Origin of the sequence: Duodenibacillus massiliensis (assembly GCF_928721995.1) — a bacterium.
Lineage (GTDB): Bacteria > Pseudomonadota > Gammaproteobacteria > Burkholderiales > Burkholderiaceae_F > Duodenibacillus > Duodenibacillus massiliensis.
The window spans coordinates 57,672-288,357 of sequence record NZ_OV788642.1 but is presented as its reverse complement, the minus strand read 5'-3'; the positions used below and the strand labels follow the sequence as shown (position 1 = coordinate 288,357).

The following is a 230,686-nucleotide window of genomic DNA, read 5'->3' as shown; positions in this document are numbered from 1 at the left end:
GTCGTGAAAGAGCACCGTGCCAAGGGCGGCTTTACAAAGCGCATCGGCATCAACGAAGCGCAGAAAATTGCCACACGTCTCTGGCAGGGCATTGAGCGCCGGCTGCTTCATCAGGGAGGTCAGCCGCGGTTTAAGAGTGCTAAACGGGGCTTGCACAGCGTTGAGGGAAAATCAAACAAAACAGGGTTGCGTTGGAAGGCCAAGACGTGGACGCTCGAGGTTCTGGATCTGGTGATAAAGGCTGAAGCCCCGGATGCCGCAGAAAGAAGCTCTTCTTTCAGCAACAGATCCGTCCGGTTTTAAGCGTGTCAAATACTGCCGTCTTGTCCGGCGGATGATCCGCGGCCGTATGCGCTACTTTGTTTAGCTCATTGTCGAAGGCGTACCGCCCGTCAAGCACGTTTATGCTCCCAAGGGTCTCAAGGTGGCTGTTGACCCGGGCCCGAGGACCATGACTTTTTACAGACCCGAGTGGCAGCAGAAGATTTTGGTGAGCGCGGGCACTGTCTCTCAGGAAAAGGAGATTGCGCGTCTTTTACGTGCCATGGACCGCTCCCGCAGAGACACGAATCGGGAGTGCTGCAGCGCGGACGGCACCGTTAAAGCCGCCGGAAAAAGGATTGTCTGGAAGGAATCCAAGACCTTTAAGGCAACAAAGGCAAAACTTGCGGATCTGTACCGCCGCCAGGCGCAAACCCGCCGTTGCCTGCACGGCGAAGTGATTAACCAGGTGTTCGGCAGGGCCGGCACCGTCATTGTGGAGAAGAACTCATACAAAGCATTTCAGAGAGCCGGATACGGCAAGAGTTTGGGCAAAAGCGGTATTGCAGGATTGATAACCCGGATGACAAGTAAGGCTGAAAGCGCCGGCTGTTGTGTGGTGAAAGTCAGTCCCCGCAAAACTGCGCCCGAGTCAGCACGATCCCGAAACGGGAACGTACCGTAAGAAGGCTCTTTGGGAGAGAAGTCATCAGTTGGGAGACACGGACTGGTACATGGACCGCGATGTCGCGGCCGCCATGAACCTGTATTTCGCGGATCCCGCCACTGACAGCTACGATCTGAAGGCTGAGCAATCAGCGCTTGCGAGGCTCAAACAAGTCTCAGGGAACGCCGGATCGATAGTGCAGTACAAACCAGCGAATCGGCAAGACGAAGCAGTCGTTCGCCGGAACCGACGGATCGAGCTGATGAAGCCCGTACCCGTAGAGCGGTTGCGTTTTAAATGTTCCTGTGGTGCAGGGGACGCCCGGGCAGACAAGGCCTCAAAAACCTTGGCTGTTACGGGAAAGCCTGCACCGTGTCAGGAAACCCCGCGCTTTCAAGCGCGGGTTGTTTAGGGACAAAGCTTTCTGGGACGCCGCCGTCAGGAGCGTCTTAAAGCCCGCCCAACGCGCAGCCGACTTTTTTGCGGACGCCTTCGGGCAGGACTTGAGTATCAAAGATCAATGATTTCATGAGCACTTTGACGCGCGTCGAATGTTCCTCAGGTTTTTTGAGAATTACTGAAAGAAGCCCTTTTTGCTTCCTAAGATCGAAGAAACGAGAGACGGTCATAGGAGGCAGCGCAATGCTTGCGACGCGTTATTTTGTGGAACAGCTCACGGGCCGCACACCCGTGGAAACTCTGAGGATTCAGGCGGCAAGAACGGAAAGAATCCGGCTTCCGACCCGGTTTTCGGGCTTGGCGGGCCTGGGCGTCCCGGAGGCCGTCTTAGCGCCCCTGACGGCCCTTGTAGCCGATGAACCCGACGGCATCCGTGAGAGCCTTTTGGTCGGCGTCTTTCTTCTTTGTGCGTTTGAGGGGTATCCCTTCCGGGCGCGTGAAGGGCTGCAGAAATGGTTTATCCGCCGCGGCGGCGTGAGCCCCGAGGATGCGATTGCCGTGCGTGAAGCCGTTCAAGTGCTGAAGGCCGAGGAGTACTTTGTCGTGCAGGGCGCGGGCAAACACGGTTCCGTGACGTTACGTGATGGTGTTGTGCGTCAGAGCCGGCCTGCCAATGACGCGTTTTTGCGCAGTGTTTAAGTTGTGATGCAAAACAAAATGATAATTTCAGGAGATACTTTTTCGGCCATTGTCAGCGGGCCCGTTTAATGAAGCAGTAAAACCCGGCAACCAGTACCGCGCCGCCCACGATATTGCCGAGCGTCACGGGAATGAGGTTGTCAATGAGAAAGGTATTGACGGTGGCGGTGAGTTCCGGCACCTGACCGGCAGCAGCCAGTGCCGCATAGCGAGGATCGGCCGCGGTCATCAGTGCCGCCGGAATGAAAAACATATTGGCGACACAGTGTTCCATCCCGAGAGCCACGAAAGCCATGGTCGGAATCCAGAGCGCGACGATTTTGCCCGCCGTGTCCTTGGCACTGTAGGCGGCAAAGACCGCCAGACACACAAGCCAGTTACAGCCTACGGCCCGCCAGAAGGCTTCATCAAAGGGAAGGGCTGTTTTGGCGTTGGCAAGTTTCACAAGCGACGCAGCCCAGGGCATGGTGTTTCCGGCCGTCTCGAAAATAAGGCCGCTTGCAACGGCCATTGCCCACGCCACAAAAAGGGCACCCGCAAAGTTACCGATCCAGGAAAGTACGCCTGAGCGCGTGGCCTCAAGGATACTGACGGTTTTCCTCTCCCAGGCAGCCGTGAGGCTTAAGCAGTTGCCGGTAAAAAGATCCGCCCCGCAGATGACGGTGAGCATCAGTCCCAGGGGAAAGACCATGGCAAAGACGAGTTTTCCCATCGAGCCCCAGATCTCCCACGGCAGCATCGCGCCGCAGCGCACGGCAAGAAAGCCGCCCAGGGCAATGTAGGCACCCGCAAGAAAACTCATGGCCAGTGTGGCGGGAAGTGTTTGAGAAGCACGGGTTGCGCCGCCTGCGGCCGCAGTGTCAATGAGTTCGCCGGACATCGTCTTTCCTCACGGAGTCGGGGTGATCTTTTAAGTTTAGGGGGCACGAACGCGTTTCGCCTCTGCCTTTGGAGTTAGACTCAGGCCAAATCCGCTAACTCTTTCGGAGAATCCATGGGAAAACCGTTTTTTGTTATTGGGAGTGTCCGCGTCGGGCGTTCTCAGTCGATCGGCACCTATGACGGCGCTGAGCGCCGCACAGCGATTGCTAAAGAGGCTGTCACCGGGCCGGTTGAGCTGACGCCCACCGGGTTTACGGGTGACGAGCAGTTTCACACGCACGTGCACGGCGGGCCCGATAAGGCGGTGCACCAGTATCCGGCTGAAAGCTACGGCTTCTGGCGCGAGCGGCATCCTGAGGCACTGGAGCGCTTTGTTCCGGGCGCCTTCGGCGAAAACCTTTCAACGACGGGCGTTGTAGAAGGCGACGTCTGCATCGGTGATGTGGTCCGTGTCGGGAGCGTCGTTTTGGAACTGACGCAGCCGCGAGAGCCCTGCGGGACACTCTCAAAGTGGTTCGGAATCGCGGATTTTGCCGAGGAAGTGCAGCAAACCCGCCGCTGCGGCTGGTACTGGCGGGTATTGGAAACAGGGACGGTGGATGCCGGCGAGGAAGCGGAACTTCTCGAGCGCCCGAATCCTGCGTGGAGTGTGGATCGGGTGCTGCGGCTTTGGTGGGAGGATCCCATGAACAGAGAGCTTCTCACGGAACTTCTGGCTCTTAAAGGGCTTTCGGCGCGCTGGCAGGAAAAGACGCGGGAGCGTCTTGAAACCGGGATGTGTGAAGACTGGACGCGGCGTCTGACTTATTGAACCACGGCCGCTGCACAAAAAAATCGGGAGCCCGAAAGCTCCCGATTTTGGTTTAAGACTTGGTTTTTAGGCCTTTGCAGGCGTCATGCTCTTTTGAATAAAGCCGATCACAAAGCCCACCACGGCAAAGGGAATCCACCCGAGGCCGATCGTGTGCAGCGGCACATAGGTCTGCAGGAACGTTTCAATGCCGCCCAAGGGGACCTTCGCGGTTTCAAGACCGTTAATGGCGGCCATGATGAAGGTGAGACCCACGGTCCAGGCGTAAACGCACTGACGGCCGCCGAAGAACTTGTGCAAAAACACCAGCGCAATGAGCGCCACGCACAGCGGGTAGATGAACATCAGCACAGGAATCGTGGAAACGATGATCGTCTTCAGGCCGAAGAGGCCGATCAAGTAACTCACCACCGTAAAGAGCGCGCACCAGGTGACGTAGGAGAAGCGGCCCGTCAACGCACGGAAGTAAATCGAGCAGCAGGTGATCAGGCCGATTGCGGTTGTGAGGCACGCTAAAAGCACGATGGCCGCAAGCACCATGGCACCGGTGTCGCCCATAAGAACCTGAGCGCTCTTGGTGAGAACCGGGGCACCCGTGTCCTGCATGCCGATCACACCCACGCTGTCCGCGCCGATGCGGGCGATGAAGATGTAGATGACGGCAAGGAACGCACCCGCCAAAAGCCCGGACTTATAGACTTCACGCGCCACGTGCCCGGAATTTTCAAACCCGGCCTCTTTCACGGCCGTCACAACAAGCGTTGCAAACACGAGTGAGGCGATGGCGTCCAGGGTGTTGTAGCCGTCGAGTACCCCCTGAACCGCAGCGATCACGGGAGTGGCGTAATTGGCGCTTGCAGCCTGCGGGGCTCCCAGGGGCGTAATGATCGACTTCACGATGAGGATCAAAAGCGCAAGGACCAGGAGGGGCGTTAAGAACTTACCGACGCGGTCCACGATTTTGGAGGGCGAAGCCGAAAGCCAGAAAGCAATGGCAAAAAAGACCGCAAGGAAAATCGGGAGCGCAATGTCGGCAAATTCCGCAGCGAGGAACGGCCGCACGGCGATTTCAAAGGAGACGGTGCCGGTACGGGGAACGGCAAAGCACGGGCCGATCGCCATGTAGCAGACGATGGTGTAGAAAATACCGAACATCGGGTGCACGCGGTTGGCGACCTGATGCAGGTCGTGGCAGCCGGAGTAGCCGATGGCCATGACGCCCAAAAGCGGCAGGCCTACACCCGTGATACAAAAGCCGAGCAAAGCCCAGCCGAGGTTTTCACCCGCGACCTGGCCCATTGCGGCCGGAAAAATAAGGTTGCCTGCTCCGAAAAAGAGGGCAAAGAGCATCAGACCGATGGTTATAAATCGGTTTTTATTACTATGTTCCATGGGAAATCACCCGAAATTTTTGTTCTTTTGCAGCATTTCCTGGAGGTGCGCAGGCACATCCGCCGGGCACAGGTGAGCCCGACGTCAGGAAAATCGACGTTTCCGTCAGGGGTATGAAACGTCCGGCGCAGCCGTCCGGTGTCCGGATCACGGAGAAAAGGACGGCTCACAATGAAAACCCGATTGGCTTGTAACAACAGGTTTCCGTGAGATCAGGAACCGAGTATAGCCCAGGCGAGCCCTGAAGTCCCCTGAAATTTTTAGGCAAAACACCGTAGAAACGGAATTTGCGGGTGAAATTCAGGCCTGCGGCCCGGTTTTAATGTTACCGGTCTCGCTTTTTCTCATACGCGCGCGGCTGACGTTTCCCAGGTCGTTCGCGGCACGGGCGATGAAAACAAGACTGTAGGTGTAGCCCAAAATCAGAACCGGACATACGTTAAAGTATAAAGAAACTAAACAAATCAGAAAATACTTTAAAAGGACGTTGAGTGACTGAAAGAAGCGGGTTTTGTATTTGCAAGTAGAAGGTCAGGAATCATTTCAGAAAATACTTGTTTTTTATCAGGCAAACGATCTTTCCATCAGTTCGAGCTCCGCGTTGGTTGCCCCAAGACTTCGGGCAGTATGAGACCAGCTGCTTAATATCTTCTGAAACGTAAGGCGAAGTTCTTTAGCATCGCCGGTCGGAACGCCGAAATACCGGGCAACGGAAACCGCTGTCTCGAGGTCGGCCACGGGGTCGCTTCCCCGGATCGGCGTCTGCAGAAGCCGGACACTCATAAAGGCCGGTTTGACAAGCGGCGCTGAGATCGGAGCAAGCCGCCAACCATACGGAGCGCGGATAAAAAAGAAGTCGGTGAGCTTGTCGCGGCCGTTTCCCGTGAGGGTGTTAAAAAGGAGCCTCGCAAAGAGCTCCCGGAGATCCGTTTTGGTATCAGCACCGTCCCGGTTGAGGATATCGGCGATATCAAGATAGGTTGGCAGCACGAGTTTTCCGGTCCTGATATTGACGCGCGGGGTCACCAGCGTTGCCGCGGAGAGGGCCATAAGGGGCGTGCCGTTGTGAGACCGGTCAAAGCGCTCCTCGAGGTAGGCTCCATTTAAAGGCCCCGGAAGATATTGAAAGGCAAGGGTTTTGAGCCCGCACTGGCGGGCAAGCTCCATCGTCACCGCGTGCCAGCGGGCGGTGTTAAAGCCTTCTGACGTGTCAGCGGGCCGCATAACCCAGCCGCCATCGGTTTTACCGGCTGCTTTGATCAAAGCTTTGGGTGAATTTCCCCCGATATCAGTGCATAAGTCAAGTGCAAGCTGTAGATCCGGCGTCTTGAAGCGCCGCGTATCGTGCTTCAGATCATCCAATAAAGTGAGAATTTTCTGCAGCGTTTTTTTCTCAAAGGGGTCGCCCGTGAAATTCCTTTGAATTGAACCGGTTAGGGGAAGCCGAAGGCCGGAGAAACGGTCATTTTCGTGGCCACTGAAGGCCCAGAGATGGTCTTCAGTGAGTGCTGACGCAGATTGAGGCAGTTTGAGGCCGTTTAAATGCGCTGCTGCTGTCAGGTCCCTGATCCAGCTCCCCGGGTGCAAATCCCGAATGAAGAGGAAAGGGGGATTGTCGCCTCCGGCGGGACCCGGCGTGAGATTCACCGAAAAGGTTTTGTCAGTGAGCGGCAGATCAGACCCAAGGGAAAAACCGGATTTCAGCCAGGCCGCATCGTAACGGAAGGCCGCCGTCGTAATCCGTTCGCTGTCGGCGCTCCAGAGAAGCGAACCGATACGGCGTGGTGTCTCTCCGGCAAGCCAAATTTCCCGGGCGGAGGTTTCGGACGTCATGACGGTCAGACTCCTTTTGTCGAACGGCGGATCCTTTTTGGCAAAAGTTCCTGTTCCAACGTCACCGACAGGGGATCGCTCTTGGCAATCTCAGAAAATGGTGTTCCCAAGTCTAAGGCGAGGAGGACGGAAGCCACTGCTCCGATGGCAACGCCGCAATTGCCGTTTTCTATTTTCACCAAAGTCGACAAACTGATGCCGCAGCGCTCGGCGAGCTCGGTCTGGGGGAGGCGGCGCTTGAGCCGGGCGACTTTTATATTGTTACCGAGCACTGACAAAGATTCTTCAACTGCAACAGATGGTCTCATACGATTTAAATAAGAATGTTCAAAAGCTATAACAACCACTATTATGATAATTATCTCGCAAACCAGACGAATAATCAACTTCCCTCAAATGCCGCGGTTAAGTTGCCAGTCCGCTGATTGCAATTTCGATCTAACATGCTCTATAAGACAAATTAACCTGCACAACAATTCAAATAAAACCATTAATAAGTTTTCTGTAGTCCCGCTGCCGTTCTTTAATCCCCTGTTTACCCCGGACAAGCCCGGTTTTTTGCTAAAACTTCGCCGCCCTGCTACAGCTGCTCTGGCTCGGACGCCGCTCATGCCTGTACGAACCAGAATTGATAGTCAGTCTCTAAATTGGACGACTCGGTATCGAGGTATCTGTCGCCACGGCACCAGTTACCGCGGCAGGACTGTGCGAAATGGCGCTATTGTGCCCAGCTGTGACAGCAGACCTTTGTTTCTGCGTGATTTTTCCCGTTGCTGACGATCGGGTAACGGGATTCAGAACGCAAATAAAACGCCTTAAACCGGCGCTTTGTTCGTATTGGCCGGGCTTACCGGTTTTATTTGTCTTTTGAGCTGAAAGCAATATGATTTTGCAGAGGATTTGTATATAAGTAATGTCTGTTTAAGAGAAACAGAAAATACTATATCCCTGCCGGTCCTACAGTAGTTTCTTACAGTGCTTTGATTATTAATCTTTTTTCTGAAGTCCGCTGTCGGTAGCTGCAATGCCGATGAGAATCAGCGCGCATCCGAGACACGCCGTGAGCGTGATTCCCTCGGACAAAACAAGGTAGGCCGTCACCATGGTCGTGACCGGTGACAGGTACAGGAGATTATTGGCCCGCATGGGACCGATGATTTTCACGACGACCGTCCAGAGGTTAAAGCACAGCGTCTGGGCTACGAGCCCCAGAAACAGAAAGTGCGGCAGTACGGTTGATGAGAGAATCAGGGAAAAGTCAGTGTTTAATGCCTGCACCGTAAAGTACGGTGTGATGGTGAGCATTGTGTAGAAAAGGACCTTGCGGGTGATAAAGCCCACCTCGTAGGTTTGGCTCATGCGTTTCAGAAGCAGTGAGTAAACGGCCCACGCGCACGCGGCCAAGAGGGCCAGCATGTCGCCTAAGGGGTTGACTTCAAAATGAACGGCTCCGTTAAAGACAACGATGGCGACGCCTACGATGGCCGCTAGCGTTCCGAGCCAAAACCGCAGTGCCGGGCGGCTGCTTCGCACAATCGTCATCCCGAAGAGCACCGTGATGATGGGTGTCGTACAGACTAAAAGCGAGACGTTCGCGGCAAGGGTGTAGCTAAGGGCGGTGTTTTCAAGGAGAAAGTAGACTGAGCCTCCGAAAAGGCCCATCAGCACCAGATGGAGCTCATCTTTAACGTTTTTCGCGAAAAATGGCCGGGGAAAAATCAGCACAAGGCCCGCCCAGGCGAGTGCCGAGCGGTAAAAGAGAATGTCTGAGGGCGTAAGTCCCGCCTGGATGAGGACCTTGGTGTTTACAAAAGTGATGCCCCAGACGATGACGACGAAAAGGCCGATCACGTAGGCGGCCGGTGTACTGATGTGAAAACGGAACATTTCGATGCCGATGTGAGCTTGAGGCCCGCAACCCCCGTGATACAGAGCGCCAGAAAAAAGATCTGCACGCCCGTGAGCGTTTCCTTAAAAAGAAGCCAGCCGCCGAGCGTGATTCCTACGGTCCCGAGGCATGTCCAGATCCCGTAGGCCAGACTGGCCGGCAGGTCGCGCATCACAAGGATCAGAAGCCACATACTTAAAAGGCTCAGACCCACGGTGACGCCGCAGAACCATTTACCAAGTTCCATGACGGCGGCGGCTTTAAGGCTCAGTCCCCAGGTCTCTTCGACGAGAACGGCCACTGAGAGATAAATCCAGGCGGCGGTCATGCGTTTGATCCTTTTCGGGCGGAATAAAAATGCCCGGTTTTTGTCCGGGCATTATAGGTTTTCCGAGGCTTAGGAACGGCGTTTTTTCGCCCAGTCGCGGACTTCTTCGGTAATGCGCATGGCGCAGAAGTTCGGGCCGCACATCGAGCAGAAGTGCGCGGTCTTCATGCTTTCCTTGGGCAGCGTCAGATCGTGAAAGCTTCTGGCTTTCTCCGGATCAAACCCGATATTGAACTGATCGTACCAGCGGAATTCAAAGCGCGCCTTACTCATGGCGTTGTCCCGGATCTGCGCGCCGGCGATGCCCTTGGCGAGGTCTGCGGCGTGCGCGGCGATTTTGTAGGTGATGATGCCGTCCTTGACGTCGTTTTTGTCCGGCAGCCCCAGATGTTCCTTCGGTGTGACGTAGCAGAGCATGGCGGTTCCTGCGGCTCCGATCACGGAAGCCCCGACGGCGCTTGTGATGTGGTCGTACCCGGGCGCGATGTCGGTGACAAGCGGTCCCAATGTATAAAAAGGCGCGGCGTTACAGAGTTGCTCTTCGGCTTCGGCGTTTTCTTCCACGCGCTGCAGCGGAATATGGCCCGGGCCTTCGATAATGACCTGAACGTTACGTTCCTGCGCTCTCCGGCAGAGTTCGCCCAAGGCCGCAAGTTCAGCCATCTGGGCGCTGTCGCAGGCATCGTGAATGCAGCCCGGTCTTAAGCCGTCCCCGAGACTCACGGTCACATCGTAAGCGGCCAGAATGTCGCAGATCTCGTCAAAGTGCGTCCAGAGGAAGTTCTCCTCGTTGTGGGCCATGCACCAGACGGCCATAATTGCCCCCCCGCGGGAGACAATGCCGGTCAGGCGCCCCGCCGTGAGCTCAATAAAGGGAAGGCGAAGCCCCGCGTGAATCGTAAAGTAGTCAACGCCTTGTTCAGCCTGTTCAATAAGGGTGTCGCGGTAAAGTTCCCAGGTGAGGGCCTCGGCTTTGCCGTTGACCTTCTCAAGGGCCTGATACATGGGAACCGTTCCGATCGGCACCGGGCTGTTCCTGACAATCCATTCACGGGTTTCGTGGATGTTTTTGCCGGTGGAAAGATCCATCACGGTGTCCGCGCCCCAGCGCGTCGCCCAAAGCATCTTTTCAACTTCCTGACTGATGTCGGACGTGAGCGCTGAGTTTCCGATATTGGCGTTGATCTTGGTGAGGAAGGACCGGCCAATCACCATCGGTTCGCATTCGGGGTGATTGATATTGCAGGGAATCACTGCGCGGCCCGCGGCAATTTCGCGCCGCACGAATTCAGGCGTTACTTCTTTGGGGACTTCAAAACAAGTGTGACCGGCCTGGTGCTGCTGCAGCAAAAAGGCGCGGCTTCGCGGTGAGACATCCCGCAGGCTTTCTTCATAGGCCCTGCGGTTGTTGTTTTCGCGGATCGCAGCAAATTCCATCTCTTCGGTGATGATGCCGGCGCGGGCGTAGGCAAGCTGCGTAACCGCCTTTTTCCCCGCCGCGCGGCGGATGGAAGAGGTGCGGTTAAATCGGATGGCGTCGAGTTCAGCTTTCTGAGCCCGCTCGTTCCCGTAAGCGCTTGTCATGCCGGAAAGTTCTTCCGTATCACCGCGCCCGAGAATCCAGGGTGTGCGCAGGCCGGTGAGGCCCTTCGTGATGTCCACGGTTTTGGCGGGGTCACCGAAGTCACCCGAGGTATCGTAGACAAAGATCGGGGGATTGACTTCGGTTTTACCTTCCGGGAGCTTGGATTCAGCAAGGTCAATGGCGCGCATCGGAACGCGGATACCGTGGCTGCCTTCAACGTAGATGCGGCGTGAGCCCGGCAATATCCCGGTGGAACTTGCGCGCGCGGCATTGCTCGGGCGTTGCGCAGCCGTTTCGGACTTTATTTCGGTAATTGATATTGCGGCCTTTTTGGTTGTTTCAGCCATCGCGGGCTCCAAACAGAAAAGGCGGAAAGAGGGATTGGGGACGAGGGGAGACGGCGTCTTCCGGACGTGTCCGCGTTTCCTTCCGCCGATATAAATCGGGTCAAGTTCGAAGGGTTTGTCTCAATCGGCTTCAGCCGATACCCCCAACGCATGACGGGCATTGTAGCCTGATCGGTGAGGTATGCATTTGAAGCTTTATCAGAAATAACAGTTCAGCAAATACTAATCCCTAGATGACCGAGATCCATACGATAAAATCGCGCCAAGGCTTGAAGTCTCTGAGAAGGATCCTTTCATTCCATGCCGATCACTTTGCCCGGAAACAAACGCATCAACCAGCTTGCGGCCGTCATTGCCGTTGGTTTTGCCGTGGCCGCCGTCTGGCAGGAGTTCGGCAGCCGCGGGGAACCCGGCGAAAACGAATTTGCCGACGCCGCCATGCAGCAGATTAAGGATCAGGGGGTTTTCACAAAGGAAGTCTGCGGACTGTATGCAAAGGCCGCCGTCAAAGGCAGCCGTGAGGGTGCGTTGCTGCTGACGCAGTGCGTCAATCAAAGCTATACCGGTACGGCTTCAGACCGCCGCATTCTGTTGGCTGCGCTTTATCAGATGGCCGGAGACGCCGAGGTGAACGGTATCCGCGCGTCCAAGCAGCTCGAAAATCTGCGCCTCACGGAAACCGAGAAGGCGGCGCTTGCGCATTTTGATATCAAGGCCGTGCTGGACGGTACGGTTTTCGTTTCTCCCATGAATATGGGGCGGCTTGAGCGCTGATCAGACAAAAACAGCTGAAAAACCCGCTTTAAAGTCAAAATGCAACATAACTACCATTATGTTGAATTAAATTTTGGGCTGAAAATCAGAATTTCGATGACGGCAGGATTTGCCGGATGAAAAATCTTCGGACCGACGTTAGCCGGTCCGGAGTTCCTCTCTTAACAGATGAGTTCAAACTACCCGTTGAATGACTTCCGGATGAGTGCTTGGCTCAGAAGTTCATCTTGAGTCCGACGACTTGTATTTGAAAATTATAAATTCAACAGCAGAAAGCATCTGTTTAATTATGACGAGACGCATTTCTTGTTATCTCGAAAAACTGCGCACAGGTGCAAAAATTTTAAATAGACCTTCGCTGCTCTGTTAAAAACCTCCTCACGAACCGGTCCCTTTTGTCGGATAGCCAAATGCGCATTGAACGAACACGAAGCCTCAACCGCCTGATTTCCAACCGCGGTAACGGTCAGATCAAAATCATCACCGGTATCCGGCGCTGCGGCAAATCCTACCTGCTTGGTTTCCTTTTCCGGGACTATCTGCTGCAGACCGGTGTGCCGGCCGATCAGATCATCACGCTCGAACTCGATAACGACCTCAACGCACGCTAAAGACTTTCTGCTTGACACTGTCAACAAACTTTAGGCGCCTCTGACGACGCGGTTGATCGCCACCGCTGCCATCTGCATCCCGATCGTTGCCGTCACCACAACGCCTGAACCGTAGCCGGAACACGCAAGTCCCTGAGAGGCCATGTCGCAGGCCTCTTTCCCCAAGGGGCGTTTGACTTCTTCATCCGAATAGACGGCCGTTACCTTAAAGGGTTTCGGACTCCCCTTACTGTCCGCCTTCGGAAAACCGTACTCTTTTCTCAGGCGGTAACGGACGCCCGAGAGCAAGGGATCGCCCTTGATTTGCCCGAGGTCTCCGATCTTAATGAGAGAGGGATTGACGCGGCCGCCCGCAGCGCCGCTTGCCACAACGAAGTTGCCGGCACGCTTACAGTGCGCGATCAAAGCGGCTTTTGCCCGTACCTGGTCAATGCAGTCAAGAACGACAGCCCCGGATCCCACAAGTTCCGCGACATTTTCCTCATTGACAAAGTCTTCTATGAGTGTCAGGCGGCAGTTGGGGTTAATGAGCGCCGCGCGGTCTCTTAAAACATCAATCTTGGCTTTGCCGAAATTGCCGTCCATTGCCTGAATCTGGCGGTTCACGTTACTCTCGGCGACGTTATCGAGGTCAATGAGCGTGATGTCGGCTGCGGCCGTCCGGATCAGGGCTTCCGCTGCCCAGCTGCCGACGCCGCCCACGCCTACAACCACAAAGTGTGCTTTGGCGATCGCCTCCGCCCCTTCGTGTCCGTAAAGGCGCGCCACGCCGCCGAAACGTCTTTCATAGTCCATTGCAACCTGCATCGCCGTCCGCTCGCTGTTTTATCGGGGAAATCAGATCCCCTGCTCTTATCAGCCCGATTTTAGAGCCTCAGGCGGCGGTAAAGAAGTTTTTGAGGTTCTTCATGCCGGGCTCAAGCCCCCTGCGGATAAGCCAGAGGCTCTGAACGCCGCTTGCAGCCGACATTGCGGCCACGACCGCCACTGCCTGCCAGGGCGGCATCAACTGCAGCCACACGCCCAAAGACATGAGCGCCGTGCCGAAACCGGCCAGACCTTTAATAAAGCCCCCGGCGGCAGCGCCCACCACGAGCCAGACAATAAGTTCAACGGACATACTTTCCCGAGGAAGTGTTGTTTTTCTTCTGACAGTGCGAATTTCCCGCCCTAAACCCGCCGTCTTTCAACGGAGAAAGCACCTAAACCAAGGGATAACCCGTAGAAATAGTCCCTCCTGTGACAACACAGTGCTTTACGGCAGACCTCCTAGGAGGTTGACGAACAGATAATGCGGATTGTCAAAAGACGGGCGAATGCCGCAAGGCCTCGCGCCTGACAATTCCAAACAAAGCCCCCGGCAACAGGGACTTGGTATTACGGAGAAGTAAGAAAATGACAGATATGAGCCGTCGTTCTTTGATTCAGGGTTCTTTGGCGCTCGGCGCCGCCGGCTTTATCGGTGCGGCTGAGGCAAGCACCCAGGCCAAGGTTCCCTCAAAGTGGGATGCCACCTATGACGTTGTCGTTGTGGGTTCGGGCTTTGCAGGTTTGGCTGCCGCGATTGAAGCCAAGAAAGCCGGAGCTTCCTGCGTGGTTCTGGAAAAGATGCCCACCGCCGGCGGCAACTCCATTATTAACGGCGGTATTCTGACTGCTACCGGTTGCCCCCAGCAGCTCAAGCACGGCATTAAGGATTCTCCGGAACTCCTTGCCAAGGACATGCTCGTTGCCGGCCTTTACATGAATAACCCCGAAAAGGTGAAGTTGGTTGCCGACTCTGCCCTGTCCAACTACGAATGGACCGTGAAGGAACTGGGCGTTGAATACAACCCCGATGCAATCGGTCAGGAAGGCGGCCACAGCGTTCCGCGTTATGTCTTCACGAAGAACGGTTCGGGCTCCGGCATCGTTTCCAAGGAACTCGAAAAGGTTGCAAAGCTTGGCGTCAAGGTCGAAACCCGCACCTACGTTGAACACATCATCCGTGATAAAAAGGGTGCTGTTCTTGGCCTGCAGATCCGCAAGGGCTACCGCTTCCCGAAGGCCGGTTCCGGCCGCGTGCAGTTTATCCGCGCAAAGAAGGGTGTTGTGCTCTGCTACGGCGGCTTCTCCCGTGACGTTGCCTACCGCACGATGCAGGATCCGAAACTTGCCGCAAACCTCGACTCCACGAACCAGCCCGGCGCTACGGCTGAACTCTGGCGTGAAACGAGCCGCATTGGCTGCGCTCAGGTCCAGAACGACTGGATTCAGTGCACGCCGTGGAACAACCCCAAGGAAAAGGGCATGGGTATCGGCTGGACCTTCTCTCAGTCCGGTGCCGCTGAATACGGCTTGTGGGTTTCCACCTCCGGCAAGCGCTTCGTGAATGAACTTGCCAACCGCAAGGTCCGTGCCGACGCCATTATGGTTGAGCACACCAACGGCTTTAAGGCGGTCGCCATCTGCACGGCTGCCAACCTCAAGGCCTTTAAGGAAGCCCGTCCCGGCATGCTTGAAAAGCTCCTGGAAGGCGGAATGTTGAAGCAATACAAGTCCCTGAAGGACATCGCCGCCGACTGGAAGATTCCGGCCGATCAGCTCGCCAAGACCGTTGATGAATTCAACAAGGCTGTGAAGGCGAAGAACGATCCCCTCTTTGGCCGTTACATCAACAACGAACAGGTGCCGCTCGAAGGCGACACGTGGTACGCCTGCGAAATGAGCCCGAAGGTTCACCACTGCATGGGCGGGCTTGTGACCGATATGCAGTGCCGCGTTTTGGACGTTGTCGACAACAAGCCTGTGAAGGGCCTCTACGCTGCCGGCGAATCCACCTCCGGCGTGCACGGCGCCGTGCGTCTGGGCTCCTGCGCTATTCTTGACTGCCTCGTGAACGGCCGTATAGCCGGTCAGAGCGCTGCCAAGGCCCTCTGATTCAGACTCAGTCGGTAAGACTGCCGGCAGGAAAATCCTCATCCTGCCGGCGTTGGAAGGAAGCGGTTTGTGTCTTTGCGGATTCAGGCCGCTTTTTTCGTACCCGCAAAAAAATCAGGCCGCCGCGGCGTTGCGCCCGGCAATGCGCCCGACGGTTAAGGCGTCAATAAGGCCGCAGGAGGAAAGGCGCGCCTCCCCGTTTAAGCCTCCTGTGATTTCGCCCGCGGCAAAAAGCCCGGGCACCGGCGCGTCATCGGTGACGCTTAAGACCCGGGCTTGCGAATCAATTGCAACACCCCCACCGCAAAGCTGGACTTTGGCGGCAAACCGGCAGGCGTACCAGGGCCCCTCGCCGATCAGTTCATTGGTGGGGCTTAAAACCCGGTCGAGGTAGTCGTCGGGATCGTTGGCGGCAAGCGTTTCATTGATGCGGCTGATTTCGTCCTGAAGCGGTATCAGAGGAACGCCAAGGTCTGAGGCGAGTTCGGAGAGCGTCGCGTATTTCAGTACAAAGCCGCGCTGCACAAGCGCCTCCACGTCACTCTTTTTAAACAGGGCCGACCTCGGATGCGCCGCTGCGCGGGCGTCGGCAACCGCAAGGCAATGCTCCCCGGCACTGATCACACCGAGGACGGCATTAGTGCGCGTGGTGTTGTCGGCTGTTTCATTCACAAAGCGCCGTCCGGTTTCCTGCACGACCCAGAGGCCCTGCGTTGCCGCGCAATACTGATTGAACTTCCAGGCGCTCCCCCACCCCTTTTCGTCAGCGCAGGCTTCCGGCATGCAGTGGATGTACTGCATGTGTATCACCCAGGCGCCGATATCTGAGAGAGCCCTGATCACTTCGCTCGTGCTTCCGGGCTGGGTTGTCGTGCTGATGCCGGGGCCGAGCCGCCAACTCTGCATCTGCCGCATCGCGATGTCCGCGCCAAAGCCTCCGGCGGCCGCTACGACCGCTTTCCGTGCCTTAATGGTAACGGGGTGAAGGCCTGCGGCGTCGGTCACATGTGCCGTAACGCCCGTGACGCGTCCTGTGTCATCGGTGAGAAAGCCGGTGACGCGGGTATTAAGACGGACCGAGACGCCCAAGGCCGACACGCGCTCTGCGAGGGGGTTCATAAGGGCCTCACCCTGATTGGCAAGCGCCACGCAGCGCCTGACCGAGTGGCCGTAGTCGTATTCCACGCCCCGGCTCCAGTGAACGCCGAGCTCATCGATTGTCCACTGCCAGGTGGCAAGGGCGTTTTCCGTGAGCAGCGCAATTCTGTGCGGGTGACTGATTTTTGTGACCTTTATAAGGTCGTTGAACATGAGTTCGGGGTTGTCTCCGATGCCGGCTTCGCTTTGCTGCGGGGTGCCGGGGACGGCCGCAAGGCCCTGACTGATGACGGAGTTGCCGCCGATACTGCCCATTTTTTCCAGCACGATGACTTCGGCCCCCGCCTTACGGGCTTCCAGGGCGGCCGCAAGCCCTGCGGCACCGGACCCCACCACAACGACGTCAAAGGTTTCTTCTTCGGGGAGAGTTCCGCGGACGGCCCCGGTGAGGACCGCGCGGCGCGAAAGCGTTTCACTCATGCGGCAGTGTCTCCTAAAAGCGCACGGATGCGGTTAACGGCCTCTGTGAGTTCCACCACGCCCTTAACGCCTAATTTGCGGTTGATTTCAGAGCGGTGCACCTGCACGGTTTTCACTGAGATGCCCCCAAGGCGGATTCCCACCTCACGGTTTAAAAGCCCTTTGGCGAGAAGCTTGGCGACGTCTTTTTCCTTGGGCGTCAACGTGTTCCAGCGGGCAACGGCCTCGCCCGGATCGGGTTTGTTCGCTTGGGTCTGCGCAACGGCCTTATACACGGCTTCCATCAGGCGCGACGGATCTGCGGTTTTCTGCACAAAGGCGACGGCACCTCTCTGCATCGTGTCCACCGCCATATCAATGTCGCCGTGGGCGGACAAAAAGACAATGGGAAGGCGGATGCCGCGCCGGATCATCTCTTCCTGAAGTTCAATCCCGGTCATCCCGTCCATTTTGACGTCCAGGATGAGGCACCCGGGGCGCGAGGGCGCATCGTCGGTTAAAAAGGCCTGCGCGCTCGGGTACGTTTTAACCGCAAAGCCTTCTGCGGTGAGCATGAATTCCAGAGAGCCCCTCATATGGGCATCGTCGTCCACCACGCGGATGAGGATATTTTCATTTTCGCCCGGCATCATGGGTCGACTCCGTCGGGTTTGTGCTGCGGTGTGTCGCAAGCGGGGGCCGCGGGCAGCAGCACGTGTGCCGTGAGGCCCTTTTCCGGGGTATTAAGCGTGAAACTTAACTGCCCCACGCAGTTTTCACAGAGCCGGTGCACGAGGGTTAACCCCATGCCGAGACTGCCGGCTTTACTTGAGGCCATCACGCTGCGGCCGAGTTTGGTGAGTGTTTCAGCGTCGACGCCCGGGCCGTTATCACGGATCCGGACTTCAATGCGGCCGCCTGTGACGGTGCTTGAGACCTCAACCTTGGCTTTGGCTTCGCCCTGCACGGCCTGAGAGGCGTTCGTAAGGAGATTCACGATGATGAGCTCAAAGTCAATGGGGTCGATGTAGACCGCGGCGTCTTCGAGGTGCCCCAAAAGAATCTGAACGCCCGCGGCTTTGCCGGAAAGGCAGAAGCGCTGAGTGATTCTGAGAATTTCGCTTTTCACTGAAATGTTGCGCCGCTCATTTTTACCCTTACTGTAGGAGCGGACGCGGTCAATGATTTCGCCCGCACGCGCGGCCTCGGCGCCGATCGCATCCACGGCTTTGCAGAGCTCCTCGTCAGGGTTGTCGCTGTCTTCGAGCCGCCTCAAAACGCCGCGCGAGAGGTTCTGAATGCCCGCCAAAGGCTGCTTGATCTCGTGCGCGACAAGGCTGGAGATCTGCCCGACGGCTCCGGCTCTCTGAAGGGCATCGAGCTGCTCATGGGTTTCAAAGGCCTCGCGCTCGGCCCTTTTTTGCTCGGCGTTGGCGTTTTCGAGTTCCCGGGTACGGTGCCGCACGAGTTTTTCGAGAATAATGCCGTGCGCCAGAAGGCCCGTGAGCGCAATGAGAATCAGAACCGCCAAAGGCCAGTATTTTTTGGTGAGCTCAGTGAAACTGACTTCACCCAGGTTTTTGTAGGGCCCGAGCTTTAAGTCCTTGAGAAGCGCGTCAACCGCGCCGTAGTCCGTGACAATGCTCCAGTACTGGCCCCAGGCGTTGGCGGGTTTTATTGAAGTTTTCCGCCTCAAGCCAGGTTACCTCAAACCGGTACTGCGGCATTTTCCACGCGAGAAACCGGATGGTTTCATCGGTAAAGGACGCGTCGTACCAGGGCGGCGAATAGGATAAAAGTGCGACTTTCAGAACCGGGCGGGCGGTGACGGAAGCGTCACTGGCAGGGGCATCCGCACGCATTCCGGCAGGCAGCGGGTCGTACTGAGCGGCCGCGGGGCCGGCCAGGAATAAGCAGATGAGAGCCGCAACGGCAAAAGGCGCCCCGCGCATAGACACTTCCGGAGTGGGTTGACACAATTCAAATATTATATTTTCAGGCCGGATGAAAATGCGCCGCACAAATTATGAATTTACGTTCACTAAAAAAGCCTGCCCGCTTCGAAACGGACAGGCCGGGCTGACAGCGGGCTGCGGGATTACCCGAGCTTGACGCGTTGCCAGATGTTGCGGATGGAGAGCTCCTGCGGCCCCTTCTTACGGTCCGTGTAGTGCGTGTGCAGGAGGTCTTCGGCGGTGTGCGACAGGGGCTTGACCAAAAACTCCTTGTAAAGCCGGATCACATCGGGGTTGTTGTGGCTCTGGCGGATCTGGCGCGTCTTATCCACCGCATAAATCCCGGCGATGCGTTTTTCCGCGAGATTCATGTAGTTATTCTTGACGCGCATGTTGCCGCCCCCGCCGATGCAGCCGCCGGGGCACGCCATAACTTCAATGAAGTCAAAGGCGCATTTGCCCGCGGCGATGTCGGCGCACACTTTTTCGGCGTTCGCTAGCCCGTGGACCACGGCAATTTTGACTTTGCCGAGTTTCTCGAGGTCGACTTCCGCACTCTTAATCCAGGCCATGCCGCGCGCGGGTTCGTAGTCAACGGGGCCCAATTCCCGGCCGGTCGCCTTAAAGTAAACGGTTCTCAATGCCGCTTCCATCACGCCGCCGGTCGCGCCGAAAATGACGCCCGCGCCGGTGTTTTCACTCATAAAGGGCGAATCAAAGGTGCTTTCCTCGAGTTTGGCGAGGTTGATGCCCTGGCGCTGCAGAAGACGCGTGAATTCACGCACCGTCAAAACGAGGTCCGTGTCCTGCTCATAGCCCTTCATGAGCTGCGGACGCTTGATTTCATCCTTTTTGGCCGTACAGGGCATGATGGAGATGAAACGCAGCTTCTTGGGGTCAATGCCGTGCTCCTTGGCAAACCAGGTTTTCGCCAACGACCCGAAAATGCCCTGAGGCGAGCGTGTTGTCGAGAGATTGGGGATCATCTCCGGATGAATCTTTTCCACGAAGTTCACCCAGCCCGGGCAGCAGCTTGTCATCATGGGCAAAGTGCCTTTCTTCGTGAGGCGCTCCAGCAGTTCGCTCCCCTCTTCCATGATGGTGACGTCGGCCCCCCAGTTGATGTCGCAGACGTAGTCCGCGCCCATCCTCTTTAAGGCCGTGATGATTTTGCCCTCAAGATTGACGCCGGACTCGACACCGAAGTTTTCCCCGAGCGTGACGCGCACCGCCGGGGCAAACGCCACGATCGTCTTGATTTCGGGATCGGCAAGCCAGTCAATCGCCTGCTCGGTTTCGTCTTTTTCGCCCAGGGCGCCCGTCGGGCACACGAGCGCACACTGTCCGCACTGCACGCACGTGGGGCTGTCGGCCCAGCGCTCGGCGCCGGTGATCCCTACGCCGCACATCGTGCCGATGTCGTTAATCGTTAATGCCGAGACCTTGTCGCCCTGAATCGTACGGCAGACTTCCACGCAGCGCGCGCAGCGGATGCATTTGTCCGCGTCGCGGATGAGACCGTTGGCGCTCCAGTCGGCGGGGCGCTTGGCGGTAAAGCGCCCGTTGCAGCCGTTATGTTGCAGACCCACGTAAAGCGCGAGGTCCTGGAGCTCACAGTTACCGTGACGCGCGCAGCTCGCGCAGTCCTGGTTGTGGTCGGCAAAAACCCAGGCCATCTGCATGCGCTGCATTTCACGGACTTTCGGCGTACGGGTTTCGATGCGCATGCCGTCCTTTAAGGGCGTTGTGCAGCTCGTGACGATCTGCTTTTTGCCGTCGACCTCGGTTTCCACAAGGCAGAGACGGCAGGTGCCCGGGGTATGTTCCAGGGGCAGATAGGCGCAGAGCGTCGGAATGAAAATCCCGAGGCGCTTGGCGGCCTTCAGAATCGTTTCGCCTTCGGTGAAGGTAAATTCACGCCCGTTGATGAATGCTGTCATTTTTTAAACCCCCGTGCGTGTGATGTCGGCGCCCCGGACCATGTCGTTACCCGGAATCGGGCGCGGTGTGACAACGGCAAAAAGCCGGTAGCAGCGCATGCAGCGCAGCGACTCGTTGCGCGCCTCGGCCGGGCTCATCGTGAGATCGACCTCGCGGAAATTCTTTTCGCGTTCGGCAATCGGAATGTGCGGACACGGGTTACGGGGGAGTTTGGGCTGCGGCAGGCGCGGTGCACCGTCTTCAAGCAGGCGGCAGTCGCGGATGATGCGGCCCATGCGGGCGCGCGGCACAAAGCCCACGGAGCCGCGGGAGAGGTATTCATCGATACTGTCGGCAGCGCGCTGACCGTGAGCCAGGCCGTCAATAAGCGTTGTGGGCCCCGTTGCACAGTCTCCGCCCGCAAAAACGCCGGGGCGGGAGGTTGCGAGGGCTTCGGTGACCGCGATGTTGCCGCGGCGGTCCAGGAGCACGCCGTCGGCGTCGGTCAAAACATCTTTTTCCATCTTTTGGCCGATCGCGGCAATAAGTGTTGAGCAGGGAATCACAAATTCACTGCCTTCGACGGGGCTCACGCCCCGTCTGCCGCGGGCGTCTTTTTCAGTGAGTTCCATGCGGGTCACCTTAACGCCGGTGACTTTGCCGTCTTCGCTCACGATCGCGACGGGGTTGGTGAGGAAGTGAAATTCAACCCCTTCGGCTTGAGCGGCCTCAATTTCTTCCATGTCGGCGCTTGCCTCTTTGATTGTGCGGCGGTATACGACGTGGACCTTGCCGGTCGCGGTTCGCCGGGCCGTGCGGCAGCAGTCCATGGCGACGTTCCCGCAGCCCACGATCACGACGTCCCCCTCAAAGACCGGGGGTGCGTTTTTGGCAACACCCTTTTCGCACTGCAGCAGAAAATCAATGCCGTTGCGGTAGCCTTCAAGCGTCCTGTCTTCGTCCGCAAGCCCCAGGTAGGCGCCCTGCGCGCAGCCGATTCCGAGAAAGACCGCGGCGTAGCCCGCGTCAAAAAGGCCGTTAACGGTGATGTCCCGGCCGAGCCGTTCGCCGTAATGGAAAACGCCGCCGAGCTTTTTCACGGCGTCCGTTTCGCTCTGCAGCACCCCCTTGGGGAGGCGGTAGGGCGGAATCCCGCGGAGCGCCATGCCGCCCGCCTGCTCGTCTTTGTCAAAGACGTCAACGGGGTAGCCCTTCATCAGAAGATGGTAGGCGCAGTTAAGCCCCGCGGGCCCGGCACCCACGACCGCCACTTTGGCTTTGGTGGCGTCAAGCTGCGGCTTGGCGCCCTCAAACATTTCAGCGACCGACGCGCCGGCGTTATCCGACACAAAGCGCTTGATGTCGCGGATGGCAACCGCGGTATCGACGTAGTTGCGCCGGCAGGCCCCCTCACAGGGACGCACGCACACGCGCCCGCAGGTCGCTACAAGCGGATAGTGATGCAAAAGGACGCCTGCCGCAAGATCGGTGTTGCCGTCACGGACATAGTCGATGTAGCGCGGAATGTTGACGTGCGCGGGGCAGGCTTCAATACATTTGGCGGTGACCGTCGTGTACATGTCGCCCATCAGTTCACAGGGGTTGTCAAGGAGCCGCCCCTTAAAGTGCCTTAAGGCTCCGATGATCGCCACGGGTGTTGTGAGGCCGATCCCGCAGAGGCTTGTCTGATACATCTGCTCGGCCGAATCCAAAATATGGGCCCAGTCCACGCGGTCGCCGCGGCCGTTGACGGTATCTTCAAGCGCGAGTTCAATGAGAATCGACCCCGTGCGGCAGGGCGTGCAGCGCCCGCAGGAATTCTGACGCGCCGTACGGTAGTACTTCAGAAGTATTCCGGCCAACGGCACCTTGTCGTCAAAAACAAGAAAGCCCGCGCTTCCGACTAAGGCGTCAATGGGATTGCCCGGATTAAAGTTCGTGAGCGCTGAGAGCGGCAGGTCGGCCGGAGCCGCGTCGCCGCCGTGGGTATTGTCATACCGGACGCCGTTCCAGACGCCGTAAAGTAATTTTCTGGGGATCATGTGGTTTCGGGCCTCAGGAAGCGCTTTCAGGGCGCTTGCGATGCCTCTCCTCTGATAAGGATTGTCCGCAGGACGTATTACAACGGTCTTTTATAGCTTTAAAACTATATGTCAGAGAAAAGTTATTGGATGCGCGTAATTATCTACGCCGCCCGGCCTAGGTCTGACGCATGTTTGAGCGGCATTGTAGACGAGGCGGGGCTTTGAGACGGAGTCAGAGCAGTCTGAAAGTTCTGATCATAGAAAAACCGAAGGCAGGCTTTAGTTTTTGGCTGGTTCGGCAATCCCGGAAAGGGCGTTGCGCATTGGCTATTTTTCCGCACGAAAGCCGGACTTTCCGGCCGGCCCGTGTTGCGCCCGTGCGTGAGGTCTGCGTCTAAAATCCCGCTTATCCGATGCCCGCTTTTATTTTGAACCATGACCACATCCGCCCCTGCCTGTTACGTTCTCACGATGCCCCGGATTGCGGAGCTGCCGCCTGAAAACCTCACGCGCGGGTGGCTCACGGAGCCGGCTCTGGCGCGCGCCGCGTCCTTTGCAAGCGTCAAGCGCCGTGCTGACTACCTTTGGGTGCGGCTGATGATGAGAGTCCTTCTGATGCGCTTTTTCGGCCGCGAGGCGGTTCTTAAAGAGCGTCCGCCCTTTTCTCCCCTGATCGTTGCCCGGGATAGCGGCGTCAGAATGCCCCTTTACGCCACGATCTCGCACACAAAGACTTTGGTCGGCGTGGCGGTGGCCGACACCCCCGCGGCGATTGACCTTGAAGTGATTGATGCAGACAGACCCGTGGCAACGCTTTACAAACGGCTTTACGGCGAGCGGCGTTTTGAAAAGGTACGGGATAACCCGGTACGCGCTTTTTATGAAGCCTGGGGCATGAACGAGTGCGCGGTGAAGCTTCCCGGGGTTTTTGTCACCGACGAAGAGGAACTCGCCGTCAAAACGCATGACGGACAAAAGGCAGCGGTGTTTTCTGAGGAACTCACGGAAAAGACGCTTCTCACCGTTGTGACCGCCGAGAAAACCGATCTCCGGCTTCTCACCACGACGGCAGAGGAAGTGGCTGCGTCATTGACGGCCGAAACTGCCTTTCTCTGATGTCGGGGCTTGTCTTTCCCCCATATAAGAAACTGCGCGGGGAATTGCTCCCCCGCGCAGCCACCATGTCAGGCCGGTTGTTTGGTTTCAAGCCGGTCTTTGTTTTTATTGTATTTCCGTATTTCTGAGGTACGAAAAGCCAGCGCTTGTGCCTTGAGACGAAGTCCTTACGCATAAACGCCTACACCTCATTATCCGACATTTATGGAAATTTTTCGATCTTTCGGGCTATGGTTCGCCCCAAGGATCCCCCCAAGTGTCGCCGTTGAGACAACGCTAAGCACAAAATCCGCTGTACGACCAACACTGACGCAAACAAACATCAGCTCAAACGCACCCTGAAGCCCCGGCATCTGACGATGCTCGCGCTCGGAGGCTCGATCGGTACCGGGCTTTTTGTGGCCTCCGGCGCCGCGATCAGTCAGGCGGGACCGGGCGGGGCGCTTGCGGCCTACCTCGTGATCGGCGTGATGGTGTACTTTCTGATGACGGCGTTGGGCTCACTTGCCGCTTTTTCTCCTGTGAGCGGCACCTTTGCCGCCTATGGCGAACGGTTCGTGGATCCGGGCTTCGGGTACGCCCAAACGAAGCACGCATTCGGTTCTGAAGTCATGCACCTTTTAAGTCATTGGGTGATATAAATACCATGTTTGTAACATAACGGACTTTTGGCACAAATGATCGTTGGGTATATCAGAGTCAGCACTCTCGACCAGAACGCCGACCGACAGCACGTCGCTCTTAATGCGGCCCATGTAGAGAAAATCTACGAGGATCATATATCCGGGGCGAACACCGATCGCGCACAATTTCAGGCCATGATGCAGTTCCTGCGCGAGGGTGACGAACTTGTCGTTCTGAGCCTTGACCGGCTTGCTCGCAATCTGCGGGATCTGCTGGACACCGTGGAGACACTTGGCAAGCGAGGCGTTAGCGTCCGGTTCCTGAAAGAGAACCTTCTGTTCGATGCGAGATCGAATGCAGATCCCACTTCAAAGCTCATGCTTTCTATGGTCGGTGCATTTGCAGAGTTTGAGCGCTCCATGATCCGGTCGCGTCAGGCCGAGGGCATCGCACTTGCCAAGGCCCGTGGTGCGTACAAGGGGCGTCCCCGCTCCGTGACTGACGAGCAGATCTCCAAGCTCAAGGCCGCTCTCGCGCAAGAGGTGCCGCTGACCAAGGCAACGCGCAAAGTAGGCATCAGCAGAACAACAGCGTACCGATACCTTGCAGTTGCCAAGCAGTTGGGAGCTAAGCATGAGTGAGCAACCTGAAAGCACTGAACGGGTAGAAAACTTTCAGCGGGAGCAGATTAAGCTGGTCGATTTCAATAGTTATCCGCTTGCCGATGTGTTACCTGACTTACTCAAAGATAGGACGCTCGGAAAGAACATTGTGTTTGCAACAGATGGATACGAAGACCTGATTACTGGGGGCACGGCTCGTTCAGAAATCACTGCGGAAATCCTGAGAGCAAATTCAGGACTTATTCAGCCGCGAGTTTGTAAGAGCCAGGAACAGCAAGCAGCCAGGACAAGAGAAAAGGCAGAGGTTTTCACGCCTTCATGGCTGTGCAACCACATGAACAACCATTGCGACAAGGAGTGGTTCGGTCGAGACGGCGTGTTCAACATAGAAACCGACCAAGGCTGGACAACCAATGAAGAAGCGGTGGTCTTCGATCCCCCCAAAGGTTGGAAAGAATACGTCCAATCCACGCGTCTTGAAATCACCTGCGGGGAAGCTCCCTATCTTGTGTCTCGGTACGATGCGGCGACTGGGGTTCTTATTCCCGTCGGAGATAGAATCGGGATACTCGACCGTAAATTGCGCGTGGTGAATGAAAACACCAAGCGGCAGGATGATTGGTTGAGATGGACGCTGAAAGCGTTTCAGAGCGTTTATGGCTATGAGTTTCAGGGGGACAGTCTGCTTCTTGCCAGAGTCAATCTCCTGCTGACCTTTACTGAGTATCTGAAAGTACGCTGGACAAGAGATGCGACCATAGATGAACTGAACAAAATTGCCGTTGTTATTTCATGGAACTTGTGGCAAATGGATGGATTGAAGTGCTGTCCGCCATTCTATGAACCGACCAATGAAAACGAACAGTTCAACTTGTTTGAGGCATCTTGTAATAAAGAAAAAGTTGCCGACTCAATGATCTTTGATTGGGCATCTAAAACCCCAGTTCTCTATAAAAATCTTAAGAAGACGGAAAAATGAAGTTTGATTTTGTTATTGGCAATCCTCCCTACCAAGTCTCAGGAACTACGAATAATAAAGCTGAAGCTATCTACCAACACTTCTACGATTCTGCAATGCAAATAGCAGAAAAAAGCTTACTAATATCACCTGCAAGATTTCTTTTTAATGCGGGCCTCACTCCAAAAGCATGGAATGAAAAAATGCTATCAAGTGAGCATGTCAAAGTTGCAGCTTATTACAATGATTCGGCCACAGTATTCCCAAATACTAACATCAACGGAGGTGTTGTGGTCGTCTACCAAGACAAAAACAGTAAATATCCCCCAATTAGTGATTTTATACCTGATAATAATCTCCGAAAAATTGCCGAACGGTTCAGAAAAGATGAATCAAAAAACATGTCTTCCATCATGTTTGGCGGACGTTCGGATCTTAAATTTAATGATCGATTTTTAGAAGAATTTCCTAACACGAGGGAATACATATTAAAAACCCTTCAGGAAAAACACCCGGAGATCCAAGAACTTGGCCCAAATGAAGAGTATGAGATCAAATCATCCTCTTTTGACAGAACGCCCTATGCCTTTGTCGATAACGTATCGAATCCGAACGGCTACTACAAAATACTAGGTATTCTAAATTGGTACGGGCACGTACGTAGGGGCGTCAGCCCCCTACGTCAGTTGAATCAAGGTACCCATTCAGGGATCGTTTCGTAGAGATCAGGAAATCCGAGCCGACTTGCAATTTCATGCTGCTTGCCGGTAACTTCCAGCCAGCGCTTCTCGCCGGAACCGGTGTAAAGCATGCGGATAGAGCTGAGTCTGTTCTTCAATTCATTCACAGTCATTTCCTTGGACAGCGGCTGGATGTCTTTCACAGGTCCCTTTTTCTGCTCAAGTTTTGTCGGCTGACGCATTAATCTGCGCAGTTCACACAGAATCGACATGGCCACAAATCCAACCAGGAAACGGCCTTCCAGCGTATTGTCCTTGTGGGCTCTCGCAACATCGATCTCAATATCCGTCTTGCCGCCCTTAAAGGTCTTCTCAATCACGTCACGTGTCTGGTAGATGTCCAGGGCTTCAGCCGCCGTGCACTTCATTGTGGAGACATTGCAAAAGAAACCGAAATACCGCGTAGCGTCATCAATTGCGGCGCTGTCGGTCTCCAGCCGACACTTTCCGGGCTCTCTCTTTGGCGCTTTGAAATACTTCAGCAGAGGGCTGTGCAGCAGCGGGCAGACGGTATCTTTTTTATGTTCCTCTTGCCGCCAGTTGGCCCAATCACTTTCGAAAGCCTCCAGCACGCGGTAAAAGGCAGCGTTTTCAGTATGTGACTTGGCATCGCTACGATAAACATGGACCCACACTTTGTGCTTTTGTCCGTCAGGAAAAGTCTGCTCGTTCTCGACAGTTGCTCCCCAGCAATCCTGGCCGGGAATACGTGATGAGTGTTGCCACATCCGCGGCATGACTTCTTCGATCGACTCGTTGATCCACTTGACATCGGTCTTTGCAGCCACGATGACATTGCTCTTGGCAGCGATAAAGCGGCCGAGGTTTTCAAGGGAGAAGTATCCTCTGTCAAGCACAGCAGCAAACACGCGCTTTTTGTCAGTGATTTCATCGAAGCGAAACAACATGTCCTGCACTGTTGTAACGTCGGTAATCTGACCTGGTAAGAGACGAAACAGGACCGGCATTCCAGATTTGTGGCCGACCAAAAGAATCATGCCTACCTGCTTTTGGTACCCGCCTTCCTTACCAAGACCGAACTGAGCATACGAGATATTTGCTGCCTCTGTTGCAATTTCAGTCGCATCAAAGGCAAGCACTTCATCTTCCGGCAGCCGTGCAATGCGCGCATTGAAGAAGGTCTTTCTCCACTCCGGCTGCGTGGCCAGAGCTTCAAAAAAGTCACTCATCTCCCTGGAGCACGGAATGTTAGTGCTCGGCAGGAGTTTGCCGGGTGCCCATGTCTTATACAGGTAAGCCGCATTAGCAGAGGTGTTGAGCCAATGATAGGCAACCGACAGAGTCATATCGGCCAACGCTTTTCCAAAGGTCTCCCGCAGATCATGTATCAGACCGATTTTGGCCGCGATCGCGTGATAAACAGGAAGTTCTGCGGCCAACGACGAGGACAAGCTGTCGCACGTCTTTTCATCGGCCTTTGTCTTGGTCTTCTTGGTGTCTTTTGTTACCAGGCGCGGGACTCCGTTTCTCTTGAAGTACTTTCGGTAATCGGCCGTTGCATAGTAGACATCATCGACGATGTACCCAAGGTAAACACGCTTTTCCTTGCCGCGGTCAGCTTGAGGATCCCAATAGTAATTCCGTTCTACGACGCGCAACACATCATTGACCCTGTCGTAGATGATCTTTGCCTTCTTATTGTCATGCGGGAAATTCTTAACTGCCGCCGGATTCGGGATGACTTTTTTCGCTGCAGGCATCATGGTCTCATACGTATTTATTGTTGGCATCTAATTATACAAAATAAATACGCATGAGTCAAATAAAAATGCATTGTTTTTCAATGCATTTTTAACAAAATTTGTCTGTTATCCGTACGCGTCTGTACCAATTTAGAAGGTATACAATCAGGGAAAAGGGTGTGGAAATGGATTAAGAAGGATTATTTAACCCCTCGCTACCCTGAAAGAAATAATATTAATCATTTCAAGGTTTTTATTGCTAAGGCAGATGGAGCTGCAGGTACTATTGGCAAGCCGATACCTGCTAGGATTATTGGAAAACCAATAGTTGCAGGTCCTGGCACATCTTCAATTCCTTCCTTTATCAGCATTGGCATTTTTGATACCGAACAGGAGGCCAAAAATGCAGAGAAATATATCAAAACAAAGCTTGCGAGAACCTTGTTCGGTATTCTAAAGGTCACTCAAGATGTGACCCCGGCCAAATGGGCCTATGTCCCTCTACAAGACTTTACATCAAAGTCCGACATCAACTGGGATCTTTCCCTAAGCGAAATTGATAAACAATTGTATGAAAAATACAAATTAACAGAAGAAGAAATCAATTTTATTGAAACTCATGTGACGGAGATGGTGTAATGGCTAAGATTTCTCTGAAGACATCCTCTCGCATTATTCCGATGGTCTATGCCTACTCTACGCCTCAGATTGAGGATCACAACGGGTGGACAAAGATTGGTTACACGGAAAAGCAGGACGTAGATACGCGCATTGCACAGCAGACACACACGTCCGACACTAAAGTGAAACTTGAGTGGAAGGGCAACGCAACCTACGACGATGGATCCGGCCGAAGGTTTACCGACAAGGAGTTCCATGCCTACTTGCGCAAGGATGGCGTTGAGAACAAAAAGGGAACGGAGTGGTTCCACATCGACGGCCCGAACGGATTTTCCAAGTTTACGGCTTTCCGCATGGACGGCGGTGTGCATACCCAATACGACGTTATTCCGTACACGCTGCGCAAGGAGCAGGCTGAGGCAGTTGCTCTCACCAAGAAATATGTTGAGGCCAACGCGGAGGACGGCCAATTCCTGTGGAACGCCAAGCCCCGCTTCGGCAAGACGCTTTCCGTCTACGACCTCTGCAAGCAACTCAATTTCAAGAAGGTCTTGATCGTTACGAATCGCCCTGCAATCGCTAACTCGTGGTACGAGGACTACGAGAAGTTTATGGGCGATGCCTCCGGGTTCAAATTCGTCAGCGAAAGCCCTGTCCTTCGCGACAAGCGCCTTGTGCTGACCAGGGAGCAGTATGTCGGATGTGGCAACTTCGGACTGATTGAGTTTCTGAGCCTTCAGGATTTGAAGGGATCGCTCTATTTCGGCGGCAAGTTCGACAAGCTCAAGGAACTCACCGAAATCACTTGGGACATGCTCGTGATTGACGAGGCCCACGAGGGCGTCGATACGCTCAAGACCGATACCGCATTCGATCACATCAAGCGAAATTTCACCCTGCACCTGTCGGGAACTCCGTTCAAGGCTCTCGCGAACGACAAGTTTGCCGACAACGAGATTTACAACTGGACGTATGCCGACGAGCAGAAGGCCAAGCGTGAGTGGGCCGGTGCCCCGGACGAAAACAATCCGTATGAGAAACTGCCCTGTCTGAACCTCTTCACCTACCAGATGTCCGAAATCGTCCGTGACGAAGCCGAGCGCGGTGTCGAGATCAACGGCGAGACGGAGGAATATGCGTTCGACCTGAACGAGTTCTTCGAGACGAAGAATGGACGCTTTATCCACGACGAGAGTGTGACGAAGTTCCTTGATGCACTGACCACGCAGGAGAAGTTCCCCTTCTCCACCGATAAACTCCGAGCGGAACTCAAGCATACGTTCTGGATTCTCAACCGCGTCGATAGCGCCAAGGCGCTTGCAAAGAAACTCCAGGAGCACCCCGTTTTCTCGCAGTATGAAATCGTGCTTGCTGCCGGAGACGGGAAGCTCGACGATGCCGAGGAAACACAGCTTTCAATCACCAAGGTTAAGAAGGCGATTGCTGAGCACGACTTCACCATCACGCTGTCCGTCGGTCAGTTGACTACGGGCATCACCATCCCTGAGTGGTCTGCCGTTCTGATGCTCAGCAACATGAAGAGTCCGGCTCTGTACATGCAGGCTGCGTTCCGTTCGCAGAATCCATGGACGTATTCCGAAAACGGGGAATACTTCATGAAGGAGAACGCCTACGTGTTCGACTTCGACCCTGCCAGAACGCTGACCATCTTTGATGAGTTCGCTAACGATCTTTCAAGCGGAACGTCCGGCGGCAAGGGCAATACGGACGAGCGCAAGCAGCATGTCCGCGAACTGCTGAACTTCTTCCCCGTCATTGGTGAGGACGAGAACGGCGAGATGATTCCGCTTGACGCGGAAAAGGTGCTGTCCATCCCGCGCAAAATTCGCTCTCTTGAGGTGGTGCGCCGTGGCTTCATGTCGAACTACCTTTTCCAGAACATCAGTGGGATTTTTGGCGCTCCGCAGGCTGTCATCGACATCATTTCCAAGTTCCAGCCGGTTCAGGAACCCAAGGCAAGACCAATCAACATCACGCCGACAACAAAGGATGATCTCAACCTCAATCAAAACGGCGATGTGGAGATTCCGCAGGAGCAGGTTGTAGGAACCGCTGCCGAAGTGTTCGGACCGAAGATCTATGGCGAGAAGGCTCAGGAAGAAATCAAGCAGCAGGTGGCAGAGCTGATCGACAGTGCAAGTTCAGAATCCACCAGCGCGGTGCAGACCGCTTTCGACACCTTCAAGAGCCAGTTCAAGGAGAACACCGTCAAGGATATCGTCAACCTCGCAAAGGAGAAGTTCAAGAATGATGTCAAGCCGTCCGACGCAAAGAAGATCGAAAACACTCTGAAAAACCAGTTTGACCGCGTTGCCAGCAAGGTTCAGGAAAACCACAAGATCGAGGAAAACAAGGCGGCGCAGGAGCGCAAGGACGCGCTCAAGGAGCGTTTCAAGACGGGGAAAACTGAGAAGCAGATCGAAGCTGAATACGCTACCAAGAAGGAAGAGCTCAAGAAGGATCTTGCGAAGAACCTGCAGGGCGCAGTTCAGGATTTCATTGAGCAGGCTACGCAAGAGGTTGTGAGGCGTGTTCAGACGAATGTGAAAGAGCGCGAAAAGCGCAGCATCGAGGACTCGATCCGCGACCATCTGCGTGGATTCTCCCGCACCATCCCCTCGTTCCTGATGGCCTACGGAGACGGCCAGATACCCGTTACGCTCGCATCTTTTGACAAGATCGTGCCCAATCCCGTGTTCACGGAGGTGACGAGCATCAGCCTCGACCAGTTCCGCTTCCTGCGGGACGGCGGTCAGTACGAGGACGAGGAAACTGGCGAGAAAAAGCAGTTCGCAGGCAACCTGTTCGATTCCGTCGTGTTCGATGATTCCGTTAAGGAGTTCCTGAGCCTTAAAAAGAAGCTTGCGGACTACTTCGACGAGAAGAACATCGAGGACATTTTCGACTACATCCCGCCTCAGAAGACGAACCTGATCTTCACGCCAAAGCGCACCGTGAAGGAAATGGTTGACATGCTTGAGAAAGAGAATCCGGGGTGCTTCGATGATCCTTCCAAGACCTTCATCGACCTGTACATGAAATCCGGTCTGTACATCACTGAGATTGTGAAGAGGCTCTACCAGAGCAAGCGTCTTCAGGAACTCTATCCGGATCCCAAGGCGCGCCTGCGGCACATTTTCGAGAAGCAGGTTTACGGACTTGCCCCGACCGAAATCATCTACAGGATTGCGCTTGCGTACATCCTGGGATTCAACGAAACCAACGACATCACCAAGCACAACTTCCGGCGGGTTGATGCGGTTCCTTACGCAAAGGAAGGGACGCTTTCTGAGTTGATGGATAAGCTTTTCGGTAAGACAGAATCTTGACGATTGTGCGTGAGGTGCGTAATGAGCAAGAAGCGAACGGTTCAACTCCTTCTGATCGACGGCATGGCCACGGGGCGGATTCAGGCCAAGCTCGACAACTGGACGGGAGTGGCCTACAAGATCCCGAAGATCCTGCTCCCAGAGAGCGGGGATCGGAAGGATCTGAAGTTCCGCCTGGCGGCGGTACAGATCCGCAAGTTTTGCCTTTGTTGCCTTATAGGTCTTGGATTCCTTCCAGACAATCTTTTTTCCGGCGGCTTTAACGGTGCCGTCTGCGTTGTAGCGCTCCCGATTCGTGTCTCTGCGGGAGCGGTCCATGGCACGTAAAAGACGCGCAATCTCCTTTTCCTGAGATACAGTGCCCGCGCTCACCAAAATCTTTTGCTGCCACTCGGGGCTGTAAAAAGTCATGGTCCTCGGGCTCGGGTCAACAGCCACCTTGAGATCCTTGGGAGCATAAACGTGCTTGACAGGCGGTACGCCTTCGACAATGAGCTGAACAAAGTAGCGCATACGGCCGCGGATCATCCGTCGGACAAGACGGCAGTATTTGACACGCTTAAAGCCGGACGGATCTGTTGCTGAAAGAAGAGCTTCTTTCTGCCAGGCATCCGGGGCTTCAGCCTTTATCACCAGATCCAGAACCTCGAGCGTCCACGTCTTAGCCTTCCAACGCAACCCTGTTTTGTTTGATTTTCCCTCAACGCTGTGCAAGCCCCGTTTAGCACTCTTAAACCGCGGCTGACCGTCTGATGAGGCAGCCCTTGGCACGGTGCTCTTTCACGACATCATGCAGGGCATGCTCGGAAAGGCGGGCGGACTTCTGAATTTCCTTAAACCGTTTGTTACGGTCTTTGCCCTTGGGCATCGCGGCCGTCAGCTTCCATGCTTCAGTGCTTTTCATGGCGCGCACGCGTTTCTTTGCCGTTCCAAGAACAGCATTGAAGAGCTGGCGTGCATCGGAGAAGTGGGGCTCCAGTGCACTTTCCTGATCCTCTCCGGTTTTCAGGCCCAGCTCGATGACAAAGGACGGTGTGCGCGATTTCATAGCAGCTGAATATACCTTAAGCGAAAACTATGTGCATGGTTTGGCTGCGTTTGGGCCAAGATTAAAAAATTTCGAAAGCCCGCATTCCTCCCGGGGCTCAAGCCCCGGGCTTCCTGCGGGAAATTCTGTGATCTGCCTGACCGTCACGCTCGGACAAAACTACGAGGCGTTTTTAAAGGACCCCGTTGACTGGCAGGGGATTCTTGCGACCTACATCGGAATCTTTATCTTTGCGGGTGTCTGGATCGGCTACCGGTTGGTGCTCGGCGGCCGCTTTGTGCCCTACGCTGAAATGCGCTTTCCTGAAGCCGAAAAGTTCGAAAAAGAAGCGGGCAAACGCTGAAGACTTGACGCATTACCTTGGAAGCGGTTCCCGAGCCGGTAATACCTTGATCCGGCCGTGGGCGCCATGCCCCCTTCCCTGTCAGTATGTCAGCATCATAAAAATACATGACAGGGAGTTTTACTTCATGACGATACTCACTATTGCCCGCCGTAAACTGCTTACCACGGCCTTTGCAGCGGCCGCTGCATTGACGTTCGGGACGACAGAGGCTGCCGCGGCCGAGGCACCCGCCCGGATTGCGGCGCTGCCCGCGATTGACGCGGCGCTGTTGTATGCGGCCGAAGCTGACGGCCTCTATGCCAAAGAAGGACTCAACGTTGAGATCGTGCCCTTTAAGAGTGCTCTCGAACTCACCGCCGCCATGCGCGCCGGAAAAATTGCGGGGCACTACACGAACCTGATGACCACGATCACCCAGCGTGTGAACGGCATCGACGCCAAGGTAATCGCCACCACCTGGCACACCTGCGCAAACAACCGGGCCTTCGGCCTTGCGGTGTCTCCGAAGGCTGCGGACCGCATCACAAGTCTTGAGGTTCTGAAGGCTCAAAAAGGTGTGACGACCGCGAAAAGCTCCGGCACGATCACCGACCGGATGCTCGACGTCATGATCGCTGATGCCAAGGTGGGCCCGGAGGTCTTTAAGGACGTCGAAGTCGCGCAGATTCCGATCCGGCTTCAGATGCTTAACGTCGGACGCCTTGAGACGGCGCTTTTTTACGAGCCGCTTTTAACGCTCATCGAACAAAAAGGCGGCCGCGTGGTCTGGGATGACCGAAAACTTGTGAAACCCCTTTCGATGATTTCGGTGCGCGCACCCTATCAGACGCCTCATTTTGTCGGGGCTTTCCGCCGGGCGTTGTCTGAAGCCGCCAAGAGGCTTGACGCTGATCCCGAAAAGTACCGCTCGCTTCTCGTGAAAAAGGGGCTCATTCCGAAGGGGCTCGAAAAACCCTACCGGTTTCCGAAGTTCGGGGGCTTTGAGACGGCGGACGGTCTGCCGCCGCTGCCCTCAGACGCTGACGTAAAAGAAGCGGCCGACTGGCTTCTTAAAAAGGGGCTCATTAAATCGGCGCCCGATGTAAAGGCCGTCGTTTGCAGGTAAAGTGCGGGCTATGACACAGGAAAAACAGAGAACGGCCGCGGGCCTGGCGGTGAAAAACCTCACGGTTGCCTACGGCAGCCGCACGGTATTGGATAACGTCGCCTTTACGCTTCCGGCGGGAGCGTCTTTAGCTATTGTCGGAGAGTCGGGCTGCGGAAAAACGACGCTGCTCACAACAGTCGCCGGGCTTTTAAAGCCCGCGGCGGGGACGCTCACCTGGACGGATGTGGCCGGGGCCCCGGTTTCCCAGGTGCGCTCAAGCTTTGTATGGCAAAACCTCGGACTCTTCCCGTGGAAGACGGTGGAAGGAAACCTGCGTCTTCCCTTTGAGCTTAAAAACTCCCCGGTCTCAGCAACAGAAGGTGCTTTGCGGGCCTCGGCGATGATTGAGGAATTGGGTCTCACGGGCCTTGAAAAGCGCTGGCCCTCAGAACTCTCGGGCGGCCAGCGGCAGCGTCTGGCGCTCGGGCGCGCCCTCATTGCCGAACCTGATGTGCTTTTCATGGATGAGCCCTTCTCGGCGCTTGACGCTTTAAGGCGCGAACGGCTGCAGGACTTTTTGGCCGGCATGCGCGTTACGCGGCCCGTCACGATGATCTTTGTGACGCACGATATCGCCGAAGCCGTGTTTCTGGCTTCCCACGTTCTGCTTCTTGCGGCCAACCCTCCGCGGGTGCTTGAACTCTGTGAAAATCCCGCCTTTAACCGGCAAACACAGTGCGCCGACCGCGAAAGCAACACCTTTTTTGATGCGGTGCGGCATGTCCACGCTACGTTAAGAAACGCAGGAGGCAATTCAAAATGAAGTCACTCATTCTGCGTTATGTGACGGGCAGCGTCGTTTTGCTTGCTCTTTGGGAAGCCGGAAGCCGGGCGCTGGGTCCGGAAATTCTTCCCGATCCCCTGGCCTCGCTCGTGCTTTTTGCGGTGTCTCTGGGCGATCCCGGTTTTCTGGGGCACATCGGCGTGAGCCTTGTGCGGTTGATCGGCGCCCTCGCGGTTGCCGTCGTCACGGGCTTTAGTCTGGGGCTTTGGTTCGGGCACAGCAAAAAGGCTGACTGGCTGGGAGCCCCCTTAACCTTTATTACGCTGCCTCTGCCCAAAATCGTTCTGTTGCCCGTCTTTTTTACGGTGCTGGGGTTAGGAGACGCCTCGCGCGTTCTTTTGATTGCTCTGGCCACGGGCTATCAGATTCTCGTGATTGTGAGAGAAAGCGCTCTGGCGCTTGACCCCTCGTACGAAATGTCGTTAAGAAGCATGGGCGCGACGGCAGGCGAGCGTTTCCGGCACGCCTACCTCCCGGCGGCGCTCCCCGCCCTCATCACCTCGCTTAAAGTGAGTCTCGGAACAGCGCTTGCGGTGCTTTTTCTGGCGGAGAGCTTTGCGACCGACTCGGGCCTGGGCTGGCTCATCATGGACGCCTGGGGCTTAGCCGACATGGGGCGGATGTTTACCGGAATTCTCGGTATGTGCGTGCTGGGGCTCCTTTTCTACGGCGCAATCGGAATTGCGCAAAAGCTCCTTTGCCCCTGGATGCGGTAACAGCCGAGCGAAATAGAAAAACGCCTGAGCGTTCCGAAGCGGGATTCTCAGGCGTTTCTATATGGCCGGTCAGAGGGAGGCCTTCAAAATGGCGATGACAGCGGCTTTATCAAGCGGCGTAAAGGCCGTCTCGAGCGGGAACCAGTGTTTAAGCACGTGCTCTGCCATCGCTTCAAAGTGCTCATCAGTAACGCCCATTTCGGAGAGCCTTGAAGGAAGTCCGAGCGACGTAAAGAATTCGGCCGTGCGGTCAATGGCCTTGCGGGCCGTTTCCATGATATCGGCCTTTGCGTCAAGTCCCCACACTCTGACGCCGTACTGCGCAAAGCGCGGCGCCGTCTTTTCGTTTAAGGTGTGCCGCATCCAGCGGGGAGTGATGACCGCAAGCCCCGCGCCGTGGGTGATGTCGGTATAGGCCGAAATCTCGTGTTCAATCCCGTGGCAGGGCCAGGCCGAGGCCGAGCGCCCGATTGAAAGAATCCCGCAGCAGCCAAAGGAACTCGCCATCATCAGCTGTGCCCGGGCTTCGTAGTCCTCGGGGTTTTTCAGTGCCGCGGGCGCGTACTTGATGACGGTTCTTAACATTGCTTCGCACATGCCGTCGGTGAGTTCGTTGCCTTCGGCGACGAAGTACTGCTCAAAGGTGTGCGACATGATGTCGGCAGCGCCGGCTGCGGTGTGCCGCGCAGGGACCGTAAAGGTGTACGTCGGATCCATGACGGAAGCCACCGGGAAAAGGTTCGGAGCCGCGAGAAAGAGCTTTTCGTCCGTGTCGGGATTGGAAATAACGCCCGAGTTATCGTATTCGCTGCCGGTGGCGGCAAGCGTCAGAACTGCGAAAAACGGAAGCGTCCGACCGATTTTCGCGGAGTCGTACATCAGATTCCAGGCGTCGCCCTCGTAGAAAGTGCCGGCCGCGATGCACTTGGTGGCGTCAATGACGCTTCCGCCGCCCACGGCCACGATGAAGTCGATATTTTCCTTGCGGCAGAGCTCAATTGCCTTTTTTATCGTTCCGATCTTGGGATTGGGTTCAATGCCGCCGAACGTGAAGACCGTGCGGTCTGCAAGCTGAGCCTTGACGGCATCCAGCAGTCCGCTTTTAATGACGCTGCCGCCCCCATAGGTGATGAGCACGCGCTCACCGCGCCCTGTGGTAAGTTTTCCGAGCTCGGCAACGCGCCCCTTGCCGAAAACAATGTGGGTAGGCAGATAAAGGTCAAAGTCCTGCATGTCTTACTCCTGAAACCAAGTTCCCGAAACGGGATGTGCGGGCATTGTAGGATTTCAAAAGGCCGCGGCGCCCTCTGCTTCTTTCGAAAATCTGCCTGATTCTCTTCAGGTGTCATGCGGTACTGATTTCATAGAATTTCCGCGAGGAAACCTGCGGCTTGAGCCGCAGGAGGAATCGCGGCTGTTTTTATTTTAAAAAATTGGTACCATACGCACTATGCTAAACATCGTTCACAGCAGAAACTGCGTCCATCAGACAGCTTACCATATGGTATGGTGCCCCCAGTACAGGAAATCCGTTCTCAGGGGTGGTGTTGCGCAGTCTCTGCGTGAGTTGCTTGAAAGCATATGCGCTGAAAGAAAGTATGAGATACTTTCTTTGGAGATTCAGCCGGATCACCTTCACCTGTTTGTCAGTTTTCCGCCGTCCGTCAGCATTGCCGACGCGGTGAGAGTATTGAAGGGTGCCAGTGCAAGGATGCTGCTGATGCGGCATCCGGAACTCAAAAATGAACTTTGGGCAGGCCATCTTTGGTCGCCTTCTTACTACGTCGGAACAGCTGGCAGTGTCAGTGCAGAAACGATCAAAAGCTACATCGAAAGGACTGAACACATCCGCGGACGGCGTTAGACGCGTTGAAGGGAGCGGCAAGTGTGTCCGCACAGCCTGCGTTCGGCTGGAACTTCTCGATCCGGCAGCACACGAAAAGCTCGCAGCGACGCAGAGACTCTATGCGCAGGTGTGTAACTTTGTAGTTCCGACAGTAGCGGCGGACCGCACGAAGAGGCTCTGGCAGCGTTTCACACTGCATCACGCAGTTTATGACAAGATCAAGGCAAAATTTCCGGATCTCGGCAGCCAGTATGCCTGTAACGTCATCCGCTCGGTGTCGGCAGCCTACAAGACGGAGCTTGCCAATCATCCGGCACAGCTCAAAAGTGAGGACAAGAAGCTCAAGACGCTGGTGTTCAGGCACCCCTCGGTTCACGTCGACAAGAACACGCTGACATTTTTCCCTGACGGCACTGTTTCAATTTCAACCATCAGCGGTCGGATTCGGGCACGTCTGTGCCCCGGCCCTTTTCAAAAAGAGTTGCTGGCTTCGGGAAAGCGTAAGGAGTGCAACCTTGTTCTGCATCCCCGGAGAGGCCGGAAAGAAGCATTTTGGGAGCTTCACATCGCAGTGGAGTCCCAAGGTTGTTCGGGCGAAGAGAATTTAAAGAATCTGAAAGCCGACGAGATCATGGGTATTGATGTCGGCGAGAACAATATTGCGGCCGTCAGCACGGGTCGTATTTGGAAAGCAGGAGTATTAAAGGATAAAAGAGACCGATATATGAGTCAGAGAAAGCGTCTTCAGCGCAACGGCTCTCAGAGTGCCAGACAGCACCTGAAAAAAGCCTCAGGCCGAGAAAGACGCCATGTGACGCATGTCAATAACGTTGTAAGCAAAGAGATTGTGCAGGAAGCCGCAAAGCGGGGTATCAAGTTAATCGCCCTGGAAGACCTGACGCATATCCGGGATCACATCAAGGCCGGGAAACGCATCAGAAGCCGACTGCACCGCTGGTCTTTCCGTGAGTTGCAGGAGATGATTGTTTACAAAGCGGCAGCCGCTGGAATCCGGTGTGTTTTCCTGGATCCGCGCTATACAAGCCAGACATGCTCACAGTGCGGGGCACCGGGCAAACGCCATAAGCACGGGTTCCGATGCAGCCAATGTGGTCACCTTGCGCACAGCGACTTGAATGCGAGCCGCAACCTGCAGGGTCTGTGCCGACAGCTGTCAGCACAGGGGCTGATGTAAACCAGCCTTATGTTGGGCCGTGTGATGCGGTTACAATAAAGCCCCCGTCTTCAGACGGGGTGTTGTTTACCTTAAGGCGTTCATCCGTTTACCTTAATTTTTAAAAAAAACGGACTAATCCGCGCACGGTACTTTATGCGTTAACCCCTGATTTTTTGGGCTTTCAGCTGCTCTTTCGGTCTCTAGAATCCGATTCGATTTTTTTCTGACTGTTGGTCGATCCCAATACAAAATGAAAACAATGATGAAATCCGTCGCCGTTGCCGGACTGATTGCAATGGCCTCTTCCACCTACGCTGCCGGCTTTATGCTGACTGAGCAGTCGGCATCGTCCCTGGGCCGCGCCTACGCGGGCGCCGGCGTTGACGGCAGCGATATTTCCGGTGTTTTCTACAACCCCGCCACGATGACCCTGCATCCGGGCACGCAGATTCAGGCAGGCTTTGTCGCGATCGGCCTTGACCTTGACTACAAGGGTAACGACGGCACGACCGAAAACGGGCGCGCCAACACCCAGCCCATTCCCTTCGGCTACATCAGCCATCAGGCGACAGACAACGTCTGGGTGGGCCTTGCCATGACCGTTCCCTTCGGCATGGGCACGGAATACGACGACAACTGGTCTCTTGCCAAACGCGGTATTTCCGCTCAGGTTCTCACCTTTGACTTCAACCCCAACGTTGCCTGGAAGCTTTCCGAGAAGGTGAGCCTCGGCGCCGGTATGTCCATTCAGTACGCGTCTGCTGATCTGAAGATGAGGGATCTGGCCGGTCAACAAGACAATATGCCTCTGACCGTAGACGGTGAAGTTGATGCCGACAGCTGGGCCTGGGGCTTTAACGTCGGCATGATGTGGACGCCGGTGGATAATCTGCGTTTTGGCTTGTCTTACCGCTCTAAGGTGAATCATCATGCCGATGGCGATTTCACAGTCAACAACTTACGCCGGGGAAATACGGCAATTACCGGTGATTATCTGAACGGAGCATTGACCCAGAACCCCAAAACACTGGGAGCGCTTTGGGGAAAACATGATGCCGCGGTCTCTCTTTCCACCCCGGCTTGGCTGATGGCCACCGCCGCTTGGGATGTGAACGACCTTCTGAGCCTCTATGCCACTTTCCGCTGGACGGATTGGTCGTCCTTCAAGGATCTTGACATTAACTACTCTGTCGGCCCGGTGACAATGACAAAGAATGTGCATAACGCCTGGAAGGACACCTACCTCGTCTCCTTGGGCGCCGACATGCGCTTCTACGACTGGTGGACGATGCGTGCCGGTATCGGTTACGAAACCTCGGCCGTGGATGAGGCACGGTACCGCACGGCCATCATTCCGGATGCTGACCGTCTGTGGCTCGCCCTGGGTTCGTCCTTTAAGGTTGCCAAAGACTTCCAGTTGGACGTTTCTGCCGCGTGGCTGCACGGTATCGGCGAACGTGACCTTTACGCAGATGATAAGGGCGGCGTGAAGGCCGGCCGTTTTGATACGCTCGACGCCTATCTCCTCGGCGTGCAGATGGTCTACAAGTTCTGATTTGTCTGATGTGACGCACACGGGCCTCGTTCCCACCGGGACGGGCCCTATAAAAAACGCCTGAACGGTTTGTCCGCTCAGGCGTTTTTGCTTGGCGGCCCGCCTTAAAAAGCGGGCCTTATTTACAGAGACTCAGAACATCAGTCCTTCTTTGAGCGGTTCGCGAAGAAATTGACTTTCTGGATGTCTTCCGTGCGCACCGTAAAGAGCTGGTTCATCAGATCTTCGGTGAGGTTTTCAGCGTCCGTCATGGCCTTAATGCTGAAGGCGTCCAGTGCCTTCTGAGCGGCCTTGGGATTCGTTTTCACGGTCTTCACGTAGTCCTTTTCGAACGCGGCCTGGCGCTTGGCAAGGTCGGCTTCAAAGGCGCCATAAGCCTTCTTGACGATCGGTGCGAGCTTCGGATAGTCCGTCATCACAAGGGTCTGGAGCTTACGGAACTTCCAGTAAAGGCTCTTGCTGTCAGCCTTGTCCGTGCCCATACCCCAGTGCTTCGGGTAAGCGGACATGCCCGAATACACCGGCACATAAACGGAAAGGTCCGCCATGCCCATCGCGAGGTAGGTGACCTGACCGATTGCCTTCGGCAGCCACGGTCTTACCTGCATGACGTGCGATTCATACGTACGGAAAACGCTGATCGGACGGTAGGGTTCCTTGTCGCCCTTGAGCCCATTGGTGTACGGGTCGTGGCTTGCAAGGGGCCCTGAAGCGTAGTGGTTGCGCATGATCGCGGTGAGGTCAGAGACCGTGATCTTCTGATCGGGCTTAACCCACACCGGGAACGTGCGGCCGGCTGCGACGTTTTGCTTGAGGCTCGGCGTCAGAATGCGCTGCACTTCCCAGACGCGCGGGTCGTTGTAGTCGCGGTCGCGGTAGTCGTCGCGCGTATAGGCCTTGGAGAAATTAAATTCGCCGTCTTTCTTCGGATCGTAAAAGCCGTTTTTAGTGGCCCACTGCACCAAGGTCTTCGAGGCCATAAAGTCCGGGCTCTTTGGGTCGTACTGCTGCAGGCGCCCCTGGTTGCCGGAGGCAAAGTACTTGTCCTTCGGGGTGCGCTGCGCGAGCCACTGATGTCCCGTGCCGGTTTCAAAGTACCAGGATTCGTTGTTGTCGATTAAAACAACGCCGAAGCCTTCGCCGGCCCCGATCGTTTCAACGATTTTCCCGAGAATCTCAACGCCTTCACGGGCGGTCTTTGCGCGCGGCAGGATCACTTCCGGGATGTCGTCTTCGGTGATGCCGGTTTCTTCGTTATAGGGATCGAGCTTCAGGGCATCATCACGGGCAAAAATGGATTCGGTACCGGAAAAGCCGACGCCTGCTTCATTAAAGCCTGTGGCGCCGTGAATCTGCGTCTTCCAGTTGGGAACCGTCGTGTAGCGCAGGCCGTTTTCCGCGACCGGATACTCGAACTTGTTCGCGCCGTTGTGGTCCGCGGAGCGGTACATGCCTTTGGCGTTTGTAGTGGCCGGGTGAATCAGAAGGTGCTGGGCTTTCAGTGCCGAGCTGTCGGCGCTGCGGGCAATGAGAAGCGACCCGTCGGCGCTCGCCTGAGAGCCGACAACGACAGTGGTGCACGCCAGGGCGCTGCCCCAGGCAAGAGCGGCTGCCAGGGCAACGGTTGCGAACTTCATGGGTTTCATTTGACTTTTCCTCGTGTGGCAAGTGTCGGAAAGCGGTCGGCAGCAGGGAGTACGCCTGCACTACCGTCTCGGGGAAGTGAGTCGGTGACCGCTAAATGCTCGCGGAATGAACGCGGTGGGGATGTGCGTTCACGCCGACTGCTACATTACTCCACCTAGGCAAAAACAACTAGTCTTTCAACATGTTCAGGCAAAAATTTCGAATCAGACCTGTGCGTCCCGAACTTCGCAGGCTGCAACCGGCGAAACCCTGCGAAAACAATCCTTCAGGACGTAAAACACCCTCTGACAGAAATGTCAGTCATAGCCTTTTCTCCCGTCAGGGATATCCCGAATGGGACTGATTCATAAGAAAATTTATTGCGGCGTGATAGGTGCCGCACGATTGAAGAGAAGCCTCCGAACGTTTAAGATGGCCCCCTCAAATTCAGTCAAACAACAGCATGCTGTAGTCAAGATGAAGAATAACCACAAGCTGTTGTTTTCCAGTTATTCGTTATCGGTAAGGGAAATCCATGTCGGTCACCATCGATTTAAGCCGTGATGAGCGCTTTGATGAGCTCGGTCTGATCCGCCTGCGTGAAAGCTACATGCGTCCGGAGGAAAAAAGTCCTCAGGAGCGCCTGGCCTTCGTTGCGGAAACCTTTGCCAGCAATCCCGAGCACGCCCAGCGCATCTACGACTACGCAAGCCGCCAGTGGCTGAGTTTCTCGACGCCTATTCTGTCGTTCGGCCGCAGCAAGAAGGGCCTGCCCGTTTCCTGCTACTTAAGCTACATGGCCGACAGCGCCGAGGGGCTTGTGGACACGCTCTCCGAGGTCAACTGGCTTTCGATGCTCGGGGGCGGCGTCGGCATTCACGTCGACATCCGCAGCGCCGACGATAAGAGCGTGGGCGTGATGCCGCATCTGCGCGTCTACGATGCCGCGTGCCTTGCGTACCGCCAGGGTTCCACCCGCCGCGGCTCCTACGCCGCATTTCTCAACATTGATCACCCCGATGTGATTCAGTTTATTGAGATGCGTAAGCCCACGGGCGACCCCAACCTCAAGGCGCTCAACCTTCACCATGGCGTGAACATCACCGACGCCTTCATGGAAAAGATTGAAGCGAGCATGCGTGATCCGGATGCGGACGACTCCTGGGAACTGAAAGACCCCGCAAGCGGCAAGGTCATTCAGACCGTGAGCGCGCGTGAATTGTGGCAGCGTATTCTTGAAATGCGCATGCACACCGGTGAGCCCTACCTCGTCTTTATCGATACGGCGAACAAGGCGCTGCCCTCATGGCTTAAGGATAAGGGCCTCAGGATTCACGGCTCCAACCTCTGCACGGAAATTTTCCTGCCGACGAACCCCAAGCGCACGGCCGTGTGCTGCTTGTCGTCCGTCAACCTCGAGTACTACGACGAGTGGAAGAACGTCCCGGGCTTTTTCGACGATGTGATGGAGCTTCTCGATAACGTCCTGCAGTACTTCATCGACCATGCGCCCTCCACCATTGAGCGCGCCCGTTATTCGGCCCTGCGTGAACGAAGCGTGGGCCTGGGAGCCATGGGGTTTCATGCCTACCTGCAGAAAAACAACATTGCCTTTGAAAGCGTGATTGCGAAAGTCGTGAACCGTGAAATGTTTGCCCGCATCCAGGAAAACGTGATGGCTGCGGACAAAAAGCTCTGCGAAAAGCGCGGGCCCAATCCCGATGCCGCCGACTCCGGTGTTGCACGCCGCTTTTCTCTCACGATGGCCGTGGCCCCGAACGCCTCGAGTTCCCTCATCATGGGCGGCACGAGCCCCTCGATTGAACCGTACCGCGCCAACGTCTACCGTCAGGACACGATTTCGGGCGCCTACATTGTGAAGAACCGGTTCCTCAAGGCTGAACTCGCCCGCCGGGGCCTGGACACCGATGATGTCTGGGCGGATCTCACGGCGCACGACGGCAGTATTCAGCACCGCACCGATATTCCGGACAACATCAAGGCCGTTTATAAGACCGCCCAGGAAATCGATCAGCGCTGGATTATTGAATTGGCCGCCGACCGCCAGAAGTTCATCGATCAGGGCCAGAGTGTGAACCTCTTCTTCCCCGCTGACGTCGCGATTCCGTACCTGCACGCCTGCCACTTCATGGCATGGAAAAAGGGCCTCAAGTCCCTTTACTACTGCCGCAGCGATAAGCTCAGAAAAGCCGACCGCGTGGGACAGGTGGCCGTGCGTAAGCGCATCGAAGACGAAATCGACATGAAGAGCGTCGCCGATGACACGACCTGCCTTGCCTGTGAAGGGTAACCGAAGAAAGGATTGAACGAAAATGCTCACCACATCCCGCAATTACTACAAGCCCTTCTCCTACCCCTGGGCCTACGACGCTTTTGTGCAGAGCGAACAGATGCACTGGCTCTGGACGGAAGTGCCGATGATTGAGGACGTCAAGGACTATACCCTCAAGCTCACCGACAGTGAGCGCGACTTTCTCACCAAGATCCTGCGCTTTTTCACGCAGGGCGACATTGACGTTTCAGGGGCCTACGTGAAAACGTATCTGCCGCAGTTTCCGCAGCCCGAAATCCGCATGATGCTCTCAAGCTTTGCGGGCCGCGAAGCCGTGCATATCGCCGCCTACTCGCACCTCATTGAAACGCTCGGGATGCCCGAGACCGTTTACAACGAATTCCTGCAGTACGAAGCGATGGCTGCCAAGCACCACTTCTTTGAAGAGTGCTTAAACGACGAAAACGAGCTTGCGGCGCAGATTGCCGCTTTCTCGGCCTTCACCGAAGGCATGCAGCTCTTTTCGAGCTTTGTGATGCTCTTGAACTTCACCCGCAACGGCGCGATGAAGGGCATGGGCCAGATCATCAGCTGGTCGATTGCCGACGAGACGCTGCACACCGACTCGATGACGAAACTTTTCCGTGAGTACATCAAGGAAAATCCGAAGCTCTGGAATGATCGGCTCAAAAAGCGGATCTATTCCATTGCGGAAACGATGGTGGACCTCGAAGACCAGTTCATTGCTCTGGCGTTCGGCGTAAGCGAAATGAAGCGCTTGACCAAGAAGGACGTCGAGGACTATATCCGCTACATCGCAGACCGCCGTCTCATGGGCCTCGGGATGAAGCCCATCTTTAAGAGTGAAAAGAATCCCCTGCCCTGGGTTGACGCAATGCTCGGGGTCACGCACACGAACTTCTTTGAAAACCGTGTCGTGGACTATGCGCAGGGTGCTTTAACCGGTACTTGGGGTGACGTCTGGGGCTCTGCCAAGTAAGGTAAGAGCCGGCTTTGCCGGTTCTCCCCGCGTCAAGCGGCCCGCCTTCTTTTGAGAAAGTGCGGGCCGTTCATTTTCTGTGCCCGGGCCGGCGGCCGAATCGGATAGGAGGCGGGGCTAGGCCCCGCCGTCCTTCCACACCACCGCCCGTACCGATCTGGTAGGCACTGCTCACGCAGTGTTTTACGGCGGTTTTCATAGTTTTACCTTCCCATACCGTTAACTCGGTATAGATAGCCGTTTCACGGGAGAAGGGCGGTATTTACCCGTCAGAATCGCACTCCTAAGCTCGCCCGGATGCGCAAAGATGTACGCTCGAATTTCTTCAGTCGTCATCCCGTCGACACCGGGAGCACCTCTGTTGCTCTCGACGCGTTTGAGCGCCGTGAGCAGGTTTTCAGTGCTCAGTATCGCTTCAAGTGTGATCCCCGTGAAAGCAGGCGGGGTATGTGCGGTGTTTTCCATGTCCATCACGGTCGTTGCGCCCTCCTGAGTTCCTCTTCCCATTCCGTGGGTACCAAAACTCAGACAGGTTTCTTATGTTTTCTGCGCCATGCGACTTTGTGTCTACGGCACCGTACTCCTATAAATTTGGTCCTTCGTCAGGTACTGCCCTGCTTACTATGACCGTTGCTGACTACTCACGGCAAGCTTTACTCCGACAATGCTGTTGCATTGAAGTCCGTGAGTCCTCCTCGGGTAAGAACGCGTCCTTTCCCACCATGTACCTGCTGCATTTACACCTCGGATTCCGTGTAGCTTCGGGCTTCATCTTGTTTAGCAGACTTACCCATCTTCAAATGCCTTATGCAGTTTCTGTACGTCAGGTCAGTGGTTTGCCTCCAGCTTCCTTCAGATCCCGCCTCGCGGCGGACACCCTTGCTCTTGGCTATGTGCTTGGTGCTACCCCCTGCACTCGGGACTTTCACCCGTTAGAACGCGCTCATGCCGAGCGCACTAAAAAGGCGGCAAGGTCCAGTAAAACCCTGCCGCCCGATCCGCTTACGAGTCAGTCAAGACTTTATACGGATCAGAGCCCTTTGGCCGCATTGGCGCCCGCCGTACGGCCGAAGGTCATGACGTCGGCGATGGCGTTGCCGCCCAAGCGGTTGGAGCCGTGGATGCCGCCGGTGACTTCACCCGCGGCGTAAAGCCCCTTGATCACCTTGCCCTCGGTGTCAATCACCTGGGCCTCCGTGTTGATGTGGAGTCCCCCCATCGTGTGGTGCACGGTCGGAACCTTCTTACAGGCGTACCATGGGCCTTCGGTCATCGCACGGTCGGCCTTGTTGTTGGCGACAAAACCGTACTTATCCTTGGCGCCCTTGGTGACCACGGCGTTGTAGCCGGCGACAGCGGCCTTGAGGTTCTTGGCGTTCATGCCGGTCTTGGCGGCAAGTTCGTCAAGGGTATTTGCCTCCACCACGGCGCCCTGCGCGACCATGTTTTCAATCGTGGCGCCGTTGGCGTCGACAAATGTGCGGCTCGGATAACGCAGATGGTTCACAAGGACCCAGTAGGTGGAGTCCTTCTGCGCGAAAATGGCCTTGGCAAGCGTATCGCGCGCTGCACCTTCGTTCACGAAGCGGTTGCCGTCAAGGTTGACGAACAGGCGGTTTCTGCCCGAGGTACGGATGTTTTCCATCAAACCGGTACCCGGCGTGCCGCAGGGGTGAATCTGAATGTCGGACATGCCGATGACGTCAGCGCCGACAGCCTTCCCCATGACAATGCCGTCCCCCTGCGCGGCCTTGGCGAGGTTTGTGCAGCCGATGGAGCTGTCAAGCTTCACTTCTTTCCAGACGCCCGTGTTGACTTCCTGCCTGAGCTTAATGTTGGCGCCGAACCCGCCGGTCGCAAGAATCACGGCGTTTTTAGCGTTCACGGTCACAGGCCGGCCCTTATTGTCGGCAATCACCGCCGTGACGCGGCCGTCTTTGTATACGAGCTTTTTGGCAGCCGTGTCGGTCAGAACCGTAATCGAGTCCTTGTGTTCGGCAAGGTACTTCTCAAACACACGGATGTAGGAGTTTCCGGACGGCGTTGTCGGATAGTGGCTTCTCTGCCAGAGAGCCCCCGTGGCAGTGCCGACTTCTTTTTTGAACTGAACGCCGAGCTTTTCCATCCAGTGAACCGACCCAAGGGCATTATCCGTCAGATAATGCACAAGCTTGGGATCGCCCACGTTGTGGCCGCCCTTCATCGTCTGGTCATAGAACTTCTGCACGGAGTCATCAATCCCCTGAGGCCCCTGGCGCTGGGGATCCGGCGCATTTAAGGCGCCTTCAGAAACGTTGGTGGAGCCGCCCAAAAAGCCCATCTTTTCCAAAATCACGACCTTGGCGCCGTTTTGGTTCGCGGAAATCGCTGCGGCAAGCCCTGCGCCGCCACCGCCGATCACCACCACGTCACCCTGAAGCGTCACAGGGGCCGTTGCGTGTTTTTCGACGTTTTTCTGCCAGGCCTTGAGGTCGCCGCCCGCTTTTTCAATGCAGGCGCCTACGGCGGCTTTAAGCGACATCGAGGAAAGCGAAGCGCCGGTAATTGCATCAACACCCAGGGACTGATTCTTCAGAATCTTGTCTGTCATGAGCTTTAAGGCGACTTTGCCCACGCCGATCGTTTCGAGGTTTTTACTGGTGTCAATCGCGGTGATGCGGTTGTCTTTAATCGTGACCTTGACGGTCATCGGGGCGTTGTGGCCCGGGACGACTTCGGTGTAGGTGCCGTCCTTCATGCCGCTCTGATTGGTGGAAGCACAGGCGCACAGCAACATGGCTGCCGCAAGCGCTGTGAGCTGACCCTTACGAATCATCATTCGTCTCTCTCCTTCCGCAAGTTGTTTGGAAGCGGCAGAGGATACTGATACAACGGGAAAAATCCTCTGTCTTCGAGACTGAATGTAGGGGGTTAAAAGCGAATGTTGTTAGGGTGTTTTACTTAGTTTTGATGTGTTATGTCAACACGGAAGGAATTTTGTCTCAACACAGCAAAAAGCAAACGTGCAGAAAACGCGGGACGCGAAAAAAGCGGCTTAAACCCAGGGGGGGGGGTAAGCCGCTGTTGGTCTCCGGCAGACAAACGGCTGTTACTTCTTTTTCTTCCCTTCGGGGACTTTGCCTGTGATCGCGGCTTCGCCGAGCTCAAGCCAGGTCTTACGGGCGTAACGGAGTACCAGGTAGAGAACAACCGCCGTCACGACGCCGTAGAACAGCGCAATCCAGATGTCGCCCTTCCAGAGGCCGATTGCCATGCCGACACCGGCAAGAAGCGAAATTCCCTCACTCCAGCCGAAGGACGTGGCTTTTTTTACCTGTGCTACGTCAACGCCTGCGAGCTCCTCGGCGCTGATGATGCGCTGCGGAAGGTCGGGTTCGGGCGTGATTTCGCCGTGCTCGGCGGGAACGGCAATGCCTCTGTCGCGGCAGACGCGCTGCAGGGCCTCAAATTCACTGGTGGTCATTGACGACTTAAAGCGCTCAAGAATCTCGCCTTCGGGGGCCTGGGCGAGTTCTGAGGCCATGGCACGGACTTTTTTGCGGTTGACTTCAGGCATAACAAAACCTTTGGTTAATAATCTAGACGCGGGCCAAAAGGACGGTGACGAAAGCACTCATCCCCTCTTCCCGGCCTTCAAACCCGAGTTTTTCGTTGGTCTTGGGTTTGACGGAAATGCGGCTGACATCCACAGACATAATGCGGGCAATGCTTTCGCGGATGGCTGTGAGATGTGGGTTGATCTTGGGCTTTTGGGCAATGAGAACCGCGTCGAGGTTCACGAGTTCCCAGCCTGCGGCGCGCACACGCACGAAAGCGTCTTTGAGTAAAACGCCGCTGTCGGCACCCTTGTAGGCGGGATCGGTGTCCGGGAACAAAATCCCGATGTTGCCCAGGTTGGCGGCGCCCAACACGGCGTCCGTGACGGCATGCAGCAGCACATCCGCGTCACTGTGACCGTCAAGGCCCTTCGTGTGGGGAATCGTGACGCCGCCAAGAATCAAAGGACGCCCTTCGACCAGACGGTGGGAGTCATAACCGATGCCGGTACGGATTTCGGGGAGCATCGGCTTCTGAGAGTTTTCAAACATCATGCGGGCCAAAGTTAAATCAGCGGGTCTTGTTATTTTAAAGACCGAGGGCTGCGCTGCAACAACGCTTACGCGGCCGCCCGCGGCCCGAACGGCGCTTGACTCATCCGTGACGTCGGGGTGTTTCTCAAGTGCATTTAAAAGCGCCAGCCCGGCAAAGGCCTGCGGTGTTGCAATGCGCCAGAGATGCTCGCGGGAAATGTCCTCAGTGATGACGTCGTCAGCATCGGTGCGCTTAACGGTATCAGACACAGGGACCGCCAGCACAGCGCCGGCTGAAGGTCCGTGTTTAAGGATATCGGTTTTGGCTTTATCAATGAGCTCTGTGACGTCGTCGGGATCCACGAGGGGCCTTGCGGCATCGTGCACCAGGACGAGCGCATCTTTGAGTGTCTCCGTTCCGATTGCTTTGAGCGTATTTAAAACCGTTTCACTGCGCGTGGCGCCGCCCGTGCGGAAGAGTTCGGCTTTGCCCAGGCCAAGATCCGCGGCATAGCCGTCGGAGGGGCTTACGCCCACCACGATGCGGTTAATCTGACTGACGGCAGAAAGCGAAGCAATGCACGCCTGAAGCACCGTTGGCGTTGAGTCACCGGCGATCGACAGGTACTGCTTGGGATGATCAGCTTTCATCCGGCTGCCCACACCCGCGGCAGGAATGACGGCAATGACGGATTTAAATTCCATGGATGAAAGCCTCACGTTTATGGGATACAGAAAACCCCTCCTCGGCCGAAACCAAGAAGGGGTTTAGGGCTAAAGACTACGCAAGTCTAATCAAAGGATTAGAACTTGTGGAGAAGACCGAACATAACCTGGGTGGTCTTGAAGTCCTTATCACTGGTCGTGTTGTCAGTGATGTAGCCGTCTTCCATGCTGGTCTGCATGTAACCGGCACCAGCGTAAAGGTTCGTACGCTTGGAGAACGGATAGGTGTAGCCGACCTGGATGATGTAGGCGTCAGCAGAAATCTTGGCATCTTGCGTGTTGTAGTTCACATCGCCCTTACCGTAACCGGCACTGACGAGGAACTGACCGGCACCGATCGGGGCCGTGGCACCAACGTTCACACCGAAACCATCAAAGGAATAGCGCCATTCATTTCCTCCGACGAGCTTAGCGTAGTTAGCCTTCATGCCGGCATAGTTAGGAGCCGCCTTGAAATACTGACCAGCGAGGAACACTTTGGCAACGCTGAAATCATAAGAACCGCCGAGATTGATGGTGTAGGAATCATCGTACTGGCTGTCATCGTACACGGTCGTGCCGGCAACACTCTTCTTGTTCAGGTATTCAACCAAACCGAGCACCTGGAGGGCACCGAAGTCAGCCTGAGCGCCGAGAGAGAAGAGACGATCATCGCCAGATTCGTTTTCAGTAGTATTACCCATGGTGTACTGAGCGTAAACCGTGACCGGACCAACCTTCGGGGAAACATAGGCTAAGGCGTTGTTGTAGCGGCTATCGTAGTTGGCCGTAACGGCAAAGTGACCGGCCATCTTGCCCCAGCCCGAACCAAAGGGGCTCACGCTGCCCGCGTAGAAACCGACAGAGCCGGCATCAGAACCGATACGACCCATACGACCGGCGTAGATGCTGCCGAAGGGGCCGGACACACGAAGCGTCGCTTCACGTCCAAAGATGCCACCGGCGCCCAGAGCACCGGTGTCGGCGTCGAAGCCGCTTTCCAGTACGAACCCAACCTGGTAGCCGTTACCAAGGTCCTCAGAACCTTTCAGGCCCCAGCGGTTGCCGCTGGAAAGACCGGAATCGAGCGAAAGGGTATCCTTGGCATCAGACAACCCGGTTTCATCGTAATGAACATAAGAAAGGCCCGTATCAATACGGCCGTACACATCCACGTTCGCTGCAAAAGCGGAACCTGCAACACAGGCGCCGAGCACAGCAACAGCAATCAACTTCTTCTGCACTTGGAATTCTCTCCTTTAATTAGCGGATTCAGCCGCCCAAGCCTTTTGATGCCTGAGTCGGCTCACCGTTAGTGCGACTGTATCGGATTTTTTCCGGCAAGCGCAAATAATCTGTTTGTCTTATTTGAGGTATTAACCGTGTTTTTACTGTTAAATCAGACGGTAAAACACTTTTCCAGCCGATAAAATCTTTTGGGTATTGATATTACTCTATTGATTTAATTAAAGAATTAGTCAGTGCCCTTCTCTGACGGAATGTGGTTGACGGCTCATTTCCAAAAATAAAGATCTGGTTTTCATTTGTTGTTTTTAAGCAACAAAAAGCCCGGATCTCTCAGGATTTCCGGGCCTCATAAATACAGGGTTTCAGCTTAATTCAAAGGCGGGCCTTTCTCCTTTTTTGGCCTTGCGCTTTTCCTTGGCTGAAGCAACGCCCAGGATCGAGGCAATCGGCTCAAAGGTTTTGCGGTGCTCAGGACACACGCCCAGGCGCTTAATCGCGTCGATGTGTTCTTTAACGCCGTAGCCCTTATGTTTGGCAAAGCCGTAACCGGGATAGCGGAGATCGAGCTCATCCATGCGGTGGTCACGCGTTGTCTTGGCAAGAATGCTTGCGGCGGAAATCGCAGCCACCTTGTCGTCGCCCTTTACGATGGCGTTTGCCGGGTACGGAACTTCCGGGAGGCGGTTGCCGTCCACAAGCACCAGTTTGGGTTCAATTCTTAAGCCCAGCACTGCACGGCGCATCGCGAGCATGGTGGCTTTAAGGATATTCATTTCCTCGATTTCTTCGACCGAGGCATCCGCCACACACCAGCAGAGGGCCTTGGCTTTGATTTCTTCAGCCAGTTCATCGCGGCGCTTGGCTGTGAGCTTTTTGCTGTCTCTGAGGCCTTCGATCGGTTCATCGGGATTCAAAATCACGGCTGCGGCGTAGACAGCCCCGGCTAAGGGGCCTCTGCCCGCCTCATCCACCCCCGCGATGAGGTCGCCCGAGTCAACGAGCATCATGTCGTTAAAGAGGTCGTCCATGCGGGACGCCACAGCCTTTTTTGCCATCCTCAGACTCCCAGCAGCGGTTTATCCGGCACCCATTCAAGCTTGATGCGCTCCCGGATGAGTTCGGGGTCGGCGATGTACCGTACGTCCCCTCCGAGCCCCGCGGCAAAAATGAGGCGGCCTCCGAGCCAAAGAAGGGGTAAGGACCCCCTTTCAAAACTCGGGATTTTTAAAGCCTGATAAAGGTGCTTGAGATTGCGGCTCGGCCGCAAAGCCCAGAGCTTGAGTTTTTCGCCGCCACGTCTGGACCGCACAAACAAAGGCCCCTCTTTTAATTTTTGAGCATCAAAGCCGGCTTCGCCTTCTTCGCACGGTATAAACCGCAGTACCCCGCCCCAGAGTCCCAGGCTTATCTCGGATTCGCCCTTCCAGACAAGATCCATGTCGCGGGAGACATCGCGGTTTACAGGATCGCAGTCACGCAAAACGAGGTCCGCGCCCCAGCGGCGGATTTCGCGGCCGTCACAGCGGATCGTAAGGCGGCTGTCGTTGTGCGTTTCCCTCACCTGCCGCAGTGCCTCAAAAAGCCGGACTTTGGACGGGGGGCGCACGCCTTCAGCGGCAAGCCAGCTTCTCAGACACAGAGCCTGGCGCGCGACCGGCAGCATCAGAAGCTTGGCAATGACGAGCGAATGGCCGTCAGCGGCACGGCACAGCGCCACATCATCGCTTCCGACGCTTTTCATGACGTCCGCGGCCTGCGCCACAAGCGTGACGCTTCGCGCGGCAGCCGCGCGCCAGCCGGGTCTTACGGCATCCAGTTCCGGAAAGACCTTGTTGCGGATGAGGTTACGTAAAAAACGGTTGTCGGCGTTACTGTCGTCCTCGACAAACGTGAGCCGCGCCTTTTTGACGTAGCTCTCGATTTCTGAGCGCGCCACATCAAGCCAGGGCCGCGACAACACGAGGCGCTCGGTTAAAGCCGCGCTTTCCATCGTGCGCACGGGACTCATAGCGGAAAGCCCTTCGGGACCGGCGCCTCTCATCCACTGAATGAAGAAGGTTTCGATGCGGTCGTCGAGGTGATGCCCCGTCATGATCACATCGGAATTCGTTTCGTGCGCAATGCGCTTCAAGGTCTGATAACGGGCCTCACGCGCGGCGGCTTCGATGCCGGCGGGCGACTGGCGGTTCACATAAACCTTTTCGATCCGCAGAGGCAGACGCCACTTTTCGCACATGGCTTTGGCGTGCTCGGCCCAGGCGTCGGCGTTCACGGAGAGCCCGTGGTGCACGTGCACCACCGTGATTTCAGCGATCTGCGTCTGATGCGGCTTATGGTAGAGCTTCGCCAAAATATCCACGAGGGCCGTTGAGTCACGGCCGCCCGAAAACGCCGCCACAATCCGTACCGGATTCACGGGTCTCAGACAAAACACTTCCGCGGGGCTTGCCGCACGGCGCTCGGCCACGGCGTCAACCGCGGCCTTCACGAGCTCCGTTAAGTGTTGTGCCGGGGTCGGTCCGCGCTTTGCTGCCGCCTTCTTATTCTCAGCCTTGGGCATCGGTCTTTACGGCTTTGTTAGCGGTACGGGGTTTGGCGGGCGACTTCTTTGCCGCTGCCTTTTTAACGGGCTCGGCTGCGGCACCGGCGTCGCCCTCATCCGCCTTTTTGGAGCGGGGCTTGCGGGCTGCGGGCTTTTTGGCGGCCGGCTCGGCTTCGGTTTTATCTTCGGCCTTGGCTTCCACGGCGTCCACGGCTGTGAGCGCCGCGGCTTTCAGGGTTTCCGCCGTTTTCTTTGCTTCGGCTTCAGGGGTTTGAACCGTTTCAAAGCGCCCGTAACTCATGATGCGCGCAAGACGCCGCTCACGCAGTTCATCCGATGAAAGGCTCATGACTTTGCGCAGTTCATCAATCAGGGTCTTTTTAAGTGCCGCTGCCATGAGCTTCGGATCACGGTGCGCGCCGCCCAGGGGTTCAGGGATCACTTTATCCACAAGCCCGAGCGTTAAGAGTTTGTCTGAGGTAAGCGCCAGGGCTTCCGCGGCCTGCGGCGCCTTGTCCGCGGACTTCCAGAGAATGGAGGCGCAGCCTTCGGGGCTGATCACGGAATAAGTCGCATACTGCAGCATCAAAACGACGTCGGCGACGGCAATTGCAAGCGCTCCGCCCGAGCCCCCTTCCCCGATAATCGTGGCAATCACGGGAACGGTGAACTTACTCATCTCAAGAATGTTGCGGCCGATGGCTTCGGATTGGTTGCGTTCTTCGGCGCCGATTCCCGGATAGGCCCCGGGAGTGTCCACAAACGTAAAGACGGGAAGTCCGAACTTTTCAGCTAGTTTCATGAGCCTCAGGGCCTTGCGGTAGCCTTCCGGGCGGCTCATGCCGAAGTTGCGCTTCGTGCGCTCACGGGTGTCGCGCCCCTTCTGGTGCCCGATCACCATCACGGGGTGTTCGCCCAAACGGGCCAGGCCCCCGATGATCGACTGATCATCGGCAAAGGTACGGTCACCGTGGAGTTCATGAAAGTCTTCAAAAACGGCATCCACGTAGTCAAGCGTGTACGGGCGGTTGGGATGGCGGGCGACCAAAGCCGTCTGCCAGGGCGTGAGCTCCCGGTAGATTTCCGCGGTCTTTTGCGTCATTTCGCGCTCAAGCCGCGCAATTTCGCTTTGGTGCTCCGTGCCGTTTTCCAGAGCGTCGTTTTCGAGTTTTTCGATCTGTGCGTCGATTTCACCCAACGCTTTTTCAAATTCAAGGAAAACTTTCTTCGACATAAGGTTTATCCGTTCGTTTTTGGCGGAAAGCGGGGCTTTCCGGGTCAATGTAATCAGTACTGTACGGGCGTTTGAGTGCGGCTCCGCCACAAAAGCCACGTGGCGGCCGTCCTGTAGGGTTTCCAAGCTTCTGAGAGCTCCCGGGCCTTTTCAACCGACCCGTAAAGGGCTTCGGCCGCTTTTTTAACGCCGAAATCGTCCACGGGGAAAACGTCCGGGCGGTTAAGCCCGAAAATCATCACCATGTGCGCGGTCCACGGGCCCACGCCCGGAAGGTCATCGAGCCTTGCAAGAATCTCGGCGTCGGTTAAGGGGTTAAGCGCTTCGGGCGTCAGTTGCCCGGTCATGAAGCCCCCTGCCAGAGCCCTTAAAGCCTTCACTTTGGTTTTGGTGAGCCCCAACGCCGCGAGCGCCGTTTCGTCCGCGGCAACAAGAGCGCGCGCAAGTTCTGCGCCTGCCGTATTGCCCGCAAACGCAAGCACCCGGCTCTGCGCGGCTTTAGCGGCGCTGTTATGCACCTGCTGACCGCAGACGGCACGCACCATCGAGCGCATCAGGTCATCGGTTTCCTGCAACGCCTCTTCGCGGCAGGATTCAATCACGCTCTGCAGCACGGGGTCGCGCGCGACGACTCTTAACGCATCAGCCCACCAGGCAACGATCATAGAAATTCCGCGAGGAAACCCGCGTCTTCAGACGCGGGAGGAATCGCGGCCCTCCTTTCTCAGTTCAGTTAAAAACATCTTTCGCTTCTCAAGAAGCGAAAGTTTCTTGTAGGAAATACCGGCAGAAATCTTTGTACCGTTCAGACGGCGCACATCGAATGCACCCGAGGAGCGTCTGCCAAAAATAAAGCCGACTTCCCCTTTGCACAGTACCTTGTCAAAGAGCCTGAAGCCGTGCACTAGGTACGGAGCCTGATGGCGCTTGCGCACACCGCCTTTGAGAATCGTCAGCTTGTGGATCTGGCGATTGTGGCGGCGCGTCTGTTTCTGAAACAGGTATTCGCCCCGACGTTTTGCGTCGAGGACGTCAGCAATGCAGAAAGCGTCCGCGCAATGCGTCTTTGGCAAGCCCGCGACGATGCGCTTGTGTTTGGTCAGATACCCGTAGGTATTCGTGACAGGCAATTCGGGATGGCGCTCGCGCAGGCGGTTGAGCACCGTCCAACGCATGATGCCCATGAAAGTCTCTGCCCTGAAAGAAGCGCCGCGCCGGGGACTGAACTGCTTCAACTTGCCTGCGTGATACGCCTTGTGGCACGCCTCGCACAGCGTAATGAGGTTGCCCGGCGCGTCGCCTCCCGTTTTCCGACTCTCAATGTGATGCACGTTGAGAATCAGATCTTTCGATCTGCCTTTGCAGGCTTGGCAAACGTGACCGTCGCGGAACAGCACATATTCGCGCACGTTCCAAAAGCCAAGCTGCTTGCCCTGCTGATAGTCCGTGCCTTCGACTTCGGGATTCTTGATCTTCTGAATGTCGAAGGATGCGGTTTCAATCACGATTTTGGTGATCGGAAGCACTCGGCAAACCGCTTCAATGCGCGATATGTGCGCCTGAATGCGGTTCTCCACGGACGGCGCAAGCCAGCCCTTGTGCTTTGATCGAACGCGATTATCAAAACGCGGCGCACGGTAGCGGGTCTTGCGGTTGCGTCGGGCGCGGCGAAGTGCCAAGCGATTCGAGAGCAAGCCCGTCACGTCCTGCCGCAGTTCGACCTCGGAAGCCAACAACTCTTCCTTGGCGGTCGTTGCGCTCAGGCCGACGTGCTTGTAGCCCGCATCCACACCCAAGGTGATCGGCTGCTTGGTTTCGCCCGTCGGCACCGTCAGTTGAATCACAAAGGGCGTTCGGCGTACAGGCACGGCCTTCCCGGCCCGAAGGAGCTTACGCGCCTTGGGCGGGGAGCACGGCATGAGCGGTTGCCCGCGCATATTCAACACAAAAACTTTCAAAGTGTTCTCCATTGACGGATACCTCACGGGCTCCGTCTGCTCGACCTTGCGGTCGGTGGTGATCCTTCGCCAATGTTGGAAGGGGTTTGTTGTCTGAAGCACCGCTCCTACCTCTCAGAGCTTTTAACCGCAGACCGCAGAGCGCGGGACTAGGATCGACATCCCGCGGTGCCTGTTTGCGTCCCGTCTTGCGACGGAACGGATTCCCAACCAACGGAGTCCGTCCGAAAACGGACTGAGGCTAGTCAACCAAGACTTGTTGCCAAGCCTCTGACTTCAGTCAGGGGTAGTTGACCGTTTACGCCTTTTTCCAGGTCGTGCCCTGCGGGCCGTCTTCAAGGACGATGCCGGCCTCAAGAAGCTCTTTTCGGATGCGGTCGGCTTCGGCCCAGTTCTTAGCCTTTTTTGCGGCGGCTCTGGCAGCAATCTGCGCTCCAACGTGCGCGGCATCAACGTCAGAGGCCGCGCCCTTAATGAATGTCTGCGGATCGCGCTGCAGGATGTTGAGAATTTTGGCCAGGGCCTTGAGTTCCCCCGCCAGTTTCGCATCATGCGTGCGGTTGACGGCATTTGCGAGCTCAAAAAGGCTGCTCACGGCTTCCGGCGTATTGAAGTCATCGTCCATCGCCGCCTTAAAGCGCACGGCGGCCTCTGTGTTCCAGTCAACGTCAACATCGGCGGCCGGCGTGTCGGCTAAAGCCGTATAAAGGCGCATCAGGCCCTTGTGGGCGTCCAGAATCAGGTCCGGGTTAAAGGTAATCGAGCTTCTGTACTGGCTTCTCAAAAGGAAAAAGCGCAGCACTTCCGCGCCGTTACCGTCGCCAAACCGGGCATTGGTTTCCTTGAGCGCATCGCGGATCGTCCAGAAGTTGCCGAGCGACTTACTCATCTTCTCTTCTTTGCCGTCGGCGCTTTTCACGCGCAGGGGCCCGCTGTGGAGCCAATAGCGCGCAAACGTCTTGCCGTTTGCGCCCTCGCTCTGGGCAATTTCGTTTTCGTGGTGCGGGAAGATAAGGTCCGGACCGCCCCCGTGAATATCAAAGGTTTCCCCGAGATAGCGGCAGCTCATCGCCGAGCACTCAATGTGCCAGCCGGGCCGGCCCGGGCCCCAGGGCGAATCCCACTGGGGTTCACCGGGCTTGGCGTGCTTCCAGAGCACGAAGTCGAGCGGATCGCGCTTACCCTGCGCGACGTCCACACGGGCGCCTGCCTGCAGTTCGTCAAGCGTGCGGCCCGAGAGCTTGCCGTACCCCGCGAACTTACGCACGGCAAAGTCGACGTCGCCGTCAGCGGCCTTATAGGCAAGCCCCTTTTCCTCGAGCTTTTTCACGAGACTTAACATCTGCGGAATAAATTCCGTGGCGCGGGGCTCATAAGTGGGCGCAAGGCACCCGAGGTTTTCCATATCCTCCTGCATCGCGCGCGTGTAGGTGTCGGTGAGTTCCTTGGTGGAAATCCCTTTTTCCGCGGCGCGGCGGATGATCTTGTCATCGACGTCGGTGACGTTACGGACAAAAGTGACGGCGTAGCCCGAGGCCTCAAGCCAGCGGCGGATCACGTCAAAGGCCACAAACGTGCGAGCGTGGCCGATATGGCAGTAGTCGTAAACGGTGACGCCGCAGACGTACATGCCGACTTTGCCGGCCACAAGCGGTGTAAAGGGAACGACCTGACGCGCAAGCGTTGAATAAATGGAAAGAGCCATAACGAGATCTTTGAAAAATTCTGAAGCATTTCGCGCGGTGCGGCCTTAAGCGTCATGCGCTCAGGCTTTATTAAAATTCCGCGCAGGCAATTTCGGAGTATAAGCCCGCGGGGCGGCTTTTTACCGCGCCTCAGCCCTTTACCCGAAGCCGGATTCTGAATTTTCCCGGAAGTGACCGTGAAGAAAAACCGTTTTTTACGCACCGTAAAGATGACTCTTTGGGCGGCGGCAGCCCTGCTTGCCGTGCAGACAGCCGCTGCCGGGCGCTTCGATTCCCCGGATCTTGCCGAGGTGCCGTTTAAGGCGCTCTCCGTTGATCAGTACAGTGATGCGGTGGACGCCCGTGCCGCCAAAGGCGACTACGAAGGGGCTTTGGACATTATCGCGAAGGCCCTTGCCAAAAATCCCAAGTCCGTGCAGCTTCGTTTTCAGCGCTGCGTCGTGCTGGAAAAGTCCGGGGACACAGAGGCCGCCCGCCGGGAATTAAACCGATTTACGGCGATGTACCCGGAAATCCCCGAGCCCTACAACAATCTGGCCGCCATTGAAAGCAGTGCCGGAAACCTCGATAAGGCCGAGGAGCTTTTAAAAACGGCGCTGCGGTTAAGGCCCGCCTTCCGTAACGCAAGGATTAACCTCGCAAACCTCTATCTTGTGCGGGCGCTCACCAATTACAAGGAAGCCCAGGAACAAAAGGCTGAACCGGCCCTGGCCGAACGCATTTCAACACTTTCCAGACTCATTAAACAATAGCAACCATGAACCGTTTCTCCTCCCGTATCCGTCTTACTCTGGCTGCGGCCGGTCTTGCCGCAACGCTTGCGCCCGCCGCCGTTTTTGCAGCCGCCGATGCCGTCAACGTCGAAATCAGCACCACCGAAGGCGTGATTGCCCTGAGACTTGACCCGGTAAAAAGCCCCGAGACCGTTAAAAACTTCCTCGCTTACGCCGAAAAAGGGTTTTACGACAACACGATCTTTCACCGTGTGATTGACGGCTTCATGATTCAGGGCGGCGGCTTCACGGCCGATATGCGGCAAAAGGCGACGGACACACCGATCGTGAACGAAGCCCGCAACGGCGTGAGTAACCGCAGAGGCACGATTGCCATGGCCCGCACCTCGGAGCCCCATTCCGCCACAAGCCAGTTTTTCATCAATGTGGAGGACAACACCTTCCTCGACGCCCGTGAAGCGCAGGACGGCTGGGGTTACGCCGTTTTCGGCCGCGTAACCCGCGGCATGGATGTTGTCGATAAAATCGCGCAGGCTAAAACGGGGCGCAAGGCCGGCATGAGTGATGTGCCGGTGAAGACCGTTACAATCCGCTCCGTCAAAATCGTCAAGTAATTGAGGAAAAGTCAACATGATCCGCTTTACCACCAATCTCGGTTCCTTTGATCTGGAGCTCGACGCCAAGGCTGCTCCGAAAACCGTCGCAAACTTTGAGCGCTATGTGAAGGAAGGCTTTTACAACGGCACACTCTTTCACCGCGTGATCGACGGCTTCATGATTCAGGGCGGCGGCTTTGAAGCCGGCATGCAGCACAAAGAAGGGCACGCGCCGATTGAAAACGAAGCGATGAACGGGCTCAAAAACGACAAGTACACGATCGCGATGGCCCGCACGAGCGACCCCCACTCCGCGACGAGCCAGTTCTTCATCAACGTTTCCGACAACGACTTTCTCAACCACACGGTTCCGTCCGGTCAGGGCTGGGGCTACGCCGTTTTCGGTCGTGTGGTGAAGGGTTTTGACGTCATTGACCGCATCGCCAAGGTGAAGACCGGCTCAAGCCGCGGTTTCCAGGACGTTCCCAAGGAAGACGTCGTCATTGAAAAGGCCGAAATCATCTGACTTTGATTGGTTGTTTTTGCGCGGCGCCTGCCACGTAAAAACTTCAAGGTAGTAACTTTTGGATGACTGCTGCGACTCTGCCGGCTTTGGCGGGCACCCGGACGGTGCCCGAACTCACAAAGCCCGTTTTTATCGCCGATCTGCATCTTTCGCCCGCAAAGCCCAAAACGGTGCGGGCTTTCCTGCAGTTTATGCGGGAAACCGCACCGCACTACCGGGAGCTTTTCGTTTTAGGCGACCTTTTTGAATTCTGGCTCGGAGACGATGCCGCGTGGATTGCGTATCCCGTCACCCGCGCCTTTCAGAAGTACGCCGCCTCGGGCGGCAGGCTTTACTTCATGCAGGGTAACCGCGATGTGCTTTTGGGGGAGGATTACGCAAGGCTTTGCGGCGGGGAGCTTTTAAAACCGCAGACTGTGGTGCAGCAGACCGGGGGCCCGAGAATTCTCCTTTCTCACGGTGACGAGTGGTGCCTTCTGGACACCGACTATCAGGCGTTCCGCAAAATGGTGCGGGACCCCGCCTGGCAGGCCGAGGCCCTCAATATGCCGGTTCTTAAGCGCGTGCTCTGGGCCTTAAAGGCACGCAAGCGCTCAAAGACCGAGAAAAAGGCAAAATCGTTGGCTGTCATGGACGTTGTGACCGATGCCGTCGCAGTCTCCGCGCGAAGCACCGACTGCTGCTGCGTTATTCACGGGCACACCCACAGACCCTCCGTGCACCTTGAGGAACCGGTTCCCCGCTGGGTGATTCCGGATTGGTCCCTTGACGGCGAAAAGGCGCACCGCTTCGGCTGGATTGCGCTTGATAAAGCCGGTATTCCGGTTTTAACAGTAAAGTCCGATCACTGACAACTGCCGGGAACTGCAGTTTTCTGATGGGATCAGCCATGATAAACGGCAGGTCCCGTTTTCCTTTGGGCTCCCGCAATTTTTCGCAACAGGGTGTATGCGGCCGGCTAAAGCACTCTCTGCGCCGAGTAAAATTGATCGGTTGACTATAAGGAGCACTGCTTTGCCGCGTTTCCCTGAAGAAGCCCGCGTCATTCCGGATTTTCTGGACCGCACCGTACGGATCTGGCCCGACCGTGAGGCCTACCGGTGGTATGACTTTGCCACCAACGAATGGATCTCGATTACCTGGCGTGAGTTTTCCAAGCGCGTGCTGCGCTGGCGCAAGGCCTTTGCAAAGATGGGCCTTACGAAGGGCGACCGTGTGGCAATGCTGCTGCCTAATTCCCTCGATGCGGTTACCTTTGATCAGGCGGCGCTCGCCAACGGCCTGGTGACCGTGCCGCTTCACGCCAGCGACACCGCGGGTTCCTCTCGTTACATTCTTGCTGACAGCGGTTCGCGCTTTCTCGTGACGGTGTCGCTCGCCCGCTGGCATTCGCTCGTTGAAAACGACGAAGACCTCCCCAACCTCACCCGCGTTGTTTTCACAAACGATACCGATGAAGGCACAAGCTGCGGGCACATTGTTTACGGCGGGCTTGAAGCGTGGCTGGCAACCGGTAACGACGTCGCCGAGCTTCCCGAGGGGCCCAAGGCCTCCGACCTCTCAAGCCTTGTGTACACCTCGGGCACCACCGGCCGCCCCAAGGGCGTGATGATGTCGCACAGCAATATTGTGAATAACGTGCGTCAGATGTGGAACGTCACGCAGATCACCGAAGACGACGTGATTCTTTCCTATCTGCCCCTTTCGCACACCTTTGAGCGGACGGCCGGCGCCTACACGGGTGTGGCCTTCGGCGCGTGCCTTGCGTTTTCCCGGGGTGTGTCGCAATTGCGCGACGATCTCGCAGACGTCCGTCCCACGGTGATGAGTTCGGTGCCCCGCATTTACGAGCGCTTCTACAACCACCTGATGGCAATGCGTGCGAAGATGCCCGCCAAAAAGGGGTACTTCTTTGACTGGGCCCGGGAAGTGGGCTGGCGGCGATTCTGCCGCGAAAACGATCTGCCGCAGGAAAAAAGCGCGCGGCGCTTCGTCGACAGCTTCATGTGGCCGTATCTGGAACGTAAGATTGCGATGAGCGTCAGAGACGTCTTCGGCGGCCGCATGCGCGTGATGCTCTCGGGCGGCGCTTCGCTTAACAGTTCCGTCGCGCGGTTTTTCTGCGGGATGGGGCTGCCCCTGATGCAGGTTTACGGACTCACCGAAACCTCCCCCATGATTTCGATGTGCGCCAAGGGGTCAAATCACCCCGCCACCGTCGGTTTTCCGCTTTCCGACACCCAAGTGAGGACCGGCGAAAACGACGAGCTGCAGGTGAAGGGCCCCCAGGTCATGCAGGGTTACTTTAACCGGGAGGTCGACACCCGTGCGGCCTTTACCGAAGACGGGTGGTTCAAAACGGGCGATCAGGCCGATTTAAGTGACGGCGGACGCATCCGCATCAAGGGCCGCATCAAAGAGATTCTCGTGACCAGTACCGGCGAAAAGATCAGCCCGGTGGACCTGGAATTTGCCATTCAGGAGGATCCCCTTTTTGAACAGGTGATGGCCGTCGGTGAAAACCGGCCCTACGTCTCGGTGCTTACGGTTTTAAATAAGGCCCGCTGGCAGGCGCTGTGCGCCGAGATGCAGCTCGATCCCATGGATCCGGCGACCATGGGCCGCAGAGACGTGCGCACCGCCGTTTTAAAGCGGATTAAGACCGTGACGCGTGATTTCCCGCGCTACGGGCAGCCCAGAAACGTGGCGATCCTGCCGGAAGCCTGGACAATTGACAACGGGCTTCTCACGCCCACCCTGAAACTCAGGCGCAAGCCCATTGCCGAGCGCTTTGCCTCCGAAATCGATGCCCTCTACTCCGGGCACCAGGCTGCGGCCAGATAAATCGTCAACTACCCCTGACTGAAGTCAGAGGCTTGGCAACAAGTCTTGGTTGACTAGCCTCAGTCCGTTTTCGGACGGACTCCGTTGGTTGGGAATCCGTTCCGTCGCAAGACGGGACGCAAACAGGCACCGCGGGATGTCGATCCTAGTCCCGCGCTCTGCGGTCTGCGGTTAAAAGCTCTGAGAGGTAGGAGCGGTGCTTCAGACAACAAACCCCTTCCAACATTGGCGAAGGATCACCACCGACCGCAAGGTCGAGCAGACGGAGCCCGTGAGGTATCCGTCAATGGAGAACACTTTGAAAGTTTTTGTGTTGAATATGCGCGGGCAACCGCTCATGCCGTGCTCCCCGCCCAAGGCGCGTAAGCTCCTTCGGGCCGGGAAGGCCGTGCCTGTGCGCCGAACGCCCTTTGTGATTCAACTGACGGTGCCGACAGGCGAAACCAAGCAGCCGATCACCTTGGGTGTGGATGCGGGCTACAAGCACGTCGGCCTGAGCGCAACGACCGCCAAGGAAGAGTTGTTGGCTTCCGAGGTCGAACTGCGGCAGGACGTGACGGGCTTGCTCTCGGATCGCTTGGCACTTCGCCGCGCCCGACGCAACCGCAAGACCCGCTACCGTGCGCCGCGTTTTGACAATCGCGTTCGATCAAAGCACAAGGGTTGGCTTGCGCCGTCCGTGGAGAACCGCATTCAGGCGCACATATTGCGCATTGAAGCGGTTTGCCGAGTGCTTCCGATCACCAAAATCGTGATTGAAACCGCATCCTTCGACATTCAGAAGATCAAAAACCCGGAGATTGAAGGCGAAGGCTATCAGCAGGGCGAGCAGCTTGGCTTTTGGAACGTGCGCGAATATGTGCTGTTCCGCGACGGTCACGTTTGCCAAGCCTGCAAAGGCAGATCGAAAGATCTGATTCTCAACGTGCATCACATTGAGAGTCGGAAAACGGGAGGCGACGCGCCGGGCAACCTCATCACGCTCTGTGAGGCGTGCCACAAGGCGTATCACGCAGGCAAGTTGAAGCAGTTCAGTCCCCGGCGCGGCGCTTCTTTCAGGGCAGAGACTTTCATGGGCATCATGCGTTGGACGGTGCTCAACCGCCTGCGCGAGCGCCATCCCGAATTGCCTGTCACGAATACCTACGGGTATCTGACCAAACACAAGCGCATCGTCGCGGGCTTGCCAAAGACGCATTGCGCGGACGCTTTCTGCATTGCCGGCGTCCTCGACGCAAAACGTCGGGGCGAATACCTGTTTCAGAAACAGACGCGCCGCCACAATCGCCAGATCCACAAGCTGACGATTCTCAAAGGCGGTGTGCGCAAGCGCCATCAGGCTCCGTACCTAGTGCACGGCTTCAGGCTCTTTGACAAGGTGCTGTGCAAAGGGGAAGTCGGCTTTATTTTTGGCAGACGCTCCTCGGGTGCATTCGATGTGCGCCGTCTGAACGGTACAAAGATTTCTGCCGGTATTTCCTACAAGAAACTTTCGCTTCTTGAGAAGCGAAAAATGTTTTTAACTGAACTGAGAAAGGAGGGCCGCGATTCCTCCCGCGTCTGAAGACGCGGGTTTCCTCGCGGAATTTCTATGACAGTTGAATTTTTTGATTCGCACGGGCACATCAATGCCCCGCAGTTTGATGCTGACCGTGACCAGGTGGTCGAACGCATGAAAGCCGCGCATTTGGCGGGCGGGATGGTGATTGCCTGCGAAGAAAGCGAGATTGACGGGGTGGTTGAGCTCGTGCGTCGCTATCCCGGGTACCTTTACGGCGCCTGGGCGCTGCACCCGGAGTTTGAGGTAACCCCCGAGCGTCCCGAAGTGAGCCTTGAGCGCATCCTTCATATCTGCTCTCAGCCCGAAATGAAGGCTGTGGGTGAAACAGGGCTTGATTACCACTGGTGTAAGGGCGATCTTACCTGGCAGAAAAACCGTTTCCGGCGGCACATTGAAGCGGCAAAAATCCTCGGAAAACCCGTGATCGTGCACGCGCGTGAGGCCGAAGACGACGCCCTCAAGATTCTGATTGAGGAAAAAGCCGGGGACGTCGGATTTGTCCTTCACTGCTTTGCCGGATCAACCGAATGCGCCTTAAAGGCGGCCGATAACGGCGGGATGGTTTCCGTCACAGGAGTGCTCACCTTTAAAAACGCGGCGGCACTGCAGGAAACCGTACGGAAAATGCCCCTTACCAACCTCATGATTGAGACGGACTGTCCGTACATGGCCCCGGTTCCCTACCGCGGCAAACGCAACGAACCGGCCTACGTCGTTGAAGTGGCCCGCAAGATGGCTGAACTCAAGGGGTTGACGCTTGAAGAGGTTGCGGCCGCCACAACCGCCAACGCCCGCCGGTTTTTCAAACTTTAAGATTTTTTTAAATTGCCATGAAAAAGACACTTTTGGTCATTGCGGCTGTCGCGTTTCTTGCGGGTTGCTCCTCCGCTCCCAAGGTGAATGAATTCGGCATTGTGGAAAATGCCGCGGTCACTGTCAAAAAGGCGGGCCCCGAAGAAACCTGGGCAGAGTTTGCAGGAGCCGTAGAACGAAATCGCGCGGATGTTGTCAAAGAGCTCCTCGCGCAGGGCGTAAGCCCCAATACGCTTGTGGAGGACGGTGATCCGGCCCTCGTGCGCGCGATCCGCATGGATAATCAGCCGGTGATTAAGCTGCTCCTTGCAGCGCCCGGCATTGACGTCAATACCCAAAGCCGTCTCGGAGAAGACGCGCTGATGCTTGCGGCCTTTAAGGGCGACAAAGAGCTCTTCAACACGCTTTTAGCGCGCGGCGCAAAGGTCAATAAACCTTCAGGCTGGACGGCACTGCACTACGCCGCCGCAGCCGGGCGCCTGGAATTCGTGCAGATGCTGATTGCTCAGGGCGCGGACATCAACGTTCAGACCCGTGCGGGGGTGACGCCGCTTTATATGGCAGCGCGCATGCCTTCGCGCAAAGTTGTGATGGAGCTTCTCAAAAACGGGGCGTTCCGGGACCTCTGCACTGACCGCGGGGAGTCGCCTGCGGACGCCGCACGCCGCATGGGGGATGAGGACCTCGCGAAGTACCTTGCGGTTGAAAAGTGCGTGAGGCCCGCCGCGAGACCCTTTCAGACGGAACTGCCGACCATCAGCAACCAGCCCAGGGTCAACTACCCCTGACTGAAGTCAGAGGCTTGGCAACAAGTCTTGGTTGACTAGCCTCAGTCCGTTTTCGGACGGACTCCGTTGGTTGGGAATCCGTTCCGTCGCAAGACGGGACGCAAACAGGCACCGCGGGATGTCGATCCTAGTCCCGCGCTCTGCGGTCTGCGGTTAAAAGCTCTGAGAGGTAGGAGCGGTGCTTCAGACAACAAACCCCTTCCAACATTGGCGAAGGATCACCACCGACCGCAAGGTCGAGCAGACGGAGCCCGTGAGGTATCCGTCAATGGAGAACACTTTGAAAGTTTTTGTGTTGAATATGCGCGGACAACCGCTCATGCCGTGCTCCCCGCCCAAGGCGCGTAAGCTCCTTCGGGCCGGGAAGGCCGTGCCTGTGCGCCGAACGCCCTTTGTGATTCAACTGACGGTGTCGACGGGCGAAACCAAGCAGCCAACTGGACGGTACAAAGATTTCTGCCGGTATTTCCTACAAGAAACTTTCGCTTCTTGAGAAGCGAAAGATGTTTTTAACTGAACTGAGAAAGGAGGGCCGCGATTCCTCCCGCGTCTGAAGACGCGGGTTTCCTCGCGGCATTTCTATGATTCCAGCTGACGCCGCCCGCCGCTTTCCCCTGGAGCTTCTTGCGCCCGCGCGCGACACGGATGTGGCCCGTGCCGCGATTGATCATGGTGCCGACGCCGTTTATATCGGCGGTCCCGGCTTCGGGGCCCGCGCTTCGGCGGGAAATTCCCTCGCTTCCATTGAGTCGTTTGCGGCCTGGGCTAAAAATTACCACGCGAGAATCTACCTGACGCTTAATACCGTCCTTTTTCAAAACGAAATTGAAGAAGCCCGGCAGCTTGCCTGGGACGCTTACCGTGCGGGCGTGGATGCGCTCATTATTCAGGATCTGGGGCTCTTGGAACTGGATCTGCCCCCCGTAGAACTGCACGCTTCCACCCAGTGCGATATCCGGACGCCCGAAAAAGCCCGGTTTCTCGACAGCCTCGGGTTTAACCAGATGGTCTTGGCGCGCGAGCTCACCTTGGCTGAAGTCGCCCGGTGCCGTGAGGCCGTTGACCGCGCCCGCATCGAGTTTTTCGTGCACGGCGCGCTCTGCGTTTCCTATTCCGGGCGCTGCTACCTTTCCTGCGCCGAGTGCGGGAGGTCCGCCAACCGCGGCGAATGCGCGCAACCATGCCGCCTTCCCTACACCGTCTACGATGGCACGGGCCGGCTTCTCGCGAGAAACAAACATGTCCTGAGCCTGATGGATAACGATCAGAGCGCCAACCTTGAAAAGCTCATTGAGGCGGGTGTCACAAGCTTTAAGATCGAGGGGCGGCTCAAAGACGCGGCTTACGTTAAAAACATCACGGCCTACTACCGCGAAAAGCTCGACAAACTCATTGCCGCGCACACGAATGACGCCTGGCGGGCCGCTTCGCTCGGGCACTGCACCTTTACCTTTACGCCCGATCCGGCACGCACCTTTCACCGCGGAGAGACTGATTATTTTGTCAACGGCCGCAGGCGCGTGATCGCGGAACTCGATACTCCGAAAAGCACCGGAGAGCGCATCGGCCGCGTGGTAAGACTCAATCACAACCCCGATACGGTTGACATCAAAACCGAAGCTGAGATCGCTAACGGCGACGGCCTCGTTTACCTTGACGACCATGAGGAACTCCGGGGCCTTGCGGTCAACCGCGCTGAAGATCTTCAAAACGGGACTGTGCGGCTGTTTATCCGTGACAGGCTCACTGCACACCCGGCCTTAAAGCCCGGCGTCACGCTTAACCGCAATAAAGACCGTGTGTTTGCGAAAACCCTCGCGGGCGACACGTCCCGCCGCGCGATTGACGCCACGCTTACTTTTGCCTTTACTGACAAAGAACTGCGGGTAACGGCACAGGCCTGCGGTGCGGCTGGTGAAGCCCGGATGCCCTTTGACTGTCAGGCGGCGCGCGATCAGGAACGGGCCCGCACAGGGATCATCAATGCCCTTAAAAAGACCGGCGGAACGCTTTTTGATGCAGCGGATGTTCAGATTGAGGCGCCCGCGGGCAGCCATCTGCCTTTTGTGCCGGTCTCAGCTTTGAATAACCTCAGGCGTGAGGCACTCACCAAACTGCAGGATGCGGTTGCGGCCTCGCACCCCAAACCACAATTGAGGCATGAGCCCCTTGACAATGCGTCATTTAAGGACGCGGCGCTTGACTTTACCGCCAATGCCGCCAACAGCTTTGCCGAAACCTTCTGGCGAAAGCAGGGCGTCATTGCGATTGCCTCTGCGGCCGAAACGGATCCTGCGGTTTTAAAGGACGCCGAAAACCTGATGCACACCCGTCACTGCATCCGTATGGCGCTCGGCTTATGCCCGCGGCTTTTAAAGGGTGATGAAGAAGCCAAGGCCCGCTTTAAGGAAAGAAACGGCGGGCATCTGAAACCTGAACCCCTCTATCTTACCGACAGTAAGGGTCACAGGCTCATAGCCCGCTTTCACTGCAAACCCTGCGAAATGACGATCGGGTTTGCGCCGGCCGGAAGTTTTCCGGTCGTGTAGTTATTTGTTTTGATTCTGCTGCGCTTTTAAAAGGTCTCGGATTTCCCGCAGCAGCGCCACGTCTTCGGGCGTGGGTGCGGGAGCCGCGGGCTTGGCGGCTTCCTGGGCTTTCTTGTCTTCCAAGAGACGGGCGGCCTGTGCTTCGATGTGCTTACGGACGGTGGTCACAACGCGCACGAGCCAGAAGATCACAAACGCAAGGAGCAGAAACTGCACGACGGCTGTGAGAAACGCGCCGTAGCCCAGAACCGTTGCACCGGCCTTGGTGAGCGCTTCATAGGTCTGAGGGCCCGTGTAGTTCGGGGCATCCTTTAAGACGAGAAAGAGATTGGTGAAGTCGGGTTTACCCGCCACAAAACCCAAAATGGGGTTCACAACGTCCTTGACCAGGCTGTTTACGATCGCGGAAAACGCAGCGCCGATAATGACGGCGACCGCAAGATCCATGACGTTACCCTTGGAAATAAAGGCCTGAAATTCCTTCAGAAAGTTTTTCACCTGGAGTTCTCCCAAAAATAAAGTCGGCTTAGACGGCGCTCTTAACGGGCGCCTTTTTAATGCGTGTCACGAGAATCTGGTCGATGCGGTTGCTGTCGACGTCCAGAACCTCAAAGCGGTAGCCGCGGAAATTAATAAAGTCCGTGCGCTTCGGGATTTTTCTGAGCTGATACATGATGAAGCCCGCTGCGGTTTCGTAGGGTTTGTCCGCCGTGGGAATGTCGATGTCAAGCGCCCACGCAAGATCAATCGTGGGGGTGGAGCCGTCCACGAGCCAGCTTTCATCGTCACGCTTGACGATCTGCGACTCCTCAGGCGTTAAAACCATATCACCCATCACCGTGCTCATCACGTCGTTAAGCGTCACAACGCCCACGACAATCGCGTATTCGTTCAGAATCACCGCAAAGTCCGTTCTCGAGCGCTGAAAGACTTCGAGGATTTCCGCAAGGCTCAGCGTATCGGGCACAAACTGCACCGGCTGAATAATCCCCTCTTCCTTCAAGGAAATGGGCTTGTTGTCAAGAAGCCTTCTCAAAATCTCTTTACTGGTAATGCACCCTGCGACATGGTCGATGTCCCCGTCACAGACCAGGTACCGGCTGTGCGGGTTTTTGGAGAGACGCCGGCGGATCGTTTCCTCGGTGTCGTCCGTGAAGAAGTGATCCACGCTCTCTCGGGGCGTCATCGCGGTCGTAATCGTGCGGTGCTCGAGGTCAAAGACGTTTTCAATGACGGAGAGTTCCGCGGGGGCCACCACGCCCGCCGCAGCGCCCGCGGAGACTGAGGCCAAAATATCGTCCGGCGTGATCTTGTTGTTTCGCTCAGGGCTTCCGCCCATCATCTTCACAAGCTGCGCGCTGATCCAGTCAAGGATCACAACCATGGGCGCAAGAAGCTTGATTAAAAGTGCCATCACGGGGGCCGCGGCCATGGCACTTCGCTCGGGATTATTAAAGGTGAGGCGTTTGGGCAAAAGGTCAGCAAGCACCACAAAGGCCATTGTCACGATGAGAAACGAGAGCACAAAGGCCGTTGTCGACGCCGCATGCGCGGGCATAATCCTCACAAGCAGCATCTCAAAGAAAGGCGAAAAAACCGTGTCACCCACAACGCCGCCTAAAATGGCAACAGCGTTAAGCCCGATCTGAATCACCGCAAAGAAAGGACCGGGTTTGTCCTGCAGACGCATCACAAGGTCTGCACGCTTGTCTCCTTTCTCGGAAGCGATCTGAAGCCTTGTACGGCTTGAGGCTGCGAGAGCGATTTCGGCAAAGGAGAAAAAGGCGCTGATGAGCAACAGGACCATGAGGTAAACAACTTGTAAAAAAAATCCCTGCATAGGCAAACTTTCCCAATATATTCAATTCATTTCAGCATCCCCTTATTGTAGCATACCTATGAGGATAAACCCCTAAGGTGCTGCAAAACCGCTTTAATTCCGCTATGGCTTTGAGAGAGAAAAACACGACCCCCTCCTCTTCGCGGGAGAAAGCGCCGACGATCGCCGACGCCGCGCTTCTGGGCTTTATTTCAAGTCTCGGGCCTTTTGCCGTAAACGCCAACGTCCCCGGGTTTCACGCAATGGCCGCCGACATGGGTGTTTCCTTCATCGCCGTGCAGCTCTCGCTCACCGTCTACCTTGCAACCTATGCCGTGGCCAGCCTTTTTGTGGGGGCGGTTTCCGACAGCCTCGGCCGCAAGCCCGTGATCATCGCCGGGATGCTGCTTTTTATGGCGGCAAGCCTCGGAGCAGCTCTTGCGACCACCATCGAAGTCTTTTACTTTTGGCGCTTTGTGCAGGGTTTGACCGCCGCTGCCGGTCAGGTGGTGACGCAGGCCGTTGTCCGTGACCGCTGGGCCGGACTCGGTGCGGCCCACATGAATGCTTTGATTGCCATGTTTTTTGCCGTGTCGCCGGCACTCGCTCCCGTTGTGGGCGGCGCACTCATTGTGCGGTTTTCCTGGCACGCAGTCTTTGTGTTTCTCATTGTCTACGCCGGGCTCATCGCGCTTTTTACTGCTCTTTTTATCCCGGAGACGCTCCCGGCGGCTAAGCGCAGGGCATTCGGCTTTATGCAGCTTCTGACGGACTACCGCAGAGGTTTCACAAACACCGCGTTTATGGCAGGTGTTGCCGCACACGGTTGCTGCTTTATGGGCGGGATCCTCTACTCGGCCGGCGCCGCTGACTTTGTGATCCGCATCATGCATCTCGGGGTGGACGACTTTGCGTATCTCACCTTCCCATTGATCGGAACGTCACTGGTGGGCTCTTGGTATGCCGCGCGCTGGGCGCAGGCCTTCGGTCCCGTGCGGATGCTTTACGCAACGATCGGCTTCATGATTGCGGCAGGTGCGGCATCAACCCTTGCCGACTACAGTTTGGGCTGGGGGTTTCCGTTGATTTTGATCGGCCCCATGCTCTATCAGTTTGGCATGGCGCTTTGCCGGCCGGTGATGATGGCCATGAACCTCGACTACTTTCCGGACAACCGCGGGATGGCGGCGTCCATTCAGCAGTTTTTTGTGACGGCGGGCTTTTCAGTGAGTACCGCCCTGTGGGTGCCTCTGGTGATGGGAAGCGCCTGGAAGTACAGCGCCGTGATGTCCTTTTCGGCTGTTTTGGTGCTCGCGCTCTGGATGATTTCGATGCGCAAAAGAAAATCGGCTCTCAGAGAAACGGGCCTCCGGGAGCCGATGGCGTAACAAAGCGACACTGTCTCCTTCGAGAGGAGTATCGTCTGAGTCAGTTCGAAGTTTGAGGAGAAAACCATGTACGATCTGTTGCTGCGTAACGCACATGTCGTGGATCCGTTGAATCACGTGAACGGCATCGCCGACGTGGCGGTCACTGACGGCAAAATCGCTGCCGTTGGCAGAGAACTCACCGGGGAAGCAAAAGAAACCGTTGACCTCACGGGACTCGTGCTACAGCCGGGCATCATCGATAGTCACGTTCATTTGGGCTCCATGTGGGGTTCTCCCTACGGTCCGCGGATGCTCGCGATGAAGGGGGTGACGACGTGCCTTGATATGGCAGGTCCCCTGGACGACATCCTCAACAACGTTCCCGAGTACGGCGCCGGGATCAACATGGCGATTCTGCAGTTTGCGTCTCCGCCCTTTACTTTTAAAAATGACCATCCGACAAAGACCGAGATGGTGGAACTCATTGACAAGAGCCTTGACGACGGCGCTCTCGGCGTCAAGCTTTTGGGCGGACACTATCCGCTTAAACCGGAGGTTTCCTCGCTTCTCATTAAGACCGCGCTGGAGCGCCGCGCCTATGTGGCCTGGCATGCGGGCACGAGCGAACACGGCTCCAACATCGAAGGCATGAAGGAAGCCGTGGAAATGGCAGACGGCTACCCCCTGCACCTTGCGCACATCAACGCCTACTGCCGGGGTGCAATCCGCCCGGAACTTGAAGAGACGCTGCAGGCGATTGATCTGCTGAAGAAAAACCCGAACATCTTCTGTGAAAGCTACATTTCGCCCAAAAACGGGACGCGTCTTACCTGCTTCCCGGACGGAAAAATCCAGTCCAAAGTGACGGGAAACTGTCTGCGGCGCTTCGGCTTTACCGAGGACGCTGACGGCGTTAGAAAAGCCCTTTTGGCCGGCAAAGCCTTTGTGGTCTATGACGCGGGCGGCTATTCCGATCTGATGACCGGTGAGGAAGCCTTAAAGCGCTGGGAAGCCGCCGGGACCGACGTGGGCGGCAGTTTCAACGTCAATCCCCCGATTCCGAGAATCATGCTTGCCGAAGTCAAGCGCGATGACGGCAGTTTTGTTGTGGACGCGATTTCCACGGACGGCGGCTGCATTCCGCGCAACGTCATCCTCTCGCAGGGGCTGTCCCTTGTGAAGCTTGATGTGCTCACACTCACGGAATTTGCCCAGAAAACGTCGCTTAATCCGGCCCGGATGCTGCGGCTTAAAAATAAGGGACACCTCTCGGTCGGCGCAGACGCCGATATGACGGTTTATGACTACGCGACCCAGGAGCCCAAGGCCTCCTTTGTTGCGGGCCGCAAGGTCCTCTGGGACGGCAAGGTCGTTGCCAAGGGCGCAACGGTGATCTGCACCGAGCGCGGTCAAAAGGCGATCCAAGCCCGCGGCATGAAGGCGATTGTCGTTGATCCCGGCAAGCAGGTCGAACGCGTCAAAGCGCTTTGATTTGCTGTCGTCCAATAAAAACAGCCGGGGCCGCAAATCCGGCTGTTTTTATTTCAACACTGTAGCATCACGTCGATAATTTCGCGGTCGGTGGAGACCATGCCGCGGCTGGCGATGCGGCCCACGGCACGGGCCGTTGAGTCCGTTGTGCTCTGCACGATGCCGTCGCCGGCTTTAAAGGTCTGATGGTTTTTCACCATGTCAAGCGCCAAAAGCGCTCCCTCCACCGCCATTGAGATTTTGGCGGCGCATGAGGACTTTGCGCCGTCGCAGAGAATACCGGAGGTAATCGCAAGGGCGTTGCGGATGACGCCCAAAATTGCATTGTCTGTGAGTCCTTCAAGAAAACCAATCCCCGCGCCGCTGCCGCAGCCCGCGCTCACCGCCCCGCAGTAGGCCGACAGTTTTCCAATCCCCTGTTTAAGAGCAATTGTCACAAGATCGCTTAAAAGCACGGCCCTCAGTGTCGTTTCCCGGTCTATTTTAAGTGCCCGGGCAAAAATCAGAACCGGGACGCTTGCGGTAATGCCCTGGTTGCCGCTGCCGGAGACAATGATGACCGGCAGTTCGCAGCCGTTCATGCGGGCGTCAGACCCAGCGGCTGCCCAGGCGCGGGCCTGCGTGGCCGGATCTTCGGGGTTTCTCGCTAGAAGAATCTTTCCGATCGTGGCGCCCCAATTGTCTTTAAGGCCTTCTGCGGCAATGGCGCTGTTGCAGTCGATCTGCCGAATGAGGAGCGTCTCGGCTTCCATAAGCGGCATGACGCGTGCCGCTTTGATAAGTTCCGGAATTGACCAAGCTTCGCCGTCAGCTTGAGCGTCAGCGCAGACATCGTCTTTTGAAAGTATCGTCACGCCGTTTTCTTCGATCCGGGTGATGTTGGTGTGGTATGTGCGTATTGTCACTGCCGCGGTTTTCCCGCCGAGGCTCCCCGTCACCTTGATGAAAAAGACGTCCGGCTCATGGGACTGCCGTACTGTCATAGGTAATTTGGCACGTTCGCGGATTTCAGCGCGTTCCGTGTTGCTCACGTCCGCCAACACCTGAAGTCTTGCTTCAGGACGGCGGCAAACGAGCCCCGCTGCGACCGCCGCTTCAATGCCCGAGAGCCCTCCGGTATTGGGCACAATGACGCTTTTGACGTTTTTAACGATGTTGCGGGAGACCTCCACATCGATAGCTTCCGGGTAGCCGCCGAGGCGCTTGCCGACTTCGGCTGCGGCATAAGCTAGCGCAATCGGCTCCGTGCAGCCCATCGCGGGCTGAAGTTCTGCAGCAAGTGCCTCACGGTATACCTTAAATTCGTCATTTGTCGGCATGTTCTCTCCCAGGGAACTGAAGCTACACAAAAGCACTTAGAATACTAACAAGACAAAGCAGGAAGAGAAAAAACGGCACGTCAGATCTTTCCGGCAAAACCGGCGGAGACAGCCTGAGATTGTTGCAGCAGCTTTCCAACCGCCGGTTAAGGCGACAAAATCAGAACATCGGGACGTTAAAGGCAAACAGAAGGAGTGGTGTCCGTATGTCAGTCAGAGAGTCATGCTGGATGCTGGTTTCAGCCTTTCTGTTTGCGCTGATGGCGCTTTTTGCGAAGCTCTCCACGGCCTATTACGGCGTAATGGAGATCATTTTTTACCGCTCGGTGCTCGGCGTTCTTTTTGTCGGTGCGCAGATGGCCGCAAGACACATCAGCTTCAGACCGCACTTTGTGAGTCACCACATTGCCCGGTGCCTGGTGGGAACGCTCAGTATTTCCCTGGGTGTCTACGTACTGGGGGTTCTGCCGCTCGGAACCGCGCAGACGCTTGCGTATACAAGTCCGCTTTTCTTCTCGCTTTTCATCGTGATCGCAGCGCGCCGCGCAGGTAAGGCCATGGACTGGCCGCTTCTTGCCGCCGTGGCCGTTGGTTTCGTCGGGGCTGTCCTCATCCTGCGTCCGGACTTTTCCTCGGTTGAATTTATGGCCGTAATTCTCGGGCTTTGCGCCGGCATGACGGGTGCGGGCGGCGACTGGGGTATCCGCGATTTGTCGCTGCATAAGGAACCCAACGAGCGCATAGTCTTTTACTTCACGCTCACGGGCACTGTTTTCGGTGCCGTCATCACGCTCTTTACCCCCGAAGGCTTTCACAGTCATTCGGCGGAAAGTATCGTGCCGCTGCTTATGGTCGGCGTTGCCGGGACTGCCGCTCAGCTCACGCTCACACGTGCCTGGCAAAAGGGGCAGCCCCTTGTAAACACCGTTTTTCAGTTTTCAGGCATTGTCTTTGCGCTGATTTTAGGAGCGCTCGTTTTCGGCGAAAAACCCGATACCGTGACCTTTATCGGCATTGCCGTTGTGTTTGCCGCAGGGCTTACGGCCGGCATCATTCGTGTGAGAAACCCCCGACTTAACTGACCGCAGGACGTTGTTGTATGGTCAACCCGACGCTTTATCTTCTCTTTCTGGGAATTGCCGTTCCGACGGTGCTCACTCCGGGGCCCGGCGTTTTAATGTCGCTTACAAACAGCATTCGCCTCGGGGTGCCCCGTGCCACGCCGGGCATTATCGGCGTAGCGCTCGGCACACTGATGATTGCCGCCCTGTCAGCGACGGGCTTGGGCGTCATCCTTGCGGCTTCGCCTACGGCCTACAATGTCATTAAGCTCGCGGGGATGGTCTTTATGCTCTACCTGGGCTGGAAGCGCTTTAATGCAAATCCGAATTTCCTCAGGGTTGTCAATTACACCGGCCGAAAAGAACAGGGCGCGCCCGAGGCCGGTCCGCTGCGGCTTTTCGGAGAAGGTATTGTCCTGCAGCTCTCCAACCCGCAGCTCATCATTTTTTATCTGTCGCTTTTTCCGCAGTGCATTGACGCCGACAAACCCTACTGGCCGCAGTTCGTGTTTCTGTCGCTTTCCTACACACTGCTTGTCTGGATCATTCATTCGTGTTACGGCTGGATGGGGCACAAAGCCGCAGAGCGCTTTATGACTCAGAAAAACTGCATCTGGATCAACAGAATTTCAGGCATCGCTTTCTGGCTCTGCGCCCTGTGGCTGCTGTACTCGCTGGTGGCCGGCTGATTTTTTTGCCTTTTACTACAGAACACTAGCCGTGAACTCGCAGAAACAGTGCGTTTGAAGCAACACAACCGGGAAAGTTCTGTATATAATGCGCATTCTTCGCCGGACCCATGCGGGTTGTTTCGGGCTGTAAACCACGGTCCCGGAACTCAGAGAAAGCGGTGAAGTGCTTCGCGGAAGGGTGGCAGAGTGGTTGAATGTACCGCCCTGGAAAGGCGGCGTGTCCAATAGGGCACCGAGGGTTCGAATCCCTCCCCTTCCGCCATTGATTAAACCTCGCAAGATATTGATCTTGTGAGGTTTTTTGTTATCTTTGGCTCGTAATCCACTGTTTCATAAACCAATTTCGGCATTTCGCCGAAGTTGTTTCACCATCTTGCGGCGGAGATTCTTCAGACCGTTTTCTTTTACCATTTTTTGGGTTTTCGGATTCGGCGAAAACCCAATGACATAACCGACTTTGTACTCATTACACGTGTCGATGATCTTGTTGGAGTTAAAGCCGCTGTCAGCTCTGAGCAGAAACTTGTGATTGGGAAAAGCAGCCGTAAGTCTCATAAACAGACGTTCAACATGGTGCTCAAACTCTCGGCGCGCATCTGTTGTACCGCCGGCATTGAACACCGCCAGCGGCCAGCCGTTGAGAAAGCACACAACAGGAGCAAGGCAATTGCACTGGTAATGGGCGTTGTAAGACTTTCCTTCCTGATTACCGTAAAGATCAACATGCGTGGAGTCGACATCAATGATCAGTACCGGAGTCTTCCTGGCCCCGGCCCTGGGAAAGATGCGATGCTTTCGGTTGGCCCGAAGCAGTGCGTCCAAAAAACAGCAGTTGAGGCGATCAAGATCGTGTCGGGTTATTGAGTTTTCAAATCTGCAGAGGGTTGAGCTGCCTGCAGCATCATTAACCCCGAGTGCGGAAAGAAAGCCTTCGTCCTCTGTGATGACGTCGTGGTCGGCCAAATCCTCAAATCCGCAGATATGCGCGAAAACACGCTGCCGAAACATAGCTCCGGCGGAATACAGACTGCGGTCTTTCGGTTTGTGTGTCTGCTCCAACACCTGCTCAAAGGGGGCCAAAAGCTGAATCCGGGAGACCATATCGGCGACGGGCAGCAGGCCCGTCATAATGGTGGCGACAAACCGCCCGTTGGTGATCTGCACGCTGCGGCCGAAGCCTACAACGTCTCGATCGCGCTTCTTGAAGACGCCTTCCAGAACATGAAGCCGCTCAAGATCGAAATTCTCGCCGACACGCTCTCCCTCTCCAAGAAGGACATGGTTGACGTGGTCGTCTTCGGCGAAAAGGGCCTCGATCTCTCCAAGGCCAAGAAGGAAAGCTTCGTCTTCGGCATCACCTATCCTGACCCGAACGTCGACGTGAACCTGAAGCGCGCCAAGGCGACGAAGATGGCTCTCAAGGACGTCAACGGCGACGGCGTGAAGGACCTGGTCCTCACCTTCCCGTCTGACGAAGCCGCCAAGTACGGCTTCGAAGGCGTCAACACCGACCTCTGGCTCTTCGGCGAAATCGATGGCCAGAAGAAGGGCGGCTTCGACCTCGTCCGCATCGTCAAATAACCGCATGACAGCTGATTAAAGCCCGCCGCAAGACGGGCCTCAATCGACAATCTGCATCAACCAGCCCGGAAAGCCATTAAGTTTTCCGGGCATTCGTTTGCCCGACGGCTCAAGTCATCGGGAATTTGCATTTTCAGGCCTGTGCCCAAGGACTTACTTAGCGTTGTCCTCGACCTTCCTGACTTCGTGCGGCGCCGCTTCAGCCGCATGTCGAGCCGCGTTAAGCACATGAGACTGATGGCGAGCCTCAACAGCCTGAGAGGCGCGCACTGCAGCCGCATCGTCGAAAGCTGCGGCAACCGGCGGAAGCTTCGAGACGACCACCTTGATGGCCTTCAGGGAAAGTCGGATTTCCAGGCTCAGGAAGACCGTCGAGAGCACGATCAACCCGACCAAAGCCAGCAGAAGCGTGCTGTTGAGAATATCGGCGCTCATGCCCGTCGTCTGCTCAAACACGCATAGAGCGACAAGGAAGGCGGATACAACGGCCGACAAAACCACGCAAAATTCCCCTTTGCGAAGAAGCCCAGCCCTATGGAAGATGAAGTCGATCTCATCGTCGATGTCCTCGCGCTCCTCGTCGGTGAGCTTCGGATCCAGGCGTTCGTTCATCAGAAGGCGAATGCGGTGAATGTCAAGTGATCGAGCCCGACAAGACGTTCGTGGCTCGCGTGATCTATTTGGAGGCGCTCATGCTTCTCAACGAGCGCTTCTATGATGACGAATGGAAGGCGCGCATTGCCGAGTACCTCGGCTGTCGATGGCCGGGCTACAAGGGACAGCGGATTACGGCCGAACTCCTTGACGAGTGGATGGATTGGGAGGAGGCGGCCGGCTGAGGGCCGGCTCAACGAAACATTCCTTACGTTGAAATGGCTGAAAGTTTGTTTGATGCAGGGATTTTTGGAAGTTACGCAAGTTGTTATAACTTTGCGTAACTTCAAAAGCCGTTCAGGTATTCCTCATGATCCATCGAACTACACCTTTCACGGCGTCGAGAAGCCGAAAGAACCGGTTTCTCTAAGCGCTGATGACCGGTGTGGTGTGTTAGGTCCATTCCCGCAAAGCGCAAAAGCCCGCCCTGCATGTTGCATCAGGACGGGCTTGCTCAGCACCATTCAACGGGACGAATAGGTGCTGTGAACCGACAGGATTATTTCAGAATCTTCTCTGCAGCTTCCTTGCCGGCAATTCTGCCGAAAGTGATCGTTTCGGAAATCGAATTGCCGCCGAGTCGGTTTTTACCATGGACACCGCCGGTGACCTCACCCGCAGCGTAGAGACCGCCAATGACATTGCCCTTAGTGTTGATGACTTCCGTGCGGCCGTTGATCCTCAGTCCGCCCATGTAGTAGTGAATGGCCGGCGTGATTTCGATGGCATAGTACTTGGGAGTGTCCACCTTGGCCGAGATGCCCGGACGATTGAAGTCGGGATCCTTGCCGGCCTGCGCGTACTCGTTGTACTGCTTGATGGTTGCTTCCAGGTTGGCAGGATCAATGCCGGCATTCTTGGCAAGCTCGGCGAGCGTATTGCCTTCCTTGGCAAGACCGAGTTCGAACGCCGCATCCGTCTGCTTGACCTTGTCCCGGACCTTCTGGTCGAAGATTTCGAAGGCCGTGCCGCCGGTCTGCTTGCTGACGGCCGCACTCGTCACGTCGCGCGTCGTCAGTTCGCTGATGAAGCGCTTGCCTTCACGGTTGACGAAGACGGCACCAGCGCCTCGAACAGTTTCCGAAATGATGACGGGAGAGCCGACCAGAAGCGTGGGATTGAGCTGAATTTCCTTCGCATCGACCACGTCGGCACCCACAGACTGAGCCAGAATCATGCCGTCGCCCTGACTGCCGGGCTGATTCGACGTCTTGACATCGGAACTGATCTCGGGACGAAGGCTCTGAACAAGATTCATATTGGCGCCGATGCCGCCCGTGGCAAGAACCACGGCCTTGGCATTGATGCGGTAGAGGCCGGAATGCTTGCCCTTGACGAGCACGCCGGTGACGTTGCCCTGGTCGTCGGTAAAGAGCTTGACCATCTTCGAATTGAGGCGAAGATCAATGTTGTTGGCCTTTACTTGATTGCGGAAGAAATCCGACAGGTACGGGCCTACAAAGGTGCCGCCGGCAGGACCATGCATGCGGGCTGCAGATGCACCGCCGCCGCGGCCCACATGAGAAAGAACCGCGCCGCGGGCCTTCAGCCATTCAATAGAGGCGTTCGATTCTTCGGCAAGAATCTTGACGAGCTCGGGATTGCTTGCCTGCTTGCCGCCCTTCATCGTGTCGGCGAACATCATCTCGGGCGTGTCCTTGATGCCCTGAGCCTTTTGGAATTCGGTGCCTGCGGCATTCATGCCGCCGGCTGCAAGCTGGCTGTTGCCGCCCGGAATAGCCATTTTTTCGAGCATCACAATGTTCTTGACGCCGGCTTCCTGAGCAGTCATTGCCGCAACGAAGCCCGCCGCACCGGAACCGACGATGAGAAGATCGGTTTCTTCAGTGTAAGCAGGCATGGCGTCGGCATATTTCTTGAGATCTTCGACCTGCGACGGATTCACGGCTGTCTTGTTGAAGTTCTTCTTCATTGCCGGAAAATCGTGGCAGTTCGTGCAGTAGGCAACACTGGCTTCGTGACCTGAATGACAGGCGGTGCACTGAATCGTGCCGAGATGGCTCTTGTGCGGATTGGGTTCTCCGGCCTTTTCAGTTTTGGCGGCCACTGCGGTCAGATCGCCATGACACTTCGTGCAGTTGGCATTGATTTCCGCCTCTCCGTCGCTCACCTTGCCGGTCGGATGGCACGAGGTGCAGTCAAGCCCGAGCTTGCCGTGCTGTCCGGCAAGATGATCGGCATGGCTGCCCTGAGAATAGGCCGAAACAACGTTTGAGGGAAACGAATTGTCAGCCGCATTGGCATTCAGGCCCACACACGCCGCAAGCGTGCCTGCCATAGCCATAGTCAGCATTTTTCTTTGAAACAACATGACGGTTCTCCATTTTTTGGTCTGAGTTTCAAATTGTTCTTTGACTTGTCCAAGTCATGAGCACGAATCATAACGTTTGCTTACAATGACTTGCATTGGGCATTTTTTAATACAGCGTTAGGAAAATACGAACGATATGCTTCACTTCAGCTTTACCGATCTGATGGTTTTCTCTGCCGTTGCGGATGAACATAATCTGACGAAGGGAGCTGCAAAGGTTCATCTGGCTCCGTCATCGGCTTCGGTGCGCATCAAGAATCTGGAGGATGCGCTTGGTCTGCCGCTGCTCAACCGCCAGGCTCGAGGCGTCGAATTGACCAAGGCGGGTGAAATTGTCGATGGCTATGCAAAAAGAGCGATTTCTCTGATGGGAGAAATGCAGCAGTCTCTGCAGCCTTATCTGTCGCAAAAGGCCGGCTTCATCCGCATCGCGGCGAACTACGGCGCCAGCATTGATTTCCTGCCGAAGGACATTGCCGCCTTCCTTGCTAAAGAGCCGGGAGCCCGCATCAGCTTAGAGCAGAGATCCTCTTCCGAAGTTGTCGAACTCGTCGCGCTCGGCAAGGCGGACATCGGCATTTCCGCATATCCCGGAAAATACAGCGGCCTCTCATTTCTCCCTTACCGAAACGACCGGCTCGTCATTGCGTGTCGAAAGGATCATCCTCTTGCCAGGCATGACAGCGTCGACTTCAAGGATTGCCTCAAGTACGACTTTCTTGGGTTAACGGAAAACAGCGCTATGCAGAGATTCGTATTCAAACATGCAAAGGCTCTCGGCCATCCTCTGGAACTAAGGCTTCAAGTCGACAATCAGCCGATACTGCTTTCATTGGTCAAAAGAGGCGCCGGCATTGCCGTCGTGAGCAACGAGGCCTTTGCGCAAGCCGTGCCTGAGGGCGACATCAAGGCTGTCGCGATTGAGCAGGATTGGGCAAAGCGCGAACTTCGAATAGCGATCAATGAAAAATTCGAATCGACGTGCAGCGAGATGGTTCAACATCTGCTGCAGCAGTTGGCTACGGGTCAACCATGAAGACGGGTTTACCGGCATCGTTCAAGCGTTATGATTGCGGGACAGGAGTGATTTTTTAGCCGCTTTCATCGCCGCCTCAGCGTCGCCCGCCAAGAGACTCACCACGGCCTGCATGAGATAGAAATGCTGGGACGTCATCTTCATAGAATTTCCGCGAGGAAACCTGCGGCTTGAGCCGCAGGAGGAATCGCGGCTGTTTTTATTTTAAAAAATTGGTACCATACGCACTATGCTAAACATCGTTCACAGCAGAAACTGCGTCTATCAGACAGCTTACCATATGGTATGGTGCCCCCAGCACAGGAAATCCGTTCTCAGGGGTGGTGTTGCGCAGTCTCTGCGTGAGTTGCTTGAAAGCATATGCGCTGAAAGAAAGTATGAGATACTTTCTTTGGAGATTCAGCCGGATCACCTGCACCTGTTTGTCAGTTTTCCGCCGTCCGTCAGCATTGCCGACGCGGTGAGAGTATTGAAGGGTGCCAGTGCAAGGATGCTGCTGATGCGGCATCCGGAACTCAAAAATGAACTTTGGGCAGGCCATCTTTGGTCGCCTTCTTACTACGTCGGAACTGCAGGCAGTGTCAGTGCAGAAACGATCAAAAGCTACATCGAAAGGACTGAACACATCCGCGGACGGCGTTAGACGCGTTGAGGGGAGCGGCAAGTGTGTCCGCACAGCCTGCGTTCGGCTGGAACTACTCGATCCGGCAGCACACGAAAAGCTCGCAGCGACGCAGAGACTCTATGCGCAGGTGTGTAACTTTGTAGTTCCGACAGTAGCGGCGGACCGCACGAAGAGGCTTTGGCAGCGTTTCACACTGCATCACGCAGTTTATGACAAGATCAAGGCAAAATTTCCGGATCTCGGCAGCCAGTATGCCTGTAACGTCATCCGCTCGGTGTCGGCAGCCTACAAGACGGAGCTTGCCAATCATCCGGCACAGCTCAAAAGTGAGGACAAGAAGCTCAAGACGCTGGTGTTCAGGCACCCCTCGGTTCACGTCGACAAGAACACGCTGACATTTTTCCCTGACGGCACTGTTTCAATTTCAACCATCAGCGGTCGGATTCGGGCACGTCTGTGCCCCGGCCCTTTTCAAAAAGAGTTGCTGGCTTCGGGAAAGCGTAAGGAGTGCAACCTTGTTCTGCATCCCCGGAGAGGCCGGAAAGAAGCGTTTTGGGAGCTTCACATCGCAGTGGAGTCCCAAGGTTGTTCGGGCGAAGAGCATTTAAAGAATCTGAAAGCCGACGAGATCATGGGTATTGATGTCGGCGAGAACAATATTGCGGCCGTCAGCACGGGCCGTATTTGGAAAGCAGGAGCATTAAAGGATAAAAGAGACCGATATATGAGTCAGAGAAAGCGTCTTCAGCGCAACGGCTCTCAGAGTGCCAGACAGCACCTGAAAAAAGCCTCAGGCCGAGAAAGACGCCATGTGACGCATGTCAATAACGTTGTAAGCAAAGAGATTGTGCAGGAAGCCGTAAAGCGGGGTATCAAGTTAATCGCCCTGGAAGACCTGACGCATATCCGGGATCACATCAAGGCCGGGAAACGCATCAGAAGCCGACTGCACCGCTGGTCTTTCCGTGAGTTGCAGGAGATGATTGTTTACAAAGCGGCAGCCGCTGGAATCCGGTGTGTTTTCCTGGATCCGCGCTATACAAGCCAGACATGCTCACAGTGCGGGGCACCTGGCAAACGCCATAAGCACGGGTTCCGATGCAGCCAATGTGGTCACCTTGCGCACAGCGACTTGAATGCGAGCCGCAACCTGCAGGGTCTGTGCCGACAGCTGTCAGCACAGGGGCTGATGTAAACCAGCCTTATGTTGGGCCGTGTGATGCGGTTACAATAAAGCCCCCGTCTTCAGACGGGGTGTTGTTTACAGCGGCACGTCGTCACATCCGAGGGCCGCATGGCCTTGAGGGCGGCAAACATCGCTTCGGGCGCGATTTTCAGACGCCAACTGCCGCAGTACTCCGACGCAATCTCAACGGAACCTTCCGTGATGAAACCGTCGGCATGCAACTTAACGAGAATATCCTGCCCCTGCAACAACGTCATTCCGAACGACCGAGCCAACTGCCGAAGATTGTCACGCTTCACCTGCCACGGATCCGATACGACCGCAAAGAGAAAATCACGCGCTTTCTGCGGGTAGCCGGCGAGTTTCTTTTCCAGCTTGGCTAAAGATTGGTAGTTCATTGATACGATACGGAAGGAAATACAAGAGAGCGCGGATTGTACGCGAAGCTTTTCACGAACCGACCAACATTTCGCGCCCTTTTTCATTGCAGCAAAAATACAAAAAACGGAGTGCGGAAGGTCTCCCCTCCGGCAACTCCGTTTCAGTCAATGACACCCATTAAACGGGCATCTTGGACCCTTTTTTAGAGCTTGCGGCGCGGCTGCACGAAAACCGTCACCGGCGGCAATTCGTCCGTCCACTTCGTCACTTCGACGTTACCCGTGGAAGAAACGTTGCCGCGCGCCAATTTCGACGTCGGCTTATCAATCGTGAGAGAGTTGGAATTGCCTTCCACGTCGATGCGTCCCTTCGGGGTTTTCCTCGGATCAAACCACGCGCCGTGCTGCACGACGATGACGCCGGGCTTGACGCGTTCGGTGACGATCGCACCCGCCAACATCGCACCGCGGCGACTCTTTACCAAAACGACGTCGCCGCTCACGATCTTGCGGGATGCGGCATCCTTCGGATTGATCCACACGGGTTCGCGGTCTTCGATCTTGCCGCGCTGACGATTGTTGACGCAGTCCAACTGGCTGTGCATACGGTAGCGACCCTTCGGAGCCATCAGAGCAAGCGGAAAGTCCTTCGTCGCCGAGGCCGTCCCCTCGGCGGGCTTAAAGTACATCGCGTGCCCGCGGCAGTCGTCGTACTTGTACCCGGCAATCTTCGGACTGTAAAGCTGAATAAGGCCGGATTCGGTATTGAGCTTATTCGCCTGGGGATCGGCACGGAATTCTGCAAAGGACACGTACCGGCGTGCTTCTTCCGGCACGTCATAGAGAAGGAAACCCTTTTCCCAGAAGGTCTTGAAGTCGGGCATCGTGATGTCGTACACGTCGCTCATGCCGCGGGCATCGTTGTAGATCTTTTCGATCCACTGCATTTCGGTACGGCCTTCGGTGAATTCCTTTTCAAACCCGAGTTTCTTCGCCAGCTGGCTGTAGATCCAATAGTCGCTGCGGCTTTCGTACTGCGGCTTAATCGCCTGGTGCATCGCCACCACGCCGTCGCAGGAATTGGTGCCGATGACCGAAATATCGTTGTGTTCCAAGAACGTGCACGCCGGGAGCACGATGTCGGCATGGCGCGCCGTCGCCGTCCAAACCACGTCGGTGACAACGACCGTATCGGGCTTTTTCCACGCGCGTTCCAAGCGGAACGTGTCGGGGTGATGCACGAAGGGATTACCGCCCGCCCACATAATCATGCGGAAGTGCGGGTACGTTTCCTTCTTGCCGTCAAAGTCGCGCACGGCGCCCGGGTGTTCGAGCGCATCCGTAATGGCCGCGACGTGCAGCACCTTGCTGCCCTGCCAGGGCTTCACGGGACGGACCGGGGCGACCTTACTCGGAATGCCGCCCACGAAGGGGCCGTTTGCAAGAGGCGCGCCGCCTGAAGAGTAGTGATAGCTCGTACCGAAGCCGCCGCCGGGAAGACCGATCTGCCCCAAGGCCGCCGCCAGAGTGACGAGCATCCAGTGGAACTGTTCGCCGTAATCAATACGCTGGATACCCCAGCCGATCATGAGCATCGTGCGGTGGGCCTTCAAGTCGTGCGCAAGGGCCTTGATGGTTTCGGCCTTGATGCCGGAAATCTTCGCAGCCCATTCCGGGGTTTTCTTGACGCCGTCTTCGTCGCCCATCAGATAGGCGCGGAATTCCTTCCACCCCGCCGTGTACTTATCGAGGAACGCGTGATCGGCTTCGCCCGTCACTTCGAGTTCGTAAATCATGGCGGCCATAACGGCGGTATCGGTACCGGGATTGACGGCCACCCATTCGCTCTTCATGTATTCCGCGGTGTCGTTGTAAACCGGGTTGACGGAGTAGGTCTTCGTACCCTTCTTTTTAAGGGCACGCATGTAGCCCGCGTAGTTATGCAGCGTCGTGTACCAGTCGATGTCGTTCGTCACCAAAGGGTTGCAGCCCCAAAATACGATGCGTTCGCTGTGCTCGATCACGTTGTCCCACGCCGTGCAGCGCGGGTTTCCCGACCCCACCACGTAGGGAAGGATGGTATTCACGGCCGCGGAAGAATAGGAATTGCGCTTTGCGGTAAAGCCGCCCATAAAATTCAGCAGACGGTACTGCAGCGCGCAAGGATCGTTCACGCTCCCCGTGGATTTCCAGCCGTAGCTGGAACCGTAAACGGACGAAGGCCCGTAGGTGTCGTACATGCGGGTGAGTTCTTTGGCGACGAGTTCAAGCGCCTTATCCCAGGAAACTCGCACGAACTTGTCTTCACCGCGCTTTTCCTTACTCTTGGGACCGGACTTCAAATAGCTTTCGCGCACCATCGGGTAGCGGATGCGGGCTTCGCAGTACGGAATTTCCGCAAGGCCCTGAATGTTGGGGCTCGGCGCGTAGTCGTATTCAAAGGGTTTCAATTCCACGACGCGACCGCCTTTCACGACCGGGCGCACAATACCCCAGCGGGTGGCGGTGATGGTTTCGCCTTCATTTAAGTTCGAAACCCCGAAATCAAAAGTACCGCTGTTCGCAACATCGGGTTCAACGTCCGGTACGCGGTCAAACAAGGCCTGCGTTTTTCCCGCAGCGGGATAGTCCGCCTTCACGTCGGGACGGGGCAACTTGGTGTCTTTGGCGTGGGCCGTTCCGACGACGGGGGCCGTCGCCACGGCAGCCGCGCCGGCAAGGAAAGAACGACGAGTAAGTTCTGTCATGACAATCACCTCTCTTAAAGCGCGAGAGGACTTCCCTACAAGGAATTAACTCCCGCACAAAGTGCCCCTGAGGGGGCGTTGTTGAGAATTATTCTCACCGTTAATTTCCCTTGCCATCAGGATAAACCGTTATTACTTTCCATGAATAACGCTAAGCAGTTTACCCAGGTTCCTCCGAGTTTTTCAGGTAAAAAGAATTCTTTGCGGAGTATGACTTCCGACTGACGCCGTAAATCATTTCCCAGCTGACACCGGCAATGCTTGACGGAAATCAGGCTCCGTTTATTTTGGGTGTAGGGTGTGCCACGGTGATTCCTTTAGCGCCCTACGGGAGCGCTATTATCGTCTGGACACAAAAAACCTTACATCCCTAACCGGGTCACCGCCCCCTCAGGAGCTGCGTCCTTTAACCGGATGTCAATCTCGGCATAACCGTTACGGACAAAGTCCGCATCTCGGACGTTGACGGCAATTTCAGCGCCGCGCGCCGGAATGGCGACGGTAAAAAGTATTAATGCAATTGTTCGGGACATCGTTAGAAACCCTTCGGCCTTCGTTTGAGGCGATTTGGCCATTTTCCCCTACTTTCGGCGTATGTGCTTGCGGCGTCAGTTTGGTATGATCTTTTAAAAATTCTTCATACACCGGCTGATTCAATGTCCTGCCATATTCATTACCGTGAACGCCAGCGAAGCAGGCTGCTCCTTACTCTTCTTGCGGCAGCTGCTCTTGCGGCCCTGCTTGTGGCTGATCTTACAACAGGCAGTTCCGGCATGAGCGCCAAAGACGTGATTGCGGCGGTTGCCGCGGGGCCGGCTTCCACTGAACCCAACGCCGTTATTCTATGGTCACTGCGTCTGCCGATGGCGCTCACGGCTTTGTTGGTCGGTGCTTCTTTATCACTGGCCGGTCTTTCCATTCAGACGATTACGGCCAATGCGCTTGCGAGCCCCTCTACGCTCGGGATCACTTCGGGCGCAAGTTTCGGAGCCGCCATCGCGATCACCGGAGGACTCACGCTTTTCGGCGAGCTCTGGGCCGGTACCATCACTGCGGCCTTTATTGCGGCTCTTGTGATCTGCCTTCTCATTCTTTTGCTCGGAAGGCTCAAAGGGATGTCGCCCGCCACACTGATTCTCGCGGGCATCATCATGAATTTCTTCTTTGTGGCGCTGCAGCAGCTTCTGATTTACCTTGCCTCCCCCGAAACCGCCCAGCTCATCAACGGCTGGACCTTCGGTAATCTCGAGCGCGCGGGGTGGCTTTCCACCGCTGCCGCCGGCGCGGCACTTCTTCTCGGGCTCATTTTTCTGGTGCCCTGCGCCTGGCAGCTTACGAGCCTTTCCGTGGGGGAAGAGCGTGCCAAAAGTTTGGGCGTTCCGGTCGCCCGCCTGCGCGTCATTGTCTTTTCTGCTGCGTCCGTACTGGTTGCGGCTTCCGTTTCCTTCATCGGCACCATCGCCTTTGTGGGGCTGGTTGCTCCCCACTGCGCGAAACTTCTTTTGGGGGACGATCAGCGCTGGCTCATTCCCGGAAGCATCCTTTTCGGGGGCTTCATCATGCTGCTTTCCTCGCTTGTTGCCAAATGGCTCTCCGCCGGGGCAATGCTTCCGATCGGGATTGTGACGTCAATTGCGGGGGTCCCGTTTCTGCTTGTACTTCTTTTAAAGAGCCGGAGGGACTTCTGATGACGCTCAGGCTTTCCGTTAAGGACCTCGGTGTTGCCTACTGCGGCCGCCCGATTCTCAAACACGTTACCTTTGACATCGAGGGAGGGACACTTGTGTGCGTGGCGGGCCGCAACGCCGCCGGCAAAACCACCCTTTTAAAGGCCGTCGCGGGCATGACGCCGCATACAGGGGCCGTTACGCTTACCGACGGCAGTGAGACCTTCTCTTCCCGCGCCGTAGCGTATCTTCCGCAGCTCACCCAGGTTACAAGCCGCCTTACGGTCTTTGAGATTGTGATGCTCGGGCTCGGAAGAAGCCTCTCCTGGCGCGTGACGCCGGACGTCTTTGAAAAGGTTGATCAGACGCTTCACGCCATGCAGATCAGTCCCCTCGCGGATAAACCGGTCGCCTCTCTCTCGGGCGGGCAAAAACAGCTCGTCTTTATGGCGCAGGCTTTTGTCTCCGGACCCAAGGTGCTTCTTCTGGACGAGCCCACGAGCGCCCTTGATATGCGCCATCAGCTCATTGTCATGCAGGCTGCAGTGGATTACGTGAAAAGGACCGGGGCCGTGGCGCTTGCGGTTGTGCACGACCTGATGCTTGCAAGCCGCTTTTCCTCAAAACTGCTGATGATCTGTGAGGGCGGCGTAAGGCGCTATGACACGCCTCAAAACGTTCTGACGTCCGAAGAGATGCGCGATATCTACCGCATCGAGGCGGCAGTCGATAAAACCCGTGAAGACTGTGTGGTTGTCATTCCTCAGAAACCGCTCGATGTTGACACCGGGCATCATCACTAATCAAAAGACCACCATGACGATTCAAAAAGATGTTGCGGGGTACTGGGATACCCGCGCCGAAGGCTACAGTCTCAGAACCATTGATGAAATCAAATCCCCGAAGGGGGAAGCCTGGGTTAAGCGCATAAAAGAGCTTCTCACGCTGCCCGCGGGTTCTGCTGTTGCGGATATGGGGTGCGGTGCGGGGTTTCTCGCGCTTGCCGCCGCACGCGCGGGGCTTACGTCCACCGGATTTGACGCGTCAGAAGGAATGCTTGAAGAAGCACGCGCCAATGCGGAGGCGCTCAGACTGACGGTTCGCTTTCAAAAGGCCGACATTACGCAGACGCATTGTCCTGACAGGTCGTTTGATGCGGTGCTTTCCCGTAACGCCGTCTGGAATCTGCCCGCGCCTGAAGCCGCTCTTCGGGAGTGGTTTCGGATTCTCAAGCCCGGCGGAAAACTCCTTTACGCCGACGGCAACCACTACCGCTATCTGGATGATCCCCTGTGGCTTGCGGCCAAAGAAAAAGCCGATCACTCCTACGGGCACGCAAAGCAGTTCGTGCTCGGCGTGGATACTTCGCCCATGGAAGCGATTGCAAAAACATTGCCGCTTACCCGTGTTTCGCGCCCTGGCTGGGATACGGAAACGTTGCTTGCGGCCGGGTTTGGCCGCGTGACGGTGCTTGAGCCGCAGTGCCTAACCGTGATCGATTCGGCTTGCGGAGCACCCCGCACACTGATTACCGATTTTCTTGTTCTTGCCGAAAAACCGTTGTAAGGGAGACTCGCCGTCATGACAAACCGCCGTTCACTGCTTGCATTTTCTTCTGCCGCAGCTTTTCTGGGGCTTTTGCCCGCCGGGACTCTCTTTGCGCAAACCGACAGCCTCCCGCCCGCGGGGACCTGGCCGCTTACCTTCAAGGACGTGGCAGGCCGCAGCGTCACTGTGAAAAAGGCACCGCAGCGCATCGTTGTGGCCAACTACATCGCCAACTATCTTCTGGTGGGCGGCGCAGGGGCTCTCACAAAGGTCGTGGGCCTCACGCAGGATCACTGGGAAAGTACGCGCATGGGTGAATACCGGGTGTTTACGAAGGCCTTTCCCGCCATCACTGCGATTCCGAGTATCGGCGGCTACCACGATGACATTTTGAATACCGAGCGGATTCTCGCGTTAAAGCCCGATGTGATTTTGATCGGCCGCTCGCAGTTTGCGGCCAATAATCAGCGTATTGCCCTTTTAGAGCGCGTGGGTGTTGCCGTGATCGTCATCGACTACCACGCAATGAAACTGGAAAACCACGTCCTTTCCACCCGTATTCTCGGGCGACTTCTTGAGCGGGATGCCGTGGCCGATAGCCTCATTGACGAATGCATCACGGGTCTCACCGAAATCACCCACCGTATTGCGCTTCTGCCGGACGGGCGCAAGCACCGGACGGTTTATATGGAACTCGGCAACCTCGGGCCCGGTCAGTACGGCAATTCCTACAACAGCACCATTCTCTGGGGGGCGATCATCAAGCGGCTCAATGCCGCAGGGATTGCCGAAACGATGCCTGAACCCTACGGGGCCCTGACCCGCGAATTTGTGCTCAGTAAAAACCCGGAAATCGTCATTATCGGGGGAAGCATCTGGGGTAACGACCATGCCGATCAGATGCGGATGGGCTTTACCGTGGCGCGCGAAGATGCCGTGAGGCGCCTTGAGGGCTTTAAACGGCGTCCCTTGTGGGAGAACCTCAAGGCTGTGAAAACCAACGACTTTTACGGGGTGGATCACGGCAGCCTCCGGTCCATCACGGACTGGCGCATGACGCAGTTTCTTGCGAAGGTCTTCTATCCGGAGGCTTTTACCGATACCGATCCGGAAAGCGCGATTCTCAAAACCTACCGCGAACGGCTCCCGGAAATCGATCCGAGCGGTACGTTTACATTGTCACTTAAGAAACTCTGAGGCTGCGTAAGGACGGATTTCAGAATTTTCTAAGACACTGGCATCATGATTAGCGGCCCGCGTTATCGTCGCGGTGCCGCTAAAATTTGTCCGTTGCAGCTGCTGTTAATGCCTTTTAAATGACTTTTCCCATGAAATCCGTTCTCGCTTGCTCCGCATCTCTTTGTTGCGCTTTGGCTCCGGTCCCGTCCTTTGCCGACACGCACCACGCCTTCGCGGCGGTGACCGCAGCGCAAAAAGACGCCGTTGACCTCACGCGTGACGCAACCGACGCACGCGAGCGGGAAACGCGCCTCTTTACGCGTCATGACGGGGGAAGCGTCTGGCTCGATTTAAACGGGGCGGTCTCTGAAAGTAAGGCCATGGGGGATGACGCGGGCTATAAGAGCCGCCTCGGTGCCCTCCATCTCGGCGCGGATATCAAAACCGGAACAGCCCTCTTCGGCGTTGCCTACTCTTACGGCAGAGGCGACATTGACACGACGGGGCTTACAAAGAATCTCGACGGTGAGACGGAATTTTTCGGCGTGCGGATTTACGGCGAAAAGACCTGGGGGCCTCTCGGCGTGCGAGGGGCTTTAAGCTGGCTGAAGGCTAAGGGCGGCACCGATACGGCCACGGGCGAATCACACAACACGGACGCGGATATTTTCACGGCTGAGGCGGGCGGCGACTTTCTCATCACCGAAGGCGTTGTAAAAGTCCTTGCGCATGCGGACGCAAAAGCCACGAAGATCAATCCCGACAATTTCAGTGACGCGGCGGTTTCCGTGCAGCCCGACAACGCCCTTTACTGGGAATTCCCAGTGGGCGTGACGGTTGCCTCAGAATTTGATGCGGCGGGCTTTACGGTAAAACCTCTTGCCGACATCTCCTTTGTGTCCACCGCGGGCGACAGAGAGACCGTGACGCACCTTCAGGGTGTGACCCACAGCATGCGTTTTGCCGACACCCGCTGCTGGAGAATGGCCTTCGGTGTGGCTGCTCAGGGCGAAAAAGGGAGCCTCGGCCTTACCTACCGGCTTGACCTCGGGGAAAACGACCGCCGCAATCATGCGGTCACACTTGACGGGAAGTACACCTTCTGACCGAAGGCCTCTGACGCTTACGGCTGATGCCGTCTGTCACGAATCTGCCATAAAGCGCTCCTAGGCTTAAACCAAAGCCCGAAGGAAGCGGTTCTTTCGGGCATATGGCTATCGTCCCGGGAGACACCATGGCACAGGCACATATTTTCCATCCGCAGCCCGATGAAAATGGGCAGCCTCTCACACTCGCCTCGCCTTCGGTTTCAACCGCGCTTTCCACGTGGCTGACGCCCTCCTCGGACGCAACGCTCTCCGTCACGGACGCGGGAGAGCTGCCCGCCTCGCTTTATAACGTTGCTTTTTCCCGACGCCCTCAGACGCCGGCATCGGTTGCTGACTGGAAAAAACTCAACGACCGCATTCAATGTGAGGAACCGGACTATCCCGAAACCCACGGGCTTTTTCTTACCTCAGGTTGCGTCATTCTTGAGCCCGATGATCGTGTCTGGCTCGTGCATCCGAGTAACGCCTTCGCAGGAATCAAAACCACATTTCCCAAGGGGCGGCTTGAGCCGGGGCTCACGTTGGCCGTTAACGCCGTCAAGGAAACTTTTGAAGAATCGGGCCTTTGGGTTGAACCCGTGGCGTGGCTCGCAGACATCCGCCGCACCAAAAGCATCACCCGCTACTACATTGCGCGCCGCACAGCCGGTACACCCCGAGACGCCGGCTGGGAAAGTCAGGCCGTGAGCCTCGTGCCTTTGTCCGGTCTCAGCGCAATGCTTAATATGCCCAACGACCGTAAGGTCCTTCCCTTTCTTTACACCTGGCTTATCCGCCACGGTACGCTTCCCGTTTAAAGGCACAAAGAAACCCGCCCGAGGCAAAGCCAACAGGCGGGTTAAGTGACTGTTATTCCAGCATAAAGCCGGGATGTGTCAGTTAGTTCTTGCTCTTGTCAACCAGGCGGTTGGCGGTGATAAAGGGCATCATCTGACGCAGTTTCTGGCCGGTCACTTCAAGCGGATGCTCAGCGGTAAGGCGCCGTTCGCTGCGAAGCTGCGGGTAGCCCAACTGGCATTCGGCGAGGAAGCTCTTGGCGTACTCACCGTTTTGAATCTGGCGCAGGCATTCGCGCATCGCCTTGCGGCTTTCCTCGTTCACAACCTTCGGGCCCGTGTAGTACTGGCCGTATTCGGCATTGTTGGAGATGGAGTAATCCATCGTGGCGATGCCGCCTTCGTAGATGAGGTCCACGATGAGCTTCATTTCGTGGCAGCACTCAAAGTAAGCCATTTCGGGGGCGTAACCGGCTTCAACGAGGGTTTCAAAACCGGTCTTGATGAGCTGCACCAAACCGCCGCAGAGCACGGCCTGTTCGCCGAAGAGGTCGGTTTCGGTTTCCGCGCGGAAGGTCGTTTCGATGATACCGGCTTTGCCTGCGCCGTTGGCGGCGGCGTAAGAAAGCGCCACGTCGTGGGCGGTGCCGGAGACGTCCTGGTAGACGGCAATGAGCTGCGGAACGCCCTGGCCTGCAACATAGGTGGAGCGCACCGTGTGGCCCGGGGCCTTCGGAGCAATCATGATGACGTCAAGGTCGGCGCGCGGCTCAACCTGACCGTAGTGCACGTTAAAGCCGTGGGCAAACGCGAGCGTCGCACCCTGCTTGATGTTGGGGAGCACCTGGTCGCGGTAGACCTGAGCGATGTTTTCGTCAGGAATGAGCATCATGACGACGTCGGCCGCGCGCACCGCATCTTCAACGGTTGCGACCTTAAGACCGGCTGCGGAAGCCTTCTTCCAGCTTGCGCCGTCCTTACGGACGCCGACCGTGACGTCAACACCGGAATCGTGCAGGTTGAGGGCATGCGCATGGCCCTGGCTGCCGTAGCCGATGATCGCCACTTTCTTAGCCTTGATGAGCGAGAGATCAGCGTCCTTATCGTAGTAAACCTTCATTTTTTTACTTCCCTTTTTAGTGTTGGGAGCCATGGGGCTTGACTCCCGGTCAAAACAAACAGAAAAAACCTTAAGCTCTCAAAACCCGTTCACCGCGCGCGATGCCGCTTGCGCCCGTGCGGACGGTTTCGAGAATGATTGACTTGTCGATCGCCTTTAAAAAGGCGTCGCTCTTATCAACGTTACCGGTGATTTCGATGGTGAATGTCTTGTCGGTGACGTCAATCACGCGGGCACGGAAAATTTCCACCATGCGCATGAGCTCGTCGCGGTCACGGCCCACGGCACGAACCTTGACGAGCATCAGTTCACGCTCGACATACTCGTTTTCCATCAGATCCACGACCTTAATCACCTCAATGAGGCGGTTTAAGTGCTTTGTGATCCGTTCAATGGTTGCCGAGTCGCCGCGGCTGACGATCGTCAGGCGCGAAATCGTCGGAACTTCGGTGGGGGCCGCCGTCAGAGACTCAATGTTGTAGCCGCGGGCGGCAAAAAGGCCCACCACGCGGGAGACGGCGCCGGCTGCGTTTTCAATGAGCACAGACAAAATATGCCGTTCTTTCATTCTTCAATTCTCCTCGGGCAAAACCATGTCCGTGAGGCCCTGTCCCGGACCCACCATCGGTAAAACCGGCTCTTCGGGGGCGATGTGCACGTCAATAAAGACAAGTTCGTCCTTGTACTTATTGAAGGCAAGGTCAATCGCCTTATCGAGTTCCGCGTAGGTCGTGGCTCTCAGACCAATGTGGCCGTAGCACTCGGCAAGCTTTACAAAGTCCGGCTGCACGTCCATCACGGACTCCGAGCAGTGGCCCTGATAGTAGGCTCGCTGCCAGAGCGCGACCATCCCGAGATAGCCGTTATTTAAAAGGAAAATCTTGGGGTGAAGGCCGTACTGCTTGGCCGTTCCCAATTCCTGAATGTTCATCTGAATCGAGCCGTCACCGGTGAAAAGGACGCTTACCGCATCGGGGTGCGCAACCTGCACGCCCAGGGCCGCCGGCAGTCCGTAGCCCATCGTGCCGAGGCCGCCCGATGTGAGCCAGTGGCGCGGCTCTCTGAATTTCAGATACTGCGCGGCCCACATCTGATGTTCGCCCACGTCTGTCGAAAAATAGGCGTTTTCGCCCGCCGCGGCCGCGACGCGCTCAATAACGGCCTGCGGCAGGATGGGCTTGGCGGCGTCAACCTTATAGTGCAGGCACTTCTTGGCCTTCCACGTGTCAATGCGGTTCATCCAGGCGGCGAGCGCCTCGGCGTCCGTGCGTGTCTGCGTGGCTTCAAGCTGCGAGAGAAGCTCTGCGAGAACCTCGCGCACGTCGCCCACGATCGGAATGTCGGTTCTGACGTTTTTGGCAATCGAACTCGGATCAACGTCAACCTGAATGACGGTGCGCTCATTTTTCTGCCAGTCGGCGGGATTTCCGATCACACGGTCATCAAAGCGCGCCCCCACGGCAAAGACAACGTCACAGCCCTGCATCGCCATGTTGGCTTCGTAGGTACCGTGCATGCCGACCATGCCGAGACACTTGCTGTCTTTGGCGTCAAAGCCGCCGATGCCCATCAGGGTTGTCACAACGGGGTAGCCCAAAAGCGAGGCGATGCGGTTTAAAAGCGCCGAGGCGCCGGAAATCACAACGCCGCCGCCCGCGTAAATGAGCGGACGCTTGGCTGTGAGCAGTACCTGCAGTGCCCTGCGGATCTGGCCGGGGTGGCCCTTTAAGACCGGGCGGTAGCTCGGAATATCAATCTTTAAGGGCCACACAAACGGGCACTTATTGACCTGAACGTCCTTCGGAAGGTCAATCAGCACGGGGCCGGGACGGCCGCTTCTGGCAATGTAAAAGGCTTCTTTAATGGTGCGCGCGAGGTCCCGGACGTCTTTGACAAGGTAATTGTGTTTGACGCAGGGGCGCGTAATGCCCACGGTGTCGCATTCCTGGAAAGCATCGGTGCCGATGAGGCTTGTGGCAACCTGGCCCGTGAAGACAACGAGGGGAACTGAGTCGGCGTAGGCCGTGGCGATACCGGTGACGCCGTTTGTCGCGCCGGGGCCCGATGTGAGAAGCGCAACGCCGACTTCGCCGGTTGAGCGGGCATAGGCGTCTGCGGCATGCAGCGCCGCCTGCTCGTGGCGCACGAGAATGTGGCGGAAATACTTCTGCTTGTAGATTTCGTCATAGACGGGAAGCACTGCCCCGCCCGGATAACCGAAGACGTGTTTTACACCTTCGGCATGAAGCGCCTCGATGACGATTTCGGCGCCTGACATAACTTTGGCGGATTCATCCGCCGCTGTCACAGTTGTCTGCATAGTGGTACGCGTGATCCTTAATCATTTCCCGCGGGAGACGATCGGGATAACAGCCTTACGGAGGAATCCCCTCACGTAAACCCGTTCGGTCCGGACGGCCGCGGTCAACAGCCGCCGGTCCGCTTCTTGTTTTCGATCTCCGACCCTTCGGAGAGCGCCTCCGGCAAGAAGCCCCTCTGTCGGTCTGCCGCACGCCGTGGTTGACGTGAAGGCCTCTGAGGTCAGACGCCGGGCGACAGTCTTGGGGGACATTACACGAAAGGCGCTTCTGATTCAGCCCAAAACCAAGCTTCACCTCTCTCTCAGTGATGCCTTTTGCGTTTTAGCCAATCTCCTACGGTTATTCCCTTAAAATGCACTGCCTAAAAATACCCCGCCCTTGTGTCTTAAGGACAACGTGCAGCCCTCCTCACCGGTGCCGCCGCGGGGATGCGTTTTTCGTATTTGCTTCAGTTTTTGATTTATGTCGCAGCAGCATTCCGGGACCCAGTGGGGGTCCCGTTTCGGTTTTATTCTCGCAAGCGCCGGTTCTGCGATCGGCCTCGGGGCGATCTGGAAGTTCCCTTACTGGGCGGGCACCTACGGCGGCGCCAACTTCATCATCCCCTTCATTCTCTTTACCTTCACGATCGGTATTGCGCTGCTTCTGGGGGAACTCGCAATCGGCCGCGCCGGCCGCGGCAGCGCCTTAAATGCCCTTAGAAAAACCGGCGGCCCCGTCTTTACGGTTTTAGGGGGCATCGCGGTTTTAACGAGCTTTGTGATTCTGTCCTACTACTCGGTTGTGGGCGGCTGGTGCGTGAAGTACCTTTTTGACGCTCTCACCGGGCACCTTGTGACCGACAACGCCCGGCTTCTGACCGACAACTTCCGGTCACTCGTCGGTAACGGCCCGGTGAACTGCGCCTGGCATATTCTCTTTCTGACGCTGACCTGCGGCGTGATTGCCGCCGGGGTCATGCAGGGCATTGAAAGGCTTTCAAAGTACCTTCTACCCATCCTTTTCGTGCTGATGATTTTTCTCATTGCCCGGTCGCTCACGCTGCCCGGCGCGATGGAAGGCGTTGCCTTTCTCTTTAAGTTTGATCCCTCTGCCGTGACGCTTGAAGGGCTTTTAAACGCCATGGGCTTTACGTTCTTTTCGCTTTCGCTCGGCTGCGGCATCCTTGTGACCTACGGCTGCTACGTCAAGGAAAGCACGGACCTGCCCAACTCATCCCTTTGGATTGCCTGGCTTTCGGTGCAGACGGCAATTCTGGCGGGTTTGATGATCATGCCGGCCGTCTTTGCGCTCGACCAGGATCCCAACGCCGGTCCGGGCCTTGTCTTTGTGACGGTGCCGCTCGTTTTCTCGCAGCTTCCGATGGGAGGCATCTTTGCCCTTCTCTTTTACGTGTGCCTTTTAGTGGCGGCGCTCACCTCCTCGGTGTCTCTTCTGGAAGTCTGCACCGCTTACCTCACAAGTGAATGGCATATGACCCGCCGCCGCGCGGTGACACTCTGCTACGTTGCCCTTGCGGTGCTCGGCTGCGTTTCAGCCTTAAGTTTCGGACCGCTTTCGGGCTTTACGGTGGGCGGCAAAAACATCTTTGAACTTCTGGACTACGTCTGCTCCAACGTCATGATGCCCCTGGGGGGCCTCTCGATCGCGCTTTTGGCAGGCTGGAAGGCCTGGCCCGTCTTTAAGGCGCAGATCAACGCCGTGCATCAGTATCCTGCGGCGCTCAACACATTTCTGAAGTTTTCCCTGCGGTTTTTGGCGCCGCTGCTGGTGATCGTTGTGGTTGCCACCGGTCTCTGAGCGAAAGTCTCTAAACCGTCTGACGCAAACGGTGTTCCGGACTTTTTTCGGGACACCGTTTTTCCTACCGGCCCGAATCCTCGGTACACTCGGGGCACCACGAATTCTTTTATTGCGACAACATTATGTCTGAACGCATCAACTGGACAAGCCGACTGGGCTTTATTCTCGCGAGCGCCGGAGCGGCCGTGGGCCTCGGGGCCATCTGGAAGTTTCCGTATCTCGCGGGCAGTAACGGCGGCAGCGCCTTTCTCTTTCCCTACGTGATTCTCTCCTTCACGATCGGGCTTGTTCTGCTGTTGGCCGAAATTGCGCTGGGGCGGCTCGGTAAAGGCGGCATCGTCACCGCCTACCGCGCGATCGGCGGCAAAAAGTGGGCCGTTTTCGGCTACCTCGGCATTCTCACGGGCTTTTGTGTGCTGTGCTTTTATTCCGTGATCGGCGGCTGGACGATTTCCTATCTCGTCGATGCCCTGTTGGGTAACAGCATCGTGGCCGATAAAAGCGCGCTTGAAGCGCACTTTGGAGCGCTCGTGGCAAACCCCATGGTTTCGATCGGCTTTCAGGCGGCGTTTCTGATGTTTACCGCCTGGGTCGTTGTCTTTGACGTTGCCAAGGGGATTGAGCGGCTTTCCAAAATTCTGATGCCGCTTCTGTTGGTGCTCGTTCTCATCGTCATCATCCGCGGTGTGACGCTGCCCGGGGCTTCAGCGGGCCTCTCCTACCTTTTCAGCTGGAACAGCGATGCCTTTACCTGGAAGAGCCTTCTTGCGGCGATGGGCTTTACGTTTTTCAGCCTCTGCGTGGGCTGCGGCTGCATGCTCACCTACGGCTCCTACCTCGCCAAAGACACGGACCTTGTGTCGGGCTGCGCGTGGATTACGTTTCTTGCGACGGCCGCTTCCGTTCTCGGGGGCCTGATGATCATGCCCTCGGTGTTTGCCTTCGGGCTTGATCCCACGGCCGGCCCCGGGCTCACGTTTCTCACGATGCCCGTCGTTTTTGCGCAGCTTCCCTTCGGACAGTTCTTTGCGGTTGTCTTTTACGCGTGCCTGGTGCTTGCGGCGATCACCAGTTCCGTGTCGCTGCTGGAGCTTGTCGCAGCCTACTTTATTGACGAACTCGGCATGAAGCGCTTCTGGGCGGTGACGCTTGTGACCTTCGTGATGCTTGTTGTGGGAAGTTTCTGCGGGCTTTCCTTCGGCCCCCTGGCGGACTTTAAAATCGCGGGCCGCACGATTTTCGATAACTTCGATTACTTCACGAGTAACCTGAGCCTTCCCGTGGGCGGGCTCGTTGTCTGTGCTTTAGCGGGGCTTGTGGCCTGGAAGTCCGTGCGCGAGGAACTCAACGTCGGACGTGTGCGTCCGGCCTGGGAACTTGCCGCCTTCCGGGGACTTCTCGCGATCGGAGCCCCGGTTCTCATTCTCATTGTGCTCGTTACCGGTCTGTAAGAAAACCGGGCGTAAAAACAAACGGTCTGATTGCGCGTCAGACCGTTTTTTGTTCAGGCGCGGTTTATAAGCCGGCGCCGTCTCTGCTCAAAAAGGCAGACTGCGGCGGCTGCGCCGACGTTAAGGGACTCACACTTGTCTTCAATCGGAATGAGGTAACGGGCGTCCGCAACGCTTAAAGCTGCGTCGGAGAGCCCCGGGCCTTCAGCGCCCATCATCCAGACGGTGTGCCCCTGCTCCCACCCTTGACTGCGGAAAAGATCCGCGCCTCCGCGGGCGTCGGCCGCAAGCCGCCTTGCCGCAAAAAGCCCGGGGAGTTCTTCAGACGGCACGTTTTCGTAAATCACCGCACTGAAGTGGGCGCCCATGCCGGCCCGAAGGACTTTCGGAGACCAAAGCCCCGCCGTACCCGGAGAACTCACGATATGGGTGACGCCGCTTGCAAGCGCCGTACGAATGAGTGTCCCGGCGTTTCCCGCATCCTGCACGCCGTCAAGGTACAGCGCGTCCGCGGCAAGCGGTTTATGCGGCCGGTCAAACGTCGGAACCGGGATTTCAAGCGTAAGGCCCGAGCCGTGCTCCACAGGCGAAACGGCGTCGTAAAGCGCGGGCGCAACCACAAACGTGCGCACGCTCCCCCGCTTGGCAATCGCCTGAGCGTAGACCATGGCTTCAGCCGAAACACCCCCGTCTCTCAGAAGGATGCTTTCCACCGGAAAGTCCCGCTCGAGGATGACGCCCGCGAGGTGCGCGCCTTCGGCGAGCGTAAAGCCCGTTTTGCGCGCTGCGCGGGGGCTTTCCATGATCTTTTTCCAGCGGCGGTAGCGGTCGTTGGCCGCCGAAGTAATGGCAACGGTCTGCATGAAAGTGCGTGCTCGGGTTGACGGTTGGTTGAATGCGGCCTCATTTTAGCGGTTCGGCTGAGACCTTCTTTGCGAAAGGCATAGAATCCCGAAGCACAGAAATTCTCAAAGCATGGAGACATCATGTCCATCGTTTTAGCCGATAAGGTTTTTCCTGAAATCGCCGCCTGGGGTGATGAACTCACCGCAATCCGCCGTGAGATTCACAGTCATCCGGAACTCGGTTTTGATACGGCGGTGACCGTCAGCCGCATCGTGACGCTTCTCAAAAAATGGGGCATCGAAAAGATTGATACCGACATTGTCAAGGGCGGCGTCATTGTTGAAATCGACGGCAACCGTCCGGGTAAGACCGTGGCTTTGCGTGCCGACATTGATGCGCTCCCGATGAATGACTGCTCCGAGAACAGCTGGAAGAGCACGATTGAAGCCCGCGCTCACGCCTGCGGCCATGACGGTCATCAGACGTGGCTGATGGCAGCGCTGCGTTACCTCAACCTCAAGCGCGACTTCCCGGGCCGCGTGATCGGTATTTTCCAGCCCGCCGAAGAGCTTGCCCAGGGCGCTTTGGCCGTGATTAAAGCGGGTGTGCTTGAAAAGTACGGCATTGCTGAAATCTACGGCGCGCACACCGAACCGATGCTCGATAAGGGCGTGTTCGGGTTCCGCGTGGGGCCGCTGCAGGCCTCTTCCGACAGCTTCTGGGTGACCGTTCACGGCGTCGGTACCCACGGCGGCCGTCCGCATCTGGGTGTGGACCCGATTCCGGTGGGCGCAGCCATCATTTCGCAGCTGCAGACGCTTGTGAGCCGCAGGCTTAACCCCGTGGAAACCGGTGTTGTCTCGATCTGCTCAGTGAACGCCGGGCGCTTTGAGACCGCCAACGTCATTCCCCACCAGCTCACCTTAAGCGGTACGGTGCGCACATTCCTGCCGGAAGTCCGCGCAATGTTTGAGGAAAAACTCAAGAAGATCGTGACGCTTACCGCGCAGGCCAATGACTGTACGGCTGACATCAACTACGTGCATCAGTGCTCGGCCGTTATTAATGCCGAAGAGCAGACGCGTGCCGGCATTGACGCCGCCACAAAACTCTACGGCCCCGAGCACGTCGTGCCGGAAATGACGCCCTTTATGAGTTCGGAAGACTTCTCCGAATACCAGGCCAGAATTCCGGGCGCCATCATGCGTGTGGGCGTGCGTGACACCAACCATACGGCAACGCTGCACAGCCAGGCCTTTGACTTTAACGATGAGGTGCTGCCCGCTGCGGCCACACTCATTGCGCAGATCGCCCTCTCGCGCTTAAACGCCCTGGCGTAACTGCCGGCTGGTGCGTTCTTTCGGCCTCCGCGGGACACGTTTCCCGCGGAGGCCTCTCATTATCCGACAGGGCAGCAGCGCACCCTCATCATCCGTACGGATGAGTTTTTGCCCCTTGACGCCCTCGAAAAAGCCCTTATGCGTTAGAGTTACGGAATCACCTGCCCGACGGGCACTGCAGTCACTCAAACGGATGAGAGACTGCGCTGACGAATACGAAAAAAACGATGAATAAACCGCTATCAGCAGCCGCTCTGGAACGCCGCCGTGAGCTTGATCTTTTAAGAACGCTGCCCGAACTGCTCACGCATCACCTCGAAAAGCGTGCCGACATGCCGATTTATACCCAGTGGTCGGCCAAAGAAAAGACCTGGAAAACCTATTCGGTCAAAGAGACCGTTGATCGGGTCAATGTCTGGCGTCATGCGCTTGCCGCCGAAGGCTTAAACCGGGGCGAGCGCGTGGCAATGCTGCTGCCCAACTGTTTCACGGCCGTCGTCTTTGACCAGGCTGCGCTTGCCTGTGCTTTGACGCCTGTGCCGCTTCACGCCGTGGATACGGCGGGGTCTTCCTCCTACATCATGAACGACAGCCAGGCGCGCGTCCTGGTGACCGCCAAAAAGGCGAAGTGGGAAGCGATTCGCGATACCGAACCCCATTCCTTCTTAAAGACCGTGGTGATCACGGACGATGAAGTGGAAGATCACAAGGAAGACGGAATCCGCGTCGTTGGGGTTGAAGCGTGGCTTGCGGGCGGCGCAGGGGCAGAGCTTCCCGCCGGCCCCGAACCCACGGATCTTGCGGCGCTTGTCTACACCTCGGGAACGACCGGCAAACCCAAGGGCGTGATGCTCACGCACCGCGCGATTCTTGCCAACGTGACCGGAGTGCTGCAAAACGTCTGCCCGGAACCCGAAGACGTCTGGTTTTCGTTCCTGCCGCTTTCGCACACCTTTGAGCGCACGACCACGTACTACACGGCCCTGGGCTGCGGCAACCGCGTTGCCTTTAACCGCAACATCAGTCTCATTCAGGACGATTTAAAGCAGATCCGTCCAACCGTGATGATGAGCGTGCCGCGGATTTACGAAAAGATTTACGAGAAAATCCAGGATCAGCTCGCCAAAAAGCCGAAATTCATTCAGTTTCTGTTTCAGTGGGCCGTGGACTGCGGCTACCGGCGCTTTTGCCGTGAAAACGGGCTGCCCGTTGAGTCGGGCGGCCTTCTCGCGCTCCTTGATCCCCTCTTTGCGGGATTCCTGGATAAAAAGGTCGGCGCCGGTATCCGCTCCGTCTTCGGCGGCCGTCCGCATATTTTTATTGCCGGGGGCGCAGCCTTTAACCCCCAGGTGAGTAAAACGTTTTTGGGGCTCGGCGTGAACATCATGCAGGGCTACGGTATGACGGAAACAAGCCCCATCATTGCCGTCAACAAAGAGGGCTTCAATCACCCGGCAACGGTTGGCGTGGCGCTTCCCAACGTTGAAATCCGTCTGGGCGAAAACGATGAGCTGCAGGTGCGCGGCCCCTCCGTGATGCTCGGCTACTGGAACCGCCCCGCCGACACCAAGGCCGTCTTTACCGATGACGGCTGGCTTAAGACGGGCGATCAGGCCGACATCTACGCCGACGGTCACGTCCGGATCAAGGGCCGCATCAAGGAAATCATTGTGACGAGTACCGGAGAGAAGGTGCCGCCCGCGGACCTTGAGCAGGCGCTTGAAAATGACCATCTCATCAGTCAGGCGATGGTTTTCGGTGAAAATAAGCCCTTTATCGGGGCGCTTGTGGTCTTAAACCCCGAGCGCTGGAAGGAACTTGCAACTGAGCTTAAGCTCAATGCCGACGATCCCGCTTCACTTAACGAACGTGCTGCACGCCAGGCCGTCTTAAAGCGCGTGAAGGCTGCGGCTGCGCGCTTTCCCAACTACGCTGTGCCCCGCTCCGTCAAACTTATGCTTGAGCCCTGGACGATTGATAACGGGCTTTTGACCCCCACGCTTAAATTAAAGCGCGGCCCCATCAAGGCGCGCTTTGCAGACGCAATCGACGCGGTCTACGGCGAAATCAAAGCCTGAGGTTTTATGGACACAAAAAAAGCGGCCGTCGGATTTTTTCCGGGCCGCTTTTTGTGTCTGACGGTTTTTTAAAGTTCCGTCGCAGGTGCCTTATCCAGGCCGAAGGCGTCGTGCAGCGCCCGAACGGCAAGCTCCATGTACTTCTCTTCGATCACAAGGCTCACCTTAATTTCCGAGGTGCCGATCATGAGAATGTTGATGCCCTCTTTGGCAAGCGTTTCAAACATCTTGCAGGCAACACCGGCGTGGGTGCGCATGCCAACGCCCACAACGCTCACCTTGGCGATGTTCGAGGACGTCGTGATGTCGCAGGGGCCTGTGACGGGCAGCACTCCGCTCTTTAATACCTTCACTGTCTTTTCAAGGTCGCCCTTGGGGACCGTGAACGTAAAGTCCGTCGTGTCCTTACCGGTGTTCTGCACGATCATGTCAACATCAATATTGTTGCTCGCAACCGGTCCCAGGATCTTATAAGCGATGCCCGGGGTATTGGGCACATGAGAAAGGGTGACCTGCGATTCATCGCGGGTGCAGGCAATACCGGTGACAAGGGCTTTTTCCATCTTGGGATCTTCCTCAAACGAAATCAATGTGCCGCTTACGGCTTCTTTTTCAACCGGGATATCCGGATCAGTCAGGCTCGACAAAACACGCAGGGGAACCTTGTATTTGCCGGCAAATTCGACGCTGCGGATCTGCAGAACCTTGGATCCGAGGCTCGCAAGCTCGAGCATTTCCTCAAAGCTGATCGCGTCAAGCCTGCGGGCCTTGCGCTCAATACGGGGGTCCGTCGTATAGACGCCGTCCACGTCCGTAAAGATGAGGCATTCCTGCGCCTTTAAGGCAACGGCCATCGCGACGCCTGAGGTATCGGACCCGCCGCGGCCGAGCGTGGTGACGTTACCGGCGGTGTCTCTGCCCTGAAAGCCCGCAACGATCACGACTTTGCCGGCGTCAAGCTCACGCTTTACCGGTTCGCAGTCAATGCTTTCGATGCGCGCTTTGGTAAAGGCGCTGTCGGTGTGAACCGCCACCTGCGAACCGTTAAAGCTCACGGCATCCACGCCGATTGATTTAAGCGCCATCGCAAGCAGCCCGATGGAGACCTGCTCGCCGGTGCTGGCGATCACATCGAGTTCCCGGGGATCGGGATTGGGCATGATTTCCTTGGCAAGCCCGATCAAGCGGTTCGTTTCTCCGCTCATGGCCGAAACTACAACCACCATCTGATATCCGGCTTTGTGCCATTTGGCGACGCGCCGCGCGACATTTTTAATGCGCTCCACGCTGCCCATGGACGTTCCGCCGTACTTGTGAACGATTATTGCCATATAGCTCGGCCTAATTCTGAGTGAGTTTGTCGGTGCGGCAGAGCTGATAGCTTCAGCGCTGCCGCGGTCTGTGAAATCGTTTCTGATTTTGTCAGAAAGGGGCCCGTTTCGGACCCGTGAGACACGTTTTTGCCCGTAAACCTCTCGGTATCTTGATAACTGACAAGCAACAGGAGAGAAAAAACTTAGGCAATACGTCGGATAGGTAAAGTTTTTTAGAACTCCTATTGGAAATCTTTACGTTTTGGGGTAATCTAGGGTTTTTACTGAGTAACTTTTGACTACAATGCCTTGTCTCGGTGGTGCTGAGCTGCCCCGGACATATGCCCTGAAACAGGAAGAAATCGAGGCGTTTCAGCCCGCCCGTTAGGAGGAAGTTTCAACCGTCAACTACCCCTGACTGAAGTCAGAGGCTTGGCAACAAGTCTTGGTTGACTAGCCTCAGTCCGTTTTCGGACGGACTCCGTTGGTTGGGAATCCGTTCCGTCGCAAGACGGGACGCAAACAGGCACCGCGGGATGTCGATCCTAGTCCCGCGCTCTGCGGTCTGCGGTTAAAAGCTCTGAGAGGTAGGAGCGGTGCTTCAGACAACAAACCCCTTCCAACATTGGCGAAGGATCACCACCGACCGCAAGGTCGAGCAGACGGAGCCCGTGAGGTATCCGTCAATGGAGAACACTTTGAAAGTTTTTGTGTTGAATATGCGCGGGCAACCGCTCATGCCGTGCTCCCCGCCCAAGGCGTGTAAGCTCCTTCGGGCCGGGAAGGCCGTGCCTGTGCGCCGAACGCCCTTTGCGATTCAACTGACGGTGCCGACGGGCGAAACTAAGCAGCCGATCACCTTGGGTGTGGATGCGGGCTACAAGCACGTCGGCCTGAGCGCAACGACCGCCAAGGAAGAGTTGTTGGCTTCCGAGGTCGAACTGCGGCAGGACGTGACGGGCTTGCTCTCGGATCGCTTGGCACTTCGCCGCGCCCGACGCAACCGTAAGACCCGTTGCCGTGCGCCGCGTTTTGATAATCGCGTTCGATCAAAGCACAAGGGTTGGCTTGCGCCGTCCGTGGAGAACCGCATTCAGGCGCACATATCGCGCATTGAAACGGTTTGCCGAGTGCTTCCGATCACCAAAATCGTGATTGAAACCGCATCGTTCGACATTCAGAAGATCAAGAATCCCGAAGTCGAAGGCACGGACTATCTGCAGGGCGACCAGCTCGGATTCTGGAACGTGCGCGAATATGTGCTGTTCCGCGACGGTCACATTTGCCAAGCCTGCAAAGGCAGATCGAAAGATCTGATTCTCAACGTGCATCACATTGAGAGTCGGAAAACGGGAGGCGACGCGCCGGGCAACCTCATCACGCTGTGCGAGGCGTGCCACAAGGCGTATCACGCAGGCAAGTTGAAGCAGTTCAATCCCCGGCGCGGCGCTTCTTTCAGGGCAGAGACTTTCGTGGGCGTCATGCGTTGGACGGTGCTCAACCGCCTGCGCGAGCGCCATCCCGAATTGCCTGTCACGAATACCTACGGGTATCTGACCAAACACAAGCGCATCGTCGCGGGCTTGCCAAAGACGCATTGCGCGGACGCTTTCTGCATTGCCGGCGTCCTCGACGCAAAACGTCGGGGCGAATACCTGTTTCAGAAACAGACGCGCCGCCACAATCGCCGGATCCACAAGCTGACGATTCTCAAAGGCGGTGTGCGCAAGCGCCATCAGGCTCCGTACCTAGTGCACGGCTTCAGGCTCTTTGACAAGGTGCTGTGCAAAGGGGAAGTCGGCTTTATTTTTGGCAGACGCTCCTCGGGTGCATTCGATGTGCGCCGTCTGGACGGTACAAAGATTTCTGCCGGTATTTCCTACAAGAAACTTTCGCTTCTTGAGAAGCGAAAGATGTTTTTAACTGAACTGAGAAAGGAGGGCCGCGATTCCTCCCGCGTCTGAAGACGCGGGTTTCCTCGCGGAATTTCTATGATCCGTGCAACCGCTACCGTTGTCCTGCACAATTTTTCGATGTATGCGAACGCTGCAGCCAAAGGCAATGCCGTGCTCGTGACGTTTCATTCACAGCCCTGGTGCCTCATCGGCCCCGTGTCGCTTCTGAATGAACCGGAAAAAAAGACGTGCCGCGTCTTAAACGCCACGGACGCCTACCATCAGTTTTCCACGAACGCCCAGCTGGCTCACCGCGGCAACATCACGCTTGTGAGCTCACGGGGCAAACTGCGGTGCGGCTTTTTCCCGCCCGCTTTTGCCGAACGTCTCTCGGTTAAAGACCGCGTTGTGCGTGAATTCATCGAAGGCTGAGCCCAATCTCATTACAATGACCGGCAACGAGCCCGGAAGTCGTTTTCACCGTGCTCATCACCATCAATTCCTGACAGAACCCCACCCGCTATGCCGGTCACACAATTTCCTGAAAAAGGCGCGTGTTTCATCGCCCCCTCTATTCTTTCCGCGGACTTTGCCCGTCTCGGCGAAGAAATCCGTGACGTCATCGATGCCGGAGCCGACTGGATTCACTTTGACGTGATGGACAACCATTACGTGCCCAACCTCACGGTGGGGCCCCTGGTGTGTTCAGCCGTGCGCCCTCACAGCTCGGTTCCGATTGACGTGCATCTGATGGTCGAGCCCGTTGATGCGCTCGTACCGATGTTTGCCAAGGCCGGTGCCGACATCATCACCTTTCATTGTGAGGCAAGCCGGCACATTGACCGCACGTTAAGCCTTATTCACGACAACGGGTGTCTCGCGGGCCTTGTCTTTAACCCGGCAACGCCCCTCGATTACCTCACCTATGTCATGGACAAGGTGGACGTGATTCTTCTGATGAGCGTCAATCCCGGTTTCGGCGGCCAAAAGTTCATTGCCTCGGCTCTTACAAAGATCCGCGCCGCGCGCACGATGCTTGATCAGTACGAAAAAGAAAGCGGCCGGAGGATTCTCATTGAGGTGGACGGCGGCATCAAGCCCGAAAACATCGCTCAGTGTGCCCTCGCCGGTGCCGACGTTTTTGTCGCGGGAAGCGCCGTCTACGGCAAGAAAACCAAAGCCGGTTACGCCGAAGCAATTGCGAGCATGAAAAAAGCCGTCAGCGGGGCGACGGCTTAAAAGCAGACGGATTTTTACGTCAAGGCCGCCCGGGAAACGTCCTGCGGGCGGCTTTTCTTTGCTCTCAGAGTTTGCCGAGCGTCTGCCGCACGGTCTGCTCCACAGCGACTTCCACGGCCTTTCCGAGGTCCTTTCGGATGCGGCCCGCGGCGGTCTGCAGCGCCATTTCCACGATGATGTCGATGTTGCCTGCAAGGCGCTCACAAAGCTGTGCGGTGACCTCATGGGTCATTTCTTCAATCATGTGCTTGTCAACGGTCTTTGCGGGTGATGTCCCCTGCATTGCGGCTGCTGGTGTTTCAGAGGCCTTCGCGCGCGGGGCGGACTCCACGGCCTGCGCATTTTTGGCCATACGGAAACCCGCATGCATGCAGGCGGACGCAGGCGCAGCAGGGGCCTGTGTCCGGGGCGCAGCGGCATCGGGCACCGCACAAGCGGCCTGCACCTGGGGCTCGCCCGCAGGCCGGGCTGCCTCAGGCTCTTCAAAAACCGGTGTCCGCGGCTGATCGGTTGGCGTCACGGGGGCAGCGGGCTCTGCGGGCGGCATATCCTGCAGCGGAATCCCTTTTTGCGCGAGCGACTCAAGCCGTGCCTTCTCGTTTGTGAGCGTATCCGTGAAAACGCCGGCCGCTGCCTTCTGAAGGTCTTCCCAGGTGTACGTCACACGTTCCTGCAGCACAGGCGAAGAAAAAGTCGGGTTCACTTGGATTTGCTCCTGTCATAGGCTTTGAGCACAACGCCCGCAGCCCGGTAAATACGGTAGCGTGCACGGGCGGAGGTGAGTTCCGCCGCGTTGCTTGTGACGATGTCAACCACACGCTCAAACGGTTTTAACGCGTCCTGCCAGTTTTCAGGCACCGCTTCGTCTAAAAGAATCAGCACCTTGTCGTGCGGCAGGTCGGAAAAGACCGAACTGAAATGCACGCTGCATTCTGAGGCATAGGCGTCCTTGGCCCAGCTGTGCGGGATAAAGGTGAGATCCTCAAAACGCCAGAGATCATCGTAGACACGCTTTAAAAGAACGGGATCGCGGCTCCAGACGGCAACAGAAAGCCCCATGCCCTGCACCTTTTTAATAAGGCGGCAGGCATAAAGCGAGCGGTTGGCAACGCCGAAGTGAAAGTCGATCTGTTCCATGATCCCGTCATCTTAACGACTCGGCCTGAAAACTAAAAGCGGCTTTGAGCTCCCCCGCTTTCCCCTGCGGCAGAAACAGGCTTTACGTACGCCGCCGTTCCCCAGAGCGGAATCGTGGAGATGCTGTGCTCAAAGCTTCCGATGGTTTCCTTCGTGGCGTACGAGATGTAAATAAGCGTCTGATTTTTGGCATCAAAGATCCGGCGGATCTTGAGGCGCTTTAAAAAGACGCTTTTACTCTTGGAGAAAATCACGTCGCCGTCGCTGCCTGAGGTTTTGATGCGCTCAATCATCGCGGGTGTGATCTCCCCGGTCTGTCGGCAGGAAACCGCGCTTTCGGAAGGGTCCGTAAGGCTTAACGGAGACTCAATGGAAGCGACGTGGCAGGTGACGCCCGGCACTTCGGGATCGACAAAGGCGTTCACGGTGATGTCCTTCAAGGTGAAGATCCCGAGCGAGACGTCCGCCACGTCACCTTTGCCGCAGCCCGCCAGCATGAGCGCTGCGGCAAAGGTGACCACCCCAAGCTTTAAGGCGCTCATTTGGCTGCCTTTCTGCCTTTGCGGGCAGAAGTTTTTTGAGCTTTCTCAGCGGGGACCGCATCCTTAAATTCCTCTGCGGCACGGCTTCTGAGCCAGGCCAAAAGAAGCGGCAGCGGCCGGCCCGTCGCTTTTTTCTGGCCGCTGTGGGTGTTGGCGGTACCTGCCACATCCAGGTGCGCCCAGGGGCACTTCGGAGCAAACGCTTCCAGAAAAGCCGCCGCGATGCTTGCGCCCGGGCCTGCGGCTGCACCGATATTGGCCATGTCGGCCACATCGGACTTCAGGGCCTCCGTGTAGTCTTTTCCAAGCGGCATGCGCCAGACGCTGTCGCAGGCGGTGTCGCCCGCAGCCTTAAGTTCTGCCGCCAGACGCGAATCATTGGCAAAAAGGCCGGAGTGTGCGCTTCCGAGCGCCACAATGATGTGGCCCGTGAGCGTAGCGGCGTCCACGACTGCCGCCGGCTTAAAGACTGCGGCACGCACGAGGGCGTCGGCAAGAATGAGGCGCCCTTCGGCATCGGTATTTAAAATCTCCACGGTCTTGCCGTCGGACATCGTGATGACGTCAGAGGGTTTCAGTGCCGTCCCCGAAGGCATGTTTTCGCAGGCAGCGACAAGGGCCGTGACGTTCACGGGGAGCTTAAGTTCAGCCGCGGCTTTGACTGCCGCGAGCATCACGGCTGCGCCGCACATGTCAAACTTCATCTCATCCATGCCGCGCGCGGGCTTCAGAGAAATACCGCCTGCGTCAAACGTGATCCCCTTGCCCACGAGCACCACGGGTGCGGCTTTGCCGGCGCCGTTATACGAAAATTCGATAAAGGCGGGTTCCACGGCAGAGCCTTTGGAAACGCCCAGGACGCCGCCCATCTTTGCTTTTTCAATCGCCTTACGGTCCAGGATCTTGACGCTGAGGCCCGTACCGCGCTTGCGGGTGATTTCCTTTACGGTCTGCGCAATATAGTGCGGCGTGCAGATATTGGGCGGGAGTTCCGCGAGGTGCCGCGCCCAGTGAATGTTTTCAGCTTCAATGCGGCCGGCTTCAAGCGCGTCGGCCACGGCCTTGGTCTTTTTATCGGAAAGCCACACGAGCTTTTCAAGCACAGCGCCTTCGGTGTGCGCGGTCTTCAGGGTGATTTTGGGTGCGAGTGTACAAAACGCCGTGCGGGCTGCGGTAAGCGCCTTCCAGGCTTCATCTCTGTCGGTGACGGTCCAGTCCTCGGCAGCAAGAATTACTTCGCTGGTGCCCGCGGCTTTGACGGCAGCCTTAACGGCAGCAACATAGTCATCCTGCGTCATCGCGCCCGCTTTGCCGAGCCCGACAATCACAAGGCGGCTGACGCCAAGGCCAGCGGGCTGCAGCAGGACCGTTGTTTTACCGGGCGTGGTGCTGATGTCGCCCGCCTTAATAAGCGCTGCGGCATTCGTGAGTTTTGCAGCGGCGTTTTCGCCTGCGGCCGTCCAGGTGACGGTCTTTGCGGTTTTGCCTTCGTACACACCCACGATGAGTGCGGCGCCTTTAACTTTTGAGGCTGCCGTTATCTGAACTTCCGTCTTCATTTTTTTTATTTCCTTTTTGCCGGGACCGACTGGGAAAGCGGCCCGATGTTTGTTGCCGGGCATTTTAGAGCCCGCGGCGCGCGAAAAACCGGCTTTGTTGCCAACCATTGCACTTTGCCGCCCGTCCCGGCTTTCTGCGGCATCTTGAATTTGCCGCCCGCAGTGCCATAATCCATGAATGGCTGACGGAGCTCTGTATTGAACCAGTCTCCCCCGGCCGATTCGGTTTTTCGCCAAAAGAGGAACACTATGGAAAACATCCCGAAGCTCAGATTTGCGCATCCCACCGACAATCTGGAGCGCAGCATTTTCTTTTACCGTGACGGTCTCGGGTTTGAAATTCTGGACCGCTACACCGAGCAGCAGGGATGGGACGGCGTGATCTTCGGCCACAGAAACTGGCCTTATCAGATTGAGATCTCGCAAAAGAGAGGGACCGATCCGGTACCGAGAAACGCCACCGTCAACCACTTCCTCGTTTTTTCGCTCCCTGAGGCCGAGCACTGGGAGCGGCGTCTTAAGGCCCTCTTTGATGCGGGCTTTACCCAGGTTCCGGTTCCGGAACTCTATAACGACGGGGCTTCGGCCTGCTACGAGGACCCCGACGGCTACCGCGTTGTACTGAGAAAGGGCTTCTGGAAAAAGTAAGGTTCTTTCAAAGCGCTGACAGTTCGGCCCGCCGGAAGTTTTCTCTGACGGGCCGTTTTCTTAAGACTCTTCAATACGCTGCGGCGGAAACGCGTCCCAGGTTTCGCACCCCGGGCACTGCCACAGGAAGGTATGCGCCAAAAAGCCGCAGTGGCGGCACTGATAGCGCCCGAGCTTTTTGGCTTGCTTGGCGGTGATGTCGGCTAAAAGCGCGGCCTCCTCGCTTTCCGGATTTTCCTTGCGGCGCATGGCGCAAAGGACACTGAACGCCGAAAGCGAAGGCTTTTGCTTTAAGGCAGCCACTGCAAAGGCGCCGGCGGCCGCGGGGCCCTCCCAGTTATCCAGGCGGTTCACGGTTGCGGCGAGAATATCAACGCTTCCGGTTTCGGCAAACGCTTTCTTCAGAAACGCCAGGGCCACCCCGCGGTTTCGGACCGCCAGCACATCGGCTTTTTTGGCGGCAATAAGCGAGAGGTAGCGGGGATTGTCGTCTTCGATCCGCTTCCACGCGGCAAGCGCTTCGTCGGTCTTGCCTTCAGAAAGCGCTACGTCCGCAGTAAGCGCCAGCGCACGGACGTTGTCGGCCTTAACCGTAAGGGCATTCTTGAGAAACTCGCGGGCGCGGGCAATGTCTCCGGATTTACGCGCGAGTTCCGCGCGCTCACACCAGTAGTGTGAGATTTCGTGCGAAAGGTCACGCCCGAAGTCTTTCTCAAGCGTCTCGGCCGTTTCCGCGGCCTTAACCCAATCGCGCTCCGTGCAGAAGATGTGCATCAGCGCGTCAAGCGCTTCGAGTTTGCGGTCTTTACTCTGCGCAAGCATCTCGTAGGCAGCCTGCGCGCGGTCGTACATCCCGGCCTTGAGAAAGTCCTGGGCAAGTTCAGACAAGGCAAGCATCCTTTCGCTTTCGGAGAGTTCCCCGCGCTTAACGAGGTTTTCGTGAATGCGGATTGCCTGATCAAACTGTCCGCGGAAGCGAAAGAGGTTACCCAAAGCATGGTGCAGATCCACGGTTTCGGGGTCAAGGCGCACCACTTCCATAAAGTGGTCGATCGCCTTATCGGGTTTGTCGGACAACAGAAGTGACAGGCCCTTAAAGTAGTTGTCGTCCAGGCCGTGCGTTTCTTCCTTGCGCTGCCGGCCGTCTACGCCTCTGAGCCACCAGCCCGCACCGAATAAAAGCGGCACAGCCGCGAGATACCAAAGTTCAAAGTCCATCAGAAAAATCTTCCAGGTTAATTCGTGCTCAATCCTTAGCCAAGAGGCTCTTCGCTGTGAGAATATCGTGCCAGCTCACTTCTTTGGCTGCCGGGTTTCTCAAAAGGTACGACGGGTGATAAGACACAACAGCCTTCACAGTGCGGCCGGCGCACATCACTTCATGCACCGAGCCCCGTAAGCGGCTGATTGAAGTCTGAGCAGCCTCGGGCATCATCGCCGCCACCGCGGTTTTCCCCATCAAAAGCAGCGCCTTGGGCTGCAAAAGCTCAAGCTGCCTATCTAAAAACACACGGCAGGCTGCGGCTTCTTCCGGCAGCGGATCACGGTTTCCGGGCGGCCGACATTTAAGCACATTGATGACCGCGGCATCTTTGCCGCGCTCAATGCCGCTCGCCTTGAGAATGGCCGTTAAAAGCTGTCCGCTTTTACCGACAAAGGGAATGCCTTCCAAATCCTCATCGCGCCCCGGGGCTTCACCGATAATGACCAAAGGACAGCCGGGCGCTCCGTCAGAGGGTACCGTCTGCATGCGGTGCGCGGCCATGGCGCAGGCGTGACACCGGGCAATCAGCCCCTTTAATTCGTCCCAGCCCGCGGTCTTGGCGGCCGCAGCAAGCGCGGCATCCTGCACCGCAATCACTTTCTTGGGCTCAGTGGAAACGTCGGAAGCGGCCGGCACACGCCGCGCAAAAGGCGCGGGTTTCGCAGCCGGTTTCAGTGTTGCCGTAGGCGCTGTCCTCGGCTGAGCGCGCGCGACCGGCACTGCCGCCTGCGCCTTTACGCCGGTTTGAGGCGCTTCAGAAGCGAGCAACGGATCCTCGGACGAGCGCAGCAGCCACTGCGGTCCGATATCCATTGCCTGCCACAGTAAGCTTTGTTCGCGGGTAAGAGCCATGGTTTGATTGTGAGCTTGAGTCCGCTTAGTTTACCGCGGCACTAAACAACCCGCGTCTAAGGCGCGGGGTTTCCTGACACGGTGCAGGCTTTCCCGCAACAGGCAAAGGTTTTAAGGCCTCGTCTGCCCGGGCGTCCCCTGCACCACAGGAACATTTAAAACGCAACCGCTCTACGGGTACAGGCTTCATCAGCTCGATCCGTCGGTTCCGGCAAAGGACTGCTTCGTCTTGCCGATTCGCTGGTTTGTACTGCACTACTGATCCGGCGTTCCCCGAGACTTGTTTGAGCCTCGCAAGCGCTGATTGCTCAGCCTTCAGATCGTAGCTGTCAGTGGCGGGATCCGAAAAATACAGATTCATGGCGGCCGCGACATCGCGGTCCATGGCACGTAAAAGACGCGCAATCTCCTTTTCCTGAGAGACAGTGCCCGCGCTCACCAAAATCTTCTGCTGCCACTCGGGGCTGTAAAAAGTCATGGTCCTCGGGCCCGGGTCAACAGCCACCTTGAGATCCTTGGGAGCATAAACGTGCTTGACGGGCGGTACGCCTTCGACAATGAGCAGAACAAAGTAGCGCATACGGCCGCGGATCATCCGCCGGACAAGACGGCAGTATTTGACACGCTTAAAGCCGGACGGATCTGTTGCTGAAAGAAGAGCTTCTTTCTGCCAGGCATCCGGCGCTTCAGCCTTTATCACCAGATCCAGAACCTCGAGCGTCCACGTCTTAGCCTTCCAACGCAACCCTGTTTTGTTTGATTTTCCCTCAACGCTGTGCAAGCCCCGTTTAGCACTCTTAAACCGCGGCCGACCGCCCTGATGAAGCAGTCGGCGCTCAATGCCCTGCCAGACACGTGTGGCAATTTTCTGCGCTTCGTTGATGCCGATGCGCTTTGTAAAGCCGCCCTTAGCACGGTGCTCTTTCACGACATCATGCATGGCATACTCGGTTAGCCGGGCGGATTTCTGATTTTCCTTAAACCGCTTGTTGCGGTCTTTGCCCTTGGGCATCGCGGCCGTCAGCTTCCACTCTTCCGAAGCTTTCATGGCGCGCACGCGTTTCTTTGCTGTTCCAAGAACAGCATTGAAGAGCTGGCGTGCATCGGAGAAGCAGGTCTCCAGTGCACTTTCCTGATCCTCTCCGGTTTTCAGGCCCAGCTCGATGACAAAGGACGGTGTGCGCGATTTCATAGCGGCTGAATATACCTTAAGCGAAAACTATGTGCATGGTTTAGTTGCGGTACAGCCAAAATTTAAAAAAGATCGAAAGCCCGCATTCCTCCACGGCTTAAAAGCCGTGGCTTCCCGCGGGAAATTCCGTGAGCCCGCAGTCCATGAGCACCGCGTCTTCCCTGCCCTTTTCGGCCGGATAGTAGCCGCGTCTCACACCCACACGCTTAAAACCGGCTGATTCATAAAGCCGGAGTGCCCGGGTGTTGCCGATTCTCACCTCAAGCCGCATGAGGCGCCCGGCGCGCTTTCGGGCGTCCGTCATGGCATTCATGAGCAGCGCCCGGCCGAAACCCCTGCCCTGAAACTCGGGATCCACCGCGATTTCCAGGAGTTCTGTCTCATCAAAAACCTGCATGACGATGCGGTAGCCCGCAATCTTGCCTGCGGCAAGTGCAACCACACAGTCGTAGCCTGCGGCGAGAGCCGACTGAAAGTTGGCAACCGTCCAGCCGAAGGGATCAGCGCGCTTGGAGAGCGCCGCAACGCTTTCGATATCGGCCGTTGCCATGGGGCGGAAACTGAGATCATTCATGATGATGGTGGTGGTCGTGCTCAGAGGTTTTGCTGAGCGGAATGTAATTCACGGCCCCGTGCTCGACCCCGGTTTCCGCGGTGAGCGCTTCCGCAAGGGGTTTTACTTCAGAGAGTCTGCCGCGCATGACAACGGCCTCGGCACAGCGCTTTTCATCGATATGCACGTGCATGGTGGAAATCACGAGATGCGTGTGCGCATGCTGATGCTCGGCCATACGTTTGGAAAGCTGCCGCTCATGGTGGTCAAAGGCGTAACTCACAACCGCCACGCAGCTCCCCGCATCGTCACTGACGTCCCGGCGCGCGAGTTCATTGCGCACAAGGTCCCGCACGGCTTCGGAGCGGTTGCTGTAGCCCCTTTCCTCAATGAGCCGGTCAAAGGCTTGGGCCAAATCATCATCAAGCGAAATCGTGACGCGCTGCATACCGCCTTCCTCAGAGTTTTTCGCCCGCCTGACGCTCTTTAATGGTGAGCGCCACGCGGTTGCGGACATAAATCGGAGAGGCAAGCGACGCCGTGACCGCTTCGCCCTTCATGAACATGGTGCGCGCCAGAAGCGCCACGCCGCGGGACGTCACTTCAAGTCCGGCAAAAACAGGGCATCCCGCAGACTCCGTTGCTTCCGGATAGACGGCAAAGGCAGAACCAGCCGCTGCGCCGCAGTTAAATTCACGGACGAGGTTTCCGATTTCTGAGGGCTTGACGGCCGAGGGCTCACTGAGTGCCGCCGGGGCATCCGGATGCCCCGCTTCAAAGGCCTGAACGTAACACTCGTGCATGCGGGCGTCCAGAGCAATCAGAACGCGCCTGACGTCCGGTTGTTCACGGAAAAAAAGAACAGCAGCGGCAGTAAGCGTCGGCACACAGATGACAGGTCTGTCAACAGCCCACGCAAGGCCCTGGGCGGCTGCGCAGGCTGTCCGGATCCCCGTGAAGGCCCCGGGCCCGGCGCCGAAGGCAACGGCCGCGCAGTCAGCGACCGTGACACTTCTTTCTTTTAAAACGGCGTCCACCAAAGGCAACAGCCGTTCGGTGTGTTTGTTCTTTTCCCGCTCAACGTGCTCAAGCACCCCGCCCGCGGCGTCAATCAGGGCGGCCGACACACTGTCGGCTGCCGTATCCACGGCAAGGATGAGGCCGGTAGCGGCCGCGTGTTCCGTCTGCGTCATTGTTCTTTGCAAAATCCCTAACCAATCATGAGCACCCTAAAGCGCCCGTTCGGCAGGAATTGTAACGAAGCGGGACCGAGGCAAACCCGAATCCGCTTAAAATCCCCATCCCTCAAAAACAACAATAATCAAACATACAATGCGTACGAAAGCCCTTCTTTTTGCCGCCCTCGCCGCGGCCCTCAGCACTGGCGCTCAGGCCGGTCAGTATGCCGACGCCATGGCGCAGTGCATTCTCACCAACACCTCTGCCTCAGACCGCGACACACTGACGCAGTGGGCCTACGTGACGCTCGGGAAAACGGACGCCGCCAAAAAGGTGCAGGCCATACCGGCCGCCAAAACCAAGGCCGTGGAAGACAAGGCGAAGAAACTCGTCACAAACCTCACGACCGGCGCCTGCGCAAAGCCCTTTGCGCAGCTGATGATCAACGAACCCAAGACAGGGCTTCAGAACACGGCTGTGGCGCTCGCGCAGGAACTTCTCACGGAAAAAATCAAATCGAAGACGCTCAACCTGCTGCCAACGGTTAATATCGGGAACGTGAGCCGCGAAACCGTTGAGCAGATCGGCGGGCTTATCACGAACCTTCTCAGGAAATAATCTCAGTCCGCGAGCGCGTCTCTTAAGGGCATTATGAGCACGGTACTTTCCGTCATGCGGCGCCAAAAGCCCTTAAGCGCCCCTGCGCTCTCCCCGCCCGCCGCGGGCCCGGCGTTCACGAGGCTCACCTTGGGATCGGCGCAGAACTCTTCAAAAACGGGCTGCAGCACGGCACGCGCCGGATCCACCGTGAGCACCCAGCTCTGGTGCTTGTCTTCAGCCATCGGGGCCACAAACCCGATGTGCGCCAGACGCGAGAGCACCCGGTCACAGCTTTCCGGATAGGTGTCCGCGGCATCACAGAGTTCAGCCAAACCGATCACGGGCCGTTCACTCATCGTCCACCTTTTGGCAAAAAGCTTCAGGATTAAAAGCGCCGTGAGAAAGTCGTTGCCGGTGCGGTAGCTGTCCATGTAGCGTCCGGCCGTGAGTTTCGGAATGGTGGCCGTGACGGCGGCTCCCGCAAAAAAGAGAAACCACGCGACGTAAATCCAGAGAATGAGAACGGGCAGCGCGACAAAGGCACCGTAGATATTCGTGAGGGTCCCGGTCGTGACGTAATACTCAAAGCCGAACTTCACGACAAACCCGGCAAGCGCCGCGGTAAAGCCGCCGATCAAGGCATGCGCCGCAGGAACGCGGCAGTTCGGAATGTACTTATAGAGCACGGCAAAGCCGAACCCCTGCAGCAGAATCTGCCCGAGGCTGAAAAGAAAACCGCCCGTTTCGCTGTCAATGCCGGACAAAGCGGCGGCCGCGGCCCGGCCCGTCAGCGTCACGCTTAAGGCAACCGCAACGGGCCCCACGGTCATGAGCGCCCAGTAGATGAGGGTTCTCTGCACCCAGGGGCGCATCACACGGACCTTAAAGATGCGGTTCACCGTCACAAAAAGTTTGTCAATCAGCAGAAGTGCCGTCACGGCCAAACCCGCAAGACCAAAGGTCGTAAGGCCCGCTGCGTGCGTAGCGAAGTCTCTCAGATAATTAATCAGAAGCTCACTGTACTGCGCCGGCAGAAACCCCGACACAATGAAGTCCTCAAGCGCCTTGCGGGAATCGGCAAAACTCGGGAAAGCGGCAAATAACGCAAGCGAGAGCGCGAGCACCGGCACAATCGCAAGGAGCGTGGCAAGCGCCATGGATGAGGCGACTTCGGCAATATCGATTTCCGCGACCCGGTCCCGGGCAAAGCGCATCAGGCGTCGCACACGCGAGACGATCAGGCGGCGGTGTGCCGCCGACTCAAAAAATGTAAACACGCCTCACTCCTTTGGCCCGACCGACAGAAAAAACCGCAGAAACGGGGATTGTCTCCGTTACTGCGGTCATTCTAGCCTTTAAAGTGTTCGGACTTAATCTGCCATCCCGCCTTTTTGATGCCGTCGTTCGTCTGTGCGAAAGTTAGTATGACATCTAATGAGGATCTATCCGGATTTCTCTTGGCTAGATCCTTTTAACTGGTAACGCAGTTACTTCATGGCTTTAAGGAGGTTAAGGGGACGACAAAAACACCGTCAGGTCTCTGATAGGCGGCATGGGATAGGCTACAAAGCACACAGAGAACAGAAGGCGAACTATTCGGATTCTCAGACTTTAGGCTGGCTTGTATTTTCAGTAGATTTTTGGCTGCGGCATCGATCTGTCCGGCCCCCAGCTTAATTTCGAAAGCTGCCCAAGAACCGTCAGGCAAAGAAATAACTGCATCAATTTCTTGATTTTTGTAATCCTGATAGTGAAAGAGGTTGCCACCGAAAGATTCTGCATAGATTCGCAGATCACGTTCGCATAGGGCTTCGAAAAGGAATCCTAGGGTCTTGAGGTCATAGAGGAGAGCCTCTGGGCCGATCCTAAGGATTGCCGCCGTTAGTGACGGGTCACAGAAATGACGTTTAACAGCTTGCTTAAGACGTTGTGATGAACGTACAGAAGGTGCGAAGGGCGGTTGATTATCTGTTAGAAACAGTCGATCAAATACGTCCAAATAATTGGCAAGTGTGGGACGCGAAATATCAAGTTGTTCGAACTCTGAAACATCACGCTGAATTGCGCTCGCACTGGCAGTAGTGCTTTCTTGGCGAGCCAGCGATTTAAGAAGTCTTTCCAATTTGTTTCGATCGCGCTCGACGCCATCAATTCGAGTTGCGTCATCCTCAAGGACTGCAGTGATGTACTGTTGCGCTATCAGTTGTGCATCTGACGAATCGAGGGAAAGTGCACCAGGCCATCCACCGCGAACAATGAGATGGATAAGATTTCTTAGATCCACGTCGCCAGTCATGGCAGGTTCAATTTGTCCTTTGCACAAGGCTTCAAGTGAGACCTTACCATCGGAATCACCGGATTCCCAAAGTGACATAGGGCGCATGCGAAGTCTGCCGATACGACCAGCACCGCTGTGCAGAATTCCCTTGTGGTTTGGAGTAGAAGAGCCTGTAAGGATATAAAGGCCCTTTTTACCAAGTTCATCCACACGATAACGAACTGCATCCCAAAGCGGCGGATATTCTTGCCATTCATCGATAAGGCGCGGCGTCTTGCCGTCCAAAATCACCGCCGGCTGCAATTGGGCCAATTGACGATTCACGAAATTTTGAGCCGGGTCACCGATGTAAACAGCGCTGGACGAGATTTCTCGTGCCGTACTTGTTTTCCCACACCATTTCGGTCCTTCGATGCATACTGCACCGAAAGCTCTTAGAAATTGTTGCAGCTGTGCGTCAACAATTCGTGGACGATATGCATTCTCGGACATGAAAGGCTCCAAAGATTGATTGTCCCTCATTTTAAGCTAAAGCAGAATCTTGTAAAATCAAAAGCAGAAATCCTGTCATGTTAGTTAACAAAATTCTGTAAATCGAGTATGCGAGACTTTGCTTACTCAAGAATACGAATGTTTGATGCTCAACAGTCAAAATGTTGTCGGTAAAGAAAACAACTCAGGATGCTTTGGTCAAGAGTTACGCTTACGTTGTAGGTCAGCTTCGCGAGGCTCTGTTTGCTTTGGTCTGGCACGGACGTTGGCAGGTTTCGAGCAATATCTTATGGAGTGGGTAAAACATGAGCGGAGCCAATGCTCTGTTGCCAACATTGGTTTTGCTTCTGCAGGCAAGCCTTATCAGGCCAATAATGCTTGCGAGAAATGTTAGAGCCAAAGTGTTGAAAGAGCTTCACATGGAGGTGGTTTCTCATGTTTCAAGAAACTTGTTCGGCGCCCTTATGGAATACTTCATACCTAGATTACAGAATATTGTTAAGTAAGAATGCAAAATCTTGCGAACAAAACATGCAAGATTTTGATAAGCAAGTTGACGAAATTATGTATGGTGTCGAAGGAGCCAGTCTCTTAAAACGGTACGATCGTCGCAACTGACGGCACGAGGGTTGATACGCTTGTAATGCCTGCCTCCTCACGCAAGGCTTTGACGAGCTCTCCGCTCCGCCAAGGCCGTATGCGGCATACGCTACCGCGTCCTCCTCTATACGCTCCCGGTCTTGACTCCTCAGAGAGCCCGTCCCATTGAGCCCATCTTTTCAGACTTCACGAATCCATTACGCAGGGTACCGTGTCCTCGCTCGTTGGCGCGGATTTCGACGATTTTACCCACAGGTCTCCCCGAAGCCTCTTTTTTTTCGACAAAGAGACATCGGCGTCGGAATCGCGGCTCTGCCGCATTGAGGTCCCCGCAAGGGGTTCAAAAACGACGAAGCCCAGTGATGGCCCCCCTCTACGTCAAACGACTCAGAAACCGTGCGCCCGCACCAAATTTTGACGGACTCGGACGGCCGTTTCTCCGATAGAATCCGCGTCAGCCTTTAAGCCTGAAAAAGAAAATGACCAAACCCCTGGAAGAGCTTCTGAAACAGACGGAATTTAGCGATGCTGACATCGTCCGGCTCCTCGGCCTTACCGCGCCCGAAGACTGTCTGAAACTCAAACGCGCCGCCTATGACCGCACCACCGAAATCATGGGCGACCGCGTCTTTTACCGCGGCCTGATTGAACTCTCCAACATCTGCACCGACAACTGCCGCTACTGCGGCATCCGCAAGGACAACCATGCGGTGAAGCGCTATGAGATGACCAAGGAGGAGATTCTCTCGCAGGCCAAATGGGCGGCGGACCACGGTTACGGCTCCATCTGCCTGCAGGCTGGTGAAAGACGCGATCCGAAGTTCGTGAATTTCATTGCGGAGTGCTTAAGGGACATCCATAAGTTAAGCGTGAGCCCGCAGCTTCCGGAAGGGCTCGGTGTCACCATCAGCCTCGGCGACCAGACCAAGGAAACCTATGAACTCTGGGCTGAGGCAAGCGGCAACCGCAAAAACCTCCGGTACCTCTCGCGCTTTGAAACGAGTAACCCGAAACTATTTGAACTGCTACACAGTGCGCCGGGCAACCACGAGAAAAACTTGGCGCGCCGCTTTCAGTGCTTTAAGTATTTAAGGGAATGCGGCTATCAGCTGGGAACGGGCGTCATGATCGGCATCCCGGGGCAGACCCTCGAAGACCTCTGCCGCGACATCCGGCTCTTTCAGTCGCTTGACGTTGACATGATCGGCATGGGTCCTTACCTTAAAAGCGAAGGCGCGGACTTAAAGGAACTCGGGCAAATGGCGCCCGAACCTCTGATGCAGCTTGCACTCAACATGATTGCCGTAGTGCGGCTTGTATTGGGTAACGTCAACATTGCGGCGGCCACGGCTCTTCAGGCCCTCCGGGACGACGGACGCGAAACGGGCATTGAATACGGCGCCAACGTCGTGATGCCCAACCTCTCGCCTCAGAAGTTCCGCCCGGGCTATCAGCTCTACGACAACAAGCCCTGCATCAACGACGAACCCACGCAGTGCGCCGACTGTCTGGAAAAGCGCATCGCAAGCCGCGGCCGCAAGGTGGGCTGGTTCATGATGGGTTCTTCACGGCGCTTTCGCGAGCGTATCGGTCTCACGCCCCGGGAGGCGGTGCCGGAAGCGGCGAAAAAGCACGACACGACGGTGCTCCCTGCTTTTACCGAAGACACCGGCAAACGCCGTATTCCGATCGTGGCGCGCGCCTGACAATCAGAAGACGGGCTGGTAAAATTTCCGCCCGTCTTTTTTATTGTCCGGATCCCGTGAAACTGCCGGCATCCGGCCTTTCTTTTTCTTTTTTTACTGAGGTCAGCGGCCCATGCGTGCACGCCAATTTTTCATCTCGACCCTGAAGGAAGCTCCCGCGGACGCGGAAATTCCGAGTCAGGAATTTTCCATCCGTGCCGGTCTCATCAAGAAGATCGCGGCAGGCGTCTACACGATCATGCCCATGGGGCTGCGCGTGGTGCAGAAGATTGAAAACATCATCCGTGAGGAAATGAATGCGGCAGGGGCCGTGGAACTCGCAATGCCCATCGTGCAGCCCGCGGAGCTTTGGCAGGAATCGGGCCGCTGGAACAAGTACGGACCGGAGCTGCTGCGCTTTAAGGACCGCCATGAACGCGACTTCGTGATTCAGCCCACGTCCGAAGAAGTCATTACGGCCGTGGCGCGCGGCGAAATCACGAGCTGGCGCCAGATGCCGGTGAATTTCTATCAGATCCGAACGAAATTCCGTGATGAACGGCGGCCGCGCTTCGGCGTAATGCGCGCCCGTGAATTCATCATGAAGGACGCCTACTCCTTTGACCGGGATGCTGAAGGAGCTTCAAAGTCCTATGACGCGATGTACAAAGCCTACAACCGTATTTTTGAACGCATGGGCCTTGTTTTCCGTCCGGTGAGAGCCGACACGGGCGCGATCGGCGGCAGCCGCTCGCACGAATTCCAGGTGATTGCCGACGTGGGCGAAGACGTCATTGCCTACTGCCCCGAGAGTGACTTTGCCGCCAACATTGAACTGTGTGAAGCCAAATCCGTTCTGAGCGACCGTAAGGCCGCGGCGCAGGAGATGAAGAAATGCGCGACGCCCGGCAAGGAAAAGTGCGAAGACGTTGCCCCCTTCCTCGGCATTGACCTTTTACATTGCGTAAAGTCCGTGGTGCTTGCCGCCGACCGAGTGAACGACAAGGGCGAGGCGCTCCCCGCCAAGATTGTCCTCGTGCTGCTTCGGGCCGATCACGACCTCAATGAAGTCAAGGCCGGCAAACTCCCTGAACTGAAAGACGGTTTCCGCTTTGCCACCGAAAAGGAAATCGCCGAACACTTTGCGGGCGCAACGCCCGGGTCCCTGGGTCCCGTGGGCGCCACCGACCTCACCGTTTACGCCGACCTCACCGTTGCCGCGATGAGCGACTTCTGCTGCGGCGCGAATGAGACGGGCTACCACTACACCGGAGTCAATTTCGGGCGCGATCTGCCTGAGCCCAAGGTTGCCGACCTCCGTAACGTCGTTGAGGGCGATGTGAGCCCCGACGGCAAGGGAGAAATCAAGCTGCAGCGCGGCATTGAAGTGGGCCACGTCTTTTACCTCGGCAACAAATACTCCAAGGCCATGAACGCGACCTACCTCGATGAAGCGGGCAAACCGCAGTTTCTCGAGATGGGCTGCTACGGCATCGGTGTGACGCGCGTCATGGGCGCTGCAATCGAACAGCGTCACGACGACAAGGGCATCATGTGGCCTGCGGCAATCGCTCCCTTTGAAGTTGTGATCTGCCCGATGAATTACACGAAGAGCGAAGCCGTGCGCGCTGCCGCCGACAAACTCCACGATGAACTGAAGGCCAAGGGCGTTGACGTGATTCTGGACGACCGTGACGTACGCGCGGGCGTGATGTTTGCCGACTGGGAACTGATCGGTGTGCCGCACCGCATCGTGATCGGCGAGCGGGGTCTTAAGACCGGTGAAGTCGAATACGTCGAGCGCACGAAGATGGACGACAAGGTGATGGTAAAGCTCGATGATGCCGTCACGTTCCTCACAAAGGCTCTTGATAGGTAAGCAGGATCACCGGGCGGCTGCAGAGGGTTTTGCAGCCGCTCATAATTCGAAAAATGTCCCCTATGCGGCTAAAAAGTCAAGAAAAATCGGGGAATTTTCACGGATTACTTACTTATTTACGCCTAAATACGGCACAATAGCAGTGGATGCGTTTCGACAAGCGGGACAGCGTCTCAGTTTTTTTGAATATTTGCGGGAGAATTATCTTGGAATCCCTCAAGCCTCTGGTCCGGGTTATCGATGACGACGACGCGATGCGCCGTTCCTGGGCTTTTCTGATTGAAGGCGAAGGCTGGGACGTCGTGACCTACTCCGACGCCCTGGACTTTATTGCAAGCAACGATTTTCAGCGTCCCGGCTGCCTCGTTCTTGACGTGCGCATGCCCCGCATGAGCGGCCTGGAACTGCAGGACAAGATGCAGGAATTGGGCATTGATCTGCCCATCATCTTTATTTCCGGTCACGGCGACATTGATATGGCCGTGCGCACCCTCAAGCAGGGCGCATCGGACTTTCTGCAAAAGCCCGTTGACGATCAGCGGCTTCTCACCGCCATCGGCAATGCAGTCATGAAAAACCTCAATCACCGCCGCACCGAAATGGAGCTTTCCGACTTCCGTAAGTCGCTTGAGCAGCTCACGCAGCGTGAACGCGAAGTGATCCGCATGGTTGCGCAGGGCATGAGCAACAAGCAGGTTGCCGAAAACCTCGGCATCAGCGAAAAGACCGTACAGGTGCACCGCGGATCGGCTTACCGTAAGCTCGACCTCCATAACGCCGCGGAAATCGCACGGCTTTTGCTGCGCTCGGGCGATCCGCTTTAAGCTTTGCTCTCAGACAGGCTCCTTCTTTGGAGTCTGAAACAGGCAGTTTCCTTTCTTGGGGATTCTGCCTGCTTTTTTCTCTTTTGATTTCTGGCCCGCCGTTATGCCCGAAAATCTCCGCCACTCGCTTCTGCTTCTGATTACCGCCACCATCTGGGGTACCGGCTTTGTTGCTCAGGCGCTCGGCATGGAACACATCTCCCCCTTTGCCTTTACCTGGGGGCGCTCGGTGATCGGCGCGGCCTTTGTGTTTGCCATACTCCCGGTCTTTGACCGCCTGCGCGGCATGACTCCGGCCTCAACGAAAAACGTCTGGAAAGATAAAACACTCTGGATCGGGGGCTTTGCCTGCGGCACCATTCTCTTTATTTCCGAGTCGCTGCAGCAGTTCGGGCTTTTGGGAACGGAGGTCGGTAAGGCGAGTTTCATCACGAGCCTTTACATCGTCATTGTCCCGGTAATCGGCATTTTCATCGGGCGCCGCTCGAGCCTCAACATCTGGCTTGCGGTTATCCTGGCGGTTGCGGGCCTGTGGTTTCTCTGCATGAAACCGGAAACCGGGTTTACTCTGAGCCTCGGGGATTCGCTCGTTTTAGCCTGTGCCCTCTCTTTCAGTTTTCACATTCTCGTGATCGATCACTTTGCGCCTAAAACGGACGGCGTGAGGATGAGCTGCATTCAGTTTGCCGTGGGCGGCGTCTGGGGCTTTATTCTCATGATGTTCTTCGATCCGCCGACACTCAAGGACCTGTGGGATGCCGTCTGGATGCTCCTTTACGCCGGTATTTTGAGTAACGGCATTGCCTACACCCTGCAGATCGTGGGACAAAAGGGGCTCAACCCGACGGTGGCGTCCCTCATCATGAGTTTTGAAGCAGTCGTGGGGGTTCTGGCCGGGTGGCTCTTTATGAACCAGGCGCTCACCGGCCGCGAGCTCATCGGCTGCGCCGTGATGGCGGCGGCAATTGTCCTCGCGCAACTGCCTGCCAAGTGGTTCGGACGCTGAGTCAGTCGCCGTAAGGGCGGCAGAGCGTCAGAAGTTCTCCCGTGAGCTTTTCTTCAAGCGCAAAGCGGATCGTCATGGGGCGATTGCCGGTATGCGACAGGTACTTGACCTTCCCGAGGCACACATAGGGATCGGCAATTTTCCCCTCACCCTTAAATCCGCGGACAAACAGCACAATGTCGCTCGCCCGCTCGGCGTGGTGGATATAGCGCTCACCCGTGGGCGACGTATCCGTTGTTGAATTTTGGCTCTGCCACTGAAAGACGGTGTCGGTAAGCGCCAGATCCTCATAAAGCGTATTGGCGGTAAAGTGCTTTTCGCTTTTGTTGATCGTCACAAAAAAGACGTCAACCCGCTTTTCCGGAATCCAGAGTACGCCCGCCTGCAGGTTTTTCTGCTCCGGTTTCAGTGCCGCCAGAACCGCGCTTCGGTGATAGGTTCCGTGCACCTTAAGGTATGTTCCCGCCACACCGAGATCCTTCATTTCCCTGCGGCAGGATTCGGCTTTGACCGTGAGAAGCGTCCGGATCTCGTCGGTAAGCCACGCCACTTGCCGCAAGCTCTTTAGGCGTGCCGCAAGATAAGCGTTCCCGTCACAAGGCAATGCCTCATCCCAGATAAGCCGCACAAAAGCCCGCAGCGCGGAGTTTTCAAGTTCGTCAGCCGGAACGCCGGAATCGTCCGCAAGCAACCCAACGATGGTCTTACCCCAAACCGGATCCTCGGTTGTCGCAAGCCGCAGGAGGGCTTTGCCGAGTTTTGCCTGCGTGATCCCCTCCGGCAGCGGCCGGTTAATGTTCGAACCGCATGCCGCGTCCCAAAGCAGCCTAAACGAGGCAAACATATCGCACGCCCTGTCATAAAAGTCCGAAAGTGAGAGTTCAGCAAACCTGAGAAACGCCGCGAGGTCCGCGCTCCTGCCTTCTGCCATAAAGCTTTGCGCGAGATTGAGAAGTCCTTTTTTGCCGGTAAAGCACTGCCTGATATTTTCAAGCACCGTTTCTTTCGCGACGCGTTCCATCGTAACCGAGCACCCCGCGGGCAGCGCATCAAATCCGTTCATGATCTGCCGGACAACGCCCGTGTCGACCGTGCGTAAGAGTGCCCTGTAGCGCGACTCAAAACTGAAACGCCGGTTTCCTGCGGCAACAAAGTCAAGCACCGTGAGTACATCTTTCTGCGGGTACTTTCGCAAGCCCCGCCCCAACTGCTGGAGAAAGACCGTGAGGCTTTCCGTCGGACGCAGAAAAACCACCGTATTAATGCACGGAAAGTCCGCGCCTTCGCTTAAGACGTCAACCGTGCAGAGTATTTCCACCTCCCCTTTTTCGAGTCGCTCTTTGACGCGTTCCCGGTCGGCTGAGGGCGTTTCGGCAGTGACCGCCATCGCCTTATAGCCCTGCGCGGCAAGCATTCCTGTCACGTAGCGCGCGTGCTCCTGCGTGACGCAGAAGACGACGGCCCGCAGTTCCTCTTTTTCAGGCGCATAGGTTTCAAGCGCCGTAAAGAAGGCCTGCGTCCGGGCTTTGGAGCTGTCCCCTTGGGTATAGCGGTTTTCCAGAGCCTTAACATCAAAGTGCCCGCTTCGCCACGGGATGTCCGCGAGGCTCACGGGGTCCGTGAGCACAAAGTAGTTAAAGGGTACGAGGAGATTCTGTTCAATGGCTTCAGGAAGCCGGATTTCTGCCGCAATACGGCCGTCAAAGTAGCCGAGAATGCTGCGGCCGTCGGCGCGCTCGGGCGTGGCGGTAAGGCCCAGAAGAATTTTGGGCGTAAAGTACTCGAGCACCGTGTCGTAAGAGTCTGCAGCCGCATGGTGCGTTTCGTCCGCCACAACCATGTCAAAGTGGTCCCGGGCAAAGCCCGTGAGATTCACCGGATTTTTGAGTGTCTGCACCGAGGCAAAGACCGCGCGGTTGTCCGCGGGCTTTGCGTCTCCCGTCATCAGTGAGCCGAAATTGGCGTCCCGCAGGATGCTTCTGAAACAGGCCTGTGCCTGCAGCAGAATTTCTTTGCGGTGCGCAACAAAGAGAAGCTTGGGGCGGATGCCGTTTTTAATCTGCCGCTGATAGTCAAAGGCGGCAATCGCGGTTTTACCCGTACCGGTCGCGGCCACCACGAGGTTTCGTGTGTGGCCCGCGGAGCGCTCCGCGGCAAGCGCTTCAAGCACCGCGGCCTGATAGGGATAGGGCTCAAAACTCCCCCACGTCACGGGAGCTGCCGGATCTCTTTTCCCGCCACAGGCTTCGCGCTTTAAAGCCGTCCGCAGACGCTCATCGTCCCGCCCCGGGACAAACGTTTCAAAGCGCGCATCCGACCAGTAGGCTTCAAAGGTTGCGGCAGCTTTGGCGAAAATCTCAGGCGTTTCTTTGGCGGCAAGTTTAAGGTTCCATTCAAGGCCGCCCGTAAGCGCCGCCCCCGAGAGGTTGCTTGAGCCGATGTAGGCCGTGCTGAAACCAGTCTCACGGTGAAAAAGATAGGCCTTGGCATGGTGGCGCGTGCGGCTGCCGCTGTACTCGATGCGGATTTCGGCGTTCGGAAGTTTCGCGAGCATCTCCACGGCCTTGACTTCGGTAGCACCGATGTAGGTGGTCGTAATGACTCTGAGGCGGCCGCCCCGCTGCGTAAAAGCCTTGAGGTCATCGTAGAGGCGGCTTACCGCTGAAAAGCGGATAAAGGAAACAAGCCAGTCGATGCGGTCGGCAGAAGCAATCTCCCGCTTGATTTCGCTCGCAAGCGCCGGATCGGTTTTGGCCGTGCCCGTCAAAAGCGCGGTGTGCGCGACCGACGTCTGCGGGCGGGCTGCGGCGGCAGAGGTCATCTCCCGCACTTCGGTTAAAAGGCGGTCTTCTGCAACCGTGTCGGCGCATACGGGCGCTTCCCCGCTTTTCTTAGCCACAAAGTCCCGGGCCGTGCGGCTTAAGAGGTTCACAAGCGCCCGGGCTTCTTCGGCAGAGTCACAGTGCGTCAGGGCTTCCTTCACCGTACGGGCCGCATAGTCCGTGTAGATGCGGCTGCGTTCCGCAGGATCCACGGCCTGCGATTCGGCTGCGAGATGCCGCCCGGCAAGTCCCTGCAGTTGTTCGTTGACAGAACGAGTGAGAAGCGACTCGTACAAACCTTTTTTGAGCTCAGCCGGCATACGCACCCCGTTTTCAAAAAAACACACTGCCGGCAGCTTACCAGAAGCGCCCGGGTGCGGTCTGCTTTAGCGGAAAGCGCCAAAGAAAAACCGCCCCAAAGGGCGGTTGATACTGGCTCAGCGCAACTTACTCGGCGCTGCCGGGGAGCTTATCCTCAGCGTCAGGGAGGTAATTCTTATTGAGAACCTCAGCCTTATGCTTGGCGCGAAGCTGTCCGTAGTAGGCCGATTCATCGGCCCTCGAGAGCATCTGCTGCAGCTCGTTTCTTAAACCGGACAAAGCCGCTTCCGTCACTTCCGGCGTTTCGCTCTTTGTGATTTTCACGATGCGGTAAACGTTGCCGTCAGCCACACCCACGTAGGCGGGAAGCTTCGTGATATCGGCGCGCATCACGGCGTTCACAAGATTAATCGTGGCGTTACCCGGCGCACTGCGCGAAACAACCGTGGGGTTCACGAACTTTGCCTGTGCCATGTCGCCCTTTTCAAAAGCGGCAATGAGTTTACCGGCGGCTTCTCCCGCCTTTTCCAGTGCCTTTTGCTGCGTGAGCATTTCAATGATGCCGGCCTTGGCTTCATCAAAAGGCTTGATGTGGGCCGGACGGAAATTTACGACGCGCGCGGAAACAAGCTGGTTGTTGCCGACTTCAATGGCCTGTGTGTTGCGCTTTTCACGGGCCACTTCATCGCTGAAGATGCTCTCAAGCACATGGTCGTTAAAGAGTTTGGCAAGTGCGGGATCCGTCACCTTCTCAGGCGTCACGTTCTTCACCGTTTCAATCTTCATGCCGTACTTGTCAGCCACAGGCTGCAGGCTGTCGCTCTGCTCGTACACCATGTTGGTGAAGTTTTCGGCTTCCGTGCCGAACTTCTCCTGGGAGTGCTGTTCCTGATAAAGACGGACGATCTCGTCGCGCACTTCGGCAAGAGGCCGCACGTGCTGCCCCTTGATGTCCGTGACTTCAATGATGTGGAACCCGAAGTTGGTTTCAACCGGACCGACGATTTCACCCTTCTTCGCCTTATAAACGGCTTCTTCAAAGGCCGGAACCATCACACCCTTACCGAACCAGTTGAGGTCACCGCCGTCTTTGGCGCTGCCCGTGTCAGCCGAGTATTTCTTCGCAAGTTCCGCAAACTTCTTGGGATCGGCCTTGACTTCCTTCAGAATCTCTTCGGCCTTTTTCTTTGCGGCGTCCTTACCGTCCTTCAGATCAATGAGGATGTGCGAGGCACGGCGCTCTTCAGGGGCGTTAAAGCGGTTGCGGTTCTGAGCGTAGAACGTTTCAATGTCTTCCTTGGTGGGTTCTACATTCTTAAAGAGTTCCGGAGAGAACACAACGTACTCAACGTCGGCTTCATCGGGCATTGCAAATGCCTTCGGGTTCTTTGTCCAGTAGTCCTTGGCTTGGGCTTGCGTGACCGTCACGCCCTTTTTGTAGTCGTCGGCGTTAAAGGCCATCACTTCCATCGTGCGCTTTTCGGTAAGAAGCTTGTTGACTTCCTTCACAACGCTTTCAGGGGCACCCGCGGTACGCATGAAGGCCGCGGTGAGCAGCTGACGGGAGACGTCCTGACGGACGCGCTCGACAAAATACTGATCGGAATAGCCGGTGGACGCGAGGTAATTCTGATAGAGCTCAGCGGAAAATTTGCCGTTTTCCTGGAAAGCCGGATAGGTCTTGATGACTTCAATCGCGGTTTCTTCGGGAACCGACACAAATTCCTTGGCAACCTCCCCCATCAGAGACCGCTCATTCATGATGCTCTGCAGCACCGCCCAGCGGCCTTCGGCCGTATCAAGAAGGTTACTCTTAAAGTTTTCACCGAGTCTCTGGCGCAGATTGTCAAGCTGCTGGCGCTTGACTTCGTCATACTGCTGCGGCGTGATGGAGACGTCATCGACTTTGGCAATGGCGCCGTCGTCACTCATCATACGGTTGTAGGAATAAATACCCGTGACTACAAAGCTCGGAATCACAAGGATCATGGCGATAAACATCAGCCAGCGCTTGTGGTTGCGGAAAAGCTCAAGAAGCATTGTGTGCCCTTTAACGCGGTGAAAATTACAAACGTGTGAGTTTATCGCGTTTTGCCGCTCTTTTGCCTATGCCGCAAGGCTTTGCGCCGCGTAAACAATCGTCAGAAAATGATTCTTGTTGCTCCGTGCCGTATTACGGGCCGGTGCCTCAAGAGGAAAGACATCTGTTTTTTCCGCAAAAACAGATATCTGCACCTGAGACCACTCGTTTTTGCGTCAGCACCGGTTGCAAAACACACGCCCTTCTGTATAATTCGGCGCTTCCCGCAGAGGGAACCGTAAGCGGATGCACGCACGACGGAGTGGTAGTTCAGTTGGTTAGAATATCGGCCTGTCACGTCGAGGGTCGCGGGTTCGAGTCCCGTCCACTCCGCCACACCTCTCCTTACAGAGAGGTATCCTGTCAGTTCATTCGCGGTTCACTCAAACGGAAACGGAGTGGTAGTTCAGTTGGTTAGAATATCGGCCTGTCACGTCGAGGGTCGCGGGTTCGAGTCCCGTCCACTCCGCCAGAATTCAATCCCGTTGATCGTTCGGTCAGCGGGATTTTCTTTTTCCGCCGGATCTGCCGGGCCATTGCGCCTTTCGATTTCCGGTCGTGACGTCATTATCCCCCAGCCCGCCGCTGTCCTTCTCAATCTCTTTTCGCTTTGAAACCGCGCTTTTTAAGGCCACAAAAGAGCACTGTTTTCTCGGGACTATTTCTTTTCGTGCATATTTTTATTGGCTTTTCGGGGCTTTTCTTGCATATCTTTATGCGCTTTTTTCGGTGCTGCATGGTTTTTTTATAAAACGCGGTCTCATCTGACGCATTTGATCTGCCCTTCTCCGTAATTTGGGCCGGCATCGGCCTTTTCCCTCAAAACAGAACGACGCAAAATCAATGTGTTAAGCGGCATTTTCAGAATTTTTATGCAATTCTTGTATTTTTAATATATGATTACGCCACTTCGTCAAGGCACTGATGCACTCACCCGGTGCCCCACTGCAAAATTCACTTATCAGGAGATACATCCATGCTGACCGCTCGTCAGATTGAACTCGTCAAGGCTACCGTTCCGGTTCTTCGTGAACACGGTGTTGCGCTCACCTCACACTTTTATAAGCGCATGCTTACCGGCAACCCCGAACTGAAGAACCTCTTTAACCAGGTGCATCAGGCCCGCGGTCATCAGCAGAAGGCTCTCGCAGGTGCCGTTCTTGCCTACGCCGAACACATCGAAAACCCGGCCGTTCTTCTTCCCGCGGTTAAACACATTGCCACCAAGCACTGCACGATCGGCATCCGTGCCGAGCACTACCCGATCGTCGGCAAGCACCTTCTGGCTTCCATCAAGGAAGTGCTGGGTGACGCCGCCAGCGATGAACTCATCGAAGCCTGGGGCGCTGCCTACGGTCAGCTTGCCGACCTTCTGATCGGCGTTGAAGGCGGCATCTACAAGGAACAGGCCAACGAAGAAGGCGGCTGGTCCGGCTGGCGTCCCTTCGTCGTCACCAAGCGCGTTGAAGAAACGCCGAACGTGGTGAGCTTTACGCTCACGCCCGCTGACGGCGGCAATGTTCCCGCTTACAAGCCCGGTCAGTTCGTGTCCGTGCGTGCGTACCTGCCGGACGTGAAGTTCGTGCAGCCGCGCCAGTACTCGCTCTCTCGTGCGCCGCTTAACAACAATGAACTCCGGATTTCCGTGAAGCGCGCTGATGCCCACGGCGACATCCCCGCCGGTCTCATGAGCAACCACCTGCACGCCAACCTCAAGGTGGGCAGCACGATCGACGTCTCCGCTCCCACGGGTGAATTCTTCCTTGCCGAAGGCACCAACCCGGTCGTCCTTGTTGCGGGCGGCATCGGCATTACGCCCTTGTTTGCCATGCTTGAAACGATTGCTGAAAAGACGCCTCAGCGTCCCGTCACGATGGTTCAGGTTGCGCACGACAACGCAGACCTGCCGCTTGCTGCTGAAGTGCGCGCTGAGTGCGGTAAGCTCGCCAATCTGAAGGCTGCGGTCTATCTCACCCGCGCCCAGGCCTGCGACAAGACCTGCGGCTGCCCCTTCGTGAACTACGGCAAGCGCCCGAGTGCTGCTGACATCAAGGCTCTCGCCCCGACGGCTGACTCCGACGTCTACATCTGCGGCCCGATGAAGTTCATGGACGACATGCGCACCGCGTTTGTGGAAGCCGGCGTGCCTGCCGAAAAGATCCACACCGAAGCCTTCGGCACGGGTAACCAGAGCTAAGGCGGGCAGAAGCCGGACAGGGTAAACTCTGTTCCGACACAGTCCTTCGGGAGTCTTTCTCACGGCGGGAAAGACTCCCGAAATGTCTTAATCACCGACATTTTTTCATTCCATGCAGCTTAAGCGCTTTACCGACCTCTCCTTGAGAATGCTCATGCATCTCGCGCACACCGCCAAACCGGGCGAACCCGTGCCCGTGCCTGTGCTGGCTGAAACCCTGCAGTGGAATCCCAACCTTGTCATTAAGGCCGCTCACTTTATGGTGAAAAGCGGGTGGCTTACGGCAATACGCGGCAGAAACGGCGGACTAATCCTTGCCCGTGCTGCCGACACCTACCCGATCGGCGACGTTGTAAGGATCCTGGAAGGCGCAGAAGACGTCATTGACTGCAGCAAGCCCGCCTGCCCCTTTCTCGGAAACTGCGCCCTGGCGCCGGCCCTGAGGCTCGCACAAACCGCCTTTTACGAGAAACTCAACGAATTTACCCTCAAAGACCTCGTCGTCCGTAAAGAAGGCGTCATTCCCGTTTTCCAGGTTGCGGCGTAAAGACGAGGTTCTGCTGCGGGCATTCCCCCGGCCCGAGCCGGTGAATTGTCAGAATTTGTATACGGACTGAACGCTCACAGGGGCCGGCGGGCGTGTTGTTCTCTGATCTGACGCAAAAAAAGCCTTTCTCCTTCCATCGGATGATCCCTCATCCTTCGGATCTGACCGGCCTTCACACGGCCGCACCGCCGATATACTCAGCGAGATTTTTGATTAAAGAGGATGCCGGCGATGGACCGACGCTCACTTCTCACCTTTGCAGCAGCACTTTCGCTGCCCTTTGTTTCCCCCGTTTCAAGCGCAAAAGACGCCGTGCGTCTGGTTGTCCCCTTCCCCGCCGGGGGCGGCGGCGACACGCTCGCGCGCTCGGTGACGACGGCCCTGGCAGCTGCCCTTAAAACCTCACTTTGGGTTGACAACCGGCCCGGGGCCGGCGGCACGGTGGGTACGCGCCACGTCGCGCAGGACAAAAAAGACGGCAGCGTCGTGGGTTACGTCACAAACGGCATCCTCTGCGTGAATTCCCTTCTGTACCCGAACCTCAAGTTTGATCCTGCAAAGGAACTTATCCCCGTCGGACGCATCTCTGAAATCGGGATGGTCGCGGTCCTTAACCCCCGGGCAATTGCCGGCGTCACTGACCTTAAGAGCCTTCTTGCCTACGCCAAAGCCCATCCCGGCACGGTGAACTTTGCTTCTTCCGGCGTCGGAACCTCAAGCCACCTTGCGGGACTTCTTTTTGCCGAAAAAGCCGGCATCCGGCTCACCCATATCCCCTACCGCGGGGGTGCTGCCGCCATGACGGACGTTTTATCCGGCCGCATACCGCTCATGATTGACGTGGCCCCGAACGTACTCGGGCACGTGCGCGCAGGGACCCTAAAGGCCTTGGGTGCCTCTACGAAGGCGCGCCTTGCGGCTGCGCCCGAGATTCCGACATTGATCGAAGAAGGGCTTGCGGGCTTTGAAATTTCAGCCTGGGACGGGCTGGTGCTTCCGGCCGGCACCCCGTGGTCTGTTGTGGAGCGCATCTCAAAAGCGCTTCAGTCGGCATTGGCTGATCCCGCCGTGCAGCAGTCGCTTGCGAAAAAAGGCGCTGAAGTGCGCCCGGGGACGCCCCAGGACTTCTTTAACTTCATTGAAAGCGAAAGCCCCAAGTGGGCGGCGCTAGTGAAAGCCGTGAAGGCCGAAGAAAGCCAGAAATAGTCAGGCAAGAAGCCTTGCGGCCAAAGCCCGGATCGCGCGGCGGTCGGGCTTACCCGACCCCGTTTCCGGAATTTCATCGACCCTCACAATCACCTTCGGGTTCCAGTAACGGGGAAGCTTTGCCTTCGCGGCTTCCATGAGATCCTTCTCATCAAAGCTGCCGGCCACCAGAAGCACCACCTTCTCCGCGGTCTTTTCGTCCGGCACCGAAGTGACGGCAATCGGCGCATTGATGATGTCCCTTAAAAGCGTCTCCGCCGTTTCAATCTGCACCTTGATGCCGCCCGTGTTGATGACGTTGTCGAGCCGCCCCAAAATCCGGAAGGAACCGTCAGCCAGGATTTCCGCAAGATCGTTTGTCACAAGGCGCCCGGCGGCAATCCCGGGCGCATCAATCGTCAGTGCCCCGTTTTCAGCCAAAGAGACCGTGACGCCGGGAAGCGGCATGTAGCTCTCGGCAGCCTTTTCACCCGAAAGGCGCCTCAAGGCAATATGCGAAACCGTTTCCGTCATCCCGTAGGTTGACCACACGGCGTTGGGAAAGTCCGCTACCGCTGCGGCAAGCGTGGGGCTTACGGCGCTCCCGCCTAAAAGGATATGCCGGGTGCCTTTAAGGAGCTCCGGCTCGTCGGGATCAGCCAGGGCTGCCGTTGCCTGCATGGGTGTCATGGCGGTAAAGACCGGAGGTTCTCTGAGGCCCTTCATGGGAGTGAGCGACGGCGTGTTCCAGATGAGATCGAGCCCCTGCGTCATCGCCCGCACAACCATCATCTTGCCGCCCACGTATTTCACCGGCATACAGAGATAGGCCGTATCCCCCTCATTCAGCCCCAGAAAGGCGCAGGTGCGCGCGGCGCTCTCCGCCATCGCTTTCTTACTCAGTTTTAACTGCTTCGGAGTCCCCGTTGAGCCCGAAGTCTGCCCGTGCACCCAGTCCTTGGCGTCAAGCCACTCGCGCATAAAGTCGGCGAGATCAGCGCTAAAGCCGCCTTCGTCCCGCATTGCTTCAATACGAGAAGGCAATTCGGAACGCGTTACGGCTTTACCCCTTAACCGAAAGGCAGGATGAACGGGCATCACAACGGAATTCCTCTGAGGCTTAATTACGGGATCTTCGGATACTGCTTGAAGTTAGGCGGCCGCTTTTCTAGGAACGCCTTGCCGCCTTCCTGAGCTTCGTCGGTCATGTAGTAAAGCATCGTCGCGTCGCCCGCCAATTCCTGAATACCGGCCTGACCGTCAAGTTCCGCATTAAGCCCCGCCTTAATAAGGCGCAGCGCAATGGGACTCAGTTTTTGCATCTCTTGTGCCCAGGCAACCGTTTCGTCTTCAAGCTGCTCCAGGGGCACGACCTTATTGACAAGCCCCATTTCGAGGGCTTCTTTGGCCGAATACTGCCGGCACAGGAACCAGATTTCGCGGGCCTTCTTCTGCCCCACGACGCGCGCGAGGTAGGAGGACCCGAAGCCCGCGTCAAAGCTTCCCACGCGCGGCCCGGTCTGCCCGAAACGGGCATTTTCCGAAGCAATCGTGAGGTCGCAGACGACGTGCAGCACGTGGCCGCCGCCGATGGCGTAGCCGTTAACCATGGCAATCACGGGCTTCGGAAGGCTTCGGATCTGCTTTTGAACGTCAAGCACGGAAAGGCGCGGCACGCCCTTCTCGTCGATATAGCCGCCGCGGCCCTTGACATGCATGTCGCCGCCGGCACAAAAGGCAATGTCGCCCGCGCCCGTGAGAACCACGACATTGATGTCCGGGCACTCACGGCAGTAGTAAAGCGCGTCGCTCATCTCCGCCGTTGTCGTGGGCGTAAAGGCGTTGCGGTAGCGCTCACGGTTAATCGTGATGCGGGCAATGCCCTCATAAAAGTCAAAGAGGATTTCCTTGTAATCCTTGATTTTCTTCCATTCGCGTTTCACGGGTCTTCCCCTCTTTAAGAGCGCTTTTTAACAATCTGGTTCACAACGCGGGCCGTTGAAATAAGTCGCCCGCGCGTATCGGTAATGTCCACGTTCCAGAGATGAGTCACCCGACCTTTCTGCAGCAGTGTGGCGACCGCGCGCACGGCGCCCCCTTCGGGGACCGAGGCAATGTGGTGGGCATCGACTTCAATACCGAGCGGTATTTCGTCGGGCGCTAGCAACCCCATTGAGCCGTAACCTGCGAGCGTTTCCGCAAGCGCCAAAGACGCCCCGCCGTTAAGTACGCCGAAGGGCTGGCAGACCTTACTGGTGACCGCAAGGCTTGCGGCAACCGTGGTTTCCCCGGCTTTGCGGGGCTCAAAGGCAATGCCGAGAAGCTCACTCATAAAGAGCTTTTTTTCGGGCTCAGTGTCTGTGGAATGTGTCATGACGGATTCCCTGTCGGTTACCGAAAACGGTACCGTTTTTGTGGCGCAGAGATTTTAGCGGGAAGCGCTGTCATGTAGCGTATAGATCTGATACAGAAGTGCGTTAAAAAAAGATGCCGTCTGTCTGATAAAAAGAGACACAGCAGCTGCAGTAAAAACTAACGCTGTGCGTCAGGGGTGTGTGTAGATTTTTGTGTCTAGCGCGGGTTTACGGTTGAGCTTGTTGGCTCGCTAACAGGGGTATTTAACCCCGGGTACTTCGGGGCTGTCAAGCCCCAATTTTTCTATCAGTGGTAATGCGATGATTCAGGGTACGACGGTGGCATGGGAGGGCTGCATGGCCGCCCCCATGGGGGGCGGCCATGCAGCGGCGCGCCGCTACCGGAAAAAATCGCAGTTTCGTCTCCTTAAGTTGTAACACTGCAACTGCTGTGCTGAAACACTGTTTCAGTACTCCGCGGCAATTAAGCCTGCCCAGCGGCAAATCGCTCACCGTACATGGCAGCAAACACCGGCATGGCTTCACTCCAAGCACGAACAGGCAGCTTCCATTTTTCCATAATGCGCTGAAGTGCCAAGTAAATCAGCTTCTTGGCGGATTCTTCATGCGCAAACATGGTTCGAGTTTTGATTACCTTCCGAACGCCACGGTTGAGAGCCTCAATACTGTTGGTCGTATACAACAACTTCCGAATCGACCGGGGAAAGTTGAAGAAGGGTATCACCTGTGCCCAGGCAGAGCGCCAACTCGGCGCTACATACGGGTAACGTTTGCCCATAGAGCTATTTTCAAAGGCCACCAAGGCCGCCAACGCTTCTTCGGGGGTATTGGCCTGGTAAATGGGCTTTAAGCCGGCCATTACAGCCTTTCGATCCTTGTGGCTGACAAAGGCTGTAGAGGCACGGATGAGATGGACAATGCAGGTTTGATGTTGCGCCTGGGGAAATACGGCTTCAATGGCCTGCGTCATACCCTTGAGGCCGTCTGTGACGGCGATCAGGATGTCCTCTACGCCACGGTTTTTCAATTCCGTAAATACCGACGTCCAGAAAGCCGCGCCTTCGTTTTCATGAACCCACATGCCGAGCACAGCGCGTCGGCCGTCACAACGTACGCCGAGAGCCAAATGAACCGCCATCTTCTTGATGACGCCGTCCTTACGGATATTGATGCGCAAAGCGTCAAAGAACACCACCGGGTAGACCGAATCCAACGGACGGCTTTGCCATTGCCGTACGTCGTCATTTACCTTTTCCGTCACGGTGCTGATGAATTCGGCACTCACTTCAACGTGGTACTGACTTCTGATGAACTCAGAGATTTCACGGGTAGACAATCCACGTCCATATAAATCGATGATGGCGTCATCGAAGTCATTGAAATGCCGTGAGTGCTTGGGTACCAGGCGGGGAACATAAGTCCCCTTGCGATCGCGGGGAATCTGGATTTCTAAATCGCCTTTATTGCAGTGAAGCGTTTTCTTGCTGTACCCATTGCGTTTGTTTTCAACGCGCTCAGCCGACGATTCATCTTCGTTGAGATTTTCGTCTTCCTGTGTCAAATGGTGCTGCAGTTCCCCTTGCAGGGCGGCGTTGATGAAGCGTTGGGCTACGATCTTCATCGCTTCGTTGAAATGAGCCTGCGTTAAGGCCGTTAAGCCGCCGGCTTCCATCAGTTGCTCTACGGCATCGTTCAGAATGGCCTGCTGCTGGTCGGTAAATTTTACGGTGTCGTTTATTTTGGGTGTACGGTGTGCCACGGTGATTCCTTTCGCGCCCTACGGGAGCGCTGTTATCGCCTGGACACAAAAAATCTTACATCCTTGCGCGGTCCGTACGCCGTCGTCCTGCGTTCCTCCAATAAAAAAACGCCGAAGCTTGACTCGCTCGGCGCCGTAACGGACTGTCCCAATGTTTGAGAAAGGGGGTGTCCCAATGTTCGATATACACCGTCCCAATGTGTGTGAAATTCCACCTGAATCCGTCAATCCTCGGCCGAGATGAGCCAGAGGCTTCCTGTGAGGAATCTCCGCAAATGGAGCTTCCATTCGGAAAAGTAGGCCCCTAAAACCGAAAATTCGAGTTTTCTCTTTTAAATCAACAAACTATTTTTTGATGCACAAATCCGTTTTGGACAGTAGTGTTTTTTCTACAGAGTTTGCCCTAAAAAGCGATCGGCACAGCGGCTGTTTTCCTCGGAACGCCCTGCGCCGTTTTTTCAAAGTGTTGTTTTTGGGACATACTTTCATAGTTTCAGGACAGTTTCCGGAAGTCCCTGTATTCAGGGGATTCCGAAGCGGATGCTGAAATGTTGCTCCGAGCGTGTTGAAAATCAGTGCACTCATTCTTTGACAACCCCCTCGGGGGGGGGTATGTTTGGTGCATATTGGAATTACTGTCAAATCTCGGACGGAGTTCTGTATTACACCGACCTCCGTCCGACGGAAAATGAGGTCCACTCTATGAATAAGACATTCAAGATCGTGTTCAATAAGGCTCGCGGGGCGCTGATGGTCGCCAACGAGATCACGGGGTCGGTGCAGCGTTCTGGAAAAAACAAAGTTGCTCTTTGCATCGCCGTAGCAGGATTGCTTAGTTCGTCCGTTACCTTTGCAACCACCGATAGTCCGTCTGTCGTTTGGGATTCCACCAACACGCCCCAAGGCAATTCGTTTATTTTTGATCGCCCCGAACTTCCCCGTAACACGATTCCTATCGGCATGCAAATTAAATCTGACGCTCAAGGAACTATTTACAACACTGAGCTTTCTCTCAAAGCCAACAACGATACCCATCCGTATCCGGCTGCTGTTCGAGCCCTGTATCAATTCGGCACCAATAGCAATGCCACGTTCGCAGGTGATTTCACTCATATCTACCTTGAAACCAACCACACTGGCACGGGCAACTCGGAAGCTTCAGCCTTTATAAATGGCAAGTTTGCAATCGCGTTAGAGGCCTATGGGGACAAAGACCATGATGCGATCATTAATTTCAACGGTGATTCAGTAACTTTAAATGTTGAATCGTCTGTAGATCGCATTGATACAGGAGCCACCGACGCTAATCGCCGTACCGCAGTTGTTGGAGCCCTTGCAACTTACGGAGAGATCAATAGCAATGCCAAAGTATTTAATGTCACTGTTAAATCTTTAGGAGAAACATTGGCCCCTGCGGATCAAGAACTTTCTACCGACGGCAAAAACTACACAACCACAGCCCCTGAAGGAAAAGTTGGGGCCGCGGATGCCATAGGACTTGAAGCCGGCGGTGGGCAAATCAATGTTCGAAACACCACCAACATTGATGTGTCGGCAATTGGGGGCACTGCAACTGGTTTGGCTGCTTATGACTCTTATTACACCAGCACCACAGGGATCGTAGATCTGGATGGGGCGGGCATTATCCTTGAGAATGCCAATATTGATGTTAAATCTGAAAAGGCTAGTGCTACAGGCCTTTTGGGCACGCAAACGGTATCCGACGGAGTTCTAATTAATATCAAAGGCAATCTGAACCTTAATGTTTCTTCAAACCAAGGTAATGCCTATGGCGTAAACCTTGATGGCGGACGCTCTATCATTGGATCACCGGGAAAAGATGTCACCATCAACGTCTCCTCGCCTTCTGTATCGTCCAGAAACGTGTGGGTTCACAATAATGGTATTCTTTCCTTCGGACAAAAAGACGGCAGAGTCAACAGTGTCTCTCTAAACAACGTTGGCACTGGAGACTCTGATCCCTACTTTATTGGCCGTGTAGATACGGGCTCTACTTTAAACATTTTTGCCAACTCTTATACCCAAACAGGTTCAGGACACGGTCTTTATGTTGTAGGCGACAAGGCCACCCTGAACATTGATGTTGATTCCTTTATTTCCTCCTCGGCCTATACTGCAATTCATACTCGTGAAGCCGCCAGTGCAGTAGCCAATGTCAATGCAAAACTCTTCCAAGCTACAGCAACCGGTGACGACGCAGGCGTTGCTCTGCTGCAGTTTAATGAAGGCTCGACCATTAACGTAACCGCCGATGATGTTTCGTTGACAGGCACCAAAAAATTAGGGGGCGGCGTCCTGGGTACGGGAACTTGGGGTGCTGTCAATTTGACTGCTAACAACTCCATGGTACTGAACGGCAACATTAACGGTGTCTATGGTGCTGTAGATAACAACGGCAAGATAGCCGCGTTTAACATCAAGGCGAAAACCCTGAGTCTGAACGGTGATATCAATGTCGGCAGTCTGAACGAAAGCAAAGAATCCACCAAAACCAATGGTGCCGTCAGCAATTTCTCCCGTAATACCCATGTTTCTGTTACCGCAGAGAATGCCGCTATCACCGGCAACATCAACGTTTGGGGCAATGCGGGACAATACAATAACGCCAACGACAGCAATATCGTAAACCTTGAACTGGGGGATGGCTCCGTTATATCCGGTGACGTTTCAATCATCGGTAAAGGCGACGAGACCAACCAAGTCGAAATTACTGCCACCGGAAAGAAAAAAGACCTCTCCTTCAACGGCAACATTTCGGCCGCTAACAACGGAAAACTTATTCTGAACGGCGGAACATACAAAGTAGATTCGCTCACTCTCGATAATGCTAAATTGTCGCTGACAGCAGGTACTCTTCAGACTTCCTTCGAACAGCTGACAGGCAAGGCTTTTGGCACTGATTCAGCACAGGTCAAAAGCGCTATTTCAGCGGCCAAAGGTTCTGTTTTTGCGATTACAGACGATGGCACATATACCAAAACTTGGTTAGATAGTCTTCAGAGTGGCACGTTAGCTACCATCAGTATGCTTAACGCCAATCTGCAGGCCACTGAAAACGATTCAAATCTCTCCATAACTCGTGACCTCGCTACTGCCGCACTTACTGGTTTTGACACCATTAGCATCGGTGACGGTGCTACTTTGACGTTGCAAGGGAAAGATAAAACCTCATCGCTTTCATCCATTGAGCTAACTACGGGCACATCTCTGAAAGTAATCAATGAGAGTAAGTTGATTGTTGATAAATTGTCGGGAATCGGCAACATTACTGTTGGCGAAAACGATGGGAACGGGGCTTCGATGTCTATCCAGACTCTGTCTATGACCGGCGGTTCCATTTTTGTAGATCCTACTTACGGCGAATCTTCTGTAACCATTGGCAACCTTGATAACAAAACTCTCAGAACTCATGTTACTGCTGGTAACGGAGCGCTTGTCGTCTTTGGTACAGATGTTTCTTCCGCACAAAACGCTGTATCCAAACTTGACGGCTTTGATTCTGTTGAATCCTTGGTCTATGTTGGAATCCCCATGGCACTCAGCGACACAGGCAGTATCGTGATTGATCCAAACAGTCACCATGCTGTAACAACCGACGTCGCTAAGAGCGTTATCGTCAAGTCCAACGGGGCTCTTGTCATCGATCAAGCTACTATCGGCGACAATGCTGTGTTTGAAGGTGCCTCTACCATTTTGTTTGACGGTGGCAAACTCGGCATCACAAACGCCACCGTTGGCACTATCACGCTGACCGATGCAGCAGGAACTGTTGTTAACGGCATTACGACGGCCACCACCGACAACCCCTTCGTCGAAGCTGCAGTTAACGGCAACACCGTCGTCAACACCATGTCCGCCGAAGGCGGGCTCGGTGCCCTCGCGTCCACCGGTATCCAGGCGATGACCCGCCGTGCGGATACGGTGCTCGCTCAGACGATCGCCGACCGTACGTCCGTGGATCAGGAACTTGCTGCCGGCACGAACCTCTGGGTTGACGTCACGGGCGAACGCTACGAAGCCGACAAGCTCGACAACGGCGGCGAATTCAAGTCCGACATGGGTTACGGTGCGTTCGGTGCTGATTTTGCGGTAACGCAGGACATCACCGCGGGTGCCGCGTTCCAGTACGGCAAGGGTTCGTTGAGAAGCGGCGTCTCTTCGATCAAGAACAGCATCGACAGCTACGGCGTCACCGCGTACGGCGCGATGAAGTTCGGTGACTCGAAGGTCGTTGCGGAAGCCTCCTACATCAAGAACGAAAACGACGTCACGTCGTCTCAGACGGCTTTGAACCAGAGCGTTGACTCGGAAATCTACTCCGTGGGCGTGCGCGGTCAGCATCGCTTCACGGCCGGCAACTTCCAGTTCGTGCCGAGCGTGGGCGTGCGTGTGTCGCGCTTGAACACGGATGCAATGCAGGTGGGCGCCGTCAACATCAAAAAGCAGGAACAGACGCTCGTTCAGGTGCCGATCGCGCTGCGTGTGAACGGCTTTGAACAGAACGTCAGCGGCTGGTCCGTGGCCCCGAGCTTCAAGGTTGCCTATGTGCCGACGTTCGGCGACAAGGAAATCTCTGTTTTCGGCGCCGATCAGACGGTGATTGACACGAGCCCGGTGCAGGGTGACTTCGGCATCCGTGCTCAGAACGGCAACCTGATGGTGAACGCCAACATGATGCTGGGCGGCGGCAAGGACGGCACCTCGTCCGTCGGCGGCAAGGTGGGCTTGAAGTATGTCTTCTAACCCCCTGACGTTTCGCTAAACATCCCTGACAGCGGGCGGAGGATTCATTTCTCCGCCCGCTGTCTGTGTGCGCTCGGCATGAGCGCGTTCTAACGGGTGAAAGTCCCGAGTGCAGGGGGTAGCACCAAGCACATAGCCAAGAGCAAGGATGTCCGCCGCGAGGCAGGATCTGAAGGAAGCTGGAGGCAAACCACTGACCTGACGTACAGAAACAGCATAAGGCATTCGAAGATGGGTAAGTCTGCACAACAAGATGAAGCCCGAAGCTACACGGAAAGAATAATTGGGGTTTGACAGCCCCGAAGTACCTGGGGTTAAATACCACTGTTAGCGAGCCAACAAGCTCAACCGTAAACCCGCGCTAGACACAAAAATCTACACACACCCCTGACGCAGCGTTAGTTTTTACTGCAGCTGCTGTGTCTCTTTTTATCAGACAGACGGCATCTTTTTTTAACGCACTTCTGTATCTGCTATTGACGCCCTTTTGCATCATTTTTAAGCGCACGTGCGTATCAGCTTTTAACGCCCATTTACCGTCAGAACTGACACAGTTAACGCACCAACTGTGTCAATTCCTCACGCTCCATAACAGTTGTCAAGGATTCCTTGACAACTGAGCCGGACGGAAAGAAGTACCCAACCAAGCACTACAACCTTGATGCAGTAATCGCTGTCGGCTACTGCATCAACAGCAAGCCGTCCTTTATTGCCTTATTGAACACAGAGGACAGCGCCATGAATTCTTTGAGTACCGTTCCTCGCGATATGAGGCCCTTGAACTTGCATGAAGGTGATCTCAGACGGACTTCAATGCAGTCGTTGATGTCCTTGACCGTGATGTCGGAAATCATCTTTTGCGCAATAGGCGTCTTCAGAATACGGTTGATGCGGTAAGTTTCTTCCCGTTGTCCCTTTTTATTCCGGGTGACCTTGTCACGGTACTCAATCAGAAGATCGCCCAAAGAAATATGAGAACTTTTCTCTTCAGGGCTGAGTTCAAGCGCTGCAGCAAATTTTTTAGCTTCCGTTTTTGTGGGAAACGTTTTTTGCTTTTTACTGCTGCCGGAATACCACAGAACCCGTTATGTACCGTATTGAGTTGTTGAAACTGACGGCATTAATGCTCTCCTGTACAAGGTATGACGGAGCAGCGCATCTGCCAATCCAGCGCCACTATTACCGCCACTAAAACGCCACTAACTTGTACGGATTATGCCGTTCTATGCCGATTCAGATAAAGAAAAACCTCGACAAATCAATGTATGCCGAGGTATGCCGATGGCTTGTGGTGGATGCTGAGAGTCTCGAACTCCCGACCTACGCCGTGTAAAGGCGCCGCTCTACCAACTGAGCTAAGCATCCCTGCCGCGCTCAGACAAATCTGAGTGCGGTTAAGCAGTGAAGCTTGTTAGTTTACAGCATCCTTGAGGCTCTTGCCAGGACGGAACTTCGGGGCCTTGGAAGCAGCGATCTTAATCGTGGCGCCGGTCTGAGGATTACGGCCGGTGCGGGCAGCACGCTTGGAGATCGTGAAGGTACCGAAACCGACGAGGGTGACGTCCTTGCCCTTCTTAAGGGAGGTGGTCACGGCTTCAACGAAAGCGTCGACAGCTTCAGCAGCCTTGGCCTTGGAAAGATCCGCCTGGGTGGCGATAAATTCAACGAGTTCAGTCTTGTTCATTTCAGACTTCCTTGGTTATGCCTGTGCCGTTTGCTATGTACCGGCACAGACGGGTTAACTGATGCATTGCCTTATGCATGCGGGGCATTTTACAACACGCAAAATCAATAAAGTCAAGCCCTGCAGGGTTTTGAAGCGATTTCGTGCTGATTTAGTCACGATTGTGTCAATTCTTTGACAGAACGCAGGCGCAGATAAGGTTTTTGCCGGAAATCCGTGGCTTTTTGGGCATTTCTGAGGCAGGAGAAATCTGAGAAATGAGCTGCCCGCCGGTGCGTTTTGCGGCCTCACACAAATTTCTGCGAAAAGAGGCACTCACAGAATTTCCCGCATTCCTCCCGGGGCTCGAGCCCCGGGAGGAATGCGGGCTTTCGAAATTTTTTAATCTTGGAGCAAACGCAGCCAACCCATGCACATAGTTTTCGCTTAAGGTATATTCAGCCGCTATGAAATCGCGCACACCGTCCTTTGTCATCGAGCTGGGCCTGAAAACCGAAGAGGATCAGGAAAGTGCACTGGAGACCTACTTCTCCGATGCACGCCAGCTCTTCAATGCTGTTCTTGGAACGGCAAAGAAACGCGTGCGCGCCATGAAAAGCACTGAAGCATGAAAGCTCACGGCCGCGATGCCCAAGGGCAAAGACCGCAACAAGCGGTTTAAGGAAATTCAGAAGTCCGCCCGGCTTTCCGAGTATGCCCTGCATGATGTCGTGAAAGAGCACCGTGCCAAGGGCGGCTTTACAAAGCGCATCGGCATCAACGAAGCGCAGAAAATTGCCACACGTGTCTGGCAGGGCATTGAGCGCCGGCTGCTTCATCAGGGAGGTCAGCCGCGGTTTAAGAGTGCTAAACGGGGCTTGCACAGCGTTGAGGGAAAATCAAACAAAACAGGGTTGCGTCGGAAGGCTAAGACGTGGACGCTCGAGGTTCTGGATCTGGTGATAAAGGCTTAAGCCCCCAACGGCGATGACGCCGCTCAGTTCTGACGCCAGAGTAAAGAAAAGGGCTGAAGCCCGATAAAAAGCTTCAGCCCGTTCGTCTCAGAGCATAAAAGGCTTAATGTGCCGTTGCCTGAGTGCCCGACACGGCATTGCTGCCCGCGGCGGGAATCGGCGCCGCAGTCGCCGCTTTTTCAGCCGAATCGGTCTTTAAGGGCTCGGGCTTACGCACAAGCGCCTCTTCGAGAACCTGATCAATCCAGCGCACAGGCACGATTTCCATGCCGGTCTTGACGTTATCCGGAATCTCGGCAAGGTCCTTGACGTTGGTTTCAGGAATCAGCACCTTCTTGATACCGCCGCGTAAAGCCGCGAGGAGTTTTTCCTTTAAGCCGCCGATCTCAAGGATTTCACCCCTGAGGGTGATTTCCCCGGTCATTGCAACGTCCGGACGCACCGGAATGTTGGTCATCGCGGAAACGATTGCCGTGCAGATTGCGGCACCCGCGCTGGGCCCGTCCTTGGGCGTAGCACCCTCAGGGAAGTGAATATGCCAGTCGGTGTTGGCAAAAGCGGAATTTTCAATACCGAGCTTGGCGGCACGCGCACGAACAACGCTGCGCGCGGCTTCCACGCTTTCCTTCATCACGTCGCCCAAAGAGCCCGTGCGCTGCACAACGCCCTTACCCGGGAAGACCACGGCTTCCACGGTAAGGATGTCGCCGCCCACTTCGGTCCAGGCCAGCCCATTGACCTGCCCCACCTGGGGTTCTTTCTGCGCTACGCCGTAGGTGTACTTTCTGACACCCAAAAAGTCGCTCAGGTTCTTCGCGTCCACCGTGATTTCACTGGTGTTCTTGTCACCTTTTTCGGCATTCATGTGCACGACCTTACGGAAGATCTTGCCGATGCTGCGCTCGAGCCCGCGCACGCCCGCCTCACGGGTGTAGTAGCGGATGATGTCGCGGATCGCGTCGGCCTTCACCGTCACTTCGTGGGGCTTGACGCCGTTCATCTTCATCTGCTTAGGAACGAGATGTTCTTCGGCGATGTGCATCTTCTCGTCTTCGGTGTAACCGGAGAGATTGATCACTTCCATACGGTCAAGAAGCGCCGGCGGAATGTCGTAGCTGTTGCTGGTGGCCACAAACATGACGTCCGACAAATCAAAGTCCAGATCGAGGTAGTGATCCTGGAAGGTGCGGTTTTGTTCCGGATCGAGCACTTCAAGCAACGCCGCCGCAGGGTCACCGCGGTAGTCGCGCCCGAGCTTGTCGATTTCATCCAGCAGGAACAAGGGATTCCTCACCCCCGCCTTTGTGATCGACTGAATCACTTTACCCGGCATGGACCCGATGTAGGTGCGGCGGTGACCGCGGATTTCGCTTTCATCGTGCACGCCGCCTAAGGCCATGCGAACAAACTTGCGACCCGTGGCGCGGGCAATGGATTCGCCGAGGCTGGTCTTACCGACGCCGGGACCGCCCACCAGGCACAGAATCGGGCTTTTCACCTTATCGACGCGCTTTTGCACGGCAAGGTACTCGAGAATGCGTTCCTTCACCTTCTCAAGCCCCCAGTGATCGGCGTCCAGGATCTTTGCGGCCTTCTTAAGGTCCGTGCTCACGCGGCTCTTTTTCTTCCAGGGAAGCTCCACGAGCGTATCGAGGTAGCCGCGGATGACGGTCGCTTCCGCGCTCATGGGCTGCATCATCCGGAGCTTACGCAGTTCAGCCTGCGCCTTTTCCTGAGCCTCCTTGGGCATGCCGCATTCGGCAATCTTCTTTTTGTAATTGGCGATATCGTCGCCGTCAGCCGCTTCCTCGCCTCCGAGCTCCTTTTGAATCGCCTTCATCTGCTCGTTGAGGTAGTAGTTGCGCTGGCTCTTGTCCATCTGCTGCTTCACGCGACCGTGAATGCGCTTTTCAACGGCAAGGATGTCCACTTCCCCGGCAATGAGCCCCAAAAGATTATTGAGGCGCTTTCGCACGGAAAGCTCTTCAAGCTGCTTTTGCTTGTTTTCAAGGGAAACCGGCAATTGAGCCGCAACGGCGTCGGCGAGGCTCTCGGCGTCTTTGAGGGCCTTCACGCCCGCGATCACCTCGTCGGTGATCTTTTTGCTTTCCTTGGCGTAACTCACAAACTGCGTTTCCACCGCACGCCGCAGGGCTTCGGTTTCCGTCCCTTCAATGTCGGTGGAGTCAAGGCGCGTCGCCTTACAGGTCATCTCAGGCGACTTATCGTCGATGTCGCTGAGTTTCACGCGCCCGTGCGCTTCCACAAGCACCTTTAAGGTGCCGTCGGGAAGGCGCAGCATCTGCATGAGTGTGGCAAGGGTCCCCACGTCATAGACGTCCGAAGCCTTCGGATCATCCATCTTGGGATCGCGCTGCGTGACAAGCACAATGCGCTTGTCACCTTTCATCGCATTCTGCACCGCACGCACCGTCTTGGGGCGCGCAATAAACAGGGGCAGCATCATGCGCGGAAAAATCACAAGGTCACGGATCGGAAGGACCGGCGCGACAACCACGCCCGGGACTTCACCCGCATTGTTCTCTTTTTCTGTCATGTAATTAATCTCAAAAAACTGAGCGTCTAAAGTTTCAGTAATGGGCTATGTTGGGGCTCAAAGCCCCGATTTCAAGGGGGAAAAAACTTCCCCGCCGATACCTATGGACTATAAAAGGGAAACGGGCTTAAACCTTGCCCGAATACGGCAAAAATGAGGCACATTGTGCCGGGACGGAGGCCGTCCCGACACAAGTTAAAAAAAACGGATCAGGACGCCTGAGATGCTTCAGGCTTTACCGGGTCCTTGCGGGGACAGGCAATCATGTCAACGGGCGCGCCCGTCTCAATCGTGGCTTTATCAAGCACCACGCGGCCGATTTCGGGCTTGGCGGGCACTTCAAACATCGCGTCCAGCAGTGCCGCTTCCACGATGCTTCTTAAGCCGCGGGCACCGGTCTTGCGTTCCATCGCCTTATGCGCAATGGCTTTGAGAGCACCGGCGGTGACCTCAAGCTCCACCCCTTCCATCGCAAAGAGCTCCTTAAACTGCTTGATTAAGGCGTTCCTGGGCTCGGTGAGAATCGAGACAAAGCCTTCTTCGGTAAGTTCCTGCAGCACGGCAATCACGGGCAGTCGCCCCACGAGTTCCGGAATCAGGCCGTACTTCACAAGGTCGGAGGGCTCGACGTCCTGCAAAAGTTCCGAGAGCGACTCCTCTTTCTCGCTTTTTACCTGCGCGGAAAAGCCGATGCCGGATTTCACCGACCGGCGCCGCACGATCTTTTCCAAGCCGTCAAAGGCGCCGCCGCAGATAAAGAGAATGTTGCTTGTATCCACCGCAATCATCTGACCGCGGGGGTTCTTGCGGCCGCCCGCGGCGGGGACGTTGCAGAGCGTGCCTTCCACAAGCTTTAACAGCGCCTGCTGCACGCCCTCGCCCGAAACGTCACGCGTAATCGAGGGGTTTTCGCTCTTGCGGGCAATCTTGTCGATTTCATCGAGGTAAACGATGCCGCGCTGGGCACGCTCGACGTTGCCGTCGGCGGCCTGCAAAAGCTTATGGATGATGTTTTCGACGTCTTCGCCGACGTAGCCGGCTTCGGTAAGGGTCGTCGCGTCCGCAATCGCGAAAGGCACGTTAAGCCCTCGGGCAAGCGTCTGCGCCAGAAGTGTCTTCCCCGACCCCGTCGGGCCCACGAGCAGCACGTTTGACTTGGAAAGCTCGACGCCGTCGTCGTTGGCGTGCCTCAGGCGCTTGTAGTGGTTGTAAACAGCGACCGACAACACGCGCTTGGCCTTTTCCTGACCGATCACGTAGTTATTGAGGTGCGCATAGAGTTCCTGCGGCGTCGGAAGCTTCCCCTCAAGTTCGGGTGCCGCCGGTTCCTGCGCGCTCTTCATCTCGCCCGCCGCAGCGGCTTCTGAACCCGTTGCCGCCGATGCGGCAGCCGGACTCTTCGCGGGGGCTTCGATGCCCATCGCCTTCATGAGGCCCTTCACACAGCGGTCGCAGATCAAAATCCCTTGGCCGGTGTCAACGAGCACCTCGGTGTCGTTTTTATGCCGCCCGCAGATCGAGCAGCGCAGATCGTCGGTTTTCTTCTTGTCAAACATTGAACAGTCTGTCCCGGAAATTATTCAGTACGGTGCGTGAGAATCTTATCAATCAGACCGTATTTGAGCGCCTCTTCGGGGCTCATGTAGTTGTCGCGGTCCGTGTCGCGCGTCACTTCTTCAATCGTGCGGCCCGTGCGCTCGGAAAGTACGCCGTTTAAAAGGCCCTTTAACGACTGTATTTCCTGCGCCTGAATCTGAATGTCGCTTGCCATGCCGCGGCTGCCGCCGCTCGGCTGGTGAATCATGATGCGCGAGTTGGGCAGCGAATAGCGCTTGCCCTTGGCGCCTGCGGCCAAAAGAAACGCCCCCATCGAGGCAGCCATACCCACGCAGATCGTCTGCACGTCGGGTTTAATAAACTGCATCGTGTCAAAAATACCGAGCCCCGCGTAGACGCTGCCGCCGGGGCTGTTGATGTAAAGGGAAATGTCCTTATCGGGGTTTTCGCTCTCAAGAAAGAGAAGCTGGGCAATGACGAGGTTTGCGCTCTCGTCGTTAACCTCCCCCGACAGAAACACGATGCGGTCGCGCAAAAGGCGCGAATAAATATCAAAGCTGCGCTCGCCGCGGCCGCTCTGCTCGATCACCATCGGAATCAGCATGTTCTGTGCATTCATTATTTTTTGTGTCTATTTCAAAGGATTACGAACCAGACCGTCCGTTACGTCCGCGCTTGCCGGAAAAAAGCGAAAAAGCGGATAACGAAGCAGTCACCGAGAGCATTCATTGTCCGCCTTTTTGGCGGCGGTATGCGACAGTTTATGCCGCGCACCGTCACCTCTGACTTGTGCCGCAGCAGCCCCCGAAAGAGGCTTTCTGCGGCAGGGGCTGAGCCTTAAAGGCTGCCCGGGTTCTTCATCAGATCGTCAAAGCCGAGCTTTTCGTCGGTGGTCTTGGCCTTACCGAGAACGAAGTCCACAACGCGTTCTTCGAGGGCAAGGTTGTGGTAGTTCTGCGCGGTCTGCGGGTTGGAGAGGATGTACTTCTCCATCTCAGCCGGTTCTTCGTAGGCTTCGGCCACGTTCTTGACGATGCGCTTCACATCATCTTCGGAAGCCGTGATCTTGTTTTCGTCGATGAGCTTACCGACAAACATCGACAGCGCAACGCGCTTGGCGGCCTGTTCGGTGAAAAGCGACGCCGGCAGCTGACGGTTGCGGTCTTTCTTGCTGAGCATGCCGCGGGCCATGAAGTCGTTCATCATGGCCTGAGCCATGCGTTCGCTTTCTTCCTGAATCATCGCAGAGGGCACACGGAACGTGCAGAGTTCCTGCAGCTTATTCATCACTTCGCCACGGGTGCGGTTGCTCACACGGACCTTGACTTCGCGTTCAAGGTTCTTGCGGACTTCGGCCTTCATGGCGTCAACGCCGTCCATGCCGAGTTTCTTTGCGAATTCATCGTCAATGGCGGGGATGTTGGCCTTTTCAACGGCAACGCATTCAACGTCAAAGGTGACTTCTTTGCCCGCGAGGTCCTTGGCCTGATAGTTCGCCGGGAACGTAAGGTTGAAGCTCTTCTTGTCGCCCGCCTTCATGCCTTCGACGGCCTGATCAAATTCAGGCAGCATCATGCCTGCGCCCACGATGAACTTGTAGTTGTCGGCGGAGCCCCCTTCAAAAGCCACACCGTCCTTCATGCCCTTGAAGTTCACCGTCACGCGGTCGTCCTTCTGAGCGGCGCGGCCCTCTTCGGTCGAGTAGGTGGCACGCTGCTTGGCCATGATGTCGAGGGTTTTGGCAACTTCGGCGTCCGTGACGTCGCAGCTGTAGCGCTTCAGTTCGAGGCCGGAAAGGTCCGGGAGATCAAATTCGGGATAAACCTCGACTTTGGCGGTAAAGACGAGTTCGGCGTCACCGGGTTTGCTGCCTTCAGCCGGCGCAATTTCCGGGAAGCCGGCGATACGCAGACCGCTTTCTTCCGCGGCCTTGCGGTAGGCGGCGTCAAGAAGGTTGTTCATCACGCGCATACGGGCTTCGTAGCCGTACATTTCCGCAACCTTGGCGGCGGGCACGTGACCGGGACGGAAACCGGGGAGCTTCGCCTTTTTGCCGAGGCGCTTCAGTTCAGCGGCCACACCGGCTTCGAGTTCGGCGTTGTTCACCTTGAGGGTGAGCGAGCGTTCCAGGGGATTAACCTCAGGCTTTGCGGCTTCTTCGGTCTTCACGTCTTTTGCGTTTTCAGTCATTTTTTTGTCTATTCCGTTTTTATGCCGGAACACAAGGGTGCGGCCGGCAACAGGTAAAGCACGCCTTGCGGCGCACTCTGTTAATCAAACAGGGCGCATTATATCGGCGGTGCGCAAAACTACACGTTTTCACGTGTTATACCGTGAAATCAAAGTGGTAATGCGTGTTACGGACAGTCAATTCTGCTAATATCTGCTAAATACTGACCAAGAGTTATTTTTCTGTCTGCGAGTATCTGCTAGGATTTTTAAGCCATGCGTATTGCAAGTCCCGAGACGTTTACGGCCGACAGGCGCTACAGAAGGCCTTTGGCCGCTATCGACGAATTCCGCTTCACGCTCTGGCGCGATGCACTTGCGATGAAGCCCGAGGCCGTCACCGCCATGACGCGGGCGGCCTCCGCCGAAACCGTGGCGGCCTGTCTGAGAATCGAAGGCACGGACTTTACGGCCCCGGAAGCCTCACGGCTCATGGTGAAAAAAACGAAACTCAAAACGCAGGCCGCGGAAGCGGCCGCGGGCTGTGCCGATGCGCTTGACCTCATTGTCAAAAGCTACGCGGTAATGCCGTTAACGGAAGAGCTTCTGCGGGAACTGCACCGCATTCTTTTCTGGCACACGACGGACGGCACGGTGCGCGGAGGCGACTACAAAACGGGGCTTGATGAGCGGGCGGCACCGGGGAGCCTCTTTTTTGAAACGGCACCGGCAAGTCAGGCTCCGGCATTAACCCGCGAACTCATCGCGACCGTCAATACCCTCTTGACCGCGCAGGAACTGCACCCGCTTCTGACGCTTGCCTACTTTAACGCGGTCTTTCCGGCAGTGAGCCCCTTTGCCCGCGGCAACGGCCGCCTCTGTCAGCTCATGACCGTCTTAATCATGCTGCAGCAGGGTTACGGCTGGGCCTCTGCGGCGTCGCTCACCCGCCTCATGGATAACGACAAGGGACGCTTTATCACGGCGCTTCGCGCAACGCAGCTCACACTCACCCACCCCGCCCCCGCGTGGGAGCCCTGGTTTGACTTTTTCACCGACAGCCTTACACGGCAGATGCTTGAAGTGAAGGACCGGCTCACGCTTCTCGGGTCGGCAGGACCTCGCCTCTCGCCCCTGGCGGACTTTATCCTCACGCAGGCGCAGATGAAGGGATCGGTGACCGTCAGGGGCCTGCAGCACGAAAGCCGCGCCGTGATGGCAACGGTGCGCTATCACGTCGCCGAGCTCGTTAAAAAAGGGCTTCTGATTCAGTGCGGTGCGGGTCCTGCGACCCGGTACAGCGCGTCACACGCCGCAAAAACCGATACCTCGGTCTGAAACCGGCCGTAACCGGTTACGGTTTCCCGGCGCTTTTCTACGTACAATGCCGTAGATTTTTAATTTCCGCAGTCAGGCTGCGAACACTTATGAGGATCAGTCATGGCCAAACTTTACATGGGCTTTGATGCCGGCACCCAGAGCGTGAAGGTCGCCGTTTACGATGAGTCGTTGACGCCCCTGGCGCAGACAACGGCCGCGACAACCCTGCACTACCCGCATCCGGGCTGGGTACAGATGGATCCCGATGAGTTTCTCAGCATCACACTTACCTGCATGAAGCGCTGCACGGATGAAATCCGCGGCAAAGGCTACGACCCCGCCGACATCCGCGCCGTGATGGGTGACGGCATCATCTGCGGCATCTGCGGCGTCAACGCTGAAGGCGACGCCGTGACCCCCTACATCAATTACCTTGACAGCCGCACGCAGGCTGACGCCGATGCCATCAACGCCAAAAACCTCGACATTTGGGGCAAAGAGACCGGCAACCCGGAAGCCAACTGCATGTTCCCCGCGCTTTTTGCCCGGTGGTTTATCAAAAACTCCCGCAAGTTCCGGGAAAAGGGCGTGAAGTTTGTGCACAACGCCCCGTATATCCTCATGCATCTGGCGGGCCTCAAGGGCAAAGACGCCTTTATCGACTGGGGCGCAATGTCGGGCTGGGGCTTAGGCTACAAAGTCGAGGAAAAATGCTGGAGCGACGAGCAGCTCGCAATCCTCGGGATTGACAAGCGCTTTATGCCCGCCGTCAAAAAGCCCTGGGATGTTGTGGGCACGGTCACCCAAGACATTGCCAGGGTGACGGGCCTTGCGGCGGGGACTCCCGTGTGCGCGGGGGCCGGTGACACCATGCAGTCGATGCTCGGCGCCGGCGTTTTTGAAGCCAATCAGGGCGTGGATGTTGCGGGCACCTGCGCCATGTTCTGCGTTTCTACCAAAGGCATTGTCCCGGAACTTTCTAAAAAAGGCAGCGGCCTCATTTTTAATTCCGGGTCGCTGCCGGACACCTACTTTTACTGGGGCTTTATCCGCACTGGTGGTTTGGCGCTCAGGTGGTTTAAGGACAATATCTGCGACAAGGCCGATGATCCGCGCTACTACACGGAGCTCTCGGAAAAAGCTTTAGCCGTGCCCGCGGGCTGCAACGGGGTGCTGTTTCTGCCCTACCTCACCGGAGGCGCCGGAGAGTTAAAGCACGCAAGCGGGTGCTTTATGAACATGACCCTGGACGATGACCGCTTCGTGCAGTGGCGCGCCGTGCTTGAAGCGATCGGCTACGACTACATGGAAATCACGGACACGTACCGCGCCGCGGGCGTGCCGCTCACCCGCATCACGGTGACCGAAGGCGGCAGCCGCGATTCGCTCTGGAATCAGATCAAGGCCGATATGCTCGCTGCCGACGTTGTGCGCTTTCGCAACGCCGGGGGCGCCGTCGTCACCAACTGCGTCTTTGCAGCAATTGCCGCGGGCGACGTCACAGACGCCAAAGCGGCTCTTACCAAAACCATCGTCAAAGACGCGCAGTACACGCCCGACGCTGAAAAGTCCGCTCTTTACCGCCGTCTTTTTAAGCTGAAAACACGTTTGGTGCAACAGGATATGAAGACCGCGTTTGAAACGCTCACCGCCATGCGGCCGGTGAGAAGCGAATGACTGACGGGCGGGCTGCAGTCAGTGTGATCTGCCCCTAAAATACCCGACAACTGTGCCCGAAAGCCTCTGCCCGTAATATGGGCATGCAGACAAAGAGGGACGTTTAGCCGACAGTGCTTGCGCTGTCGGCATTTTCGTATCGGAAAGTGTCGCCTGAGCGCAGCCCCGTCTGACTCCCGGTCCGGAAGGTTGTCCGGCGTAATCCTGCTCACTCGTTTCTCAAGACTCTCACTGGTAAGCCGCAGCGGACGCAGACACCAACCGGCTGGGCTCTTTACGACCTCGAGACGCGATCCTTCGCTGAGTTCAGGTCTTCGATGCACTCGTCCGGCAGGAAAAGCCATACGTCTGATTCGTGTTTTTCAATCTTCGCGAACAGTATTCTCTCCTCAATGACTTCCGAGATTACCGAAAGCGTGTTGAGACGGCACGGTTCGCGAACACGGCAAAAACTCACCGGGAAAAAACGCCCCGCTCCGCAGTACATGCAAAACGGGGCTCACGCGTTAACCGAGAAAACGCCGATTAGCGGTCGTGCGTTTCAGACTTTGCCTTCTGAGGCTTATAGCCGTCGGGCGCCACAAGCGCCGTATCAAAGCCCGTGATGCGGGTCTTGCCGTTGACGGTGTAAAGCCAGAAGTCGTAGACCGTCCCCGGGATCATGAATTTCGCCAGGTCCTTCGCGGCAAAGTTAAAGACCATATCGGCCTTGCCGTCCTTGTTGAAGTCCATGGTGCGGGTGGAAACGGGCTTGGCGAGCTGATCAAGCGTCACCTTGGTGGTGACCGACGACCGCCCCGCGCCCGCGACGGTCTTTTTGACGTCAACCTTGGTGGCGTCAAGGGTCTTGTCCGAAAGAAGCACCACGTCAACCCTCTGATCGCTCTTGGGGTCAATGACGTCTGCGAGAACCACAACCTTGTGCGGCATCAGTTTGGCAACTTCCTTCTGAGCAAGCGCTGCTGCGGCGTCAAAGCTTTCGGCATTAAAGGCGTGCAGATAGCGCGCGGCTTTTTCCGGCGAGAAGCGGCAGATCTGCTGCGCAACGGCGGCGGTTTCGGCGGCCTTCTTGCCCCAGACCTTTTCAAAGCCCTTGATCAACTTGGTGTTTGCCTTCATGTCGGCGCCGCGCTTATATTCGAGGGCGTTGGCAAGCTCCACGGAAGCAAAGACGGGCCAGTCGGGGTTGAAGCTGAAGAGTTCGGGCGTCCCCTTAAAGTGTTCGGCAGTCGCCTTTTCGGCCGTGAGGAACCCTGCTTTTTCCGCTTGCTTGGCAAGCGGGAAGAAGGGCACATAAGGCGTTTCGCAGGGACGCGCGATTGAGCGGTACCCCGTCGTGAGAAGCGCATTTTCGTTCATCACCCAGACGCCCGACTCGTGCGTGGTGGGACGGCACAGGCCCAGTCCCTTGTAGTGGTACCACCCGGCGTCAGCGCCGATACCCTTTTCATGCGTTCTCAGAAGGTCCTTCACTTCCTCTACGCCCATCTTCTTGGGGTTAACGGCGGCGTACGGGAACTTCTCGGGATCGGTGATGTTTTGTCCGAGAATCTTCTTCCACGCGAGGTTGTTGCGTGAGAGGTTGTAGTCGGCGGCACGGCGTTCGGCCGGAGCCAGGGCCGCGCGGAAGTTAAAGTCCTTGTAGACGCCGGGCTCAGCGGGCTTATAGCGCCCGTTTTTAATGGCGCGCTCAATCATGCCGGGCGCAAGAATCACGTTTTTCGTATCCGTGGCATCGAGCTTATCCATCATGAAGTTGTTCGGGATATAGACAACTTCATTGTCCTGCACGCGGCGGGCGGCCCAGGTGTTGCCTTGGTGGATGGCGATCTGCCAGGCTTCGTTGGCGTCCGCGACCGTATAGGTGCGGCCTTCGGAGAAATAGCCGTAGGTCGTGAGAAGGTCAATGGCGATGTCAATGGCGTGACGGGCGCTTGTGGCGCGCTCAGCCATCAGGCGCCGGATACCGTAACCGATACCGCCGTCTTTGACCGGCATGATGTCGTCCTTGTAGATCCCGGTGCAGGCGTTTGAGACAATCACTACACCGTTTTCATTTACAAAGCCGTCGGAAAAGCTCGCTCCGTTGGGATCGAAAGTCTGAGACCAGTAAAAACCGAACGTCTTTTCGACCTGGGGGATCTTCGCGGCCGTCGGTTCAAACGTAATCATCTCGCCTTTGGCGTGCGTCGCTGCAGGCACCCAGTACTGCGCCGAGAGAATGCGCCCGCCGTTATCTTCATTGTGACCCACGATGATCGTGCCGGTTTTACTGACGTCCTTGCCGACGATGACCGTGGAGCAGCCGATTGCGTTAAACGCGAGCGACGCAATAGCTACGCCCAAGGCGGCTGAGAGAGCTTTGATCCGTAATGACATACTTTCCTTCCTTCTGGTTGCTGCGGGCCCGATTGGGATTGCCGGACCCATTGTTTCAGGCGCCTCTCGGGGAAATGACAGGCACCTCGAGGAAGGATTTTAGGCGCTCTGACCACGGTAAATAGCCTAGGGTTATTACCCAATAACCCATACGACACCGACCGTCAGGATGATGAGCTGCCGCGGCGCAGCCGGTAAAGAACGAAGCGCCCCGTCATTACGAACGCAAGGACCGCCACGGACGTGAGCGCAATGAGGCCCCCGGGCGCCGCGTCCACGATTGCAGCAAGCATGAGCCCCCCCACGCTGTCAATGAGGCTCACAATCATGGCTGCCGCAAGGGTCCTTGCAAAGCCCTGCCGGAACTGCAGTGCCGTGGCAACGGGAACCGTGAGCAGCGAACTCATCACAAGTACGCCCGCCACCCGAATCGATGACGCAACAGCCGCCGCAGAGATGAGGGCAAAGACCGCAGCGGTAAGCCGCACCTTAACGCCCGCGGCACGCGCCGCCTCTTCGTCAAAGGCGATGCAGACCAGAGCGTTGTAGTTCAGTGCCCCGAGAAGAAGGGCCGCCGCGGTGAGAAGCCCCACGATCACGAGGTCTTCGTCCGTGACCGTGAGGATGCTGCCGAATAGAAAACTCTCGGCGTTCGCGTGCACCGCACCCGAGGTGATGAGCGTTACGGCTATGCCGACCGAAAGCGCCAGAACAATCGTGAGAATGAGGTCGGAAAAGTTTTTAAACAGGCCCCTCAGCGCTTCAATCAGAAGTGCCGCTGCCGACGTAAAGATAAAAGAAGCCCCGACGGGATTGACGCCGCCCGCAAGGCCCACGGCAACGCCCGCAAGGGACGCGTGCGCGAGGGCGTCGCCTGTCATCGAAGTGCGCCTTAAAACGAGAAAGATCCCGATCACCGGGCAAAGCACTGCCATGCAGACGGTGGCTGTGAGCGCTCTCTGCATGAAGTCATAGGAAAAGAGTTCCGTCATGGCGCACTACTCCAGCCAGGGTTTCTCATCAAAATAGGCGTCGGGCGTCATCGTCCGGGCATGCCCCTCGGCAAACGCGACGATTTTCGTGGCGTTTTCCCGCACGGCCTCAAAGTTATGCTCAACGCTGACAACCGTCACGCCGTGGCTCACGTTTAAGTGCTTTAAAAGCGAATAGATGTCGGTGGCGGACTTTTTGTCTAAGCCCGTGGAGGGTTCGTCAAGAAGCAGGAGCTTACGCTGCGCCAAAAGCGCCCGGGCAATGAGAACGCGCTGCCGCTGCCCCCCTGAGAGCGTGCCGATAAGCGCATTGCGGTAAGCGGCCATTCCGACAGTGGCGAGCACGTGCTCGGCTGCGTCTTTGCCGGCCCTGCAAAGTGCCGCATAACCCTTTAAGACCTCAGAGACCGTAATCGGAAAGGCGCTCATCGCCGCGGGATCGGCCTGAGGTACGTAGCCCGACAAGGGAGCATTCACGGTCACCGTGCCGCGGCCGGGCTCGATAAAGCCCAGGATCATCTTCATGAGCGTGGTTTTGCCGCAGCCGTTGGCGCCCATCAGGCACACGTAGTCCCCCTCTTGCACCGTAAACGAAATATTCTCAAGAAGCCACGGTGCGGTCCCCGTGTAGGAAAACGAGAGATCTTTGACGGCAATAACGCTTGACACGGCAAACTGCCTCCAAACCGCAGAGAACCGGCTGTAACCGGACAAAAAAAGAGCCCGCGGGCTCTCAGAATTGGTGCCTCCGCCGGAACTCGAATCCGGATCTAACCCTTAGGAGGGGCTTGTTCTATCCAGTTGAACTACGGTGGCACAACCCGTGACGCAAACATTGCGCGTCGGGGCGGGGATTGTAGCAAAGTTACGCCGCCCGTTTTGATCGTTTTATGCTCGGAGGGTTCACTCGGCAAAAGCCGTTGATTCAAGGCGGCGTACAGCCGCGCCCGATCATGTCCACCGCCATGCTGCAGAACGCCCGTGCCGCGAGACTCTGATACACGTGCTCGTCCCAAGCGATGACCACCGTCTGCACGGGCAGCACGTCCTCAAGAGAGGCAAAACGACAGCGCCGGTGCGGCTCGTGCTGCCTAATAAGATGCTCCTGACAAACCGTCCAACAAAGCCCTTCGGCCACAAACGGAAGCCTGAGGCCCGGCTTTAAGGCCATCACCGGCATTGCGTGCACGGGAATTCCGAGCGCCCGGCTCAGCAGCTCCTTTCTTTCCTGATGATTGTTGGGACAAAGAAACGGCAATCCGGTAATCGGTGTCAGATCGACTGATGCTGCCTTTGGATAAATACCTTCGTCATTGAATGGCACACCGACGTTCGCATACTCCGGCGCATCGGGCACCGCCAGCAGATATCGCTCCTCAACAAGTGGATAGGCGTTAAGATCAGGCGTCATAAGCCGTTGAAAGAGCACACCGACATCGGCTCGCCCGGATGCAAGCGCATCAGGAACGTCCTCCAGCAAGAGATCCAATGTCAGATCAAGCTCTACTTTCGGGTATGCACGTGCAAACGCAGCAGCGACCGGCATCAGCATGCTGATCGACCGCTCGGCGTTGCACGCAACCCGAACGCGTCCGGTGCGAAGTTCCTTGAAGTCGGCACACTGCTGCAGCGTCTCAACCTCAATCAGCGCCATGCGCCGGAGACTGTCATAGACGACCTCGCCCAACGGCGTCAGGCGAATTGGCGAGGCATGGCGGTCCACGATCATGGCGCCGTACTTTTCCTCAAGACGCCGCAAACTCTGAGAAACATGAGGCTGGGTCACGCCGAGCCGCTCCGCAGCCCTGCGAAAGCTCCCCTCCTCCACCAAGGCCTCCAAAAGGCCGAAAGCTCTTTGAGTCATGCCGCCGCCAATAACAACTTAGTGATTGTTTATAAAATTATGATTATTGGATTGTAATGCATCGAGATTTATAGAATACATTTTGCGCCTCCCTGAAAGATCGAGGCCGGATCTTCGGGAAGGCGGAATACAAAGGAGAAACACAATGCACAAGATAGCTCACATGACCGCCGCCATCCTCGCAGCGGCCGCCTGCTCCGCTCAGGCGGCCGACGTCATCGACCTCTGGCCCGAAGGCGCTCCCAACAAGAGCACCATCACGGCCGCCGAGGAAACGAACGCCCAGGGCTCCATCTTCAACGTCACGCGCGCCCGTCTCGAAGTCTCGGCTCCGGCCAATCCCAACGGCAAGGCCGTCATCGTCATTCCGGGCGGCGGCTACGGCAATCTGTCGATGAGCACCATTGAAAAGAGCTTCGTTCCGTTCTTCCACTCACAGGGCTTTACGACGTTCGTGCTCAAATATCGTCTTCCAAAGGGCAACCCGGAAGTGCCGCTCGCAGATGCCAACAAGGCCGTTGAAACCGTTCGCTCGCTCTTCGGCAAATACAACCTGCACACCGTCGGCGTGATGGGCGCGAGCGCCGGCGGCCACCTTGCCGCCATGTCGAGCGTCTCCTGCAAGGGCGCCGCCTGCCCCGACTTCTCGGTTCTCGTCTATCCGAACATCACGATGATGCAGGAGGAATCCCAGCCCAAGAGCTCCTGCCGCAACAATCTCATCGGGCCCGCCCGCTCCGTGAAATACGACACGACGTTCTCGGCCTACAAGCATGTTTCGCTCACGACACCGCCCGCCTTCCTCGCTGTGTCCGCCGGAGATGAATATGCCGGCAGCCTCGGCTCCATGCTCTACGCACGCGCCATGATCGAAAACGCCCGTCCCGTCACGCTTCACGTTTACGAATCAGGCAACCACGGCTGGGGCGCCGAATCCTCCGCCGACTTCCCGGACGGCGACAACTTCCGCACAGATCTCTCCATGTGGCTGAAGAAGATCAAGTAACAAGCTGCGCACAACCCATTGCGGGCGGCCGGACCGGATTGTCCGCCCGCAATGTCATCAGACCAACAAAAGCTGTTTTGCAAGAAGGAGAACAGCCATGCTTTTCCAACGCACTCCTCTCGTCACGGCGCTCGTCCTCGCGGGCGCCTGCTCCATGGCCACGGCCGCTCAGGCCGACATCGTTCGTGTTGAATCAGGCGACCTCACGGGCTTTGTGAAAACCGTCCCGGGCACGGACGCCCGAGTGGACGTCTTCCTCGGCGTGCCCTACGCGGCCGCCCCGGTCGGTAAGAACCGCTGGGCTTCCGCCAAGCCCGCCGCCGCATGGAGGGGCATCCGTCAGGCCGACACCGCCCCGCAGCCCTGCAAGCAGAAGGGACAGGGCAGCGAAGACTGCCTCTATGTGAACATCTATAGGCCCGCCGGCACAGCGGCCGATGCCAATCTCCCGGTCGCCGTCTACGCACACGGCGGCGGCAATACGGGCGGCAACGCCAGCGAGCATGACGGCGCGCGCCTCGCCACCGAAAACGGCATCATCGTCATGACGATCCAGTACCGTCTCGGCGCCTTCGGCTTCCTGAAGCTCCCTGGCATGGATTCGTCAGCTGGCAACTTCGGCATCACCGACACGCAGGCCGCGCTTGCATGGGTCAAGCGCAATGCCGCGGCCTTCGGCGGCAATCCCGACAAGGTCACGCTGGTAACCGAATCCGCCGGCTCGACCAACGCCTGCCGAATCCTCGTTGATCCGAAGTCGAAGGGCCTCGTGGCGGGCGTCGTTCTTCAGAGTGAGGACTGCATCCACGACGTCGACTCGCCCAAGCAGGCCAAGGAGCGCGCCGACAAGTTCCTCGTGCTCACCGGCTGCGCCGGCGAAGCTGATCCGCTTGCCTGCCTGAGGAAGCTCCCGACCGACAAGCTGGCCGTCGCCAGCGCCGCGGTCGGCGGCTGGAATCCCGTTTCCGAAACGAGCGCCGTGAGCGAAATCGCGAAGGGGAACTGGATCAAGGTCCCGGTGCTCTCGGGCTCCAACAAGGAGGAAGGCCGCTCCGCCGGCGCCGCCTATGTCGGCTGGAAGTATCCCGACTACAAGGCCTGGGTCGTCAAACTCGTGGGCGAGCAGAGCGCCGTCGATGCTCTGAAGATCTACGATCCGAAGAAGCACGAAGGCCAATACGCGCTTGAGTACACGATCGGCGACTTCATCACCGACAGCGGCATGCGCGGCCTGGGCGGCTGCACCAACCTGACGCTCGCAGAAGCCATGGCCAAGACCGGCGCCTTGGCGCCCTGGATCTACACCTTCGAAGACTCCACCGTGCCCACGTCTCCGAGCCGCCACAAGGGCTACGACAACGCCGCGAGCCACGCGGCCGAGCTCACCTACCTCTTCCCGGATGCGGGCCAGTACCTGCCGCGCTCCGTTCGCATGACCGACGAGCAGCGTGCGCTGGCGCGCCAGATGCGCGCCTACTGGGGCAACTTCGTGAAGCACCAAAACCCGAACGGCGAAGGCCTCCCCGTCTGGAAGCCCTTTGAAGGCGAAGGCGCCATGATGGCTCTTCGACTCAACGGCAAGAGCCAGACCGTTCCCGCCTCGTACTTTGCGGATCTGCACCACTGCAGCTTCTGGCACTCGATTCCCGTCGTGCTCGACCGCGGCGACCGCTGATCGATCCTGATGACGAAGCCGCCTCCCTGACGGTTTCGCCCGACAATCCGCCCGTCAAGAGACGCGCATCCTTCCCGGAGCGCGCCTCTTTCCCTTCTTCTCCACTGCCGCAGCCCTCTTCCCTCGCCTTTGCAGTCCATTCGTCTGCTTCCGAGACGTTTTTCTCATTTTCAAACACAAAGCGACCGTTCACATAAATACCACAAAAGAGGTATCATCAATGATCAGTACCGGAGTCTTCCTGGCCCCGGCCCTGGGAAAGATGCGATGCTTTCGGTTGGCCCGAAGCAGTGCGTCCAAAAACAGCAGTTGAGGCGATCAAGATCGTGTCGGGTTATTGAGTTTTCAAATCTGCAGAGGGTTGAGCTGCCTGCAGCATCATTAACCCCGAGTGCGGAAAGAAAGCCTTCGTCTTCTGTGATGACGTCGTGGTCGGCCAAATCCTCAAATCCGCAGATATGTGCGAAAACACGCTGCCGAAACATGGCTCCGGCGGAATACAGACTGCGGTCTTTCGGCTTGTGAGTCTGCTCCAACGCCTGCTCAAAGGGGGCCAAAAGCTGAATCCGGGAGACCATATCGGCGACGGGCAGCAGGCCCGTCATCATGGTGGCGACAAACCGCCCGTTGGTGATCTGCACGCTGCGGCCGAACCCATCAGTTGTTGCTGTTCGAGTAAAATTCATGGAAAGGTCTTTTGTTTTGATTTTTTGTGGTAGAAAAAATATTAACAAAAAGACATTTTTTTCTTTATTAAAATCAGAATTTAAGCCATGAAAAGAGCGCTGTTTTTTCAGCGCTCATGCAAAATTCAGGTTAAAGTCCTCGAAACACCGGAATCTGCCCCGAAGGTCCTCGCCGCACGAAAGCAGCTGATGGCTTTCAAGCCCGTTTGGAAAAATAACAGCCTAGTTTCGGCCGCCCGTAAAGACGCCCCGGCCCACCGTGGTCCCGAACGCCGCACAGGCAAAAATCGCCGGAAGAACCCCCGACAAAGCCCAGGCCGCGGAAAAGTACCAGGCGAGCGTCTTCTCCATCCCGTCGCTGCCGAAAGCGATGTACCACAGGGGCACAAGCGCAAGCAGCACAAAATTAAAGACGTTGGTTAAAACCGTAAGCCGCAGCCACGAGGTTTTCTTCGCAGCAAGCCAGGCGGGGAAACCCGCAATCACCATCGTGACAGTGATAAACCCCATCCAGGTCCAGTTGATATCCTGCATCTGGGGGTTCACATAAAACTTAAAGATGCAGTGAAAAATGAGGCCGGCCAAAACGCCCGCCACCGCCAGGAACGCTTCAAAAATCCAGAAACTGCGCGTCATCTTTGTCAGAATCCTTTTTCCAGTACTTCGATGTCCTCGCGCCCGCGCACGAAGTTTCGCACCGAAAGAATCAGGTCGCGGATCCCGTAGACCGTCATAAAAAAGGCGCTCACAGGAACCGCGGCATAGGCCCAGCGCATCTGAAGCCACGGGACGGACTGCATGTAAGCCTGCGCGCGCATCACCCAGACAATCCCGTACCAGCACACCGCGGCGTAGGTGACGCACTCAATGAGACAGACGAGAATCCTCACAAAACGCCCGGTCTGCGTGCCCGCCATCCGTTCCGTTAAAACGTCCACCACAAAGTGACTGCGGGTGCGCACGAGTTCCTGGGCGCCCAGGAAAATCATCCACACGAGGCACAACTGAATCCAGTCATCGGTCTGCGTGAAGTTATAAACCGGCACAAACCGCACGAAGACGTTTAAAAGAAACATCACAAAGATCGCGGCCAAAGCCACGATACAGATCGTGCGCGTTGTGACGCTTACCGCATGATCGAGTTTCTTAAGCCATACGAGCAAAGTCTGCATCTTCCCTACTCCTACGGCACGAGGCGCGCAAGGCCCAGCGACAACCCGGGTATAAAGGCGACCGCTGCCGCCCCGAGAATCATGATGAGCACATAACCCAAGGCCTCTCTGGCAATCGCCATGACCTTCACGCCTGAAATCGAGGCCATCACATAAAGATTCAGCCCCACGGGCGGCGTCAGAACGCCCACCGCAAGCGAAATACACATCACGATTCCGAGCTGCACCACGTCAAACCCAAAGGCCTTTGCCAGGGGTACAAAAATCGGCACGGTAATCAAAAGGATCGCGGTGCCTTCCATAAAGCAGCCCATGATCACAAGAAGCGCAATGATGATGAGAAGCACCGGAACGATGGAAGTGAAGCTCGTCGAAATAAAGGCAATCGCTTCCTGGGGAATCCGGGTGTAAAGAAGAACGTACTGGAAGAAGCCCGCCGTCGCGATCACAAACATGACTTTCGCGGTCTGCTCGGCCGTCGCCCAAAAGATTTTCGGAAGGTCTTTGACCTTGAGGGTCTTAAAGACAAAGAACCCCAGAATCATCACGTAAAAGGAGGCGACCGCCGCGGCTTCGGTCGCGGTAAAAAGCCCCGCAAACATACCGCCGATCACGATGACAGGTGTAAGCAACGCAAAAAACGCCTCCTTAAAGGCGTACCAGCGCTCGCGCCAGGGGGCGGCTTGCGTTTTGGCGTAGCCCTTCATGCGGCAGACGCACGAGGACCACAGCATGAAGGCAAACCCGATGATGAGCCCGGGCACGGCGCCCGCGGCAAAAAGGGCGTTGACGCTCGTCTGCGTGAGCCCGGCGTAAAGAATCAATGTGATGCTCGGGGGAATGATGGGGCCCAAGGCGCCTCCTGCCGCAATCGTTGCACAGGAAAAGGCTTCCCCGTAGCCGGACTTTTTCATTTCCGCAACGGCAATCATGCCGATTCCTGCGGCGCACGCGGCGGCGGAGCCTGACATCGCGGCCATCACGATGCAGGCGGCAATCGCGGCGTTGGAAAGTCCGCCCCAGCGGTGCCCGAGGCTGACGCGTCCGAAGGCAAAAAGGCTTTTACTCACCCCGCCTTCGGTCATGAGGTTACCCATGAGAAGGAAAAACGGGATTGACATGAGGGTGATGCCTGAGACCTGCGCAAACATGCGCTGCGGCACAAGAAAAAGCCGCGCCATGTCCCCGCCCGCAAGTAAAAACGTTGCGGCGGAGGCAAAGCCCATCGTCACGGCCGTTGTGACGCCCAAAAGCATCAGAACGAGCACCGAGGCGAAGATGACAAACATCACCATGACGCAGCCACCCTCTTATTTTGCGGTCTTTGCTTTTGCAACCGCATCAAGAAGATTCTTCATTTCTTTCGTGCCCGCCAAGGCTCCCACCTTTTCGTAGGCGGGCTGCATTTTCTTTACGAAAGACGCACGGTCGGGGTTCGTCACATGCATCCCCTTCTTTTTAAGCTCTTCAATGACAGCGGCTTCCCCGTGACTGATTTTTTCGCGGGTGAGGTTTTGGGCGTTGACGGCCTCTTCCTTCAGAATCGTCTGCAGTTCCTCGGGCATGCCGTCAAAGAGCATCTTGTTGATCAAAAGCACCTGGCAGTCAAAGTAGTGGTTTGTGAGCGCCAACTCATCCTGCGTTTCATAGAGGGAATCCGCAAGGATTGTGAAAACCGGGTTTTCTTCGCCCGTCACCACGCCCTGCTTTAAGGAGGTGTAGAGCTCTGAGTACGCAATGCGCTGGGTGTTGGCGCCCAGGGCGTCAAAGGCCGCAAGAAGGCCCGTTGAAGGCGGCACGCGGATCTTGAGGCCCTTTAAGTCGTCTGCGGAGTTAATCGGCACGCCCTTGGTTGTCGTCTGCCGGAAGCCGTAGTCAAACATGGCAAGGCCCACGGCGTCATGCTGCGAGAGGCCCGCATTCATCCAGTCCATCACAAACGCGTCAATCGTGCGGTGGGCGTGGTCGTAATCGGTAAAAAGAAAGGGCGCCGTCATGGCGTTAAGTTTCTTATCGTACATCGCCATGTTGCCTAGACTCACCACAGCCATGTCCATGGCGCCTAAGGTCACCTGCTCAGCCAAAGCCGGCTGGTCTCCGAGTTCGCCTGCGGGATACACCTCAACCTTCACCCTCCCCTTCGTTCTGTCAGAGACATTTTTGGCAAAAAGCTGCGCGGCTTCATGGTGCGCGTGGGAAACCGCCGCGGTGTGCGCCAGGCGTATTGTCTGCGCGGGGATTTCAGCCTGAGCGGCAACACCGGTAAAGGCCGCAAGGGCGGCGGCACAAAGGGAAGCTAGGATCTTATGCATCGGGTTCTCGGTCTAATGGCCGGCAAAGCATGGGCTGACTCAGAGCGAAACCCTGAGCCCGTGCGGCACTTTGCCTGATTTTGGGGCCGCACTGCGGGCATTCTAACAACCCGCGTCAGGCCCTGCCCAAGGCGGACGGGGCTTTAAAGTACCTGCCAGAGGCCGCGGCGGTTGTTGCCGATGCGGCGCAGGCGCTTTTCTCTTTCTGCAGGCCGGCAAAAAGGCGCTTAACGGTAATGACGCAAGCCCCCAGGGCTTTGGCTGCCTCAGACTGCGTCGCCTGCGGCGTGTCTCTGAGACAGGCCATGAGCTTTTCCCTGAGCGGATCGGGAACCTCAGGATCAGAAGCGGTCAATGTATGCGGCAGGGCTCCGTAGGCATCGGTTGCAAACGGCCTGCGCGGTATCGCAATGACGGTGCGGTCAGACATCTCCCGCAACACCGGTTCTCCCAGGTGCCAGTCCCTGCAGACACCGGCAATCAAAGGCAGCGCATTGCCCAAAGACTTCATCAGCCCGATCCGGCGGAAAAAGGGCGGCAAGCGGGCGGTTGCGGGGCCTTGAAGTCAAGGAAGGCCCCGTTTCCTCCGAAGTCATGATCGAAACTGCCGCCGGCGAAAAGATCGTCTCCTCCATCACGACGACTTCCGCGAAAAACCTTGGCCTTAAGGTGGGCGGCAAGGCCTACGCGATCATTAAGGCCTCCAACGTCATGATCGGCATCGAAGACTAAGACCCGGGACTTTTCCCAAAATCACAAACCGCCCGCCGGCCCCCTTCCTCCCGCGGGCGGTTTCTGCGTTTAGCGCCCTCCCCATATAATTGCCCATCCGATTCTATTCGCGCAAAGCCCGCGGGCTTTGCAACACACAAACCATATGCTGCACATCATCCGGGGACTTCCGAGCCCGTTTACGCGCATGGACTGCGCGGTGGCCATCGGCAACTTTGACGGCGTTCACAGAGGGCATCAGGCGCTTCTGGCTGAAATCAGACAGGCTGCGGCCGCGCGAGGTCTTATGCCCGCGGTGCTTACCTTTGAGCCCCACCCCCGTGAGTTTTTCGGCGAGACCGACCTCCCCCGCATCTCAACCCTGCGGGATAAGCTCGCGAACATCGTTGCCTGCGGCATTCAGCGCGTCTTTGTGATGCCCTTTAACGAGGCGATGGCCAAAATGGCGCCCGCAGAATTTGCCCGCGACATTCTCGCCGAGGGCCTCGCGTGCCGCTGGGTGAGCGTCGGGGAAAACTTCACGTTCGGCGCCGGACGCAGCGGCAACTTCGCTACGCTTGAAGAGTTGGGGCAACACTATCACTTTGAAACCTTTAAGACGCCCCTTCTTTTTCACGGGCAGGAGAGGATTTCAAGTTCCAGAATCCGCGCGGCGCTTGCCTTGGGAGACCTCCATGAAGCAGCCGAGATGCTCGGGCGAGCCGTCGCGATGACCGGGCGCGTGGTGCACGGTGCGGCGCTCGGCAGGCAGCTGGGGTTCCCCACACTCAACATGTTTGCCGTCCCCCCGGGCAGTAAAACGCATCCGGCACTGCACGGCATTTACGCTGTGCGGGTAAAGGGCCTTGACGCGATCGGCTCCGTCTGGCCGGGGGTGGCGAGTATCGGCAACAAACCGACCGTGGTCAGCGACGGCCGGTGGCTTCTTGAAACCCACGTCTTTAACTGGACGGGCAACGCCTACGGCAAGCTCATCGAGGTGGAGTTCGTTGAGAAACTCAGAGACGAAAAAAAGTTTTCGGGCCTTCCGGAACTCACGGCCGCCATTTCTGCCGACTGCGAGCGCGCCAAAGCAATTCTGGGCGTCAAAGTCCAAGCCTGAACGTCAAACTGGGCGCTTTTGCCTATGGCAAAGTACCGCCCCGATGAAATACACTCTCAAATTCACCGCTTCGGCGCGTAATGCTTTTACGCCTGAAGTTTTACTGTCAATCCGGAAGAGCCCGAGGGGGCCTGGAGAAACACATGGCAAAAGCCGACAAAGGTGCTGACGCAGCATCGAAAAAATATCCTCTGAATCTGCCTGACACACCCTTTCCGATGCGGGGAGACCTCGCAAAGCGCGAACCCGGCTGGGTCGCCGACTGGGAAAAACGCGGCGTGTATCAGACCATCCGCAAGGCCCGCAAAGGCGCGCGCAAGTTCATTCTGCACGACGGCCCCCCGTACGCCAACGGCGACATTCACATGGGCCACGCCTTAAATAAGATTTTGAAGGACATCATCAATAAGACGAAGCTCTTTGCCGGCTACGATGTGCCCTACGTCCCGGGCTGGGACTGCCACGGCATGCCGATTGAAATCCAGATTGAGAAAAAGTACGGCAAGGGCCTGCCTAAGGAAGAAGTGATCGCCAAAGCCCGCGCCTACGCGGCCGAACAGGTTGAGCACCAGAAAGCGGGCTTTAAGCGCCTGGGCGTTTTGGCTGACTGGGAAAATCCGTATCTCACGATGCGGCCCGCAACGGAAGCGGCTGAAATCCGGGCTCTCGCCAAAATCATGGAAAAGGGCTACGTCTACCGCGGTCTCAAACCCGTTAACTGGTGCTTTGACTGTCAGTCGGCTTTGGCTGAAGCAGAAGTCGAATATAAGGACGCCGAAAGCTACGAAATCGATATCGGCTTTAAGCTTTCCGAGGAAGATAAGCCGCGCGTTGAAGATGCCTTTGCGCACAAGATTGAGAAGCCCTGCTATACGGTGATCTGGACCACGACCCCGTGGACGATTCCCGCGAACCAGGCGCTTAACATGCACCCCGAACTGGAGTATGCGCTCGTTGACTGCGGCGACCGTTACCTTATCCTTGGCAAAGGCCTCACCGAAGCCGCCTTAAAGCGCTACGGAAAGACCGGGACGATTGTTGCGACCGCCAAGGGCGAAAAGTTTGAGGGTGTCAGGTTCTGCCATCCCCTGTACGATATCGACCCGGGCTATAAGCGTTTTTCGCCCGTGTATCTCGCAGACTACGTTGAAGCCGCATCCGGCACGGGTATCGTGCACTCGGCACCGGCCTACGGTGTGGATGACTTTGTGAGCTGCAAAAAGCACGGAATGACCAACGATGAGATCCTTAATCCCGTGCAGGGTAACGGCGTCTACGCCGACTGGCTCCCGCTTTTCGGAGGACTTTTCATCTGGAAGGCGCAGCCTAAGATCGTTGACACCCTGCGTGTCGCGGGCGCTCTTTACGCCGTGGGCAAGATGACCCACAGCTACATGCACTGCTGGCGTCATAAGACCCCGTTGATCTACCGCGCCACGGCCCAGTGGTTTGTGAGAATGGATAAGCCCGATGCGGACACCAAGGGCGTTCTCGGGGAACCGGCCTCCGCGCAGACTCTGCGTGAAGCCGCACTTAAGGGCGTTGACAGCACGAAGTTTTTCCCGAGCTGGGGCTACAACCGCCTGCACGCCATGATCGAAAACCGCCCAGACTGGTGTATTTCCCGTCAGCGCAACTGGGGTGTGCCGCTTCCCTTCTTCATGAATAAGGCCACGGGTGAACTGCACCCCAGGACTCTTGAAATCATGGAAGAAGTCGCCAAGCGCGTCGAAAAAGAAGGCATTGAAGCCTGGGTTAAGGCCAAGCCCGAAGAGTTCCTCGCGGCCGACGAAGTCAGCCAGTACGTAAAGACGAGCGACATTCTCGACGTTTGGTTTGATTCCGGCTCCACGCACTTTACCGTGATGCGCGGCAGCCACAAGGATGATTTGAACAAGTTCCCGGCAGACCTCTACCTTGAAGGCAGCGACCAACACCGCGGGTGGTTCCACTCGTCGCTTCTCATCGGCACGATGTTGGACGGCCGTCCGCCCTACGACGCCCTTCTCACCCACGGGTTCCTTGTGGACGAAAACGGCGAAAAGATGAGCAAGAGCCGCGGCAATACCGTGAGCCCGCAGGAAATCTGCAACAAGTACGGTGCTGAAATCTGCCGTCTGTGGGTGGCAAGCACCGACTACACGAGCGAACTCAGAATCGGGCCCTCCATCATCGCGCGCGTTGTAGACAGCTACCGCCGTATCCGCAATACGCTCAGGTTCCTCCTTGCCAACACGAGCGACTTTGATCCCAAAAAAGACGCCGTTCCGGTCAGTGAGATGCTTGAGCTTGACCGCTGGGCCCTGGCACGCGTCGACGCCCTGCAGGACAGAATCCTCGAACTTGAGCAGACGTACCAGTTCCATCTGGTGACCTCCCTCTTGATGAGCTTTGCCACGGAAGACCTGGGCGGGTTCTATCTCGATGTTTTGAAGGATCGCCTCTACACGACAAAGGCCGATGGCCTTCCGAGGCGTTCCGCGCAGACCGCGCTCTGGCACATCACGGCAACGCTTCTGCGTCTCATGGCGCCGATTCTGTCCTTTACCGCCGAAGAAGCCTTTGCCGTGTTTTCGCCGAACGAAAGCGGCACGATCTTCACGGAAACCAATCACATGGTGCCCGAAGTCGCCAACGCCCCCGAGCTTCTCGCAAAGTGGGAGGCGGTGCGTTCGGCACGCGCCAAGGTTTTGAAAGAAATCGAGACCCTGCGCGCCGAAGGCAAGATCGGTTCGAGCCTTGCCGCGGACGCCGTCATTACGGCCTCCGGAAGCGACTGGCAGTACCTTGCCTCTTTGGGCGAAGAACTCCGCTTTGTGATGATGACCTCAAAGTGTGAGCTCCGGAAGGCCGAAAAGGACGACGCGGAACTCACGGTCACCGTGACCCCGAGCCCGCGCACCAAGTGCATCCGCTGCTGGCACTACGTTGACGGCACCACCGAAGACGCCGAACATCCGGGCCTTTGCCCGAGGTGCCGCGTCAACCTCTTCGGTGCCGGCGAAAAGCGTCTTTACGCTTAACGCGCCATGCAGGCCGCAGACCGTCAGAATCCGTCAAATCCCCCCGCCGTTTCGTGGGGGCGGTTTGGCCTTCTTGCGGCTGCGGCCGTCGTTTTTCTCATTCTTGATCAGGCGACAAAAGCCTGGATTCAGGCGGCCTTTTTTGAGGGAGAATTTATCCGCGTTCTCCCCTTTTTTAATCTCTGCCACGTCCGAAACACCGGCGCAGCCTTCTCTTTTTTAAGCGACGCGGGCGGCTGGCAGACCGCGTTTTTCGTGACGATGGCCTCTGTCGTTGCGGTGATTGCGCTTATTACCATGAAGCGCACCGCCAACCGCTTCTTTCAGTGGGCCTCCGTTCTCATTCTCTCGGGCGCCGTGGGTAACGCCATTGACCGCGTGGTTTTGGGAAGCGTCGTCGATTTTCTCGACTTTCATCTTGCCGGCTGGCACTGGCCCGCGTTTAATGTGGCCGATATCGCAATCTGCCTCGGGGCCTTTCTCATTGTCGTTGCGGAATTTAAGTCCGCGAAGAAGTCAACTACCCCTGACTGAAGTCAGAGAAAGCGTCTTCAGCGCAACGGCTCTCAGAGTGCCGGACAGCACCTGAAAAAAGCCTCAGGCCGAGAAAGACGCCATCTGACGCATGTCAATAACGTTGTAAGCAAAGAGATTGTGCAGGAAGCCGTAAAGCGGGGTATCAAGTTAATCGCCCTGGAAGACCTGACGCATATCCGGGATCACATCAAGGCCGGGAAACGCATCAGAAGCCGACTGCACCGCTGGTCTTTCCGTGAGTTGCAGGAGATGATTGTTTACAAAGCGGCAACCGCTGGAATCCGGTGTGTTTTCCTGGATCCGCGCTATACAAGCCAGACATGCTCACAGTGCGGGGCACCAGGCAAACGCCATAAGCACGGGTTCCGCTGCAGCCAATGTGGTCACCTTGCGCACAGCGACTTGAATGCGAGCCGCAACCTGCAGGGTCTGTGCCGACAGCTGTCAGCACAGGGGCTGATGTAAACCAGCCTTATGTTGGGCCGTGTGATGCGGTTACAATAAAGCCCCCGTCTTCAGACGGGGTGTTGTTTACGCCGGCACTTGCCTTAAGCGACCGCGCCTGGGTCGTTGACAACTCGGGGCATCAATTTGCATTGGGAGCCCGAAGCGACAGCAAAAGCGTGAAAGTCCTTGAAGGCGCACCGGCGTGGATCAGAGATCTCCTCCGGTCAATCCCAGACAACGCAATGCGGCAGGCTCAGTAAGCCGGAACCCGCATGGAAACAAGGAATCAGCAATGCATCAAAAAAGAAAACAAACGGCCCGGCACCTACGCATCCCTGCAGACACCGTCCGGAAATGTGGTGCTTGATTTCTCCCAACGCGACTGGGAGCAGCTCCAGTACTACATGCAGCACCCGGAATTCTTTGAGGGCGTCGTGGAAAGGGCGCGGGCTGCGACGAGGCATGTCGGCACGATCACTGAGGATGATGCGATTTGTCCGGAGCGCAGGCAAAAAGTCCGCCGCTGACTGGCTTTCCGGCTATTTTTCTTCCAGTACCCGCACAGCCAGGCAAGGATCAGCGAGCCGACCCCGATGCCCAAAACCATGATGTACGGCGTACTCATTGCTTCTCCTTCAGGAATTAATCACAGAAACGCAGCCGCGTTCCGGAACAGCAGCGCCGCTGCCAGCCGCACTGAATTATCCGTCACCGGCCCGAAAAGCGCCCGCCTTGTCCCGCTACAATGCCGTCATCAGCTAACTTTTCGATCGTTTGCCTGCCGTGCCCGCTTATCCCACACTCAAAAACCGCTCCGTTACGCTTGCCGTCACGGGCGGTATTGCCGCCTACAAGTCCTGTGAACTCGTCAGGCTCCTAAAAAAAGCCGGAGCCGATGTGAGGGTCATCATGACTGAGGCGGCGGCGCACTTTGTGACGCCCTTAACCTTTGAAGCGCTCTGCGGCCACGCCGTCGGCATTGAAAACCTCACGCGCGATATGCCGCACCTTGCGGCCACGCACGGGGCGTGCGACCTCATGATTGTGGCGCCCGCGACCGCCGACATCCTCGGTAAAGCCGCTCACGGGATTGCCGACAATCTTGTGAGCACCGCAATCATTGCGCGTGCGGCGCCCCTCGCGGTCTGTCCGGCGATGAATACACGGATGTGGGGAAACCCCGCGGTGCAGCGCTCCGTCAAAGTATTAGCTGATGACGGCGTCATGATCTGGGGACCGCAGGCGGGAAACCTTGCCTGCGGCGAAACCGGCGCAGGGCGCATGATGGAGCCGGAAGATATTGTGGAACTGGCTGCCGCGGCGCTTGCCCCCAAAACCCTTACGGGCAAAAAAGCCGTTGTGACGGCCGGCCCCACCGAAGAGCCTCTTGATCCCGTTCGGGTGATCACAAACCGTAGTTCCGGCCTTCAGGGCTATGCGCTTGCGCGAAGCCTTATGCAGGCCGGATGCGACACAGTACTGATTTCAGGCCCCACGGCATTAACCGCGCCCGCGGGTGTGCGCGTTATCTCCGTCAAAACGGCAGACGAAATGCATACGGCAGCGCTGAAAGAAACCCAAGACGCCGATATCTTTGCGGGCGTTGCCGCGGTCTGCGACTGGAAGACAGCAGAGGTTGCCCCGCAGAAAATGAAAAAGACGCCGGGGAAAGAGTCGCTTACCCTCACCTTCGTGAAAAACCCTGACATTCTCGCGGACGTTAAAAAAGCGCGGCCCACGCTTTTTGCCGTGGGCTTTGCCGCGGAAACCGAAAACTTAGAAGCCAATGCCCGGACCAAATGTGTAACGAAGGGCGCTGACCTTATTGTCGGCAACCTCGCCCCGGCAGTGTTCGGCAAGAACGAGAATACCGTGATCTTCGTGACAAAAACCGGCGTCACAGAACTTCCGACCATGACTAAAGACGAAACCGCGCAGCGCATCACGGACTTTATTGCGGCAAGCCTTAAGGACAGTAACCATGCGTGATCCCTTCAGTCTTGAGCCGCCCGACGGCGACTATGTGGCCTACCTCGATAAGCTCATGAAAGGCAAAATCGGGAGTCTGAGCTCCTTGTCCGTCACCGCAGACAACGGCATGGTGACCGTGAGAAGCACGGCTGAACCCGCTCCTCTTCAGGGGGACGCGGTGCCCGCCGACACGGACTATGACCCCTACCTTAAAAATGAACCCGTTGTGCGCATGGCCTTTGCCCTCATCCGCCTTGCGGGGCCCTTGATTGCCCTCGCTGGCGTCATTCTCATGGCCACAGGCGTTGCCTTTGACCGTTCCGACAACATCCCCTTAGGTATGATCCTCGTCTTTATCGGCGTGGTGACCACCGCCCAGGCCAGAAACAAGAAAAGATAGATAGATATGAAAGTCGATCTCAAAATTTTGGATGACCGCATCCGCACGCAGCTCCCTCAGTACGCAACACCGGGTTCCGCAGGGCTTGATTTAAGAGCCCTGGTTGATGAACCCCGCACCTTAGCCCCGGGGGAAACGTACCTTGTGCACACGGGTCTTGCGATTCACTTGGCCGACCCCGGCTACGCCGCGGTGATCCTTCCGCGAAGCGGCCTCGGGCACAAAAAGGGCATTGTGCTCGGAAACCTCGTGGGGCTAATTGACTCCGACTACCAGGGCGAACTCATGGTGAGCCTCTGGAACCGCTCCGCCGAGCCCTTTGTGTTAAATCCCTTTGAGCGCATTGCGCAGCTTGTGATCGTGCCCGTGGTGCAAGCGCAGTTTCATGTCGTCGAAGATTTTGAAGCGTCAAGCCGTGCGGCCGGGGGCTTTGGGTCGACCGGGACAAAATAACGGGATTGGTTTCGAAAGAAAGGCTGTCGGGCGTTCATGCCGGGCGGCCTTTTTTCTTGTCGGTCATGCGCAGGCTGACGCAACCAACTCAGCCTGAACCGCTTGAAACCGCGCAGACGGAAACTGCCGGCGCCGACATGATGCGCCGTTTCGATAAAGAGGAACCCGGACATTGAGCGCGGTGATGTCCGGACCTGTCTCTTAGCCGCGTGCCGTCCTTATCGCACAGGACAATGCCCTTTGCGAAGAATTCGGCTTTGCGCATACGACGTATTACCATGCCGCATACCGTGATTGCGCGATGGCAGTTGTGACTACACGAAGCGCTTCCGTCGAACGAAAGGCAGCTGAACTTAAAAGACTTTTCTCCGCAAATTTCTGAAAGCAGCGAACGACCCCGTCACCTTCCACCCTGCCCTTGCCGTTCGAATTCGCTTTACAGCCGGCGAAAGCTCCGTGCATAATGCCCGTCACCGAAAGGCAACGGCCTTTCACCGAATTTGACTCAAAAGGTTTTGTTAACCAAATGCTCTCCGCCAAGAACAACATGATGCGTATGTGCCCGATGTGCTGCTGCACACCGGTAAGCGTCTGTTGTCTGCGAAAAACCGCATAACGCGAAGAAAAGCAAACCGCAAGGCGCTTACGGAAAAACTTCCGAAGCGCCTTTTTTGTTAACCCAAGCAAACCAAAAAAACATCATGAACTTCACCAGCACGATCACCGCCCGCCTCATGTGTATGCCCATGTGTATGTGTCAGACCATCCACGTGAGCCCGGTGTCGTGCGCGCAAAAAGTGAGGAAACCCAAGACTTAAAGCGCAAACAACCAACACCACCTGCAAACGCCGGCTCACACCAGAAAAGCCGGCGTTTTTTTATGAACTGAATTTTTAACTGAATCGAGAAAACCCATGACCACGAAAATCCTCTCCGCCCCCTACGCCGTTACGTTTCTTTCTGCAACGCCCGTGCCCGCCTGGAGCCGCAGCCCAGAGCGCCTGCGCTCGCCCCGCCGCGCCGCGGTGCGAGTTCCTTCTGTGAAGTCAGCCTGCACCAACCGCCGCTGATTCCGAACAAAACCAATTCGAACAAACTTTTAAAACAGACTTTTAAGGACAAGACAAAATGCCATTCACCATCACCCGCCGCAAACTCACCGCCGCCGCTCTTTCGCTATTTACCCTTGCCGCGCTTGCGGCCGCCAACGCCCTTGCCGCTGAAGACCTCGCCGACAAAATTGCCCGCACCGGGGAACTGAGAATCGACACCGAAGGCGTCTATCCGCCGTTTACCTACCACGATGCCGCAGGGAAACTTACCGGGGCCGACGTTGAATTCGGCCGGAAACTTGCCGAAAAGCTTGGCGTCAAACCGGTCTTTGCGGAAACGCCCCTGTGCGGGTTTGACGAGCACCGACCATGTGCGGCCTGAAACGATCGGGGATCTCTCCTACGGTGTGACCGCGGACTTTCGGTTTATCACCGGTGAGATCTTCTCCTCCACCCTCTCCTACAGCTTTAACGGGTCGGATAAGAGCGAAAAACCACGCGTTTATGCTCAATACGTCCTGGAAGTTTTAATCGGAGATCCTTATCACGCCGGACTGCATCTACCCGTATTACGACAATGACGGGTTTTTCAGCGTCGGCATCACTGATTTTCTTTGCGGCCCAAAACTGCTCACGAGGTAAGCCTTTCGTCCAATACCAACCGCCGCCAAAGGCTGCGCGCAATCGGTTAAACTGCGTCCCGCATCCGAACTAAGCAATTTCTTTTAGAAACAGCCCGGTGCTGTTTCTGAGGTTGACCATGTCCTCTAGCGCCGAAACAAAGACTTCCGACGCGCCCGAAAATACCCGTCCGACGCGGCTCACGCCTCCCGACATCAGCGTTGGCGCCCTTTTTAAACTCGCGAGTCCCATCTTTGTCGCAAACCTCTCCATCATGGGCTCTGCGACCGTTGACACCATCATGGCAGGGCGGCTCGGCGCCGAACACCTCGCGGCCGTGGCTCTCGCGTCCGCAACGGCCGTCATGATCTTTATTTCGCTTGTGGGGATTTTGCAGGGCTTAAGCCCCATTGCGGGCCACCACTACGGCGCGCGGAAGTTTGAGAGGATCGGCTTTGAACTCACGCAGTCAGCCTGGCTCGGCGTCATTCTCACCGTGATCGGGATGGCACTGATTCTTCAGACCGACTTTTGGGTCGCGTTCGGGCAGGTGCACGGCAACGTCGCGCTGATGGCGGGAGAGTACCTCCTTTTCAGTGCCGCCGGGCTGCCGGCAGCGGTCCTCTCGCGTCCTTTTGTGGCGCTCAATGCAGCCGTTAACCGCCCCAAGGTCACGATGTATGTGGCCCTTGGGATGCTCGCGATGAAAGTGCCCTTAAACGCGCTTTTCATGTACGGTCTCTTTGGCTTACCCGAGCTCGGCGGTGCGGGCGCCGGTGCCGCTACGGCCGTGAACTCCTGGTTGTCGCTGGCTGCTTACTGGCTCATCTGGAAGTGCGACAGGTTTTACAGCCCCATGCGGCCCGCGAAGTTTTATCTGCCTGACGTCAAAGCCCTTTTGCAGCACTTAAAGCTCGGGGTCCCCATTGGGCTCTCCACCTTCTTTGAAGTGAGTTCCTTTACGCTCATGGCGATTTTTATCGCCCGTATCGGCACGATTGACGTCGCGGCGCACCAGATTGTGGGCAACATCACGGCAACGCTTTATCAGGTTCCGATGAGTCTCGGGATTGCGGTAAGCGTCCTTGTGGCCCAGTCGCTTGGGTCCGGGCACCCGCCCGTGGCGCAGCAGGTGACGTTCAGAGCGCTCAGAATCGGCCTCACGCTTGCAGTATTTGGCGCGCTTGCGCTTTACCTCGGGCGCGACGCTCTCGTCGGCCTTTACACCACGGACGCGGCGGTGCATACGCTGGCCGTGACGCTTCTCATTTACGGCGTGGTCTACCACGCCATGGACGCCTGTCAGACGATCTGCGGCTTTGCCTTACGCGGTTACCGCGTCACCTTCTGGCCGATGATGGTCTACGGCATCCTTCTCTGGGCCGTGGGGCTCGGTGGCGGCTACTGGCTCGGCTTTGACGGTCAGATTGTGGGCGGGCCTTTCGGCGCTGAAGGCTTCTGGGGGGCAACGGCCTTCGGGCTTACCTTAGCCGGCATTGCCCTTTTTGCCATGGCCTGGTTTGTCACCCACACCCGTACCAAAGAGTTTATGCGTGAAGAAGCGCACGCTTAACACGGCCCGACACCGCGTTCGGAAAGCCCGGACGCGGAGTTAGGTATTTTTACCCAGAAAAAGCTTCGGTTCGCAGGCGGCTTACCGATTTCTCCTAAGAGAAGTTCCCCATTCCCTCCCCGATAAACTGGCATCAGCCCGAAAAACTTCGGATCGGCGGGCGTTTTTCCCGCATAATAAGCCAAAACACATTGTCCCGATCGCGGGTCCTCCCACCGAAACCAAAGAAGAAAAACAATGGAATACTCCTTTGCCGAGAGCGGCATGCTTTTGCTCAAAGTCAACATGGTGCAGGCCGTGGCGCTTGCGGTGATCACCTACTTTTTAGGCGTCTGGATCAAGCGGCGCGTCCCGGTTCTGGCGCGCTTCAGCATCCCGAGCCCCGTGATCGGCGGCATGCTCTGTGCGGCGATCCTTTCGGGCCTGGAGGATCAGGGCATCATGCGCGTTACCTTTGACAGTACGCTGCAGACCGTTCTCATGCTCGGGTTCTTTACAACGATCGGGCTCACCGCAAGTCTCAAACTTGTCACCAACGGCGGAAAGATCCTCGTGACCTTTCTTATGGCCGTGACGGTCCTTGCGTTTCTGCAAAACGTCGTGGGCATGGGCGCTGCGTGGCTCATGGGCATTGACACCCACTACGGCATTTTGGCAGGCAGCGTCTCGATGATGGGAGGCTTGGGTACCGCAGCTGCCTTCGGGCCTTATTTTGAGCAAACCTACGGCATCAGCGGGGGCACGGCGATGGCAATCACCGCGGCCACCTTCGGGATGGTGGCCGCGCTTCTGGTGGGCGGTCCCTTGGGCGAATGGCTCATCCGGCGCTATAAGGTACAGATTTCGAACGAGCACGGCGATTTGGCTGAACCCCTTCACATTCCGACCGAAGTCGAAACGGGTGTGCAGGACGATCACTCGGGTAATAAACCGGCCTTTACCCGGGAACTCATGAAGGCCGTAAGCGTTGTGACACTGACGCTTGCTGCCGGCATGATTGTCTCCAAGTGGCTTGGTGCCTACATTACGCTGCCGGCCTACATCGGCTCCATGATTGTGGCAGCAATTGTGCGTAACGTCGGAGACTACACGGGCGCCTATAAGGTAACGGGCAAGGGGCTCGACGCTGTCGCGGACATCTGCCTCATTCTTTTTGTGACGATGGCGATCAACAGTCTGAAACTGCATGAACTCATAAACCTCGCCGGGCCCCTTGTGGTGATTCTAGCGCTGCAGACGGCACTGGCGCTTCTTTTCGGGTGGCTTGTGATCTTTCTTCTGATCGGCCGCAACTACACGGCCGTGATGCTTGCCGCTGGCGGCGTCGGCTTTTCGATGGGGGCGACCGCAAATGCCCTTGCGAACATGCAGGCGCTTGCTGAAAAATACGGCACCTGCCCTCAGGCCTGGCTGATTGTGGGCGTTGTGGGGGCCTTTTTGATTGACTTGATTAACGCGCTTCTCATTACGTCCATGGCGGCGCTCTAGACGATCCTCTATAGCGAGGCCTCAGTACACATCCCCGGCCGCCGTGCCGGGGTTTTTCTTCACCTATAGGATATCGCCACCTGCGCCCCTGCTGTTACGCAAGCACCCACCGGTAGCCTGTGAAGGACAAATTGTTACCAGAATTCTCAACGAACAAGGTCCTGTTACACCTGAAGTTGCTGTGCGTATTGCAGCAGTCCTGCCAGGCCCTTCCGTCGCCATGTGGTTGAGAATGTAGGCCTTTACGATGCATGGCATGCCGAACGTTCTGTCGATGCATCACGCCTCGTACGATTGCATTTACCTGCTGCAGAAACTGCCAGGACTGCAGCAGACTGAGAAAGTCCCGGTATTTGTCAAGACATATTTCCATCCGTTCTCCAAAATCTTGTAAAGAACGGATGGGGCGCATCTATCATCATGCTCTCCGACGCTTTTACATGGATCGTACTGCACCCGTTTATTGCAGGCGCGGTACTCATCCTTTGCCTCATTGTCCTTGAGAGACTCACGCGCCGGAAGTGGCCCTGGCGCTTTAAGGCAACCGTCACCTATGTCTGCGACGGGGATTCGGTGTGGGTCAAGCGCACGATCGGAGGCCGCGTGAAGCTCTCCGCGTACATGCTCACAAACGCGCTGCGCGCCTGGGAGGCGGCACGATGAAGGCGACATCGTAAAATAGGAAAGCCCCCAACACAGAGCAATGCGCTGAGGGCTTGGTCGAACCTTTATGACGAGGTATGTATGGATAATACCCAAAACAACGACGAACAAGCAACCCTCCCGAACTTCGACGCGATCCGCCATCTGGACGATGACGGCAGGGAGTACTGGTTTGCGCGCGAGCTTTACCCGCTCTTGGGATATACGACTTGGCGCAGATTCACGGAGGTCGTGGATAGGGCAAAAACCGCCTGCGTCGCAATGAAGATAGAGTCATCGGATCATTTTGACAATGTTGTCAAATTGATCGAAGCGGGCAAAGGAGCTCAACGCGAAGTCGATGACGTCGCCCTCTCCCGTTATGCCTGCTACCTGATCGTTCAGAACGGCGACCCGAGCAAGCCTGTCATTGCCGCCGGCCAAACCTACTTCGCGGTTCAAACCCGCCGCCAGGAACTCGCCGACGAGGAAGCCTTCGCCCGACTGGATGAGGATCAAAAGCGTCTGTTCTTGCGCAGGGAGATGAAGGAGCATAACAAACGGTTAAGCGATGCCGCGCATGACGCCGGCATCGTCGAACCCAAAGACTATGCCATCTTCCAAAACCACGGATACAAGGGTCTCTACGGCGGGCTTGGCAGAAAAGAGATCCACACTAGAAAGGGATTGAAACAGAGCCAGGAAATTCTTGACCACATGGGTCACGAAGAACTGGCCGCGAACCTCTTCCGAGCAACCCAGGCCGAAGCCAAACTCCGACGCGAACACATAGTCGGGAAAAGGGAGGCGAACCAAGCGCACTATTCCGTAGGGAAGGAGGTGCGGGAAACCATTAAGCGGTTAGGCGGCACGATGCCTGAAGATCTCCCGACTCCGGAGAAGAGCATTAAGCAGCTTGAACGTGAAGAAAAGAAACGGCTTGAACTTCTCGAGAAGAAGTAACCGCCCAATTTGAACCATTACCAGCCCTCGGCTCACACCCGGGGGCTTTTTTATCTGGAGAAACCATTGCCTAGCCTGAATTTTGCAGCAGCTTGTTTTTTCAGAAAGGCAGGCTGGTGCAAGATCAAAAATCGAGAAAATTCCGGGGGCATCATGGCAAAAATTCACGCGGAGCCCGATTTTGGGTGCATTACCCCCAACCCCCGATGGCACGCACCGGAAACCGAACAGCCTTACGGGCCGCAAGCCACCGAAGCCTTACGAAAACTCATTCTCGGCAAGAAAATTGAAGGCGAAGCAGTGACGCGCGACATCTACGGCCGCATCGTCTGCCGCGTTGTGTGCGATAAGCGGGACATGAGCCTCACGATGATCCGGCAGGGCTATGCCTGGCCGTACTATCAGTACTTTTACAGGCTTAGCCCCAAAGAGCGGGCGGCTTACAAAAAGGCCGCGCTACTCGCAAAAACCGAAGGGCTCGGGCTTTGGCAGGAAAAGAACCCGACCGCACCCTGGCAGTGGCGTAAAGACCACCGCACGGTCTTTACCCGCCTTATGTACTGGCTACGGCGGTTTGTGTGGTGGATTTTGCGGCGGTAAATCAGGTGCGTTTCTTTTTGGCCCGCACGGCCGCGATCTCGGCATCAACATCAGCCTGCGTGATGCCGGCCTCGGCCGCCTGCTCCTGAAGCTTTTGAAATGCGAGCATTGCTTTTGCCGTACGAACGCAGCCAAGCGTGAGCTCGAGATCACCGTTTATGAGCGGCAGTATCAGAGCCGCCGGCCTTTGCGGGCAATGACGGCCTCGCCGCCTGAAGTAAGGCCCTCCAACACCGTATCGGGATCGGCAGACAGTTCTCCGTCGGTAAAAAAGCGCATGGCGTTAATCCTTGAGGAAATACTCCACCGTCGTCACAACGCGCACGCTCTTAATGTAGGGCGTATTGCTGTCGCGGTCGGTGATGGAAAACTGGCCCTGGTTGGCGCGGCGGATTTTTCCGAGACTGCTGCCGGAGTCCTGCGCAAACTTTTCGGCCGAGGCGCGGGCGTTTTTCGTCGCCTCTTCAATCATTGCGGGCTTGACGGTGTTGAGCCCCGTAAACTGAAAGCTCGTGCGCCAGCTGTAGTCACCCACAAGCGTCACGCCGGCTTTGATGAGGTCGCTCTGGCGCACCAGAAGGTCGCGCACAAGGTCCACCTTGTCGCTTGATACCGTCACCGTCTGCGTCATCGAGTAGCGGTAGCGGCTTTTCTGATTGGCGTACATCTCAGCCTGTGCATCGGTGACCTGGGGACTTGCCACCTCGATTTCCGCGTCCGTTAAGCCCGCCTCTTTTAAAAACGCCACCACTTGGTCCTTGCGCTTTTCAATGCGGCCGTAAACGTCCTGCAGGTCGTCGCCGAGCTCACGAAACCCTACGGGCCAGATAACGCGGTCGGCCTTGACCTGGCGCTCGGAGAGGCCCTTGACGGTCACGATGCGGTCGCGGTTAACGAAGCTTTCGATGCCGCTTGAGATGTTGCTGCCTAAAAGCGCAAAGCCTCCGGCAATGCCGACGGCCAAAATCACGCTCGCGGTGACGCTGCGGGTGTCCATGGTTTGCTCCTCACAGAATTTCGAAGTACCTCTACTATAGGAGTTTCGGCTGCAAAGACGGTGCTTTCAGCTGAAAGCAATTGTTAAGGAGGAGCCTCACACGGGAGCCCTCTTCTGAAACCATGCCCGAGGGCGCGTCCTGCTGTATTGTCTTATTTCTCTGACGGTTTCAGACGTGCTGCCGGTTATTTGCGCGGGTGCCGCCGCCAAAGGAAACGACAATGCGCAACACGGTTTTTCTTACGCTCCGCATGAATCGAACCGCCAGTCAAAGTCCGGAAAGCAAAAATTTTTCGGCCATAAGTTTTTGCCATAAGCTTATAAACGTTACGAAAATGACTTTCAGGTTTTACGACCGCACAAAAGAACCGGCGGATCTCCGGGCGTTTTCCCGCGGGTTGAGGACGACGCAGGCCGCATGGTCATCATCTCCGGCAGACGCCGCATAGGAAAGACAACACTCGCAAACCCTGCCTTTACGAACGGCCCGCTGCCCTGCCGCTTTTTCCATATCAGCGATGAAAAAACAGCCAAAACCAACGTTGAGGCTTTTTGGCGGTTTAATGCTGCGACATTGGGTCTGGAATATTTTCCGCCCCCTGCCGCAACCATTGCCGGGACGATCGAATTTCTGCTCAAACAAAGTGCCAAAACACCGATGACGGTGGTTCTCGATGAGTTTCAAAACGCCGAAACTGTTGAACCTGCGCTCGTGACTGACCTCTCAGTCCTCTGGGACAAATACCGCAAAGACACCCAACTTCTGCTCGTTCTCACGGTATCAGACGGTGCCGGGCGCAGCATGACGGACGACCGCTTTTCTCCGCTCTGTGCCCGTGGCTGCGGCGAACTGACCCTGCGCCCGTTTTCGACCGGCGTCATTAAAACGATCCTCACCGAGCATTACCCTACCCGGAAGCCCGACGACCTTCTGACGCTCTTTGCCGTCACAGGCGGCATCCCGCAGTACATCAAAGTTCTGACGGAGGCGGGTTGCACCTCCGCCCGCCGAATGATCCGGTCCGTCGCCCAACCCCGCTCCTATTTCCAGCGGGAGGCCGAAACGCTCCTAAAGACGGCCTTTAAGTCTGACTGTCAGGTTTACTTTGAGCTGCTGCAGCGCATTGCTGAAGGCAAAAGCCGGCGCAGCGGCCTCGTGTCTTACTTCAGAGGGCAATCGATTGACGGGCACCTTTTCCGGCTGGAGAAGCACTTCCGGCTTATCGAGCGCGAGCGTCCCTTGGGGGCATCAAAGACAACAAACTACCGCCGGCGTCTCACTGACACGCATCTTGCTTTCTGGTTTCGGTTTTTGTATCCGTATCAGGCACTCATCGAACAGGGAGCCACGGAGCGCCTTGAAGAACAGATTCTCAAAACACTGCCCGAGCACACCGGACACCACGTTCTTACAACCTGGTCCCGCACGAAACTTGCCGAAACCGGGCCATATACCGAGATAGGTCCCTGGTGGGATAAGACCGGCGAAAACGACATAGATAGTGTGGCCGTCAACACCTTCGGGAAGAAGATTCTCTTTGCCGAAGTCAAACCGCAGAAATCCGGGATTAACCTCACGGCGCTGCAGCTCAAATCCGCGTTTTTTCTTCAGCGAAACAAAGCACTACGAACTTCACTATCAGGGCTTCAGCGCCGAAGACCTCTGATGCCGCCCGACTGTTAAGGCGCCGGGTAAAAGTCCGATAAGCGCAAAGCCGCTGCGTCTGTGTGCCGGGAAACAGTTATGATGGAGGGATTGCTTAGTTGTAACCCACATCGGAGGAACATCCATGCCTGAAGCGATTCCCGCACTGGACACAAAAATTCTCGCGGCGGTTGAGGCTCTCAAAGCCAACCCCAAGATTGCCCGCGGCATTGCCACTGCGCTTGAAGAAAGCGACAAGGCGATGAAGGAACAGTGTGAAATCTGCGAAATTCCGGCTCCCACCTTTGAAGAAAGCGTGCGCGCGCAGGAAATTGCGCGGCGCATGAAGCTCTACGGCTTAACCGACGTCACGATTGATGAGATCGGCAACGTCGTGGGCCGCCGCCCGGGTAAGGGAAAGGGCCCGTCGCTTGCGTTGGGCGCCCACATGGATACGGTGTTTCCCGCAGGAACCGACGTGACGGTTCATCAGGAAGGCAACCGCTACACCGCGCCCGGCATCGGCGACAACTGCTCGGGGCAGCGTGCTCTTCTTCAGGTTCTGCGCTGCTTTAACGAAACCGGTATTGAAACCGAGGGCGATCTGTGGTTTGTGGGTACCGTCGGCGAAGAAGGCAACGGCGACACCCGCGGCTCCAAGTGGTTTAATGCCCACCACAAGGTGGACGGCTTTATCGCGATCGACAACACCGACGTGGGCCGTATTCTGAAAGGGGCCATCGGCTCTCATCGCTGGCGCGTGAGCATCGACGGCCCTGCCGGCCACTCATACGCCGCCTTCGGCAAGGTCCCGAGCGCCATTCACGCGATGTGCATCGCCGGCGCCAAGGTTGCGCACGTCAAGGTCCCTGAAACCCCGAAGACCACCTTCACGATCGGCACCATCAAGGGCGGCACGACGGTGAACACCATCGCCGCGCACTGCGAAGTCGACATCGACATGCGCAGCCTCGATAACGATCACCTTCTTAAGCTTGAGGCCGAAATTCTCAAGTGCTTTGATGAAGGGGCCGCGGAAGAAAACGCGATCTGGAACATCACCGATCCGGAAAAGATGCTTAAGGTTACGAAGACCCAGATCGGCGACCGTCCGGCCGGTGTCAGGCCCGACGACTGCCCGGTGCTGCAGACCGCGCGCGCCGCACAGAAGCTTTTGGGCATTGAACTCACAAACTACGGCTACTCATCAACGGACGCCAATGCCCCTGTGAGTCAGGGAGTACCCGCCACCTGCCTTTCCGCGGGCGGCAAACAGGTCAACAGCCACACACTTAAGGAGTACTTCGACCGCATCGACATTCATCTCGGACCGCAGATGATTTTCCTCACGGCCGCTGCTTTGGTGGGGGCTGAGGATACGACGCCGCTGCTGCCCAAGCGCGCTTAAGCCGCAACTCGGCTGAGAAATTAGGCTCTCACGGGAATCCCCTCTGGCTTTGGCTTGAGGGGATTTTCTATTGTCTCCGGTAATTCAACATAACTTTTTACTGTTTGCCGGCACTTCTGTCCAAAATAAGTTCAGGCAAAATCACGCGCGCAAGCCAGCGACTTACGGCACGTAGATAGCAAAAGGCCACGGACATCCTGTAAAGTTTTAGCGTCAACAAAAAACTCGGAGGATGGCCATGGCCAAGTCGTCAACTTTAACGTTGTTTGTTCAACTCGTCAAACACGTTCCAGAACGAATCATTGCGGACGCTGTCGCAAAACGCCAAACTGACTATCGATCAAAAGGCGTCCGGCATGCTGATGCGCTCGTCTCTTTGCTCTTCCACCAACTATCGGAGGGGGGGATGTAAGGTTTTTTGTGTCCAGGCGATAATAGCGCTCCCGTAGGGCGCGAAAGGAATCACCGTGGCACACCGTACACCCAAAATAAACAACACCGTAAAATTTACCGACCAGCAGCAGGCCATTCTGAACGATGCCGTAGAGCAACTGATGGAAGCCGGCGGCTTAACGGCCTTAACGCAGGCTCATTTCAACGAAGCGATGAAGATCGTAGCCCAACGCTTCATCAACGCCGCCCTGCAAGGGGAACTGAAGCACCATTTGACACAGGAAGACGAAAATCTCAACGAAGAGGAATCGTCGGCTGAGCGCGTTGAAAACAAACGCAATGGGTACAGCAAGAAAACGCTTCACGGCAATAAAGGCGATTTAGAAATCCTGGTTCCCCGCGATCGCAAGGGGACTTATGTTCCCCGCCTGGTACCCAAGCACTCACGACATTTCAATGACTTCGATGACGCCATCATCGATTTATATGGACGCGGATTGTCTGCCCGTGAAATCGCTGAGTTCATCAGAAGTCAGTACCACGTTGAAGTGAGTGCCGAATTCATCAGCACCGTGACGGAAAAGGTAAATGACGACGTACGGCAATGGCAAGGCCGTCCGTTGGATTCGGTCTACCCGGTGGTGTTCTTTGACGCTTTGCGCATCAATATCCGTAAGGACGGCGTCATCAAGAAGATGGCGGTTCATTTGGCTCTCGGCGTACGTTGTGACGGCCGACGCGCTGTGCTCGGCATGTGGGTTCATGAAAACGAAGGCGCGGCTTTCTGGACGTCGGTATTTACGGAATTGAAAAACCGTGGCGTAGAGGACATCCTGATCGCCGTCACAGACGGCCTCAAGGGTATGACGCAAGCCATTGAAGCCGTATTTCCCCAAGCGCAACATCAAACCTGCATTGTCCATCTCATCCGTGCCTCTAGAGCCTTCGTCAGTCACAAGGATCGAAAGGCTGTAATGGCCGGCTTAAAGCCCATTTACCAGGCCAATACCCCCGAAGAAGCGTTGGCGGCCTTTGAAAATAGCTCTATGGGCAAACGTTACCCGTATGTAGCGCAGAGTTGGCGCTCCGCCTGGGCACAGGTGATACCCTTCTTCAACTTTCCCCGGTCGATTCGGAAGTTGTTGTATACGACCAACAGTATTGAGGCTCTCAACCGTGGCGTTCGGAAGGTAATCAAAACTCGAACCATGTTTCCGCATGAAGAATCCGCCAAGAAGCTGATTTACTTGGCACTTCAGCGCATTATGGAAAAAATGGAAGCTGCCTGTTCGTGCTTGGAGTGAAGCCATGCCGGTGTTTGCTGCCATGTACGGTGAGCGATTTGCCGCTGGGCAGGCTTAATTGCCGCGGAGTACTGAAACAGTGTTTCAGCATAGCAGTTGCAGTGTTACAACTTAAGGAGACGAAACTGCGATTTTTCCGGTAGCGGCGCGCCGCTGCATAGCCGCCGGCTATGCAGCCCTCCCATGCCGCCGTCGTACCCTGAATCATCGCATTACCACTGATAGAAAAATTGGAGCTTGACAGCCCCGAAGTACCTGGGGTTAAATACCCCTGTTAGCGAGCCAACAAGCTCAACCGTAAACCCGCGCTAGACACAAAAATCCACACACACCCAAACACGGTGGTCAAGGCATACTTCGGAACAACGGAAAACGCTGTCCGCAGTCAGGTGTGGATTGCTTTGATTGCGACATTGTTGCTGCAAATCTTGTTTCAGCGTAGCCGTGACCACAGGTATTTCAGCACTTTTAACTGGGTTGTGAGGCAGAGTCTTTGGAAATACATCCGCTTGGAACAAATCCTGAATCCGTCAATCCTCGGCCGAGATGAGCCAGAGGCATCCTGTGAGGAATCTCCGCAGATGGAGCTTCCATTCGGAAAAGTAGGCCCCTAAAACCGAAAATTCGCGTTTTCTATTTTAAATCAACAAACTATTTTTTGATGCACAAATCCGTTTTGGACAGTAGTGATAGTTTTCTCCTACATTTAATCATAAAGACAAAGATTGGATACAAAAAAGCCCGGTGATGACTCTCCCGGGCTCAGCGGTTACGACGCACCGACTTCCTTTTTCAGTGGCTTTCGGATCACCAGCAGCGGCACATCGGCCTGAGAGGCCGTGCGCGACGCGGTGGAACCAAGCACGGCGGTCATCAGGGTGTTTTGCCCGCGGCTGCCTAAAACCAGCATATCCAGGCCCGCTTTCTTTGCGTAAGCGGCGATTTCGTTACCCGGGTTTCCGGTAAGGCTTACCTCAACGGGCGTGATGCCCGCGGCTTCAAGCGTCGGGCGCACCGTATCGGCCACCCGTTCATAGCTTTCCTTACGATGCGAGGAAATGAGCTTGGCGACCATGGCGTTACCGAGCGCCATCAGGTCGGAATAGTCGCCTGAGACGTGAATGAGGTGATACTCGGCATTTTTTCCGAAAAGCTCCTTATGGTCGGCCGCATACTGCACAGCGGCACGGCTGTAGTCCGAACCGTCCACACAGATCCCGACGGCGTAATCGGCTTTTTCCGGAACCGGCCTGTTTCTTATGACGAGCACGGGTTCGGTGGTGTGCGAGAGCACGGCCCCCGTGACGCTTCCCACAAAGTAGCCGGAATGCACGCCGTAGTTTTTGCTCCCCATGATGATGAGATCCGGCGCCGTGATTTTTGCTTCTTCCACAATCGCCTTGGCGGGTTCATCGGTGAGAAACACCTTTTCTTCGGCGTGAATCTTTTCTTTGGCAAGAAATTCCCGCGAGGGCTTTAACACGTCCTCGGCGGAAATCTCGTAGTACTTCATGAGCGTTTCTTTGGAGGCAATGCGCGGCACGATTTCCGGCAGCGGCTCCGGCGCCACCAGCAGTTCAATATGCGGTTTGAGTGCCAGAAGTTCCCGGCGCGAGGCCAGAAACGCAAGCGCAGTCTTACTGTAGGAACTGCCGTCAACGGGAATCAGAATCTTCATGGAGTAACCTCTGCAACCCGGGACCGGCTTCTGAAGCAGAAACCGTCCCGCTTCCCCCGTTTATAGCGCAAATTACCCGGTCCGGCACTCTGGGCCGACACAAAGTATCGGGTGATTGGCGAAAACGTACCAAAAGCACGTCAGAGTGCCGCCGTGACCACAAAAACTGAAAGATCAGTCGCCCGGCATTGCATCCACATACAAAGCCTCATATTCGCTTACAGCTTTAGTCGGCCCGAGCCGGTACTATGCGTACTGTAAGTCGGCGGACGCGCCGCCCGTGCCGGTGACGGGAACACCGGACCAATTAAGAAAAGGCAGAGGCTCATCGGGCTTCTGCCTTTTTTCGCTGCGGAAAATTCCGTGTGCCTACTTTTTAAGCATGTCCGTCAAACCCGCGCCGTTATCATGTTTCCACAACTTTTCCACAGGACTTCTCCACCTTTTTGCGAAAAACCGTGGAAAACCGGCGCAAATTCTCCGGGCCTCAGGCCTTTTCCTTTTCCCCGGCTTCGCGCTTGCCTCTCTCCGGCGTATTAAGCCCGCCGATCCCCCAGTTTTCAGGCGGCACCTCTTCAATGATGACCGAGGTGGTCGCGGGATTTTTCCCGAGCACGCGCACCAGAAGGTCGGTGGCGCCCGCAATCAGTTCTTTTTTCTGTTCAACGGTGGGGGCTTCATAGAAATTCCGTGAGGAAACCCGCGTCTTCAGACGCGGGAGGAATCGCGGCCCTCCTTTCTCAGTTCAGTTAAAAACATCTTTCGCTTCTCAAGAAGCGAAAGTTTCTTGTAGGAAATACCGGCAGAAATCTTTGTACCGTTCAGACGGCGCACATCGAATGCACCCGAGGAGCGTCTGCCAAAAACAAAGCCGACTTCCCCTTTGCACTGCACCTTGTCAAAGAGCCTGAAGCCGTGCACTAGGTACGGAGCCTGATGGCGCTTGCGCACACCGCCTTTGAGAATCGTCAGCTTGTGGATCTGGCGATTGTGGCGGCGCGTCTGTTTCTGAAACAGGTATTCGCCCCGACGTTTTGCGTCGAGGACGCCGGCAATGCAGAAAGCGTCCGCGCAATGCGTCTTCGGCAAGCCCGCGACGATGCGCTTGTGTTTGGTCAGATACCCGTAGGTATTCGTGACAGGCAATTCGGGATGGCGCTCGCGCAGGCGGTTGAACACTGTCCAACGCATGATGCCCATGAAAGTCTCTGCCCTGAAAGAAGCGCCGCGCCGGGGACTGAACTGCTTCAACTTGCCTGCGTGATACGCCTTGTGGCACGCCTCGCACAGCGTGATGAGGTTACCCGGCGCGTCGCCTCCCGTTTTCCGACTCTCAATGTGATGCACGTTGAGAATCAGATCTTTCGATCTGCCTTTGCAGGCTTGGCAAACGTGACCGTCGCGAAAAAGAACGTACTCGCGCACGTTCCAGAATCCGAGCTGGTCGCCCTGCTGATAGTCCGTGCCTTCGACTTCGGGATTCTTGATCTTCTGAATGTCGAAGGATGCGGTTTCAATCACGATTTTGGTGATCGGAAGCACTCGGCAAACCGCTTCAATGCGCGATATGTGCGCCTGAATGCGGTTCTCCACGGACGGCGCAAGCCAACCCTTGTGCTTTGATCGAACGCGATTATCAAAACGCGGCGCACGGCAGCGGGTCTTGCGGTTGCGTCGGGCGCGGCGAAGTGCCAAGCGATTCGAGAGCAAGCCCGTCACGTCCTGCCGCAGTTCGACCTCGGAAGCCAACAACTCTTCCTTGGCGGTCGTTGCGCTCAGGCCGACGTGCTTGTAGCCCGCATCCAAACCCAAGGTGATCGGCTGCTTGGTTTCGCCCGTCGGCACCGTCAGTTGAATCACAAAGGGCGTTCGGCGCACAGGCACGGCCTTCCCGGCCCGAAGGAGCTTACGCGCCTTGGGCGGGGAGCACGGCATGAGCGGTTGCCCGCGCATATTCAACACAAAAACTTTCAAAGTGCTCTCCATTGACGGATACCTCACGGGCTCCGTCTGCTCGACCTTGCGGTCGGTGGTGATCCTTCGCCAATGTTGGAAGGGGTTTGTTGTCTGAAGCACCGCTCCTACCTCTCAGAGCTTTTAAACGCAGACCGCAGAGCGCGGGACTAGGATCGACATCCCGCGGTGCCTGTTTGCGTCCCGTCTTGCGACGGAACGGATTCCCAACCAACGGAGTCCGTCCGAAAACGGACTGAGGCTAGTCAACCAAGACTTGTTGCCAAGCCTCTGACTTCAGTCAGGGGTAGTTGACGCGGGCCGACTTGGCGATATGGGTTTCAAGCGCATCATGCTCGGGCTTTACTTCTCCGCACTAAGCCGACTTCTTTTCCCCGTAAAGCGCCGGGTCGACGTCGGCCCCGCCCATGATGAGAAAGCCGTCCACGCGGCCCAAAAGCCAGCTTACATCGTCCCAGGAAACGGACAAAGGCAGCACAATCGGGATGCCGCCCGCATCTGTCACGGACTGCAGATAGCGGTTTCTCAATGTAATCGCGCCCTCTTTAATGTCAGGCGTGACGCCGATCAGTGGTTTTCTGTTCATTTTCGACTTCCTTATTTCCCGCAGCTACGGACAAATTCTTCCCAGCCTTTAGCCCGCAGACGGCAGGCCGGACAGACACCGCACCCGTAGCCCCAGTCATGGCGGTGCGTGCGGTCGCCTTCGTAACACGTTTCCGTTTCAAAGCGGATAAGGTCCACGAGCGCCTTACCGCCGAGGTTTTCAGCAAGCATCCAGGACTGGGCTTTCGTAAGGTGCATGAGCGGCGTTTCAATCACAAAATCGCGTCCGAGCCCGAGCGACAACGTCACCTGCAGGCTCTTTAACGTATTGTCGCGGCAGTCCGGATAACCGGAATAATCCGTATCGCACATTCCGCCCACCAGCGTACGAATACCGAGCCGCCAGGCAAGAATCGCGGCGTAGTTAAAAAAGAGAAGATTGCGGCCCGGCACGAAAGTGTTGGGAAGGCCGTCCGCGCCCTCGCCGATTGCTTCACTGCGCGTTAAGGCGCAGTCAGCAATGCGGTTAAGTTCCGTGAGGTTCAGAATGTGGTCTTCACCGAGCTTACCTTGCCAACGGGGGTTGAGCGCTTGGATTATTTCGCGGATCCGTTTGCGGCAGGTTAGTTCCGATTTATGCCGCTGCCCGTAGTCAAAGCCCACGGTGTCCACCCGGTCAAAGACCGTCAGAGCCCACGCAAGGCACGTCGTTGAATCCTGGCCTCCCGAAAACAAAACCAAAGCCCGGCGCAGGCCGTCACCAGCTGCAGTTTCCGCCACTTGCTTTTCCTTTCCAAAAAAACGATGGTGCCTTGCGGCACAAAAATACGGACGTATTCTCCCTCGGCCGGCTGACGCCGTCAAAACAGGAACGAACTGCTGCACGAAGCAGGAAGGAAAGAAAAGCGGGGAAAGGAAAAAGACAGCCCGCTCATGCGGGCAGATACGAAAAAAGCTCCGAACGGAGCCTTTTGTCTGATGCAGAAAGATGTGGCGGAGTGGACGGGACTCGAACCCGCGACCCTCGACGTGACAGGCCGATATTCTAACCAACTGAACTACCACTCCGACCTTTCTCATCAATCCCGGCTGTCGCCAACCGAGGACAGGCATATTACCTGTGTTTTTTTGTTTTGGCAATACGTTCAGGTACTATTTTTCCCGGCCTGCCGTATTACACAATCAGATCGCTTCGATTTTCATTTTTATATCAAAGGGCTTACCGAAATACACCCAAGATGTCACGAGCATATCGGTCCGGCCCGCGCATAGGCTGCCGCATTCTCGCCGTTCACGCCGCCCGCAGCTGAAACCAATACCGCCGGATTCACGGACTTCACCGCATTCACAAGTTCCTCAAGTTTTTCCGGTGCGAAACGCTCACACTGCACGATGTCGCAGCCGGCCCTGACGAAGGTCAGCACCTCTTCAAGGCTCGCCGCTTCCACCGCAATCTTGCGCTCCGGCGCTGCCCGTTTGGCGTGGAAAATGGCCGCAGGCACATCCCGGCAAAACACCCGATGCTGATCAAAAATCAGAACGGAGTCAGAAAGCCCGGTGCGGTGCACCACAGCGCCGCCCGCCAGAGCAGCTGCCAGTGAGAACGTTTTGGTGCCCGGAAAATGTTTGCGCGTTACCATCACATGGCAGTCGGGATTGACGGCATGTGCCGCAGCCGTCATGACGGCCGCCCGCCCGGCAATGCCGGAGCCGTATTCCATGATGTTCTGCGCTGTTTTCTAAACCGCATGAATGGCCCCTGCAGGCCCTTCGGCGGCAAGCACGGTCTCTCCGGACTTGTACAACCCTGCATCTTTTTCCTGCCGCGTGATCCTGAGCCCGACCCGCTCAAACAGACGCGCAGCCCAGTCGATACCGAAAACAAAGCCGTCCTCTTTCGGAGCGCTCGATGTTTCAAGCCAGTTTCGAAAACTGACGGACTATTTCCGGCTGGTGGAAAAAGAGTGTCCTTTGGGAGGAGCTCAGACCAACCGCAGCTGCCGCTATGTTTTGGCTGACGCCTTTCTGCAGTTTTGGTTTCTGTGCATTAACCCGTACAGCACCATGATCGAACGCGGCCGCAACGACAGGCTCTTTGAACACATCCGTTCGATTCTGCCGAATTACGTGGGCAGGCACGTCCTTGAATCGTGGTTCGAAGGCAGGCTGAAAGAAAAAGCCTACGTGTTTCTCTCGCAGCAATCAAAATACCGCGACTACACCCTGCGCTTTGAATGCTGCAGCCTCAATGACATTCACCGGTAAGATTGAGAGTCAAAAAAAGCCGGCGGCAGAACACAGAGATTCCGGCCGCCGGCCAAAGGCACCTCGCGCTGAAGCGCCTCAATAAGCATCAGTGAATCGTGATGAGCTTGCGTTCATCCTGGTTCAGAACCGCAGTACGCGGCACATAAACCTTGAGAACACCGTCCTCAAAATTAGCCTTGCATTCACCCTCACGGACTTCCTTACCCACATAAAAACTGCGCGAGCACGAACCCATCGAGCGCTCCTGGCGCACGTAACGGCCTTTGGCATCTTTCGTCGAAGAGTCAACCTTCTTTTCGGCCGAGACGGTGAGATACCCGTTCTTCAATTCTGCCGTGACCTCTTCTTTCTTGAAACCGGGCAGATCGACGTCGAACTCATAAGCCTGATCCGTTTCGCGGATATCAGTCTTCATCAGGCGCTCACTGTTGCGTCCGAACACAGCCGGAAACTGAACGCGGTTGTCAAAGGGATCAAAGACACCGAAAACGTCATTATCAAAAAGACGCGGAAGCATCGAAGCCATTTTTTCTTTCTCCAAAATCCTGCGCTAGGGCAACCCGCCGGATAACCACACCGACCGGCTGCCGGGCGCTTCTCAAACCCTGAGGACTTCCGGAACTCCTGCGGAACTCCGTCATCCATCGATACACCCTATCTCGGGACACCTGTGTCAATACAACATAAGAACAAGTACGCTCTTGAAAAAAGGCCCTGCAAAACCGATATGGCTGTTTTCTCGCTGCCGGCATCCTCAACTTTTCTCAGTGACGGCGCAGAAAATGAGAATCACTCCCAGGCGGGATATACTCGCGCTCAACAAAGAACGTTTTCTGCGCCATGCGCCGATTTTTTGACTACGCGTTTATTCCGGCAGCTCTTTTTATTCTGTGGCTTTACACCACCACGGAAGGGTTTGTGGCGCCCATACTGCTGCCCTCGCCCTCATCAGTGGCCGCCCGCTTTGCCGAACTCATCGGTAACGGGGAACTGCTGCACCACATCGGCGCAAGCGCCTTTCGTACGATGACGGGCTTTCTTCTCGCGGCCTCTCTCGGCATCAGCCTCGGGGTGCTCTGTGCCAAAAGCCCGAAGGCCTCGCGCCTGACGCGCTTTCTCATAGAAGCGCTCAGGGTAACGCCGCCCTTATCGCTGATTCCGCTTCTGATTTTGTGGCTCGGGATTGAAGAAGCCCCCAAAATCGCGATCGTCTTTCTTTCGGGATTTTTCCCAATCTACATGAATGCGGCAACGGCTGTTGCGGGGGTTGATCCCAAGCTCATTGAAGCGGCCCGTACACTCAAATTCACCGGGCGCGAGCTCTTTTTTAAGCTCACGCTCCCTGCGGCCCTGCCCGGGATCGTCACGGGCCTGAGGCTCGGTTTCGGCTACTGCTGGAGAGCGCTTGTCGGAGCTGAACTCATTGCCGCAAGTTCCGGCCTCGGGTTTCTTATCAGCGAGTCCGGGGAATTTGCCAAAACAGACGCTGTCTTCGTCGGAATCATTACGATTGTGGTGCTCGGCATTGCCGCGGACGCCCTGCTGAGAGCGCTTTTAAAGCGCGTGACGCCAGCCTCAGCTACGGAGGTGCAGCGTGTTTGAGATTGTCTGCTCGCAGCTCACCAAAACATTTGTGTCGGCAAGCGGCACCGTCACACCGGCCCGTGATCTGTCGCTTAGCTTTGCCGCCGGCGCGATTTCTGCGGTGATCGGCGAAAGCGGCTGCGGAAAAACGACGCTTCTGAGAATGATCGCGGGGCTCGAAAAGCCGGAAAGCGGCACCGTGACTTTTAAGGGCGAAAGAAAAACACCCTCGCTATCCGTTGTCTTTCAGGAGCCGCGTCTTTTTCCGTGGCTTACCGTGGAAGAAAACATTGCACTTGCGGTAAGACACGAGCCGCATTCCGTTCAGAAGGAAAAAACCGGCCGCATGCTTGAGATGATCGGGCTCACGCAAAGCGCAAGGGCTAAGCCCCGGGAGCTCTCTGGCGGCATGGCCCAGCGCGTGTCGCTAGCGCGCGCACTGGTCTCAGAACCCGACATTCTTTTGATGGACGAGGCCTTCAGTGCCTTAGACGCCCTCACCCGCACGCGCGTTCGCAATGAATTTATCCGCCTCTGGCAGGCGCACCCCATGACCGTGGTGCTTGTGACGCACGATGTATTGGAAGCAACGCTTCTGGCCTCACACATCACCCGGCTTTCCGAAGGCCGTGCGATAACGGCCTATCCCGTCTCCTTTTCTTATCCGAGAAACCTCGCCACACCGGGGCTCTCGGCCTTAAGCGAATCGATTCTCAACGATTTTTTTACTGATGAAGGACCAACCAAAAATGAAACTTAAAACCACCGTTATTGCACTTTCCGCACTTTTTGCAGGCGCTGCCTGCGCCGCAACGGGCGGCATGCCCGAGGTGCTTGACGTTGTTTACGTCAAAGCCCCCTTTAACCTTCAGAACATGGTGATGAAGGATCAGAAGATGCTTGAAAAGGCCTTTGCGCCTTACGGCACCGAAGTGAAGTGGCACGACATCAACTCGGGCGCCCAGCAGGCGCAGGCCATGGCCGCAGGCGCCATTGACATTTCCGCCGTGATGAATACGGCGTCGCTGCTGATGGCTAACGGTGCCGGCAACCCCGTCGTGATCATTAACGGTGTTTCACACCCGGCCGACACCTTTGCGATCGTCTCCGCCAAGGGTAAGCCCCTGACCGTGAAGGAACTCAAGGGTAAAAAGATTGCCGGCCCCCGCGGCACGGTACTGCACCAGCTCATGGTCGCGGCGCTTAAAAGCGAAGGTTTGAGCGCCAAGGACGTGGAATTCGTTTCGATGGGGATCCCCGCGGCGCTCTCCGCGGTCGTAAGCGGCAACGCTGACGCCGCGCTTCTTGCCGCAAGCGCTGTCATTAAGGCCGAGGAAGCCGGCTGCAAGGTGGTGACGACCGCCAAGGACCTCGTCAATGTCAACCTCGTTGTGACCGCAAGCCAGCCCTTTGCCCGGCAATTCCCGAACGCCGTGAAGCTCACCGTAAAGACGCAGCGCGCTGCGCTTGACTGGATCAACAAGAACTGGGACAAGGCCGTGGCGCTCGGCGCCAAGGAGCACGGCATTTCTCTTGAAGACGCCAAAAAGCTCGCACAGTGGTCCAACTACTACAACACCGTGACGACAACGGATGTCAAGGGCCTTGCGCTTGATCAGGACTTTCTCGTTGAAAACGGCATGATGCAGAAAAAGGTGGATGTCAAGAGCCTTGTCTGGCCGACCGCGAAGGAATAATCCGCTCTTTTCAGGAAGTTAAACACCCCGGCAGACACTGCGCCTGCCGGGGCGTTTTTATGGATAATTCAGGCCTCGCTTACACGGGTGTCGTCGGAATCACCACCATCTTGCTGCTGACTTCGGAGACTCTCTGAGCCATTGAACCATACGGGCCAACCGTCAACCATCCACAATGAGGGGGTTTCACAGAATTTCCCGCAGGAAGCCCGGGGCTTGAGCCCCGGGAGGAATGCGGGAAATTCTGTGAAGTACTCCGTTTTTCAGGAATGCAAAGCGGTATTTGCGGCGAAATATGCGCCGCTGCTGCCCACCGAAGCAGAAATCAGTGCTCTTATCTGACGCCGCCCAAACCGAAAGCCGGCCCTGATTGTCCGCAGGATGTCACGACGGCCAGATCTGCTGTTCAAAGATTTGCCACACGCGTGCAGCAAATCTCCAAAACACAAAAAAACAGCGCCAGATCAATAACCTGAGGACACACACCATCCAAAAGACAGTTTTCAGATATCACAGGCCGGCTCGAGGTTCTGACAACTTTCTCCGCCCCGCCCACAATTTTTTGGAATTGGCTAATATGCCGCCCGTCAACCACGGTCCCCGTGTGCAGGTACTCACAGAAGATATGACCGAAAACCTCAAGCCGATTGAAAACATCGCCGTCATCGGACTCGGCGCCCTGGGCATCATGTACGGAGACTTCTTCGTGCAAGCGCTCGGCACCGACAAAGTCACGTTTCTCGCGGACGCCGTGCGCACCGCGCGTTACCGCACGACAGAAGTCACCTGTAACGGTCATATCTGCCCGTTTCGCTACGAAACGCCTGCTGAATACAAGGCCGCACAGTGCTGGGCCGATCTCGTGATCTTTGCCGTCAAGGGCGGCGCACTGAAAGACGCCTTGAGAACTGCCGACCCGGTGATCGGCCCCGAAACCGTCGTGCTTTCCGTTTTAAACGGCATCACCTCCGAAGACATCATTGAAAAGCACCTGCAGGGCCGCGGTGTTGTTATCCGGTCGGTGGCGCAGGCCATGGACGCCCTGCGTGAAGGCCGCCACGTGCGCTTAAGCTCCTTCGGAGAACTGCGAATCGGCATTGATAAGGAGACGCCCGCCAAACGCACGGCGCTCTCGCGCCTCGAACAGCTTTTTAACGAAACGGGGCTGCCCTATAAGACGGAGTCCGACATCGTACGTCGCCTTTACAGCAAGTGGATGCTTAACTGCGGCGTCAATCAAACCGTGGCCGTTGTGAAAGGCACTTTTGCCGACGTGCAAAAGCCCGGCGCCGCACGCGACATGATGAAGGCCGCGATGCGCGAAGTGATTGCCGTTGCCAATAAAAACGGCGTCAATCTCACCGAAGACGACTTAAACGAATATGTCGCCATCATCGACACGCTGATGCCTGACGGGATGCCCTCGATGCGTCAGGACACGCTCGCGAAACGCCCCACGGAAGTCGACCTTTTTGCCGGGACCGTCATCGAAAAGGCCAAAGCCGCCGGGATTGAAGTGCCTGTCAACACGGCGCTTTACGAAAAAATCAAGGCTATCGAAGCCGCGTACTGAGGCAGCTTCTGACGAAAAAGCCCGGACTGTAACGGTAACCGGGCTTTTTTGTGTGCGCCTCTGATGGCAACATTACTTCACGGGATTCTGATCCGCAAGCGTTCGGTTGGCCGCCGGCTGCACGGCGTTTGTCGCCACCTTTTCAATCGGAAACAGAGCGCTTCCCGTGCGGATCCAGAGCGTGAGACACAAAAGAGCCGAAACCGTCACCAGGCCCGAACCCACAAAGGTGACCGGGTGAAAACCGAAACTGCCGGAAATCATGCTCCCCAAAAATGCGCCGCCGCCGATCCCGATATTGAAAATTCCGGAGAAAAGCGACGTTGCAATGTCGGCGGCGTCGGGCGCAACATTAAGGACAATTGTCTGAAACGCAAGACTCACCGCCGTAACCGCCGCACCCCAGACAATGCAGAGCGTGAGTATTGACGGCAGCGTCGCGCAGGCCGGGTAAATCAACAGAAGGCTCACAGCCGTGAGAACAAGCGGCAGTGTCAGCGCCCCGGAAATGTGTTTGTCAACGACCTTCGTTGCCGTAAAGGCGCCGATAATCCCGGAAATTCCGAAGACAAAAAGCACCGTCACAACGTCGGTGGGGGAAAAGCCCCCGTCAGCCTGCAGAATCGGCGCAATGTAGCTGTAGGCCGTAAAGTGTCCGAGTTCCGTGACAGCCGTGAGGAAATAAAGCTGCAGGAGGGCCGGGCGCTTGAGGATCACCGGAAGGCTCTTTAACGACCCCGCGCTTGTTGCCGGGCAAGGCGGCAGCACGAGCCAGATCATGACGAGCACGCAAAGCGCCACCGCGCCGATCACGGCAAAAGCTTCCTGCCAGCCGAAAAGCTGCCCGAGCTTGGTGCCGATCGGCAGCCCCATCACAGTTGCCACGATCGTTCCGCCCATCACGCACGCAAGCCCCAGCGCCCGCTTTCCCTTCGGAGCCATGCGTGCCGCCAAGGGCGTCATGATGGACCAGAAGATGGAGTGGCACAGGGCCACGCAGATGCGCGCAGCCAAAAGCGACCCGAAGCTTGCGACCCAGAGCACCGCGATGTGGCTTAAGGCAAAGCAGAGAATCAGGCACAAAAGAAGCTTTCGGCGCTCAAACTGGGCCGTAAGAATTGTCAAAGGCAGCGACATGATGGCCACCACCCAGGCGTAGCCCGTGATCACGAGGCCCGTAAACGACACGGTCTCCCCGAGGCTTGCCGCCATATCCGGCAGTAGCCCCACCGGCAGAAACTCCGAGGTGTTGAAGACAAAGGCGGCAAAGGCCAGGCCCAGAATCGGAAGCCAGGACGTGACTTCAAGGCGGTGTGCGGACGCGGTCTGCATGGCAAAAACTTCTGCCCTATCAGGCTCATGAAAAAGGGAGCCTGATTTTAGACCGCGCCGCAAGCTGCTGAGTCGGTACAAAACCCGAAAAAAGACGGGGACTACCCTTGAGAAAAAGTGCAGAGACACGCTTCCCAAAGAGAAAGTCCTGCCGTTTTTTCCAGTTTATTTCGCCGTAAAGCGGATGTCGGCCGGAGCGCCGGACCGGGTCTTATCCCCGGCCTTCACGTTACGGAAGGCGTTTTCCGCAGCGCCCCCGTCAGCGACAGCCTTATGAACAAGCTTCTTTTGCTCGGCCAATGCGGCCTTGTCCCCCGTCAGAACAACGTCAAAACGGGCGTCCGCCTCGATGGCGTTCACTGTCGCCCCACCGTTAAATCCGGAAATCACAGCCGTTGGCACGGCCTTCTCAATATTGAGAATTCCACGGGCTGGGGCGTGCAGGGCATTGGTCTGCCCGTAGCTGCCGTTACTGTGTCCGCCCGGGCCGATCACGGAAACCGAGAGGGTTTCGGTGGCGGCCGTTGCAGTAAGGCTCACCGCGGCAACAGCTGCCGCAGCAAACAAAGTCTTCATGCTGCCCGATGACCCAAGAGAAAAGTACAGCCGGGCCGTGGTCTACAAGATTAACCAGAAGAAAATGACGGTTGGACAAGTTTGGCAGTACGGCGAAGAGCGCTGCAGCGACTGGTACAGCCCGGTGACGTCGCTCACCGAATACCAGGCCGATAAAGACACGATCGTCGTATACGCGGCCTTTGCAGGCGCCCCGCGTGACGAAAAGACCGGCAAGTCAAAGGGCCGTCCCAACCCCTGCCTGGAAGAATTCCGCTGGGACGAGACGACACCGGCCGTGGAAATCCGTCTCAAAAACACGATGGGCTATCAGGCCTTCCCAGTGAGCCTCAAAAAATCTTCACAGGAAAATAACGGGAACCTTTACGCCGGATCGTCAAAGAGATCCGGCGTAAGCGACGGCTCTTCGGGATTGGCAACGGTGAGTCCCAGAAGCCGGATTCCCCGGCGCGGCAGTTCGATGTGCGACAAAAGCGCAGCGGCTGCCGCTTTCATTTCGGCTGCGTCCGTCCAGGGCGTTGTCTGAGAGACGCTGCGCGTCACAGTCACAAAGTTATGAAACCTGACTTTGAGCGTGAGCGTCAGCCCCCTGAAGTCTCTGAGGCTGATGCGGCGCTCCAGGTCCTGCGCAACAGCGTCCAGCCGCGCGAGGATTTCGGTTATGTCAGAGACATCCATGTCAAAGGTTTCTTCGCATCCGACACTTTTGCGAATTCTCTCGGCAACGACAGGCCGGTTATCTATCCCGCGGACAAACTCATAGTAGGTCTGACCGGCTTTACCAAATTCCCGCAGCAGATCCGCAAGCGGCACCGCACGCACGTCTTTGGCGGTTACCAATCCCATCGCATGCATGCGCTTTGCTGTAACAGGCCCCACGCCCCAAAGGTGCTCGACTTTCAGGTGGTCGATAAAGGTGAGCGCCTGGTCCGGATGGATCGTGCAGAGGCCGTCGGGCTTTCGCCAGTCACTTGCGACCTTCGCCAGGAACTTGTTGTAGGAGACGCCGGCACTTGCCACAAGGTTAAGTTCCGTGCGGATGGCTTTCTTAATTTCCTTAGCCACTTCCACACCAAGGATGATACCTTTCTTGTTGTGGGTGACGTCTAAGAATGCCTCATCGATACTGATGGGCTCAATGAGATCGGTATAGCGGGCAAAGATTGCATGGATCTCTCGGGAAACGGCCTTGTAGTGGTCCATGCGGTTATTAACGAAGATGAGGTCCGGACAGAGATCCTTGGCGCAGCGTGAAGGCATCGCACTGTGCACGCCGAAGGCTCTGGCCTCATAGCTTGCGGTGGCTACGACGCCGCGTCCGTCAGCGTGACCCACCGCCACCGGCTTACCGCGCAGTGTGGGATTGTCGCGTTGCTCAACGGACGCATAAAACGCATCCATGTCGATGTGCAGAATCCGGCGGTACTCCATTGCAGGCTGAACGAAAAAAGACTGACTATAAATGATAGCGCACGACGGCATCAAAGCTTTCAGGCAAAGAAAAACCCCCGAGATCGTTTTGATCCCGAGGGTTTTAAATGGTAAAGCCCGGCAGTGTCCTACTTTCACTGGAAATACAACCAACTATCATCGGCCCAGAAGCGTTTCACTGTCCTGTTCGGAATGGGAAGGAGTGGTACCGCCACGGTATGGCCGCCGGGCAAAGCCTGTTGTCTCAGAAGTTCATCAATTGAACTCCCGTGACGAAGTCTTTGCAAAAAGAAGTAAGCGTCGGAACGCGATTATTTGCATTCACTGCGCTTCAAAATCCATTGTCCGTTTCTCAACTGCCTTACATTAGGCTAGGCAGCACGGTTATAGGATCAAGCCTCACGAGCAATTAGTATCAGTCAGCTCAACGCCTCACAGCGCTTGCACTCCTGACCTATCAACGTCCTGGTCTCGAACGACTCTTCTGGGAGGTCTAGCCTCCGGGAAGACTTATCTTCAGGCAAGTTTCCCGCTTAGATGCTTTCAGCGGTTATCTCTTCCGCACATAGCTACCCGGCTGTGCCACTGGCGTGACAACCGGTACACCAGAGGTGCGTCCACTCCGGTCCTCTCGTACTAGGAGCAGCCCCCGTCAATCTTCCAGCGCCCGCGGCAGATAGGGACCAAACTGTCTCACGACGTTTTAAACCCAGCTCACGTACCTCTTTAAATGGCGAACAGCCATACCCTTGGGACCGGCTACAGCCCCAGGATGAGATGAGCCGACATCGAGGTGCCAAACACCGCCGTCGATATGAACTCTTGGGCGGTATCAGCCTGTTATCCCCAGAGTACCTTTTATCCGTTGAGCGATGGCCCTTCCATTCAGTGCCACCGGATCACTATGACCTGCTTTCGCATCTGCTCGACTTGTCGGTCTCGCAGTCAAGCACGCTTGCGCCATTGCACTATCAGCACGATTTCCGACCGTACCTAGCGTACCTTTGTACTCCTCCGTTACCCTTTAGGAGGAGACCGCCCCAGTCAAACTGCCTACCATGCACGGTCCCGGAACAGGTTTACTGTCCGCGGTTAGAACCTCAAACAAATCAGGGCGGTATTTCAACGTCGGCTCCCCAAAGACTGGCGTCCTCGGTTCTCTGCCTCCCGCCTATCCTACACAGATCGGTTCAAAGTCCAATGCAAAGCTGCAGTAAAGGTTCATGGGGTCTTTCCGTCTAGCCGCGGGGAGATTGCATCATCACAAACATTTCAACTTCACTGAGTCTCGGGAGGAGACAGTGTGGCCATCATTATGCCATTCGTGCAGGTCGGAACTTACCCGACAAGGAATTTCGCTACCTTAGGACCGTTATAGTTACGGCCGCCGTTTACCGGGACTTCGATCAGGAGCTCTCACCCCATCACTTAATCTTCCGGCACCGGGCAGGCATCACACCCTATACGTCGACTTTCGTCTTTGCAGAGTGCTGTGTTTTTAGTAAACAGTTGCAGCCACCTATTCTCTGTGACCTCTTCATGCTCGGAGTGTTTCACTCTTCACACTACAAAGGCACACCTTATCCCAAAGTTACGGTGTCAATTTGCCGAGTTCCTTCTCCCGAGTTCTCTCAAGCGCCTGAGTATATTCAACTCGCCCACCTGTGTCGGTTTACGGTACGGTCGACATTAAGCTATAGCTTAGAGGCTTTTCCTGGAAGTTCATCCCATCACTTCGCTTCTAAATGAAGCTCGATGCTTTGTCTCGGAGATTCGCCGGCGGATTTGCCTGCCGGCCTCCTACACGCACAAACCGGGACATCCAACACCCGGATGATGCTCAAAACTCCGTCCCCCCTTCGCACTTAACGTCGGTGCAGAAATCTTAATCTGCTTCCCATCAGCTACGCTTCTCAGCCTGGCCTTAGGGGCCGACTCACCCTGCTCCGATGAACGTAGAGCAGGAAACCTTGGGCTTACGGCGAGCGGGCTTTTCACCCGCTTTATCGTTACTCATGTCAGCATTCGCACTTCTGATACCTCCGGCATGCGTTACCACACACCTTCGCAGGCTTACAGAACGCTCCCCTACCACTTGCACTTGCGTGCAAATCCGCGCTTTCGGTTACAGACTTAGCCCCGTTACATCTTCCGCGCATGAGGACTCGATCAGTGAGCTATTACGCTTTCTTTGAAGGATGGCTGCTTCTAAGCCAACTTCCTGACTGTCTTAGCCTTCACACTTCGTTTTCCACTTAGCCTGTATTTGGGACCTTAAACGGCGGTCTGGGTTGTTTCCCTTTTGAGTCCGGACGTTAGCACCCGGTGCTCTGTCTCCCGTGATTCAACTTCCGGGTATTCGGAGTTTGCCATGGTTTGGTAAGACGCCATGTCCCCCTAGCCATAACAGTGCTCTACCCCCCGGAGTCAGTCACGAGGCACTACCTCAATAGTTTTCGGGGAGAACCAGCTATCTCCAGATTTGTTAAGCCTTTCACCCCTAACCACAGCTCATCCGCCGGTTTTGCAACACCGGTCGGTTCGGTCCTCCAGTGTGTGTTACCACACCTTCAACCTGGCCATGGTTAGCTCATCTGGTTTCGGGTCTACGCCTTACGACTCTATCGCTCTGTTCGAACTCGCTTTCGCTGCGCCTCCCCTACTCGGTTAAGCTTGCCGCAAAACGTAAGTCGCTGACCCATTATGCAAAAGGTACGCAGTCACCCCGTAGGGCTCCTACTGTTTGTATGTATGCGGTTTCAGGTTCTATTTCACTCCCCTCCCGGGGTTCTTTTCGCCTTTCCTTCACAGTACTGGTTCGCTATCGGTCGATCATGAGTATTTAGCCTTGGAGGATGGTCCCCCCGTCTTCGGACAGGATGTCACGTGTCCCGCCCTACTTATCGTCTCCTTAGTACCATGCACCGGACTTCGCATACGGGGCTGTCACCCACTGTGGCCGGCCTTTCCAGACCGTTCTGCTGTCACCATGCATTATCAAAGACTAGGCTACTGCAGTTTCGCTCGCCGCTACTGCCGCAATCTCGGTTGATTTCTTTTCCTGCAGTTACTTAGATGTTTCAGTTCACTGCGTTCGCTTCACAAACCTATGTATTCAGTTTGTGATACCGGTTACCCGGTGAGTTTCCTCATTCGGACATCTGCGGATCAAAGTCTTTTTGCCGACTCCCCGCAGCTTTTCGCAGGCTTACACGTCCTTCATCGCCTATGATCGCCAAGGCATCCACCACATACACTTAGTCACTTGATCCTATAACCCTGCAGCCTTTTGCCCGCAGAGTATTCACGTGACTGATTTCGTAACGTGCTGTTCTCTTGGTTTAATCGTTGAGATTCTCGTTCAATGAAGATTTGAAACTCAGTTCAAATGCAATCACATCCCGTTTCAGCGTCTCATCAACACTGAAATTGAACGCTTTACTTCTTTTTCCAAATTTTTAAAGAGCTTCATGCTCAATCTGTTCACAGAACAAACTGATAAGTGTGGGAACTTCCTTCTTGTGCTGCAGCTTCCCTTTCGGAAACTTTCTCTAGAAAGGAGGTGATCCAGTCGCACCTTCCGGTACGACTACCTTGTTACGACTTCACCCCAGTCATGAAACCCACCGTGGGCGCCGCCTTCCTTGCGGTTGGGCAAACGTCTTCTGGTGAACCCCACTCCCATGGTGTGACGGGCGGTGTGTACAAGACCCGGGAACGTATTCACCGCGGCATGCTGATCCGCGATTACTAGCGATTCCGACTTCATGCAGTCGAGTTGCAGACTGCAATCCGGACTACGATCGGTTTTCTGGGATTGGCTTCACCTCGCGGCTTCGCTGCCCTCTGTTCCGACCATTGTATGACGTGTGAGGCCCCAGCCATAAGGGCCATGAGGACTTGACGTCATCCCCACCTTCCTCCGGTTTGTCACCGGCAGTCTCATCAGAGTGCCCTTTCGTAGCAACTGATGACAAGGGTTGCGCTCGTTGCGGGACTTAACCCAACATCTCACGACACGAGCTGACGACAGCCATGCAGCACCTGTGCTCAGGTTCCCTTGCGGGCACTGCCTCATCTCCGAAGCATTCCTGACATGTCAAGGCTGGGTAAGGTTTTTCGCGTTGCATCGAATTAATCCACATCATCCACCGCTTGTGCGGGTCCCCGTCAATTCCTTTGAGTTTTAATCTTGCGACCGTACTCCCCAGGCGGTCTGCTTCACGCGTTGGCTTCGTTACTGAGAATTAAATTCCCAACAACCAGCAGACATCGTTTAGGGCGTGGACTACCAGGGTATCTAATCCTGTTTGCTCCCCACGCTTTCGTGCATGAGCGTCAGTTGCGTCCCAGGGGGCTGCCTTCGCCATCGGTGTTCTTCCACATATCTACGCATTTCACTGCTACACGTGGAATTCCACCCCCCTCTGACGCACTCCAGTCGGACAGTCACAAATGCAGTTCCCAGGTTAAGCCCGGGGATTTCACATCTGTCTTACCCAACCGCCTGCGCACGCTTTACGCCCAGTAATTCCGATTAACGCTCGCACCCTACGTATTACCGCGGCTGCTGGCACGTAGTTAGCCGGTGCTTATTCTTCAGGTACCGTCAGCACTCCGGCATATTACTCCGGAGCTTTTCGTCCCTGACAAAAGCGGTTTACAACCCGAAGGCCTTCTTCCCGCACGCGGCATGGCTGGATCAGGGTTGCCCCCATTGTCCAAAATTCCCCACTGCTGCCTCCCGTAGGAGTCTGGACCGTGTCTCAGTTCCAGTGTGGCTGGTCGTCCTCTCAGACCAGCTATTGATCGTCGCCTTGGTGAGCCTTTACCTCCCCAACTAGCTAATCAATCATCGGCCGCTCCGTCTGCGCCGGGCCTTGCGGTCCCCGGCTTTCACCCTCAGGTCTTATGCGGTATTAGCCATCCTTTCGGACGGTTGTCCCCCACAAACGGACACGTTCCGATGTATTACTCACCCGTTCGCCACTCGCCATCAGAGAGCAAGCTCTCCATGCTGCCGTTCGACTTGCATGTGTAAGGCATGCCGCCAGCGTTCAATCTGAGCCAGGATCAAACTCTTCACTTGAATCCTGCTTTTTGGTCGTACTCAAATCACTCGCAGAAACTGACTGAGATAAATCTCAATCATTTCTTTGGCTTAAAGTCTGAGTACTTCCGATTTTTTTTGCGTTTCCACGAAGAAACTGCATTTTTCAGAAGCACCCACACTTATCGGTTCGTCTGTTTCAGATTTTTAAAGAGCGTTTGTTGCCGTTTCGTCGGCGACAAGGTTGCGTATATTACACAACCGTTTTTCGTTTTGCAAGTCCGTCGGAAATTTTTTTTGTTTTCGTCCGGCTTTGCGCCTTCGTCTTAACGGCGAAGGGTGCGCATTATGAGAGCCTTTTCCGATCTTGTCAATAGCTGCCCGGAAAAAATTTTGCCCGCGGATTTGTTTGTCCGCGGGCGGCAGATTTTCTCAGGTGTCCCTACTCTTAGTGGCGCTTTTCTTCACCGATCAGATGCAGACTGTCGCAGCGGCTCTGGTTGCGGCGGTGCTTGATGATGACAAGACACATACTCACCGCGACAAACACACCGAAGACAATCATCGTCATGGGCGTGGACATATCAAGCTTAATAAGGAGCGCGTAGATGCCGAGCATCACGAGAATCGAAAGGTTCTCGTTAAAGTTCTGCACGGCAATTGAGCGTCCCGCACTCATCAGAACGTGCCCACGGTGCTGCAGCAGTGCGTTCATCGGCACCACAAAGTACCCTGCGCAGATTCCGACCAACACCATCATGAAGCAGGCCACAACCACCGCCCAGCGGATCGACCAGCCGAAAACCGAGAATTCCCCCGGCACGAGCGAAGCGTGGTAGTAACTCATCGAAGCCACCAAAAGCCCCATGATGATTCCCATCGGAAGCACGTTTAAAGACTTCTTTAAGGGAACCGTGGCTGCCGCAAGCACGGCACCGATCGCAATTCCAACGGACACAACGGCCTGAAGTACGGCTGCCTGCGAGAGGTTCATCCCGAGCGCGTGATCAGCCCACTTAAGCACCAGAAACTGCAGGACGGCCCCCGCGCCCCAGAAAAGCGTCGTGACAGAAAGCGAAATCTGCCCCAACGGATCCTTCCAGAGAAGGGAGTTAGCACCGGAAAAGAAGTTTCTGAGCACAGCCCCCGGACGGAAAGACTGCCGAGGATAGCGCGCTCCCGTGTCGGGAATCGCGAGGTTAACGGCAGCCGCAGCCGCATAAATAAAGACAATCATTGCAATCGCGGCTTCGGCGTGGTTGGTCACACCGAAAAACTCCAAGTGAAAGACCCGCATCAGCGTGTCGGCCACGTCCGGATGCACCAATACGCCCCCGAGGACGACACCCAGAATGATGCTCACGACCGTAAGTCCCTCAATCCAGCCGTTCGCAATCACAAGTTTTTCAGCAGGCAGCAGCTCCGTGAGAATCCCGTACTTTGCGGGTGAATACGCCGCCGCACCGATTCCCACGACCGCGTAGGAAATCAGGGGATGCGACCCAAAGAGCATCAAAAGACAGCCGCCCACCTTCACGGCATTGGTGATGAACATCACGTGCCCTTTAGGCATGAGGTCGGCAAAAAGCCCCACCCAGGCAGCCAAAAGAATGTAGCTGATCACAAAGAAGAGCTTTAAAAGCGGCGTCATCCACTCCGGCGCCGACAGGCTTGTCAGCAGTGCGATGGCTGCGATAAGAAGTGCGTTGTCTGCCAGGCTCGACAGAAACTGTGCGCACATGATCGTATAAAAGCCGCGTTTCATAGAAATTCCGCGAGGAAACCCGCGTCTTCAGACGCGGGAGGAATCGCGGCCCTCCTTTCTCAGTTCAGTTAAAAACATCTTTCGCTTCTCAAGAAGCGAAAGATTCTTGTAGGAAATACCGGCAGAAATCTTTGTACCGTCCAGACGGCGCACATCGAATGCACCCGAGGAGCGTCTGCCAAAAATAAAGCCGACTTCCCCTTTGCACAGCACCTTGTCAAAGAGCCTGAAGCCGTGCACTAGGTACGGAGCCTGATGGCGCTTGCGCACACCGCCTTTGAGAATCGTCAGCTTGTGGATCTGGCGATTGTGGCGGCGCATCTGTTTCTGAAACAGGTATTCGCCCCGACGTTTTGCGTCGAGGACGCCGGCAATGCAGAAAGCGTCCGCACAATGCGTCTTCGGCAAGCCCTCGACGATGCGCTTGTGTTTGGTCAGATATCCGTAGGTATTCGTGACAGGCAATTCGGGATGGCGCTCGCGCAGGCGGTTGAGCACCGTCCAACGCATGAGGCCCATGAAAGTCTCTGCCCTGAAAGAAGCGCCGCGCCGGGGACTGAACTGCTTCAACTTGCCTGCGTGATACGCCTTGTGGCACGCCTCGCACAGCGTGATGAGGTTGCCCGGCGCGTCGCCTCCCGTTTTCCGACTCTCAATGTGATGCACGTTGAGAATCAGATCTTTCGATCTGCCTTTGCAGGCTTGGCAAACGTGACCGTCGCGGAACAGCACATATTCGCGCACGTTCCAAAAGCCAAGCTGCTCGCCCTGCTGATAGCCTTCGCCTTCAATCTCCGGGTTTTTGATCTTCTGAATGTCGAAGGATGCGGTTTCAATCACGATTTTGGTGATCGGAAGCACTCGGCAAACCGCTTCAATGCGCGATATGTGCGCCTGAATGCGGTTCTCCACGGACGGCGCAAGCCAGCCCTTGTGCTTCGATCGAACGCGATTGTCAAAACGCGGCGCACGGCAGCGGGTCTTGCGGTTGCGTCGGGCGCGGCGAAGTGCCAAGCGATCCGAGAGCAAGCCCGTCACGTCCTGCCGCAGTTCGACCTCGGAAGCCAACAACTCTTCCTTGGCGGTCGTTGCGCTCAGGCCGACGTGCTTGTAGCCCGCATCCACACCCAAGGTGATCGGCTGCTTAGTTTCGCCCGTCGGCACCGTCAGTTGAATCGCAAAGGGCGTTCGGCGCACAGGCACGGCCTTCCCGGCCCGAAGCAGCTTACGCGCCTTGGGCGGGGAGCACGGCATGAGCGGTTGCCCGCGCATATTCAACACAAAAACTTTCAAAGTGTTCTCCATTGACGGATACCTCACGGGCTCCGTCTGCTCGACCTTGCGGTCGGTGCTGATCCTTCGCCAATGTTGGAAGGGGTTTGTTGTCTGAAGCACCGCTCCTACCTCTCAGAGCTTTTAACCGCAGACCGCAGAGCGCGGGACTAGGATCGACATCCCGCGGTGCCTGTTTGCGTCCCGTCTTGCGACGGAACGGATTCCCAACCAACGGAGTCCGTCCGAAAACGGACTGAGGCTAGTCAACCAAGACTTGTTGCCAAGCCTCTGACTTCAGTCAGGGGTAGTTGACGGTTCTTCTGATGATGGGGCGAATAAAAGCGCAGGCAGTTTAGCACCGGATGCCGCCGCGTCTTTTGAGCCGCAACAACGTGCGGCAACACTTCTGCGTTTCCCCCTTGTTTTTTCCGCGACAGTGAGAGCGAAACCCGTTAGCATTAGCGCCCGAATGAGAATTTCCTGATCCGTCTTTTTACTGCGAAGGATTCAATCCATGCCCCGTCCGATTTCCGTTACCATTCATATGGAAGCACTGCGGCACAACCTTGCCCGGATGCGTGAAGCCGCGCACGGGCGCGATGTGTGGGCCGTTGTCAAAGCCAACGCCTACGGTCACGGGCTCAACAACGCGGTGGCGGCTTTCGCCGACGCCGACGGCCTTGCGACAATCGATATCTGTGACGCCGTCCGAGCACGCGGCTGCGGCTGGAAAAAGCGGATTCTTCTGCTTGAAGGCTTTTTTGAAAAAGACGACATCAAGGATCTGGAAAAGTACGCGATTGAAACAGTCGTTCACTCACAGTGGATGATTGACGTTTTGAGAAACGCGGCGCCCCTTAAAAACGTCCGTGTTCACATTAAGGTGAATTCCGGCATGAACCGTCTGGGGTTTCTGCCTTTGGAAGTCCCGGCCGTGCAGAAGATGCTCGCCTCAATCAAGGGCTGCGAAGTGATGGGCGTTGTCACGCACTTTGCCAACGCCGAACCGAGTTACCTCGCAGAGCGCCCGGCCTCCGTGCAAAAGCAGCTCACGCGCCTCGGGCGCCTTTCGCAGCTTGAGGGCGGCGTGTGTCTTGCCAATACCGCGGCACTTCTTTTTCATCCGGAAGTCACCGGTGACGCCGTGCGCGCCGGGATCGGCCTTTACGGCGTAAGCCCCGACAGTCACATCACGAGTAAAGAACTCAACATCCGTCCGGCGATGACGCTTGCGGCAAAAATCATCGCCGTGCAGGAAATTGCCCCAGGCGAAGCCGTGGGCTACGGCAGCCGCTGGATTGCAAAGCGGACCTCCCGCATCGGCGTTGTAGCCTGCGGTTACGCCGACGGCTACCCGCGCTCAATGCCGGACGGTGCGCCCGTCTGGGTTAAAGGCCGGCGCGCGCCGCTTGTGGGCTCTGTTTCGATGGATATGCTTGAAATCGATATTACGGACGTCCCGGAAGCCGATGTCGGAAGCCTCGTCGAACTCTGGGGCGAACATATCGGCGTCAATGAACTCGCAGGACTCGTCGGAACAATCGGCTATGAGCTTTTGTGTGCCCTTGCGCCCCGCGTCCCTGTGCGCGTTGACGGAGACCAGTAAAAATGGCCAAACCCCGCGTCGAATACGTCTGTGAAAAATGCGGCGGCACGTCGGTGAAGTGGCAGGGCCGCTGCCCGCACTGCGGCGAATGGAACACGATGAAGGAATTCAAAATCGCGGGCGGCGCCTCCGCCCGCTTCGGTTCCGACAAACACCGCGCGCATTCGCTTATTGAAGCCACGCAGGTCATTGACCTTGCTGATGTTGAGGCCGAAGAACTTCCCCGTATCATTGTGGGCATTGAAGAATTTGACCGTGTGATGGGCGGAGGGCTCGTCCCCGGGGGCGTGAGCCTCATCGGCGGCGACCCCGGCATCGGCAAGTCAACGCTGCTGCTTCAAGTAATGAGCCGCCTCGTCGCCCAGGGTAAAAGTGCGCTCTATGTTTCAGGCGAAGAAAGCGCGGGTCAGGTCGCGATGCGCGCCAAGCGCCTCGGCATTGACCCCCACGGGTTAAGTCTCATGAGCGAAATTGAGCTCGAAAAGATTGAAGAGGCGCTACTGCGGCTTAAACCCGAATTTATCGTCATCGACTCCATTCAGACGCTTTTTTCCAATGAATTGGACAGCGCCCCAGGGAGCGTCACGCAGGTGCGCGAATGCTCGGCTCGGCTCACGCGCCTTGCCAAAACCACCGGCACCACCCTCTTTTTTGTGGGGCACGTCACCAAGGAGGGTGCCCTCGCCGGCCCCCGCGTTCTGGAACACATCGTTGACACGGTCCTTTACTTTGAAGGCGACACCCATTCCAATTTCCGCCTCGTGCGCGCCTTTAAAAACCGCTTCGGGGCTGTGAACGAACTCGGCGTCTTTGCGATGACCGACCGCGGTCTGCGCGGTATTTCCAACCCCTCGGCGATTTTCCTTTCCGAACACCGGGAAAATGTGCCCGGCAGCGTTGTGATGGTGACGCAGGAAGGCACGCGCCCCCTGTTGGTTGAAGTGCAGGCGCTTGTGGACGGCTCGCACCTTCCGAGCCCCAAGCGCCTAAGCGTGGGGCTTGATCAGCAGCGCCTTTCCATGCTTATTGCCGTGCTACACCGCCACGCCGGCATCGGCTGCTACGATCAGGATGTGTTTGTCAACGCCGTGGGCGGCGTCAAAATCACCGAACCCGCAAGCGACCTCGCCGTGATGCTTGCGATTGCCGGCTCCATCGGCAACCGCGCCATGCCCGCAGGACTCGTAGTCTTTGGCGAAGCCGGCCTTGCCGGCGAAATACGCCCGGCCCCGCGCGGTCAGGAACGCCTTAAGGAAGCCGCCAAACTCGGTTTCAGCAAAGCCATCATTCCGCGCGCCAACGCGCCGAAAACGCCGATTGAGGGGCTTGAAGTCTTCGCCGTTGACAGGCTCACCGATGCGATTGCCGCCGCACGAGACACCGCGTAAAGCCCTGCTAGAATCCTCAGACACACCGGGCGGCGCGCGCATCAGTCCCCGCCGCCCGCATCCGACTTTTAAATACGGTCTTTCTGCATAAAGAAAGGTCTTTTTCCGTTCGAGAACTTTCATGAAAATCACGAAACTGCTTTTGCCCGAATCGCAGCCCGCGCATGCGCTCCTTGTACGTGCCAAAAAGGTGGTGCTCACCTACGCCCAACGCGTGAAGACACCGGCGGAATTTTCCGTTGAAGGTGTTACGTATGAAAACGCCCTCGGTGACGTTCCGCCGCTTGAAGTGGGTGACGTGCTCGTGGATGAAAAGGGATCGTTCCTTGTCGTGGAAGCGGCACCTGACGAAATCATGAAGGTTTCCGGTGACCATGAACTCATGCAGGAAGCCGTCTACGCCTTCACGGCCCGCGGCATCCGCGTTGCGCCCACCGAAGACGGTTTTGCCATCATGGCTAACGACACCTTCCGCAGCATGCTCGAAAACGTGGGCTTAAAGACCGAAACGGTGACCGAACCCTTTGTGCCGGTCGCCTTACCCCAACCCCATCATGGTGGCTGCGGATGCGGTTGCGGCGGAGATGAAGAGTGCGGCTGCGGGTGTGGTCACCATCACCATGACGATGAGTGCGGATGCGGTTGCGACCATCATCACGAGGAAGGCTCCTGCGGTTGCGGCCACCATCATCACGATGAAGACACCTGCGGCTGCGGCCACCATCATCACGATGAAGACACCTGCGGTTGCGGCCATCATCACCACGATGAAGACACCTGCGGCTGCGGCCACCATCACCACGATGAAGACGCCTGCGGCTGCGGCCACCACCATCACGATGAGGACTCCTGCGGTTGCGGCTGCGGTCACGACCACAAGCACGAGAAGCACTAATACATTCTCAGCGCACTTTTCATGACGAGCGCCTCCGGGCGCTCTGATAAAATACGCGCCCTTACCGTGCGGGCGTGGCGAAATTGGTAGACGCACCAGGTTTAGGTCCTGACGCTTTTATGCGTGTCGGTTCAAGTCCGGCCGCCCGCACCACTGAATCCTTTCGGGGGAATGCCGGAAGGATTTTTTCTTTTCCCGTTCAGAAAAAACAGCCGGCACTGAGTAATACCGCAGACAACCGGCATTGTTCGCCCGCCGCCACTACATAAACCGATAGACTGCCTCAACACGAAAAAAACACGGGCCGACACAAGCCCGAAAAACAGGGAGTGAAAACAATGCAGCGTCGTCAGTTTCTTCTTAGTGCCGCCTCCGCCGCGGCTCTGCTTGCAGTGCCCGCCGTACAGGCTGCCGGCACCACACTCAAAATCGGCGTGACGGCCGGTCCGAGCGCCGAAATTCTTGAGAACGTACTGCCCATTGCCAAAGAACTGGGCCTTACGATCAAGATCTACGAATTCCAGGACTACATCCAGCCCAATGCCGCGCTTGATGCCGGAGACATCGACGCAAACATCTACTGCACAAAGCCTTTCCTTGATAACGAGAACAAGACCCGCGGTTACCACCTCGCCATTGCCGCTCCGGCCTTTACGCTGCTGATGGCCGTGTACTCCAAGAAGATCAAGAACCTGAAGGATCTGCCCGAAGGCGCAACGGTGGGTATCCCCAACGACCCCGCGATGGGCGCACGCGGCCTCATCCTTCTTGAGCAGGGCGGCCTCATTAAGCTCCGAGAAGGCGCGGGTCTCCTCGCTTCGCGTCTGGACATTGTTGAAAATCCGAAAAAGCTCAAGGTCGTAGAATTGGAAGCCGCACAGCTTCCCCACTCTTTGGACGACCTCACCATTGCTGCAGTAAACGGCAACTACGCCGCCGTTGCGGGGCTTAAACCCGGCCGCGACGGACTCTTGGTTGAAGGTCCCAACGGCCCCTACGTCTGCAACATCGTTGTGCACGAGAAAAATCTCAATGCCCCGTGGGTGAAGACCTTCATTAAGGCCTACCACGATCCCCGCGTAAAAGAATGGATTCTCAAGAAGTTCGAAGGCTCCGTTGTGCCGGGATTCTGATCCGCGGCAAAAGTTAACGGCAAACATCCTGAGCGGCAGAGACAACCGGTCTTTGCCGCTCATGTATTCTGCGGCCACCGTTTTTAAGTCTTTGCTTTATGTCTGACGACACGCTTTTTGCTTTTCCCCGCAATGCTTCCGGAAGCGAGCGCATCACGGCCTCTCACTGGGGGCTCGTGCACCCGCAGGTCGCGGACGGGCGCCTGACGGGATTAATCCCCTATGCCGGGGACTATGCACCGAGTCCGAACCTCGCCAAACTCGCGGCACTTTCCTACAGTGCAAACCGCATCCGCAAACCGGCGGTGCGGGAGGGGTGGCTTAAGTGCCGGGGCGGCAATGGTGAAAGCCGCGGCAGTGACCGCTTCGTGGAAGTGGACTGGGATACGGCGATGACGCTTGCGGCCGAAGCGATGACCGGGGTCTACGACAATTTCGGGCCATCAGCCGTTTTTGCGAAAAGCTACGGCTGGATGAGCCCGGGAAAAGTCAACAGTGCGGTGACTCTTGTGAACCGCCTCTGCCGCCTCATGGGAGGCTTTACGGAGTGCGTCAACAGTTACTCGACGGCCACCATTTCCACGATCCTTCCCTATGTTGTCGGAATGCCCGATCCCAAAGTCAAAAGCTGGGATTCGGTGCTTGCCAACGCCAAATGCGTTGTCTTCTGGGGAGCTGACCCCCTCATTACCTGCGACATCGACTGGACAACGACGCTGCACGAGGCCGCGCACCACATCCGGCGCCTCAAAGAAAGCGGCATCCGCACAATCGTCATTAACCCCCTCAAAACCAAAACCGGTGAGTTTCTGGGCAGCGACTGGATCGCACCGCGCCAGGGAACGGATACGGCGTTAATGCTCGCGCTTATCCGCGAGCTCATCACAACGGGGCGCGCGGACACCGGTTTTCTCACAAAGTACACCGCAGGCTGGGAGACACTGAAAGCCTATGTTGAGGGCCGCACGGACGGCACGGCCAAGACTGCCGAATGGGCCGAAAAAATCACGGGCGTGCAAGCCCGCGTCATCCGTGAACTCGCGCAATACCTCGCCCAAAACCGCACCATGCTCATGATGGGCTGGGGTATGCAGCGCGCGCTTTACGGGGAAGAGGCCTCTTGGGCGGGCTTTGCGCTTGCCGCCGTGCTCGGGCAGATGAACCTTGCCGGGGGCGGCATCGGCACGAATTACCACTACTGCAGCGGCGGTGCGAGCGTTGGTTTTGGCCCCCGGTTAAGGGGGATCACAGGGCGCGTTGCACCGGCGCGCGCTGTGAAAGACACCGGCACACCGCTTCCCGTCATTCCGATTGCCCGTTTTGCCGATGCCTTTTTAAATCCCGGAGAGACGATTGACTTCAACGGCAGAAAAGTCACCTACCCCGATATCCGCCTGGTTCTTTGGTCGGGCGGCAATCCCTTTGCGCACCAGCCGCAGACACTGCACCTTGAGCGTGCCTGGCAAAAGCCCGAAACGGTGATTGTCACGGACTTTGTGTGGACCGCCACCGCGCGTCACGCCGACATTGTGTTTCCGGCCGCCACCGTCTTTGAGCGTAACGACATCACCGATATCGGTGTCTACAACAACGCCGGGCTCTGCACCATGCAGCAGGCCGTTCACCCGGTGGGTGAAGCCCGCAGCGATTACCGGATCTTTTCAGATCTCTCCGAAAGGTTGGGCGTGGGCGACGCCTTCACGCTGGGACGCAGCGAAACGGACTGGATCCGCACAATTTACGAAGAAGCCAGAACGAGCCCCCTGGGACGGGCAACGGGGCTTCCGGACTTTGAAACCTTCTGGAAAACGGGCCTTATCCGTTATGCGCCGGACAAAAAGGCCACGGAAACGGACGGTCTTGCCGCGTTTTTTGCCAATCCGGACGCGTTTCCCCTGGCTACCCCGTCGGGCCGCATTGAACTTGCCTCCCCGCAGATTGCCGCCATGCACTACAACGACTGCCCGGGTTACCCCGCGTTTTTAGGAACGGCCGATGAAGCGCTCAAGGCTGATCCCGCTGCGCTCACGCTGATGGCGGTGAAGTCTGAAGCGCGCCTGCACAGTCAGTTGGGCGGCGTCATAACCGAAGGTGACGGGCGCGAAGCCTGTGAAATTCATCCGGCGGATGCCCTTACCCGCGGCATCGCCAACGGGGACGCCGTCCTTGTTTATAACGACCGCGGCCGGCTTTTGGCCCGGGCCCGCATCACCGAAAACGTTGCCCGCGGCAGCGTCTGCATCCGTCACGGCGCCTGGTTTGATCCAGCCGATACCAGTGAAGGCCGCACCGACCGCACGGGGTGCGCGAATGTCCTCACCCCCGACACCGGCACCTCAAGGCTCGCTCAAGGCAATATCGCCTCAGGGGCCGCGGTTTTTGTGAAAAAAGCGCAAGGACGCCAGAGAGCTCCGTCCGCGTTCGGGCAACCGGCTGTTTCACGCCCTTGAAACGCACGGGCACCGGTAAATAACGCCGATGCCCGCCAAAGCAAGGGCGTCCGCAGCACGCGGACGCCTCTCGTCAAAAGTTACTGATTGCTCGGAACCTTACCGAGCACCCCCTTCACAAAGTAATTCATCGTGAGAAGGTGCTTGTCGTCGGCGGCAGAGCCCGCCGGAATCACCGTCTTACCGGTGTTGTCCACGATGGGACCGGTAAAGACGTTAAAGGCCTGTTTTTCCATCTTGGCGTAGGTGGCGTTGATGTCGTCAACCACGGCCTTGGGGGCCTTCGGTGTAATGCCGGACAAACGCACCATGTGCAGTTCCGCGCCGCCCCACATGGGAGCCGTCTTCCAGGTGCCGTCCAACACGGCCTGGATGCGCTTGGCGTAGTACTCATCCCAGTGATGCGTCACCGCGCCGATCAGCATCGTCGGAGCCGCCTTGTGCATTTCGGCGTGGTAGCTGATCACAGGGACCTTGGCGTCTTCGCCTGCAGCCGCAACGGCCTGAGAGTTCGTGTGGTGCGAAATGATGTCGCAGCCCTGACCGATCAGGGTCTTGGCGGCATCGGCTTCCTTACCCGGGTCATACCAGGCGTTGGTCCACACGACACGCACTTCGATGTTGGGGTTCACGGACTGAGCGCCGAGCGTATAGGCGTTGATGCCCTGCAGCACTTCAGGAATCGGCACCGCGGCAACGTAGCCCAGGCGCCCGTTTTTGGTCATGCTGCCCGCAAGTTTCCCTGCGAGGTAACGGGCCTGATAAAAGCGGGCGTTGTAGTAGTTGAAGTTGGGAGCGGTCTTATACCCCGTGCAGTGCTCAAACTTCACGTCCGGGTATTCCTTGGCGACCTTAAGACCCGGATTCATGAATTCAAAGCTCGTGGCAAAAATGAGCTTGTTGCCCTGGGCTGCAAGGTCACGGATTACGCGTTCGGCGTCCGCGGTTCCCACCACATTTTCCACAAAGGTCGTCTGGATTTTGTCACCGAACTGCTTCTGAACGAGCTCACGGGCCTCATCGTGCTGCTTGGACCACCCTTCATCGGCTCTCGGGCTCGGGTAGAGCCACGCCACTTTGAGCGCAGACTTTTCCTGCGCGGCAGGAGCCGCAGCCGCCTGCTCTTTCTTTCCGTCATCACCGCAGCCGGTGATCATCACGCAGACCGCCGCTGCAGCAAGCGCCAGAGTATGACGTCGTTTCATAAGTAAAAATCCTCTTGGTGAAAATGCCGTTTGGTGTGCGGATACGGGGGGCCCGTTCCGACCTTTGTAAGACTTACCGCGATTGTAAAAGAGCCGGCGGCACTTTTGCGCTCCCGGGCGCGAAAAACGCGGTCAGCCGCCCGCTTTTGCGTTATCCTTTCACATCTGCCCGGGTTTACTGAATACAACAACGAAAAATGCGTCTGCCCTTTGTCACTGTTCTTGCCGAAGCCGTGATGCTTGCCGCGTCACACACGCTTGCGGCCAAAACTTTTGAAACCTTCTGGAAGAAAGTCTCACCAAAACTTTCCGAAGGCGTGGCGTACGTTGACAGCCACGAGGGCGACGTTTTAAAGGCCGACAAGACCTTCCTTGAAATCATCACGCTGCGTGACCCGGAAATGACGCGCATTGTGAACGCCTGCCTCAAGGACTTTTTAAAGGGGCCGGCAAGCGACGCCGTTGAGCGCATCACGCAGATGGAAAACAAACTCACCGCCCGAAAGGAGCGCATCAACACGTGGAAACTGGGGCTTATGTCGGCTCCGGCCTCGTCGCTTCTGCCCTTACGCGTGACCCGCAAAACCCTTGAAAACCGCATTGTCCGGGAAAAGAAGGCCGTCTCTGACGACGAAGCCGCCATTGCCCGGGTAAAAACCGAAACCTTGAAGGCCTTTTCCGACGCAGGCGTTCCCATCACCGCCGAGCAGCTTGACGGCCTCATTTATTCGGCCGAAGGCGGCGACGTTGCGCGCGTGATGGCCGCTGCGGAAAACATCCGCACGATTGAAAAGGAACTTGGGCGCCTTCTGGCCGGAGGTGACGCCACCTGTGAGCAGGCCAAAAGCTACACGGGCTTTCTCATGATGAGCTACCGCGTCTACCTTGAAGCAATCGAGCGGGCACTGCACGCCATCGAAAAAACATATTTGGTGCGCCTTAACACCATCAAGCAAAGTGCCGGTGAGCAGATGATGCTTGCCGACCAGCTCATGAGTAAAGCCAGAAAGGTGAGTTCCGCGGCAAAAAATAACCGCGACATCAACGCCAAGACAATTGAACTTGCCGAACTCTACGAAGGCCACCTCATGAACCGTTTAGCCGAACTCAAACGCCTTCACCGCGAGATGCAGATTAATTTTGAGCTTGCCGTCAACACCTTCCGCACGATTAAGGTGGGAGGCGAACTCATTGACGTGATGAAAACCTCCGAGCGGGATCTTAAAAGCATCTTTGAATTTGACGCCCCGCAGTTCTCGGCCTTTTACGACAAGACCCTCAGAGCCGAATTTGCCGCCATGACGCAGAAAATCCGGGCCCAGTAACAAGCAGGTCAAAGTCAAAAAAGGCTGCCTTCGTCGCTGTGACGGGCAGCCTTTTTCGTATTCGGGCGCTTTATTTTCCGGGCGTAAAGGTTTTCCCGAGTCCTGCCGGCACGTTCATCGCAATCCACTTGGGGTTGCGGCTGATAAGAACCAGCACAAGAATCGTCGCAAGGTAGGGGGTCATCGCCATAAACTGCGAGGGCACGCCGATACCGGCCGCCTGAAGGTTTAGCTGCAGCATCGTGACGCCCCCGAAAAGGTACGCCCCGAGAACAATCCGCAAAGGCCTCCAGGTGGCAAAGGTCACAAGCGCAAGAGCAATCCAGCCGCGCCCGGCCGTCATCCCTTCAGCCCACAAAGGCGTATAGACAAGCGAGAGATAAGCCCCGGCAATCCCGGTCATGAGTCCCCCGAAAAGAACCGCTGAAAACCGGATCGTGCGCACGGAGTACCCGAGGGCATAGGCCGATTTCGGCGACTCACCGGCAGCTCTGAGAATCAGGCCCCAGCGGCTCTTATACAGAAACCAGGCCGCGGCCCCCGCGGCGATCAGCGCGAGATAGACGCCGATATGGCAGGAAAAGAAGGCTTCACCGATGAAGGGAATATCCTCCAGAAAGGGAATTCCGGCTGTAGCGCGCGAGGGCAATGACACGCCCTGCAGAGGCTGACCGGCAAAGGCGGCAAGCCCCGCCCCAAAAATCGCCATCGCAAGGCCCGCGGCGTTTTGGTTGGCGTAAAGCCCGAGCGTGAAAAAGCCGAAAACGGCGGCCAGAAGCACCCCGACAAGCCCCCCGGCAATGAACCCCAACATAAAGGAGCCGGTCGCAAACGTAACGCCGAACCCGGCCACGGCCCCCATCAGCATAATGCCTTCAATACCGAGGTTTAAGACCCCGCTTTTTTCGTGAATGAGAATCCCGATGCCGGCAATAAGCAAAGGCGTTCCGGCATTTAAGGTGGCGGCAATCAATGCGGCAACAGCACTCATTTCAGCGATCCTTTGCGGGTAAAGCCGCACCAGACGGGTTTGTAGAAAATCCAGACATCACACAGAAGCAGGAAAAAAAGCAAAAGCCCCTGATACACCCCTGTAATCGATGAAGGGAGTCCCAGGCGGCTCTGTCCGAGTTCACCCCCGAGGTAAAAAAGCGCGAGGATAAAGGCGGCCGGAATGCAGCCCACGGGGCTCAAACGCCCGGCAAAGGCAACGATAATCGCGGCAAAACCGTAACCGGGCGAGAGGTTAAGCGTTAACTGCCCCACGGGCCCGGCTGCTTCTGAAATTCCGGCCAGGCCCGCCAAGGCCCCCGAAGCGAGCATCACGGTCCACAAAAGCCGCGGGGGTTTAAAGCCAGCGTACTTAGCGGCCATCGGAGCCATACCGGAAACCTTAATCTGAAAGCCGATGAACATCTTGTTCATCATGAGCGCACAGGCAACGGCAAAAATGACGGCGAGGATAAAGCTCCAGTTAAGGCGCCCCAGCCCCGGCAGTGTCGCTAATGAAGCGGACGCCGCAAAAATCGGGGACTGCGGAAAGCCCAGGCCTTCGGGGTCCTGCAGCGGCCCCTGCACGCACCAGGCAAGGAAAAACTGCGCGACGTAAACGAGCATGAGGCTCACGAGAATTTCATTGGCATGAAACCGGTCTTTAAGTAACGCAGTGACTGCGCCCCAGAGAGCGCCGCCCAAGGCACCCGCGATGAGTACCACGAGGATGTACCAGGACCCGGCGCCTTCGGGGCACTGCAGTGCCGCCCAACCGCCCAACACGGCGCCCGCCAGAAGTTGCCCCTCGGCGCCGATATTCCAGACGTTGGCCCGGTAGCACATCGTAAGCCCCACGGCACACAAAAGAAGCGGCGTCATCTTTACGCCCACTTCACACCACCCTCTTAAGGTTTCCAGTGGTGCCACTAAAAAGACGTAGAGCGAGGCGAGCGGATTTTTGCCGAGCACGGCAAATAAAAGGGCTCCGGCAACAACGGTGAGAACCAGGGCCGCCACGGGTGAAACCCACCGGAGACAGCGGGAAGGTTCAGAACGGGCAATGAGCTTAATCGGAAAATGCATGACTTAAGCCTCATGAATAACGGTGTCGGCGGCGGGATGCCTGAACGGCGACCCCGCCCAGAGACCGGCCATCCACAGACCGATTTCTTCAATGGTGATGGAGGTAACGGGGACCGCCGGCGACAGATACCCGCGGTACATCACGGCGATACGGTCGCAGACCGCAAAGAGTTCATCGATTTCTTCGCTCACGACCAAAAGGCCGGCCCCCTCGGCGCGCAGCTTTAAAAGTGCGTTGTGAATGACGGCCGCGGCCCCTACGTCCACGCCCCAGGTGGGCTGGTCGATCATGAGAACCCCGGGATTATTGAGAATCTCGCGGCCCACGATGAATTTCTGGAGGTTGCCGCCGGAAAGCGCCCCCGCCTCTTTTTTAATCGACGGCGTGGCAACCCGGAACTTTTCAACCACTTCCCGGGCAAAACTTTTGACGGCCTCGGTACGTATAAAGCCCCCGTGGTGAAAGCCGTCTCCGGTTAAAAGGGCGTTACTTTCAAGGCTTAATTCCGGCACGGCCCCGTGCCCGAGGCGCTCTTCGGGAACGTACCTGAGTCCCATGCGGCGGCGGGCTGCCGGGGCTTCTCCGGTGACGTCCTTCCCGAAAAGCCGCACCGAGCCCGCGCTCGGTTTCAGTTCCCCGGACAAGACGCCCAGAAGGCGGGACTGGCCGTTACCGCTGATGCCGGCAATGCCGATGATTTCGCCGCGGTGCACGGTGAGTTTGATGTCGGTAAGGCCGCAGACGTGTTTGCCGCCCGCAAGCGTTATGCGGCTTGCTTCAAGAACCTTTTCCCCGGGCTCCCCCGTTTTAGCCGCCAGTTTCGGCGGTTCCGCGCCGATCATAAGGCGCGCAAGCGCGTCTTCGGTTTCCTCTTTGGGATTCACGGTTGAGACGACCTTACCCTGCCTTAAAACCGTGCAGCTGTCGGCAAGATCCCGGATTTCATCGAGCTTATGGGAAATAAAGAGAATGGAAACGCCTTCTGAGGCAAGTTTTCTGAGGGTCTCAAAGAGCTTTTTCACGGCCTGAGGCGTTAAGACCGAGGTGGGCTCATCCATGATGAGAAGCCGGGGCTTGGTCATCAGAGCCCGGATAATCTCCACGCGTTGCCTCTCACCCATCGAGAGGTCCGCGACAAAGGCATCGGGATCAACCGAGAGACCGTAGCGCTCACCGGTTTCCCTCACCTCCCGCACAGTCTCTGCCAGCGTCTGCTTAAGATCTGAGCCGAGCTGAACGTTCTGCGCAACCGTGAGCGTCTCAAAAAGCGCAAAGTGCTGATGCACCATGGCAATCCCCAGGCGCCGCGCCATCGAGGGCGATGCAATATCAACGGGCTTGCCGTCAAACTCAATCGTGCCCGAATCGGGGTGCTCGGCGCCGTAGATGATGCGCATGAGCGTGGACTTGCCTGCACCGTTTTCGCCCAGAACCGCTAGGACTTTTCCGGGGTCCACCGAAAGACTCACACCGTCATTGGCGCGGACTCCGGGATACGTTTTGGTGATGCTGACAAGCCGCAGTCGCGCAGTCATGGGGGAAAACCTCTTTGTCGGGGGCCTATGGAGGCCAAAACAGAATTGTCGGGATTGTAGCGCGGCAAAGCTCTATTACAGAGCAGACTCGCTTCGGGCAATTTTTTCACGCCTTCCGGGCCGTTTGCGGGAACGCCGGAGCACGCTGCAGCATGCGAAATATCACCATTTCCTTGCGCTTTTAAAAAATCTCAGTAAAATGCGAAGTCCCGTCAGTGATGACGGTCATAAGTGTGCGCCGGTAGCTCAGTTGGATAGAGTACCTGGCTACGAACCAGGGGGTCGCGGGTTCGAATCCTACCCGGCGCACCAGAAATTCCTTAGAACCGTGAAGTAGCAATGCCTCACGGTTTTTTGTTTGCCCGAAAAAACGCAAAAAAAAAAGACCGCTGAGCCGTGAGGTTCATGTTTTCATGAACCGGGCATCTCTTTCGCATCGTCCCTTTAGGTCATCAGATGCTGTCTTCTGCCGGTGTCTTTACCGGTACCGTCCCGTTTCCCCACGCGTGAACCCGAAGGCCCCTGCGTCCGTGACCGCACCTCGCCGGCCGCCTTTTGCGGCGTTTCAGCAACACTCTGATGATCCTTCGATGCGAAAGAAACGCCGCATAAGGCTGCAGCGGTCTCAACATACCACCAAAGGAGATGTCATCGGCGAAACGGTTTCCCTGCCGTCTCTGCCGGGACACCGCCATTTAATCACAAAGCACAGAATAAATCCAATAGATTTAAAGTTTTGGCGTATTTGATTGCCTAAAGATACAGTTTCTTAAATCCATTAACAATTACTGTTTTTGTCAAGCTGATATACCTCCTAATAGGTATAAATCGGCACAGTTCTAATTTCAGATCCGCGCCGCGCAAGGATTTACATTTTCTATCTAGGCGTTTTCTCTAAGTCACCTCCCTGTTCAAACCGCTTTCGGGCGCGGTAGGATGAAGCCGTGCGCTGGTTCGGACCAACAGCCGCAAGGCCCGGCCGGCCTTTAAAAGCGAGCCACCCCGCTCCCTTTTCCGGCACATGTTTGTACAAACAAGAAGAAGTCCCGTAAGGGCAGGAGGAAATAAAAGTGAACCGCGTTCAGCTGATCGAAAAGATTGCCGCCGAGCACAACATCAGCAAGGCTCAGGCAAGCCGCATTCTGGCAACGGTGACCGACACCATTACCGAACGCGTCAAGAATGACGACCCCGTGACGATCGTCGGGTTCGGTACGTTTAAACTGCAGCACAAGCCCCAGCGCACCGGCCGCAATCCCGCCACCGGCGCCACGATCACGATTGCTGAAAAGTACGTGCCGAAGTTCGTTCCGGGCGCAGCCTTTAAGGCCGCCGTCGAACGTTAATTTCGTCAGCGTCACCGCGCTTTAAGCGCGAAGGGACAGACCGATTGCGGACCTGTCCCTTTTTTGTGCCCGGCAAAATCGTAGAATGCACCCGTCCGTACCCAACACAATAATGCATTCAATCATGACGTCAGCAACAGCTGCCCGGATCGTTTTCGCGGCGGGCCTAGCGGCCCTCGTGCTCACCGGCTGCAAAACCCTCACGGGAAACCTCCCCACGGAGGCGGAACTTGCGGAAATGGCCCGCAAAATGCCCGGAGAAACCGCCATCCGCGAACGCTTTGAGGAAGTGGCGGCAATTTACCGCGAAATCTGCACGGCTCCCGAATACGCCGGTTACTTTGAAAAAACCCCGTGCCTTCCGGCGATGGCCTCACGCCGTCAGTTAAATGACAGAAGCAAAGCCCGGGCCCCAGAAATCGAGCAGATGCGGCGCGTGGCTGAAGAAATCGAGGAGCTCAACAGCACGACGCGGCACCTTATGACCGAAAGCGGCATCGATTCCTACGTCAGAGCCGCCGCCCGTGCCGACGAAGAAATCGATCCCCTCGTCCGAAAAAACCAGGATGACTTGGCCGACCAGAGCATTACCTGGGGTGAATACAACCGGCGCAGAATCGAACTCATGCAGATGACGCAGGAAAATACGCCCCAGCTCGTTGAAGGCGAAACAGTTCCGACGGAGGCTCAGCAGTAATGTACAGAATGGCGGTTTACGGTAAGGGCGGCATCGGAAAGTCCACGACCGTCAGTAACGTCGCAGCGGCACTTGCCGCCGACGGCATGACGGTGCTTCAGATCGGGTGCGACCCCAAGGCCGACAGCACGATTGCCCACACAGCGGGCGTGCGCATCCAAAGTGTGCTCGACGTCTTAAGGCACAAAAACGCATCGGCCGTGCGGCTCGGGGACATCGTCACCCGCGCCCGCGACGGCGTCTGGTGCGCTGAAGCCGGAGGCCCCACGCCCGGCACGGGCTGCGCGGGCCGCGGCATTGTCGCGGCGTTTGAGTCGCTCACCGCGTGCCGCGCCTTTGAAGAGATCAAACCCGACGTGGTGCTCTACGACGTTTTGGGTGACGTTGTCTGCGGCGGCTTTGCCATGCCGATCCGCAAGGGCTACGCCGAAAACGTGTTTATCGTCACTTCAGGCGAAAACATGGCCGTTTACGCGGCAGGCAACATCGCCATGGCCGTGCAAAGCTACAAAAACCGCGGCTACGCGAGGCTCTCCGGCCTCATTCTCAACCGCCGCAACGTCGAAAACGAAGACGCCAAGGTGGACGACCTTGCCGCAACCATTCAGG

The 230,686-nt window shown here is 56.6% G+C and carries 200 protein-coding genes, 8 tRNA genes, 3 rRNA genes, 7 pseudogenes and 1 riboswitch (2 of these 219 only partly in view); of the genes and pseudogenes, 114 read left to right on the top strand and 104 right to left on the bottom strand.

The features are described 5' to 3' along the window. The 3 genes from NXF97_RS01310 to NXF97_RS01300 form a co-directional block, all read left to right on the top strand. A protein-coding gene (locus tag NXF97_RS01310) for a hypothetical protein (protein ID WP_274956171.1) crosses the window boundary here: on the top strand, positions 1-303 show its 3' portion. It extends 261 nt beyond the left edge of the window; 303 of the gene's 564 nt are visible here — the last part of the coding sequence; its start codon lies off the left edge, out of view; the stop codon is at positions 301-303. A 148-nt stretch (positions 304-451) separates the two neighbouring features. Continuing rightward, complete coding sequence (locus tag NXF97_RS01305; RefSeq protein WP_274956170.1) at positions 452-946, top strand: hypothetical protein; 495 nt, start codon at positions 452-454, stop codon at positions 944-946. Positions 947-974: 28 nt separating this feature from the next. Continuing rightward, positions 975-1,340, top strand: a complete 366-nt coding sequence (locus NXF97_RS01300) for a hypothetical protein (RefSeq protein ID WP_274956169.1) — start codon at positions 975-977, stop codon at positions 1,338-1,340. A 37-nt stretch (positions 1,341-1,377) separates the two neighbouring features. Here the strand turns inward: NXF97_RS01300 and NXF97_RS01295 are convergent, their stop codons facing one another. Beyond that, positions 1,378-1,557 (bottom strand): hypothetical protein, encoded by a 180-nt coding sequence (locus tag NXF97_RS01295; protein ID WP_274956168.1) that lies wholly within the window; start codon positions 1,555-1,557, stop codon positions 1,378-1,380. A gap of 13 nt (positions 1,558-1,570) precedes the next feature. Here NXF97_RS01295 and NXF97_RS01290 point away from each other — a divergent pair, with 13 nt between their 5' ends. Beyond that, positions 1,571-2,026, top strand: coding sequence for a hypothetical protein (locus NXF97_RS01290; RefSeq protein ID WP_274956167.1), 456 nt, complete (start codon positions 1,571-1,573; stop codon positions 2,024-2,026). A gap of 52 nt (positions 2,027-2,078) precedes the next feature. Here the strand turns inward: NXF97_RS01290 and NXF97_RS01285 are convergent, their stop codons facing one another. Continuing rightward, a complete protein-coding gene (locus NXF97_RS01285; protein ID WP_274956166.1) occupies positions 2,079-2,906 on the bottom strand; it encodes a formate/nitrite transporter family protein in 828 nt (275 codons plus the stop codon). Positions 2,907-3,020: 114 nt separating this feature from the next. On the opposite strand from NXF97_RS01285, the gene NXF97_RS01280 reads away from it, so the two are divergent. Next, positions 3,021-3,719: an MOSC domain-containing protein gene (locus NXF97_RS01280; RefSeq protein ID WP_274956165.1), complete on the top strand. Its 699-nt coding sequence runs from the start codon at positions 3,021-3,023 to the stop codon at positions 3,717-3,719. 66 nt (positions 3,720-3,785) lie between these two features. On the opposite strand, the gene brnQ is transcribed toward NXF97_RS01280, so the two are convergent. The 6 genes and pseudogenes from brnQ to thiC form a co-directional block, all read right to left on the bottom strand. After that, positions 3,786-5,111, bottom strand: coding sequence for a branched-chain amino acid transport system II carrier protein (gene brnQ, locus NXF97_RS01275; protein ID WP_074009518.1), 1,326 nt, complete (start codon positions 5,109-5,111; stop codon positions 3,786-3,788). A 564-nt stretch (positions 5,112-5,675) separates the two neighbouring features. Continuing rightward, entirely contained in the window at positions 5,676-6,944 is a 1,269-nt protein-coding gene (locus NXF97_RS01270; protein ID WP_274956164.1) for a type II toxin-antitoxin system HipA family toxin, read from the bottom strand. 5 nt (positions 6,945-6,949) lie between these two features. Continuing rightward, positions 6,950-7,330, bottom strand: coding sequence for a helix-turn-helix domain-containing protein (locus NXF97_RS01265; protein WP_274956163.1), 381 nt, complete (start codon positions 7,328-7,330; stop codon positions 6,950-6,952). Positions 7,331-7,931: 601 nt separating this feature from the next. Then, entirely contained in the window at positions 7,932-8,831 is a 900-nt protein-coding gene (locus NXF97_RS01260; RefSeq protein WP_274956162.1) for a DMT family transporter, read from the bottom strand. Then, the gene (locus NXF97_RS01255) at positions 8,792-9,160 is read right to left on the bottom strand and encodes a DMT family transporter (RefSeq protein ID WP_274956161.1); all 369 of its coding nucleotides are present in this window, start codon (positions 9,158-9,160) and stop codon (positions 8,792-8,794) included. Before NXF97_RS01255 ends, NXF97_RS01260 begins: the two co-directional genes overlap by 40 nt. An 87-nt stretch (positions 9,161-9,247) precedes the next feature. Beyond that, a pseudogene (thiC, locus tag NXF97_RS01250) lies at positions 9,248-11,059 on the bottom strand (phosphomethylpyrimidine synthase ThiC); the annotation flags it as partial. Between the two features lie 93 nt (positions 11,060-11,152). After that, positions 11,153-11,247: riboswitch (TPP riboswitch) on the bottom strand. A 145-nt stretch (positions 11,248-11,392) separates the two neighbouring features. Between thiC and NXF97_RS01245 the strand changes: the two are divergent. Then, positions 11,393-11,866 carry a hypothetical protein gene (locus tag NXF97_RS01245; RefSeq protein ID WP_274956160.1) on the top strand — a complete coding sequence of 158 codons (474 nt, stop codon included), beginning with the start codon at positions 11,393-11,395 and terminating at the stop codon, positions 11,864-11,866. 410 nt (positions 11,867-12,276) lie between these two features. Continuing rightward, positions 12,277-12,477, top strand: a complete 201-nt coding sequence (locus NXF97_RS01240; RefSeq protein WP_274956159.1) for an AAA family ATPase — start codon at positions 12,277-12,279, stop codon at positions 12,475-12,477. Positions 12,478-12,507: 30 nt separating this feature from the next. Here NXF97_RS01240 and NXF97_RS01235 read toward each other — a convergent pair whose 3' ends face one another. Next, on the bottom strand, positions 12,508-13,284 hold the full coding sequence (locus NXF97_RS01235) for a tRNA threonylcarbamoyladenosine dehydratase (RefSeq protein WP_274956158.1): 777 nt from the start codon (positions 13,282-13,284) through the stop codon (positions 12,508-12,510). A gap of 67 nt (positions 13,285-13,351) precedes the next feature. Next, on the bottom strand, positions 13,352-13,597 hold the full coding sequence (locus tag NXF97_RS01230) for a hypothetical protein (RefSeq protein ID WP_274956157.1): 246 nt from the start codon (positions 13,595-13,597) through the stop codon (positions 13,352-13,354). Between the two features lie 275 nt (positions 13,598-13,872). On the opposite strand from NXF97_RS01230, the gene NXF97_RS01225 reads away from it, so the two are divergent. Beyond that, positions 13,873-15,396: a flavocytochrome c gene (locus tag NXF97_RS01225; protein ID WP_274956156.1), complete on the top strand. Its 1,524-nt coding sequence runs from the start codon at positions 13,873-13,875 to the stop codon at positions 15,394-15,396. A gap of 114 nt (positions 15,397-15,510) precedes the next feature. Here NXF97_RS01225 and NXF97_RS01220 read toward each other — a convergent pair whose 3' ends face one another. The 6 genes from NXF97_RS01220 to NXF97_RS01195 all read right to left on the bottom strand — a co-directional run bounded on the left by NXF97_RS01220 (position 15,511) and on the right by NXF97_RS01195 (position 22,870). Beyond that, on the bottom strand, positions 15,511-16,974 hold the full coding sequence (locus tag NXF97_RS01220; RefSeq protein WP_274956155.1) for an FAD-dependent oxidoreductase: 1,464 nt from the start codon (positions 16,972-16,974) through the stop codon (positions 15,511-15,513). Then, entirely contained in the window at positions 16,971-17,606 is a 636-nt protein-coding gene (locus NXF97_RS01215) for a response regulator transcription factor (protein WP_274956154.1), read from the bottom strand. Before NXF97_RS01215 ends, NXF97_RS01220 begins: the two co-directional genes overlap by 4 nt. Beyond that, complete coding sequence (locus NXF97_RS01210) at positions 17,603-18,649, bottom strand: sensor histidine kinase (protein WP_274956153.1); 1,047 nt, start codon at positions 18,647-18,649, stop codon at positions 17,603-17,605. Before NXF97_RS01210 ends, NXF97_RS01215 begins: the two co-directional genes overlap by 4 nt. After that, positions 18,570-18,905, bottom strand: coding sequence for a hypothetical protein (locus tag NXF97_RS01205; protein ID WP_274956152.1), 336 nt, complete (start codon positions 18,903-18,905; stop codon positions 18,570-18,572). The genes NXF97_RS01210 and NXF97_RS01205 overlap by 80 nt, the downstream gene beginning before the upstream one ends. Before the next feature lie 146 nt (positions 18,906-19,051). After that, entirely contained in the window at positions 19,052-20,848 is a 1,797-nt protein-coding gene (locus NXF97_RS01200; RefSeq protein WP_274956151.1) for a [FeFe] hydrogenase, group A, read from the bottom strand. Between the two features lie 3 nt (positions 20,849-20,851). Then, complete coding sequence (locus NXF97_RS01195) at positions 20,852-22,870, bottom strand: FAD-dependent oxidoreductase (RefSeq protein WP_274956150.1); 2,019 nt, start codon at positions 22,868-22,870, stop codon at positions 20,852-20,854. A gap of 417 nt (positions 22,871-23,287) precedes the next feature. On the opposite strand from NXF97_RS01195, the gene NXF97_RS01190 reads away from it, so the two are divergent. The 5 genes and pseudogenes from NXF97_RS01190 to NXF97_RS01170 all read left to right on the top strand — a co-directional run bounded on the left by NXF97_RS01190 (position 23,288) and on the right by NXF97_RS01170 (position 26,895). Beyond that, positions 23,288-23,968: a 4'-phosphopantetheinyl transferase family protein gene (locus tag NXF97_RS01190; protein ID WP_274956149.1), complete on the top strand. Its 681-nt coding sequence runs from the start codon at positions 23,288-23,290 to the stop codon at positions 23,966-23,968. A gap of 287 nt (positions 23,969-24,255) precedes the next feature. Then, positions 24,256-24,549, top strand: a pseudogene (locus NXF97_RS01185) (amino acid permease); the annotation flags it as partial. A 96-nt stretch (positions 24,550-24,645) separates the two neighbouring features. Further along, the gene (locus NXF97_RS01180; protein ID WP_274956148.1) at positions 24,646-25,233 is read left to right on the top strand and encodes a recombinase family protein; all 588 of its coding nucleotides are present in this window, start codon (positions 24,646-24,648) and stop codon (positions 25,231-25,233) included. After that, entirely contained in the window at positions 25,226-26,194 is a 969-nt protein-coding gene (locus NXF97_RS01175; protein ID WP_274956147.1) for a hypothetical protein, read from the top strand. The genes NXF97_RS01180 and NXF97_RS01175 overlap by 8 nt, the downstream gene beginning before the upstream one ends. Continuing rightward, positions 26,191-26,895, top strand: coding sequence for an Eco57I restriction-modification methylase domain-containing protein (locus NXF97_RS01170; RefSeq protein ID WP_274956146.1), 705 nt, complete (start codon positions 26,191-26,193; stop codon positions 26,893-26,895). Before NXF97_RS01175 ends, NXF97_RS01170 begins: the two co-directional genes overlap by 4 nt. Here NXF97_RS01170 and NXF97_RS01165 read toward each other — a convergent pair. Next, on the bottom strand, positions 26,865-28,637 hold the full coding sequence (locus NXF97_RS01165) for an IS1634 family transposase (protein ID WP_274956145.1): 1,773 nt from the start codon (positions 28,635-28,637) through the stop codon (positions 26,865-26,867). The genes NXF97_RS01170 and NXF97_RS01165 overlap by 31 nt on opposite strands. A 156-nt stretch (positions 28,638-28,793) precedes the next feature. Between NXF97_RS01165 and NXF97_RS01160 the strand changes: the two genes are divergently transcribed. The 3 genes from NXF97_RS01160 to NXF97_RS01150 are packed head-to-tail and all read left to right on the top strand — an operon-like array spanning position 28,794 to position 32,914. Continuing rightward, positions 28,794-29,255: a hypothetical protein gene (locus NXF97_RS01160; RefSeq protein ID WP_274956144.1), complete on the top strand. Its 462-nt coding sequence runs from the start codon at positions 28,794-28,796 to the stop codon at positions 29,253-29,255. After that, positions 29,255-32,587, top strand: coding sequence for a DEAD/DEAH box helicase family protein (locus NXF97_RS01155; RefSeq protein WP_274956143.1), 3,333 nt, complete (start codon positions 29,255-29,257; stop codon positions 32,585-32,587). The genes NXF97_RS01160 and NXF97_RS01155 overlap by 1 nt, the downstream gene beginning before the upstream one ends. Positions 32,588-32,608: 21 nt before the next feature. After that, positions 32,609-32,914, top strand: coding sequence for a hypothetical protein (locus NXF97_RS01150; protein ID WP_274956142.1), 306 nt, complete (start codon positions 32,609-32,611; stop codon positions 32,912-32,914). Between the two features lie 403 nt (positions 32,915-33,317). On the opposite strand, the gene NXF97_RS01145 is transcribed toward NXF97_RS01150, so the two are convergent. Continuing rightward, positions 33,318-33,635, bottom strand: a complete 318-nt coding sequence (locus tag NXF97_RS01145) for a hypothetical protein (protein WP_274956141.1) — start codon at positions 33,633-33,635, stop codon at positions 33,318-33,320. A 127-nt stretch (positions 33,636-33,762) separates the two neighbouring features. On the opposite strand from NXF97_RS01145, the gene NXF97_RS01140 reads away from it, so the two are divergent. The 4 genes from NXF97_RS01140 (at position 33,763) to NXF97_RS01125 (ending at position 36,628) form a co-directional block, all read left to right on the top strand. Beyond that, a complete protein-coding gene (locus NXF97_RS01140; protein ID WP_274956140.1) occupies positions 33,763-33,978 on the top strand; it encodes a hypothetical protein in 216 nt (71 codons plus the stop codon). 127 nt (positions 33,979-34,105) lie between these two features. Then, a complete protein-coding gene (locus NXF97_RS01135) occupies positions 34,106-35,086 on the top strand; it encodes an ABC transporter substrate-binding protein (RefSeq protein WP_274956139.1) in 981 nt (326 codons plus the stop codon). A gap of 10 nt (positions 35,087-35,096) precedes the next feature. Next, positions 35,097-35,891, top strand: a complete 795-nt coding sequence (locus tag NXF97_RS01130; protein WP_274956138.1) for an ABC transporter ATP-binding protein — start codon at positions 35,097-35,099, stop codon at positions 35,889-35,891. Beyond that, positions 35,888-36,628 (top strand): ABC transporter permease, encoded by a 741-nt coding sequence (locus NXF97_RS01125; protein ID WP_074009503.1) that lies wholly within the window; start codon positions 35,888-35,890, stop codon positions 36,626-36,628. Before NXF97_RS01130 ends, NXF97_RS01125 begins: the two co-directional genes overlap by 4 nt. Positions 36,629-36,697: 69 nt before the next feature. Here the strand turns inward: NXF97_RS01125 and NXF97_RS01120 are convergent, their stop codons facing one another. Continuing rightward, positions 36,698-37,861: an iron-containing alcohol dehydrogenase gene (locus NXF97_RS01120; protein ID WP_274956137.1), complete on the bottom strand. Its 1,164-nt coding sequence runs from the start codon at positions 37,859-37,861 to the stop codon at positions 36,698-36,700. Between the two features lie 217 nt (positions 37,862-38,078). Here NXF97_RS01120 and tnpA (NXF97_RS01115) point away from each other — a divergent pair, with 217 nt between their 5' ends. The 3 genes from tnpA (NXF97_RS01115) to NXF97_RS01105 all read left to right on the top strand — a co-directional run bounded on the left by tnpA (NXF97_RS01115) (position 38,079) and on the right by NXF97_RS01105 (position 41,206). After that, positions 38,079-38,492 (top strand): IS200/IS605 family transposase, encoded by a 414-nt coding sequence (tnpA, locus tag NXF97_RS01115; protein ID WP_274956136.1) that lies wholly within the window; start codon positions 38,079-38,081, stop codon positions 38,490-38,492. Between the two features lie 109 nt (positions 38,493-38,601). Continuing rightward, positions 38,602-39,669, top strand: a complete 1,068-nt coding sequence (locus NXF97_RS01110; protein WP_274956135.1) for an RNA-guided endonuclease InsQ/TnpB family protein — start codon at positions 38,602-38,604, stop codon at positions 39,667-39,669. Positions 39,670-39,910: 241 nt separating this feature from the next. Then, positions 39,911-41,206, top strand: coding sequence for an OmpP1/FadL family transporter (locus NXF97_RS01105; RefSeq protein ID WP_274956134.1), 1,296 nt, complete (start codon positions 39,911-39,913; stop codon positions 41,204-41,206). A 140-nt stretch (positions 41,207-41,346) separates the two neighbouring features. Here NXF97_RS01105 and NXF97_RS01100 read toward each other — a convergent pair whose 3' ends face one another. Continuing rightward, complete coding sequence (locus tag NXF97_RS01100; protein WP_274956133.1) at positions 41,347-42,852, bottom strand: C69 family dipeptidase; 1,506 nt, start codon at positions 42,850-42,852, stop codon at positions 41,347-41,349. A 515-nt stretch (positions 42,853-43,367) separates the two neighbouring features. Between NXF97_RS01100 and NXF97_RS01095 the strand changes: the two genes are divergently transcribed. Together NXF97_RS01095 and NXF97_RS01090 are read left to right on the top strand one after the other, a co-directional pair. Then, positions 43,368-45,143, top strand: coding sequence for a ribonucleoside-diphosphate reductase subunit alpha (locus tag NXF97_RS01095; protein ID WP_274956132.1), 1,776 nt, complete (start codon positions 43,368-43,370; stop codon positions 45,141-45,143). 22 nt (positions 45,144-45,165) lie between these two features. Beyond that, a complete protein-coding gene (locus tag NXF97_RS01090) occupies positions 45,166-46,125 on the top strand; it encodes a ribonucleotide-diphosphate reductase subunit beta (RefSeq protein WP_022372454.1) in 960 nt (319 codons plus the stop codon). A 219-nt stretch (positions 46,126-46,344) separates the two neighbouring features. On the opposite strand, the gene NXF97_RS01085 is transcribed toward NXF97_RS01090, so the two are convergent. The 11 genes and pseudogenes from NXF97_RS01085 to cysS form a co-directional block, all read right to left on the bottom strand. After that, on the bottom strand, positions 46,345-46,599 hold the full coding sequence (locus NXF97_RS01085) for a hypothetical protein (protein WP_274956131.1): 255 nt from the start codon (positions 46,597-46,599) through the stop codon (positions 46,345-46,347). 556 nt (positions 46,600-47,155) lie between these two features. After that, a complete protein-coding gene (locus tag NXF97_RS01080; RefSeq protein ID WP_423767304.1) occupies positions 47,156-48,943 on the bottom strand; it encodes a flavocytochrome c in 1,788 nt (595 codons plus the stop codon). 270 nt (positions 48,944-49,213) lie between these two features. Further along, the gene (locus NXF97_RS01075; RefSeq protein ID WP_274956130.1) at positions 49,214-49,681 is read right to left on the bottom strand and encodes a hypothetical protein; all 468 of its coding nucleotides are present in this window, start codon (positions 49,679-49,681) and stop codon (positions 49,214-49,216) included. A gap of 22 nt (positions 49,682-49,703) precedes the next feature. Further along, complete coding sequence (gene ispF / locus NXF97_RS01070; protein WP_274956129.1) at positions 49,704-50,900, bottom strand: 2-C-methyl-D-erythritol 2,4-cyclodiphosphate synthase; 1,197 nt, start codon at positions 50,898-50,900, stop codon at positions 49,704-49,706. Positions 50,901-50,998: 98 nt separating this feature from the next. Beyond that, entirely contained in the window at positions 50,999-52,144 is a 1,146-nt protein-coding gene (locus NXF97_RS01065; RefSeq protein ID WP_274956128.1) for a porin, read from the bottom strand. 366 nt (positions 52,145-52,510) lie between these two features. After that, a complete protein-coding gene (rnhB, locus tag NXF97_RS01060; protein ID WP_204207006.1) occupies positions 52,511-53,176 on the bottom strand; it encodes a ribonuclease HII in 666 nt (221 codons plus the stop codon). 29 nt (positions 53,177-53,205) lie between these two features. Further along, the gene (gene tilS / locus NXF97_RS01055) at positions 53,206-54,708 is read right to left on the bottom strand and encodes a tRNA lysidine(34) synthetase TilS (protein WP_274956127.1); all 1,503 of its coding nucleotides are present in this window, start codon (positions 54,706-54,708) and stop codon (positions 53,206-53,208) included. A 253-nt stretch (positions 54,709-54,961) separates the two neighbouring features. After that, a pseudogene (locus NXF97_RS01050) lies at positions 54,962-55,924 on the bottom strand (acetyl-CoA carboxylase carboxyltransferase subunit alpha); the annotation flags it as partial. A 53-nt stretch (positions 55,925-55,977) separates the two neighbouring features. After that, a complete protein-coding gene (locus tag NXF97_RS01045; RefSeq protein WP_074009492.1) occupies positions 55,978-56,589 on the bottom strand; it encodes a DNA-3-methyladenine glycosylase family protein in 612 nt (203 codons plus the stop codon). A gap of 27 nt (positions 56,590-56,616) precedes the next feature. Then, positions 56,617-57,894 carry an RNA-guided endonuclease IscB gene (gene iscB, locus NXF97_RS01040; RefSeq protein ID WP_274956126.1) on the bottom strand — a complete coding sequence of 426 codons (1,278 nt, stop codon included), beginning with the start codon at positions 57,892-57,894 and terminating at the stop codon, positions 56,617-56,619. Positions 57,895-58,180: 286 nt separating this feature from the next. After that, positions 58,181-59,587: a cysteine--tRNA ligase gene (gene cysS, locus NXF97_RS01035; RefSeq protein WP_274956125.1), complete on the bottom strand. Its 1,407-nt coding sequence runs from the start codon at positions 59,585-59,587 to the stop codon at positions 58,181-58,183. Positions 59,588-59,764: 177 nt separating this feature from the next. Here cysS and NXF97_RS01030 point away from each other — a divergent pair, with 177 nt between their 5' ends. From NXF97_RS01030 to NXF97_RS00985, 10 genes are all read left to right on the top strand, one after another. Further along, positions 59,765-60,340 (top strand): tetratricopeptide repeat protein, encoded by a 576-nt coding sequence (locus NXF97_RS01030; protein ID WP_274956124.1) that lies wholly within the window; start codon positions 59,765-59,767, stop codon positions 60,338-60,340. Positions 60,341-60,345: 5 nt separating this feature from the next. Then, a complete protein-coding gene (locus NXF97_RS01025; RefSeq protein ID WP_274956123.1) occupies positions 60,346-60,936 on the top strand; it encodes a peptidylprolyl isomerase in 591 nt (196 codons plus the stop codon). 16 nt (positions 60,937-60,952) lie between these two features. After that, a complete protein-coding gene (locus NXF97_RS01020; RefSeq protein WP_274956122.1) occupies positions 60,953-61,444 on the top strand; it encodes a peptidylprolyl isomerase in 492 nt (163 codons plus the stop codon). 62 nt (positions 61,445-61,506) lie between these two features. Continuing rightward, positions 61,507-62,295 (top strand): UDP-2,3-diacylglucosamine diphosphatase, encoded by a 789-nt coding sequence (locus tag NXF97_RS01015; RefSeq protein WP_274956121.1) that lies wholly within the window; start codon positions 61,507-61,509, stop codon positions 62,293-62,295. A 163-nt stretch (positions 62,296-62,458) separates the two neighbouring features. Beyond that, positions 62,459-64,288, top strand: a complete 1,830-nt coding sequence (locus NXF97_RS01010; protein ID WP_274956120.1) for an AMP-dependent synthetase/ligase — start codon at positions 62,459-62,461, stop codon at positions 64,286-64,288. Positions 64,289-64,574: 286 nt separating this feature from the next. Next, the gene (gene iscB / locus NXF97_RS01005; protein ID WP_274956119.1) at positions 64,575-65,852 is read left to right on the top strand and encodes an RNA-guided endonuclease IscB; all 1,278 of its coding nucleotides are present in this window, start codon (positions 64,575-64,577) and stop codon (positions 65,850-65,852) included. Between the two features lie 27 nt (positions 65,853-65,879). Further along, positions 65,880-66,662, top strand: coding sequence for a TatD family hydrolase (locus NXF97_RS01000; protein ID WP_274956118.1), 783 nt, complete (start codon positions 65,880-65,882; stop codon positions 66,660-66,662). A 17-nt stretch (positions 66,663-66,679) separates the two neighbouring features. Further along, the gene (locus NXF97_RS00995; protein ID WP_022372581.1) at positions 66,680-67,450 is read left to right on the top strand and encodes an ankyrin repeat domain-containing protein; all 771 of its coding nucleotides are present in this window, start codon (positions 66,680-66,682) and stop codon (positions 67,448-67,450) included. Positions 67,451-67,718: 268 nt separating this feature from the next. Then, the gene (locus NXF97_RS00990; RefSeq protein WP_274956711.1) at positions 67,719-67,943 is read left to right on the top strand and encodes an RRXRR domain-containing protein; all 225 of its coding nucleotides are present in this window, start codon (positions 67,719-67,721) and stop codon (positions 67,941-67,943) included. A gap of 88 nt (positions 67,944-68,031) precedes the next feature. Further along, positions 68,032-69,999 carry a peptidase U32 family protein gene (locus NXF97_RS00985; protein WP_274956117.1) on the top strand — a complete coding sequence of 656 codons (1,968 nt, stop codon included), beginning with the start codon at positions 68,032-68,034 and terminating at the stop codon, positions 69,997-69,999. Here NXF97_RS00985 and mscL read toward each other — a convergent pair whose 3' ends face one another. Together mscL and NXF97_RS00975 are read right to left on the bottom strand one after the other, a co-directional pair. Further along, a complete protein-coding gene (gene mscL, locus NXF97_RS00980; protein ID WP_022373172.1) occupies positions 70,000-70,497 on the bottom strand; it encodes a large conductance mechanosensitive channel protein MscL in 498 nt (165 codons plus the stop codon). A 28-nt stretch (positions 70,498-70,525) separates the two neighbouring features. Further along, complete coding sequence (locus NXF97_RS00975) at positions 70,526-71,839, bottom strand: hemolysin family protein (protein ID WP_022373173.1); 1,314 nt, start codon at positions 71,837-71,839, stop codon at positions 70,526-70,528. Between the two features lie 77 nt (positions 71,840-71,916). Here NXF97_RS00975 and NXF97_RS00970 point away from each other — a divergent pair, with 77 nt between their 5' ends. Both NXF97_RS00970 and NXF97_RS00965 read left to right on the top strand, forming a co-directional pair. After that, the gene (locus tag NXF97_RS00970; protein WP_274956116.1) at positions 71,917-73,206 is read left to right on the top strand and encodes a multidrug effflux MFS transporter; all 1,290 of its coding nucleotides are present in this window, start codon (positions 71,917-71,919) and stop codon (positions 73,204-73,206) included. A gap of 66 nt (positions 73,207-73,272) precedes the next feature. Then, a complete protein-coding gene (locus tag NXF97_RS00965; protein WP_022373175.1) occupies positions 73,273-74,679 on the top strand; it encodes an amidohydrolase family protein in 1,407 nt (468 codons plus the stop codon). Positions 74,680-74,732: 53 nt separating this feature from the next. Here NXF97_RS00965 and NXF97_RS00960 read toward each other — a convergent pair whose 3' ends face one another. Further along, on the bottom strand, positions 74,733-75,998 hold the full coding sequence (locus NXF97_RS00960; protein ID WP_274956115.1) for a serine dehydratase subunit alpha family protein: 1,266 nt from the start codon (positions 75,996-75,998) through the stop codon (positions 74,733-74,735). Positions 75,999-76,204: 206 nt separating this feature from the next. Here NXF97_RS00960 and NXF97_RS00955 point away from each other — a divergent pair, with 206 nt between their 5' ends. The 3 genes from NXF97_RS00955 to NXF97_RS00945 all read left to right on the top strand — a co-directional run bounded on the left by NXF97_RS00955 (position 76,205) and on the right by NXF97_RS00945 (position 78,013). After that, positions 76,205-77,080 (top strand): DMT family transporter, encoded by an 876-nt coding sequence (locus tag NXF97_RS00955; RefSeq protein WP_074009478.1) that lies wholly within the window; start codon positions 76,205-76,207, stop codon positions 77,078-77,080. A 17-nt stretch (positions 77,081-77,097) separates the two neighbouring features. Continuing rightward, positions 77,098-77,748 (top strand): LysE family translocator, encoded by a 651-nt coding sequence (locus tag NXF97_RS00950; protein WP_274956114.1) that lies wholly within the window; start codon positions 77,098-77,100, stop codon positions 77,746-77,748. 175 nt (positions 77,749-77,923) lie between these two features. Continuing rightward, a tRNA-Ser gene (locus tag NXF97_RS00945) sits at positions 77,924-78,013 on the top strand. A gap of 68 nt (positions 78,014-78,081) precedes the next feature. Here NXF97_RS00945 and NXF97_RS00940 read toward each other — a convergent pair. Then, positions 78,082-78,915 carry a transposase gene (locus NXF97_RS00940; protein WP_274956113.1) on the bottom strand — a complete coding sequence of 278 codons (834 nt, stop codon included), beginning with the start codon at positions 78,913-78,915 and terminating at the stop codon, positions 78,082-78,084. Between the two features lie 57 nt (positions 78,916-78,972). Here NXF97_RS00940 and NXF97_RS00935 point away from each other — a divergent pair, with 57 nt between their 5' ends. Beyond that, positions 78,973-79,332, top strand: coding sequence for a hypothetical protein (locus NXF97_RS00935; protein WP_274956112.1), 360 nt, complete (start codon positions 78,973-78,975; stop codon positions 79,330-79,332). Between the two features lie 153 nt (positions 79,333-79,485). Here NXF97_RS00935 and NXF97_RS00930 read toward each other — a convergent pair whose 3' ends face one another. Continuing rightward, entirely contained in the window at positions 79,486-79,956 is a 471-nt protein-coding gene (locus NXF97_RS00930; protein ID WP_274956710.1) for a DUF2721 domain-containing protein, read from the bottom strand. Positions 79,957-79,994: 38 nt separating this feature from the next. Between NXF97_RS00930 and NXF97_RS00925 the strand changes: the two genes are divergently transcribed. Beyond that, positions 79,995-80,171: a hypothetical protein gene (locus tag NXF97_RS00925; protein WP_274956111.1), complete on the top strand. Its 177-nt coding sequence runs from the start codon at positions 79,995-79,997 to the stop codon at positions 80,169-80,171. Positions 80,172-80,485: 314 nt separating this feature from the next. Here the strand turns inward: NXF97_RS00925 and NXF97_RS00920 are convergent, their stop codons facing one another. Next, positions 80,486-82,300 (bottom strand): flavocytochrome c, encoded by a 1,815-nt coding sequence (locus NXF97_RS00920; RefSeq protein WP_274956110.1) that lies wholly within the window; start codon positions 82,298-82,300, stop codon positions 80,486-80,488. A 154-nt stretch (positions 82,301-82,454) separates the two neighbouring features. On the opposite strand from NXF97_RS00920, the gene NXF97_RS00915 reads away from it, so the two are divergent. Then, a complete protein-coding gene (locus NXF97_RS00915; RefSeq protein ID WP_274956109.1) occupies positions 82,455-83,354 on the top strand; it encodes a LysR family transcriptional regulator in 900 nt (299 codons plus the stop codon). Between the two features lie 21 nt (positions 83,355-83,375). Here the strand turns inward: NXF97_RS00915 and NXF97_RS00910 are convergent, their stop codons facing one another. Further along, positions 83,376-83,498: a hypothetical protein gene (locus tag NXF97_RS00910; RefSeq protein ID WP_274956108.1), complete on the bottom strand. Its 123-nt coding sequence runs from the start codon at positions 83,496-83,498 to the stop codon at positions 83,376-83,378. Positions 83,499-83,583: 85 nt separating this feature from the next. Between NXF97_RS00910 and tnpA (NXF97_RS00905) the strand changes: the two genes are divergently transcribed. Together tnpA (NXF97_RS00905) and NXF97_RS00900 are read left to right on the top strand one after the other, a co-directional pair. Then, on the top strand, positions 83,584-83,997 hold the full coding sequence (gene tnpA, locus NXF97_RS00905; RefSeq protein WP_274956107.1) for an IS200/IS605 family transposase: 414 nt from the start codon (positions 83,584-83,586) through the stop codon (positions 83,995-83,997). A 109-nt stretch (positions 83,998-84,106) separates the two neighbouring features. Then, positions 84,107-85,174 carry an RNA-guided endonuclease InsQ/TnpB family protein gene (locus NXF97_RS00900; RefSeq protein ID WP_274956106.1) on the top strand — a complete coding sequence of 356 codons (1,068 nt, stop codon included), beginning with the start codon at positions 84,107-84,109 and terminating at the stop codon, positions 85,172-85,174. Between the two features lie 50 nt (positions 85,175-85,224). On the opposite strand, the gene NXF97_RS00895 is transcribed toward NXF97_RS00900, so the two are convergent. The 3 genes from NXF97_RS00895 to NXF97_RS00885 all read right to left on the bottom strand — a co-directional run bounded on the left by NXF97_RS00895 (position 85,225) and on the right by NXF97_RS00885 (position 88,825). Continuing rightward, positions 85,225-85,650 (bottom strand): hypothetical protein, encoded by a 426-nt coding sequence (locus NXF97_RS00895; RefSeq protein ID WP_274956105.1) that lies wholly within the window; start codon positions 85,648-85,650, stop codon positions 85,225-85,227. 98 nt (positions 85,651-85,748) lie between these two features. Beyond that, positions 85,749-88,292 carry a molybdopterin-dependent oxidoreductase gene (locus NXF97_RS00890; protein WP_074009457.1) on the bottom strand — a complete coding sequence of 848 codons (2,544 nt, stop codon included), beginning with the start codon at positions 88,290-88,292 and terminating at the stop codon, positions 85,749-85,751. Between the two features lie 362 nt (positions 88,293-88,654). Further along, positions 88,655-88,825, bottom strand: coding sequence for a hypothetical protein (locus NXF97_RS00885; protein ID WP_274956104.1), 171 nt, complete (start codon positions 88,823-88,825; stop codon positions 88,655-88,657). A gap of 123 nt (positions 88,826-88,948) precedes the next feature. Between NXF97_RS00885 and NXF97_RS00880 the strand changes: the two genes are divergently transcribed. The 6 genes from NXF97_RS00880 to NXF97_RS00855 all read left to right on the top strand — a co-directional run bounded on the left by NXF97_RS00880 (position 88,949) and on the right by NXF97_RS00855 (position 94,592). Then, positions 88,949-89,980 carry a FecCD family ABC transporter permease gene (locus tag NXF97_RS00880; RefSeq protein WP_274956103.1) on the top strand — a complete coding sequence of 344 codons (1,032 nt, stop codon included), beginning with the start codon at positions 88,949-88,951 and terminating at the stop codon, positions 89,978-89,980. Then, positions 89,980-90,762: an ABC transporter ATP-binding protein gene (locus NXF97_RS00875; protein WP_274956102.1), complete on the top strand. Its 783-nt coding sequence runs from the start codon at positions 89,980-89,982 to the stop codon at positions 90,760-90,762. Before NXF97_RS00880 ends, NXF97_RS00875 begins: the two co-directional genes overlap by 1 nt. Before the next feature lie 13 nt (positions 90,763-90,775). Next, on the top strand, positions 90,776-91,525 hold the full coding sequence (locus NXF97_RS00870; protein WP_274956101.1) for a class I SAM-dependent methyltransferase: 750 nt from the start codon (positions 90,776-90,778) through the stop codon (positions 91,523-91,525). A 15-nt stretch (positions 91,526-91,540) separates the two neighbouring features. Continuing rightward, on the top strand, positions 91,541-92,704 hold the full coding sequence (locus NXF97_RS00865) for an ABC transporter substrate-binding protein (protein ID WP_274956100.1): 1,164 nt from the start codon (positions 91,541-91,543) through the stop codon (positions 92,702-92,704). 131 nt (positions 92,705-92,835) lie between these two features. Beyond that, positions 92,836-93,792 (top strand): autotransporter domain-containing protein, encoded by a 957-nt coding sequence (locus tag NXF97_RS00860; protein ID WP_274956099.1) that lies wholly within the window; start codon positions 92,836-92,838, stop codon positions 93,790-93,792. 128 nt (positions 93,793-93,920) lie between these two features. After that, entirely contained in the window at positions 93,921-94,592 is a 672-nt protein-coding gene (locus NXF97_RS00855; RefSeq protein ID WP_274956098.1) for an NUDIX hydrolase, read from the top strand. Positions 94,593-94,674: 82 nt separating this feature from the next. On the opposite strand, the gene ilvC is transcribed toward NXF97_RS00855, so the two are convergent. From ilvC to ilvB, 3 genes are all read right to left on the bottom strand, one after another. Further along, a complete protein-coding gene (gene ilvC, locus NXF97_RS00850) occupies positions 94,675-95,691 on the bottom strand; it encodes a ketol-acid reductoisomerase (protein WP_074009567.1) in 1,017 nt (338 codons plus the stop codon). 70 nt (positions 95,692-95,761) lie between these two features. Further along, positions 95,762-96,259 (bottom strand): acetolactate synthase small subunit, encoded by a 498-nt coding sequence (gene ilvN, locus NXF97_RS00845; protein ID WP_274956097.1) that lies wholly within the window; start codon positions 96,257-96,259, stop codon positions 95,762-95,764. Positions 96,260-96,262: 3 nt separating this feature from the next. Then, positions 96,263-98,011 carry a biosynthetic-type acetolactate synthase large subunit gene (gene ilvB / locus NXF97_RS00840; RefSeq protein WP_022372492.1) on the bottom strand — a complete coding sequence of 583 codons (1,749 nt, stop codon included), beginning with the start codon at positions 98,009-98,011 and terminating at the stop codon, positions 96,263-96,265. 463 nt (positions 98,012-98,474) lie between these two features. Here ilvB and NXF97_RS00835 point away from each other — a divergent pair, with 463 nt between their 5' ends. Both NXF97_RS00835 and NXF97_RS00830 read left to right on the top strand, forming a co-directional pair. Then, positions 98,475-99,812 carry a sodium-dependent transporter gene (locus tag NXF97_RS00835; protein WP_274956096.1) on the top strand — a complete coding sequence of 446 codons (1,338 nt, stop codon included), beginning with the start codon at positions 98,475-98,477 and terminating at the stop codon, positions 99,810-99,812. Positions 99,813-99,937: 125 nt separating this feature from the next. Next, a complete protein-coding gene (locus tag NXF97_RS00830; RefSeq protein WP_074009447.1) occupies positions 99,938-101,266 on the top strand; it encodes a sodium-dependent transporter in 1,329 nt (442 codons plus the stop codon). A 53-nt stretch (positions 101,267-101,319) separates the two neighbouring features. Here NXF97_RS00830 and NXF97_RS00825 read toward each other — a convergent pair whose 3' ends face one another. Further along, on the bottom strand, positions 101,320-102,129 hold the full coding sequence (locus NXF97_RS00825) for a TrmH family RNA methyltransferase (protein ID WP_274956095.1): 810 nt from the start codon (positions 102,127-102,129) through the stop codon (positions 101,320-101,322). 123 nt (positions 102,130-102,252) lie between these two features. Between NXF97_RS00825 and NXF97_RS00820 the strand changes: the two genes are divergently transcribed. Both NXF97_RS00820 and NXF97_RS00815 read left to right on the top strand, forming a co-directional pair. Then, on the top strand, positions 102,253-103,452 hold the full coding sequence (locus NXF97_RS00820; protein WP_074009445.1) for a M20 metallopeptidase family protein: 1,200 nt from the start codon (positions 102,253-102,255) through the stop codon (positions 103,450-103,452). Between the two features lie 227 nt (positions 103,453-103,679). Then, entirely contained in the window at positions 103,680-105,530 is a 1,851-nt protein-coding gene (locus tag NXF97_RS00815; RefSeq protein ID WP_274956094.1) for an AMP-dependent synthetase/ligase, read from the top strand. A 68-nt stretch (positions 105,531-105,598) separates the two neighbouring features. Here the strand turns inward: NXF97_RS00815 and NXF97_RS00810 are convergent, their stop codons facing one another. Further along, positions 105,599-106,861, bottom strand: a complete 1,263-nt coding sequence (locus NXF97_RS00810; RefSeq protein ID WP_074009443.1) for an aspartate kinase — start codon at positions 106,859-106,861, stop codon at positions 105,599-105,601. Positions 106,862-107,529: 668 nt separating this feature from the next. Between NXF97_RS00810 and iscB (NXF97_RS00805) the strand changes: the two genes are divergently transcribed. From iscB (NXF97_RS00805) to rpe, 3 genes are all read left to right on the top strand, one after another. After that, a complete protein-coding gene (gene iscB, locus NXF97_RS00805; RefSeq protein WP_274956093.1) occupies positions 107,530-108,807 on the top strand; it encodes an RNA-guided endonuclease IscB in 1,278 nt (425 codons plus the stop codon). Positions 108,808-108,834: 27 nt separating this feature from the next. Beyond that, positions 108,835-109,170 carry a hypothetical protein gene (locus tag NXF97_RS00800; protein WP_274956092.1) on the top strand — a complete coding sequence of 112 codons (336 nt, stop codon included), beginning with the start codon at positions 108,835-108,837 and terminating at the stop codon, positions 109,168-109,170. Positions 109,171-109,260: 90 nt separating this feature from the next. Then, positions 109,261-109,977: a ribulose-phosphate 3-epimerase gene (rpe, locus tag NXF97_RS00795; protein WP_022373241.1), complete on the top strand. Its 717-nt coding sequence runs from the start codon at positions 109,261-109,263 to the stop codon at positions 109,975-109,977. Positions 109,978-110,041: 64 nt separating this feature from the next. Here rpe and NXF97_RS00790 read toward each other — a convergent pair whose 3' ends face one another. From NXF97_RS00790 to NXF97_RS00775, 4 genes are read right to left on the bottom strand one after another with little or no spacing between them, the layout of a single operon-like run. Further along, the gene (locus tag NXF97_RS00790; RefSeq protein WP_274956091.1) at positions 110,042-110,680 is read right to left on the bottom strand and encodes a hypothetical protein; all 639 of its coding nucleotides are present in this window, start codon (positions 110,678-110,680) and stop codon (positions 110,042-110,044) included. After that, complete coding sequence (locus tag NXF97_RS00785) at positions 110,677-111,114, bottom strand: DNA polymerase III subunit chi (protein WP_274956090.1); 438 nt, start codon at positions 111,112-111,114, stop codon at positions 110,677-110,679. Before NXF97_RS00785 ends, NXF97_RS00790 begins: the two co-directional genes overlap by 4 nt. Before the next feature lie 32 nt (positions 111,115-111,146). After that, positions 111,147-111,656 (bottom strand): CreA family protein, encoded by a 510-nt coding sequence (locus NXF97_RS00780; RefSeq protein ID WP_274956089.1) that lies wholly within the window; start codon positions 111,654-111,656, stop codon positions 111,147-111,149. Beyond that, the gene (locus NXF97_RS00775; protein WP_274956088.1) at positions 111,653-113,215 is read right to left on the bottom strand and encodes a leucyl aminopeptidase; all 1,563 of its coding nucleotides are present in this window, start codon (positions 113,213-113,215) and stop codon (positions 111,653-111,655) included. The genes NXF97_RS00780 and NXF97_RS00775 overlap by 4 nt, the downstream gene beginning before the upstream one ends. A gap of 249 nt (positions 113,216-113,464) precedes the next feature. Between NXF97_RS00775 and NXF97_RS00770 the strand changes: the two genes are divergently transcribed. Continuing rightward, the gene (locus NXF97_RS00770) at positions 113,465-113,863 is read left to right on the top strand and encodes a VOC family protein (RefSeq protein ID WP_274956087.1); all 399 of its coding nucleotides are present in this window, start codon (positions 113,465-113,467) and stop codon (positions 113,861-113,863) included. 60 nt (positions 113,864-113,923) lie between these two features. Here NXF97_RS00770 and NXF97_RS00765 read toward each other — a convergent pair whose 3' ends face one another. The 6 genes from NXF97_RS00765 to tsaB form a co-directional block, all read right to left on the bottom strand. After that, entirely contained in the window at positions 113,924-115,081 is a 1,158-nt protein-coding gene (locus NXF97_RS00765) for a lipopolysaccharide assembly protein LapB (RefSeq protein ID WP_274956086.1), read from the bottom strand. Positions 115,082-115,109: 28 nt separating this feature from the next. Then, entirely contained in the window at positions 115,110-115,979 is an 870-nt protein-coding gene (locus NXF97_RS00760) for a uracil-DNA glycosylase (protein ID WP_022373234.1), read from the bottom strand. Between the two features lie 25 nt (positions 115,980-116,004). Then, positions 116,005-117,171 (bottom strand): hypothetical protein, encoded by a 1,167-nt coding sequence (locus tag NXF97_RS00755; protein WP_274956085.1) that lies wholly within the window; start codon positions 117,169-117,171, stop codon positions 116,005-116,007. Positions 117,172-117,268: 97 nt separating this feature from the next. Next, a complete protein-coding gene (gene rimI / locus NXF97_RS00750; RefSeq protein ID WP_274956084.1) occupies positions 117,269-117,745 on the bottom strand; it encodes a ribosomal protein S18-alanine N-acetyltransferase in 477 nt (158 codons plus the stop codon). Next, entirely contained in the window at positions 117,738-118,172 is a 435-nt protein-coding gene (nikR, locus tag NXF97_RS00745) for a nickel-responsive transcriptional regulator NikR (protein ID WP_274956083.1), read from the bottom strand. The genes rimI and nikR overlap by 8 nt, the downstream gene beginning before the upstream one ends. Positions 118,173-118,182: 10 nt before the next feature. Further along, positions 118,183-118,917, bottom strand: coding sequence for a tRNA (adenosine(37)-N6)-threonylcarbamoyltransferase complex dimerization subunit type 1 TsaB (gene tsaB / locus NXF97_RS00740; RefSeq protein ID WP_274956082.1), 735 nt, complete (start codon positions 118,915-118,917; stop codon positions 118,183-118,185). A gap of 139 nt (positions 118,918-119,056) precedes the next feature. Between tsaB and NXF97_RS00735 the strand changes: the two genes are divergently transcribed. Beyond that, positions 119,057-119,521: a hypothetical protein gene (locus NXF97_RS00735; protein WP_274956081.1), complete on the top strand. Its 465-nt coding sequence runs from the start codon at positions 119,057-119,059 to the stop codon at positions 119,519-119,521. 2 nt (positions 119,522-119,523) lie between these two features. Here NXF97_RS00735 and NXF97_RS00730 read toward each other — a convergent pair whose 3' ends face one another. Further along, positions 119,524-120,780, bottom strand: a complete 1,257-nt coding sequence (locus NXF97_RS00730) for a YihY family inner membrane protein (protein ID WP_274956080.1) — start codon at positions 120,778-120,780, stop codon at positions 119,524-119,526. A 215-nt stretch (positions 120,781-120,995) separates the two neighbouring features. Further along, positions 120,996-122,273, bottom strand: coding sequence for an ATP-binding protein (locus NXF97_RS00725; protein WP_274956079.1), 1,278 nt, complete (start codon positions 122,271-122,273; stop codon positions 120,996-120,998). A 1,079-nt stretch (positions 122,274-123,352) separates the two neighbouring features. On the opposite strand from NXF97_RS00725, the gene hydE reads away from it, so the two are divergent. The 4 genes from hydE to NXF97_RS00705 all read left to right on the top strand — a co-directional run bounded on the left by hydE (position 123,353) and on the right by NXF97_RS00705 (position 128,267). Then, on the top strand, positions 123,353-124,579 hold the full coding sequence (gene hydE / locus NXF97_RS00720) for a [FeFe] hydrogenase H-cluster radical SAM maturase HydE (protein ID WP_274956078.1): 1,227 nt from the start codon (positions 123,353-123,355) through the stop codon (positions 124,577-124,579). A gap of 112 nt (positions 124,580-124,691) precedes the next feature. Further along, positions 124,692-126,437: a proline--tRNA ligase gene (locus tag NXF97_RS00715; protein WP_274956077.1), complete on the top strand. Its 1,746-nt coding sequence runs from the start codon at positions 124,692-124,694 to the stop codon at positions 126,435-126,437. A gap of 206 nt (positions 126,438-126,643) precedes the next feature. After that, the gene (locus NXF97_RS00710; RefSeq protein WP_022372842.1) at positions 126,644-127,261 is read left to right on the top strand and encodes a response regulator transcription factor; all 618 of its coding nucleotides are present in this window, start codon (positions 126,644-126,646) and stop codon (positions 127,259-127,261) included. Between the two features lie 103 nt (positions 127,262-127,364). Beyond that, a complete protein-coding gene (locus tag NXF97_RS00705) occupies positions 127,365-128,267 on the top strand; it encodes a DMT family transporter (RefSeq protein ID WP_274956076.1) in 903 nt (300 codons plus the stop codon). Position 128,268: 1 nt separating this feature from the next. Here the strand turns inward: NXF97_RS00705 and NXF97_RS00700 are convergent, their stop codons facing one another. Together NXF97_RS00700 and NXF97_RS00695 are read right to left on the bottom strand one after the other, a co-directional pair. Then, positions 128,269-131,409, bottom strand: a complete 3,141-nt coding sequence (locus NXF97_RS00700; protein ID WP_274956075.1) for a DUF3427 domain-containing protein — start codon at positions 131,407-131,409, stop codon at positions 128,269-128,271. A 127-nt stretch (positions 131,410-131,536) separates the two neighbouring features. After that, positions 131,537-133,450 carry a SurA N-terminal domain-containing protein gene (locus NXF97_RS00695; RefSeq protein WP_274956074.1) on the bottom strand — a complete coding sequence of 638 codons (1,914 nt, stop codon included), beginning with the start codon at positions 133,448-133,450 and terminating at the stop codon, positions 131,537-131,539. Between the two features lie 299 nt (positions 133,451-133,749). Between NXF97_RS00695 and NXF97_RS00690 the strand changes: the two genes are divergently transcribed. The 5 genes from NXF97_RS00690 to NXF97_RS00670 all read left to right on the top strand — a co-directional run bounded on the left by NXF97_RS00690 (position 133,750) and on the right by NXF97_RS00670 (position 137,440). Next, positions 133,750-133,826: transfer RNA gene (locus tag NXF97_RS00690), tRNA-Asp, on the top strand. Positions 133,827-133,885: 59 nt separating this feature from the next. After that, a tRNA-Asp gene (locus NXF97_RS00685) sits at positions 133,886-133,962 on the top strand. 504 nt (positions 133,963-134,466) lie between these two features. Beyond that, positions 134,467-135,687 (top strand): NO-inducible flavohemoprotein, encoded by a 1,221-nt coding sequence (hmpA, locus tag NXF97_RS00680; RefSeq protein ID WP_274956073.1) that lies wholly within the window; start codon positions 134,467-134,469, stop codon positions 135,685-135,687. A gap of 112 nt (positions 135,688-135,799) precedes the next feature. Continuing rightward, positions 135,800-136,234, top strand: a complete 435-nt coding sequence (locus NXF97_RS00675) for an RrF2 family transcriptional regulator (protein ID WP_022373519.1) — start codon at positions 135,800-135,802, stop codon at positions 136,232-136,234. Between the two features lie 231 nt (positions 136,235-136,465). Next, positions 136,466-137,440, top strand: a complete 975-nt coding sequence (locus NXF97_RS00670) for a Bug family tripartite tricarboxylate transporter substrate binding protein (protein WP_274956072.1) — start codon at positions 136,466-136,468, stop codon at positions 137,438-137,440. Here NXF97_RS00670 and NXF97_RS00665 read toward each other — a convergent pair whose 3' ends face one another. From NXF97_RS00665 to NXF97_RS00650, 4 genes are all read right to left on the bottom strand, one after another. Then, the gene (locus NXF97_RS00665) at positions 137,441-138,517 is read right to left on the bottom strand and encodes an AMP-binding protein (protein ID WP_274956071.1); all 1,077 of its coding nucleotides are present in this window, start codon (positions 138,515-138,517) and stop codon (positions 137,441-137,443) included. 26 nt (positions 138,518-138,543) lie between these two features. Then, positions 138,544-139,362 carry a 1,4-dihydroxy-2-naphthoyl-CoA synthase gene (gene menB, locus NXF97_RS00660; protein WP_022373522.1) on the bottom strand — a complete coding sequence of 273 codons (819 nt, stop codon included), beginning with the start codon at positions 139,360-139,362 and terminating at the stop codon, positions 138,544-138,546. Positions 139,363-139,376: 14 nt separating this feature from the next. Next, complete coding sequence (locus NXF97_RS00655) at positions 139,377-139,793, bottom strand: PaaI family thioesterase (protein WP_074009420.1); 417 nt, start codon at positions 139,791-139,793, stop codon at positions 139,377-139,379. Positions 139,794-140,257: 464 nt separating this feature from the next. Then, entirely contained in the window at positions 140,258-141,466 is a 1,209-nt protein-coding gene (locus NXF97_RS00650) for an IS256 family transposase (RefSeq protein WP_423767309.1), read from the bottom strand. 789 nt (positions 141,467-142,255) lie between these two features. Here NXF97_RS00650 and NXF97_RS00645 point away from each other — a divergent pair. Further along, entirely contained in the window at positions 142,256-146,317 is a 4,062-nt protein-coding gene (locus NXF97_RS00645; protein ID WP_274956069.1) for an autotransporter domain-containing protein, read from the top strand. A gap of 680 nt (positions 146,318-146,997) precedes the next feature. Here NXF97_RS00645 and NXF97_RS00640 read toward each other — a convergent pair. The 3 genes from NXF97_RS00640 to NXF97_RS00630 all read right to left on the bottom strand — a co-directional run bounded on the left by NXF97_RS00640 (position 146,998) and on the right by NXF97_RS00630 (position 148,001). Next, on the bottom strand, positions 146,998-147,282 hold the full coding sequence (locus tag NXF97_RS00640; RefSeq protein WP_274956068.1) for a hypothetical protein: 285 nt from the start codon (positions 147,280-147,282) through the stop codon (positions 146,998-147,000). A gap of 324 nt (positions 147,283-147,606) precedes the next feature. Next, positions 147,607-147,682, bottom strand: a tRNA-Val gene (locus tag NXF97_RS00635). Positions 147,683-147,728: 46 nt separating this feature from the next. After that, positions 147,729-148,001: an HU family DNA-binding protein gene (locus NXF97_RS00630; protein ID WP_022372406.1), complete on the bottom strand. Its 273-nt coding sequence runs from the start codon at positions 147,999-148,001 to the stop codon at positions 147,729-147,731. Positions 148,002-148,447: 446 nt separating this feature from the next. Here NXF97_RS00630 and NXF97_RS00625 point away from each other — a divergent pair, with 446 nt between their 5' ends. After that, complete coding sequence (locus NXF97_RS00625; RefSeq protein WP_274956067.1) at positions 148,448-148,612, top strand: hypothetical protein; 165 nt, start codon at positions 148,448-148,450, stop codon at positions 148,610-148,612. Positions 148,613-148,627: 15 nt separating this feature from the next. Next, a complete protein-coding gene (locus NXF97_RS00620) occupies positions 148,628-148,954 on the top strand; it encodes a hypothetical protein (protein WP_274956066.1) in 327 nt (108 codons plus the stop codon). Between the two features lie 103 nt (positions 148,955-149,057). On the opposite strand, the gene lon is transcribed toward NXF97_RS00620, so the two are convergent. The 4 genes from lon to tig all read right to left on the bottom strand — a co-directional run bounded on the left by lon (position 149,058) and on the right by tig (position 155,258). Next, positions 149,058-151,511: an endopeptidase La gene (lon, locus tag NXF97_RS00615; protein ID WP_274956065.1), complete on the bottom strand. Its 2,454-nt coding sequence runs from the start codon at positions 151,509-151,511 to the stop codon at positions 149,058-149,060. Positions 151,512-151,720: 209 nt separating this feature from the next. Further along, positions 151,721-153,067 carry an ATP-dependent Clp protease ATP-binding subunit ClpX gene (gene clpX, locus NXF97_RS00610; RefSeq protein ID WP_274956064.1) on the bottom strand — a complete coding sequence of 449 codons (1,347 nt, stop codon included), beginning with the start codon at positions 153,065-153,067 and terminating at the stop codon, positions 151,721-151,723. Between the two features lie 20 nt (positions 153,068-153,087). Further along, positions 153,088-153,687: an ATP-dependent Clp endopeptidase proteolytic subunit ClpP gene (gene clpP / locus NXF97_RS00605; RefSeq protein WP_022373787.1), complete on the bottom strand. Its 600-nt coding sequence runs from the start codon at positions 153,685-153,687 to the stop codon at positions 153,088-153,090. 218 nt (positions 153,688-153,905) lie between these two features. Continuing rightward, a complete protein-coding gene (gene tig, locus NXF97_RS00600) occupies positions 153,906-155,258 on the bottom strand; it encodes a trigger factor (protein WP_274956063.1) in 1,353 nt (450 codons plus the stop codon). A gap of 255 nt (positions 155,259-155,513) precedes the next feature. Between tig and NXF97_RS00595 the strand changes: the two genes are divergently transcribed. Both NXF97_RS00595 and NXF97_RS00590 read left to right on the top strand, forming a co-directional pair. After that, a complete protein-coding gene (locus NXF97_RS00595; protein ID WP_274956062.1) occupies positions 155,514-156,575 on the top strand; it encodes a Fic family protein in 1,062 nt (353 codons plus the stop codon). A gap of 102 nt (positions 156,576-156,677) precedes the next feature. Beyond that, on the top strand, positions 156,678-158,234 hold the full coding sequence (locus tag NXF97_RS00590; protein ID WP_274956061.1) for an FGGY-family carbohydrate kinase: 1,557 nt from the start codon (positions 156,678-156,680) through the stop codon (positions 158,232-158,234). A gap of 525 nt (positions 158,235-158,759) precedes the next feature. Here the strand turns inward: NXF97_RS00590 and NXF97_RS00585 are convergent. The 5 genes from NXF97_RS00585 to NXF97_RS00565 form a co-directional block, all read right to left on the bottom strand. Beyond that, positions 158,760-160,613 carry a C69 family dipeptidase gene (locus tag NXF97_RS00585; RefSeq protein ID WP_274956060.1) on the bottom strand — a complete coding sequence of 618 codons (1,854 nt, stop codon included), beginning with the start codon at positions 160,611-160,613 and terminating at the stop codon, positions 158,760-158,762. Between the two features lie 164 nt (positions 160,614-160,777). After that, positions 160,778-161,605: a metal ABC transporter permease gene (locus NXF97_RS00580; protein WP_274956059.1), complete on the bottom strand. Its 828-nt coding sequence runs from the start codon at positions 161,603-161,605 to the stop codon at positions 160,778-160,780. A 6-nt stretch (positions 161,606-161,611) separates the two neighbouring features. Then, complete coding sequence (locus NXF97_RS00575; protein ID WP_022373780.1) at positions 161,612-162,274, bottom strand: metal ABC transporter ATP-binding protein; 663 nt, start codon at positions 162,272-162,274, stop codon at positions 161,612-161,614. Between the two features lie 71 nt (positions 162,275-162,345). Then, a tRNA-Arg gene (locus NXF97_RS00570) sits at positions 162,346-162,421 on the bottom strand. Positions 162,422-162,530: 109 nt separating this feature from the next. Then, entirely contained in the window at positions 162,531-163,469 is a 939-nt protein-coding gene (locus tag NXF97_RS00565; RefSeq protein WP_274956058.1) for a LysR family transcriptional regulator, read from the bottom strand. Between the two features lie 145 nt (positions 163,470-163,614). Here NXF97_RS00565 and NXF97_RS00560 point away from each other — a divergent pair, with 145 nt between their 5' ends. Together NXF97_RS00560 and NXF97_RS00555 are read left to right on the top strand one after the other, a co-directional pair. After that, positions 163,615-164,475, top strand: a complete 861-nt coding sequence (locus tag NXF97_RS00560; RefSeq protein ID WP_274956057.1) for an alpha/beta hydrolase — start codon at positions 163,615-163,617, stop codon at positions 164,473-164,475. A gap of 97 nt (positions 164,476-164,572) precedes the next feature. Beyond that, complete coding sequence (locus tag NXF97_RS00555; protein WP_274956056.1) at positions 164,573-166,150, top strand: carboxylesterase/lipase family protein; 1,578 nt, start codon at positions 164,573-164,575, stop codon at positions 166,148-166,150. Positions 166,151-166,374: 224 nt separating this feature from the next. Here the strand turns inward: NXF97_RS00555 and NXF97_RS00550 are convergent, their stop codons facing one another. The 6 genes from NXF97_RS00550 to NXF97_RS00525 all read right to left on the bottom strand — a co-directional run bounded on the left by NXF97_RS00550 (position 166,375) and on the right by NXF97_RS00525 (position 170,831). Then, positions 166,375-166,884 (bottom strand): transposase, encoded by a 510-nt coding sequence (locus tag NXF97_RS00550; RefSeq protein WP_274956055.1) that lies wholly within the window; start codon positions 166,882-166,884, stop codon positions 166,375-166,377. A 174-nt stretch (positions 166,885-167,058) separates the two neighbouring features. Further along, positions 167,059-167,472, bottom strand: a complete 414-nt coding sequence (locus NXF97_RS00545; RefSeq protein ID WP_274956054.1) for a hypothetical protein — start codon at positions 167,470-167,472, stop codon at positions 167,059-167,061. A 5-nt stretch (positions 167,473-167,477) separates the two neighbouring features. After that, positions 167,478-168,008 carry a TRAP transporter small permease gene (locus NXF97_RS00540; protein WP_274956053.1) on the bottom strand — a complete coding sequence of 177 codons (531 nt, stop codon included), beginning with the start codon at positions 168,006-168,008 and terminating at the stop codon, positions 167,478-167,480. An 11-nt stretch (positions 168,009-168,019) separates the two neighbouring features. Then, on the bottom strand, positions 168,020-169,303 hold the full coding sequence (locus NXF97_RS00535) for a TRAP transporter large permease (protein ID WP_274956052.1): 1,284 nt from the start codon (positions 169,301-169,303) through the stop codon (positions 168,020-168,022). Between the two features lie 15 nt (positions 169,304-169,318). Continuing rightward, complete coding sequence (locus NXF97_RS00530; RefSeq protein ID WP_022373775.1) at positions 169,319-170,320, bottom strand: TRAP transporter substrate-binding protein; 1,002 nt, start codon at positions 170,318-170,320, stop codon at positions 169,319-169,321. A gap of 115 nt (positions 170,321-170,435) precedes the next feature. Continuing rightward, positions 170,436-170,831, bottom strand: coding sequence for a hypothetical protein (locus NXF97_RS00525; protein ID WP_274956051.1), 396 nt, complete (start codon positions 170,829-170,831; stop codon positions 170,436-170,438). A gap of 38 nt (positions 170,832-170,869) precedes the next feature. On the opposite strand from NXF97_RS00525, the gene NXF97_RS00520 reads away from it, so the two are divergent. From NXF97_RS00520 to NXF97_RS00440, 17 genes and pseudogenes are all read left to right on the top strand, one after another. Next, positions 170,870-171,052 carry a TOBE domain-containing protein gene (locus NXF97_RS00520; RefSeq protein WP_274956050.1) on the top strand — a complete coding sequence of 61 codons (183 nt, stop codon included), beginning with the start codon at positions 170,870-170,872 and terminating at the stop codon, positions 171,050-171,052. Positions 171,053-171,197: 145 nt separating this feature from the next. Continuing rightward, a complete protein-coding gene (locus NXF97_RS00515) occupies positions 171,198-172,154 on the top strand; it encodes a bifunctional riboflavin kinase/FAD synthetase (RefSeq protein ID WP_338031951.1) in 957 nt (318 codons plus the stop codon). A gap of 143 nt (positions 172,155-172,297) precedes the next feature. Further along, a complete protein-coding gene (ileS, locus tag NXF97_RS00510) occupies positions 172,298-175,177 on the top strand; it encodes an isoleucine--tRNA ligase (RefSeq protein ID WP_274956049.1) in 2,880 nt (959 codons plus the stop codon). 6 nt (positions 175,178-175,183) lie between these two features. Beyond that, positions 175,184-175,711 carry a signal peptidase II gene (lspA, locus tag NXF97_RS00505; RefSeq protein ID WP_022373770.1) on the top strand — a complete coding sequence of 176 codons (528 nt, stop codon included), beginning with the start codon at positions 175,184-175,186 and terminating at the stop codon, positions 175,709-175,711. Positions 175,712-175,729: 18 nt separating this feature from the next. Further along, positions 175,730-176,179 (top strand): annotated as a pseudogene (locus tag NXF97_RS00500) (RNA-guided endonuclease TnpB family protein); the annotation flags it as partial. Positions 176,180-176,433: 254 nt separating this feature from the next. Beyond that, positions 176,434-176,688, top strand: coding sequence for a hypothetical protein (locus NXF97_RS00495; protein WP_274956048.1), 255 nt, complete (start codon positions 176,434-176,436; stop codon positions 176,686-176,688). Positions 176,689-176,944: 256 nt separating this feature from the next. Then, positions 176,945-178,150: a bifunctional phosphopantothenoylcysteine decarboxylase/phosphopantothenate--cysteine ligase CoaBC gene (coaBC, locus tag NXF97_RS00490; protein ID WP_274956047.1), complete on the top strand. Its 1,206-nt coding sequence runs from the start codon at positions 176,945-176,947 to the stop codon at positions 178,148-178,150. Continuing rightward, on the top strand, positions 178,143-178,532 hold the full coding sequence (locus NXF97_RS00485) for a hypothetical protein (RefSeq protein ID WP_274956046.1): 390 nt from the start codon (positions 178,143-178,145) through the stop codon (positions 178,530-178,532). Before coaBC ends, NXF97_RS00485 begins: the two co-directional genes overlap by 8 nt. 6 nt (positions 178,533-178,538) lie before the next feature. Beyond that, complete coding sequence (dut, locus tag NXF97_RS00480) at positions 178,539-178,985, top strand: dUTP diphosphatase (RefSeq protein WP_022374082.1); 447 nt, start codon at positions 178,539-178,541, stop codon at positions 178,983-178,985. A 914-nt stretch (positions 178,986-179,899) separates the two neighbouring features. Continuing rightward, on the top strand, positions 179,900-180,055 hold the full coding sequence (locus tag NXF97_RS00475; RefSeq protein ID WP_274956045.1) for a hypothetical protein: 156 nt from the start codon (positions 179,900-179,902) through the stop codon (positions 180,053-180,055). Between the two features lie 58 nt (positions 180,056-180,113). Continuing rightward, the gene (locus NXF97_RS00470; protein ID WP_274956044.1) at positions 180,114-180,419 is read left to right on the top strand and encodes a transporter substrate-binding domain-containing protein; all 306 of its coding nucleotides are present in this window, start codon (positions 180,114-180,116) and stop codon (positions 180,417-180,419) included. Beyond that, the gene (locus NXF97_RS00465) at positions 180,409-180,618 is read left to right on the top strand and encodes a hypothetical protein (RefSeq protein WP_274956043.1); all 210 of its coding nucleotides are present in this window, start codon (positions 180,409-180,411) and stop codon (positions 180,616-180,618) included. The genes NXF97_RS00470 and NXF97_RS00465 overlap by 11 nt, the downstream gene beginning before the upstream one ends. 179 nt (positions 180,619-180,797) lie before the next feature. Next, positions 180,798-182,231 (top strand): MATE family efflux transporter, encoded by a 1,434-nt coding sequence (locus NXF97_RS00460; protein WP_274956042.1) that lies wholly within the window; start codon positions 180,798-180,800, stop codon positions 182,229-182,231. A 237-nt stretch (positions 182,232-182,468) separates the two neighbouring features. After that, a complete protein-coding gene (gltS, locus tag NXF97_RS00455; protein ID WP_274956041.1) occupies positions 182,469-183,719 on the top strand; it encodes a sodium/glutamate symporter in 1,251 nt (416 codons plus the stop codon). A gap of 420 nt (positions 183,720-184,139) precedes the next feature. Next, positions 184,140-184,382 (top strand): hypothetical protein, encoded by a 243-nt coding sequence (locus tag NXF97_RS00450; protein ID WP_022374077.1) that lies wholly within the window; start codon positions 184,140-184,142, stop codon positions 184,380-184,382. 81 nt (positions 184,383-184,463) lie between these two features. Further along, complete coding sequence (gene dinD, locus NXF97_RS00445; RefSeq protein ID WP_274956040.1) at positions 184,464-185,324, top strand: DNA damage-inducible protein D; 861 nt, start codon at positions 184,464-184,466, stop codon at positions 185,322-185,324. 153 nt (positions 185,325-185,477) lie between these two features. Next, complete coding sequence (locus NXF97_RS00440; RefSeq protein WP_274956039.1) at positions 185,478-185,924, top strand: thermonuclease family protein; 447 nt, start codon at positions 185,478-185,480, stop codon at positions 185,922-185,924. 283 nt (positions 185,925-186,207) lie between these two features. Here NXF97_RS00440 and NXF97_RS00435 read toward each other — a convergent pair whose 3' ends face one another. Next, positions 186,208-186,921: an SIMPL domain-containing protein gene (locus tag NXF97_RS00435; protein WP_022374063.1), complete on the bottom strand. Its 714-nt coding sequence runs from the start codon at positions 186,919-186,921 to the stop codon at positions 186,208-186,210. Positions 186,922-187,339: 418 nt separating this feature from the next. On the opposite strand from NXF97_RS00435, the gene NXF97_RS00430 reads away from it, so the two are divergent. The 4 genes and pseudogenes from NXF97_RS00430 to NXF97_RS00420 all read left to right on the top strand — a co-directional run bounded on the left by NXF97_RS00430 (position 187,340) and on the right by NXF97_RS00420 (position 191,729). Further along, positions 187,340-188,605 carry an ATP-binding protein gene (locus tag NXF97_RS00430; protein WP_274956038.1) on the top strand — a complete coding sequence of 422 codons (1,266 nt, stop codon included), beginning with the start codon at positions 187,340-187,342 and terminating at the stop codon, positions 188,603-188,605. Between the two features lie 106 nt (positions 188,606-188,711). Beyond that, a complete protein-coding gene (locus tag NXF97_RS00425) occupies positions 188,712-189,974 on the top strand; it encodes a M20/M25/M40 family metallo-hydrolase (RefSeq protein WP_274956037.1) in 1,263 nt (420 codons plus the stop codon). 232 nt (positions 189,975-190,206) lie between these two features. Then, positions 190,207-190,386 (top strand): DUF4372 domain-containing protein, encoded by a 180-nt coding sequence (locus NXF97_RS10755; RefSeq protein ID WP_353885215.1) that lies wholly within the window; start codon positions 190,207-190,209, stop codon positions 190,384-190,386. 142 nt (positions 190,387-190,528) lie between these two features. Then, positions 190,529-191,729 (top strand): annotated as a pseudogene (locus NXF97_RS00420) (IS256 family transposase). Positions 191,730-192,440: 711 nt separating this feature from the next. Here NXF97_RS00420 and NXF97_RS00415 read toward each other — a convergent pair. The 8 genes and pseudogenes from NXF97_RS00415 to NXF97_RS10750 all read right to left on the bottom strand — a co-directional run. Beyond that, positions 192,441-193,349, bottom strand: a complete 909-nt coding sequence (locus NXF97_RS00415) for a universal stress protein (RefSeq protein ID WP_274956036.1) — start codon at positions 193,347-193,349, stop codon at positions 192,441-192,443. Between the two features lie 487 nt (positions 193,350-193,836). Beyond that, on the bottom strand, positions 193,837-194,061 hold the full coding sequence (locus NXF97_RS00410; protein WP_274956708.1) for a tautomerase family protein: 225 nt from the start codon (positions 194,059-194,061) through the stop codon (positions 193,837-193,839). Then, positions 194,058-195,335 (bottom strand): RNA-guided endonuclease IscB, encoded by a 1,278-nt coding sequence (gene iscB / locus NXF97_RS00405; protein WP_274956035.1) that lies wholly within the window; start codon positions 195,333-195,335, stop codon positions 194,058-194,060. Before iscB (NXF97_RS00405) ends, NXF97_RS00410 begins: the two co-directional genes overlap by 4 nt. 343 nt (positions 195,336-195,678) lie before the next feature. After that, positions 195,679-195,909: a gamma-glutamyl-gamma-aminobutyrate hydrolase family protein gene (locus NXF97_RS00400; protein ID WP_274956034.1), complete on the bottom strand. Its 231-nt coding sequence runs from the start codon at positions 195,907-195,909 to the stop codon at positions 195,679-195,681. Positions 195,910-195,920: 11 nt separating this feature from the next. After that, on the bottom strand, positions 195,921-196,649 hold the full coding sequence (gene queC, locus NXF97_RS00395) for a 7-cyano-7-deazaguanine synthase QueC (RefSeq protein ID WP_074009349.1): 729 nt from the start codon (positions 196,647-196,649) through the stop codon (positions 195,921-195,923). Positions 196,650-196,860: 211 nt separating this feature from the next. Further along, positions 196,861-196,937 (bottom strand) — tRNA-Asp (locus NXF97_RS00390). Positions 196,938-197,110: 173 nt separating this feature from the next. Further along, entirely contained in the window at positions 197,111-197,590 is a 480-nt protein-coding gene (locus NXF97_RS00385; RefSeq protein WP_274956033.1) for a hypothetical protein, read from the bottom strand. A gap of 18 nt (positions 197,591-197,608) precedes the next feature. Next, a pseudogene (locus tag NXF97_RS10750) lies at positions 197,609-197,758 on the bottom strand (hypothetical protein); the annotation flags it as partial. 82 nt (positions 197,759-197,840) lie between these two features. Between NXF97_RS10750 and NXF97_RS00380 the strand changes: the two are divergent. Further along, positions 197,841-198,134: a hypothetical protein gene (locus tag NXF97_RS00380; RefSeq protein ID WP_274956032.1), complete on the top strand. Its 294-nt coding sequence runs from the start codon at positions 197,841-197,843 to the stop codon at positions 198,132-198,134. An 88-nt stretch (positions 198,135-198,222) separates the two neighbouring features. Here the strand turns inward: NXF97_RS00380 and NXF97_RS00375 are convergent, their stop codons facing one another. Beyond that, positions 198,223-198,663, bottom strand: coding sequence for an Hsp20/alpha crystallin family protein (locus tag NXF97_RS00375; RefSeq protein ID WP_274956031.1), 441 nt, complete (start codon positions 198,661-198,663; stop codon positions 198,223-198,225). Positions 198,664-198,977: 314 nt separating this feature from the next. On the opposite strand from NXF97_RS00375, the gene NXF97_RS00370 reads away from it, so the two are divergent. The 4 genes from NXF97_RS00370 to NXF97_RS00355 all read left to right on the top strand — a co-directional run bounded on the left by NXF97_RS00370 (position 198,978) and on the right by NXF97_RS00355 (position 202,991). Further along, positions 198,978-199,739, top strand: a complete 762-nt coding sequence (locus tag NXF97_RS00370) for an ABC transporter permease (RefSeq protein ID WP_274956030.1) — start codon at positions 198,978-198,980, stop codon at positions 199,737-199,739. Beyond that, positions 199,732-200,481, top strand: a complete 750-nt coding sequence (locus NXF97_RS00365; protein WP_274956029.1) for an ABC transporter ATP-binding protein — start codon at positions 199,732-199,734, stop codon at positions 200,479-200,481. The genes NXF97_RS00370 and NXF97_RS00365 overlap by 8 nt, the downstream gene beginning before the upstream one ends. Further along, positions 200,471-201,418, top strand: coding sequence for an ABC transporter substrate-binding protein (locus tag NXF97_RS00360; RefSeq protein ID WP_274956028.1), 948 nt, complete (start codon positions 200,471-200,473; stop codon positions 201,416-201,418). Before NXF97_RS00365 ends, NXF97_RS00360 begins: the two co-directional genes overlap by 11 nt. A gap of 577 nt (positions 201,419-201,995) precedes the next feature. Then, positions 201,996-202,991 (top strand): ketopantoate reductase family protein, encoded by a 996-nt coding sequence (locus NXF97_RS00355; RefSeq protein WP_274956027.1) that lies wholly within the window; start codon positions 201,996-201,998, stop codon positions 202,989-202,991. 72 nt (positions 202,992-203,063) lie between these two features. Here the strand turns inward: NXF97_RS00355 and NXF97_RS00350 are convergent, their stop codons facing one another. Both NXF97_RS00350 and NXF97_RS00345 read right to left on the bottom strand, forming a co-directional pair. Next, positions 203,064-204,323, bottom strand: coding sequence for a sugar transporter (locus NXF97_RS00350; RefSeq protein ID WP_274956026.1), 1,260 nt, complete (start codon positions 204,321-204,323; stop codon positions 203,064-203,066). A gap of 165 nt (positions 204,324-204,488) precedes the next feature. After that, positions 204,489-204,899: a peptidase M20 gene (locus NXF97_RS00345; RefSeq protein WP_274956025.1), complete on the bottom strand. Its 411-nt coding sequence runs from the start codon at positions 204,897-204,899 to the stop codon at positions 204,489-204,491. Here NXF97_RS00345 and NXF97_RS00340 point away from each other — a divergent pair. After that, positions 204,898-205,197 (top strand): annotated as a pseudogene (locus NXF97_RS00340) (aryl-sulfate sulfotransferase); the annotation flags it as partial. The gene NXF97_RS00345 and the pseudogene NXF97_RS00340 sit on opposite strands and share 2 nt — an antisense overlap. A 65-nt stretch (positions 205,198-205,262) precedes the next feature. On the opposite strand, the gene dinB reads toward NXF97_RS00340, so the two are convergent. The 6 genes from dinB to iscB (NXF97_RS00310) form a co-directional block, all read right to left on the bottom strand. Next, entirely contained in the window at positions 205,263-206,330 is a 1,068-nt protein-coding gene (gene dinB / locus NXF97_RS00335; RefSeq protein WP_274956024.1) for a DNA polymerase IV, read from the bottom strand. Between the two features lie 115 nt (positions 206,331-206,445). Continuing rightward, positions 206,446-206,560 (bottom strand): 5S ribosomal RNA (gene rrf / locus NXF97_RS00330). Positions 206,561-206,718: 158 nt separating this feature from the next. After that, positions 206,719-209,601, bottom strand: a 23S ribosomal RNA gene (locus NXF97_RS00325). A 284-nt stretch (positions 209,602-209,885) separates the two neighbouring features. Then, positions 209,886-211,419: ribosomal RNA gene (locus NXF97_RS00320) — 16S ribosomal RNA — on the bottom strand. Together the 16S, 23S and 5S rRNA genes form the textbook arrangement of a ribosomal RNA operon. 409 nt (positions 211,420-211,828) lie before the next feature. Next, the gene (gene lplT / locus NXF97_RS00315; protein ID WP_022372831.1) at positions 211,829-213,145 is read right to left on the bottom strand and encodes a lysophospholipid transporter LplT; all 1,317 of its coding nucleotides are present in this window, start codon (positions 213,143-213,145) and stop codon (positions 211,829-211,831) included. Between the two features lie 27 nt (positions 213,146-213,172). Beyond that, a complete protein-coding gene (gene iscB / locus NXF97_RS00310) occupies positions 213,173-214,450 on the bottom strand; it encodes an RNA-guided endonuclease IscB (protein WP_274956023.1) in 1,278 nt (425 codons plus the stop codon). 484 nt (positions 214,451-214,934) lie between these two features. Between iscB (NXF97_RS00310) and alr the strand changes: the two genes are divergently transcribed. From alr to NXF97_RS00280, 6 genes are all read left to right on the top strand, one after another. Beyond that, positions 214,935-216,026: an alanine racemase gene (gene alr / locus NXF97_RS00305; protein ID WP_274956022.1), complete on the top strand. Its 1,092-nt coding sequence runs from the start codon at positions 214,935-214,937 to the stop codon at positions 216,024-216,026. A gap of 2 nt (positions 216,027-216,028) precedes the next feature. Beyond that, positions 216,029-217,414, top strand: a complete 1,386-nt coding sequence (gene radA, locus NXF97_RS00300) for a DNA repair protein RadA (protein WP_274956021.1) — start codon at positions 216,029-216,031, stop codon at positions 217,412-217,414. A gap of 121 nt (positions 217,415-217,535) precedes the next feature. Beyond that, on the top strand, positions 217,536-218,309 hold the full coding sequence (locus NXF97_RS00295) for a hypothetical protein (protein WP_274956020.1): 774 nt from the start codon (positions 217,536-217,538) through the stop codon (positions 218,307-218,309). 68 nt (positions 218,310-218,377) lie between these two features. Beyond that, a tRNA-Leu gene (locus NXF97_RS00290) sits at positions 218,378-218,462 on the top strand. A gap of 185 nt (positions 218,463-218,647) precedes the next feature. Then, positions 218,648-219,442 (top strand): MetQ/NlpA family ABC transporter substrate-binding protein, encoded by a 795-nt coding sequence (locus NXF97_RS00285; RefSeq protein ID WP_274956019.1) that lies wholly within the window; start codon positions 218,648-218,650, stop codon positions 219,440-219,442. Positions 219,443-219,540: 98 nt separating this feature from the next. After that, positions 219,541-221,892 carry a molybdopterin-dependent oxidoreductase gene (locus tag NXF97_RS00280; protein ID WP_274956018.1) on the top strand — a complete coding sequence of 784 codons (2,352 nt, stop codon included), beginning with the start codon at positions 219,541-219,543 and terminating at the stop codon, positions 221,890-221,892. Between the two features lie 80 nt (positions 221,893-221,972). On the opposite strand, the gene NXF97_RS00275 is transcribed toward NXF97_RS00280, so the two are convergent. Beyond that, positions 221,973-223,097 carry a BMP family ABC transporter substrate-binding protein gene (locus NXF97_RS00275; protein WP_022373987.1) on the bottom strand — a complete coding sequence of 375 codons (1,125 nt, stop codon included), beginning with the start codon at positions 223,095-223,097 and terminating at the stop codon, positions 221,973-221,975. Positions 223,098-223,294: 197 nt separating this feature from the next. On the opposite strand from NXF97_RS00275, the gene NXF97_RS00270 reads away from it, so the two are divergent. Continuing rightward, on the top strand, positions 223,295-224,422 hold the full coding sequence (locus NXF97_RS00270; protein WP_274956017.1) for a hypothetical protein: 1,128 nt from the start codon (positions 223,295-223,297) through the stop codon (positions 224,420-224,422). Between the two features lie 70 nt (positions 224,423-224,492). Here the strand turns inward: NXF97_RS00270 and NXF97_RS00265 are convergent, their stop codons facing one another. Genes NXF97_RS00265 through NXF97_RS00255 form a run of 3 tightly spaced genes read right to left on the bottom strand, consistent with a single transcriptional unit; the run spans position 224,493 to position 228,034 of the window. After that, positions 224,493-225,413 carry an ABC transporter permease gene (locus NXF97_RS00265; RefSeq protein ID WP_274956016.1) on the bottom strand — a complete coding sequence of 307 codons (921 nt, stop codon included), beginning with the start codon at positions 225,411-225,413 and terminating at the stop codon, positions 224,493-224,495. Beyond that, the gene (locus tag NXF97_RS00260) at positions 225,410-226,498 is read right to left on the bottom strand and encodes an ABC transporter permease (RefSeq protein ID WP_274956015.1); all 1,089 of its coding nucleotides are present in this window, start codon (positions 226,496-226,498) and stop codon (positions 225,410-225,412) included. Before NXF97_RS00260 ends, NXF97_RS00265 begins: the two co-directional genes overlap by 4 nt. A 3-nt stretch (positions 226,499-226,501) precedes the next feature. Then, complete coding sequence (locus tag NXF97_RS00255) at positions 226,502-228,034, bottom strand: ABC transporter ATP-binding protein (RefSeq protein ID WP_274956014.1); 1,533 nt, start codon at positions 228,032-228,034, stop codon at positions 226,502-226,504. Between the two features lie 235 nt (positions 228,035-228,269). Between NXF97_RS00255 and NXF97_RS00250 the strand changes: the two genes are divergently transcribed. The 4 genes from NXF97_RS00250 to NXF97_RS00235 all read left to right on the top strand — a co-directional run. After that, positions 228,270-228,346 (top strand) — tRNA-Arg (locus NXF97_RS00250). Between the two features lie 758 nt (positions 228,347-229,104). Next, a complete protein-coding gene (locus NXF97_RS00245; RefSeq protein WP_274956013.1) occupies positions 229,105-229,380 on the top strand; it encodes an HU family DNA-binding protein in 276 nt (91 codons plus the stop codon). 124 nt (positions 229,381-229,504) lie between these two features. Then, positions 229,505-230,077, top strand: coding sequence for a hypothetical protein (locus NXF97_RS00240; protein ID WP_274956012.1), 573 nt, complete (start codon positions 229,505-229,507; stop codon positions 230,075-230,077). Beyond that, on the top strand, positions 230,077-230,686 hold the 5' portion of the coding sequence (locus tag NXF97_RS00235) for an AAA family ATPase (protein ID WP_274956011.1). It continues 191 nt past the right edge of the window; the window shows 610 of its 801 coding nt (coding positions 1-610); it begins with the start codon at positions 230,077-230,079; its stop codon lies off the right edge, out of view. The genes NXF97_RS00240 and NXF97_RS00235 overlap by 1 nt, the downstream gene beginning before the upstream one ends.

Bases quoted from the DNA above. Each gene is read 5' to 3' on its own strand.
- NXF97_RS00270 (WP_274956017.1), top strand. From the start codon at position 223,295: ATGCGTCTGCCCTTTGTCACTGTTCTTGCCGAAGCCGTGATGCTTGCC.
- NXF97_RS00895 (WP_274956105.1), bottom strand. From the start codon at position 85,650: ATGAAAAAGGGCGCGAAATGTTGGTCGGTTCGTGAAAAGCTTCGCGTA.
- cysS (WP_274956125.1), bottom strand. From the start codon at position 59,587: ATGGCTCTTTCCATTTATTCAACGCTTGCGCGTCAGGTCGTTCCCTTT.
- NXF97_RS01090 (WP_022372454.1), top strand. From the start codon at position 45,166: ATGCTCACCACATCCCGCAATTACTACAAGCCCTTCTCCTACCCCTGG.
- hmpA (WP_274956073.1), top strand. From the start codon at position 134,467: ATGCTGACCGCTCGTCAGATTGAACTCGTCAAGGCTACCGTTCCGGTT.
- NXF97_RS00885 (WP_274956104.1), bottom strand. From the start codon at position 88,825: ATGTCCCGAACAATTGCATTAATACTTTTTACCGTCGCCATTCCGGCG.
- NXF97_RS00705 (WP_274956076.1), top strand. From the start codon at position 127,365: ATGCCCGAAAATCTCCGCCACTCGCTTCTGCTTCTGATTACCGCCACC.
- NXF97_RS00275 (WP_022373987.1), bottom strand. From the start codon at position 223,097: ATGAAACGACGTCATACTCTGGCGCTTGCTGCAGCGGCGGTCTGCGTG.
- NXF97_RS00535 (WP_274956052.1), bottom strand. From the start codon at position 169,303: ATGGTGATGTTTGTCATCTTCGCCTCGGTGCTCGTTCTGATGCTTTTG.
- NXF97_RS00460 (WP_274956042.1), top strand. From the start codon at position 180,798: ATGTCCTCTAGCGCCGAAACAAAGACTTCCGACGCGCCCGAAAATACC.
- gltS (WP_274956041.1), top strand. From the start codon at position 182,469: ATGGAATACTCCTTTGCCGAGAGCGGCATGCTTTTGCTCAAAGTCAAC.
- NXF97_RS00950 (WP_274956114.1), top strand. From the start codon at position 77,098: ATGGTCAACCCGACGCTTTATCTTCTCTTTCTGGGAATTGCCGTTCCG.
- NXF97_RS00820 (WP_074009445.1), top strand. From the start codon at position 102,253: ATGTCCATCGTTTTAGCCGATAAGGTTTTTCCTGAAATCGCCGCCTGG.
- NXF97_RS00960 (WP_274956115.1), bottom strand. From the start codon at position 75,998: ATGCCGACAAATGACGAATTTAAGGTATACCGTGAGGCACTTGCTGCA.
- NXF97_RS01145 (WP_274956141.1), bottom strand. From the start codon at position 33,635: ATGAAATCGCGCACACCGTCCTTTGTCATCGAGCTGGGCCTGAAAACC.
- NXF97_RS00700 (WP_274956075.1), bottom strand. From the start codon at position 131,409: ATGCCGGCTGAGCTCAAAAAAGGTTTGTACGAGTCGCTTCTCACTCGT.
- lspA (WP_022373770.1), top strand. From the start codon at position 175,184: ATGCAGGCCGCAGACCGTCAGAATCCGTCAAATCCCCCCGCCGTTTCG.
- NXF97_RS00295 (WP_274956020.1), top strand. From the start codon at position 217,536: ATGAAAATCACGAAACTGCTTTTGCCCGAATCGCAGCCCGCGCATGCG.
- tilS (WP_274956127.1), bottom strand. From the start codon at position 54,708: ATGCCCAAGGCTGAGAATAAGAAGGCGGCAGCAAAGCGCGGACCGACC.
- tig (WP_274956063.1), bottom strand. From the start codon at position 155,258: ATGACTGAAAACGCAAAAGACGTGAAGACCGAAGAAGCCGCAAAGCCT.
- NXF97_RS00735 (WP_274956081.1), top strand. From the start codon at position 119,057: ATGCGTACGAAAGCCCTTCTTTTTGCCGCCCTCGCCGCGGCCCTCAGC.
- NXF97_RS01135 (WP_274956139.1), top strand. From the start codon at position 34,106: ATGACGATACTCACTATTGCCCGCCGTAAACTGCTTACCACGGCCTTT.
- hydE (WP_274956078.1), top strand. From the start codon at position 123,353: ATGACCAAACCCCTGGAAGAGCTTCTGAAACAGACGGAATTTAGCGAT.
- NXF97_RS01305 (WP_274956170.1), top strand. From the start codon at position 452: ATGACTTTTTACAGACCCGAGTGGCAGCAGAAGATTTTGGTGAGCGCG.
- radA (WP_274956021.1), top strand. From the start codon at position 216,029: ATGGCCAAACCCCGCGTCGAATACGTCTGTGAAAAATGCGGCGGCACG.
- NXF97_RS00540 (WP_274956053.1), bottom strand. From the start codon at position 168,008: ATGCAGACTTTGCTCGTATGGCTTAAGAAACTCGATCATGCGGTAAGC.
- brnQ (WP_074009518.1), bottom strand. From the start codon at position 5,111: ATGGAACATAGTAATAAAAACCGATTTATAACCATCGGTCTGATGCTC.
- NXF97_RS00645 (WP_274956069.1), top strand. From the start codon at position 142,256: ATGAATAAGACATTCAAGATCGTGTTCAATAAGGCTCGCGGGGCGCTG.
- clpP (WP_022373787.1), bottom strand. From the start codon at position 153,687: ATGAATGCACAGAACATGCTGATTCCGATGGTGATCGAGCAGAGCGGC.
- NXF97_RS00830 (WP_074009447.1), top strand. From the start codon at position 99,938: ATGTCTGAACGCATCAACTGGACAAGCCGACTGGGCTTTATTCTCGCG.
- NXF97_RS00825 (WP_274956095.1), bottom strand. From the start codon at position 102,129: ATGCAGACCGTTGCCATTACTTCGGCGGCCAACGACCGCTACCGCCGC.
- NXF97_RS00770 (WP_274956087.1), top strand. From the start codon at position 113,465: ATGGAAAACATCCCGAAGCTCAGATTTGCGCATCCCACCGACAATCTG.
- NXF97_RS01150 (WP_274956142.1), top strand. From the start codon at position 32,609: ATGAGCAAGAAGCGAACGGTTCAACTCCTTCTGATCGACGGCATGGCC.
- NXF97_RS00355 (WP_274956027.1), top strand. From the start codon at position 201,996: ATGCCGCCCGTCAACCACGGTCCCCGTGTGCAGGTACTCACAGAAGAT.
- iscB (WP_274956023.1), bottom strand. From the start codon at position 214,450: ATGGAGAACACTTTGAAAGTTTTTGTGTTGAATATGCGCGGGCAACCG.
- NXF97_RS01045 (WP_074009492.1), bottom strand. From the start codon at position 56,589: ATGATCGTTGCCTGGTGGGCTGATGCGTTAAGAGTCGTCGCGCGCGAC.
- dut (WP_022374082.1), top strand. From the start codon at position 178,539: ATGAAAGTCGATCTCAAAATTTTGGATGACCGCATCCGCACGCAGCTC.
- NXF97_RS00915 (WP_274956109.1), top strand. From the start codon at position 82,455: ATGCTTCACTTCAGCTTTACCGATCTGATGGTTTTCTCTGCCGTTGCG.
- ilvN (WP_274956097.1), bottom strand. From the start codon at position 96,259: ATGAAAGAACGGCATATTTTGTCTGTGCTCATTGAAAACGCAGCCGGC.
- NXF97_RS00910 (WP_274956108.1), bottom strand. From the start codon at position 83,498: ATGAAGATGACGTCCCAGCATTTCTATCTCATGCAGGCCGTGGTGAGT.
- NXF97_RS00265 (WP_274956016.1), bottom strand. From the start codon at position 225,413: ATGAGTGCTGTTGCCGCATTGATTGCCGCCACCTTAAATGCCGGAACG.
- NXF97_RS00650 (WP_423767309.1), bottom strand. From the start codon at position 141,466: ATGGAAGCCGGCGGCTTAACGGCCTTAACGCAGGCTCATTTCAACGAA.
- NXF97_RS00430 (WP_274956038.1), top strand. From the start codon at position 187,340: ATGGTCATCATCTCCGGCAGACGCCGCATAGGAAAGACAACACTCGCA.
- NXF97_RS00545 (WP_274956054.1), bottom strand. From the start codon at position 167,472: ATGACGCGCAGTTTCTGGATTTTTGAAGCGTTCCTGGCGGTGGCGGGC.
- alr (WP_274956022.1), top strand. From the start codon at position 214,935: ATGCCCCGTCCGATTTCCGTTACCATTCATATGGAAGCACTGCGGCAC.
- lplT (WP_022372831.1), bottom strand. From the start codon at position 213,145: ATGAAACGCGGCTTTTATACGATCATGTGCGCACAGTTTCTGTCGAGC.
- NXF97_RS00440 (WP_274956039.1), top strand. From the start codon at position 185,478: ATGGCAAAAATTCACGCGGAGCCCGATTTTGGGTGCATTACCCCCAAC.
- NXF97_RS01240 (WP_274956159.1), top strand. From the start codon at position 12,277: ATGCGCATTGAACGAACACGAAGCCTCAACCGCCTGATTTCCAACCGC.
- NXF97_RS00565 (WP_274956058.1), bottom strand. From the start codon at position 163,469: ATGACTCAAAGAGCTTTCGGCCTTTTGGAGGCCTTGGTGGAGGAGGGG.
- NXF97_RS00450 (WP_022374077.1), top strand. From the start codon at position 184,140: ATGCTCTCCGACGCTTTTACATGGATCGTACTGCACCCGTTTATTGCA.
- NXF97_RS00620 (WP_274956066.1), top strand. From the start codon at position 148,628: ATGCCCAAGGGCAAAGACCGCAACAAGCGGTTTAAGGAAATTCAGAAG.
- NXF97_RS00835 (WP_274956096.1), top strand. From the start codon at position 98,475: ATGTCGCAGCAGCATTCCGGGACCCAGTGGGGGTCCCGTTTCGGTTTT.
- NXF97_RS00350 (WP_274956026.1), bottom strand. From the start codon at position 204,323: ATGCAGACCGCGTCCGCACACCGCCTTGAAGTCACGTCCTGGCTTCCG.
- NXF97_RS01015 (WP_274956121.1), top strand. From the start codon at position 61,507: ATGACTGCTGCGACTCTGCCGGCTTTGGCGGGCACCCGGACGGTGCCC.
- NXF97_RS00920 (WP_274956110.1), bottom strand. From the start codon at position 82,300: ATGCTGACTATGGCTATGGCAGGCACGCTTGCGGCGTGTGTGGGCCTG.
- NXF97_RS01165 (WP_274956145.1), bottom strand. From the start codon at position 28,637: ATGATGCCTGCAGCGAAAAAAGTCATCCCGAATCCGGCGGCAGTTAAG.
- NXF97_RS00695 (WP_274956074.1), bottom strand. From the start codon at position 133,450: ATGCTTCTTGAGCTTTTCCGCAACCACAAGCGCTGGCTGATGTTTATC.
- NXF97_RS00590 (WP_274956061.1), top strand. From the start codon at position 156,678: ATGGCCAAACTTTACATGGGCTTTGATGCCGGCACCCAGAGCGTGAAG.
- ileS (WP_274956049.1), top strand. From the start codon at position 172,298: ATGGCAAAAGCCGACAAAGGTGCTGACGCAGCATCGAAAAAATATCCT.
- NXF97_RS01215 (WP_274956154.1), bottom strand. From the start codon at position 17,606: ATGATGCCGGGCGAAAATGAAAATATCCTCATCCGCGTGGTGGACGAC.
- NXF97_RS00475 (WP_274956045.1), top strand. From the start codon at position 179,900: ATGACCACGAAAATCCTCTCCGCCCCCTACGCCGTTACGTTTCTTTCT.
- NXF97_RS01290 (WP_274956167.1), top strand. From the start codon at position 1,571: ATGCTTGCGACGCGTTATTTTGTGGAACAGCTCACGGGCCGCACACCC.
- NXF97_RS00760 (WP_022373234.1), bottom strand. From the start codon at position 115,979: ATGGCTCTTACCCGCGAACAAAGCTTACTGTGGCAGGCAATGGATATC.
- NXF97_RS00990 (WP_274956711.1), top strand. From the start codon at position 67,719: ATGGAGAACACTTTGAAAGTTTTTGTGTTGAATATGCGCGGACAACCG.
- NXF97_RS01000 (WP_274956118.1), top strand. From the start codon at position 65,880: ATGACAGTTGAATTTTTTGATTCGCACGGGCACATCAATGCCCCGCAG.
- NXF97_RS01280 (WP_274956165.1), top strand. From the start codon at position 3,021: ATGGGAAAACCGTTTTTTGTTATTGGGAGTGTCCGCGTCGGGCGTTCT.
- NXF97_RS01260 (WP_274956162.1), bottom strand. From the start codon at position 8,831: ATGTTCCGTTTTCACATCAGTACACCGGCCGCCTACGTGATCGGCCTT.
- NXF97_RS00765 (WP_274956086.1), bottom strand. From the start codon at position 115,081: ATGGACTTTGAACTTTGGTATCTCGCGGCTGTGCCGCTTTTATTCGGT.
- NXF97_RS00725 (WP_274956079.1), bottom strand. From the start codon at position 122,273: ATGTCCGAGAATGCATATCGTCCACGAATTGTTGACGCACAGCTGCAA.
- dinB (WP_274956024.1), bottom strand. From the start codon at position 206,330: ATGGAGTACCGCCGGATTCTGCACATCGACATGGATGCGTTTTATGCG.
- NXF97_RS00785 (WP_274956090.1), bottom strand. From the start codon at position 111,114: ATGGAACAGATCGACTTTCACTTCGGCGTTGCCAACCGCTCGCTTTAT.
- NXF97_RS01195 (WP_274956150.1), bottom strand. From the start codon at position 22,870: ATGATCCCCAGAAAATTACTTTACGGCGTCTGGAACGGCGTCCGGTAT.
- NXF97_RS00370 (WP_274956030.1), top strand. From the start codon at position 198,978: ATGCGCCGATTTTTTGACTACGCGTTTATTCCGGCAGCTCTTTTTATT.
- NXF97_RS01155 (WP_274956143.1), top strand. From the start codon at position 29,255: ATGGCTAAGATTTCTCTGAAGACATCCTCTCGCATTATTCCGATGGTC.
- NXF97_RS00775 (WP_274956088.1), bottom strand. From the start codon at position 113,215: ATGAAGACGGAAGTTCAGATAACGGCAGCCTCAAAAGTTAAAGGCGCC.
- NXF97_RS01180 (WP_274956148.1), top strand. From the start codon at position 24,646: ATGATCGTTGGGTATATCAGAGTCAGCACTCTCGACCAGAACGCCGAC.
- ispF (WP_274956129.1), bottom strand. From the start codon at position 50,900: ATGGAATTTAAATCCGTCATTGCCGTCATTCCTGCCGCGGGTGTGGGC.
- ilvB (WP_022372492.1), bottom strand. From the start codon at position 98,011: ATGCAGACAACTGTGACAGCGGCGGATGAATCCGCCAAAGTTATGTCA.
- NXF97_RS00585 (WP_274956060.1), bottom strand. From the start codon at position 160,613: ATGTCATTACGGATCAAAGCTCTCTCAGCCGCCTTGGGCGTAGCTATT.
- NXF97_RS00385 (WP_274956033.1), bottom strand. From the start codon at position 197,590: ATGGAATACGGCTCCGGCATTGCCGGGCGGGCGGCCGTCATGACGGCT.
- tnpA (WP_274956136.1), top strand. From the start codon at position 38,079: ATGCTAAACATCGTTCACAGCAGAAACTGCGTCCATCAGACAGCTTAC.
- NXF97_RS00880 (WP_274956103.1), top strand. From the start codon at position 88,949: ATGTCCTGCCATATTCATTACCGTGAACGCCAGCGAAGCAGGCTGCTC.
- NXF97_RS00755 (WP_274956085.1), bottom strand. From the start codon at position 117,171: ATGAAATCGCGCACACCGTCCTTTGTCATCGAGCTGGGCCTGAAAACC.
- NXF97_RS00515 (WP_338031951.1), top strand. From the start codon at position 171,198: ATGCTGCACATCATCCGGGGACTTCCGAGCCCGTTTACGCGCATGGAC.
- NXF97_RS00375 (WP_274956031.1), bottom strand. From the start codon at position 198,663: ATGGCTTCGATGCTTCCGCGTCTTTTTGATAATGACGTTTTCGGTGTC.
- NXF97_RS01245 (WP_274956160.1), top strand. From the start codon at position 11,393: ATGCCGATCACTTTGCCCGGAAACAAACGCATCAACCAGCTTGCGGCC.
- NXF97_RS00965 (WP_022373175.1), top strand. From the start codon at position 73,273: ATGTACGATCTGTTGCTGCGTAACGCACATGTCGTGGATCCGTTGAAT.
- NXF97_RS01225 (WP_274956156.1), top strand. From the start codon at position 13,873: ATGACAGATATGAGCCGTCGTTCTTTGATTCAGGGTTCTTTGGCGCTC.
- NXF97_RS00630 (WP_022372406.1), bottom strand. From the start codon at position 148,001: ATGAACAAGACTGAACTCGTTGAATTTATCGCCACCCAGGCGGATCTT.
- NXF97_RS00260 (WP_274956015.1), bottom strand. From the start codon at position 226,498: ATGCATTTTCCGATTAAGCTCATTGCCCGTTCTGAACCTTCCCGCTGT.
- NXF97_RS00425 (WP_274956037.1), top strand. From the start codon at position 188,712: ATGCCTGAAGCGATTCCCGCACTGGACACAAAAATTCTCGCGGCGGTT.
- NXF97_RS01270 (WP_274956164.1), bottom strand. From the start codon at position 6,944: ATGACGTCCGAAACCTCCGCCCGGGAAATTTGGCTTGCCGGAGAGACA.
- NXF97_RS00595 (WP_274956062.1), top strand. From the start codon at position 155,514: ATGCGTATTGCAAGTCCCGAGACGTTTACGGCCGACAGGCGCTACAGA.
- NXF97_RS00485 (WP_274956046.1), top strand. From the start codon at position 178,143: ATGCGTGATCCCTTCAGTCTTGAGCCGCCCGACGGCGACTATGTGGCC.
- NXF97_RS01285 (WP_274956166.1), bottom strand. From the start codon at position 2,906: ATGTCCGGCGAACTCATTGACACTGCGGCCGCAGGCGGCGCAACCCGT.
- NXF97_RS00800 (WP_274956092.1), top strand. From the start codon at position 108,835: ATGATCCGTGCAACCGCTACCGTTGTCCTGCACAATTTTTCGATGTAT.
- NXF97_RS00890 (WP_074009457.1), bottom strand. From the start codon at position 88,292: ATGACAGAACTTACTCGTCGTTCTTTCCTTGCCGGCGCGGCTGCCGTG.
- NXF97_RS00865 (WP_274956100.1), top strand. From the start codon at position 91,541: ATGACAAACCGCCGTTCACTGCTTGCATTTTCTTCTGCCGCAGCTTTT.
- NXF97_RS00815 (WP_274956094.1), top strand. From the start codon at position 103,680: ATGAATAAACCGCTATCAGCAGCCGCTCTGGAACGCCGCCGTGAGCTT.
- NXF97_RS01175 (WP_274956147.1), top strand. From the start codon at position 25,226: ATGAGTGAGCAACCTGAAAGCACTGAACGGGTAGAAAACTTTCAGCGG.
- NXF97_RS00240 (WP_274956012.1), top strand. From the start codon at position 229,505: ATGACGTCAGCAACAGCTGCCCGGATCGTTTTCGCGGCGGGCCTAGCG.
- NXF97_RS00400 (WP_274956034.1), bottom strand. From the start codon at position 195,909: ATGAACAGAAAACCACTGATCGGCGTCACGCCTGACATTAAAGAGGGC.
- NXF97_RS00415 (WP_274956036.1), bottom strand. From the start codon at position 193,349: ATGAAGATTCTGATTCCCGTTGACGGCAGTTCCTACAGTAAGACTGCG.
- NXF97_RS00675 (WP_022373519.1), top strand. From the start codon at position 135,800: ATGCAGCTTAAGCGCTTTACCGACCTCTCCTTGAGAATGCTCATGCAT.
- rimI (WP_274956084.1), bottom strand. From the start codon at position 117,745: ATGAATGATCTCAGTTTCCGCCCCATGGCAACGGCCGATATCGAAAGC.
- NXF97_RS00870 (WP_274956101.1), top strand. From the start codon at position 90,776: ATGACGATTCAAAAAGATGTTGCGGGGTACTGGGATACCCGCGCCGAA.
- iscB (WP_274956119.1), top strand. From the start codon at position 64,575: ATGGAGAACACTTTGAAAGTTTTTGTGTTGAATATGCGCGGGCAACCG.
- NXF97_RS00560 (WP_274956057.1), top strand. From the start codon at position 163,615: ATGCACAAGATAGCTCACATGACCGCCGCCATCCTCGCAGCGGCCGCC.
- NXF97_RS00985 (WP_274956117.1), top strand. From the start codon at position 68,032: ATGATTCCAGCTGACGCCGCCCGCCGCTTTCCCCTGGAGCTTCTTGCG.
- NXF97_RS00255 (WP_274956014.1), bottom strand. From the start codon at position 228,034: ATGACTGCGCGACTGCGGCTTGTCAGCATCACCAAAACGTATCCCGGA.
- nikR (WP_274956083.1), bottom strand. From the start codon at position 118,172: ATGCAGCGCGTCACGATTTCGCTTGATGATGATTTGGCCCAAGCCTTT.
- NXF97_RS01230 (WP_274956157.1), bottom strand. From the start codon at position 13,597: ATGTCCGTTGAACTTATTGTCTGGCTCGTGGTGGGCGCTGCCGCCGGG.
- NXF97_RS01120 (WP_274956137.1), bottom strand. From the start codon at position 37,861: ATGCAGGACTTTGACCTTTATCTGCCTACCCACATTGTTTTCGGCAAG.
- NXF97_RS01295 (WP_274956168.1), bottom strand. From the start codon at position 1,557: ATGACCGTCTCTCGTTTCTTCGATCTTAGGAAGCAAAAAGGGCTTCTT.
- iscB (WP_274956126.1), bottom strand. From the start codon at position 57,894: ATGGAGAACACTTTGAAAGTTTTTGTGTTGAATATGCGCGGGCAACCG.
- NXF97_RS00470 (WP_274956044.1), top strand. From the start codon at position 180,114: ATGCCATTCACCATCACCCGCCGCAAACTCACCGCCGCCGCTCTTTCG.
- NXF97_RS01080 (WP_423767304.1), bottom strand. From the start codon at position 48,943: ATGATGATTCGTAAGGGTCAGCTCACAGCGCTTGCGGCAGCCATGTTG.
- NXF97_RS01205 (WP_274956152.1), bottom strand. From the start codon at position 18,905: ATGCGCGGGGCGCCTTTTGCCGTTGCGGCTCTCATCTGCTTATTCCTG.
- NXF97_RS01190 (WP_274956149.1), top strand. From the start codon at position 23,288: ATGACCACATCCGCCCCTGCCTGTTACGTTCTCACGATGCCCCGGATT.
- lon (WP_274956065.1), bottom strand. From the start codon at position 151,511: ATGACAGAAAAAGAGAACAATGCGGGTGAAGTCCCGGGCGTGGTTGTC.
- NXF97_RS00860 (WP_274956099.1), top strand. From the start codon at position 92,836: ATGAAATCCGTTCTCGCTTGCTCCGCATCTCTTTGTTGCGCTTTGGCT.
- tnpA (WP_274956107.1), top strand. From the start codon at position 83,584: ATGCTAAACATCGTTCACAGCAGAAACTGCGTCTATCAGACAGCTTAC.
- NXF97_RS00935 (WP_274956112.1), top strand. From the start codon at position 78,973: ATGAAGCCGCTCAAGATCGAAATTCTCGCCGACACGCTCTCCCTCTCC.
- NXF97_RS00715 (WP_274956077.1), top strand. From the start codon at position 124,692: ATGCGTGCACGCCAATTTTTCATCTCGACCCTGAAGGAAGCTCCCGCG.
- NXF97_RS00975 (WP_022373173.1), bottom strand. From the start codon at position 71,839: ATGCAGGGATTTTTTTTACAAGTTGTTTACCTCATGGTCCTGTTGCTC.
- NXF97_RS00855 (WP_274956098.1), top strand. From the start codon at position 93,921: ATGGCACAGGCACATATTTTCCATCCGCAGCCCGATGAAAATGGGCAG.
- NXF97_RS00655 (WP_074009420.1), bottom strand. From the start codon at position 139,793: ATGACACATTCCACAGACACTGAGCCCGAAAAAAAGCTCTTTATGAGT.
- iscB (WP_274956035.1), bottom strand. From the start codon at position 195,335: ATGGAGAGCACTTTGAAAGTTTTTGTGTTGAATATGCGCGGGCAACCG.
- NXF97_RS01200 (WP_274956151.1), bottom strand. From the start codon at position 20,848: ATGACAGCATTCATCAACGGGCGTGAATTTACCTTCACCGAAGGCGAA.
- NXF97_RS01220 (WP_274956155.1), bottom strand. From the start codon at position 16,974: ATGAGTGAAACGCTTTCGCGCCGCGCGGTCCTCACCGGGGCCGTCCGC.
- NXF97_RS01255 (WP_274956161.1), bottom strand. From the start codon at position 9,160: ATGACCGCCGCCTGGATTTATCTCTCAGTGGCCGTTCTCGTCGAAGAG.
- NXF97_RS00580 (WP_274956059.1), bottom strand. From the start codon at position 161,605: ATGACGGAACTCTTTTCCTATGACTTCATGCAGAGAGCGCTCACAGCC.
- NXF97_RS01075 (WP_274956130.1), bottom strand. From the start codon at position 49,681: ATGCCTGAAGTCAACCGCAAAAAAGTCCGTGCCATGGCCTCAGAACTC.
- NXF97_RS01020 (WP_274956122.1), top strand. From the start codon at position 60,953: ATGATCCGCTTTACCACCAATCTCGGTTCCTTTGATCTGGAGCTCGAC.
- NXF97_RS00875 (WP_274956102.1), top strand. From the start codon at position 89,980: ATGACGCTCAGGCTTTCCGTTAAGGACCTCGGTGTTGCCTACTGCGGC.
- ilvC (WP_074009567.1), bottom strand. From the start codon at position 95,691: ATGAAGGTTTACTACGATAAGGACGCTGATCTCTCGCTCATCAAGGCT.
- NXF97_RS00530 (WP_022373775.1), bottom strand. From the start codon at position 170,320: ATGCATAAGATCCTAGCTTCCCTTTGTGCCGCCGCCCTTGCGGCCTTT.
- iscB (WP_274956093.1), top strand. From the start codon at position 107,530: ATGGAGAACACTTTGAAAGTTTTTGTGTTGAATATGCGCGGGCAACCG.
- NXF97_RS01095 (WP_274956132.1), top strand. From the start codon at position 43,368: ATGTCGGTCACCATCGATTTAAGCCGTGATGAGCGCTTTGATGAGCTC.
- NXF97_RS01235 (WP_274956158.1), bottom strand. From the start codon at position 13,284: ATGCAGGTTGCAATGGACTATGAAAGACGTTTCGGCGGCGTGGCGCGC.
- tsaB (WP_274956082.1), bottom strand. From the start codon at position 118,917: ATGACGCAGACGGAACACGCGGCCGCTACCGGCCTCATCCTTGCCGTG.
- NXF97_RS00625 (WP_274956067.1), top strand. From the start codon at position 148,448: ATGAAATCGCGCACACCGTCCTTTGTCATCGAGCTGGGCCTGAAAACC.
- NXF97_RS10755 (WP_353885215.1), top strand. From the start codon at position 190,207: ATGGCCATGGCCAAGTCGTCAACTTTAACGTTGTTTGTTCAACTCGTC.
- NXF97_RS00285 (WP_274956019.1), top strand. From the start codon at position 218,648: ATGCAGCGTCGTCAGTTTCTTCTTAGTGCCGCCTCCGCCGCGGCTCTG.
- NXF97_RS00955 (WP_074009478.1), top strand. From the start codon at position 76,205: ATGTCAGTCAGAGAGTCATGCTGGATGCTGGTTTCAGCCTTTCTGTTT.
- NXF97_RS00670 (WP_274956072.1), top strand. From the start codon at position 136,466: ATGGACCGACGCTCACTTCTCACCTTTGCAGCAGCACTTTCGCTGCCC.
- NXF97_RS00525 (WP_274956051.1), bottom strand. From the start codon at position 170,831: ATGAAGTCTTTGGGCAATGCGCTGCCTTTGATTGCCGGTGTCTGCAGG.
- NXF97_RS01130 (WP_274956138.1), top strand. From the start codon at position 35,097: ATGACACAGGAAAAACAGAGAACGGCCGCGGGCCTGGCGGTGAAAAAC.
- clpX (WP_274956064.1), bottom strand. From the start codon at position 153,067: ATGTTTGACAAGAAGAAAACCGACGATCTGCGCTGCTCGATCTGCGGG.
- NXF97_RS01105 (WP_274956134.1), top strand. From the start codon at position 39,911: ATGATGAAATCCGTCGCCGTTGCCGGACTGATTGCAATGGCCTCTTCC.
- NXF97_RS00810 (WP_074009443.1), bottom strand. From the start codon at position 106,861: ATGGCAATAATCGTTCACAAGTACGGCGGAACGTCCATGGGCAGCGTG.
- rnhB (WP_204207006.1), bottom strand. From the start codon at position 53,176: ATGGACGACCTCTTTAACGACATGATGCTCGTTGACTCGGGCGACCTC.
- NXF97_RS00495 (WP_274956048.1), top strand. From the start codon at position 176,434: ATGGAAACAAGGAATCAGCAATGCATCAAAAAAGAAAACAAACGGCCC.
- NXF97_RS01170 (WP_274956146.1), top strand. From the start codon at position 26,191: ATGAAGTTTGATTTTGTTATTGGCAATCCTCCCTACCAAGTCTCAGGA.
- NXF97_RS01125 (WP_074009503.1), top strand. From the start codon at position 35,888: ATGAAGTCACTCATTCTGCGTTATGTGACGGGCAGCGTCGTTTTGCTT.
- dinD (WP_274956040.1), top strand. From the start codon at position 184,464: ATGGATAATACCCAAAACAACGACGAACAAGCAACCCTCCCGAACTTC.
- NXF97_RS00360 (WP_274956028.1), top strand. From the start codon at position 200,471: ATGAAACTTAAAACCACCGTTATTGCACTTTCCGCACTTTTTGCAGGC.
- NXF97_RS00780 (WP_274956089.1), bottom strand. From the start codon at position 111,656: ATGAGCGCCTTAAAGCTTGGGGTGGTCACCTTTGCCGCAGCGCTCATG.
- NXF97_RS01025 (WP_274956123.1), top strand. From the start codon at position 60,346: ATGAACCGTTTCTCCTCCCGTATCCGTCTTACTCTGGCTGCGGCCGGT.
- NXF97_RS00995 (WP_022372581.1), top strand. From the start codon at position 66,680: ATGAAAAAGACACTTTTGGTCATTGCGGCTGTCGCGTTTCTTGCGGGT.
- NXF97_RS00665 (WP_274956071.1), bottom strand. From the start codon at position 138,517: ATGCCCGTTCATCCTGCCTTTCGGTTAAGGGGTAAAGCCGTAACGCGT.
- rpe (WP_022373241.1), top strand. From the start codon at position 109,261: ATGCCGGTCACACAATTTCCTGAAAAAGGCGCGTGTTTCATCGCCCCC.
- NXF97_RS00280 (WP_274956018.1), top strand. From the start codon at position 219,541: ATGTCTGACGACACGCTTTTTGCTTTTCCCCGCAATGCTTCCGGAAGC.
- NXF97_RS00345 (WP_274956025.1), bottom strand. From the start codon at position 204,899: ATGAAGACTTTGTTTGCTGCGGCAGCTGTTGCCGCGGTGAGCCTTACT.
- NXF97_RS00555 (WP_274956056.1), top strand. From the start codon at position 164,573: ATGCTTTTCCAACGCACTCCTCTCGTCACGGCGCTCGTCCTCGCGGGC.
- NXF97_RS01100 (WP_274956133.1), bottom strand. From the start codon at position 42,852: ATGAAACCCATGAAGTTCGCAACCGTTGCCCTGGCAGCCGCTCTTGCC.
- NXF97_RS00435 (WP_022374063.1), bottom strand. From the start codon at position 186,921: ATGGACACCCGCAGCGTCACCGCGAGCGTGATTTTGGCCGTCGGCATT.